We start from the raw sequence: 226,317 nt of genomic DNA on the forward strand, positions 1-226,317 counted from the left end.
GTTGCGCTGCTCGGCTGTCGGGCCACCAGCCCGACCTTCGCAGCGCGCCTACGTGGCCGCCCCTTTTCTCTCAACCACGACCCACGCCGACTTATGCAGACCTTCCTTAGCTGAACGCTCGGCGACAATGCCGGGCATGAGAGCGAAATCATTGCGCGTCCTGACCGAAGCGGGGCAGGGCAAGAAGAAATCGGAACGTCAGGACGGCATGTCGCAGCCGCGCAAGCCGGTGCAGCCGGGGCCACCACGGCTGGCCGCCCGCGAGGTGCGCATCATCGGCGGGCGCTGGAAGCGCTCCAAGCTGCCGGTGGCCGACAAGCCGGGCCTGCGCCCGACGCCGGATCGCGTTCGCGAAACCCTGTTCAACTGGCTGGGCCAGGATCTGGACGGCTGGCGCGTGCTGGACGCCTTTGCCGGTAGCGGCGCACTCGGCTTTGAGGCCGCCTCGCGCGGCGCGGCCGAAGTCTTGCTGCTGGAGCGCGACGCCGATCTGGTGCGCAGCCTCAACAACAGCCGCGCCAAGCTCGGCGCCGAGCAGCTGCGGGTCGAGGCCAGTGATGCCTTGGCCTGGATGGCGCGCGCGCCGGCCCAGCGTTTTGAGCTGGTGTTTCTGGACCCGCCTTTTGCCGCCGGCCTGTTCGAGCCCGCCTTGCGCGCCGCGGCACCGCTGCTGGTCGAAGGCGGCTATCTCTACCTGGAATCGCCCGAGGCGATTGCCGTGCCGCCCGAGTGCGGGCTGACGCTGTGGCGCGAGGCGCGCGCCGGGGCGGTTCACTACTGTGTCTTGCGGCGCAGCGGATAATCCGGGCTGTTCGACTGTCCGCTACAACGCCTCGTTGCCAGGAGCCGCGCTTGACCTCTGTGACCGTTCTGACCGCCGTCTACCCCGGCACCTTCGATCCGATGACCTTGGGCCATGAGGACTTGATGCGCCGTGCCAGCCGTTTGTTCGAACGGCTGATCCTGGCGGTGGCCGCCGGCCATCACAAGAACACCATGTTCACGCCGGACGAGCGCCTGGACATCGCCCGCGAACTGGCGGCCAAGTATCCGAACGTCGAGGTGATTCCCTTCCACGGCCTGCTGCGTGATTTCGTCGTCAACAACGGCGGCAAGGTGGTGGTGCGCGGCCTGCGCGCGGTCAGCGATTTCGAATACGAATTCCAGATGGCCGGCATGAACCGTAAGCTGATGCCCGAGGTCGAGACGGTGTTCCTGACCCCGTCGGACCAGTACCAGTTCATCTCCGGCACCTTTGTCCGTGAAATTGCCAAGTTGGGCGGCGATGTCTCCCAGTTCGTCTCTCCCTCGGTGCGGGCGCGGCTGGAAGAACGGATCAAGACCTTGTGAGGGCACGGCGATGGCATTGATGATCACCGACGAATGCATCAACTGCGATGTCTGCGAGCCCGAGTGCCCCAATCAGGCGATCTCGATGGGCGAGGAGTTCTATCAGATCGATGCCAGCAAGTGCACCGAGTGCGTCGGCCATTTCGACGAGCCGCAGTGCGTGCAGCTGTGCCCGGTGGCCTGCATCCCGGTCAACCCGGCCCATGTCGAAAGCCGTGAAACGCTGATGCAAAAGTACCTGCGGCTGACGGCCGTCAAAGCTTGAAACCGGCGATGGGTGATGGCCTTTCGCGTCGAAGGCTGCTGGCTGCTGCAATCGGTGCGCCTTGGTGCTCCGCGGCCTGGGCGGCCGAGACTGCAGCCGTGGTGCCAGCCAAGCGCTATTTCCGGCTGGAAGAGCTGGCCCCAGGCGTACTGGCGGCCATCGACGAAGGCGCGGGTGCCAACGCTGGCGTCGTGTTCGGCAGCGAGGCGATCGCCGTCATCGACAGTTTCTACGAGGCGGAGGCCGCCACTGCGCTGCTGGCCGAAATACGCCGGCGCTCGGCGCTGCCGATCCGCTATCTGGTCAACACCCATCACCATGTCGATCATGTCGGCGGCAACGCGATCTTCGCCGCCGCCGGCGCCACGCTGATTGCGCAGCGCCAGGTCGCTGCCTGGGTGCGGCCCGAGAACCTGCGGCTGCTCGGCGGCGAACGCATCAGCGAGGCACAACGCGCGCGGGTGCAGGCACTGCAAGCGCCGGGCATCGGCTATGAGCAGCAGATGATGCTTGAGCTGGGCGGGCGGCAGTTGTGGCTGCGCCATGCGCTGGGCCATACCGGCGGCGACACGATCGCCTGGCTGTCCGACGCGCAGGTCTTCTTCATGGGCGATCTGTTCTGGCGCCGTGCCGCGCCCAATCTGACCGACGCGCGGCTGAGCGACTGGATAGCGACGCTGGCCGCCTTCGAGGGGCACGCTGGCCGCTTCGTGCCGGGCCATGGCGAGCCCGGGACGGCCGCGGATGTGGCCGACTTCGCCGGCTATTTGCGCCGCATCGATGCGCTGGCCCAGCAGGCGCTGGATGAGGGCCTGCGCGGTGCCGCCGCCGAGGCGCAGGCGCTTGAAGCCCTGCGCGCCAGTCATGGCGACTGGGCGTACTTCAAGGGCCTGGCACCGTCTGGGGTGCGCCATGCGCTGGCCGAGCGCCAGGGGCTCAAGCGTGTCCCGCCGCCGCTGGCATCGCCGCGCTGGTAGGCACTGCATTCGCTTACAGTTCCGCGCCCGCGATTCGCCCGGGAGCCTGAGCTAGGCGTAAGAATCCGGCCATTGCATCGGCCATTGCATCGGCCATTGCATAGGCTATGAGGCCGAGAGTCCGCAGGAGGCAAGCCATGTTCGTACTTCCATGCTGGGTGTTGCAGCGCTGATGCTGGCGCTCACGACCGCACAAGCTCAAACCATTACCGAGGACTTTTCGCTCGGTGCGCAGGGTTGGACTGCCAGCAATGGCGGCGCGCTGAGCCATCAGGCCAGTGGCGGCAACGGTGGCGGATTCCTGCAGATTGCTGATTCGAGCAGCGACGACTTCCTGATCGTTGCGCCGACCGCGCTGCTTGGCAACTGGAGCAGTTTCCTGGGTGGCACGCTCAGCTTCGACGCGCGCAATATCAATGGGGACAGCCCGGACTGGTCGCCGTTCGGTGAACTGACCTTCAGCGGCGCGGCCGGGGCGGTCTCGCTGGACATGGTGTCCCCCAATCTGCCGCCGGCCGATGGCCAGTGGCACCGCTACAGCGTGCAACTGACCGTCGCGAATTTCGGCGCGCAGCTGCCCGCCGTGCTGGCACAGCTGAACGGCCTGAGCATCAAGGGCGAATACCACAATGGGGTCAGTGAGGTGCTGGGGTTCGACAACTTCAGCGTCTCGGCCGTCCCCGAACCTTCCCAGGCCTTGCTGCTCAGCCTGGGCCTGGTGGGGCTGGTACCCTGGCTGCGCCGTCGCCGCGACCAGTGCTGAGCCGCGGGCGCCGGCCTCAAAGCTGCCAGCATTCGCTATAGCGGGGCGGCCGGGGCCAAACGGCCGCATCGGGTAGCACCGTGCCATGCTGCTGCTGCCATCGGCGAGCCAGCATCCAGCCGCCATGGCTCACAACGAGCCGCGTGTCACCGCCTTGGGGCCGTGGCGCGGCGTGCCAGGCGGCAGCCCGCTGCAGCAAAGTCAGCAGATTCTCGCCATGGCCTGGCGCGTGCTGGACGAAGTCCGCGATCCAGATGTCCACGGCCGTGGCACCGATCGAGTCCCAACGCTGGCCGTCCCAGTCGCCAAAGTCGAGCTCCAACAGCGCCCGGCAGCGGTGATGCCGCCAGCCCCAGCGTCTCAGCCAGCGTCCGACATCGGCACAGCGTTGCAGCGGCGAGGTCCAGACCTCGTGCGCCAGACGCTCACGCCGCGCGTGGGCCTGGATGCGCCGCGCCAGCCGCTTGGCCTTGCGCCAGTGCACCGGCAGATCGGTGCCCGCGCCAATGCAGCGCCCTTCGGCCCCGATCGGACGCGGATGGCGCCAGACCCGCAGTGCCGTCGCGTTCACAGCAGGTGCCACAGCGCCAGCAGCGCGAGCAGCGCGGCCAGCTCACTGAGCTGCTGCGAGGCACCCAGGTTGTCGCCGGTGTAGCCGCCCAGGCGCCGGTCCAGCCAGGCCTGCATCCACAGACACATGGCCGCTGCGGCGACGCTGGCGCCGCACAGCAGCGGCAACAGCGCCGGGCGCCAGGCCACCAAGGCGCCAGCCGCGAGCAGCACCCACAGCAGGCCGACGGCAAAGCCGGCGTTGCTGATGCTGGTGGCCAGCGGCTTGGCCTTGGCATGCTCGGCATCGCCGCCATAGGGCAGGGCGTGCATCAACCACAAAGGCGCCACCCGTGAGGCGCCGTGCACCCAGAGCAGCAGCGCCGCCGCCTCGTTGGGCTGGGCCTCGGCCAGGCCGATCAGGCAGGCCGCCTTCAGGCCCAGCACCATGATCAGGCCGAGCGCGCCATAGCTGCCCAGGCGCGAGTCCTTCATGATCAGCAAGGCCTTCTCGCGGCTGACGGCGCCGCCCAGACCATCACAGGTGTCGGCTAGCCCATCTTCATGAAAACCACCGGTGAGCAGCATGCTGGCGGCCATGGCCAGGCCCACGGCCACCGGCGCCGGCCACAGCCACTGCGCGCCCCACAGCACTGCAGCACTGACGGCGCCGACGCACAACCCTACCAGCGGAAAGTAGCGGGCACACTGCTGCAACCAGACGGGCTCGAAGCCGACCCAGGCCGGAATGGGAATGCGGGTGAAGAACTGCAACGCGATGAAGAACAGGCGCAGCTCGCGCAGCAGCCAGGCCATCAGCGCGTTCCCGCTGGGGAAAGGGGACGCAGGGCAATGCGGCGGCCTCGCCGCGCGTGGCAGGTTCTACACATGGACCAAAGAGGGGGCTGAATGGATGCTTAACGCAGCGCCGCAGGCGCCAGCGGGAGCTCGATGATAAAGCCCAGGCCGGGGCCTTCCGTTTCGTCCAGCGCCAGCTCGCCACCCAGCGAACGGGCCAGCTGGTCAACCAGGCCCAAGCCCATGCCGGGGCCCTCGGCCGCGCCGGCATGCTGGTGCAGCAGATGCTGCAGATGTTTGCGCAGTGGCGCCGATATGCCGCGACCGTTGTCACGGAAGACGATGCGGGCGCGGCCCTCGGTAACCGAGAGCGCGATGCGGATCTGCCGGTCCTTGATGCCCTCAAAAGCATGTTGCACCGCATTGAGCAGCAGCTTGGACAGCAGCAGCGACAGCAGCCCGGCGCGCATCACCGCCGGCACCCGCTCGGGCAGTTGCCAGTCGATGCGTATCTTCGAGGACTTCAGCAGCGAGCTGTGTACCCGCGCGACGGTGTGCAGATAGTCGGGCAGATCGAGCGGCACGGCGGTGTCGCTGCTCTGATCGACCGCATAGCTCTTGAAGCCGGCCAGCAGATCGGCGGCGCGGCGCAGATGGCCACCGATCAGCGTGGTGGCCTCGCTCATCCGAGCCGCCAGCGCCTGCAGTTCCTGGCGCGAGACGGTGTCGCGCTGCAAGAGCTGGCTCAGCTGGCGGGAAAACTCTTCGAGCCCGGAGGCGGCGGTCACGGCCACGCCCATCGGCGTGCCCACGTCCTGCGCCATGCCGATCACCAGGCTGCCCAGCGCGGCCAGGCGCTCCTGTTCGATCATCCGGCCGGTGGCCAGCAGCTGCAGCGCGCCCTGCTGGCCCAGCAGCTCCTGCTCGCGGGCGCCGGCATTGACCAGCATCAGCTCGGCGGCGCAGCGCTCGGTCAGGCGGCGCAGCAGGGCCTGGACGGCAGGCGCATCCGGCAGGGCGCTGCTGCTTGCCACCAAGAGCAGCCCCAGCGAGTGGGCATTGCCATCGCGCAGTTGCACGGCAACGATCTGCCGCGGCACTGCCGGCAGTTCGCCGGGCAGGAGATCAGCGATGCGCTCGCAGCAGATGTCGTCGAGCCGGTCCGCCAGTTCGGCCTCAAGCGGCTGTTGTTCGTCCAGCAGCCAGTCCTGCACCTGCCAGACCACCAGCGCGCGCAGCGTGCTCCGGCCCTCGGCCGTGCTGTCGCGCCGGGCCAGCAACGCCGTCTCGCAGCCCAGCTGTTGGGCCAGGGTGCGGCAGAGCAGGCGGAAATAGGCCAGGCCATGGGCGCCGGCGGTCTGCTGCAGCAGGGCCAGCAGCTGCTGGTCAATCAGGGCATCTGGGCCCGTAGCAAGCGCGTCGGGGTCTGCCATGGTGGTACTGCGCAAGGGCTCTGGATGAGCGGATTGGGGGAGCGGATCAGGGGTTCGCCTGGTCGGGGAAGAGGCGGTAAATATCGCGCACCAGATCGAGCCGCTCGGTCAGCAGCTTGACCAGCTGCGGATCGAACTGCTTGCCGGCCTGCTCCTGGACGTAGTTGATCGCGTCATCAAAACTCCAGGCTTCCTTGTAGCAACGCTGGCTGACCAGCGCGTCCAGCACATCGGCCAGCGCGACGATGCGGCCGGCGATATGGATCTGGTCGCCGGCCAGGCCGCGTGGGTAGCCCTGGCCGTCCCAACGTTCATGGTGCTCGTGGGCGATGATGGCGCCCAGCTGCAGGATGCGCTTGTCGGACTTGTTCAAGAGCTCGTAGCCGATGCGCGCATGGGTCTGCATCACCTGCCACTCTTCCTCGTCGAGCTTGCCGGGTTTGTTCAGCACGCGGTCCGGGATGCCGATCTTGCCGACATCGTGCAGCGGCGAGGCCTGGCGCATGAACTCGACATCGCCGCCCTTCATGCCCACCGCCTCGGCCAGCAGCGCCGAGAGCTCGCCAACGCGGCGCACATGGGCGCCGGTTTCCTTGGAACGACGCTCGACCGCCTCGCCGATGATGTAGACGGTGGAGCGTTGGGTGTCCTGGATCTCCTCGCGCAGCAACAGGCTCTCGTAGGTGATGGCCACGTTGGCGCAGAAGATCTCGAGCAGCTCGCGCGCCTGTGCGTCGACCGGCTCCGAGAACACCATGTACAGCAGGCTCTCATTGCCGGTGCTGCTGCGGTAATAGCCTACGAAGCAGAGCTCCTCGAAATAGCTCGCCTGTGAGCTCAGCGCGCGATCAAGGGCCTGGCGAACGCTTTCGGGCAGGCTTTCAACTTCCTCATCGACCAGCAGCCGCGAGTACTCGGACGTGGCGGCCAGCACCTTCAGCCGGCCCTCGATATGCGAGGCGGCATAGGCCGAGATGCGACTGGCACAGAGGCCTTGTGCCTCATAACCGAGCAGATGAGCGACCTGCTCCAGCACGGCGGACGCAAAGCGGCGCAGGTTTTGTGAATCGTAGACGCGAGTGATGGCATCGATCGAGCGACGCAGCGACTGGCGCGACTGCTCGATGATCATGATGTCGCGGTAGGAGCGCAGCGCCGAGTAGAAGACGGTGATCAGCTTGCGCTTGGTCAGCTCGGTCTTTTCCTTGTAGTCATTGATGTCATAGGTCTTGATGACATGCTCTTCGGGCGCCTGGCCGGGCTGGCCGGTGCGCAGCACGATGCGCACATGGTTGTTCTGCACCTCTTCGCGGATGTAGCGGGCCAGGTCCAGGCCGGCATGCTCGCTCTCCATCACCACATCAAGCAGCACCAGCGCAATATCGCGGCGGGTGCGCAGCAGCTCGCGCGCTTCGGCGGCGCTGTAGGCGTCGAGGAATTGCAGGCGGCGGCCGTTGAATTCGAAATCGGCCATCACCAGCTGGGTCACCTGGTGAACCGCCGGATCGTCGTCGACGATCATGACCACCCAGGGGTCAATCGGCTTGGCCCGCGCGGCTGGCGCCTCTTCAGGCAATTCCTCGGCAAACACCAGGTCAGTCATGCAAGGGCCCCTGCTGGATCATGGCGTCCCATTATGCGTACCGTGGCCGCGAAGTAAACAAGGAACTGCTGTCACTGTTGCCAGCTGTTGTGCCCGGGTACGATAGTGTCGTACCGCGACGCCGGGTGCCCTCTGCCCAGCGCTGTCGCCAAGGTGTCAATTGCCGGACGCGCGCACTCTTGCCGAGGCGGTGCTCGGGTGGAGGTCCAAGCTGTTGTCGATCCCTGCCATCGCCCTGGCCCTGCTGCTGGCGGCGCTTTTGCTCTGCCTTGGGCTGCTGCTGAGTCAGCAAAGGCATTTGCGTGCCCAGCAGCAGCGCCTGCTGGGGCTGGAGACGGCGCTGGAAGCCAGCGGTGCGGCGCCTTGGGAATGGTTCGTGGCCGAGCGCCGCATCGTGCTCAGCGATGCCTATTACCGCCAGCTCGGCTATGCCGTTGGCGACTTCCCGCCGGAAGACTTCGCCTGGCGCCAGTTGCTGCATCCCGATGACAAGTCGCGCGCCATCGACAACGTCAAACGCTACCTGAAGGCGCCGGAGACGGCCTATTTCAATGAATACCGGATGCGTACCACCGACGGCCGCTGGCGCTGGATCCTGGCTCGCGGCCGCGTGGTCAAGCGCGATGCAGAGGGTCAGGTCTTGCTTCTCGTCGGTACCCATCTCGACATTGACGCGATGAAGCGCCAGCAGATGGCCTATGTCGAGTCGCAGGAACGCTTCCAGAAGATCTACGAGACCACGCCGGACTCGATGGGCATCACCCGCATCTCCGATGGCCTCTACCTGGACGTGAACGCCTCCTTCAGCCGCATCGGTGGCTACAGCCGTGAGGAGGTCTTGGGCCGCACCAGCCTGCAGCTCGGTGTCTGGGTCGATCCGCAGCAGCGCGAACAGCTGATCGAGACCTTTCGCAGCGAAGGCAAGGTCGATTCAATGGAGATGGCAATACGCCGCAAGGATGGCGTGGTCGTTCACGGCTTGATGTCGATACGGCCGTTGTCGGTCAATGGCGAAGACTGCATGCTCTTCATCTACCGCGACATCTCGGAATGGCGTCGTCTGCATGCCGAGGCTGAGCGGGCGCGGGCAGAGGGTGTCGCGGCAGCGGCGGCCAGCCGCGCCAAGTCGGAGTTTCTGTCGCGGATGAGCCATGAGCTGCGCACGCCGCTGAACGCGGTGCTGGGCTTTGGTCAGGTCTTGCAAAGCAATGCCAGCCTGGACCAGCGTGCGCGCCAACAGCTCGACGGCATTCTGGGCGCCGGCTGGCATTTGCTGCAGCTGATCAACGATGTGCTGGACCTCAGTCGCATCGAGGGCGGGCATCTGCATGTGGCGGTGCAGCCAACTGAACTGGCGCCGCTGCTGCGCGAGGCGCTGGACATGGTCGGCGCCCAGGCAGCGGCGGCCGGTATCAGCCTGGCGGTGGAGGGTTTGCCCGCCTTGAGGGTCAAGGCCGATGCGCTGCGCCTGCGTCAGGCCTTGTTGAACCTGCTCAGCAATGCGATCAAGTACAACCGCCGCGGCGGCCATGTCTGGCTGCGGGTGAATCAGCCCAGCGAGCGCGAACTGGATGTGCTGGTGGCGGACGACGGCCTGGGCATGAGCCCGACCCAGCTGCAGCATCTGTTCGAGCCCTTCAACCGCCTCGGTCGTGAACGCGAGGCCATCGACGGCACCGGCATCGGCCTGGTGCTGAGCCGCCATCTGATCGAGGCCATGGGCGGCAGCTTGACGTTGAGCAGCGCGGCCGAGCAGGGCACCGAGGCGCGCATCCGGCTGAAGCGGGCCTGAGCCGTCGCAGGCTTCAGCTGCTGCCGGCCTCGCTGACACCTGCCGAGGCAAAGCTGGCCATCTCACCCAGCACCCGGCAGGCCGATTCCAGCAGCGGCCAGGCCAGCGCCGCGCCCGAGCCTTCGCCCAGCCTGAGGCCGAGGTCCAGCAACGGATCGGCCTGCAGCGCCTGCAGCATCAGCCGGTGGCCGGGTTCGTCCGAGCGGTGCGAGAACACGCAACGTTCCAGCACCGCCGGCTGCAAACGTGCCGCGACCAGCACCGCGCTGCTGGCAATGAAGCCGTCGACGACGATGACGCGGCGCTCCAGCGCCGCCTGCAAGATGCTGCCGACCATCATCGCGATCTCGAAGCCGCCCATTGCCGCCAGGGCCGCCAGGGGCTCGCTAGCGCCGTGGTGGCGATCCAGCACGCGGGCCAGCACCTGGGTCTTGTGGTCCAGCTGCGCATCGTTGAGCCCGGTGCCGCGGCCGGTGCACAGGGCGATCGGCTGGCCGGCGAGCCTGGCCAGCAGCAGCGCCGCGGCCGAGCTGTTGCCGATGCCCATCTCGCCCAGCAGCACGGCATTGCCGGGGCGCTGGCGCAGCAGGGTCTTGCCGGCGGCAATGGCGGTGGCGCATTGGTCGGCGCTCATGGCCGGCCCGTGCAGCGAATCGGCTGTGCCTGCGGCGATCTTGGCAATCTGCAAGCCCGGCCGCGGCGTGAACTCGTGATTGACGCCGGCATCGATGACGGTCAGCGCCATGCCATGCTGGCGAGCCAGCACACTGACCGCCGCGCCACCGGCGATGAAGTTCTCGACCATCTGCCAGGTCACATCGGACGGGTAGGCCGACACGCCCTGGGCGGTCAGGCCATGGTCGCCGGCGAAGACCATCATTTGTGGCTCGCTCAGGCGCGGCGTTTCGCTGCCGAGGATCAGGCCCAGGCGCAGCATCAGCGTCTCCAGCCGGCCCAGCGCGCCCAAGGGCTTGGTCTTCTGATCGATGCGCTGTTGCAGGCGCTCGGCCAGCACGGCGTCGTGCAGGGACGGGATGGCGGGGATCAGTTCGATCATGACTTCACTCCAACAACAGTGGCTTGTATGGCGGCGAGCACCTGGCGGGCGCCGCGCTCGATGGCGGCTGGGCCGGGCGCGAGAATGTCGGCCGACTTGATCTCGGCCAGCCGGGCATTCAGCGCCGCGAAGCCGGGCCGGGCGAGCACGCGCTCGGGCACGAACTTCTTGCCGCACCAGGAGCCAAGGATCAGCTGCGGCTCGCGCACCAGCACCTCGTCGTGGCTGACGATGCGCTGCTTGGCAAAGCCGGCGCGGGCGCGCTCGGCAAAGACGTCGATGCCGCCGGCCAGCTGGATGATTTCGCTGACCCAGCCAATGCCGCAGATCAGCGGATCGTCCCATTCCTCGAAGAACACCCGCGGGCGCCAGGGCAGGGCGGCTGCCGATTCTGCGATCTCGGCCTGGGTGGCCCGCAGCGAGTTGACCAGGCGGGCCGCTTCGGCCTCGCGCCCGACCAGCACGCCGAGGCGCTCGATCATCGTGTGGATGCCCGCCAGATCACGCTGATCGAGCCACAGCGTGGCCAGACCGGCGGCGGCGCATTCATCGAGCAGCGGCTTTTGCAGATCGGAGAAGCCGATCACCAGATCGGGCTGCACCGCCTGGATGCGCTCCAGCTTCATGCTTGAGAAACCGCTGATCTTGGGCTTTTCGGCGCGCGCCTCGGGCGGATGCACGCTGTAGCCGGAGATGCCGGCGACGTGCTCGCTGGCACCCAGCCGGTACAGCACCTCGACGGCCTCGGTCGACAGGCAGGCGATGCGTTGCGGTGTTGTCATGCGCGGGGCTCCAGCAATTGCATCAGCAGCCCGGGGGCGAAATGCGTGTCGATGTAGTCGGCCAGGCCGTCAAAGACCTGATCCAGCGTCTGCACCTGCTGGCCGAACAGCGCGCGCAGCAGCGCCGGCTGCTCGAACAGGCCGTGGGCGTAGACACCCAGCACGCTGCCGGCCTGCCAGCCGATGGGCGCGCCGGCATCGTCGCGCAGCGCCACCTCGGCGGCGGCCAGGCTGGGGTGCTGGACGGTGCGGCCATGGTGGATCTCATAACCTTCCGAATCAATGCCCTGCCAGGCTTGCCAGGGCGCGGCCAGCGTGTCGGCAAAGCGCAGCCGCGTGGGCCGCAGCAGCTTGTCGCGTTCGAACTGGGTCACCAACGGCAGCAGGCCCAGGCCGGGCGCATTGCCGTCGATGCCATGCGGATCGACCAGCGTTTCGCCCAGCATCTGCAGGCCGCCGCAAATGCCCAGCAGCGGGCGGCCGGCAGCGGCGTGGCGGGCAATCGCCGCATCCAGCCCCTGGGCACGCAGCCAGGCCAGATCGGCCGCTACCGCCTTGGAGCCGGGCAGGATGATCCAGTCGGCGCCGTCCAGCTCGGCCGGGCTGCGCGCCCAGCTGAGGCGCACACCAGGCAGATTGCGCAGCGGCTGGAACTCGTCGAGGTTCGAGAGGCGCGGATAGGCGACGACGACGATCCGCAGTGGCCGTCCGGCGCCACCGGGCCAGGCGGCGGCGCCGCCATCGTCATAGAGTCCATCCTCTTCGGGCAGGCCATGGCCGCGCCACATCGGCAGCACGGCCACGGTGGGCACGCCGGTCAGCGCCTGCAGCTGCTCGGGGCCGGGCGCGAGCAGGCTGGCGTCGCCACGGAAGCGGTTCAGCACAAAGCCGCGTATGAGCGCGCGCTCTTGGGTCGGCAGCAGCTGATGGGTGCCGTAGAGATGGGCGAAGGCGCCGCCGCGGTCGATATCGGTGACCAGCAGGCAGGCGGCGTCGACCTCCAGCGCGGTACGCATATTGACGTAGTCGCTGCTGTGCAAGTTGATCTCGGCCGGCGAGCCGGCGCCTTCGATGACGACGACATCGTTCTCGGCCATCAAGGCGTGCAGCGCCGGCCGTGCGTGCAGCCAGAGCTGCTCGCTGCGCTCGCGCCAGGGCATGCGGGTCAGCCGCTCGTCGACCTCGCCGAGCACCACCACCTGCGAGGCAGTGTCGGCCTCGGGCTTGAGCAGCACCGGGTTCATCCGCACCTCGGGCACCCGGCGGGCCGCCAGCGCCTGGAAGTACTGGGCGCTGCCGATCTCGCCCATTCGACCGAATTCAGCCATCGAGCCAGGCGGCGGGCCAGCAACGACCACACGAGCGTTGTTGCTCATGTTCTGCGCCTTGAAGGGCGCGACCTTGAGACCCTGGCGCGCATACCAGCGGCACAGCGCCGTGGCTAGCCAGCTTTTTCCCGCGCCGCTGGTCGTTCCCAGCACCATCACTGCAGGCATTGCATCTGCTCCAAAACGTTTTTCAATGCGGCCTGGGCCACGGGGGGCTGAACCGAAACGCGCAACAGGCCGGCCATGCCAAAGGAGGCGGCGTCGCGCAGCTTGATGCCTGCGGCGCGCAGCGCGGCGTGCTCGGCCGCTGCAAAGGGCCGCGGCGGCCGGGCCAGCCAGAAATTGCTGCAGCTGGGCCGCTGCTGCCAGCCCAGTTCGGCAAGCAGCGCACGCTGGCTGTCGCGCCAGCGGCGCAGTTGCTGGCGCTGCAGTTCCAACGCCGGCGCGAAGCGCGTCCAGTGCTCGAGCAGCACCACGCCCTCGGCCGACAGCACCCAGCTGGCTGCCAAGGCCTCGGCATGCGGGCGCAGCGCATCGTCCTCGTGTGGCGCCAGCAGATAGGCGGCGCGCACGCCCGTCAGGCCCAGCGCCTTGTTCGGGCACTGCAGGCGCCAGCAGGCCTCGGCCAGTGCGGCAGGCAGGGCGCTTTGGCCATCCAGCCGCAAGGGCTCGCAGGCCAGGTCGACGGCCAGGATAGCGCCGCTGTCATCCAAAGCTCGTTGCAGCCGGGCCCAGTCCTCGGACGAGAAGCTGCTGCCGGTCGGGTTGCAGGGCTCACAGGCCCAGACCAGGGCCGGACCGCTGTTCGCAAGGGCTTGGCACAGCGCTTCGGCGTCGGCATAGCCATGAACTGCCAGGCCCAGCGCCTGCGCCGCAGCGGCGTAGTCACCAAAGCCGGGCGAGGGCACGAAGACCTCGTGGATGCCGGCCAGCTTCGCCGCCAGGCTCAGCCGGCGGATCGCTTCGCTGCCGCCGGCGGCTGGCAGCACACGCTCGGCGGCCAGCTGTTCGTGGTGGGCCAGGCTTTGGCGCAGCGCGGCATAGGCCGGGTCTGGATAGCGCTGCCGATCAGCGCCCACCAGCGCCACCTGCAGCGATTCGGGAGGCGGCAATGGCCAGGCGTTGCTGGAAAAGTCGTGGCTGATCGGCCCCAGGCCATCACTGCCGCCATGCACGTTCACGCTCATGCCAGTCCCCCACGCAGCAGCCCCGCCAGCAGCACCAGCGGCAGCACCGCGGCCAGCAGGGCGCGGCCAGCCAGGCGCAGCGCCGCGTCCAGGTCTTGCGATTCGGGCGCGCGGCCCGCTTCGTTCAGCGTATAGACCCCCGGCTTGCCCAGCCGCACACCCAGGCGCAGCGCCATCGCGCCCATGGGCCAGCCGCCGTTGGGCGAGGGTGTTCGCGCAGCCTCCTGGCGCAGTCGGCCGCTGCCCTGCAGGCCTTGAATTGACCAGGCGGTCAGCCGTGCCGGTGCCCAGGACAGCGCATCATCGGCAAAGGCCGCGCACTTGCCGGCCCATTCCCAGCGGCCGCGATAGCCCCACATCGCGTCGGCCGTATTGGCAAAGCGGTAGACCGCCGCGCCGGGCAGGCCCAAGAGCATGAACCAGAACAGAGGCGCGACGACCGAATCGTTGAGGTTCTCGGCCAGCGTGGAGATCGCCGCCTCGCGGACCTCGGCGGCGCTGAGCTGGCGGGTGTCGCGGCTGACCAGGCGGGCCAGCTGCGTGCGTCCCTCCTCCAGCGAACGCTGCAAGGCGATTTCGACGGCCGCGACCTCATCGCGCAGCATGCGCCAGGCCAGCAGCGGCTTCAGGCACAGGCCCAGCCACAGTGCGCCAGCCAGCCACCACATGCCGCCCCGCCAGGGCTGCAGCCAGCGCCACATGGCCTGCTCCAGCAGCAGCGCTACGGCAAAGGACAGCGTCGCGCCAACAAACCACAGCAGCGCGCCCAGGCCCAGCGCCTCCGAGCCGTGGCGCAGGCGCAGCAACGGTACGCTCATCGCCTTCAGATAGCGCCCCATCGCCACGACGGGATGCGCCCAGGACGGCGGCTCGCCGAACAGGCGATCGACCAGCAGGGCGATCAGCATCGCCAGCGGCAGCAGCCAGGGCAGGGCCATCAGTCTTCGATTCCGCGTTGAGCAGGAACCCCTGCCTTGAAGTGATGCTTGACCATCGTCATCTCGGTCACCGTGTCGGCCAGCTCGATCAGCTCCTGCGGCGCGTTGCGGCCGGTCAGCACCACATGGACATGGCTGGGCCGCTCGCGCAGGGCGCTGAGCACCTGTTCCAGCGGCAGCCAGCCATAGCGCAGCGGGTACATGATCTCGTCCAGCACGACGAGGAAATGCTCGCCGGCGGCGATGGTTGCGGCGGCGCGCGTCCAGCCGTCTCGCGCCAGCTGCGCACTGTGCTCCAGATCGCGGCTCTTCCAGGAGAAGCCATCGCCAAGGCCCTCGATCGGCACGCCCAGCTGTTCGAACATCCGGTGCTCGCCGAAGCGGGCGCTGGGCACCTTCATGAACTGATAGATCTTGACCGCCTTGCCGCGGCCGTGGGCACGCAGCGCCAGGCCGAAGGCGGCCGTGCTCTTGCCCTTGCCGTTGCCGGTGTGGACGAGGATCAGGCCGCGGCGCTCGGCGGTGGGCTGCTGGCGCTGGTAATCAACAGGCGGGGATTCAATCTGCATGGTCGGGGGCTTTCATCAGCATCTCGTGCAGCGGGCGGCGTTGCCGCCAGCCCGTTTGTTCGAGCATCGGTTTTTCATAGAAGGCGGGCACCGGGCCCAGGCACAGCAGGCCCAGCGGCCGGGCGCCTTCGGGCAGTTCCAGCAAGCGTGCCAGCGCCAGCGGGTCGAACATCGAAACCCAGCCCAGGCCCAGATTCTCCACGCGTGCGGCGAGCCAGAGGTTCTGCACGGCGGCGCCCGCCGAGCACAGGGCCATTTCCTGGGGCAGCGTGCGGCGGCCGAAGAGGGTGCCATCGTCGGCAGGCAGAACCAGGGCCAGCAGTTCGGCACAGTCGCGCAGGCCTTCGACCTTGAGGCGCAGGAACTCATCGGACCGTGAGCCCAGCGCCGCGGCGGTGGCCAGACGTTCGGCCTCCACCAGCGGGGCCAACCGGGCGCGCCAGGCGTTGCTGCTCAGGCGCATGAAGCGCCAGGGCTGCATCAGGCCGACGGAGGGCGCCTGGTGGGCCGCCTGCAGCAGCCGTTCGAGCTGCGCGTCCGGCAGCGGCGGGCCGGGCAGGAAATGGCGGCAATCGCGCCGTTGCGCAATGGCCTCGCGGACCACCTCGGCCTGCGCGTGAGTGAAATGGGCAGTCATAGGCTGTGATGACTCAGAGGCCGACCCGCAGGCTGAAGCGCAGGCTGCGCGGCTCCATCGGGTGGACCAGGCGCCCGGCCAGGCCCTCACCGCCGCCGCAGCCTGGGCCCTCGCGGCGTGTGCAGGCATTGCCCCAGTACTCGATATCGTGGGCCTGGGTGTTCAGCGCATTGAGCAGGTCCAGCCCGAGCTCCCAGCCGGGAGCCGGGCGCCAGCTCAGCCGGGCGTTGATGGTGAAGGCGCCACCGGCGCGCTGGCTGCCGCTCTCCTCCAGCGCATAGCGTCCGATGTAGCGCAGGCGCAGGCCGGCGCGCCAGGCCGAGCCTGGCTCGTAACTTGCGCTGATCGAGGTGCTCAGCGGGATCGCATTGGGCACCTGGCGGCCGCCGTTCTCGGCCTCGGCGAAGCGGGCGCGCGACCAGGCGAGATCGGCGTCAATCAGCCAGTCCCGGCCCAGGCGGATGTCGTTGGACCATTCCAGGCCGATGCGGCGCGAGGCGCCGCGCGCCTCGGTGACGCCCTCGTCGCCGACGAACACCAGTTCCGAATCGAGCTCGGCCTGCCACAGACTCCAGCTCGATTGCCAGCCCGGCCCGAAGCGATGGCGCAGGCCGAGTTCCTGGCTGCGCGTGCCGGCCAGCATCGGCAGCGGGGCCTGGGCGCTGCCGTCTTGCGGGTTGACGCGGCTGGTGGCGCCGCGCGCGTCGTTGGAGCGGAAGCCGCGGCCCCAATGGGCGTAGAGCTCGGTCTCGGCGTTCCAGCGCTGCACCAGGCCCAGGCGGGGGCTGAGGCGGCTGTCGCTGGCCTGGCCGCCGTTGCCAGCGTTGAACTCGCCGCCCAGCGCCTGGACCTTGGCCTGCACGCGGTCCCAGCGCGCGCCCAGCACGGCACGCCAGTCCGGCGTCAGCGCCTGCTGGAGCTCGGCGAAGGCGCCCAGGGCGTCCTGGCGCACGCTGTCCTCGCGCACGGTGTGCTGCCGCACGCGATCCACCGTGTCGTAGAGACCCAGGGTCGCGATGCGGTCCTGGCGCCATTGCAGGCCCCAGCTCAGTTGCGCGGGGGCCAGGTCTTGCCACAGGGCCAGGCGCGGCTGTTTCGATTGCCAGGCGAAGCCCAGCAGCTTGCGGCGGTCCAGCTGCTCGTGCTGGTCGCCCTCCGGGCCCTGGATGAAGCCAGACGGTGCCGAGTAGAGCTGCAGACCGTAGTCGATCAGGTAGGCCGTGGCCTGCTGCTGCCAGCTTCCCCAGCGGCCTGCCCAGTCTGCGCTGAGGCTGTGACGGTGGGTGATGCCGCCATCGTTGGGCGAGAGCGTGCCGTAGCGGCCGATCTCGCCGGATTCGATGGCGCGCAGCGGCACATGTTCGCTGGCCTTCCAGCGCGCGGTGTAGCCCATCAGGCTGACGGACAGCCCGTCGAGCTCGTCACCCCGGGACCAGCGCAGCACCGCGTTGCGCCGCTGCAGGCCTTCCGGCTGATCCCAGGGGCCATCATTGCTGCTGGCTTCCAGCGCTGCCAGCCCCTCACCGCCGGCCACGGCCCGGCTGCCGGCCAGCAGCGCGCGGCGGAAGTTGTGCGGGCCCAGACCCAATTCGGCGAAGGGCTGGCGCAGCTCGCGCACATAGGCAATCCGCGAGGCGCCGGTGGTGGCGAAGTCGCCGTCCTCGGCCGCGAAGGCGCCCTTGCGGTAACGCAGGCTGTCGACCAGCTCGGGCATCAGGAAGTTCAGGTCCATATAGCCCTGGCCGTGGGCATGGCTGGCCATATTGACCGGCATGCCCGACAACATCGTCGCGAAGTCGCTGCCGTGATCAAGATTGAAGCCGCGCAGAAAGTACTGGTTGGCCTTGCCGTCGCCGCTGTGCTGGGTGACGATCATGCCGGGCATGGCCTCCAGCAGCTCGGCGGGACGCAGCAGTGGCTTGTTGGCCAGGCGCTCGGCACCGATCTCGCCCTGCGAGGCGCTTTCCGCGCTGCCCAGCACGGCCCGGCCTTGCACCTCCACCTTTTCCAATTCTTCGGCGTGAAGCGGCTGCATCAGCGGATAGCCAAGCGCCAGCAGCCAGGGCAGCGAGCGGACGGTACTGCGGGACGGGAATCGATTCGGTTTCATGCAGGACGGACGGATGAGAGGGCGCTGGTGTTCACGCCAGGACTTGTTGATCGGGAGCCGGCCCGGAACGGAACCAGCGCCAGCTGGCACCGCTGGCCACCAGCAGTCCCATCAGCACCCAGGCCAGGGCGGTGGCCAGCGGGGCCTGGCCGGCGGCTGTGCGGAGCAGGCGGGCCTGCGCAACAGGCTGCAACTGCAGGCCGCGCACGACGGGCGGCTGGGCGGCGGCCGGCGGCTGCTGAGGCTTGGGTGCAGCGGGGCGCGACGCCAGTGGCTTCGGCAGCTGGCCTTGCACCCAGCGCTGCACGCCGGCCAGCTCGTCGGCGCGGCTGCGGGCACTGCGCAGCGCGGCATAGCGTTGGGCCAGCTCGCGGCGGGTGGCGGCGTCGGGCTGCCAATGTCCTTGCGCGGCGGCGCGGATCAGGCCGGCCAGGGTCTGCGCATAGCTTTCCCTGTGCTGGGCCAGCCATTGCGGCAGCTGCAGCTGGTGCTTGTCGCGCACCAGCACGTCGAACAGGCTTTGCCAGTGGTCGGGGCGCACAGTCTCGGGGGCCATGTTTTGCCAGCCGAGGGTGAACTGCACCGTCTTGAGCACCTGCAGCGTGCCGGCATAGCCCTCGTCGCGCTGGGCCTTGAGCCAGCCGGGGTGCAGGTAGCGGCTCTGCATTTCCAGTGCGATGGCGCGGCCGGCGCCTTCGGTCTGCTGCTCGGTGGCATCCTGCAGCTGGCTCACATGCAGCTGCAGGGCCTCCTTGCGGCCTGCGGCCTTGGCGGCCGCGGCCAGGCCGCCCAGGTACTGGAAGGGATCGTCCGAGCTGAGCATGGCGTAGAGGTGCGAGCTGCGCGACATCAGCGCCGCATCCGTGCGCTTGATCTGGGCCGAGAAGGCGGCGCGCGCGCTGCGCTCGTCGAGCGCCAGCGGCTCACCCGCGACATAGGGCTGGCTCATGCTTTGCAGGAAGAGCTGGCCCAGGCGCGGGTCTTGGCGGCGCAGGGCGTCGGACTGCATGGCCTCGGCCACGCCCGTGCCATAGGCGCCGACGTTGTTGCCGAACATCCGGGCCTGCGCCAGCTGCCGCGCCCGCGCCGGCTTCATGCCCTGCCGGCGCAGCTCCTGCTCGATCTCGCGGCTGTGGCGGGCGATGGCGTTGTCGCCTTCCTGCTCGGCCGCCGCGGCGGCCAGTGCCACGGCCTCGTCCAGCAGCTTCATCAGGCCGGGGAACTGGTCGCGGTAGGAGCCGGTGATGGACAGCAGCACGTCGATGCGCGCATGGCCCAGCTGCGCCAGCGGCACGAGGCGCAGCTTCGTCGGCCGGCCGTTCTCGTCCCAGATGGGCTCGACGCCCAGCGCGGCCAGGGCCTGGGCTTCCATCAGGCCCTGGTGGCGCAGGGTCTCTCCGGCCCATAGCGACAGGGCCAGGCGCTGCGGCGGCTTCGGGCTCTTGGCCTGCTCGGCCCACCATTGCTTGAACAGGCGCTGGGCGGCTTCGTAGGCCTGGGGCGTGGGCAGGCGGGCCGGGTCCAGGCCGCTCAGATTGCGGCCGGTGGGCAGGCTGTCCGGGTTGCGCAGCGGGTCACCGCCATAGGCCGCGGGCACGAAGCGGCCCTCCAGCGCGGCCAGCAGGCCCGGCAGCTCGCCTTCATGGCTGAGGCGGCGCTCCAGCTCCTGGGCGCGCAGGGCCAGCTGGTAGAGGGCGGGGGTGTCGATGGGCTTGCGGGCCGCGTGGTTGGGCACTGGGCCGTCGGGCAGGGCGGGGCGCAGATCCAGCTCGCTGGCGGCCCGGGCGTCCTTCAGCGCCAGGTCCAGCCAGCGCGCCGGGCGGGCGGTGGCCACGCGCTCGTAGTCGATCAGGAAGGCCTCGTCGATGTCCTCGCCCAGCGCCTCGATCAGCGGCACGCGCAGCATCTGCAGGAGCGTGCCGCGGCGCTGGGCCTCATCGGGCACGCGGCCGAAGACGGCCAGGCCCTGCGGCTGCGAGCTTTGCGCCAGGCGGTCCAGGTAGGGGTGCAGCAGCTCCAGGAAGCCGGAGAAGTTGGCGCTGATCTGTGCGGCCGTCCAGCCCAGGTCGCGATGCAGCTGGTGCTCGACGAACTGCTCGACCATCTGCCGCTCCAGGCCCTGGCGGGTGGGGCCGGGGTCCACCGTCTCCCATTCATGCATCAGCTCGTGCATGCGGGCCATGCGGGCGTTGAAGCCGGCCGGCGCGAAGCTGGGCGTGCGGTGGCTGACCATCAGCGCGCGGCCGCGCCGCTTGGCGGTTAGCGCCTCACCCAGGTTGTCGACGATATAGGGGTAGATCACCGGCACGTCGCCCAAGGGCAGCAAGGCGTCGTCGTGCACGTCCAGGCCGCGCAGCTTGCCATTGGCCCATTCCTGGGTGCCGTGGGTGCCGAAGTGGATCAGCGCATCGGCCTGCCGCGCCCAGCGGTAGACGGCGAGGTAGTGGTGGGACAGCGGCGTCTTGCTGCGGTGCTGCATGGCGTCGCGGCCCAGGTGCTGGTCTTCCTCGCGCGGGGGTTGGGGCAGCACGGCCAGCTGGCCCAGCTGCAGGCGCGGGATCACGAACACCGCTTGGCCCTGCCAGCGTCGCACATAGCGACTCTGCGCCGGTGTCCCCCAGCGTTGCAGCATGGGCTGGCGCACGGCGGCAGGCAGGGTGTCAAACCAGCGCTGGTAATCGGCCAGCGGCAGGGCGGCGGCCTGGCCGCTGCGCAGCAGGGCGTCGAGATCGGCGCCGGGATAGTAGGCGGCCAGCAGGCCCTGCAGTCCCTGCAGCCACTGGGCCTCGTCACGCGGCTCGACGGCATAGCCCGCGGCCTGCAGGCCCTGGCTCAGCTGTTCCAGGCTGCGCGGCACGTTGAGGAAGCTGGCGCCGAAGTTGCTGGCCCCGGCGGGGTAGTTGTAGACGAACAGGCTCAGGCGCTTCTCGGCCGCCGGCTTGTCCTGCAGCGCGATCAGGCGCCGTGCCTTGGCCACCACGGCGGCGGACTGGCGCTGGATGAGCTGCGGCTCGGCGCCGCCCGCGGGATGGGCCACGACCAGCACGGGGTCGATCAGTCCGGCGCTCTCCGGTTGCGCCAGGTAGAAGGGGATGTCGCTCTGCGCGAGGCCGGTGCTGCCGCTCTCCCATTGCGCGATGTCGCCCTGGCGGTGAGGCAGGGTGGCCAGCACGGGCCTGCCCCAGCGCTCGAACAGGGTCTGCAGTGAGCCGGCCTTGGGCATCAGCGTGTGGGTGACCAGCAACTGGTGCACGGGCTCGCCCTGCGGGGCCAGCAGGGCCTGCAGCTGGGTCTCGTCCAGGGGGCTGGCGAAGGCCGCAAGCGCCTGCAGGCCCTGGGCCTCGAACTGGCGCAGCCAGGCATCCAGCCAGGCCGTCTGGCCCTGGACGAAGTGGTAGCGGTGCAGCAGCACCACGACCAGCCGCGCCGCAGCGCCCCGGGCCCGCGCATCGGCCCAGCGGCGGGCCTCGGCGGCATCGGTCAGCAGGGCCGGCGCATCGGGGTGGTAGAAGCCACGCAGGGGCAGGCGCTGGGCGGCTGGCAGCTCGATCTGCCGGCCCTCGGCCTGTGCCTTCAGAACCTGGAAGGCGGCCTGCGTGTTGGTCGCGCCGCCGGCCTGCAACAGGGCGCGCAGGCTGCGCTCAGCCGCGGGTGGTTCACCGCCAGGTATCCACAGCGGCTGGCGCGCGTCCAGGCGTGGCAGCTCGGCCAGCAGCGCGCGCAGCCGCGTCTCGGCCACCGCATGGGGCGCGTCGATCCATACCCAGCGCGCGGCCTGCACCAGACCCTGCAGTTGACGCTGGCGGGCCTGGCGATCCTTGTCGGCCACGGCCTCGCCCAGCAGCGGCACCTGCCAGCGCTGCAGCGTGATGCCGGCGGCCTGGGCCTCGCGCGCGACCAGCGCCTCGCGGGCGGCGGGCGTCACGTCGGTGGAGATCCACAGCAGCTGGGCCTGGGCCAGGCGGGCGATGGTCAGCAGGCCCAGCAGCAGAGCGTGCCGCAGCAGGCGGTCAATGCGCATCGGGCGCAGCTTCCTCGGGTACATAGATGACGCTGCCGTCCTTCAACTTGTAGGCCACGCCGGCCTTCACGCCCTGGCCCTCGCTGCTGCCGCCATTGCCGCGGTACTTGATCTCCTGACCGTTCTTGCGCACGACGATTTCCATGTCCGGCTCGCCGGCGCGGCGGATCACCGTCTCGTCGGCCTGCGACTGCTGCTGCAGGGCCACGGCCGTCAGCAGGGCGACGACCAGGACCAGGAAGACGTCGACGAGGTTGACGGCCGAGAGCATGGGGTCGTCGTCCTCTTCGGCGAGGATGTGCAGGCGCTGGTTGCTCATTGCGGCACCCTTCGCACTGCGTGCTGTCCCGCCAGGCGGGAATGAGCCCCTTCGGGCGGCCGTGCGGTGTATGCCTGGGGCACCCTTCGCACTGCGTGCTGTCCCGCCAGGCGGGAATGAGCCCCTTCGGGCGGCCGTGCGGTGTATGCCTGGGGCACCCTTCGCACTGCGTGCTGTCCCGCCAAGCGGGAATGAGCCCCTTCGGGCGGCCGTGCGGTGCTCATGCCCAGCCCCTTTCCTTCTTGATGTCCAGCAGCTCGGCCAGCAGCCAGCGGCGGCGCACCGAGTAAACGACCAGGGCGATGGCCGCGGCCGTCATCGCCAGCACCACGCCGGAGAAGGCCGAGCCGAACACGGCCAGGGCCTGGTGCCCCTGGCCGGCGGCGACCTGCTGCAGGGCCGGGCCCAGCGGCACCATGGTGGCGATCAGGCCCAGCAGCGGGCTGACCCGGCCGAGCAGGCGGGCCGGCTCCAGCTGGCGCAGCACCTGCAGTTCCAGCTGCTCCAGCCGGCATTCGGCACTGGCCTGCAGCAGGCGGCGGCCGCGGCGGCGCAGCAGCGCGTCCATCAAGGTCACGCCGGCGCTCCACAGCGCATAGACAAAGCCCAGGGCGACGAGGATCAGCACCGGCCACAACAGGGCCTGGGTGATCTGGGCGAATCCGGTTTCAATCAGCATGCTTGGGTGTCCGAGGCGGTGCCCTGGCCGGCCAGAAAGCGGGCAATGGTCAGGGGCTGGGAGTGGAAGTAATGGTGTAGATAGCTGGCACGCAAATTGCCAAGCGCATACAAGGGTTCTGCGGTGCGGCCGCCATTGGGGTTGCTGGCCTGGGCGATAGCCTCAAGAGGTGTGCCCATGGTCGAGTAGTGGAAGCTGTGGCCTCGCAAGGCCTGGCCGTGTTCGCATTCCGGCCACTGGATCGCTTGCAGGCCCAGCGCCGCCAGCCGTGGCTGCATCTGCGCCTGGCCCGGCAACAGCCCGGCCATGGGCAAGACCTGACCCTCTAGCGTCGTCAGCGACTCCAGCAGCACCAGCATGCCGCCGCATTCGGCCAGCAGCGGCTTGTTCTGGCGCAGATGCGCGGCCAGCTCGGCAAAGAAGCTGGGGTGCCGGCGCAGCGCCTCACCATGCAGCTCGGGGTAGCCGCCGGGCAGCCAGAGCGCGTCGCACTCGGGCAGCGGTTCGCCGGCCAGCGGCGAAAACAGCCGCACTTGCGCGCCCAGCTGACGCAGGCAGTCCAGATTGGCCGGGTAGATAAAGGAGAAGCAGGCGTCCTGCGCGACGGCGATGCGCCGGCCCGCCAGCAGCAGCGGCAGTTGCTCGGTAGCGGGTGCCTCGAAAGCGACGGGCTCGAAGCGGAAGCCCTCGCGCCGGCCGGCCTCCCAGGCATCGGCCCAGGCGTCGAGCTGCGCATCAAGCCCAGGCAATTCCAGCGCCTGCACCAGGCCCAGATGGCGCTCGGGCAGGCTCAGTTCGGCCCGGCGTTGGATGGCCGCGGCCAGCGGCAGTTCGGGCGGCAGGCCCTCGGCCACCATGTCCGCATGGGCGCTGCTGCCGACCCGGTTGGCGACGACGCCGCAGACGCGGATATCGCTGCGATAACGCGCCAGACCGGTGGCCAGCGCGGCAAAGGTCTGCGCCATCCCGCTGGCGTCGATCACGGCCAGCACCGGCAGGCCGAAGGCGGCGGCGAGGTCGGCGCTGCTGGGCTTGCCATCAAACAGGCCCATCACGCCCTCGACCAGGATCAGGTCGGCGTCCCGCGCGGCTTCAGCCAGCAGCGCGCGGCAATGGGCCAGGCCGCCCATGAAGAGGTCGAGCTGATAGACGGGATGGCCGCTGGCGCGCTGCAGAACCATCGGGTCCAGGTAATCCGGGCCGGTCTTGAAGACACGCACCCGGCGGCCACGGCGCCGCTCGGCGCGGGCGATCGCGGCGGTGACGCTGGTCTTGCCGGAGCCGGAGGAGGGTGCGCTGATCAAGAGCGCGGCGCAGTGGCTCATGGCGTGGACTCCCGGCGCAGCGGCAGCACCTGGGCGCCGCTGAGCTGCGTGGGTGCCGGCGCCGTCGGCAGTGCCAGCCACTGGCCCTGCAGCTCGACCAGATGCAGCCGCCCATCGAACACCTGCTGCAGTGCCTGGCGGGTCGTCAGCTCGGCCGGGCTGCCCTGGCCGACGACGCGGCCGGCCTGCATGACGACCAGGCTGTCGGCCTGCAGCGCGATATTGAGTTCGTGCAAGACGCTGATCACGGCGACGCCGCGGGCAGCCAGCTCGCGCACCAGGGCCAGCCAGTCGGCCTGGTGCGGCGGGTCCAGATGCGCCAGTGGCTCGTCCATCAGCAGCACCCGGGCCTCGACCGCCAGCGCACGCGCCAGCAGCACCCGCTGGCGCTCGCCGCCGGAAAGCTGACCGAGCGGGCGCTCGTGCCAGTCCCAGCACTGCGTCTGCTCCATCGCACGGCGCACGGCGGCGAGGTCGGCCGTGCTGGCCGGCGCCAGCCAGGCGCGGTGCGGCAAGCGGCCCAGCATGACGACATCGTGGGCGCTCAACTCATCGCCGCTGCTCTCGTTCTGGCCCAGCCAGGCCAGCGCCTGAGCACGCGCCTTGCGCGGCCAGTCTTCGAAAGGCCGCTCGAGCAGGCGCACATCACCAAGGCTGGGAATCAGGCCGGCCAGTGCGCGCAGCAGCGTGGACTTGCCGGCGCCATTGGGGCCGACGATGGCGGTCCAGCAACCCGGTGCCAGCGCCAACGAAAGCCGGTGCAGCACCGGCTGTCCCTGCAGGCTGACGCTCAGCTCCTGGCAGCCCAGGGCGATGGAAGGCGGGCTCGGGTTCATGCGGACCTCACTTGCTTGCGCTTGTGCATCAGGCGCAGCAGATAGCCACCGCCGAGGATGGCGGTGATGACACCGACCGGCAGTTCCTGCGGCGCCAGCAGCCAGCGCGACAGGATGTCGGCGGCGAGCAGCAAGAGCCCGCCGGCACAGGCCGACAGCAGCAGCAGTTGGCGGTGCGAGCCATGGCAGAGATTGCGCACCAGATGCGGGGCGACCAGGCCGACGAAGGCGATCATGCCGGTCTGCGCGACGGCGGTGCCGGTGGCCAGTGCGAAGGCGATGATCAGCACCAGGCGCACCAGGCCCAGGCGTACGCCCAGCGACTGCGCCGTGGCCTCGCCCAGCGTCAGCGCGTCGAGCGCCTCGCTGGCGCCCAAGGCAACCGCCAGGCTCAGCATCAGCACCAGCGCCATCAGCGTGATCGCCGGCCAGCCGAGGAAGCTGGTCGTGCCCAGCACAAAGGCCTGCATGGTGCGCAGGATGTCGGGGTCGGCCAGGGTGACCAGATCGGTGACGGCGCCCAGCACCACACCGACGACGACGCCGGCCAGCAGCAGCCGCAGCGTGTGCTCCAGGCCGCGCGCCATCGCCAGCGCCAGGCTGACGCCCATCAGCGTGCCCAGAAAGGCCGCGCCGGTCAGGCCCAGGCGCTGCAGCCACTGCATGCCGGCCGGCGTCGTGCCCAGCAGCGACAGGCTCAGTGCCACGCCCAAGCGCGCACCGGCGGCGCTGCCGAGCAGATAGGGGTCGGCCAGCGGATTGCGAAACAGACCCTGGGTGATGGCGCCGGACAGGCCCAAGAGCGCGCCGGCCAGCCAGGCCCCGGTCGAGCGCGGCAGTCGGATCTCCCAGAGGATCTGGCGCTGCATGTCGTCGAGGTCTTGCCAGGCCAGTGTCAGGCCGGTACTGCCGACGGCAATGCCGAACAGCAGGGCCAGGCCGCTGGCCAGCAACAGGCCGGCCAGCAGCGGCCAGGCCCGCAGGCGCGTGAGCGTGTGGCGCTCGGCGCTCATGGCTTGGCGGCGAACTGTTCGCGCAGGCATTGCGCCATGATCTGCGCCGCCTCGCCCATGCGTGGGCCGGGGCGGGCCAGCACATCACTCTGCTGCGAGTCAAAGATACAGACCCGCTTCTCGCGGATGGCCGGAATGCGCGACCAGCCCGGACGCTCGAACAGGCCATCGGCATTGCGTTTGCCGATCATGATCAGTTGCGGATTGGCGCGCACGACATACTCGGGGCTGATCTTCGGGAACGGGCCCATCTCGGGCGTGATGATGTTCTTCAAACCCAGCCGGATCATGGTCTCACCCATGAAGGACACCGGGCCGGCGGCGTAGGGCGAGCGGTCGATCTCGTAATAGACCAGGGTGCCGCGGGCCTGCGCCGGCATGCTCTTCGCCGCCGAGTCGACCTGGGCCTCGATGCGCCGCCAGACGGCCTGGGCATCGCTGATCTGCAGCAGTTGGCCCAGCCGTTCGAGCACGCGCTGCACGTCGGCGTAGGAGCGGCTCTCCAGCGTGACCACGGTCAGGCCCAGATTGCGCAGCCGGTCGGTCACGCGCGAGGACGGTGCCAGCAGCACCACATCGGGCCTCAACGCAACGATGGTCTCGACCTGGGTGTCGTCCAGTCCGCCGAGCTTGGGCAGTTTCTTGACCTGCTCGGGGAAGTTGGAATAGCGATCAACACCGACCAGCGCGTCGCAGGCACCCAAGGCGCAGACCGTCTCGGTCAGCGAGGGCAGCAGCGTGACTATGCGCTTGGGTGCCTGGGTCCAGCGGGTGGTATGGCCCAGATCGTCCTTGAGCTCGATGAGCGCATGCGCTGGCACGCAGGCCAGCAGCAGTGCCAGGAATGCGGCAGCAAGGAATTTCAGTCGCAAGGTCATGACAGCGAACTTTCCATCTCAGGGGGTGATACCGGCCGGCTCCAGGCCTGGCCGGCCACCATCAGGGTCAGGTCTTGACAGCGCTGGGCCACGGCCTGATTCAGCCAGCCCAGCTCGTCGGCAAACTCGCGCACCTCGCGGCCCAGCGGCATCACGCCCCAGCCGATCTCGTTGGAGACGAAGACCACCGGCGAGGGCAGCGTGGGCAGCAAGGCCAGCAAGGCCTCGCGCTCGGCGCGCCAGGCTTTGTGGTCAGGCTGGCCATTCATCGGCATCAGCCAGTTGGTCAGCCACAGCGTCAGGCAGTCGACGAGCAAGAGCCGGCCCGGCGCGGCGGCCTCGCGCAGCGCGGCGCTCAGCTGCAACGGCGCCTCCAGCGTGGCGAAGCCCAGGGGCCGCTCGGCCCGATGGCGCTCGACGCGCTGGCGCATTTCCTCATCGTGCACCGTCGCCGTGGCGACGACGCAGACGCTGTGCGCCGCATCGCGCCCGCGCCAGGCCAGCGCCAGCCGTTCGGCATGGCGCGACTTGCCGCTGCGCTGGCCGCCGACGATGAGCTGGTGCTGGGCCATCGTGCTTGCCCTCGGCAATCAGAGGCTTGGCGTGTAGCGCAGGCCGATGAGGATGGTGCGCGGCGCTTGCGCGTAGCCATAGGCGGTCTGGTACTCGCGGTTGAAGGCGTTGTCCAGATTCAGCTGCAGCTTCAGCTCCTTGCTCAGCTTGTACTGGGCATCGAAGTTGACCAGTGCATAGCCGCCGAGTTCGCGGGTGTTGGCTGCCGTGTCGAAGCGCTTGCCAGAGAACTGCAGGCCGGCGCCGAGGTCCCAGCCAGCGAGCACGGTGCTGGCGTGCAGCGTGCCGAAGTGCTTGGCGCGGCGGGCCAGCAACTTGCCGTTCGACAAATCCTTGGGTGCTTGCAAGTCCAGGGTTCCAGACAGCTGCACAGGCCCCAGTGTGGTACTGGCGGCCAAGCTCACGCCTTGGAGTCGGGCCTCGGCGACATTGCGGTAGCAGCCATAGGCGCTGTTGCACGAGCCAGCCGCGCCGAACACGATCAGTTGCTTGACCATGTTGCGGTAGGCAGTCAGGCTGAAGTCGCTCAGCGCCGTGCTGTACTTCAGGCCGAACTCCAGATTGCGGCCGCGCTCGGCGTCCAGCGCAATGACGCCGGGCTTGCTGAGGTTCGGACCGTATTGGCTGCCACGCTGATAGAGGCTGGGTGCTCGAAAGGCATTACCGGCCGATCCAACGATGCGCAGGCCGCGTTCGATCTCGTAGCCCAGCGCCAGCGTGCCGGTGTTGACGCCGCCGAACTGGCTGTCCTGGTCATGGCGGCCATGGGCTTGGACGCTGAGCGCCCCTTCGTTCCAGAGCCAACCCAAGGCCGCGGCGTTCTGGTGGCGCTTGTCGACGCCAGCCGTCGCGGTCTGCGTCAGGCTGCTGTTCTCCAGCCAGTCTTCGCGGCGCTCAACAATGAAATTCAGCTGCTGGCCTTTGGTGATTTCGTAGGAGCCATTCAGTGCCAGATTCCTAACCCGTGTCTTGCTCAGATAGGGCGAGGGCTTGGTCTCATAGTCCTCGTGCGATTCGTTCAGGCTCAGCTGGGTCTGCAGCACGGCCGACCATTGCGAGGACAGGCTCAGCTGCGCGGCGCGGGTGTCCTGGATGCTGTGGTCGTCATTCAGCGGTGCATCTTTGTTGGCGTCGTACTGGCCATCAATCCGGCTCTTGCTGACCATCAGCTCGGCACGGTGTTCCTTGGCGAACTGCACGCCGAAACGCAGGCCGGCATTGTGATTGCGCCAGCCGTCGCGGTCGGGCACGAAGCCGAAGCTGCCGGGGTAGTCGACCGTGCCGTTGAAACCATCGGCGCGCTCGCTGGCGGCCGTCAGTGCGTAGTCGAAGATGCCGTGCACGCCACTCAGGCTGCCGTCGATCTTGCGCAGGCCCAGATTGCCAATGGCGCTGCCGATCTCGAGGCTGGGCTTGCCATTGCCCTTGCGGGTGAAGACCTGCACCACGCCGCCGATGGCGTCGGAGCCATAGATCGCGCTGGCCGGGCCCTTGAGCACCTCGATGCGTTCGATCTGGCTCAGCGGAATTGCCTGCCAGCTGGCGCCGCTGCTGGCTTGCGAGTCGACCCGCACGCCATCGATCAGCAGCACGGTGTGGCGGGTCTCGGCGCCGCGCAGGAACAGCGAGGTGTTGGAGGCCGGCGTGCCGTTGCGCACCATTTCCACGCAACCGGCATTGCGCAGCAGATCACCGAGGCTGCCAAAGGCCTGGCGCTCGATCTCGGCGCGGTTGAGCACGGTCAAGTCGTTCAGCACCTCGGACAGGCGCAGTGGCGAACGGCTGGCGGTCACCACGACCTGGCCCAGCTTGTTGGCGCCGGGGCCGGGCAGGCTGGCCTGGGCCATGGCCGACGTACCGCTGAGCAGCAGGGCGGCCAGTGCGGCCTGCGCGAGGGTGTGCTGAGGCGCGCTCGACAGGGACGCGGGCGTAGACAGGCGCAGGCAGCGCCGAGACAGAGAAGTCATGGGATCCGAAACAAAGTCATCGTTCAGGTGCCAGCTTCCCCGCAGGCCCCTGTGAAAACGATGCGCCGGTGCACAGCATGCAGCGGCTCATCACCTGTTGGCCGGTATCCGGGCTGGTGACACAGGTCCCTGTTCTGCATCCTTCCCAGCACCGCCAAGGGCACCAGTGGACATGGTTCGCAGGGGACTGAAGGCAGCTTGCCTGCCTTGGTCACTTACCGTTGCGGGGACAGCTCAGGTTAGCCTTGCCTCGTCGAGACGCCGCCTCCTGATTCCCGTTTAACTGTGCAAGCAAGACGCTTGCACGAGCACCAACGGGGCGGATTCTATCTGCTCGTGGCTGACGCTGGCCTGGCGGCCGGCTGTGCTTTGTGGGTTTTCGCGGTTTTGGGGGCTGCGTGGGCCTTGCCTGGCTTGGGATGAACCGGTTCGCTGGCAGCCGGCGTGACGCGCAAGGGCGCTGCCGCCATAGCGTGCAGGCGCTGGCGGGCCTCGGTGGCCTCGCGCTCGCGGCGCATCTGCTCGGCGCGTTTGGCCTCGGCCTGGGCGCGTTCGCGGGCCGCGCGCGCATCGGTGACCGAGGGCTGGTCGAAATGCAGCTGATGGCTGGCGCCCGCTTCGACCGGGCAGGGGCTGCCGCGTAAATCGCGGCCGTCGGGGCCGCAGCGGTAGATGGTGGTCTGCTGCGTGCTGGTCTGCGCCAACGTCGAGCCTGCGATCAGCGTGGCAGTCAGCGCAAAGCTCAGCGAATACGGGCGCAGCGAGGATTTCATTCGGCACTCCCTGGCGGGGTTGGCGCCCCGGCCTTCTCGGCCATTTCGGCCGTCCCGGCGGGCTTGGGCGTTGCGGTTTGTGGCGCTTCGGGTTTCGGCGGCTTGGGCCGCGGTGGCTTGGCGTGGATCTTGGTTAGCGCCTTGGCCATATCGCCCTTGAGCATCAGCTCGACGGCGTCCATGGATTTGGCGATGCAGTCCTCGATCTGCTGGCGCTCTGCCAGCGGCGGCTTGCGCAACACATAGCCGGCCACCTCGGCCTTGTGGCCCGGATGGCCGATGCCCAGACGCAGGCGCCAGAAGTTCGCCGAGCCCAGCTGGGCCTGCATGTCCTTCAAGCCATTGTGGCCGCCATTGCCGCCGCCCTGCTTGAGCTTCATCTCGCCAACCGGCAGATCCAGCTCGTCGTGGATGGCGAGGATCTCCTCGGGCGCAATCTTGAAGAAGCGCGCCAGCGCCGCGACTGACTTGCCGCTCAGGTTCATGAAGGTCATCGGCTGCAGCAGCCAGATCGGGCCCTCAGCGCCAGGCGCGTTGTTCACCCGCGCAGCCAGGCCGTAGTAGTTGCGTTCCACCTGCAGGCTGGTCTTCAAGCCACGCGCCAGACCATCGATCCACCAGAAACCGGCGTTGTGGCGGGTGTCCTCGTATTCAGGGCCTGGATTGCCCAGGCCAACAAAGAGTCGAATCATGGGGGCGGATTATCGGCCTGTGCGCGCTTTGCGCCAGCGGCTGCGCATCTTGATGGACCGCGTCATCGCCGGTGGGTGGCCGGGTGGGTGGGTGGGCTTTGGTGTGCCACTGACCTGAGTCTTTATCGTTTCGTCCTGCCGCTGCTGCAGTTCGTCGGCTCTGGCTGGCGAGTGGCTGGCCGCTTTGGAATGCTGGTGGCTTTTGAATCTCACATAAGGAACTTCCCGTGATTGCGATCCAAGGTCCCGCACTCAAGACCCTGTCCATCGGCCTCTTGCTGGCCGGGCTCAGCGCCGCCAGCCTGGCACAGACGCTGCCCAGCGCTGCCGAGGTCAAGGCCTATGCCGACAAGCTGCTGGATGCCCAGAAGATCGAGGGGCCTGGCGTGGCGGTGCTGGTGGCGCGCGACAAGGAAGTGCTCTATCGAAGTGCGCGTGGCATGGCCAGCGTCGAGCTGGGCGTGCCGCTGTCGGCCGATCATGTGTTTCGCATCGGCTCGGTGACCAAGCAGTTCGCCGCCACGGCGCTGCTCAAGCTCATCGACGAAGGCCGCGCCAAGCTGGACGATCCGTTGTCCAAGTACCTGTCGAGCTATCCGCAAGGCGAAAAGATCACGCTGCTGCAACTGCTCAATCACACCTCCGGCGTGAAGAGCTACACCAGCATTCCCGGCTATATGGACCAGCCGATCCGCCGCACGCTGACGACGGCGCAGCTGATCGACGAGTTCAAGAACCTGCCGGTGGACTTCCAGCCGGGCGAGGGCTGGCTCTACAACAACTCCGGCTATGTGCTGCTTGGCGCGGTGATCGAGGCGATCAGCGGCAAGCCCTGGCACGAGTATGTGAAGGAGGCGGTGCTGAAGCCGGCCAAGCTGGCGCGCACCCAGTACCCGGGCGAAGACCTGCTGATCAAGGGCATGGTCACCGGCTATGGCTACGGCCCGGAAGGCCTGGGCGTGGCCGACTATCTGAGCATGACGCAGCCGCATGCGGCCGGCGCGCTGGTGTCTACCGTCGACGATCTCTGGCACTGGAACCAGGCTCTGCATGGCGGGCAACTGATCTCGCAAGCCAGCTACAAGCGCATGGTGACGCCCGAGGGCAAGGCCGCCGCGTCGAACTACGGCTTCGGCATCATGACGGGCACGTTGCGCGGCCAGACGCTCTACCAGCATGGCGGCGGCATCAATGGCTTCATCTCCTCGCTGAGCTATCTGCCGCAGACCAAGACCACGGTCGTACTGCTGCGCAATGCGATGGGGCCAGGTGTTGATCTGGAGGCGGTGGCGCAGAAGCTTGGCGCCTTTGCGATCGGCAAGCCCATCGTCGACCCCAAGCCGATAGCCGTGCCGGCCGATCAGCTGAAGGCGCTGCAAGGCATCTATGCCAAGGACGAGCAAAATTCGCGCACGCTCTCCTTCGTTGACGGCAAGCTGCTCTCGACCCGCAGCGGCGGTCGCCCCTTCCCGCTGGTGCCCATCGGCAAGGATGAATTTGCGTTTGAGGGCAGCATGGCTCGTATCGCGATCGAGCGCGATGCCAAGGGCGGCTTGAGCGGGCTGAAGTTCTGGCCCAATGGCGAGGGCACGCCCGAGGTCTGGAAGCGTGTTGGCGATCTGCCCCGTGTCAACTTCATCGAACTGAACGAGGCACAGAAGGATGCCTTGCTGGGCGAGTACGTCTCGCCGCAGATCCAGATCAAGGTCTTCAAGGACGCCAAGGGCGTGCTGCGCGGCCAGGCCGCCGGCCAAGCACCGTTTGAGCTGAAGGCGACGGCGCCGGATCAGCTGTTGGTCGTCGAGGTGGACGCCAAGCTGGGCTTTGTGATGGTCGACGGCCGCGCCAGCGAAATGCAGTTCAGCCAGGGCCCGGCCAAGCTGAGCCTGAAGCGCCGCTGATACCCATCGCGCAAAGCAAAAAGCCCCGCCAAGGCGGGGCTTTTTTGTGGGCAGCGGGCCATCGCTGGCACGACTGGCCCAGACAAGAAATTACTTCTTGCCCTTCTTCTTGCCCTTGCCGTCGTCGGCCGGAGCGGCGGCGACCACGATCTCTTCCACGACCGGCTCGACCGGGGTGGCGACGACCGGGTTCGGCTTGCCATGGGTGACGACCTTGACGTGGTCGGCCAGCTTGATGTCATTGACGTGGACCGAGTGACCCTTGGTCAGGTTGCTCAGGTCGACTTCGATGAACTCGGGCAGCTGTTGAGCCAGGCAGGTGATTTCCAGCTGGGTCACAACGTGGTTGACGGTGCACTTGTCGGTCTTGACGGCCGGCGAGTTCTCTTCGCCGACGAAGTGCAGCGGCACCTTCTTGGTGATCTTGGTGGTGCTGTCCACGCGCTGGAAGTCCACGTGCAGGACTTGCGGCTTGTAGGGGTGCATCTGGTAGTCACGCAGCAGCACTTGCGACACGGCGCCGTTCAGTTCCATCTCGAGGATGGAGCTGTGGAAGGCTTCCTTCTTCATCGCGTGGAACAGCGCGTTGTGATCCAGTTCGATGACAGCGGGTTCGCCAGCGCCGTAGACGATGCCAGGCACCTTGCCCGAGATACGCAGGCGGCGGCTCGCTCCGGTCCCCTGCAGCTTGCGCTCGAAAGCGGTGAATTTCATATGGTTCTCCAAAATGGATAGAGCACCCGCGACCAGGTGCCCTGAAAAAGGCGGCCTTGCGACCACCACGAATCACGCCCCGCCTTTGCAGGCCGGGCGCAAATGCTTAGAAATTGTTGTTCTGTTCGCTGCGATTGACCGACGCCAGAGGCGTCGGGCTACTCGGACCGATCAGAAGTTATTGTTTTGCTCCGAGAACAACGAGGTCACCGACTCACCATCAGAGATGCGGCGGATAGTCTCGGCGAACAGGAAGGCCACCGACAGCTGGCGGATCTTGCCGCAGGCCTTGGCGGCATCGTTCAGCGGAATGGTGTTGCTGATCACGACCTCGTCCAGGTGCGACTTGGCGATGCGCTCGATCGCCGGGCCGGACAGGATGGGGTGGGTGCAATAGGCAAACACGCTCTTGGCGCCACGGTCCTTCAGGACCTCGGCCGCCTTCACCAGCGTACCGGCGGTGTCGATCATGTCGTCCATGATGACGCAGTTGCGGCCGTCAATCTCGCCGATCACGTGCATCACTTCAGAGACATTGGCGGCCGGACGGCGCTTGTCGATGATGGCCAGATCGCAGCCCAGCTGCTTGGCCAGCGCACGGGCGCGCACCACGCCGCCGACGTCGGGGCTGACCACGACCAGATTGCTGTAGTTGCGGGCCTTCAGGTCCGACAGCAGCACCGGGCTGGCGTAGATGTTGTCGACCGGGATGTCGAAGAAGCCCTGGATCTGGTCAGCGTGCAGGTCCATCGTCAGCACGCGCTCGACGCCGACGGTTTCCAACAGATTGGCCACGACCTTGGCCGAGATCGGCACGCGGGTGGAACGCGGGCGGCGGTCCTGGCGGGCATAGCCGAAGTAGGGGATCACCGCGGTGATGCGACGAGCGCTGGCGCGCTTCAGGGCATCGACCATGATGAGCAGTTCCATCACGTTCTCGTTGGTCGGCGCGCAGGTCGGCTGGATCACGAAGACGTCGCGAGCGCGAACGTTTTGCTGGATCTCGACCGTGACCTCGCCATCCGAGAAACGACCGACCACGGCTTTGCCGAGCTCAAGGCCCAGATGGGTGGCGATTTCTTGGGAGAGGACCGGGTTTGCGTTACCGGTGAAGAGGACGGTATTGAGCAGCACAGGCCATCCTTTGAGTCAGCGGCCTGGCGGCCATCCGAGAGGGCCGCTAGGTGCCCACGGGTGATGAAGAAATTTGGCAGGGGCGGAAGGATTCGAACCTGCGCATGTCGGAATCAAAATCCGATGCCTTAACCAACTTGGCGACGCCCCTACACAGGACACTGCAGAGCTGCAGCACCCTATAACTTTGCTCAGTCTTCAAGCCATCCGCGTAGCGGGTGAGCTGTCAAACTGCGGCATATTCTAGCACTCCATTTCGATGGCAAAACCTTCGAAATATTTGCAATGGACTGTTCGTCTATGCCGTCTTTCCCGCTCACATGAGCAAACACCGCGCTGCCTGAGCCTGTCATCCGGCTGTTGCCGAATTGCTCTTGCAGCAGAACCAGTGCCTGAACCACTTCAGCGCTTGCAGCTTCCGCTGGTTTCTGTAGATCGTTTCTTCCGAAACTCTCTTTACCGAAACCGCCGGCCAGCATCGCAATGCCTTCAGCGTCCAGTCTCACTGTCTCAACAACCGTTTCGCTTGCATCGCTATCGGTACCGTTTTCCGTACCTGTCGCGTTTTTTGCGTCGCTGCTGTTGTGTGCAGGAAAGCCCGCTACTATAGCCACGCTTTTTGATCTTTGCAAGCACTGCGACGAAAAAATATCTTTGGTCGCGATGCTGGCCTCGGGTTTGATGACCGCAAAGCGCATTTCGCGGGGCAGATCCAGCGGGGTCAGACGCTCGCCAATGCCCTCGACGAAGGCATGGCGGCCGCCGATGAAAAAGGGCACGTCGGCGCCCAGCGGCAGCGCGATATCCAGCAGCTGCCGGCGCGTGAGGCCCAGCCCCCAGAGCCGGTTCAGCGCGATCAGTGTCGACGCTGCATCCGAAGATCCACCGCCCATGCCGGCGCCGGCAGGCAGGCGTTTTTCGATATGGATATCGGCGCCAAGCCGGCAGCCGGTGGCGGCCTGCAGCGCGCGTGCGGCACGCAGGCAGAGGTCGTCGGGGGGCAGGGTGTCGCCGCTGTCATGGCGCTGCAGCAGGCCGTCATTGCGGCGCTCGAAATGCAGGGTGTCGGCCCAATCGATCAGCACGAACAGCGATTGCAGCAGGTGGTAGCCATCGGCACGTTTGCCAACCACATGCAGGAAGAGATTCAGCTTGGCCGGTGCCGGAACGTCGTAGAGCGCTTGCATGGCGCGCAGTATCTCAGGGCGAGCTTTGCAGCTTGATGCGCAGGCTGGTTGCCGGTTCGCCGAGTTTGACGGCCTTGATCAGGCCTTCGCCGAGCAGGCTGGTATCGACGCGCCAGCCCAGCTGTTCAAAGCCCTGCTGAGGCAGGGGCACGGCCGCCGCGCCCGGCCAGGCGCGGCCGGCCAGCCAGTCGAACAACGCGGCCACCGGGATGGCCTCGCCGAGCAGCCCCTGAGTGAGGCTGTCCAGCGTGTCGTACTGGCGATCCTCGCCGGGCACCTGCAGCAACACCTCGCCGGGCTGCCAGCGAGCTCGCGCGATCAGGCTGCCCAGCGGGCTGCTCAGTTCAAGCTGACCGCGCTCGGCCGTGCCCCAGAGCTCGAAGCTGGCTGCGCCGCCCTGGGCCTTGCTGCTCAGGGTGGCGGGTACCTGGACGCTGATCCTGCCGGTCAGGTGTTCGCTGCTCGCGTTGACGACTTCGCTTTGTGGCGCCGCCGGTTTCAGGCTGGCGCAGGCGCTCAGCATCAAGGCTGCCAGGGCCACGGCCAGGCAGCGAAAACCGCCTGCGCTCATTGCGCCGCGGGCTTGGCCGACTTCAGCCGCTTCTGTGTCTCGCGCAAGGCTTCGTTCTTGGGGTCGCGCTTGGCGCCCTCGGTCCAGATCCGCTGAGCCTCTTCGCGCTGGCCGCTGACCCACAGCACCTCGCCCAGATGGGCAGCGATCTCGGCGTCCGGCCGCGAGGCGAAGGCCTGGCGCAGATAGGTGATCGCGTCGTCGAGCTTGCCCTGGCGGTATTCGACCCAGCCCATGCTGTCCAGGATGAAGGGTTCCTTGGGCGCAAAGCTCAGCGCCTTGATGATCAGTTCGCGCGCTTCATCAAGCCTTTGCTTGCGATCGGCCAGCGAATAGCCCAGCGCGTTGTAGGCGTGGAAATGCTCGGGCCTGAGCACCATCACGCGGCGCAGCAGCGCTTCCATTTCCTCGTTGCGGCCGAGTTTCTCGGCCATCATCGACTGTTCGTAGATCATGTCGGCGTCGTCGCTGAGTGCTTCATTGGCACGCTGCAGGAGCTCGTAGGCCGCCGCCCATTGCTGGGCCTCGCGAAGCAGCTGCGACTCGGCCATGAAGCGACTGCGCTGCTCCTCCTTGCTCTCGCCGGGCAAGCCCTGGATCAGCTTGCGAGCCTTGTCCAGCTGGCCTTGCTTGAGCAGCAGGGAGGCCCGGCGGTAGGTCACTTCGGTGAGGCGCTTGGGCGTGTCCACCTGGTTGAGCCAGCCCTCGGCAGCCTTGTACATGCCGCGCTGTTCGGCCGCCTGCGCCAGCAGCAGGAGGGCCTGTTGACGCGCATCCCGGCCGTTATCCGTCAGCTCGGAATCATTCTTGCCGGTGGCGGCTTCAAGCTTTTGCAGAAAGGTCTTCAGCGCGCTCTCGGCGACGTCCTGATGCTGCAGCTCCAGCTCCAGCGAGCCCAGCGCAAACCAGGGCGAGGGCTGCTCGGGCAGCAGCTCGGTGACGCGGCGGAACTCGCGTGCGGCGTCGCTGATGCGCTGCGCGCGCGCCAGTGCGCGGCCATAGGCCTGGCGCAGCGAGGCGTTGTCCGGTTTGGCGTTCAGTGCGGCGGTGATCAGCTCCTCTGCGGCGGGCTGCTGCACCATCAGTTCCAGGGCCACCGCCAGCGGTTCTTCGGCCTCCGGGGCCAGTGCGGCCGCCTCGCGGCTCAGTGCCAGCGCCTGCTGCTGCTCGCCGGCATTGAGTGCCAGCCGGGCATGGGCATTCAGTGCCACCAGGCGTGTGGCTTCCTGCTGCTCGGCCTGCTTCAGCGCGGGTTGCAGGCTTTCAAGCACCTGCTGAGGCACGGGCGTGCGCTGGAACAGCTGCGGTAGCGAGGCGATGACGGTGACGCGTTGTGCTTCCGGGCTGTTGGCCAGCAGCGCCTTGAGGGCCTTGCCAGCATCGGCCGGCCGGTTCAGCAGGGCCAGCAACTGCAGCTCGGCTTGATGGGCCTCGGCGGAGTTGGGCAGGCTGTCGGCCCAGGCGCGGGCGGCTTGCAGCGCCTGCTCACCGGCACGGGCCTGCAGGGCGATGCTGACCACGCGGCGGTACAGCGCCTCATCCTGGCTGCGCCGCGCGGCGTCGAGCAGCACCTGAAAGGCCACGCCGGGCTGGCCGGCGCGCAGTTCCATTTCGCCCACCAGCAGCTGGTAGAACATCGGCGCGTCCATGTCCGAGTTGTTCACCGTGCTGGCTTCGCTCGCCGCTGGGCTGGCGGCCAAGGCCGCGCCGCTGCTCAGCGCAGTCAGGCTGGCCAGGGCCAGTGCAGTCCACAGCTTTTTGCTGGGCGGGCGAGGGGTGTTCTGAGGCATGCATGCTCCTGGGATCTCGGGCGGCCAATTACCGGCAACGGTAGGGGCCTTGGCTTCTGCGCAGGATTCTAGGCAGAGCTCGGAAAGTATCATGCTCGCATGCCTGAGTTGCCGGAAGTAGAAGTCACACGTTTGAGCTTTGCCGATGCGATCGCCGGGGCGCGGGTCAGGGCCGTGCGGCTGGGCAAGCCGCTGCGCTGGCCGCTGGGCGTGGCGCCCGAGGCTTTGCGGGGCCAAAGCATTGGCCTGGCGCAGCGGCGCGGCAAATACCTGTGGCTGCCGGTGGGCGAGGGTGGGCTGCTGATGCATCTGGGCATGTCCGGCTCGCTGATGTTTGGTGAGGCCGCCGGGCCGCTGGGGCCGCATGAGCACTTCGAATTGGAGACCGACCGCGGCAGCCTGCGCTTGAATGACCCGCGCCGCTTTGGCGCCGTCGTCTGGTCGGCCGGGCTGCAGCAGGAGCCGGCCGCCAAGCTGCTGGCCGGCCTGGGCATGGAACCCTTCGATCCGCGCTTTGATGGGCCGCATCTGCATGCCGGACTGAGCGGCCGCCGGGTGGCGATCAAGCAGGCGTTGCTGGCCGGTGATGTGGTCGTTGGCGCCGGCAATATCTACGCCTGCGAGGCCTTGTTCCTCGCCGGCATCGACCCGCGCACGCCTGCCGGGCGCATCAGCCGGCCGCGCTGCGAGCGGCTGGCGCAGGCGGTGCGCGGCGTGCTGGCGCAGGCGCTGGAGGCGGGCGGCAGCACGCTGCGCGATTTCAAGAATGCCCATGGCGTGGCTGGCAGCTTCCAGATGCAGGCCCGCGTCTATGGCCGCGAGGGGCAGAGCTGCTTTGCCTGCGGCAGCACGATCAAGCGCATCGTGCAGGCCCAGCGTTCGACCTTTTTTTGCCCCCATTGCCAGAAGCGTTGAGCGCCCGTCATGAGTGAATCGAGAGTGCAGGAGATCGTGGCGCAGTTCGCGCCCACGTTGGTGGCCTGGCAGCGCCAACATGGTCGGCATGAACTGCCCTGGCAGCAGACGCGCGACCCCTATCGCGTCTGGCTGTCCGAGATCATGCTGCAGCAGACGCAGGTGACGACGGTGCTGGGCTATTACCAGCGCTTCCTCGAGCGTTTTCCGACGGTGCGCGAGCTCGCGCTGGCCGAGCTGGACGAAGTGCTGGCCCTCTGGGCCGGCCTTGGCTACTACAGCCGGGCGCGCAATCTGCATCGATGTGCGCAGGCGGTGCTGGCCGAACATGGTGGCGAGTTTCCGCGCAGCGCCGAGCAGCTGCAGCAGCTGCCCGGCATCGGCCGATCAACGGCGGCGGCGGTGGCCTCCTTCTGTTTTGACGAGCGCGTCGCCATCCTCGACGGCAATGTGAAGCGGGTGCTCAGCCGCGTGCTGGCCTTTGATGGTGATCTGGCCTCGGCCGCGCAGGAAAAGCTGCTTTGGCGCCATGCCGATGCGCTGCTGCCGGCGCGCGCCGCCGATATGCCGGCCTACACCCAGGGTCTGATGGATCTGGGCGCCAGCCTGTGCGCCAGCAAGACGCCGCAATGCCTGCTCTGCCCCTTGAGCGAGCTGTGTGCGGGCCGCGCACAAGGCGAGCCGCAGCGCTATCCCATCAAGAGCAGGAAGCTCAAGCGTGGCCGGCGCGAGCATTGGTGGCTGTGGCTGGAACATGAAGAGCGCATCTGGCTGCAGCAGCGGCCGGACAGCGGCGTCTGGGCCGGCCTGTGGACGCTGCCGCTGTTTGACAGCGAAACCGAGCTGTTGGCGGAGGCCACGCGGCTGGGTGCCGAGGCCGAGCCACTGCCGCGCGTTGAGCATGCGCTGACCCATTTCGACTGGGTGCTACACCCGCGCCGGGCGCTGCTGAATGAAGGCGCTGCGCCGCTCGAGCAGGGCCGCTGGGTGGCGCGCGAACAGCTGGCCAGCTATGCGCTGCCGGCGCCGCTGAAGCGCCTGATCGGCTGAGGCCTGGCAGAGGCTTGTTTGGAGCCAGTTACCAGCAGCTGCCGAGCTTTGACTATTGGATTTCGGCCCCGCGCCCGCTATGCTGCGCGGCTCTCTTGTCCAGCCTCCATCCAGCCGCGCGGATCAGCACCATGAAAGCATCAGTGAAGTCTTCGGTTGAATCCGCCCTGGTGGCCGCGGCGGCGGCGGCTGTGTGCCTGTGGCAGCTGATCGTCTACGGTTCCGCCGAGGATGGCGACACCGCACGCATCGTCATGTACGCGCTGGGCTTGAGCATTGCGCTGATTGCCCACTGGACATTTCTGGCGCTGGCGCTGCAGCGTTCCGGCCGTGCGGTCGTGCCCTGGACCTTTGGCCTGGTGGTGCTGTGCCCGATCACCTCGGTGGTGGCACTGGTGCTGCTGGCGGCCGACGAGGAACAGCCGGCCTGAATCCACTGAACCCGCTTACTTCGCGTCCAGCTCGCGGTGCCGCTTGAGCACCTGGCCGTGGTAGGCGAACTGCTTGCTCAGCGTTTCGACCAGATAGACCGAGCGGTGCTGGCCGCCGGTGCAACCAATCGCCACCGTCAAATAGCTGCGCTGATCGGCTGAGAAGTTCGGCAGCCACTGCGCGATGAAGGCGCTGATCTGGCTGAGCATCAGGCGCACCTCGGGCTGGGCTTCGAGGAACTTGGCCACCGGCTCGTCGCGGCCGGTCTGCGGGCGCAGCTCGCGGTCGTAATAGGGGTTGGGCAGCACTCGCACGTCGAAGACGAAATCGGCATCGCTGGGCACGCCGTGCTTGAAGGCAAAGGACTCGAACACCAGGGTCAGCGACTCGCCGGAGACGACGACCAGATCGCGCACCCAGGCGCGCAGCTGGGCCGGGCGCAGCTGGCTGGTGTCGATCACGGTGGACTCCACGCGCAGCGCCGCCAAGAGCTCGCGCTCCAGATGGATGGCGTCGAGCAGGGCACGGTGTTCGTCTTCGCCGCTGCTGCTGGCGTTTTCGCCCACCGGCGTGGCCGGGTGCTGGCGCAGTGGGTGCGGGCGGCGCGTTTCCGAGAAGCGGCGCATCAGCGTCTCGGTGTTGGCGTCCAGAAAGATCGAGCGCAGCGCCACGCCATCGGCGCGCATCTGCTTGATCAGCGGCAGCAGATGCGGCAGCGAGCCGGCGCTGCGCACATCGACGGCAATCGCCACCCGGCGCTGGCCGCGCTGCTTTTCCAGCGCCAGGAACTCGGGCAGCAGTTCGGGCGGTAGGTTGTCCACGCAGAAGAAGCCGGCATCTTCCAGTGCATGCATGGCAATCGATTTGCCGCCGCCGGACACGCCGGTGACCAGCACCACATCGCTCTTCTCGGCTTTGGCCTTTTTGCTCGCGTTCATGACTTGGCTTTCTTGCTGCCGGGCTTGGCGCCGGGCACGGTATGGGCAGACAACTCCAGCATCTCTTGGGCGTGGGCCAGGCTGGTGGACGAGAGGCGTTCGCCGCCCAGCATGCGCGCGATCTCGGCCACGCGGGCCTCGCCGGCCACTGGCTGCACATCGCTGCAGGTGACGCCATCGCGCAGCGCCTTGGCCACGACGTAATGCTGATCGGCGCAGGCGGCCACCTGGGGCAGGTGGGTCACGGCCAGCACCTGGCGCTCGCGGCCCAGCTGCTTCATCAGCCGGCCCACGGTTTCGGCCACGGCGCCGCCGACGCCGGCATCGATTTCGTCAAAGATCAACGTGCCGACCCCGGCGCTGGCGCTGCCCAGCTGCTGCTGGCAGGTGGTGACGGCAATCGCCAGCGCAATCCGCGACAGCTCGCCGCCCGAGGCCACCTTGGCCAGTGGGCGCGGCGTGCTGCCCGCATGGCCGGCGACCAGGAACTCGGCCGACTCCATGCCAAAGCTCTGTGGCTGCTCCTGCGCCAACAGCGCGATCTCGAAGCTGCCGCCGGCCATGCCCAGCTGCTGCATCGCCTGGGTCACGGCCGATGCCAGGCGCGGCGCGGCCTCGGCACGCACGCTGCTCACGCGCTTGGCCTCGCGCTCATAGGCACGGGCCGCCTGCTGCAGCGCGGCTTCGAGTGCGGCCAGATCGCTGGCGGCATCCAGCGCGGCCAGCTCGTTCTTCCATTCCTGATGCAGGGCCGGCAGTTCGGCGGCCTGACGGCGGTAGCGCCGCGCCAACGCCATCCAGGCTGACAGCCGTTCGTCCAGCTGCTGCAGGCGCTGCGGGTCCATGTCCTCGCCATGCAGATAGGCGCCCAGCGTGTGGGCGGCGTCCTGCAGCTGGGCCTGGGCGCCGAGCAGCGCGTCGACCGCCTGCTGCAGCCGCGGGTCGTAGTCCAGCACCGCCTGCAGGCCCTCGATGGCGCGCTGGGTCAGGTCTTCGGCATTGGCCTCGCCCTCGCTGAGCAGCTCGACGGCGCTGCGCGCGCCATCCATCAGCGATTGCGCATGCGAGAGGCGCTGGTGCTCGCTGCTCAGCTCTTCCCATTCATCGGCGCCGGGCGCCAGGCGCTCGATCTCACCCAGCTGCCAGGCCAGGCGCTCACGCTCGCGGGCCAGTTCGCCCTGGCGTTGCTGGGCGCCGGCCAGGGCCTCGCTGGCCTGCTTCCAGGCGGCGTGAGTGCGGGCCAGTGGCGCAGTGTCCAGCTCGGCATAACTGTCCAGCAGCGCGCGCACGGCGGCCGGGCGGGTCAGGCCTTGCCAGGCATGCTGGCCGTGGATGTCCAGCAGGCTGTCGGCCAGTTCGCGCAGCTGCGCCACCGTGGCGGCGCCGCCATTGATCCAGGCGCGGCTCTTGCCCTGGGCGTCGATCACGCGGCGCAAGAGCAGGGTGTCGGCCTCGGCGTCGAAGCCGGCTTCGTCCAGCCAGGGGCGCAGTGCCTCGGGGCGGTCGAACTCGGCGCAGATCTCGGCGCGGGCGGCCTGTTCGCGCACCACGCCGGCATCGCCGCGGCTGCCCAGCGCCAGTTGCAGCGCGTCGATCAGGATCGATTTGCCGGCGCCGGTCTCGCCGGTCAGCACGGCAAAGCCGCCGCTGAAGTCCAGCTCCAGCTCGGGCACGATGACGAAATCTCGCAGGCTCAGTCGCCTCAGCATAGGGGCCTCAACACAGTCTTTTTAGTGGCCGGGCGCTCAGGACACGCCCTCGTACCAGCGCAGCTTGCGCCGCAGCGTGGCGTAATAGCTCCAGCCGGTGGGATGCAGAAAGCAGACCTTGTGCGCCGAGCGACGCACGGTGATGCGGTCGCCGTGCAGCAGGCTGGCCAGGCTTTGCATATCGAAGTTCACACTGGCATCGCGGCCGGCGACGATCTCCATGCGCACCTCGCCCAGGTCCGGCAGCACGATGGGCCGGTTGGACAGCGTGTGCGAGGCAATCGGCACCAGCAGCCAGCCGGCGATGCTGGGGTGCAGGATGGGCCCGCCGGCCGACAGCGCATAGGCAGTCGAGCCGGTGGGCGAGGCGACGATGACGCCATCGGCGCGCAGATTGGCGACGAACTCATCGCCGACGTCGACCTTCAGCTCCACCATGCCGGCGGTAGCGCCGCGGCTGACCACCACATCGTTGAGCGCCAGGCCTTCGAAGATCACCCGCTCGTCGCGCCAGACCGCGCCTTCCAGCATCGCGCGGTGCTCCATCTCGTAGTCGCCGGCCAGGATGGGCGCCAGCGCCTCGCGGAAGCGTTCGATGGAGATGTCGGTGATGAAACCCAGCCGGCCCTGGTTGATGCCCACCAGCGGCGTGCCATGGCGCGCAATCTCGCGGGCAAATCCCAGCATGGTGCCGTCGCCACCGACGACGATGGCCAGATCGCAGGCGCCGCCCATCTCGTCGTGGCTGAGGGTGTCGTAGGCGCTGATGCCGGTGCTCTCGGCCGTCTCGCGCTCAAGCGACACGTCCAGGCCTTGCCCGGTCACAAATTCGGCTATTTCTTCAAGCACCGGGCGTATGCCCCTGGCCTGATGCTTGCCCACGATCGCTACATGTCGGAAACGCTTGGCCATGCGAAGAATTACACCACAGCACTATGAAGCTTTGGCGGCGCTGGGCGGGGCCGTGAAAGAGCGGTGAAAGGCCTCGTCCTGACTAGGGCTTGCCCTCAAAGCGCGCCGCTGGACCCAATGCCACCGGCTGCATGTCCTTACAATCCCCAACATGCTCGACGAGCGATCCAAATCACTGCTGAAAACCCTGGTCGAACGCTATATCGCGGACGGCCAGCCCGTGGGTTCGCGCACGCTGTCCAAGGCCTCGGGCCTGGAGCTGTCGCCGGCCACGATTCGCAATGTGATGGCCGATCTGGAGGAGCTGGGCCTGATTGCCAGCCCGCACACCAGCGCCGGCCGCATCCCCACCGCGCGCGGCTACCGCTTGTTCGTGGACACCATGCTGACGGCACAGCCCGGCCTGCTGGGCGTGGACCCCCGGCCGATCGAAACCCAGCTGCAGCCCGACCAGCCGCAGCGCGTGATCGCCAGCGCGGCCCATCTGCTGTCGAATCTGTCGAACTTTGTTGGCGTGGTCACCGCGCCGCGCAAGCCCAGCGTCTTTCACCACATCGAATTCCTGCGCCTGGGCGAACGCCGGGTGCTGGTGATCCTGGTCTCGCCCGATGGCGATGTGCAGAACCGGGTCATCTTCACCGCTCAAGACCTGAACCAGGCCGAGCTCGCCGAGGCCAGCAACCGCCTCAATGCCCATTACGCCGGCCTCAGCCTGGAGGCGGTGCGCGAGCGGCTCAAGAGCGAGGTTGATGCGCTGCGCGGCGAGATCGGCGTGCTGATGAGCGCCGCCGTGCAGGCCGGCACCGAGGCGATGGAGCAGGAAGAAGAGCGCGTCGTCATCTCCGGCGAGCGCAATCTGCTGACGGTGCAGGACTTCAACAACGATATGGGCAGCCTGCGCCGCCTGTTCGAGATGTTCGAGCAAAAGACCCAGCTGATGCGCCTGCTCGACGTCTCCAGCCGTGCCGAAGGCGTGCGCATCTATATCGGCGGCGAAAGCCAGGTCGTGCCCTTCGAGGAACTGTCCATCGTCTCCGCGCCCTATGAGGTCGACGGCCAGATCGTCGGCACCCTGGGCGTGATCGGCCCCACCCGCATGGCCTACGAACGGATGATCCAGATCGTCGACATCACCTCGCGCATGGTCAGCAACGCGCTGAGCCAGAAGTAAGCAAGTCGGCGCTGCTGTTCAAGGCACGCGCTCCAGCCCTATACAATCCGCGCTCCCGGCTCCCCGCCGGGCTTCACTGTCGGCGCCGCCCTGGCGCCGGACACGGGGGCCGTTAGCTCAGTTGGTTAGAGCAGAGGACTCATAATCCTTTGGTCACAGGTTCAAGTCCTGTACGGCCTACCAATTAAATCAAGGACTTACGACTGTTTTTCCCAACCTGGGCGACGGCCGAGTGACTCATGTAGCCACCGTGTAGCCAAGAGTCCTGCGCTTGGCGGCGCCTTGGGCTACGCCACATTGCAGGCGCAAAAGTTGCCCGCCGGAAGCGCCAACCCAACCGCGTTAGTACATTGCCCACTGTTAAACACCAGTCGGCCGCGTCAGCATATGCTCGGCGCGTGAAGAGCGACGGCGGCAGTCCGGGCCTACTCGGTTCGGCCTCTGCTTGGCTGCGCATCTTCAGCGCTAAACGACTTGCTATGAGTGCGGAAAGCACGAGTAAGTGCAGAAGGGTAGAAAGGGAGGGGAGGTGAGTTATGCAGAGTAAGGCCTATTTCGATCTTTGTACGAGAAAGCTAGCTGTCCTTGCGACTGAGGTCGAATTGCGAGGGAGCGTCAACATCTTGGATGTTCACGTGCACTGTGAGGATTTCTACGCACGCTTTCTCAATCTGTTGTTCGGCTACTCGCTGACCAATATGAATGCGACGCAACAGAATTCGGCCGGTATAGATCTGATTGATAAGACAGGAAAAACTGTTCTTCAAGTCTCTTCAACTGCCGCCTTCGACAAGGTTCAAACAGCGCTCTCGCACGCAAAGCTTACTGGGCTAAAAGGTTATCGTTTCAAATTTGTTTCGATATCTAAGGATGGGAGCGATTTGAGGAAGAAGGTCTTTAACAATCCGCATGGGCTGAACTTTTCGCCCGTTGACGACATCATCGACCTAAAAAGTATTACGGCTATCTTGTTGCACTCTGCGCCAAGTAAGCTGCAGCAAATCTACTCGTTCTTGCATGAGGAATTGCCTCTCAGCGAGGTTGAGCCACCGTCTGAAACAAATATTGCTGCGCTAATAAATATTCTTTGCGCAGAGGATCTTAGTCCACAAGCTCAAAGCGGCTCACCAATTCCATTTTCAATTGATGACAAACTCGTCTTCAATAACTTGGTTGTTGCAGCTGAATTGGTTGAAACTTACGCGGTCTATCAGCCGCGAATTGATGCGATTTACGCAAGCTTTGATGCAGCGGGTAGAAACCGGAGCACGTCAGTGCTGAGCGCCTTTCACTCTACATACCTTAAGCTGAAAAAGGATGGGGAAGCGGATGATGACCTCTTCTTCAGCATCATTGAGGCAGTAATGGATGCCGCAAAGAAGAGTGCCAACTACGTCGCGATTTCCGAGGAAGAACTGGAGCTGTGCATTCGGATCTTGGCGGTGGATGCATTCATGAAGTGCCGGATCTTCAAGAGGCCCCCAAAGGTGACAGCCCATGCTTCTGCCTAAGGACGTTCATCCCGAAAATAGCCTCTATTTCAATGGGGCATATATTATTCAGGCGCTATCTGGCGGCAAATCGATGGGGTTTATGGATTTGTATCTTGCCACGCGAGAGTTGCGTGATATGCCGATTGCCATTTTTGTCTTGGCGCTTGATTGGTTGTTTTTGGCAACCGTCGTGCATGATCAAAGCGGGAATATAGAGCTATGTTCCTAAAGTCGTTGCGCATTGAAGGGAAGGGCGGGCTCATTCGTCATATTAAGTTCCATGCGGGCTTAAATCTTATCGTTGACGAGACCCCGACTGACGACGCGGAGGCCACCGGCAACAACGTAGGTAAGACTACGGTGCTAATGCTGATTGATTTTTGCCTAGGAGCTAGTGCGAAGGGGATTTATACCGATCCTGAGACGAAGAAAAATGAGGATCCGGTGGTTAAGGACTTTCTCATAAACAATGAGGTCCTTGTCTCTTTGACTTTGACGTCAGATCTTGCTGACCAATTTGCTGTCGAGACCATCATTGAACGAAATTTCTTGTCCCGTAGTAAGCACATTCGTCGAATTAATGGGCAGCAGCTTACAGAACAGGCGTTCGAGGAGTATCTGACCAATCAGCTTTTTCCTGGTCATTTCGGCAAAAAGCCTACCTTTGGTCAAATCACCTCTCATAATATTCGATATAAAGATCTTAGTGTTAGCAACACACTGAAGACGCTGAATAGCTTTACTAGGGATGACGAGTACGAAACTCTCTACCTGTTCCTGCTGGGTTGCAATTTCGACAATGGCGATGCGAAGCAAAACTTGCTTGCGAGCATCCGAGCGGAAGCAAGTTTCAAGGCGCGACTAGAAAGCAAGCAAACTCGTTCTGCTTATGAGGCTTCGCTTGCGTTGCTTCAGAACGACATAGAACGTTTGAATGCTCATCGAGCAAATTTCAATACAAATCCAAACTTTGAAAATGACCTTCAGACTTTGGATAAAGCCCGCTATCAGATCAGTCTGGTAAGTTCTAAGATCAGCCGCCTTAACTTGCGGAAGGATCTAATTCAGGAAGCAATTCGGGAAATCAATTCCGGCGCCGCCAACATTGACGTGCGCCAGCTTGAATTGCTATACAAGCAGGTATCTGACAGCCTAGGAGCAGTAAGTCGCTCTTTTGCGGAGCTAGTAACATTCCACAATCGCATGATTGGGGAAAAGGCAAAGTACATTGAAAAAGATTTGCCAAAAATAGTTGCTGAGCTTGAAGTCAACAATGAAAAACTTCAAGACCTTTTGAAGGTAGAAAAGAATCTCTCGGCAAAGCTCTCAAAAACTGGCTCCTTTGAATCGCTAGAGCGAATCATTGTTGCGCTCAACGAAGCTCACCGAAAAAAAGGCGAGTACGAAGCAATAATTGATCAAATCACCCGATCTGAGAAGACTTTGGCGGGCTTTATGGGTGACCTTGAGAAGATTGATGATCGGTTGTTTTCAGAGGAATTTGAAGCCGAAATTCAGCAGCAGGTCAATAAGTTCAACGAGTTCTTTGCGAGTATTTCGAGAGAGCTCTACGGCGAAGAATATGCTCTGAAATTTGATCCTGCGGTGACCAAGACGGGGCAGAAGGTCTATAAGTTCAGCGCTTTCAACACAAATTTCAGTTCTGGAAAAAAGCAGGGCGAGATCACTTGTTTTGATATTGCATATACGCTTTTTGCAGATGCTGAGGGCATTCCTTGTTATCACTTCCTTCTAAATGATAAGAAGGAGCTTATGCATGACAATCAGCTTGTGAAGATCGCGCATCTCGTTCATAGAGAGAAAAAGCACACGCAATTTGTGGCGTCAATTCTGCGAGACAAACTGCCTGCGGAGCTAAATCAGGAGCACTATTTCGTTGTTCGTCTTTCTCAGGCAGAAAAGCTGTTCAAAATTGAACAGGCCTGACTAGGGAAACTCTCCCGCCGCAGAGTGCATGCGACATGTAGCTTGGTCCTGATCGGCATAGGGCTTGAACTTAGGTGGCCCAGAAATAGAAAGAGGCTCGGCCGCGTCGCCCTTCGTACAGTTATTGACACGAGTCCAAGGCGAAGCCGGCTGCGCCGTCTCCGCGATCTGGCTGCGCCAGTCGAAGCGGCGGACTTTGGGCCGCTCGATGCTCCAAACATGCCATACGGACTCGACCAACCAGGTGCGCAAAGGCTGGCCCTGTTCTAGCGTTGCTGTGCCGACAGTCTCGATACCGTAAGGACGGGGCTGCATGGCGTCGCCATATCGGCCCAAGCCATCGGGCGCGCGCTTGGCGAGCTTGATGCAGGCCTCGCGCCCAATGCCCATGCCTCCCTGGGCGCGGCAGTAGTCGTCCCAGGCCACAGTCTCCCGCTCGTCGCCATCGTGTTGAAATTGCTTGTTTGCTGCGCGGTGTGCGCGCTGCAAGTGTTCCGGGGCGTCCTTAGGCAAGCTGGGAATGCGTCGAAGCTCGCGCCAGACACCGACGGGCGGACAGCCGATGGCCTGGAACTGCCGAATGCCCCAGTTCGCGCACCAGGCTTCTACGCGCTTGGCACTTTCGACGGCTGATTTGCCTTCAAGGTCGTCGCCGACGTATTCACCGTCGATGTTCTTAGACACGTACTTGGCGATATATGCCGTCGCCGATCCCTTCGACATTTCGATGAGCTTGAAGTCGCACCCGTGTTCGATAGCGCCCGACTCATCGCCACTGTCTTGCAGCGCGCAGTGAAGGAGCCTGGCCTGCAGCTCCGCCATTTGGTCGGGTGGGCAGAAAAGCAGGACATGCCAGAGAAGCAAGCAAGAAACATGGTGCCCGCCCAACGCTCCGCCAATATCTGCGCCGCCATCAGCCTGTTCAGGCATACCGAGGCCACGCGCGCTGCGCAGGCATATGCAAAGGCGCTGGCTCAGGCGCAGCGGCCGCTGCGACTGGCGCTGGACGCGAACGCGCAGTGGCAGGCGGATGGGCCCTTGGCGGAATCGCCTTCGGCCCTGAGCGAGCAGCTGATCGCGCTGCTGTTTTGCTTGCCGGCTACGGCGAACGGAGCGAAGTGGCCAGCTCGCGGTACACGCGAGACGGCGTGCAACCGGCGTGCGCTCGACGCGCAGCCAGCCAGCCTGGCGGGCCTGGACGTGACGGAGGTCTGGGGCGACGGGCAGCAGGGCTGAGGGCGGCAGCCTGCGCGATCCGTTCGGTGCGCACGCCACAGGTGTGTTGGCAGCCGCTTAGCGCTCAGCGCTTCTCGCCCCCACTCGCCCTCGCCACAAACCCCGCCACCGCCTCCATGTCTTCCACACTGAGCTTGCCCGCGTAGCTGGGCATCACGCCCTGGCCGCTTTGCAGCACGCGGCGAACGCGCGCGGCGTCGGGTTTGAGTTCGTCGAGCACGGGGCCGATCTGGCCTTCGCTGCCGGCGGCGGTGAGGGTGTGGCAGACGGCGCAGGCGGGCGTGGCGCGCTTGGTGAAGATTTCCAGGCCGCGCTGCCACTGCGCCTCGTCGCTGGTGGGCGCGGGCTGGGCACTCAGGCTCAGGCTGCTGCTGACGCTGAGGATGAGCGTCAGCAGCAGGGTCGGAGCGCGCGGCGCCCTGTGAGGCGTGGTGTGAGCCCTGGCGCGAGCCTGGCGTCTGGCCATCAGGCGACGGTCAGCTGGATGGCGTGGTCGCGCCAGCTGTTGTTGTTGTAGCCGTGGGCGTTTTCCAGGCGCTCGGCGGGCTGCACATTGCCGGCGCTGTCCACCGCGCGGCTGGCCACCTGGTAGTTGCCGGCGGGGAGCTTGAGCGCCACGGCGAACTGGCGCCAGGCGAAGCGGCCGAGGTCGGGGCCGGTCAGGCGAGCGGGGTGCCAGGTCTTGCCATCGTCGGTGCTGACTTCCACCCGTGCAATCGCCTTGCTGCCACCAAAGGCCACGCCATGCAGCTGCACCAGGCCGGCCTTGACCGCACCGGCCTCGGGCAGCGGGCCGTTGATCCAGGACTTGACGTTCATCTCCCAGACCGATTCCTGCTCGGGGCCGCTCTGCGCGCCAGGCGGGGTGATGCGGTAGCCATGGGCCATGATCTTGGCCTTGGATTCGCTGCTGCCAAAGGCCAGGCGCTTGATGTACTTGATGTTGTTGACGCCCTGGTAGCCGGGCACGATCAGGCGCAGCGGGCCGCCATGGGCCAGCGAGAGCGGCTCGCCATTCATGTCCCAGGCGAGCAGGCAGTCGTCCAGGGCCTTGATCGGCACCGAGCGTTCGACGACGACCGACAGCGGGTCAATGCCCTCGGGTAGCTTCTCGCCGCCGGTGCCGGTGATGAACTTCGCGTCATCGGCCAAGCCGCCGAGTGCGGCGACGACGTTGCGCAGCGGCACGCCGGTCCAGAGCACGCAGCCGGCGGCGCCTACCGTCCAGGGTGTGCCGCTGGGCTTGCTGGGGAAGAAGCCGCGGCCATTGCCCGAGCATTGCAGCACGGTGGCCACCGTCTCCAGGCCCAGGGTCTTCAGCTCGGCCAGCGTCATGCTGCGCGGCTGCTTGACGCCTTCGAGCGAAATCGTCCAGGCCTCGCGCTGTTCCAGGATGCTGGCGTTGGGCGCGGGCAGGTTGTTGCGGATGTAGAGCTGCTGGGCCGGCGTGATCAGGCCGGTGCCGAAGGCGCTGCGGCGGGTTTCGATGGTGGTGGCGCTGTGCACCACCATCGCGGCCGGGTTCTTCCAGGCGGCGTAGGCGGGCAGCGGCTTGGCGGCGGGCGGCACGGCAGCGGCTGGCGCAGTCGGCGTGCTCGTTTGTGCTTGCGCCCAGCCGCTCAGGCCGATGGCGCCCAAGGCAGTGGCGGCACCGCCCAGCATGCGGCGGCGGGCGATCAGATCGTTGTGGCTCATGGGGCAATCCTTGTCACAGTTAGGCCAGCGCGGATTGTGTCGGAAATGCAGCAGCCGACAACGATGGTCTTGTGACGTTCTGAAAACGGAGGCGCTCTCCTGCGGCCTGCTCCCGTTCCTCAGGCCACGACCTTGAGCGCTTGGCCGGCGGCGGGCAGGCCTTCATCGCCCGCATCGTCGCTTCGCGGCAACCTGGCCTGCAGCTGGCTGCGCACCAGATGGATGTCGGTCTTCAGCGAGAAGAACAGGTCGGAGTGGCGGGTGGGCACGCCCAGCACATTGCTTTCGCGGTCGATCTGGTCGAGCGCCTGCAGCAGCTCGCGCGCTTCGCTGGCGGGCAGGGGGCTGAGCAACTGGCGGTCAATCAGGCGCAGCCGGCGGTAGAGCTTGTGCAGCCGTTCGCGCACCATCCAGCGCAGCAGCCGCGGCAGGTAGTTCAGCAGCGGGAACAGCAGGGCGGCGCTGGCCATCAGCAGGGCCAGCAGCTTTTGCACATAGTGGCCGACCCAGAAGGGCAGGTAGCGCTGTAGCAGCGAGGGGCCGTTGCGGTAGTAGTCGAGCGCGGCGGGTGCCATCGGGTATTCGGGGTCGCTCAGCTGGGGGAAATCGCCGGCATGCTGGAACAGGCCGGCGCCGCCATGCTCGGCTTTCAGCGTGCGGGCCAGCAGATGGATCAGCTCGGGATGCATGTCTTCACGGACCAGCAGCGCGTTGGTGCTGCCGATCAAGGTGATGTCCTGCGCCGGGATATTGCGTTCGAAGTCGAACACGCCTTGCGGCAGCACCAGCTTGACGAGGAAGGGGAAGATGCGCGTCAGCGCCTCGGCCGGCTTCACGTCCATCAGCTTGACGCTGGCATCACGCATCAGCGCCTGGATCACCGGCGCCTCGGGCGCGAAGGCCAGGAAGATCACATCGGCACGGCCATCATGCAGGGCGTCGACGGCCTGCTGGCCGGCCAGCGGCAGCAGTTGCGCCGTCTGCTCGTTGACGCCGCTGATGCCCAGCACCTGGCGGGCCACCACCTCGGTGCCGCTGCCGGTCGGGCCGATGGCGATGCGCTTGCCCTTGAGCTGGGTGAGCTGCTGCAGCGTCTCAGTGCCGCGATAGAAGATCCAGAAGGCCTGGTAGTTGATGCGGCCCAGCGACACGAGCTGCGGCGAGCGCGCCGCATCGGAAACACCGCCCTGCACAAAGGCGGCGGCGACGCCGCTCTTGGCGTCGTTGAGCTGGCTGATGTTGTCGACCGAGCCCGAACTCTGCCGCAGCTCAACCTTGATGCGGTCCTGCCCCAGCCGGCGCGCGTAGCGCTGGCCGAAGTACTCGTAGGAGCCGCCCTTGAAACCGGTGGCGATGGCAATGCGCGAGGGCGGCGAGGGAAAGAAGTAGCTGAGCAGCAGCCAGGCGACGAGCAGGCCGGACAGGCACAGGATCAGGCCCTTGGCCCAGGGCCAGGCGGGGGCGGTGCGCAAGATGATCTCCTCGTTCTTCAGCACCGCTTGAGGGCGATGCCCGGCGGCCGTGCTTGGATTTCTGTTGGCGCGAGTCTATCGGCCGGCTGCATCAGGCCGTGCCAGCGATGCGATCAGTCGCAACGATTGGCGATGGGCTGCGCCGATGCGGGGTCAGAGCTTGCGTGCGATGGCTATCTGGACGCTCGCCGGCCTCGTGGCGATCGAAGGCAGCAATGAAAAAGGCCTCCTTGCGGAGGCCTTGCTGGCATTTGTGCTTCGAATCAGTGCGCCGGAGCGGGTGCAGGCACAGGCGCCGCCTGAGTGACCACCGGAGCGCGGCTGACGCGGGTCTTGCCGCCGGTAGTGACCAAAATCACTGGCTCGCCGGGCACCAGGGTCTCATTGCCCTTGGACTGCACGATGGCGCGCCGTTCGCCGTTGCGCAGCTGCACCAGGATCTCAACTGCTTCCTCCTTGGTGGCACTGCGTTCGATCGCATTGCCGATCACTGCACCGGCCACGGCGCCGAGCACGCCGACGACCTGGCCTTCACGGCGGCCACCGACGCTGGAGCCAGCCACGGCGCCGATCACACCGCCGGCTGCGGCACCGGCACCACTCTGGCTGCCATCGACGGTGACGGGGCGCACGGTGAGCACAGTGGCGTCCTGCACCTGGGACATGCGCTGGGCATCGCCGCGCTGGATGACGTCGGGGCTGGAGGTCGAGCAGGCGGCCAGGCTGGCCACGAGGGCGGTGAGGATCAGTTTCTTCATCATGGTTCGGGATTCTCCGCTAAACGTCTTTGCGCAACGCGGCCGGGGCCTGGCGCGTTGACCGCATTACATGTCTTTACGCAGCAGATGACCAAGGTCACGGCGGCGCGTGCCGGACGTGGACGCGCGCGGCGCGCTCAGCCGTGCAGCCGGCTGGAGCGTGGCACGCAGGCGAGCAGGAACTCCATCTGGTCGGCCAGGATGCGGCGGCCGCGCAGAATCATGTCTTCGTGCAGATTGGGCACATAGGGCAGGTAGAGCAGGGTCATATGCGCTTCTTCGGGCATGCGGTTGCCCTTGCGACCGTTGCAGCTGCGGCAGGCGGTGATGCAGTTCATCCAGCTGTCGGCGCCGCCGCGTGAGCTGGGGATGATGTGCTCGCGGGTCAGATCGTCGATCTGGAAGCGGTGGCCGCAGTAGGCGCAAACATAGCGGTCGCGCGCGAAGATCTTGGGGTTGGACAGCGCCGGCGTGTGCCGCCAGGCCCGGCTGGGCACGGCGCCACGCACGGCGATGATGGGGTGGACTTCGATTCTCGATTGCTGGCCGGTACGCCGCTGCAGCCCGCCGCGCAGCACATGGCAGGGGCTGCCCAGGGTCCAGGCAACGCCATCGCTGGCGTAGATCACCGCGGCTTCCTTGGTCGTGATCCAGGCTTGTGGCCGACCAGAGACATCCAATTGCAGCACATCCACAGGAATGACCTCCTGGCTTCGAGCGTACTGCATTAGTGCGTACTGACTCAAGCCTTGTGCGGCCAGGGCTGGCGCTGCGGTCGCTGGCGCGCCACGCGGTCAAGCGCTTGTCATGAGCCGCTTGCAGACTGCTGCGTCCGCCGGCCCGGGCGGGCGGCGGAATGTGAAGTTCTAGGCAAGCCGGTCTAAAACTCGATGCAAATACCCAGCCACGGCGCGCTTCTTTTGGGCAAAAATAGAACGACCGTTCGTTTTATTATTCGCCACCGTCCAAACCGCAAAGCCCGCCGTGTCCACCCTGTCCACCCCCAAGCCCACTGCTGCCAAGGCACCCAAGCGCGTTGCGCGCTCGATGCAAAAAGGCCAGCAAACGCGTGCCGCCATTCTTGAGGCGGCACTGGGCCTGGCCTCGCACATGGGCCTGGAAGGGCTGTCGATCGGCGCGCTGGCCGATGTGACGAAGATGAGCAAGTCGGGCGTGTTCGCCCATTTCGGCTCTCGCGAAGAACTGCAGATTGCCGTGGTGCGTGAGTATCACGCCAAGTTCGAAGAGGAAGTCTTCTTCACCGCCATCCGCGAGCAGCGGGGGCTGCCGCGGTTGCGTGCGCTGTTCGAGCGCTGGGTGCGCCGGGTGTCGGTGGAAATCGACTCGGGCTGCATCTACATCTCCGGCGCGGTCGAGTTCGACGACCGCCCCGGTCCGGTGCGCGATGCGCTGGTGACCATGGTCAAGGCCTGGCACGCCGCGCTGCACAAGGCCATCGTGCTGGCCAAGGAGATGGGCCATCTGCAGGCCGATGCCGATGTCGAACAGATTCTCTTTGAGCTGCACGGGCTGATCCTGTCCCTGCACCACGATGCGCGCTTCATGCGCAGCCCCGGCGCCCTGGAACGGGCCCGCAACGGCTTTGAGCGCACCGTCCGTTTTTACGCCACTGCAGCCGGCCTGAAGGCCGATGCGGCGGCACAACCCAAGCCAGCCCCAGCTTCTGCGAAGAAGCGGGCCTGAACGAGCAAGAAATCACCCAAGGAGCCGACCATGCCCCAGTACAACCCGCCCCTGCGCGACATGAAGTTTGTGATGCACGAGGTGCTGAACGTGGCCGATGAGCTGAAGCTCTTGCCCAAGCACGCCGACATCGACGTGGACACCATCAACGCGGTGCTGGAAGAAGGCGGCAAGTTTGCCGCCGAGGTGATTGCCCCGATCAATCTGAGCGGTGATGCCGAAGGCTGCAAGCTGGACAAGAGCACGCACGAGGTCACGCCGCCCAAGGGCTTCAAGGAAGCCTATGCGCAGTATGTGGAAGGCGGCTGGCCGGCTCTGTCCTGCGACCCGGAGTACGGCGGCCAAGGCCTGCCGATCCTGGTGAATCAGGGCATGTACGAGATGATGAACTCGGCCAATCAGGCCTGGACCATGTACCCGGGCCTGTCGCACGGCGCCTACGAGGCCCTGCATGCCCACGGCACCCCGGAGCAGAAGGCCACCTACCTGCCCAAGCTGACCTCGGGCGAATGGACCGGCACCATGTGCCTGACCGAGCCGCACTGCGGCACCGACCTGGGCCTGCTGCGCACCAAGGCCGAACCGCAGGCCGACGGCAGCTACAAGATCACCGGCGCCAAGATCTTCATCTCGGCCGGTGAGCATGATCTGGCCGAGAACATCGTCCACCTGGTGCTGGCGCGCCTGCCGGATGCACCGGTGGGCTCCAAGGGCATCTCGCTGTTCGTCGTGCCCAAGTTCAATGTGAACGCCGATGGTTCGCTCGGTTCGCGCAACGGCATCTTCTGCGCCGGCCTGGAGCACAAGATGGGCATCCACGCCAACTCGACCTGCCAGATGGTGCTGGAAGGCGCCGTGGGCACCATGGTCGGCGAGCCCAACAAGGGCCTGGCCGCGATGTTCGTGATGATGAACGCTGCCCGCCTGGGTGTGGGCAACCAATCGCTGGGCCTGACCGAAGTGGCCTACCAAAACGCCGTTGCCTACGCCAAGGACCGCATCCAGATGCGCGCGCTGTCGGGCGTCAAGGCGCCGGACAAGGCGGCCGATCCCATCATCGTGCACCCCGATGTGCGCAAGATGCTGCTGACCGCCCGCGCCTATGCCGAAGGCGGCCGCGCGCTGTCCACCTATGTGGCGCTGCAGCTGGACAAGGCACTCGCTTCGGACGACGAGGACGAACGCAAGGAATGCGAAGCCGAAGTCGCGCTGCTGACGCCCATCATCAAGGCCTTCCTGACCGACAACGGCTGGATCGCCACCTCGCACTGCATGCAGGTCTTCGGCGGCCATGGCTTCATCCACGAGTGGGGCATGGAGCAGTTCGTCCGTGACGCCCGCATCAACATGATTTACGAAGGCACCAACACCATCCAGTCGCTCGATCTGCTGGGCCGCAAGGTGTTGGGCAACAACGGTGCGACGCTGAAGAAGTTCGGCAAGAAGATCGCTGCCTTCGTCGAGGAAGAGGGCACCAGCGAGGCGATGCAGGAGTTCATCAATCCGCTGGCAGACCTGGGCGACAAGGTCACCAAGCTGACCACCGAAATCGGCATGAAGGCCTTCCAGAACCCGGACGAAGTCGGCGCTGCGGCGGTGGACTATCTGCGCGTGGTCGGCCACCTGTGCTTTGCCTACTTCTTTGCCCGCATGGCCAAGGTCGCGCTGGACAAGCAAGGTAGCGGCGATCCCTTCTATACCGCTAAGCTGCACACGGCGCGCTTCTACTTTGCCAAGCTGCTGCCCGAAACGGCGTCGCTGATCCGCACCGCCCGTGCCGGTCTGCCCTCGCTGATGGACATGGACGAGGCGCTGTTCTAAGCCGATGCCACAGGGACGAGCCCGCCCGGAAAGACCAAGGCAGAAGGCGAGCCGTCCCGATTCACTGATCACCGCTGGAGACACGATGAAGCATTGGATCCTGGTTGCCGCCGCGCTTCTGAGCGCGGGTCTGGCACAAGCGCAGGGCGGGCCCACCGGCCTGTGGAAGACCATCGACGACGATGGCAAGACCGAGAAGTCGCTGGTGCGCATTGCCGAGGTCAACGGCGCGCTGGTCGGCACGATCGAGAAGATCTTCGATCCCAAGCATCTGGAGTCCGTATGCGATCTGTGCAAGGACGATCGCAAGGACAAGCCGGTCGTCGGCCTGCAGATCATTCGCGGCGTCAAGCAGGACGCCGATGACAGGCAGCTTTGGACCGGTGGCGAGATCCTGGATCCCAATAACGGCAAAACATACCGGACGCGTCTGAAGCCGATCGAGGGCGGCAAGAAGCTGGAGATGCGCGGCTATATCGGCTTCTTCTACCGCACCCAGGTGTGGGTTCGCGTCGAGTGATACATCATCCGGGTCATGCGCTTTCTGGCGCGCAGGGCCCCATCCTGAATTGAAAGAGGAGTACTTCCGTGAGTCGATTCCAAGTTCGCAAAGTCGCCGTGCTCGGCGCTGGCGTGATGGGCGCGCAGATTGCTGCGCATCTGGTCAACGTCAAGGTCCCGGTGGTGCTGTTCGACCTGCCGGCCAAAGAAGGCGCTAAGAACGGCATCGTCAGCAAGGCCGTTGACGGCCTGAAGAAGCTCAAGCCCTCGCCGCTGGGCGTACCCGAAGACGCAGCGCTGATCCAGCAAGCCAATTACGAAGAGCATCTGGAACAGCTGCGCGATTGCGACCTGATCATCGAGGCGATCGCCGAACGGATGGACTGGAAGCTCGATCTGTACACCAAGATCGCGCCCTTCGTTGCGCCGCATGCGATCGTCGCCTCCAACACCTCGGGCCTGTCGATCACCAAGCTGTCGGAAGTGCTGCCCGAAGAAATCAAGCCGCGCTTCTGCGGCATCCATTTCTTCAACCCGCCGCGCTATATGTACCTGGTCGAGCTGATCAACACGCCGACCACGCGCCCGGAAGTGATCGACCAGCTGGAAAGCTTCGTCACCACCGCCGTCGGCAAGGGCGTGGTGCGCGCCAATGACACGCCCAACTTCGTCGCCAACCGCGTCGGCATCGCCGGCATGATGGCCACGATGATCGAGGCCGAGAAGTTCGGCCTGAGCTTCGACGTCGTCGACGACCTGACCGGCAAGAAGCTCGGCCGGGCCTCCAGCGGCACTTTCCGCACGGCGGACGTGGTGGGCCTGGACACGATGGCGCACGTGGTCAAGACCATGCAGGACAACCTGCAGGACGACCCCTTCTACTCGACCTACGCCACGCCCAAGGTGCTGGCCGCGCTGATCGAGAAGGGCGCCCTGGGCCAGAAGACCAAGGCGGGCTTCTTCAAGAAGGTCGGCAAGGATGTGTTGCGCCTCGACCCGGCCACCGGCGAGTACGTCGCCGCTGGCAAGAAGGCCGACGAGATCGTCGCCCGCATGCTCAAGAAGCCGGCCGCTGATCGCATCAAGCTGCTGCGTGAATCGAGCAACCCGCAGGCGCAGTTCCTGTGGTCCATCCTGCGCGACAGCTTCCACTACGTGGCCGTGCATCTGGCCAGCGTGGCCGACACCGCCCGCGAGATCGACTTCGCGATGCGCTGGGGTTTCGGCTCGCAACAAGGCCCCTTCGAGCTGTGGCAAGCCGCCGGCTGGAAGCAGGTCGCCGAGTGGATTTCGGCCGACATCGCCGAAGGCAAGACGCTGAGCAATGCGCCGCTGCCGGCCTGGGTGTTCGAAGGCCCGGTGGCCGAGAACGGTGGCGTGCACAGCGCCGCGGGTTCTTGGAGCGCCGCCGAAGGCAAGTTCAAGGCGAAGCCTAAGCTGCCGGTCTATGAGCGTCAGGCCTTCCCGGAAAGCCTGGTCGGCGAGGCCGCGCCCGAGCCGCTGAAGGCCGGCACCGAGCTGTTCAAGAACGAGGAAGTGCGCGTCTGGACGCTGGACAAGGAGGTCGTCATCGCCTCGATCACCGCCAAGCTGCACCTGATCAGCCCGACGGTGACCGAAGGCCTGCTCAAGGCCGTCGAGATCGCCGAGGCCGGCTACAAGGGCCTGGTCATCTGGTCGCCTGACGATGTGTTCTCCGCCGGTGCCAACCTGGAAGCGCTGATGCCCGTCTTCATGACCAAGGGCGCCAAGGGCATCGCTCCGGAAGAGAAGAAGCTGCAGGACATGATGCTGCGCCTCCGCTACGCCAATGTGCCGGTGATCGCCGCGATGCGTGGCCTGGCCCTGGGCGGTGGTGCGGAGCTGGCGGTGCACTGCGCCCGTCGCGTCGCGCACATGGAAAGTTATGTGGGCCTGGTTGAAGTCGGCGTGGGCCTGATCCCCGGCGGCGGCGGCCTGACCTATATCGCCCGCCGCGCTGCCGAGATGGCCGCTGCCGGCAACGCCAATGCCGACATCTTCATGTTCCTGAAGGATGGCTTCACGACCGCGGCCACCGCCAAGGTCGCCACCTCGGCGATCGAGGCCAAGAAGAACGGCTTCCTGCTGGACAGCGATGTGATCGTGCCGAACAAGGACGAGCTGCTCTATGTCGCCTCGGCCCAGGCCCGTGCGATGTTCGATTCCGGCTACCGCGCGCCGCTGAAGGCCAAGTTCCCGGTCGCCGGTCGCTCGGGCATTGCCACCATCAAGGGCCAGCTGGCCAATATGCGTGACGGCGGCTTCATCAGCCAGCACGACTTCCATCTCGCCAGCCTGATCGCCGATGTGGTCTGCGGCGGTGCGGTCGAAGCCGGTTCGCTGGTTGACGAGGAATACCTGATGTCGCTGGAGCGCAAGCACTTCTGCAGCCTGCTGGAGCATCCGAAGACGCAGGAGCGGATCATGGGCATGCTCCAAACCGGCAAACCCGTTAGGAATTGAGAGAGGGCTACTGCGCGAACGTCATGCGTCGTTGGGCGGTGCTCGGAATCCTCACGACCCTCAAGGTCGCTCCGGTTCCTGCGCTCCGTCCGCCTAGCCTGACGCTCGCTCGCTACGCCCCGACACAGCCCGAAGACCTTGTCCTATGACTGCTGCCAACCGCCTCGCTCGCACGCTGTCCAAGCTGGACGTACTGCCCGCTGCGCTGCGCCCTGTGGCGCGCAATTCGGTGCTGCGCCGTGCCGTGCCCTTTACCGGCACGGCCAAGCTGGACTTTGTGCGGCTGGATGCCGAGGTGGCGGAGATTGCCATCGCCAATCGGCGGCCGGTGCAGAACCATATCGGCGGCGTTCATGCCGCGGCGATGGGCCTGCTGGCCGAGACGGCGACGGGCATGGTGGTGGGCATGAACGTGCGCGACGACTGCCTGCCGCTGTGCAAGTCCATGCATGTGGATTTCAAGAAGCGCGCCAGTGGTGCGATGCGGGCTCGTGCCACGCTGAGCGCCGCACAGCGCGAGCTGATGCAGGCCGAGCCCAAGGGCGAGGTCACGGTGTCGGTGGTGGTGACGGATGAGGCCGGTGTGAACCCGGTTGAATGTGAATTTGTCTGGGCTTGGATACCCAAGACCCCCAAGAACTGAAAGGTTGAAATCATGGCCAAGCAAGTGCAAGAAGCCTATATCTGCGCCGCTACCCGTCTGCCCATCGGCAAGTCGGGCCGTGGTTACTACAAGAACACCCGCCCGGACGAGATGCTGGTGCGCGCCATCCAGGCCGCCCTGGCGCAAGTGCCCGGTCTTGACCCCGCCGCCATCGAAGACGCCATCATTGGCTGCTCCTTCCCCGAGGGCGAACAGGGCATGAACATCGCCCGCGTGGGCGCCGTCTTGTCCGGCCTGCCGAACACCGTTGGTGGCGTGACGGTGAACCGCTATTGCGCTTCCGGCATCACCGCGCTGCAGATGGCGGCTGACCGCATCCGCGTCGGCGAGGCCGAGGTGATGATCGCCGGCGGCGTCGAGTCGATGAGCATGGTGCCCATGGGCGGCAACAAGCCCTCGCTGTCGCCGCTGATCTTTGAACGTGACGAGAACATCGGCATCGCCTACGGCATGGGCCTGACGGCCGAGAAGGTCGCCGAGCGCTGGAAGATCAGCCGCGAAGCGCAAGACGAATTCGCGCTGGAATCGCACCGCCGCGCGCTGGCCGCGATGGAAGCCGGGCACTTCGCCGCCGAGATGACGCCGTTCGAAATCATCGAGCGCACGCCGAATCTGGCCGATGGCAGCATCAGCGAGCGTCGCCGCGTGGTCGAGCTGGACGAAGGCCCGCGCAAGGACACCTCGCTGGAAGGCCTGGCCAAGCTGAAGCCGGTGTTCGCCGCCAAGGGCAGCGTCACCGCCGGCAACAGCTCGCAGACCTCGGACGGCGCTGGCGCGCTGATCGTCGCCTCGGAAGCCGCGGTCAAGCGCTTCGGCCTGACCCCGCTGGCCCGTTTCGTCTCCTTCGCCGTGCGCGGCGTGCCGCCGGAAATCATGGGCATCGGCCCGATCGAAGCCATCCCTGCCGCGCTGAAGCTGGCCGGCATCTCGGCGGCTGATCTGGGCTGGGTCGAGCTGAACGAAGCCTTTGCCGCGCAATCGCTGGCCGTGCTGAACGATCTGGACAGCAAGGGCATCGTGCTCGACCGCTCGCGCGTGAACCCGAACGGCGGCGCCATCGCCCTGGGCCACCCGCTGGGCGCCACCGGCGCCATCCGTGCCGCCTCGGTGATCCACGGCCTGCGCCGCACCGGCGCCAAGTACGGCATGGTGACGATGTGCGTGGGTGCCGGTCAGGGTGCCGCGGGCATTCTGGAACGCGTCTAAACTGTGCCGAAAAACGCGGCCTGCGGGCCGCGTTTTTGTTTGGGCGCTGCTGCCCTGTGTTGATCTGACAGGAGCTTGCCATGTGCACACCGCAAGACAAGGACTCGATCGAGCCGCGCCGCCGCTGGCTGCTGGCCGCCGGCCTGCTGCCGTCCACGGCGCTGCTGAGCGGCTGCCAGGGGCGCTTGCCAGAGGGCTTCCAGCAGTGGAAAGAGGCGCAGACCGCCGTGCTAGAACTGCGCTTCAGGTCGCGCCGCCACGAGGGCGACTGGACACTGCCGCAGACGCTGATCCATCTGGCGCAGAGCATCGAGTACTCGATCAGCGGCTATCCCGAGGCCAAGCCCGCCTGGTTCCAGGCTACGCTGGGCAAGACCGCGTTCGCGCTCTTCGACGCGCGTGGCGAGATGAGCCATAACCGCGACGAGCCCATCCCCGGCGCGCCGGCGCTGGACCGTGAGGCGACGCTGAAGCAGGGCGTGCAGCGCCTGCTCGATGCGATGGAGGCCTTCGCCGCCTACACGGGGCCGCTGAAGCCGCACTTTGCCTATGGCCAGCTGGACCGGGCCGCCTATGAGCGCGCCCACCTGATGCACCTGGCCAATCACTGGGAACGCATCAAGCCGGCTGCGTCCTGAGGCCGGCGTCTGGCATGATCGCGCCCAGAAGTTTGGCCCACTCAGGGCTGACGCCAGAGATGGAAGCACATGCTCCGAGCTCCCTGTTGAGCCTCCGTGTCTCTGTGCCTCTGTGGTTTGTTTTTTGCTGTTGAAAGCACCCCGCGTGCCTTCCACTGGAGTACCCCTCATGAGCATCAAGAGCTTTATCGCCAACGGCGTGCTGACCCTGGAGATCGCACGCCCCGAGAAGAAGAACGCACTGACCCGTGCGATGTACCAGACCATGGCCGATACCCTGGTGGCCGCCAACGCCGACAAGAGCGTGCGCGCCGTGCTGATCCAGGGCCAGCCGCAGATCTTCACCTCGGGCAATGACATCGAGGACTTCATGGGCAGCCCGCCGCGGGACGACGAGGCGCCGGTGTTCCAGTTCATGCGCGCGCTGCTGGGCTGCGAGAAGCCGGTGATCGCGGCGGTCAATGGCGCGGCCATCGGCATTGGCACCACGCTGCTGCTGCACTGTGATTTCGTCTATGTGGCCGACGACGCGCGCCTGGCCATGCCTTTTGTGAGTCTGGGCCTGGTGCCGGAGTTCGGCTCCAGCCTGGTGGTGCCGCGCCTGATGGGCCATGTGAAGGCGGCCGAGAAGCTGCTGCTGGGCGACCCCTTCACCGGCGCCGACGCGGTCGAATGCGGCATCGCCAACGCGGTGCTGCCGGCCAGCGAGGTGGTCAACCAGGCCCGCCGCGTGGCCGAGCGCTTCAACAAGCTGGCGCCCAGCGCAGTGCGCGAGAGCAAGCGCCTGATGCGCCGGCACAGCATCGAGCAGCTGCAGGAAACGATCAAGGTCGAGGCCGAGATCTTTGGCGCGCGGCTGCGTTCACCTGAGGCCACCGAGGCCTTCCAGGCCTTCTTCCAGAAGCGCCAGCCGGACTTCTCGCAGTTCGACTGATGCTGGCTGTTGCCAAGCTGCTGCTGGCGCCGCTGTTGCTCTGGCAGGGGCGCCAGGTACGCCGCCAGGCCTTGCGCCTGCCCGAGGCGGCCGGCCCGCGCAGCGGCATGGTCGGCAGCGGTGAGCTGCGGCTGCGCCTGCTGATTGTTGGTGATTCCTCCGGCGCCGGCGTGGGGGCGCCGACGCAAGACCTGGCCCTGGCAGGGCGCTTGTCGGCCGCGCTCGCCGAGCGCCTGCAGGGCCGCGTGCATTGGCAGTTGCTGGCGCAGACCGGGCACCGCAGCGCCGACGCGTTGACCCAGCTGAGCCAGGCCGAGCTGGAGCCGGCCGATGTGATGATCACCGCACTGGGCGTCAATGATGTGGTCAGCCAGGTGTCGCCGGGGCGCTGGACGGCTCAGCTGGCGCAACTGCACGAGCTGGCCCAGGCGCGCGCCGGTGTGCGCTGGACGCTGCACAGCGCCGTGCCGCCGATGCACCTGTTCCCCTTGCTGCCGCAGCCGCTGCGCTGGCTGCTGGGCGCCCATGCGCTGCGCATGAACCGGGCGCTGGCCAAGCAAGTTGTGGGCAGCCGCGACCGTGCGATGCAGGCCTTGCCGGCGCATCTGCATGGCAGCCAGGCCGTGGGTCTGATGGCCGAGGATGGCTTTCATCCCGGACCGGCCGGCTACCAGGCCTGGGCCGAAGCGCTGGCCGATCGCATCACCCGCGATTTCAAATCACATTGAGTTCCAGATAGGGCCGGCCGGCGGCAATGCGCGCTGGCGACAGCGGGCTGAGATCCAGCGTCTGGTAGTGGCCGCAGGCCAGCCATTCGGCCACGCCGCGGCCTACGCCCGGCGCGTGCTGCAGGCCGTGGCCCGAGAAGCCGCAGGCCAGCAGCAGGTTGGGGCAGGCGTCCAGCGCGCCGACCAGGCCGTTGTGGTCGACATCGTTCATCTCGTAGTAGCCGGCCCAGGCGCGCTGCAGGCGCAGCGACTCGAAGCCGGGCACGCGCGCCGCCAGCGCCGGCCAGAGCTGCTCTTCGAACAGCGTCGGGTCAGGGTCCAGCGGCAGGTCGGGCGCATCGTCCAGTGGTGGGCCGCCGCAGAGGAACTGGCCCTGACCGCCAAACTCGCCCTCGGGTCTGAACCAGAGTCCGCTGGGGTCGATCACCAGCGGGCAGTGCGGCGCCGTTTCGGCGCTGCGCAGCACATAGACGCTACGCCGCCGTGCGCTTACCGGCACATGAAGGCCCGCCGTGGCCGCCAGCTTGCCCGACCAGGCGCCGCAGGCCAGCACATAGTGATCGGCCTGCAGCAGGCCCGTGGCGGTGTGGACGCCGCTGATCGCGCCGCTGACATCGCGTTCCAGCGCCAACGCTTCGTCGTGCAGATACTGCACGCCGGCGGCCTGGGCTTGCTGCTTCAGCGTCTGCAGCAGCGCCCAGCCGTCGAACCAGCCTTCGCCGCTGCGACCCCAGCTGGCCAGGGTCAGGTCTTGCGTCCGCAACCAAGGCCAGCGCTGCGCCAGCGCCGTGCGGTCCAGCAGCAGCACATCGGCGCCGTGGGCCCGCTGTATCGCATGCAGGCGCTGCAGCGTGGCGGCGCCTGCATCGCTATCGGCCAGATAGAGATAGCCCTGCTCAACCAGCTGTGCGGCCTGGCCATGCTGGCGCAACCAAGCGAGCCCGTATTGCGAGAGCGCGATGTTCAGCGGCGTGGAGAACTGCTGGCGGATCGACGCGGCCGACAGCGCCGACGAGGCCTGGGCATAGCTCGCATCGCGTTCCAGCACGCTGATGCGCCCCTGCCAGTCGGGCCGCTGGGCCAGCTTGGCGGCGATGGCGCTGCCGATCGCGCCGCCGCCGATGATCAGCAGCGAGCGAGCCGTGCTCATTCGGGATGGCTGAAGGGCCGGGGTTTGCCCTCGTGGTCAATGGCGACAAAGGTCAGCTGCGCTTCGGTGACCTTGACCACATGCGGATTGGCCGGGTTGCGCTCGGCGATCACTTCGACGTTGACGGTGATCGAGGTGCGGCCGACGCGCACGATCTGCGAGTAGAAGGACAGCAGATCACCGATGGAGACGGGCTGCTTGAACAGGAACTCCTTCACCGCCACCGTGGCCACGCGGCCGCGCGACAGCCGGGCCGGCAGCACCGAGCCGGCGATGTCGACCTGGGCCATGATCCAGCCGCCGAAGACATCGCCGTTGTGGTTGGCATCGGCCGGCATCGGCATCACCCTCAGCACCAGCTCGCGCGGGTAGGCGGAGTCGGCCACGGGCGTGGAGGGGCTTGCGGGGGAGGGAACTTCGGACATGGCGCTTACCTGTAACAATCGCCGTCCATTGTCATGCAGTCTTCATCATCGAACCAGCCTATGCGTCAAGCTTCCGCTTCTATGTCTGCGCCCATTCCTTCCGAGCAAGCCGGGGCGGCGCGGCGCGGCGACTGGTCGACGGTAGCGCGACTGCTTCACTATCTGTGGCAGTACCGCTGGCGGGTCGGCTTCGCACTGGCTTTCATGGTGGGCGCCAAGCTCAGCAATGTCGGCGTGCCGCTGCTGTTGAAGTCGCTGATCGACAGCCTGGCGATCAAGCCGGGCTCAGCCGAGTCCATGCTGGTGTTGCCGCTGGGCCTGTTGCTGGCCTACGGTGGCCTGCGGCTGATGACCTCGCTGTTCACCGAGGCCCGCGAGCTGATCTTCGCCAAGGCCACCGAGGGCACGGCCCGCGCCATCTCGCTGCAGGTGTTTCGCCATCTGCATGAGCTGAGCCTGCGCTTCCATCTGGAGCGCCAGACCGGCGGCATGACGCGCGATATCGAGCGCGGCACCCGCGCCGTGCATTCGCTGATCTCCTACTCGCTCTACAGCATCGTGCCAACGCTGATCGAGGTGGTGCTGGTGCTGTCGCTGCTGGCGATCAAGTTTGATGTCTGGTTCGCCTGGATCACGATTGCGGCGTTGATCATCTATATCGTCTTCACCGTCACGGTGACCGAATGGCGCACCAAGTTTCGCAAGCAGCTCAACGAGCTGGATTCGGTGGCCCATACCAAGGCGATCGACTCGCTCTTGAATTACGAGACGGTCAAGTACTTCAACAACGAGGACTTCGAGGCGCGCCGCTACGACGAGAGCCTGGAAAAACTGCGCCGCGCCCAGCTGAAATCGCAGAGCACGCTGTCCCTGCTCAACAGCGGCCAGCAGCTGATCATTGCGATCGCGCTGGTGGCCATGTTGTGGCGGGCGACGGCCGGTGTGGTGGCTGGGCATATGACGCTGGGCGACCTGGTGATGGTCAATGCCTTCATGATCCAGCTCTACATCCCGCTGAACTTTCTCGGCGTGATCTACCGTGAAATCAAGCAGGGCCTCACCGATCTGGACAAGATGTTTGTGCTGCTGGAGCGCGAACGCGAGGTGGCCGATGCGCCGGGCGCGCCGCCGCTGGCGGTCAGTGGCGCAGCGGTGCGTTTCGAGGCCGTCGGCTTTGCTTACGAGCGCGAGCGGCCGATTCTGCATGGCGTCAGCTTCGAGATTCCGGCCGGCAAGAAGGTCGCCGTCGTCGGGCCCAGCGGCTCGGGCAAGAGCACGCTGGCGCGACTGCTTTACCGCTTCTATGACGTGGACAGCGGCCGGGTGCTGATTGACGGGCAGGACATCCGCACGGTGACCCAGTCCAGCCTGCGCGGCGCCATCGGCATCGTGCCGCAGGACACGGTGCTGTTCAATGACACGGTGGCCTACAACATCGCCTATGGTCGGCCCGGCGCCAGCCAGCAGGAGGTCGAGGCGGCGGCGCGCGCCGCCCACATTCACGACTTCATCGCCGGCACACCCAAGGGCTACCAGACCATGGTCGGCGAGCGCGGCCTCAAGCTCAGCGGTGGCGAGAAGCAGCGCGTCGCGATTGCGCGCACGCTGCTGAAGAACCCGCCGCTGCTGATCTTTGACGAGGCAACTTCGGCGCTCGATTCCAGCAACGAGCGCGCCATTCAGGCGGAACTGGAAGCGGTGGGTCGCGACAAGACGGTGCTGGTGATTGCCCACCGGCTGTCGACCATCGTCGATGCGCACGAGATTCTGGTGATCGAGCTGGGGCGCATCATCGAACGCGGCAACCATACGCAGCTGATGGCTGCTGATGGACGCTATGCGCAGATGTGGCGCTTGCAGCAGGCCGGCGGCGAGGGCTGAGGCCCTCGCGACGTCAAACCTCTCAAAGGCACTCCGCTTGATGCAGACAAGAAAAAGCCCGCCAATTGGCGGGCTTTACTTGACGCAGGCGCCTGCGGGCGCGCTGCGTGTTGCTAGCGTCAGCCTTGACGGCGGCGACGAGCAGCGGCTGCCAGGCCCAGTCCGCTCAGCGCCAGCGCCAGGCCGGCAGGCTCGGGCAGGTGACCAGGCTGGGTGGGGATGTCGCCAAAATCGAGGTTGTCGAAGAAGTAGCCAAGGTCCTTGAGCGTGAACACAACAGACTTGGCGGTACCGCTGAAGGTACTGGCAGCGTTGGTGTTCCAAACGCACAGGGTGCCAGGGCAGCCATTGGAGCCATTGACAGTGCCTGTCAGCGAGACTTCGAGCAAAGCCGACTTGCCGCCGTCCTTGTCCGCACCATTGAGCCCGCTGTAGACAGCGACGCTACCGGTCGCGCTACTCATGCCGGTATAGGCGAATCTGAACCAGCTACCGAAACCTTCGGCCACATTGATGATGAAGGTGGCAGTGCCATCGCCAGTCAGGTCAACGCCAGACACGGCATTGGGGCCCGACGGCGGGTTGTTGTAGTTCCCGGAGCCGCCGGCATTGCCAGGCGCCATAGCGAAAGCGGCGTCACTGAAGCTGAAGCCCTTGGCGGCGTAGCTGTTCTTGATCTGGGTGAAGTCCGCCAGATTGTCGAAATTCAGCACGATGTTCGCGAACGACGGGGCCGCGATGGCCAGCAGCGAGGCTGCAAGCAGAGATTTGACGAGCCGCATGGAGGTGCTCCGTTTTTGTGATGTCTTTGAAATGGTGACTTCTAACCTAGGCGCGACTGTAGCGGGGGGTGTCTGTTTTGCATCTGTCCGCACCCCCTTCATCTAGGGGGTGAATGCCGCGCTTGAGGGGGGTGAGTTGGTAACAGAGTGAGTCGCTGGCTGGTGACGCGGGCAACTGCTCGAGTGAGCAAAGTGGGCGCGGCTACACTGCGTCGGTGGAAACCAAATGGCTTGAAGATTTCGTCAGTCTGGCCGAGACGCGCAGCTTTTCGCGCTCCGCCCAGCTGAGGCACGTGACCCAGCCGGCGTTCTCGCGCCGCATCCAGGCCCTCGAGGCCTGGGCCGGGGTGGATCTGGTTGATCGCTCCTCCTACCCGACGCGGCTGACGGCAGCAGGGGAAACCCTACTCGGCCAGGCGGTCGAGGTGCTTGGCAATCTGCAGGCGACGCGCAATATGCTGCGCAGCCATCAGTCGGTCGGCCAGGACATGATCGAGTTCGCCGTACCGCATTCGCTGGCCTTCAGCTTCTTCCCGCATTGGCTGATGGATCTGCGCCAGCGCTTTGGGGCCGTCAAGAGTCGCTTGATCGCGCTGAATGTCCACGACGCAACCTTGCAGCTGACCGAAGGCAATTGCGATCTGCTCGTCGTCTACCACCATGCCAGCCAGCCCTTGCAGCTGGACCCGGAGCGCTATGAGATGGCCTCGCTGGGCAACGAGACGCTGGCCGCCTATGCCAAGGCCGATGCCCAGGGGCGCCCGTTGTTCCGCCTGCCTGGGCATCCGGGGCAGAAGCTGCCGTTTCTGAGCTATGCGTCCGGCGCCTATCTGGGCCGTCTGGTCGAGTTGATCGTCAAGGCGTCCAAGGATCCGCTCAATCTGGATGCGATCTACGAAACCGATATGGCCGAAGGCCTGAAGGCGATGGCGCTGGAGGGGCACGGTCTTGCCTTCCTGCCTGCCAGCTCGGTCAAGAAGGAGCTGAAGGCGCGCCGCCTGGTACAGGCCGCGCCAGAGGGCGAGTTTGAGCTGACGATGGAATTGCGCATCTACCGCGAACGCCCGGATGTGGCGCGGCGCAGCAAGCCGGCGGCGCTGGCCTTGTGGGACTTTCTGACCGGCAAGCGCTGATCTGGTGTCGACGCTTGCCAGTCATCATCCCGCGGTGACAATGGCTGCGCGCGCGGCTGCGTCAAAACGCCGCCGACCGGACTGCGTGAAACCCCGTACCCCGAAGCAGGCCATGCCGTGGTCTGCTTCACTATCTTTTTTCGAACCCGCTTTTCAGGAGCCCCTATGAAGAAGTCGATGCTGGTACTGGCCCTTTTGGTCGCGGTGAGCGGCGTGCATGCCGAGGACACGCTGAAGAAGATCAAGGACAGCGGCGCCGTGACCATGGGCGTGCGCGAGTCGTCGGGCCTGTCCTACACCATCGGTGATGGCAAGTACGTCGGCTACCACATCGACGTCTGCACCAAGGTGCTGGCCGATGTCCAGAAGCAGCTGGGCCTGGCCAAGCTGGACGTTCGCTATCAGCCGGTGACTTCGCAAAACCGCATCCCGCTGGTGCTGGGTGGCAATGTCGACCTGGAGTGCGGCTCGACGACCAACAATCTGGCGCGCCAGAAGGAGGTTGCCTTCGCCGTCACCACCTATGTCGAGGAAGTGCGGATCGCGGTGAAGGCCAATTCCGGCGTCACGTCCATCAATCAGCTGCAAGGCAAGACCGTGGCCACGACCACCGGCACGACCTCGGTGCAGACCCTGCGCAAGCATGAGCGCGCCACCGGCATCGACTTCAAGGAAGTGTTCGGCAAGGATCACGCCGACAGCTTCCTGCTGCTCGAATCGGGCCGCGCCGACGCCTTCGTGATGGACGGCTCCATCCTGGCCAAGAACATCGCCACCTCGAAGAACCCGGCCGATTTCAAGATCGTCGGCGAGGTGCTGTCGGTCGAGCCCATCGCCATCATGATGCGCAAGGACGACCCGGCCTTCAAGAAGGCGGTCGACGACAGCATCAAGGCACAGATCAAGTCCGGCGAACTGGCCAAGACCTACGACAAGTGGTTCCTGCAGCCGATCCCGCCGGCAGGCGCCAAGATCGGCATGCCGGTCAATGAGGCGACCAAGGCCGCCTGGGCCAACCCGAACGACAAGCCGATGGAAGAGTACGCCAAGAAGTAAGCGCCCGGCGCTGCAACGGCATCAGGGGCGGGCCTGCGGGTCCGCCCTTGCCGTACAGAGGTGACGGTGATTGGCAGGACGGAGCTGTATGGCATTCGAGTGGCAGGAATTGTGGTGCAAGGACACGGTCGACGGAACGATCGCCGCGTCCTGCTTGGGTGAGGGGCGGGCGCAGACCTACCTCGACTGGCTGGTCTCGGCTTGGGGCTGGACGCTGGCGGTGTCGGCGATCGGCCTGGTGCTGGCGCTGGCCATCGGTTCGCTGATGGGGGTGCTGCGCACCACCCGGCGCAAGCCGCTGGTGTTGATCGGTGAATGCTGGACCGAGCTGTTCCGCAATCTGCCGCTGATCGTCCAGCTGTTTCTGTGGTTCTTCGTCATCGCCGAGTTCATCCCGGCCATGAAGCAACTCCCGAACTACCTGCTGGCGGCCCTCGGCCTGGGCTTCTTCACCTCGGCACGGATTTCCGAGCAGGTGCGCGCCGGCATCATGGCGATTCCTTCGGGTCAGCGCGCTGCAGGCATGGCCCTGGGCCTGTCGCAATGGCAGACCTACCGATTCGTGCTGCTGCCGGTGGCCTTCAGGACCATCATTCCGCCGCTGACCAGCGAAGCGATGAGCCTGGTCAAGAACAGCTCGGTGGCGTTTGCGCTGTCGGTGCTGGAGCTGACGCAGTTTGCCCGCCAGGTTGGTGAGGAAACCTCGCGGCCGACGGAGGTCTATGCCATCGTCACCCTGCTGTATTTCGTTTCGGCCTTCAGCGTCTATCTGCTGGCCACGGTGATCGAGCGCGCGGTCCGTGTGCCCGGCGTGGCGGGGGTGGCCAAATGAATCTCGACTACGGCTTTTTGAACGCCGATTTCCTGCGCGCCTTCATCCAGAAGGGCTTTCTGTTCTCCATCCAGCTGACTCTGGTGGCCATGGTCGGCGGCATCTTGCTGGGCACGGTGTTGGCGCTGATGCGCCTGTCCGGCCAGCGCTGGCTGGCCGCGCCGGCGGCGGCCTATGTGAACCTGCTGCGCTCGGTGCCGCTGGTGATGGTGATCCTGTGGTTCTTCCTGCTGGTGCCCTTGCTGACGGGCCCGATCAGTGCCGAGCTGTCGGCCTTCATCACCTTCACGCTGTTCGAGGCGGCCTATTACGCCGAGATCATGCGCGCCGGTGTGCAAAGTGTGCCCAAGGGCCAGACCCACGCCGCGCAGGCGCTGGGCATGAGTTATGGCCAGACGATGACGCTGGTGGTGCTGCCGCAGGCCTTCCGCAATATGTTGCCGGTGCTGCTGACGCAGACCATCATCCTCTTCCAGGACACCTCGCTGGTCTATGCGATCGGCGCCTATGACCTGCTCAAGGGCTTCGAGGTGGCCGGGCGCAATTTCAACCGGCCGGTGGAGACCTATCTGATGGCCGCGGCCGTTTACTTCCTCATCTGTTTCAGCCTGTCGATGCTGGTGCGTCGGCTGCAGAAGAAGATTGCCATCATCCGCTGATTGAGTGGTGCGGCGCTGGGTTGGCAAGACCTGACCCCGGTCGCCGCGCTACGGAGCACAAAGTCCATGATTGAAATCAAGAACGTGTCCAAGTGGTACGGCAACTTCCAGGTGCTGACCGACTGCTCGACCACCATCAACAAGGGCGAGGTCGTCGTCGTCTGCGGCCCGTCCGGCTCGGGCAAATCGACGCTGATCAAGACGGTCAACGCGTTGGAGCCTTTCCAGAAGGGCGATATCGTCGTTGACCGCATCTCGCTGGCCGATCCCAAGACCAATCTGCCCAAGCTGCGTTCGCGGGTGGGCATGGTGTTCCAGCATTTCGAGCTGTTCCCGCATCTGTCGGTGACCGAGAACCTGACGCTGGCCCAGGTCAAGGTGCTGGGCCGCAGCCTCGACGAGGCCAAGACCCGCGGCCTGAAGATGCTGGAACGCGTCGGCCTGACGGCGCACAAGGACAAGTTCCCCGGTCAGCTCTCTGGCGGTCAGCAGCAGCGCGTGGCGATTGCCCGCGCGCTGGCGATGGACCCCATCGTGATGCTGTTCGACGAGCCAACTTCGGCGCTGGACCCGGAGATGGTCGGTGAAGTGCTCGACGTGATGGTGCAGCTGGCCAACGAGGGCATGACGATGATGTGCGTCACCCACGAGATGGGCTTTGCCCGCAAGGTCAGCCACCGCGTCATCTTCATGGACGCTGGCCGCGTCATCGAAGACTGCAAACGCGACGAGTTCTTCGGCAACCCGGACGCGCGCTCGCCACGGGCCAAGGATTTCCTCGCCAAGATCCTGCAGCACTGAGCGCAGGCGTTGAACGCCGCCTGGAGTAGCGGCGACCTTCAGACGCTGCTGCAGCGCACGCAGTTGCGCCCCGCGGCCTTGGCCTCGTAGAGCGCACGGTCGGCCAGGGCCAGCAGCTTGTCCAGGTCTTCGCTGCCCTGCCGGTGGTGCAGGCCCAGGCTGATCCTGACCTGCAGGCCGGGCGCCAGCGCCGTCCAGTCGTGGGCCTCGACGCGGCGCCGCACCCGCTCGCACAGGCTGCTTGCTTCGTTGGCGGTGGTGCCTGGCAGCAGCAGCACGAATTCTTCGCCGCCCAGCCGGGCCAGGATGTCGCTGCTGCGCGTGTCCTGCTCCAGCAGCCGGGCCAGCTGCTTGAGCACCGCATCGCCGGTGGCATGGCCGAAGACATCGTTGACCTGCTTGAAATGATCGGCATCGATCAGGGCCAGCGCCAGCGGGCCGTCCTGCTGCAGCAGCGCGCGGGCGGCGGCCTCCATGCCGCGCCGGTTCAGGATCTCGGTCAGGCCATCGCGCATGGCGTCCTGGCGCAACTGCTCGGCGCGGGCCAGCAACTCGGCCTGGTTCTTCAGCAGTTCGGCCTCGCGCTGGATGGCGTGGCGGGCCTGCTGGCGGGCCTGCTCGGCCTCGGCCCAGAGTTCGGCGCTGCGCGCGACCATCCGTAGCCGGCGCTTGTACTGTTCGATCATCGAGCGATGCCGGGCCTCGAAATGGCGCAATGCATCCTGCAGATGGCCGTAGAGTCGCTCCAGCCGGCACAGCTCGTAGAGCACGGCATGCAGCAGATCGGGTTGATTGCATTCCTGCGCGCCTTGCAGGGCCACCTCCAGTGCCTGACGTGCTTCCTGCTCCCGGCCGGCCTCGACCGCTGCCATGCCGCGGGTCAGCTGCATCTCGACCTGCAGTTCCAGCTTGCGTGTGGCCAACGGCGCGACCTGTGCCAGCAGGGCGGGCACCTCGGCCATTCGGCCCTCCAGCACATGGGCCTTGGCAGCCTTGACCAAGGCGTCGGCCAGCGTGGTTTCGTAGTCATGCAGCCGCGAGGCGACGATGGCGCGCTGGTACCAGTCACCGGCGGCGCGGGCATGGCGGATTGATGCCATCTCGTCGCCATCCTCGCGCAGCCCATGGGCCTGATGCATATGCACCTCGCCCAGGTTCAGCAGGGCGGCGCATTCCGAGACATGGAAGCCGTGAATCCGCGCCTGCTCCAGGCCGGTCAGCAGGCTTTGCTCGGCGCGCTGCCAATCGCCCATCTGGTCGATCAGCACCGCGCGGTTGATATGGGCGCGCACCAGCGCCCGTGGCACGCCCTGACGCTCGGCCAGCGCCAGCGCCTTGCTGGCCCATTCCAGGCCACGTTCCGGGTCGCCGAGTACGCCCAGCGCGAAGCCCAGCACGCTGTAGGAGCGGCCCAGTTCGTGGCGGTACTCCGTGCCTTCGACAATGGGAATGTTGGGCAGCAGCCATTGCATGCTGTCCTCGTAGCGTGTCTGGTAGGCCATGATGGTGCCCACCATGGTGGCGGCACGCGCCACGGCGATCTCGTCCGAAGCGTCCAGCGCCAGCTCCCGGCTTTGCTGGGCGGCGGCCAAGGCGTCGTCGAGGCGGCCACGGTCCAGCATTTCGCCGGCCCGGCTCAGGGCCTGTTCAGGGCTGATGGGGCTGCTGATCGTTGTCATCCTGTCCCGACCGGCGCTGCCTCGTCCACGTCATGCGCGGCAGGTCAGGCGGCCGACCTCCTCTGGTGAAAAAGCTTAGCACCGCGGGTAGGGCGGTTTTATGTGCTGCGGCAAAGGTCTGCTCACTTTGGAGTGACCGACCGAGACCGCGAGTCTGTAACAATTGCGCCATGAGCGACACCGTACTGACCCTCACCCGCCCCGACGATTGGCATCTGCACCTGCGCGATGGCGCGGCCATGCACAGCGTCGTGCCCTACACGGCGCGCCAGTTCGGCCGCGCCATCGTGATGCCCAATCTGCGCCCGCCGGTGACCACCGCGGCCCAGGCGGCGACCTATCGCGAACGCATCCTCGCCGCTGTGCCGGCCGGGCTGAAGTTCGAGCCGCTGATGACGCTCTACCTGACCGACAACACGCCGCCGGAGGAAATCGCTGCGGCCAAGGCGGCCGGCGTGGTGGCGCTGAAACTCTATCCGGCCGGCGCCACCACCAATAGCGATGCCGGCGTCACCGATCTGCGCAAGTGCTACAAGACGCTGGAGGCGATGCAGCGCGCCGGCCTCTTGTTCCTGGTGCATGGCGAAGTCACCGACCCGGACATCGATGTGTTCGACCGCGAGGCGGTGTTCATCGACCGCGTGATGCGCCCGCTGCGCCGCGACTTCCCCGAGCTGAAGGTGGTGTTCGAGCACATCACCACCTTGGAAGCGGCCCAGTACGTCAGCGAGGCCGATCGTTTCACCGCCGCCACGCTGACGCCGCAGCATCTGCTCTACAACCGCAACGCCATCTTCACCGGCGGCCTGCGCCCGCACTACTACTGTCTGCCGGTGTTGAAGCGTGAGACCCATCGCCAGGCGCTGATCAAGGCGGCCACCTCGGGCAGCCCGAAGTTCTTCCTCGGTACCGACAGTGCCCCGCACGCCTCGGTGATGAAGGAGAACTCGGTCTGCGGCGCCGGTTGCTTCACCGCCTTGTCGGCGCTGGAGCTCTATGCCGACGCCTTCGAGGCGATGGGCGCGCTGGACAAGCTCGAAGCCTTCGCCAGCTTCAATGGTGCCGATTTCTACGGCCTGCCGCGCAACACCGACACGGTGACGCTGCGCAAGCAGAGCTGGACGCTGCCCGAGAGCGTGCCCTTTGGCGACGCCTTGCTCAAGCCGCTGCGTGGCGGCGAAGCACTGGCGTGGCAGATGGTCTGACGCTGGACGGCGGCGCGATCGATTGGTCGCGGCCCTGGTTCCAGCCCTATCGCCAGCGGGGTGAGGCGCTGCTGGCGTGCATTGCCCATGGTTGCACGGTGGCCGAGGCGCTCAACGATGCGCTGGCGACAGCGCCCATCGTCCGTGAGGACGGGCGGGCGCTGCGCTTTGTCGAGCAGCGCTGCCTGCCCGACGGCCAGGCCTACGAAGCCTTCATCCATGCCGAGGCCGCGGTGCCAACCCGGCACAACTGGCATGACTTCTTCAATGGGCTGATCTGGCTGCACTGGCCGGCGCTGAAGCTGCGCCTGAACCACTGGCATGCCCAGGCGCTGCTCGACCAGGGGGGCGTCGGGCCGCAGCGCGGCGCGCTGCGCGATGCGCTGACGCTGCTGGATGAGAACGCGGCCTTTCTCAGCGGGCCGCCGGCCCTGCTGGCGGCCCTGCAGCGGCGCGACTGGCCGCAGCTCTTCATCGCTTTGAGACCGCTGTGGCGCGAGGCGCGGCTGCAGATCGTCGGCCACGCCTTGCTGGAGAAGCTGCTGCAGCCACGCAAGGCCATCTGCGCCCACACCTTGCTGCAGCCCCTCGATCGCATGCAGCCTGCCGACTTGGCCGCCAAGCCCTTTCATCCGCTGCCCGTGCTGGGCATTCCCGGCTGGGCCGATCAGCCGCAGGACGCAGACTTTTATGCCGATGCGCAGGTTTTTCGCAGATCGGCGCTGCGGCAAACCAGCTAGCATCGCCGCTTTGCCCATCTGAGCAGGAGCCTTGCCTTGTCCGACCCCGATTCGCGCTCGATGCCGCGCCAGACACTGCGCCTCACGCCGCGCCTGCTGCAGGCCTTGCTGAGCGTCTGCCTGGCGCTGGGCCTCAGCGGCGGCCTGTGCCTGCCGGCCCAGGCCCAGCCTGGCCGCGCCACAGCGCCTGCGGCCAAGCCAGCGGCGACACCTGCTGCAACGGCTGTCGTCGCTCCCGCCGCTGCGGCCTCGGCGCCCGCACCGGTCTCGGCCACGGCGCGGCGCGTCTATGAACGCGCCCGCGGCCAGCTGCTGCAGATCCGCACGCTGCTGAAGAACCAGGACAGCCAGGCCTCGGTCGGGTCCGGCTTTGTCGTCAGCGAAGACGGCCATGTGATCACCAATTACCACGTGATCAGCCAGTTCGCGCTGGAGCCCGATCGCTACCGGCTTCGTTACGCGGGCACCGAGGGGCAGGGCGGGGCGCTGGAGCTGCTTGATTTCGATGTGCGCCGCGATCTGGCCCTGCTGCGCGTCGCCGATCTCAAGAACGTGCCGGCGATGCAATTCCGGCCGCAGAGTCAGCCGCTGAGCAAGGGCGACCGCATCTATTCGATGGGCAATCCGCACGATGTGGCCTTTGCCGTCGTCGAGGGCAATTTCAACGGCCTGGTCGAGCGCAGCTTCGATGCGCTGATCTATTACTCGGGCTCGATCAACTCGGGCATGAGCGGCGGGCCGGTGGTTGACGAGGACGGTCGCGTCGTCGGTGTCAACGTCTCGGCGATGTTCTTCGCTCAGCAGATGAGCTTTCTGGTGCCGGCCGAATATGCCGAGGCATTGCTGCAGCGCAGCCGCAATGCCAAGCCGATCACGCAAGCCGCCTGGCCGCGGCTGACCGAGCAGCTCAAGCGTTATCAGGATGAGTTGGTCGGCCGTTTCATGGAACAGCCCTGGCGCAGCGCCGGCCATGCGCGCTACCAGCTGCCAGTGCCGCAGGAGCAGTTCATGCGCTGCTGGGGGCGTGGCACGCCGGCCGACAGCAAGGGCCTGGAATTCCAGCGCTCGCAATGCCGGATGGAGCATGCCGTGTTCATCAACGGCGAGATGCAGACCGGCTATCTGGACATGTCACACGAGGCCTATGACGGCAGCAAGCTCGGTGCGCTGCGTTTTGCGCGCCAGTACTCGAACAGCTTCCGCAACGAGCGCCTGGGCCGCGACGATCGCGATCGCACCGCGCCGTTCTGCAAGGAAGACTTTGTTCAGCGCGACGGCCTGCCGCTGCGTGCCGTCGTCTGCCTGCGCGCTTATCGCAAGCTCAGCGGCCTGCATGATCTGAGCGTGCTGGTGACCACCGTCGATGCCGATACCGAAGGCGCACTGGGGCGTTTCGATGCCAAGGGCGTCAGCTTTGCCAATGCGATCAAGCTGGCCGACCATTATCTGAAGGGGTTCGCATGGTCCACGCCGCGGTAATCGAAATCCTGGACCGCGACGGCCGCGTTCGCCAGAGCCACAAGGTGCAGGGCTGGCCGCTCAGTGTTGGCCGCTCGCCCGAGTGCACGCTGGTGCTGGCCGATCCGCATCTGGCCGGCTTCCATGCCGAACTGCACTGGACCGAGCAGGGGCCTGAATTGCAGATGCTGGACAGCATCAACGGCGGTTGGCTGGGCCGGCAGCGGCTGCAGCCCGGGCAGCGCAGTGCCTGGCCGACGACCACCGTCTTGCAACTGGGCGCCAGCCTGCTGCGCCTGCGCACCAGTCTGGAAGCGCTGCCCGAGGAGCGACCCTTGTCGCAACCGGAGACCAGCCGCAGCCACCTGCGCCATCTGTGGGTGCCAGCGCTTGCCTCGTTGTGGGCGCTGCTGCTCTGGTATGACCAGTGGGCCAATCTGGACCCCGGCGCACGCTGGACCGATTACGCCGGGCCGGTGCTGTGGCCGCTGGCCATTGTGGCCGGCTGGGCGGCGCTGTGGTCCCTGGTGACCCAGTTGTTTCAGCACTGGTTCCCCTTCCATGCCCATCTGAAGCGGGCGCTGATCGGCCTGACCGGCCTGCACCTGCTGGGCATGGCGCTGCCCGTTGTGGCTTACGCCTTTTCGGTGCCGCGCCTGATGGCGCTGGACAGCCTGGCGTTCCCCTGCGGCATTGCTGCGTTGCTGTGGTGGCATGCCAGTGCCGTCTGGCCGCGCGCTCGGCGCGGGCTGGCGATGGTGCTGGTGGCCATGCTGCTGCTCGGCTTCGGTCTGATGGCAGCCAAACGCAGCGAACAACAGCACTGGTTCGGGCCCGCCTACCTCAGCAACCTGCCGCCGCCGGCGCTGCGCCTGGTCGCCCCGAAAACGCCCGAGCAGCTGCTCGACTCACTGCGCCCCCTCGAAGCCGAACTGGCCCGCCAGGCCGGCAAGGAAAACGACACGCCCAGCCTGGATGGCAATTCGGATTGATGAGAGGGGGCTGATAAGGACCGTGCGTCAACGCGCAACGGTGGCGGTACAAACACGCCGACCCGGCGAGGCTCGGGGATCCGGCTTGGCCGGGCCCTCGAGCCTGCCATGGGGCAGTCAGGCCCCATGGCGCTCAATCGGCGAGAGTCAGTCCGCAGGGACTGACTCTGTCCGATCTCGCCCCTCGAGGGGGCTGCGACCGGGCACACACGCGAAGGCGTTTGTGCCTGTCGCAGAACCAGGCCTCTGGCCTGGTGCGGCCTGCAAGGCCTGCGTTAGCGCGTAGGGGGTGGTCCCTCACGTGGGCAGGAAGCCCTCAATCGACAGATAGCGCTCGCCGGTGTCGTAGTTGAAGCCAAGCACACGGGCGCCAGCGCCGAGCTTGGGCAGCTGCTGGGCAATCGCGGCGAGTGTGGCGCCGCTGGAGATGCCGACCAGCAGGCCTTCCTCGCGTGCCGAGCGGCGGGCGTACTCGCGGGCATCCTCGGCCTCGACCTGGATCACGCCGTCGAGCAGCTCGGTCAGCAGATTGTCCGGAATGAAGCCGGCGCCAATGCCCTGGATCGGGTGCGGCGCCGGCGAGCCACCGCTGATGACCGGCGAGGCCGAGGGCTCGACGGCAAACACCTTCAGCTGCGGCCAGGCGGCCTTCAGCACCTTGGCGCAGCCGGAAATATGGCCGCCGGTACCCACGCCGGTGATCAGCGCGTCCAGGCCTTCGGGAAAGGCCTTGAGGATTTCCTCGGCGGTGGTGCGCACATGGACATCGATATTGGCCGGGTTCTTGAACTGCTGCGGCATCCAGGCGCCCGGCGTGGCGGCCAGCAATTCCTCGGCGCGGGCGATCGCGCCCTTCATGCCTTTTTCGCGCGGCGTCAGATCAAAGCTGGCGCCGTAGGCCAGCATCAGCCGGCGGCGCTCGACCGACATGCTGTCCGGCATCACCAGCACCAGCTTGTAGCCCTTGACGGCCGCCACCATGGCCAGACCGACGCCGGTATTGCCCGAGGTCGGCTCGATGATGGTCGCGCCGGGCTTGAGCAAGCCGCTGCGCTCGGCATCCTCAATCATCGCCAGGGCGATGCGGTCCTTGATCGAGCCGCCCGGGTTGCTGCGCTCGGACTTGACCCAGACCTGGGCCTCGCTGCCGAACAGGCGGTTGATGCGGATGTGTGGGGTGTTGCCGATGCTGGCCAGAACATTGTCAAAACGCATGGGTGCTCCTCAAGGCGATGCCGCAATGGTAGCCGCGCGCTTATGCACGGTTGGACAAGCCTTATGCAATGGGCGCGCATGGCCATCAGCGATAATGCAGCGGTGAAGCAAGCCAGACCGCCGCTGGTGCAAGCGTGGAAACACGGCACTGGAGGAAGGTCCGGACTGCATAGAGCAGCGTAGCAGCTAACGGCTGCCCGGCGAAAGCCGAGGATCAGAGCAACAGAGACGAGTCGGTGATGGGTCCATCACGGGGTGGTCTGGGCGGCGCCAGCGCAAGCTGGCGCGGGGTGAGGCGAAAGCCTCGCACCGTCGGGCGAAAGCCCGAACCGACCAGCACCCGGTGGTGGGCAAAGCCCACCACCGGGTGAAACGGGCAATCTCTACGCGCAGCAACACCAAGTAGGCCAGCGTTGATGCGGCTCGCAGAGCTGGCGGGTAGGTGGCACCGAGCCGTGCAGTGATGCGCGGCCAAGAGGAATGGCGGTCACAAGGCCTGGCCCGCAAGGGTCAGGTCTTGCACAGAATCCGGCCTATCGGCTTGCTTCACATTTTTTGCTTCGGCGCTGTGCCCAGCCAACAGCGCCTCTATCGTGCGCTGCACGGCCAACGCTTCGGCGAATCCGGGCAGGCTGTGCGAATGGCCGCGCAGCATCTCTACCCATTGGTCAATCTGTTCGGCCTGGGCCCGCTGGCGCAGGCTGTCGATGCTGCCCAGCGCTTCCATCGGCTGTGGCAGCCGCTGCTGGCGAACGCCGAACCAGTCATGCAATTCCACGCTGCCCCCACTGGCCTGCCACTGCATCAGATTGAGATCGGGCTGATCGCCGTCGACTCGGGCATCGATGCTCACCGGCACCCCTGCGGCCAGCAGCCGGGCGCGCAGCGCCGTCTCGGCACCCTCGCCGTCTGGCGGGTAGCTGACTTCACTCCACTCCAGCGTGGCAGCGCCGAACACGCGCTGCAGCACGAAGATGAAATGCGACAGCACCTCGCGGCTGAAGCCGCCCTGCTGGCGCTCGCTCAACCAGGCACCGGCCGCCTGCTGCCAGGGCCGCGGCCAAGCGGCGAAGCGCAGCCTGATGTTGATTTGCTGCAGCGCGCCCAGCGGCAGATGCGAGGCGGCGCCAAAGGCCAGCTGCAGCGCAGCCAGGCTCGGCGAGGCAGCCAGCGAAAAGTTCACCGCAGCACGTCGCTGCTCGGCATTGATGCGCGCGATGCAGGCCTGGGCCGCCGCATCATCGACGCTCAGTGGCTTCTCGCAGAGCACGCTGAGGCCGGCGTCAAAAGCCTGCTCACTCAGCGCGATATGGGTGTCGGGCGGTGAGGCGATATAGACACCGCGCAGCCCCGGTGTGGCAAGCACCGCCTCGGCGCTGTCCAGCAGGTTCATCGCCGGCCACTGCGCGCGCAGGCGAGCCAGGGTGCTAGCACTGGCGTCATAAGCTGCGGCGACGCGCAGGCGTGGATGCGTGGCCAGGCGTTCGACCATGCGCTGGCCCATCACGCCCAGCCCGATCACGCCGATATTCAGTGTCTCTGGCATGCCCTGTTGATCGCTAGGAAAGCTGCGGAGTTTAGAGCGCACCGCTACACTTTCCACTCCGTAGTCCCCACAGCATCGGCGCCTCTCATCGCAGGGGCGCTGAGCGCACAAAACCCCCTATGAATCCTCATGCCAGCACCCTGTGGCGCGGCCCGCGTTGGGCGCTTGCCGTTCTGCTGGCCTGCCTGGGCATGGTCGGTCCCTTCTCGATCGACACTTATCTGCCGGCCTTTGCCGGCATTGCGCAGGCCTTGCAGGCCACGCCAGTGCAGATGCAGCAGACGCTGTCCAGCTATCTGCTTGGCTTCGCGCTGATGAACCTCTTCCATGGCGCTCTGTCGGACAGTTTCGGCCGCCGCCCGGTGGTGCTCACTGGCGTGGCCATCTTCACGCTGGCCTCGCTGGGCTGTGCGCTGTCGGCCAGCATCGCGCAGCTGATCTTCTTTCGCACGCTGCAGGGCATGTCGGCCGGGGCCGGCGTGGTGGTCTCGCGGGCCATCATCCGCGATATGTTTCCGCCGTCAGAGGCGCAGCGCGTGATGTCGCAGGTGACGATCTTCTTTGGCGTCGCGCCGGCCATCGCGCCCATGGTGGGTGGTTTTCTCTTTGTTCATGCCGACTGGCATTCGATCTTCTGGTTCCTGGTGTTGGTTGGCGTGGCGCTGTGGATCGCCAACTGGCGCTTGCTGCCCGAGACGCTGGACCCGGCCGCCGTGCAGCCCTTTCACCCCCGGCCCCTGCTGGCGGCCTACTGGCAGCTGTGCAGCAACAAGCGCTTCATCCTGCTGGCACTGGCCAGCGGCATTCCCTTCAACGGCATGTTCCTCTATGTGCTGTCGGCGCCGGTCTTCCTTGGTGAACATCTGCAGCTGGCGCCGACACAGTTCTTCTGGTTCTTCTGCTTCAGCATCGGCGGCATCATGGCCGGCGCCGCGGTCAGCGGCCGCCTGGCCGGCAAGATTCGCCCCAAGCGGCAGATCCGCCATGGCTTTGTGATCATGACGGCGGTGTCGCTGCTCAATGTCACGCTGAACCTGACGATCAGCCCCAGCCCCTTCTGGGCGCTGCCGGTGATCTCCTGCTTCTCCTTTGGTTGGGCGCTGATGGTGCCGGTGGTGACGCTGATGGTGCTGGACCAGGCGCCCGAGCGCCGCGGCATGGCGTCCTCGCTGCAGGCCTGCATCGGCAGTGCGGCCAATGGCCTGGTCGCCGGCGTCGTCGTGCCGTTGGTGATGCACTCGACAGTGAGCCTGGCGCTGGCCTCGATCAGCATGATGAGCATCGGCCTGCTGGCCTGGCTGATGGTCAAGCGCGAGCTGAGCTGAAGCCTGCTGCTGCCTGGTCTTGCGCTGGCGCTCAAGACTTGGCTGGCGCGACCGAAACAGCAGGGGAGACGCCGTGCGGGCGTGCCCTGGCACGCCGCGCGTGCCAAGGAGCTTCCCATGTCATTGCAAAGCAAGATCATCATCACCAGCTGGCTGGGCCTGGCCCTGCTGGCGCCAACGGCCTGGGCCAACGAAGCCAAGCCGGCCAAGGCCGCGGAAAAGTCTGAGCGGGCCGAGAAGGGCGACAAGGAGTCCGCCGCCGGCGATGAATCGCTGAGCAGCCTGCGCCAGCGCCTGGCCGAGCGATTGTCCACGCGCGAGGCATCGGCCAAGGGGCGCGAGGAAGCGCCCAGAAAAGCAAAGGCGGAGGGCAAGTCCGAAGCCAAGTCCGATGCCAAGCCAGACGCCAAGGGCGGCCACCACGACTTGCACTGGGCCTATGCCGGCGAGGGCGGCCCCGATCGCTGGGGGGAGCTCAAGCCCGAATTCAAGCAATGTGCGCTGGGCTCGCGGCAAAGCCCGATCGACATCCGCGATGGCATCCGCGTGGACCTGGAGAAGATCCGCTTCGAGTACCAGCCCAGCAATTTCTCGGTGTTGGACAACGGCCACACCGTGCAGGTCAATGTTGCGCCCGGCAACGCCCTGCAGGTGATGGGCCGGCGCTTCGAGCTGCTGCAGTTCCATTTCCATAGACCCAGCGAAGAGCGGGTCAATGGCCGGCAGTTCGATATGGTGGCCCATCTGGTGCACAAGGATGCCGATGGCAAGCTCGGCGTCGTTGCGGTGTTGCTGGAGCGCGGCCGCGACCAGCCGCTGATCCAGACGATTTGGAACAATCTGCCGCTGGAAAAAGGCGAGGCCCTGCCGGCGCCCGGCACGATAGACCTGAACCAGCTGCTGCCCGAGGACCGTGCCTATTACACCTATATGGGCTCGCTGACCACACCACCCTGTTCGGAAGGCGTGCTGTGGATGGTGATGCGCCAGCCGGTGCAGCTGTCCAACGCGCAGATCGCCATCTTCAGCAAGCTCTACCCGATGAATGCGCGGCCGATTCAACCGAGTTCGGGGCGGCTGATCAAGGAATCGAATTGAGGCTTGATCCGCAAGGGCGGGTCTCAAGGCGTGTAGCCGTGCTGGGCGTAGATCCTGCGGATCTGGCCTTTCTTCTCCATGGTCTGCAGCGTGTTGTTGAGCAGGCGTAGCTGCTCGTCCGGTAGCTGGCGGTTGCAGGCCAGGTACATCTCGGTGCGGTTGAAATTGAGCACTGGCTCGACGCCGCTAAGGCCTTGCTGCTGCAGCCGGTACTGGCCGATCAAGCGACCGGTGGCCCAGTAGTCGATGCGGCCAGCCAGCAGCTTTTTGGGGTTCACATCATCGGTGGGCGCCACATCGACCTGGTGGCCCCGGGTCTGCAAATAGGCGACGATGGCATCACCCTGGTAGCTGCCGATGCGCATATTCATTGCCTCGTCGAGATGGGCCGGACGGCTGGCGCCGCTGCGCGCAAACAGGGTCCAGTCGTTATAGACCAGCGGGCCCACCCATTTGTACAGCGCCTCGCGCTCGGGCGTGCGCGACATCGAGTAGACGCAGGTGTTGACCTGGGTGCGGGCCATGGCAATCGCGCGGGCCCAGGGTAGCAGCTGGATCTCGTACTCATAGCCCAGGCCGTCGAGCAGGGCGCGAACGATGTCGGTCGAGATGCCGGTCACCTGCCCGCGCGCATCAGCCATGTTGTAGGGCGGATATTCCTCGGTGGTGAGTACCAAGCGTTCGGCGCTTCGGCTGTTTGCCGGCAAGGCCAACGCAGCAAAGATGGCCGAGATCGCCAACGGCAGACTGCAGTACAGCCGTTTTTGGGCAGCAGACATGGCGCCTCCCTGGCGCCGGCGTTGAATGGCGCCGGTATGGAGGGCAGCATAGGCGCTTGCCTGAGGCACTGCAACGCCTCGTTGCTGGAGTGCACAGGCGCGAGACTGCCGCGTTCAGCTGTTGTGCCTGCTGCGGCCGAGCCAGAACTTCAGCGTGGTGAACAGCTGCTCGGCGACCACCGGCTTGGCCACATGGTCATTCATGCCGGCATCCAGGCAGCGCTGGCGCTCCTCGGCAAAGGCATTGGCCGTCATCGCCAGGATGGGGATGTCGCGGCCCTGTGTCGTGGCGCGGATGGCGCGGGTGGCATCCAGGCCGTCCATCAGTGGCATCTGCACATCCATCAGGATCAGCGCGTAGTCGCCCTGGCTGGCCATCTCCAGCGCCTGGCGGCCGTCGCCGGCCACGTCGACGCTGATGCCGGCGCTGTCCAGCAGCGCGACGGCCACTTCCTGGTTCACCGCGTTGTCTTCGGCCAGCAGGATCTTGGTGCCGCTGAATTGCTGCAGCAGCTCCTTGGCCGCCTGGCTGCGGTGCAGCGGGGCGGCGCCCGGCGTCGGGATGGCCTTCTCAACGCTCAGATCGAGCCAGAAGCGACTGCCGTGGCCAGGTTCGCTTTGCACACCGACCGAGCCGCCCATCAACGCTGCGAGGCGTTTGCAGATGGCCAGGCCCAGGCCGGTGCCGCCGTAGCGCCGGGTGGTGGAGCTGTCGGCCTGCTCGAAATCCTGGAACAAGCGCTGCTGCGCTTCCTCGCTGATGCCGATGCCGCTGTCCAGCACCTCAAAGCGCAGCTGCAGCTGCTCGCCCTGTTCGGCGCTGACATGGGCGCTCAAACGCACAAAGCCTTCATCAGTGAACTTCAGTGCGTTGCCGGCAAAGTTCAGCAGCACCTCGGAGATGCGCTGCGAATCGCCCATCAGCGGCCGCTGCCCCAGTTCGTCGTCGACATCGATCTGCACCTGCAGATGCTTCTCGGCCGCGCGGGGTGCCAGCATGCTGCCGATGCTGTCGAGCACCTGGGTGACGGTGAACTCGGTCTTCTGCAGTTGCAGCTTGCCGGCCTCGATCTTGGAGAAGTCCAGCACATTGTTGATAACGCTGAGCAGATGCTCGGCGGCGTCGGCGACCTTCTTCAGCCGCGCCTGTTGCTCGGGCTCGTGGCTGTCGCGGCGGGCCAGATAGGTCAGGCCGATGATGGCGTTCATCGGCGTGCGAATCTCGTGGCTCATATTGGCCAGGAAGGCGCTCTTGGCCAGATTGGCCGCCTCGGCGGCCTTGGTGGCCTGCTCCAGCTCACGGGTGCGGGCCTCGACCAGCTCTTCCAGATGATGGCGGTAGCGCTCCAGCTCCAGCGCATCGCGGCGCTGGCGGGAGATGTCGGTCAGGAAGCCGTGCCAGATCACCGCGCCATCGTCGTCCAACTGGGCGATAGCATTGCCATAGAGCCAGCGCTCGCTGCCATCGGCATTGTGGGTGCGGAACTCCTGCTGCCAGGGGCTCATGTGGCGGGCTGAGGCGGCCAGGCTGTCCTGCACCAGCGGGCGGTCTTCCGGATGGATCTGATCGAACCAGGCCATCGCGTCGTTGCTCAGTGCCGCGGCGTTGAGGCGGAAGTAGTCCTTCACCGCCTCGCTGACATAGGCAAAGCTGAAGCGGCCATCCTTGCCCAGGCGCAGCTGGTAGACCACGCCGGGCACCGTCTCGGCCATGCCGCGCAAGCGAGAGATCAGCTGCCGCTGCGATTCGAACTGCTGCTCCAGCGCATCGCGCATATGGCCCAGATGGCCGCCCAGGCGGCCGATCTCGTCGTCGCTGCCGCTGTGCAGCTCGCTGGAGAAACGGCCCTCGGCCAGGTCATTGGCAAAGCGGCCCAGCTCGCGCAAGGGGCGCATCACGCGCGAGTTCATCAAGGCCAGGATCAGCGCCAAGGACACCAGGATCTGGCCGCCGACGGTGGCACCGTAGAGCCAGCGCTGGCGGGTCAGCGCGGCGCTGGCCAGGTGATCGTCGATCTCGATCTCGATATGGCCGATCTTGCTGTCGCCGCGGTTGATGTCACGCTCGGCCTTGTAGACATGGCCCAGCTGGCGCTCGGGAAAGCGCATCTGGATGAAGGGCAGGGCCTGCGAGCTGTCGCTGACGCGCACGCCGACCACCTCGGGCGACTTGACGATGGCGGCTACCACCTCGCGGGCCGCCACGGCGTCGAGGTTCCAGAGCAGCTCGGGCAGACTGCTGGCCAGCACATCGAGCTTGGCCTGCATCTCGCGTTCGCGGGTCTGCTCGGCCACCTGGGGTTCACGCAAGCCGATCAGCAGACCACCGACGATCAGGGCCGGCAGCAGCAGGCCGATGCTGGCGCCGGTGGCGATCGCGACAAAGAGCGAACTCGAAGCTTTTCTGCTCAATCGGACCTCCGCCCGTACATCTGGGTTTGGTGGGCAAGCGCCCCGGATGGGCTGGCCTGCCTGTGGGCGAGTATCGCCGCTTCCGCAGCGTCCGACCCCGTCAACGTCGGCGCCCAGGCATTGCGACCCATACGGCGCTATCGGCGGGTTTTTCCCGAACTGTAGGTGCCCAACTGTTCATCCAGCACTTGCAGACCAACTCGCAAGTCCTTCTTTTTGAACGATATTTGCCTCGCGATCAACTCCAGCAATGGCTGCTAAGTGATTGATTTCATTGGATTTTTCTCGGATTTTCCTTGACCTTGCGGGGTTCCGAAAGTAAAGTGGGAAAAACTGCAATTTGGTGGGTCGCTGTGGCGAATTTTGTGTTTCAGGGGGCAAGTGCCTTGGCAATGGATGCCAAGGGGCGCTTGACCGTCCCAACACGCCACCGCGAAGTGCTGCAGGCCCTCTGTGGCGGCCAGCTCACCATCACCAAGCACCCCGAAGGCTGCCTGATGGTCTTCCCGCGCTCGGCCTGGGAAACCTTCCGTGACCGCATCGCGGCGCTGCCGATGTCGGCGGCCGGCTGGAAGCGTGTCTTCCTCGGCAATGCCCAGGATGTCGAGATCGATGCCGCCGCGCGCGTGCTGATCGCGCCCGAGCTGCGCACCAGCGCCGGCCTGCAAAAAGACGTGATGCTGCTCGGCATGGGCAGCCACTTTGAACTCTGGGATGCCCAGGCCTATGCGGCCCATGAGGCGCAGGTGATGCAGTCCGAACTGCCGGACGCCCTCAAGGACTTCAGCTTCTGATGACTGCCGCCGCCACCCCCAGCTTTGCGCACACCACCGTGCTGCTCAACGAGACCGTCGACGGCGTGCTCAATGACCCGGCCGGCATTTATGTCGACGGCACCTTTGGCCGCGGCGGTCACTCGCGGCTGCTCTTGACCCGGCTGGCGCCCGAGGGGAGGTTGATCGCGATCGATCGCGACCCCGAGGCCATCGCGGCAGCCACGACGGGCGAGACGCGGGTCACAGACCCGCGTTTTTCCATCTGCCACAGCGCCTTCGCCGATATGCAGGCCCAGTTGGACAGTCTGGGCGTGCAGCAGGTGCAGGGCATTCTGCTCGACCTGGGTGTGTCCAGCCCGCAGATCGACAACCCGGCCCGCGGTTTCAGTTTCCGTTTTGAAGGGCCGCTGGACATGCGCATGGACACGACGCGGGGCGAAAGCGCCGCCGACTTCCTCGCCCGTGCCGACGAACGCAGCATCACCGAGGTCATCAGGAATTATGGGGAAGAACGGTTTGCTTCACAGATTGCAAAGGCGCTTGTTGCTCGCCGGGAAAGCGGGAGTCCTGTACGAAGCACTGCCGAGCTTTCCAAAGTCGTGGCTGGTGCAGTCAAAACCCGCGAACCGGGCCAGGACCCTGCAACGCGCACATTTCAAGCGCTTCGGATTTTCGTCAACGCCGAGCTTGAGGAGCTCGAGCAGGGGCTGAATGCGGCGCTGCAGCTGCTGGCGCCCGGCGGGCGGCTGGCGGTGATCAGTTTCCATTCGCTGGAAGACCGCATCGTCAAGAACTTCATTGCCACCCACAGCAAGGATGTGGTCGACCGCCGCGCGATGTTTGCGCCACCCAAGGCCCTGGTGCTGAAGGCGCTGGGCCGCATCAAGCCCAGCGAGGCCGAGGTGCGCGCCAACCCACGTTCGCGCTCCGCCGTGCTGCGCGTGGCCGAGCGCACCGAGGCGCCCTTGCCGCCGGTCCATGAGCGGCGGCGCGGAGGCGAGCGGTGAGCCGGCTGAACCTCGTGCTGCTGCTGGCCGTGCTGTTGTCCGGCCTCTATCTGGTGCGCAGCGCCTATGACGCGCGCCGGCTGTTCACCGAGCTCGACCGTGCCCAGACCGAAGGCCGCCGGCTCGATGCCGATCACCAACGCCTGCTGGCCGAGCGCCATGCGCAGGCCACCAATCTGCGTGTCGAGCAGGTCGCCCGCGAGCGCCTGCGCATGCGCGCGATCACGCCGGCGATCAGCGTCGAGCTGAACGCGCCGCAGGCCGCCGCATCGGCAGCCGCCGGTGGCGGCGCTGCCGCCCAGGGAGCGCGGCCATGAGCTGGCGCGACAAGCTGTTTGGCCAAGGCAAGCGCAGCGGTGCACGGGCGCTGAACACGCGCGCGGTCAGCTACTCCAGCAGTCCGCTGCTGGCGTCCAAGACGCCGCCCTGGCGCTCGCGCTTTCTGGTTGCCCTGGTCGGTTTGGCCTTCGCTGGTCTGTTGGCTCGCGCCCTGTATGTGCAGGTGATTGCCGAGGAGTTCTTCAAGCGCCAGGGCGAGGCTCGCTATTCCCACACGGTCGAGTTGCCGGCCAGTCGCGGTCGCATCGTCGACCGCAGCGGCCAGGTGCTGGCCTCCAGCGTGGCCGTGCCCTCGATCTGGGCCTTTCCCAAGGAAGTGGACGCCGATCCGGTCAAACGCGCCGAGCTGGCCAAGATTCTCGGCCTCAGTGCCCAGGAGCTGGACAAACGCCTCGATCCGGCCACACGTTTTGTCTTTCTGCGCCGCCAGGCCGATGACGACACGGCCGCGCGCATCAAGGCGCTGAACCTCAAGGGCGTGTTCCAGGACCGCGAGTACAAACGTCAATACCCGGAAGGTGAAGCGGCCGCCCATGTGGTGGGCTTCACCAATTTGGAAGAGCGCGGCCAGGAAGGCATCGAGCTGGCCTTCCAGAAGGATCTGCAGGGCCGTGACGGCACCCGCTCGGTGGTGCGCGACCGCCTGGGCCGTGTGGTCGAAGACACCGGCGAGCGCGTGCCGGCGATGAATGGCCGCGATATCGATCTGTCGATCGACTCCAAGGTGCAGTTCTTTGCCTACCAGCGCATCCGCGACGCGGTGGCCGAGCACAAGGCCAAGGCCGGCTCGGTGGTGGTGCTGGACGTGCAGACCGGCGAGGTGCTGGCACTGGCCAACTTCCCCAGCTACGACCCCGGCTCGCGCCAGAACCTCTCTGGCGAGCAGCTGCGCAACCGCGCGTTGACCGACGTCTTCGAGCCCGGCTCGACGATGAAGCCCATCATCATGGCTTTGGCGCTGGAGACCGGCCGGGTGACGCCGGAAACACCGATCGATACCTCGCCGGGCCGCATGACCGTGACCGGCTCGGTGATCACCGATGCCCACCCGCATGGCGTGCTCTCGGCCGCCGAGGTGATCCAGAAATCGTCCAACGTTGGCATCACCAAGCTCGCGCTGCAGATGCAGGCGCGCGAGATGCACGAGGTGTTCACCGCCGTCGGGCTGGGGCAGCGCCCGCAGATCAATTTCCCCGGGGCAGTGACCGGCAAGCTGCGCCCGTTCAAGACCTGGCGTCCGATCGAGCAGGCGACGATGAGCTATGGCTACGGGCTGTCGGCCTCGCTGTTCCAGCTGGCCCGGGCCTACACCGTGTTTGCCCGCGATGGCGAGGTGATACCGGTGACGATGATGCGCCAGCCCAGCAGCGATCCGGTGCCTGGCATCCGCGTCTTCTCGCCGAAGACGGCGCAGCAGGTTCGCACCATGCTGCAGATGGCTGCCGGTCCCGGCGGCACAGCGCCCGATGCGATGGTCAGCGGCTACAGCGTCGGTGGCAAGTCGGGCACCGCACACAAGCAGGAAGGCCGCACCTACGCTGGTCACAAGTACCGTTCCTGGTTTGTCGGCGTCGCGCCGGTCAGCAAGCCGCGCATCGTTGTCGCCGTGATGGTCGACGAGCCGAGCAATGGCGTTCACTACGGCGGCGCGGTGGCCGGTCCGGTGTTCAGCCGCGTCGTCGCGCAAACCCTGCGTCAGCTGGGCGTGCCGCCGGATCTAGAGGTCAAGCCGCAGATCGTCGCCAGCAGCAAGCCGCAGGCGGTCGAGGAAAGCTTCTGAGGCCGGCGATGCAGTTCAAGTCGCCCCCCCTGATCCAGGCGCTGCAGCGCGCAATGCCGCGCCGCGGCACCTTGGGCAAAAGCCATGGCCTCAGCTATGGCCAGAGCCCGCTGCTGGCCGCGCCGACACCGGCCTGGCGCTCGCAGTTCCTGCTTGGCCTGGTGGGCCTGGCCTTCGCTGGCCTGCTCGGCCGCACGCTTTATGTGCAGGCCATCGCCACCGACTTCTTCAAGAAGCAGGGGCAGGTGCGCACCGTTCATCAGCTGGAGCTGCCGGCCAGCCGCGGCAGCATCAGCGACCGCAGTGGCCAGCTGCTGGCCACCAGCGTCGCGGTGCCGTCCTTCTGGGCGATTCCGGGCGAGGTCGATGCCGACCCGGCCAAGCGCCGCGCGCTGGCCGCCGCACTCGGCCTCAGTGCCGAAGAGCTGCAGAAGAAGCTCGATCCGAACAGCCGCTTCGTCTGGCTGCTGCGCCACGCCAGCGAGCAGCAGCTGGCCCAGCTGCAGGCCTTGAAGCTCAAGGGCGTGTTCCAGGAACGTGAATACCAGCGCCGCTACCCGGAAGGTGAAGCGGCCGCCCATGTGGTCGGTTTCACCAATCTGGAAGAGCGCGGCCAGGAAGGCATCGAGCTGGCCTACCAGCAGGATTTGCAGGGGCAGGATGGGCAGCGCGCCGTTGTGCGCGATCGGCTGGGCCGCATCGTCGAGGACGTCGGCGAGCGGGTGCCGGCGGTCAATGGCCATGATCTGGCCCTGTCGATTGACGCAAAGGTGCAGTACTACGCCTATCAGCGCATCCGCGACGCGGTGCAGGCCAACGGTGCCAAGGCCGGCTCGGTGGTGGTGCTGGATACGCTCAGCGGCGAGGTGCTGGCCTTGGCCAACTACCCCAGCTACAAGCCCGATGAGCGCCAGCATCTGAGCGGTGCCCAGCTGCGCAATCGCGCGCTGACCGATGTCTTCGAGCCCGGCTCGACGATGAAACCGTTCACCGTCAGCCTGGCGCTGGACAGCGGCCGGGTGCGTCCCGACACCGTCATTGACGTGTCGCCGGGCACGATGACCATCAATGGCGCGACGATCTCCGATGCCCACGCCGCCGGCGCGCTGACCGTGGCGCAGGTGATCCAGAAGTCCAGCAATATCGGCACCGTCAAGATGGCGCTGCAGATGCCGGCGCGCGAGCTGCACGAGATGTTCAGCGCCATTGGCCTGGGCCAGCGGCCCGACATCAAGTTCCCCGGCGCCGTGACTGGCCGGCTGCGCCCCTACAAGAGCTGGCGCACCATCGAGCAGGCGACGATGAGCTATGGCTACGGCCTGTCGGCCTCGCTGTTCCAGCTGGCCCATGCCTACACCGTGTTCGCCCGCGATGGCGAGCTGATCCCGGTGACCCTGCTCAAGCGCGGCAGCGCCGAGCCCGTGCCCGGCAGCCGCGTGTTCTCGGCCGCCACGGCGCGCACCATGCGCCAGATGCTGCAGACCGTCACCGCCCCGGGCGGCACCTCGCCGCAGGCGCAGGTGGCCGGCTACAGCGTTGGCGGCAAGTCGGGCACCGCCTACAAGCAGGAAGGCACCGGCTACAACAAGAGCAAGTACCGCTCCTGGTTTGTCGGCCTGGCGCCGATCAGCAAGCCGCGCATCGTCGTCGCGGTGATGCTCGATGAGCCGACGGCGCAATTCCACGATGGCGGCCGTGTCGCCGGCCCGGTGTTTGCCGAGGTCGTCGCGCAAAGCCTGCGCCTGCTCAAGGTGCCGGCCGATCTGGACGTCAAGGCGCACATCCAGGCCGCTGTCGAGCCCGCCAGTACCTCTTTCTGGAGCCTCCAGCAGGCTTCCGTTTCCAACCTTTCCAGCTGCCAGGGCCTGACATGCTGACCCATCTGAAATCCCCTGAAGCCGCGGCCCGCTGGCTGCAGGAATGGACCACCGGCCAGCTGCGCACCGACAGCCGCCGCGTCCACCACGGCGATGCCTTCATCGCCTGGCCCGGCTATACCCGTGACGGCCGCGAGTTCGTCAATGCCGCGCTCGAGGCCGGCGCCGCCACCTGCCTGGTCGAAGACGAGGATGTGGCCCGCTATGGCTTTGCCGATGCCCGCGTCGCCACACTGCCGGGCCTGCGCGCCAAGACCGGCCTGATCGCCGCCGCCTACTTCGGCGAACCGTCCAGGGCGCTGAATGTGGTGGCCACCACCGGCACCAATGGCAAGACCTCGACTGCCTGGTGGACCGCGCAGGCGCTGTCCCTGCTGGGTCAGCGCTGTGGCGTGGTCGGCACGCTGGGTGTGGGCGAGCCGCCGCTGCCGGGCCAGCCGGCGCAGATCGAATACACCGGCCTGACGACGCCTGACCCGGTGCTGTTGCAGGCGGCTTTTCACCGGATGCAGCAGGACGGCTTTGGCGCCTGCGCGATCGAGGCCTCGTCGATCGGTGTCAACGAGCACCGGCTGGGCGGCACCCATATCAAGGTGGCGCTGTTCACCAACTTCACCCAGGATCATCTGGACTACCACGGCAGCATGGAGGCCTACTGGGCCTGCAAGCGCGCGCTGTTCAACTGGCCGGGCCTGCAATCGGCGGTGCTCAATGCCGACGATGCCAAGGGCGCGGCGCTGGCCATCGAGCTGGCCGGCCGGCTGGACGTCTGGAGCTACGGTCTCAATCGCAATGATGTGCGCCTGGCCGCGCTGGACCTGCATTACCGCGCCGGCGGCCTGGCCTTCACGCTGCAGGAGCAGGGCGCGGCGCCGCTGCTGGTCGAGACCGGGCTGATCGGTGAGTACAACGTCGGGAATCTGCTGGCCGTGATCGGCGGCCTGCGTGCGCTGGGCCATTCGCTGGCCGATGTGGCCCGTGTGGCCGCGTTGGTGACGCCGGTGCCGGGCCGCATGCAGCGGGTCGGCAATGGCCGCGAGCTGCCGCAGCTGGTGGTCGACTATGCCCACACGCCCGACGCGCTGGACAAGGCGCTGCAGGCGCTGCAGCCGCTGGCCGCGGCCCGCGGCGGCAAGCTGCTCTGCGTGTTCGGCTGCGGCGGCAATCGCGATCGCGCCAAGCGGCCGCTGATGGGCGCGATTGCTGCGCGGCTGGCGGCGCGCGTGATCATCACCAGCGACAACCCGCGCCACGAGGTGCCCGAACAGATCCTGGCCGATATCGAAGCTGGTTTGGACGCCGCCGCGCCGCGCCTGGTGCTGGCCGATCGCCGCGCGGCGATTGCGCAGGCCGTGCTGGAAGCTGACGCCCGCGATGTGGTGCTGGTGGCCGGCAAGGGGCATGAGGACTATCAGGAGATTGCCGGCGAGCGCCTGCCTTTCTCCGACGTGGACGAAGCGCGGCTGGCGCTGATCGCGAGGGCGGGCCTGTGAGTACCGATATGTTGAGCCTGGCCGAGGCCTTCGCGCTGCTGCAGCCGGCCATTCCCGGCGCGCGCCTGATTGGCGATGGCGCCATCCGCCTGAACCGCGTGTACACCGACACGCGCAGCCTGCAGGCCGGCGATCTGTTCGTCGCCCTGCGCGGCGACAGCTTCGATGCCAACGAGTTTCTGCCGCAGGCCCGCACGGCCGGTGCTGCCGCGGCGATTGCCGAGCGCGGCCTGGAGGCCGCCGGTCTGGCTGGCATCGAGGTGCCCGATGCCCGCGCCGCCCTGGGCGCGCTGGCCGCCGGCTGGCGTCGCCGCTGCGAGCTGCCGGTGATTGCGGTGACCGGCAGCAATGGCAAGACCACGGTCACGCAGATGATCGCCAGCATCCTGCGCGCCTGGGTGGGCGAGGGGGCGCTGGCCACCGAGGGCAGCTTCAACAACGACATCGGCGTGCCGCTGACGCTGTTGCGCCTGCGCCAGAACGAGGTGCAGTGGCACCGCGCGGCCGTCGTCGAGCTGGGCATGAACCATGTCGGCGAGATCGCGCCGCTGGCCGCGATGGCACAGCCAACGGTGGCTCTGGTCAACAACGCCCAGCGCGAGCATCAGGAGTTTCTGCAGACCGTCGAGGCCACCGCGCATGAGAACGGCGAGGTCATCAAGGCCTTGGGCGCCGCCGGTGTGGCGGTGTTCCCGGCCGAGGATGCCTGCGCGCCGATCTGGCACCAGCTGGCCGGCGCGCGCGCGCACCTCAGCTTTGCCTTGCAAGGGCAGGCCGATGTGATGGGCCGGGCACGCTGGATGGATGCGGGTCATTGGGCGCTGGAGCTGCAAACGCCGGCCGGCGATGCCCCGGTGGTGCTCAGCGTCGTCGGTTTGCACAATGTGCGCAACGCCCTGGCGGCTGCCACCTGCGCGCTGGCCGCCGGTGCGCCGCTGGCCGCCGTCGTGCGCGGCCTGGAGGATTTTCAACCAGTGGCCGGGCGCTCGCGCCCGCAACAGCTGCAGCTGCAAGGCCGGCGCATCACGCTGATCGACGACAGCTACAACGCCAACCCGGACAGCGTGCGCGCCGCCATCGATGTGCTGGCTGAAATGCCGGGCGCCAGCTGGCTGGTGCTCGGCGATATGGGCGAGGTGGGCGACCAGGGCCCGGCCTTCCACCGCGAGGTGGGCGCCTATGCGGCCGCACGTGGTGTCGCCGCGCTGTGGACGGCCGGCAGTGCTGCCGCCGATGCCGCGGCCGCCTACACCTACGGGCAAGGTAGTGCCGGACGCGCCTTTGCGACGCTAGAAGATTTGCTGCAGGCGCTGGATCAGTCGCCGCAGTTCCAGAACGTGCTCATCAAGGGGTCGAAGTTCATGAAGATGGGCAAGGTTGTCGCGGCGCTGCAGGCTGCCGCAGGAGGCTCGCATGCTGCTTAGTCTGGCGCAGTGGCTGCAGAACCACTATCCCGATCTGGGGTTTTTGCGGGTCTTCCAGTACATCACCTTCCGCGCGGTGATGGCAGCGATGACCTCGCTCCTGATCGGCCTGGCCTTCGGGCCCTGGGTGATCCGCCGTCTGACCGAAATGAAGATCGGCCAGCCCATCCGCGAGTACGGCGTGCAGCAGCACCTGGCCAAGAGCGGCACGCCGACCATGGGTGGCGTGCTGATCCTGATCGGCATCGGCATCTCGACGCTGCTGTGGTTCGACTGGAGCAACCGATTCGTCTGGGTCGTGATGGTGGTGACCATGGGCTTTGGTGCGGTCGGCTGGGTTGATGACTGGCGCAAGGTCGTGGACAAGAACCCCGAGGGCATGGCCAGCCGCGAGAAGTTCTTCTGGCAGTCGCTGATCGGCCTCGCCGCTGCGCTCTACCTGGCGTTCAGCGTGTCGGAGACTTCCATCCTCGGCGTCGTGCAGCTGTTCTTCCGCTGGGTGACCAGCGGTTTCTCGACCGAGCTGCCGCCGCGCGCCGACCTGATGCTGCCCTTCTTCAAGACGGTCAGCTACCCGCTGGGTGTGTTCGGCTTCATCGGCCTGTCCTACTTTGTCATCGTTGGCACCAGCAATGCGGTGAACTTCACCGACGGGCTGGACGGCCTGGCCATCATGCCGGTGGTGATGGTCGGCTCGGCGCTGGGCGTGTTTGCCTATGTGACCGGCTCCTCGGTCTACAGCAAGTACCTGCTCTTTCCCTACATCCCGGGCAGCGGCGAGCTGCTGATCTTCTGCGCCGCGATGGCGGGGGCAGGTCTTGCCTTTCTGTGGTTCAACACCCACCCGGCCCAGGTCTTCATGGGCGATGTGGGCGCGCTGGCACTGGGCGGCGCGCTGGGCACGCTGGCGGTGATCACGCGGCAGGAAATCGTGCTGGGCATCATGGGCGGCGTGTTCGTCGCCGAGGTGATGTCGGTGATGCTGCAGGTCAGCTGGTTCAAATACACCAAGAAGAAGTTCGGCGAGGGCCGTCGCATCTTCAAGATGGCGCCGCTGCACCACCACTTCGAGAAGTCGGGCTGGAAGGAGACCCAGGTGGTTGTTCGCTTCTGGATCATCACCATGCTGCTGTGCCTCATCGGCCTGGCCAGCTTGAAGCTCCGCTAGTCATATGACCCACCCCCTACGCGCTCTGCGCGCCCCCTCGAAGGGGGCGAGCTCGACGGACCGGCGGAGCCGGATCCGTGAGCTCCGCTGGGTTTTGGCGGCGCAATTCTTCGAGAGGCTTGCATGAGGCATTTGCAGGGCCTGTCTTTGTTGATCCTGGGTCTGGGAGACTCTGGCCTGGCCATGGCGGCCTGGGGCGCCCGTCATGGCGCGGCACGGCTGCAGGTCTGGGATTCGCGCGAGAACCCGCCGCAGCTCGCGGCCTTGCGCGAGCAACTGCCTGCCGCCGAGTTCTTCCATGGCGACCTGCCGGAAACCGCGCTGCAGGGCGTGCATCTGGTGCTGAAGAGCCCGGGCCTGTCGCCGCTGGATGAGCGGCTGAAGCCCCTGCTGGCGCTCGCACAGGCGACCGGCATTCCGGTGCAGGGCGAGCTGGATCTGTTCGCCCGCGCGCTGGCTGATCTGAAGGCTGAGCGGCGCTACGAGCCGGCGCTGCTGGCGATCACCGGCACCAATGGCAAGACGACCACCACCTGCATGACGGCGATGCTGGCCGAGCGCGCTGGCAAGCGCGTCGCCGTGGCCGGCAATATCGGCCCCAGCATGCTGGGCCTGCTGGGCGCGGCCATGGATCTGGAACCGACGCCCGGGTCGAACGCCGAGACAGTGGCTGAGCCGGCTGAACCGGCTGAGGGGGCTGAAGGCGCGGAAGGCGCGGAAGGCACTGAGGCGCCGGTTGCCGAAGCAGCCGTGGCGCCTGCGGAGTCTGACGCGCAAGACCTGGCCCCGGCCGAGCAGTCGCTGCAGGACTCCGGCAGCGCCGCCGATGAAGTGCAAGCTGCGCCGGCCGAGGCCGCTGCCGAGGGCGATCCGGTCGTCGAAGTTCAAGCCGATGTGGCCGCCGTCGGGCCGGCTACCGGCATCACGCTGGACGAGGTCGATGCGCTGCTTGACGAAGCGCCGCTGCCGATCAAGCCGCCGCCGCCCAAGCCGCCGGTGTTCGAGCATCTGCCCGAGGTCTGGGTGCTGGAGCTGTCCAGCTTCCAGCTCGATACGGTCAACGGCTTCGAGCCGACCGCCGCCGCGGTGCTGAACCTGACCCAGGACCATCTGGACTGGCACGGCGATATGGCCGCCTACGCCCGGGCCAAGGCGCGCATCTTTGGTGAGCAGGCGCTGATGGTGATCAACCGCGACGATGCGCAGGTGGAGGCCATGGTGCCGGCGCCGGTGGCCGTCAAGCAGGGCCGGGGCCGGCCGACGCGGCTGCAGTCGCGCCGGGTCTGCCGCTTTGGCCTCGATGCGCCGGACCGGCCGGGCGATTTCGGCCTGGTCAGCGAAGGCGGCATGGCCTGGCTGGTGCGCGCCCGCGAGGTCGATGAGACGATCAAGCGCCGCAAGGACGAAGAGGAAGAAATCATCCTGCAGCGCCTGATGCCGGCCGATGCACTGCGCGTGCGTGGCCGCCACAACGCGGCCAATGCGCTGGCCGCGCTGGCGCTGGCCTCGGCCGCCGGCTGCGCGCTGGCGCCCATGCTGCATGCACTGCGCGAGTACCGCGGCGAGCCGCACCGGGTCGAGTATGTGGCCAGCATTCGCGGTGTTGATTTCTACGACGATTCCAAGGGCACCAATGTCGGCGCCACCGTCGCCGCGATCAGCGGCCTGGGGCTGGACCGGGCGCCGGCCAAGCTGCTGATGATTCTGGGCGGCGATGGCAAGGGGCAGGACTTCAGCCCGCTGGCCGAACCGCTGGCCCGCCACGCCCGTGCGGTGGCGCTGATTGGTCGCGATGCCGAGCAGATCGCCGCCGCGCTGCAACTGGCTGCCGTCGAGCTGCCGCAAGAGCGCTTCGACACGCTGCAGGCCGCCACCCGCTGGTGCCTGACGCAGGCGCAGACCGGCGACAGCGTGCTGCTGAGCCCGGCGTGCGCCAGCCTGGATATGTTCCGCAACTATGCCCATCGCGCCCAGGTCTTTGTTGACGAGGTGCAGGCGATGGCGGCTGACGAGGGCCTCGCCTGATGAGCGCACGGCTCGACAGCAACAGCGATGGCGGCAGTGGCGGCTTCGGCGCCCGCCTGCGCGGTCTGTTCCGCCGCGAGGAAGCGGCGGGCAGCGATGTGCCGGTGCGCGACTGGGTGTCGACCTCGGCCGGCCAGCCGACCAAGATGCTGGGTTTTGATCTGACCCTCGTCTGGGTGGTGCTGGCGATGCTGGCCCTGGGCCTGCTGATGGTCTATTCGGCCTCGATCGCGATGCCGGACAACCCGCGCTTCGCCAACTACCTGCCTACCCATTTCCTGACGCGGCACATCGTCGCCATCGGTTTCGGTCTGGTCGGCGCGCTGATCACGGTGCAGGTGCCGGTCAGCACCTGGGAGCGGCTGGCGCCCTGGCTTTTCGTCGTCTCGCTGGTGATGCTGGTGGCGGTGCTGATTCCGCACGTGGGCAAGGTCGTCTACGGCGCACGGCGCTGGCTGCCGCTGGGCGTGATGAACTTCCAGCCCTCCGAGCTGGCCAAGCTGGCGATTGCCATGTACGCGGCCAACTACATGATGCGCAAGATGGACGTGAAGGAGAACTTCGTCCAGGCGGTCTGGCCGATGGCGGCCTCGCTGGCGGTGATCGGCGTGCTGCTGCTGGCCGAGCCGGACATGGGCGCCTTCATGGTGATCGCCGCGATCGCGATGGGCATCCTGTTCCTCGGCGGTGTCAACGGCCGGATGTTCTTCCTGATCGTCGCGGTGCTGATCGGCGCCTTCGTGCTGATGATCACCTTCAGCGAATTCCGCCGCGAACGTATCTTTGCCTACCTGAACCCCTGGGACGAGAAGTACGCCCAGGGCAAGGCCTATCAGCTGACCCACTCGCTGATCGCCTTTGGCCGCGGCGAGCTGTTCGGCCAGGGCCTGGGGTCCAGCCTGGAAAAGCTGCACTACCTGCCCGAGGCGCATACCGACTTCCTGCTCGCGGTGATCGGTGAGGAGCTGGGCTTTGTCGGCGTTGCCACGGTGATCCTGGCCTTCTTCTGGCTGTCGCGCCGGCTGTTCCACATCGGCCGCCAGGCGATTGCGCTGGACCGCGTCTTTGCCGGGCTCTATGCCCAGGGCATTGGCATCTGGATGGGCGGCCAGGGCTTCATCAATATGGGCGTCAACCTGGGCGCGCTGCCGACCAAGGGCCTGACGCTGCCGCTGCTGTCCTTCGGCGGTTCGGCCATCCTGATGAACTGCGTGGCGCTGGCGATTGTTCTGCGGATTGACATCGAGAACAGACAACTCATGCGAGGAGGCCGAGCATGAGCACCCGCCACCTCGTCATCATGGCCGCCGGCACCGGCGGGCACATCATCCCGGGCCTGGCCGTGGCCGAGGAGATGCAGCGCCGCGGCTGGAGCGTCAGCTGGATGGGCACCGAGCAGGGCATGGAGAACAAGCTGGTGCCGCCCTCGGGCCTGCCGCTGGACCGGCTGGCCTTTGCCGGCCTGCGCGGCAAGGGCCTGATGCATGCGCTGCGCGGCATTGGCACGCTGATCAAGGCGCTGGGCCAGTCGCGCCAGGTGTTCGCCAGCCGCAGCGCCGATGCGGTGCTGGGCATGGGTGGCTATGTCTGCTTCCCCGGCGGCCTGATGGCCTGGCTGATGCGCCGCCCGCTGATGCTGGTCAATGCCGACGCGGCGATGCTGCTCTCTAACCGCAGCCTGACGCCGTTTGCCCAGCGCATCGCCTTCGGCTTTGACGGCGCCGCGGCGGCGTCGACCAAGAAGGCAGTGCTGACCGGCAATCCGGTGCGCGCCGAGATCGAGGCGCTGGCCGAGCCGGCGGCGCGCTTTGCAGGCCGCAGCGGGCCGCTGCGGGTGTTGGTGGTCGGTGGTTCGCTGGGCGCGAGGGCCATCAACGAGGTGCTGCCGCAGGCCTTGAAGCGCTTCGCGGCCGTGGAGCGGCCCATCGTCACGCACCAGACCGGCCAGGCCAATCTGAGCACGGTGCAGGCCGGCTACCAGGCCGCTGGTGTGCAGGCCGAGATCCTGCCCTTCATCGACAATATGGCCCAGCGCCTGGCCGACTGTGACCTGATCATCTGCCGCGCCGGCGCGGTGACGGTCAGCGAGCTGTGCGCGGCCGGCGTGCCGGCGGTGCTGGTGCCGCTGGTTGTGGCCACCACCTCGCATCAGCGCGACAACGCGCAGTTCATGGCCCAGCATGGCGCCGCCCTGCATCTGCCGCAACCGCAGCTGACGGCCGAAGGCCTGGAAGCGCTGCTGCGCAGCCTGAACCGCGAACAGCTGCTGCAAATGGCCAACAAGGCGCGCGCGCTGGCGCGGCCGCGGGCGGCCTCGCGTGTGGCCGATGAAATTGAAAGACTGGTGCAGCGGTGAGACACGCGATCAAACACATCCACTTCGTGGGCATCGGCGGCGCCGGCATGAGCGGCATCGCCGAGATCCTGTTCAACCTCGGCTACACGGTGTCCGGCTCCGACCAGGGCGCCAGCAGCACGACCGAGCGCCTGGCCGCCCTGGGCTTGCGCGTCTTCATCGGCCATGCGGCCGAGCAGATTGCCGGCGCCCAGGTGCTGGTGACCTCGACCGCCGTGCGCGCCGACAACCCCGAGGTGATTGCCGCGCGTGCCGCCGGCATCCCGGTGGTGCAGCGCGCCATCATGCTGGCCGAGCTGATGCGCTTGAAGAAGGGCATCGCCATTGCCGGCACCCACGGCAAGACGACGACCACCTCGCTGGTCACCACCGTGCTGGCCGAGGCGGGCGTCGACCCGACCTTTGTGATCGGCGGAAAACTCAACAGCGCCGGCGCCAATTCGGCGCTGGGGCAGGGCGAGTTCATCGTCGTTGAGGCCGATGAGTCCGATGCCTCCTTCCTGAACCTGCTGCCGATGATGGCCGTCGTCACCAATATCGACGCCGACCATATGGACACCTACGGCCACGACTTCGCGCGGCTGAAGCAGGCCTTTGTCGACTTCCTGCACAAGATGCCTTTCTACGGCGCGGCCATCCTCTGCGGCGACGACGAGGGTGTGCGCTCCATCATGCCGCTGGTGTCGCGGCCCATCGTCAGCTATGGCCTGGGCGAGGGCAATGCGGTGCGCGCGGTCGATGTCGAGGCGCTGGCCGGTGGCCAGATGCGCTTCAAGGTGCTGCGTCGCGATGGCCGCGGCCAGCTGCCTGAGTTGCAGGTCACGCTGAACCTGGCCGGCATGCATAACGTGCTGAATGCGCTCTCCGCGATTGCTGTGGCGACCGAGCTGGAGTTGCCCGACGCGGCCATCGTCGCCGCGCTGGCCAAGTTTGGTGGCGTCGGCCGACGCTTCCAACGCTATGGCGAGTTGCCGGCGGCCGATGGCGGTCGCTTCACGCTGATCGACGACTATGGCCACCACCCGGTCGAGATGGCCGCGGTGCTGTCCGCCGCTCGGGGTGCTTTCCCGGGCCGGCGTCTGCTGCTGGCTTTCCAGCCGCACCGCTACACCCGTACGCGCGACTGCTTTGCCGATTTCGTCCGCGTGATGACCGGCTTTGATGCGGTGCTGCTGACCGAGGTCTATGCCGCTGGCGAGGCGCCGATTGCCGGTGCCACGGCGGCAGCGCTGCAGGCGCAGCTGCCAGGCGCGCAGCTGGTGAGCGAGGTGACGGCCTTGCCGCAGGCGATTGCCGCGGCCAGCCGCGATGGTGATGTGGTGATCGTGATGGGCGCGGGCTCGATCGGCGCGGTGCCGGCACGAACGGTGGAACTGTTGAAGAAGGGTGTCCAGCCATGAGCTTGGATCTGAATATCGATGTCAAGGCCCTCGGCAAGGTGGCCGTGCTGGCCGGCGGCGCGTCCGCCGAGCGCGAGGTTTCGCTGACCATGTCCGGCCCCGGCGTGCTGGCGGCACTGCTCAGCCAGGGCGTTGACGCCCATGCCTTTGACCCGGCCGAGCGTGGCCTGCATGAGCTCAAGGCCGAGGGCTTTGATCGCTGCTTTGTTGCGCTGCATGGCCGCCATGGCGAGGACGGCACGGTGCAGGGCGCGTTGGAGTTGCTGGGCATTCCCTATACCGGCTCCGGTGTGATGGCTTCGGCCATCGCGATGGACAAGATCACCACCAAGCGGCTCTGGCTGGCTGATGGCCTGCCGACGCCGCGCTGGCTCAGCCTCAAGGCGAATGCGCTGACGCGTGAGCGCGTGATCACCATCCCTGACGAACTGGGCCTGCCGGTGTTCGTCAAGCCGCCGCACGAGGGCTCGACGATTGGCATCTCCAAGGTGATCGGCTATTCGCAGATGCAGGATGCGGTTCAGCTGGCCGCGCGCTACGACGACGAGATCCTTTGCGAGGAATTCATTGACGGCCCGGAGCTGACCTGCCCGGTGCTGGGCGAGGGCGAGCAGGCCTTCGCGCTGCCGGTGATACAGATCGAGGCAGTCGATGGCAATTACGACTACCAGAACAAGTACTTCACCAACAGCACCCGCTATCTGATGGGCCATTTGCCGGCGCCGCTGGAAGCCGAGGTGCAGGCGCTGGCGCTGGCTGCCTTTCGCTCGCTGGGTTGCCGCGGCTGGGGGCGCGCCGATCTGATGCTGCGCAAGCGCGACAACAAGCCCTTCCTGCTCGAGTTGAATACCTCGCCGGGCATGACCTCGCATTCGCTGGTGCCCAAGTCGGCCGCCCACGCCGGCATCAGCTATGAGCAGCTCTGCTTGTGGCTGCTCAGCCAGGCCCGGCTGGATGGCAAGGTGCCCGGCATTGCCGGTCGGACCTGAGTTCAATCCGTCTGACCACACCCAGCCATGCGCGCCGCCCAAGCCCAACAGCCGCTGCCGCCGGACATCCGTTTGATGAACGGTGTCACGGCCTTGCTGCTGCTTGGCCTGGCGGCGGCGGTGCTGACGCTGGCGCTGCAGCGCCTGATGCGCCAGCCGGTGTTTGCGATTCGCGCGGTGCAGGTCGAGGGCGAGGTCAGCCGCAACAGCGCCGCCTCGCTGCGCGCCAATGCGGTGCCACGCCTGGCCGGCAGCTTTCTGAGCATGAATCTGCAGCAGGCCCGCGCTGCTTTCGAGGCGGTGCCCTGGGTGCGCCACGCGGTGGTGCAGCGGGTCTGGCCGAACCGGCTCAAGGTCAGCCTGGAAGAACACAAGCCGGCGGCGTATTGGGAAACCAAGCCCGAGGGCGCCGATGCCGACAGCGATGCCACCGTCGAGCGCCTGCTGGTCAACAGCTTCGGCGAAGTCTTCCAGGCCAATCTCGGCGATGTCGAAGACGAAGACCTGCCGCTGCTGTCCGGCCCGGCCCATGCCTCGGCCCATATGCTGAAACTCTGGCAGCAGTTGCAGACCCAGACCGCCCGGCTGGACGATTCGATCGAGCGGCTGGATTTGTCCGGCCGCGGTTCCTGGCGGATCACCCTGGCCAAGGGTTCGCATATCGAACTGGGGCGCGGCAGCGATGCCGAGGTACTCGCCCGATATGGCCAGTTCGTGGCCAGCATTCAACAGATCACCTCGCGCTACAAAACTGATTTGCTGTCGGCCGATCTGCGCCATGGCGACGGTTATGCACTGCGCTTGCGTGGAGTTTCGACCACCCCCACCCCGCCAAAGGGCGGTGCAAAGAAAAACTAAAGGACTGGCATGGCCAAGGAATACAAGGATTTGGTCGTTGGATTGGATATCGGCACGGCCAAGATCATGGCGGTGGTGGCCGAGGTGATGGGCAATGGCGAATTGCGCATTGCCGGTCTCGGCGTTGCCCCCTCGCATGGTTTGAAGCGCGGTGTCGTGGTCAATATCGACGCAACGGTGCAATCGATCCAGCAGGCCTTGAAAGAGGCCGAAATGATGGCCGACTGCAAAATCTCCCGCGTTTTTACCGGCATCACCGGCAGCCATATTCGCGGCCAGAACTCGACCGGCATGGTGATCGTGCGCGACAAAGAGGTCACGCCGGTCGATGTCGCCCGGGTGGTTGAAACCGCCAAGGCCATCAATATCCCGAACGATCAGCGCCTGTTATTGGTCGAACCGCAGGAATTCGTCATTGACGGCCACGAGGTCAAAGAGCCAATTGGCATGAGCGGTGGCCGCCTCGAGGTCAAGGTACATATTGTCACAGGCGCCCAAAGTGCCGCCGAAAACATCGTCAAATGCGTGCGCCGCTGCGGTCTGGAAGTCGAGCAGCTGGTGCTCAATCCCAGCGCCTCCAGCCATGCCGCGCTGACCGCCGACGAGCGCGATCTCGGTGTGGCCCTGGTCGATATCGGTGCCGGCACCACCGACGTGGCGATATTCACCGGCGGCTCGATTCGCCATACCGCCGTGATACCGATCGCCGGGGATTTGATCACCAGCGATATTGCCATGGCCCTGCGCACGCCGACCAAGGATGCCGAGGAAATCAAGGTCGAGCATGGTGTGGCCAAACAATTGCTGGCCGATCCGGCCGATCAGGTTGAAGTGCCGGGTTTGGGCGACCGCTCGCCGCGGATGTTGTCAAAACAGGCGCTGGCCGGTGTGATCGAGCCGCGTGTCGAGGAAATCTATTCGCTGGTCCAGCAAGTGATTCGTGACAGTGGTTACGAAGAATTGCTGTCCTCCGGCATCGTCATTACCGGCGGTGCTTCGGTGATGCCGGGTATGGTCGAACTGGCCGAGGACATCTTCCTCAAACCGGTGCGCCGCGGCAATCCGACCTATAGCGGCGCCTTGTTCGATATGGTCGCCAATCCCCGTTCCGGCACCGTGATGGGGCTGCTGGAAGAGGCGCGGCTGTCGCGCACCCGGGGTTTGAAGGCGGCGCAGCAGGCCGGTTCGGTGAAGACGCTGTTTGGCCGTGCCAAGGATTGGTTTTTGGGAAATTTCTGAGGTCGAAGCGGCCGCTGCGGCGGCGATTCGACGATGTATGTCGCTGGGTGAAGTCGGGGATGTGGTTTGCAGCGCTAAAAAACAGGAAATATCGGTCCTGGCGCTGAAAAAGAGGGTCATCCCTGTGGTTTTTTACTCTTGGCAAATGCACAATTGCTGAAGGAGGTTTGTTATGGCAATCGAGATGATTGAAGAGTTTGATCAAGGCACGCAAATCAAGGTGATTGGTGTCGGTGGCGGCGGCGGCAACGCGGTCGAGCACATGATCAACCAGGGCGTTCAGGGTGTGGAGTTCATCTGCGCCAACACCGATGCCCAGGCCCTCAATCGTTCCAAGGCCGATCAGCTCCTGCAGCTGGGCAGCACCGGTCTGGGCGCTGGCGCCAAGCCTGAGATGGGCAAGGCCGCCGCCGAAGAGGCCGAGGCGCGCATCCGCGAATCGATCGCCGGCGCCCACATGCTGTTCATCACCGCCGGCATGGGCGGCGGCACCGGCACCGGCGCCGCACCGGTGATCGCCCGTGTGGCCAAGGACATGGGCATTCTCACCGTCGGTGTGGTGACCAAGCCGTTTGAATTCGAAGGCAATCGCCGCATCAAGGCGGCCGACGCCGGCCTGGCCGAGCTGGAAGCCAACGTCGATTCGCTGATCGTCGTGCTGAACGAGAAGCTGCTCGATGTGCTGGGCGACGACGTCACGCAGGATCAAGCCTTCGCTCACGCCAACGATGTGCTGAAGAATGCCGTCGGCGGTATCTCCGACATCATCCATATCCCCGGCCTGGTCAACGTCGACTTCGAAGACGTTAAGACGGTGATGAGCGAGCCCGGCAAGGCCATGATGGGCACCGCGCAAGCGACCGGCCCGGACCGCGCCACCAAGGCCGCCGAGGCGGCCGTGGCCTGCCCGCTGCTGGAAGGCATCGATCTGTCCGGCGCGCGCGGCGTGCTGGTGCTGATCGCCGCAGCCAAGGGCAATTTCAAGCTGAGCGAATCGCGCAATGCGATGAACACCATCAAGCGCTACGCCGCCGAAGATGCGCACATCATCTACGGCACCGCCTACGACGAAAGCCTGGGCGATGCGATGCGTGTGACGGTGATCGCCACCGGCCTGTCCTCCCAGCGTGCCCGCCAGCAGGCGCCGCTGCAAGTGGTGCAGCAAGTCGTGCAGCGCACCGGTACCGACAATATGCCGGTGCTGACCCAGCCGGTCATCATGGGCCAGGCGCCGGGCCAGGGCACGGTAACGGCCTCGCCGGCCGCTGCGCTCGGAGGCAATGATTTCGGTGGCATGAGCGTGCCCAGCGTCTGGCGTCATGGCCGTACCGCTGCCGCCAAGGTCGAGGCCTTGTCGTCGAACGGCATGGACGAAATCGAGATCCCGGCCTTCCTGCGCAAGCAGGCGGACTGATTCGGTCGGATCAAGCAAGCCCTGCGGCAGCGTTTCGGCGCCGTCAAAACAGCCAGCCTGCCGTTCGCGGTGTGCTGGCTTTTTTCATTACAACGAGCGAGCAAGCCATGGGACTGCAGCTGTGTGGCTTTGTAACAGTCGTGGCGCCCATGCGGATGGGGCGGCCTGAGGTCTAGGCGGCGCAGGCCGATCTTGGCAGACTGCGCGGTGGTCCGGCCGCGCGTACCTACGGGTATTGGCGTGGTCAGGCGTCGCCGCCAAACGGACGACGCCAACTCCTGGTTTTCTCGCCATCTCTGGCCTTGGCATGACTCCCCATTTCCTGTTGCGCCTGTGTTCGCTGGGGGCGCTGTGGCGCCTGGTCTGGCTCAGCTGCCTGCTGAGCATGGGGAGCGGCGTGGCGGCTCAGGTGCGCATCCAGCCCGACCCAGCGCTGCTGCGCGAGGGCGATCGCTCGCTGAGCGCGGACGTCGCCGTGTCCGACTGGAGCCGCGAGGATTTGCGCGCCTGGTGGGCGGCGCTGCGGGCCGTTGATGGCAGTGCCAGCAGCCTGCCGGCCCATCTGCATCCGCCGGATGAGGCGCAGGCCTGGCAGCGCGTCAGCTTGCCCGATGTGCAGACCCGCGCCGCCAGCGCCGATTTCGGCGGTCGCCAACGTGTGCAGATGCGCTGGTACCGCTTCCGCTATGCGCCGCCGCAAGGTCAGTGGCCAACCAGCGTGGCGCTCTACATGCCGCGGGTCGTAGGTTTTGCCACGGCGGTGCTGGTCCGCACCGACGAAGGCTGGCGCCCGGTGTTCGACAACCAGAGCGGCGTGCGCGAGCAATGGGTGCGGCCGCTGTGGGCGGTGATTCCAGGTGCGCTGACCAGTCTGCACGCGGACCGGGCGCTGGAGCTGGTGGTGGCGGTGCCTACCCATACCCAGGGCAGCTACACGGTGTCCAGCGCCTGGTTGGGCGCCCGCGAGGATCTTGAGGTCCTACAGCAGCGCCGCTGGGCCCTGCAGATCACCGTGCCGCAGGCGACGGGCATGACCCTGGTGGTGCTGGCGCTGTTCGCGCTCTCGCTCTGGTGGCGCCGTCGCCATGAGCCGGCCTATCTGCTCTTCGCGCTGGCCAGCCTGGGCTGGCTGCTGCGCAACCTGCACTACCACATGGACCTGCCGCGCTCGCCCTTGGTGCTGCACTGGTTCTGGTGGATGACCCATGCCTCGATGGCCTGGGTGATGCTGCTGACCTATCTGTTTGCGCTGCGCTTTGCCAAGGTCCAGCATCCGCGCTTCGAGCGCCTGATGGCCCTGTTTGTGCTGCTCACCAGCATCTTCACGCTGCCCTGGAGCCAGGCCTACGACACCGTGGTGGCCCAGCACATCGCTAATGCCAGCGTCGGCCTGATCGGCACTGCCTTCGTCAGCCGTGAGGCCTGGCGCGAGGGCAGCCGGGAGATGCAGCTGATCGTTGCCAGCCTGATTCTGGGCCTGCTGCTCGGTGTTCATGATCTGGCGCTGCTGGCGGGTTGGGCCTGGCCCGAGCATGTCTACCTGATGCCTTACGCCACACTGGTCATCATCGCCAGCTTTCTTTACGCGGTGCGGCGCCGTTACCTGGCGGCATTGCAGCAGGTCGAATCGGCCAATGAGCACCTGGCAGAACGCCTCGGCGCTCAGGAGCGTGAACTGCAGGCCCAACACGATCGCTTGCGCGAGTCGGAGCGCCAGCAGGCACTGCTGCTGGAGCGCCAGCGGCTGATGCAGGATATGCACGATGGCCTCGGCTCCTCGCTGCTGTCGGCCATGGTGGCGGTGGAACAGGGCACCATGGAGCAGGATCGGGTCGTCGAAGTGCTGCGTGAATGCGTCGACGATTTGCGTCTGGTGATCGACTCGCTGGAACCAGTCGGCCACGACATCGTCTCGCTGCTGGCGACCATGCGCTACCGGCTTGGCAAGCGCCTGCAGGTCGGCGGTCTGACGCTGGAATGGGATGTGCAAGATCTGCCCCCGCTGCCCTGGCTGGAGCCACCCGATGCGCTGCATGTGCTGCGGCTCTTGCAGGAGGGGCTGAACAATGTGCTCAAGCATGCGCGGGCGCACCGGGTACGCATTGCCACTCGCGATCTGGGCGAGCGCATCGAGATCCGCGTCGAGGACGATGGTGAGGGCTTTGACATGGCCACCGCGCAAAAGGGTCGCGGCCTGCGCAGCCAGGTCAAGCGCGCCCAGCGCCTGGGCGGCACGCTGCACATCGACAGCAAGCCCGGCCAGGGCACGCGGCTGTCGCTGCGCCTGCCGGTGCAGCGGGAGGGCCGCAGCAGCACGGAGACGCCCGAGCCCGGCAGCACGGCGTGAAGCCTGGCACAGGCAGGTTTTGTCGCGATCGGGGACAATGCGGCCCATGGTCAAGCAAAGAACCCTGAAGGCGCTGACACGGGCGGTTGGCGTGGGCATACACAGCGGGCAGAAGGTTGAAATGACGCTGCGCCCTGCGGCACCCAACACCGGCATCGTGTTCCGCCGCATCGATCTGAACACGCCGGTGGACATCCCGGTGCGGCCCGACACGGTGTGCGACACGCGCATGGCGACGACGGTCAGCCCCGGCGGCGACCCCGGCGCCCCCAGGGTGCAGACCATCGAGCACCTGCTGTCGGCCTGCGCCGGCCTGGGTATCGACAATCTCTATGTCGACATCAATGCCGACGAAGTGCCCATCCTGGACGGCTCGGCCGCCAGCTTCGTCTTCCTGCTGCAAAGCGCGGGCATTGCGCTGCAGGAGGCGCCGAAGCGCTTTCTTCGTGTCAAGAAGACCATCGAGGTGCGCCGCGGGGAAGGCAAGCGGCTGATGTGGGCCCGCCTGGAGCCCAAGCATGGCTACAGCCTGTCCTTCCAGATCGAGTTCGACAACCCGGCCGTGGCCGCCACCGGTCAGCAGTACACCTTCGATATGGGCGCCGGCAGCTACAAGAAAGAGATTGCCCGTGCCCGCACCTTTGGCATGACCCGCGACATCGAGCTGATGCGCTCGCGCGGCCTGACGCTGGGCGGCGCGATGGACAACGCCATCGTCGTTGACGACTACCGCGTGCTCAATGCCGATGGCCTCCGTTACGACGACGAGTTCGTCAAGCACAAGATCCTCGACGCCATCGGCGATATGCATGTGGCCGGCCCGCTGCTGGCCGCCTACACCTCGTTCAAGGGCGGCCATGCGCTGAACAACATCCTGTTGCGCGAGCTGCTGGCCGATGCCGAGGCCTATGAGTACGTCAGCTTCGAGCAGGAAGCGGCAGCACCGCAGGGCTTTGCCCAGCTGGCGCCGGCCTGGTGAGCACGGCGCCCGAGGAGCACGCACGATGATGCTGTTTCGCCTGATCTTTGGCCTGCTGATGGCGGCCAGCGTGCTGTGCTTTGCGCTGTCCATCGCCACCGGCCAGGTGCGCTGGCGTCAGCGCGGCCTCCTGATCATCAAATGGCTGGTGATTGCCGGGCTGGGATTCTTTGCCGTGCTGATCCTGGAGCGGCTGGCGCTGATGCTTTGAGCGGGCTCAGGCCTGCGACGGCTCGAGCTCCTCATTCTCATCGTCGGACTGCAGCGACTGCAGCGACTGCAGCGTTACCAGGCGCTGATAGAGCCCGCCCTCGATCGCCATCAAGGCCTCGTGATCGCCGCGCTCGGCCAGCCGGCCGTGGTTGAGCACGACGATTTGATTGGCCTCACGTATCGTCGACAGACGATGGGCAATCGCGACCACGGTCACGCGGCCGTGCAGTTCGCGCAGCGCTTCCGTGATCAGCCGCTCGGTGGCACTGTCGATATTGGAGGTGGCCTCGTCGAGGAAGAGGATGCGCGGCGCGCCGGCCAGTGCGCGGGCCATCGCGATCAGCTGCTTCTGCCCGCTGGACACCCGCGCGCCGCCTTCGCCCAGCAGCGTGTCATAGCCTTGGGGCAGGCCGGCCAGCAGATCGTGGACGCGGGCGGCCCGCGCGGCGGCGATGATCTCGGCCTCGCTGATGTCGCGGCCCATGGCGATGTTCTCGCGCGCACTGGCCGCCATCAGATAGGGCTCCTGCGGCACCAGGCCGATGGCGGCGCGAAAGGCAGTGTCGGGAATCAGGGCCAGGTCTTGCCCATCGATCAGGATCTCGCCAGCTTGCGGTCGGTAGAAGCGTAGCAGCAGCGACAGCAGCGTCGACTTGCCTGAGCCGGTGTGGCCGACGATGCCGACGAAAGCGCCCGGGGCGATCTGCAGCGAGATGTCGCTCAGCACATCGCGGCCGTTCTCATAGGCAAAGCGCAGCCCGTTCAGCTGCAGCGCACCGCGGCTGATGTGGCAGTCTGGCCGGCTGCCCGCCGCGGGGCGGCTCTCCTGCAGCAGCGTGCGCACCCGTGCCGCGGCGACCATGCTCTGCTGCAGCTGGCCGAACTGCATGGTGATCTGGATCAGCGGCTCGACGACACGCGAGATATAGCTGAGGAACGCATACAGCAGGCCCAGCTCCAGGCCGGACAGCTCGCGCTGGCCGAAGCCATAAATGACGGTGACGATCAGCAGCACATTGAGCAGATCCAGCGCCGGCCGCAGCAGCCAGGCATTGGCGCGCAGCTCGCGAACGCGCGCCTGCAGCTGCTCGCCATTGGTGGCCGCAAAGCGCTGGGCGAAGCGCGGTGCCGCGCCGGCGGACTGCAGCATGGCCATGCCGGCGATGCTCTCGGCCATCTGGGCATTGATGTCGCTGCGCAGCGCGCGCGCGGCCTGCACCGCCGGCGCGCTCCAGCGCTGGTAGAACCAGATGATGAGCACGCTGGCCGGCACCAGCATCACGACGATCAGCATCAGCCGCCAGTCCAGCCAGGCCATCGCGACGATGGAGCCAAGCACGACCAGGCTGGAGTCCAGCATCACATACAGCACCTGGCGATAGAGGGTGTTGACCGCCTCGGTATCGTTGGTGACGCGGCTGACCAGCTGGCCGGTGATGGCCCGATCAAAGAAGGCCATGGGCAGGTTCAGCACATGGCTGAAGACCTGTTCGCGCAGCCGCAGCACCGAGCGTCGTGCGATGCCGGCCATACGCGCCAGCTGCAGATAGCGCACCCAAGATGACGCCCAGGCACAGGCCAGCGCCGCGCCGATCAGGCCGGCCATGGCCGGCACATCGAATTGGCGCGCCAGCAGATGCTCGTCGATGAAGCGCTTGCCCAGTGCCGGCCCCAGGGCCTCCAGTCCAGCAGCGACCAAGAGCCAGAGCAGGCCCCACAGCAGCTTGCGCTTTTCGGGCCGCGCCGCCTGCAGCAGCAGGCCCACGGCATCCCAGGGGCGGGCATCGCTGCCCGTCTTGTCTTCAGCCTGCATCGATGCTGGCCTCCAGTTGTTGGTAGCGCCATTGCGCGGCATACCAGCCGCCCAGGGCGAGCAGCTCGGCATGGCTGCCGCGCTCGCTGATCTGGCCATGGCGCAGCACGATGATCTGATCGGCATCCATCACGCTGCTGAGCCGGTGGGCCACAACGATCAGGCTGCGCCCGGCCTGCTGCTGACGCAGCTCGCGCAAATGCGTGAGGATCTGCGTTTCGGTGCCGGTGTCGACGGCCGACAGCGCATCGTCCAGCAGCAGCAGCGGCGCCTGGCTGAGCAGTGCGCGGGCGATGGCGACGCGCTGGCGCTGGCCGCCGGACAGCGTCACGCCACGCTCGCCGACCTGGGTCTCGTAGCCCTGCGGCAGGCGCAGGATGTCTTCATGCACGGCGGCCAGCCTGGCCACCTGCTCGACCTCGGCGCGGCTGGCCTCGGGCCGGGCCAGCGCGATGTTGTCGGCAATGCTGGCCGAGAACAGAAAGGGCTCCTGCGGCACCCAGGCCATGGCGCGGCGCAGCAGGTCCAATTGAATCTCGCCAGCCGGCACACCGCCTAGCAAGACCTGACCCCGGGCGGGCTCGAACTGGCGCAGCAGCAGGCGCAGCAGCGTCGACTTGCCCGCGCCGGTGGGGCCGACCAGGCCCAGCGTCTGGCCGGGCCGCAGTTCCAATGCGATGTCCTGCAGGGCCGCGCGGCTGGCCTGCGGGTAGCTGAAGCTCACGGCGTTCAGGCGCACATCGGCCGCGGCCGGCATGGTCTGGCGGCCATGGTCTTGCAGGCTCAGTGGCGCCTCCAGCACCGGTTGCAGCCGGGCCCAGGCGGCACGGCCGCGCTCCAACAGCGAGAGCACCCAGCCGGCGGCAAACATCGGCCAGATCAGCTGGCCCAGATACATGGTGAACGAGGTCAGCTGGCCGATGCTGAGCTGCTGCTGCGCCACCAGCCAGCCGCCCAGGCCCAGCGCGATCGCGACCGCCAGGCCCAGCGTCATGCCGACGGCAGGCTCATAGGCGGCCTCCCAGCGCTGCGCGCGGTACGCGGCTTCGCCGGCATGATCGGCCAGTGCACTGAACTGGCTGCCGGCGCGCTCGGCCAGGCCCAGCGCCCGCAGCGTGCGCACGCCGGCCAGGCTGTCCTGGGCATGCTGGTTCAGCGCCGAAAAGCGCTCCAGCGAGGCTTTCCAGGCCTGGTGCACATGCTCTGAGATGCGCCAGAAGGCCAAGGCCATCAGCGGGAAGGGCAGCAGGGCGGCCAGGCCCAGCCGCCAGTCGACGCCCAGCGTCATCATCGCCAGCACCAGGATCAGCGTCAGCGAGCCGTCGAAGGCGGCCAGCAGCGCTTCGCCGACGGCCATCTCGACGGCATCAACATCGTTGGTCGCCAGCGCCATCAGATCACCGGTGCGCTGGCGCTGGAAAAAGGCCGGGCCTTGCAGCGTCATGCGTTCATACAGCCGGATACGCAACTCGCGGCCAAGCTGATAGGCGGCGGCAAACAACTGCAAGCGCCAGCCCACCCGCAGCAAATAGATCAGCAGTCCGGCGCCGACGAGGCGTCCCAGCTCGATCAGCAAGGCCTGACCCTGCAGCCGGTGGGCGGCCAGGCCGTCGACGATATGGCCCACCTGGCGCGGGATCCAGACGGTCAGCATGGCGATGCTGGCCAGCATCACGGCGGCGGCGGCGTAGGAGCGCCAGTGGCGGCGCACAAAGCCGGCGATCAGGGCGTGAAGCGTCATGCAGGGGCGGTGGCAGATGCGGTGAAGGCCGAAAGCGGCAGCGGCCAGTCGCACAGGGCGCCTAGGCAGGAGCAGGCGATTGTGCCAACTTCCCGATGTCACCGCGTGTCAGCAGGCGGTTCGCCGCCCGTGGCTCTTCGATGACGATTTGACGACAGCCGAGTGCGGCCCAGGGCCTTTGCCTGGCTCGTAGAGCGGTGGGCATGACGAATCACTTGATGCGCGATTGCCGCACAGCCGCTGTCAGCTAGGGTTTTCCTGATCGACGGTGACGGCCCTGTGTCAGAGCGGTGCACGACGCACCTGAAGGCGACTTTTTCGCACCGATTGCGGCATAGCGAATGGTTTTTTGCCGTGGCGTTAGCGACCGAAGCCGGGACGCAAATCGTTTGCTGCTGGCAAACCCGGGGAAATGGCGTTGCGCTGTTCCGACGTGCTCCGCGGCCCCCCGCATTCAAGTGTCTGGCGCATTTTCCTGCGCTGGCTAGCATCCGCCACACGTGCCGCTGGGCAGTCGGCGCGCGTGCCTGCTGGCATTCCTCAGCTGCCTGGCGTCGGCCGCCGCTGCTAATTCAGAGGCGACTCCTTGTTGTGCTCACAAGCTCCAAACTTATGAAAATCAAACATCTTGCAAGCCCGATGGCGGCTGCGCTGGCGGCCGCGTTTGCGATGCCCGTCGCGCTGGCCTCGACCAGCGGCGTCGTGATCAGCCAGGTCTACGGCGGTGGCGGCAATTCCGGCGCCACGCTGAAGAACGACTTCGTTGAGATCTTCAATGCTGGCAGCAGCGCGGTCAGCCTGGCAGGCTGGTCGGTGCAGTATGCGTCTGCCACCGGTACCTCCTGGCAGACCACGGCGCTGCCGGCGGTGTCGCTGCAGCCCGGCAAATACCTGCTGATCAAGCAGGCGGCCGGCACCGGCGGCACGGTTGACATCACCGGCGACGTGACCGGCACCATCGCCATGGCGGCTGCCAGCGGCAAGGTGGCCCTGGTCAAGAGCACCACCGCTTTGAGCGGCGCCAACCCGAGCGCTGAAGACATCGTCAGCTACGGCAACTCGACCGCCACCGAAGGCAGCCCGACCCCGGTGCTGAGCGCTACGCTGGCCGCGCTGCGTGCCAACAACGGCTGTACCGACAACAACAACAACGCGGCGGACTTCGCCACCGGCGCCCCGAATGCACGCAATTCTGCGTCGCCAGCAAACGTTTGCTCATCGACGCCGCCGGCCAATCAGCCCATCGTGGCGAGCTGCCCCGATGTCAGCCTGGCCGCCGGCAGCAATGGTCTGATCAGCACCAGCGCGACCGACTCCGACAGCATCGTCAATGCCGCGGCCGTCGTCGGTTCGCTGCCTGCCGGCTTCACGCTGGGCAGCTTCTCAGCCGCGTCCGCCAAGGGCGGCGTCGCCAGCCAGACCATCCAGGTGGCCAGCTCGGTGGGTGCTGGTGGCTATCCGCTGCAACTGCAGTGGAGCAATGACGATGGCCAGACCGCCAGCTGCAGCTTTACCGCCACGCTGACCGGCCTGACCCCGATCTACAAGATCCAGGGTGCTGGCGCCAAGAGCCCGATGGAAGGCCAGACCGTGACCACCAGCGGTGTTGTCAGCAAGCTGAACAACAACGGTTTCTTCCTGCAAGACCCGATCGGTGATGGCGACCCCAGCACCTCGGACGGCATTTTTGTCTTCACCAGCACGGCACCCACCGTCAGCGTCGGTCAGCAGATCCAGCTGAGCGGCAAGGTCGCCGAGTTCAATGTCGGTGCCGCCGGCAATGCCGATACCTTGGCGCATACGCTGACCCAGCTGACCAGCCCGACCAGCATCACCGTCACGGGCAGTGGCTATGCGATCACGCCGGTCGAAGTCGATCTGGCCACGCTGCCGGCCGATGGCCTGGAGGCCTATGAAGGCATGGTGGTGACCTTGCGCGGCCCCTTGACCGTGCAGCAGAACTACTTCCTGGGTCGCTTTGGTCAGCTGACTTTGGCGGCGGGTGGCCGCGTCTACACGCCGACCCATCTGCTGCGCCCGGGCGCCGACGCCTTGGCGCTGCTCGCTGACAACCGCCGCCGCAGCGTGCTGCTGGACGACGGCAGCAGCCTGCAAAACCCGAACCCGACGCCTTTCCTGGCGGCTGACAACACCGTGCGTGCCGGCGACAGCACCAGCGGCATCACCGGCGTGGTCGACTACGGCCTGGCCACCAGCAGCAATACCGGATTTGGCATCTACAAGGTGCACGCACTGACTGCGCCGAGTTTTGACCGCACCAACCCGCGCACGGCCACGCCGCAGATCTCGGGCGGCAATGTCCGCATCGCCAGCGCCAATGTGCTGAACTTCTTCACCACCTTCACCGATGGCACGACCTTTGACGGCAAGACCGGCCAAGGCTGCAGTCTCGGCGGCTCGGTGAGCAAGTCCAACTGCCGCGGCGCCGACAGCCTGGCCGAGTTCCTGCGTCAGCGCGCCAAGACGGTGGCCAATCTGAGCGGCCTGAACGCCGATGTGCTGGGCCTGATGGAGATCCAGAACAATGGCGAGACGGCCGTCCAGCACCTGGTCGATTCGCTCAATGCCGTGATGGGCGCCGGCACCTATGCCCGCGTGCCCGCAGCACCGCAAGGCAGCGGTGACGATGCCATCCGCGTCGCGATGATCTACAAACCCGGCAAGCTGACGCTGCAGGGTCTGTCGATGTCCGATCCGGCCGACATCAACAACCGCCCGCCCTTCGCGCAAGGCTTTGTGACGCCCAATGGCGCCAAGTTCGCCGTCATCGTCAACCACCTGAAGTCCAAGGGCAGCTGCCCGGCCTCGGGCGCTGACACCGACGACGGTCTGCAGGGGTGCTGGAACAGCACCCGCGTGCAGCAGATCAACCAGTTGCAGGGCTTCCTGGGCCAGGTGCAAGCCAGCTATGGCACGCAGGATGTCGTGATGATGGGCGACTTCAACGCCCACTCGATGGAGGATCCAATCGCGACACTGACCGCGGGCGGCGCGGTGGTCGATCAGCTGAGCCGTTTCGATCGCTACGACTATTCGTACATCTTCGACGGCGGCTCGGGCCGTCTGGACCATGGCTTTGCCACGGCCAGCCTGTCGCCCAAGGTGGTGGCGGCCACCTCCTGGCACATCAACGCCGACGAGCCGCTGATCATCGACTACAACCTCGAGTTCAAGCAGCCCGCCTGCGCCACCTGTGGCCCCGACTACTACACCGCCACGCCCTATCGCTCCTCGGACCACGATCCGATGGTGATGGAGCTGAACCTGGTCAAGGACATCAACGGCGGCAATGGCAATGACGTGATCAAGGGCAGCGATGGCGACGACGTCATCACCGGTGGCCTGGGCCGCGACACCATCACCGGCGGCAAGGGCCGCGACCAGTTCGTCTACAAGACCGGCGCCGATGGCCTGGACACCATCACCGACTTCACCGTTGGCGAGGACAAGCTGGTGTTTACCGAGCTGCTGAAGAACGTCGGTATCACGAGTGGCGATCCGTTGGGCCAAGGTTTCGTCACCTGCAGCAATGCCGCTGGCAGTGCACTGATCGGCTATGACCCCGATGGCGCCGTTGGTCCGGCCGCCTCGCGTCCGGTCGTGCTGCTCAAGGGCGTTGCTTGCGCGGCCATCAATGCCGGCAGCTTCAAGTTCTGAATCGAATAACAGCAAATGGAGTTCACCATGAACATTCGCAAAACCACCCTGGCCGCCGTCGCCGCTCTGCTGCTGGGCAGCGCCAGCGCGCAGGCCGACAGCTTCACCTTCTCCGGCAAGATTGACGCCGGCCCCGAGCTGGGCCAGCTGTTCAGCGGCAGCTATGAGCTGAACCTGGCGGCTGTCACCGGCAGCGGCTTCGAGCAGTTGTCGCTCAGCAGCTTCCAGCTGAATTTCCTGTCTAACAGCTACACGCTGAATGCCAGCGCCACCGCCGACTACCAGGACGGCGTGTTCCTGGGCCTGAGCTACAGCTTCCAGGACGCCAGCAAGACGCTGGTGCTGACCTCGGGCAGCTTTGACGCCAACGACGCTTTCCTGCACTACACGCCTGTCAATGGCGTCGAGAGCAGCGGCAGCTACACGGTTGCGGCCACGCCGGCCGTGCCGGAGCCTTCGACCTTGGCGATGGCCCTGGGTGGCTTGCTGGCCGTGGGCTTTGCCGCCCGTCGCCGCATGCCGGGCTGAGCCAGGCTCGCGCAATGAAAACGGCGCCCTCGGGCGCCGTTTTTTTCATCCTTGGCGCCAGCCAGCGACACGGCCGCTTCAGCCCTTCTCGGCCTTCAAGCGTGCATAGACCAGGCTGCCGAGCTCGTTCAGCCGCCCCGCGTCAAGCGGCCCGCTGAGGGCATAGCCGAGTTGCCCGTCGAGCCAGTAGAAGCTGCGCATGGTGCGGCCGCCTTCGCTGTGCTCGGTGAGCCTGAAGCGGGCCGGCGCGGCCTGTGTCGGTCCCGAGGTGCTGATGTAAAGCGTTAGCCGTTCGCCGGCCTCGTTCTCGAACATGAACTGCGCCCGGGCCAGCGTGCTTTCGGCGGCGGCCGGGCCGCTGGAATCGCCGGCGGGCAGCAAGCGGCCGCCAACCAGGCGATAGCCCTGATCACGCAGATCGGGCACCCGCAGCGGCTGCGCCAGCCGCTTGCTCAGCCACTGCACCAGATGCTCTTGCTGATCGGCGCCGACCTCAACCGGATGGCGCCGTTCGGCCTGGTAGACCACATGGGCAATCGCCGCATCGCGAACGAACTCGGGTGCCGTGGCTTGCTGTTGCCCGGCCTTGGCTTGGTTGCCCTGGCTGTCGTGCCAGTCGTGAGCCCCCCAGCCCAAGCCCAGGCCCAGGCCGAGCAGCAGGGCGGCGGCCAGCGCTTGCTGCCAGGGGGCCAGGTCTTGCCTGCGCGAGCGTGCAGCGGCCGGGCGCAGTGCCTGCAGGAGGGCGGCGGGGACCGGCTCGTCCAGCATCTGCGCCTTCAGGCCTTGCAGGGCGGCACGCTGGCTGCGCCACTCCAGCACGCGGGCCGCCTGCTCGGGATGGGACTGCAGCCAGTGCGTCACCTCGGCCGCCTCGTAGGCGCTCAGCTGCCCGTCGACGTAGGCGTGCAGCGTGGCATCGTCAAAGTTGAGGTGGGTCATGGTGTGGGCCTTACTTGACGACGCGCAGGCGAGCGCCGGCTGCCACGCCAGCCTCGCCCTGCATCAGCGCACGCAGCCGCTCGCGGGCGCGCGACAGCCGCGACATCACCGTGCCCACCGGCAGATCGAGCACCTCGGCGGCGGCCTCGTAGGACAGCTCTTCGACGCAGACCAGCAGCAGCACTTCGCGCGAGATGGCCGGCAGGGCGGCCAACGCGCGTTCCAGGTCGAGGCGCAGGTGCAACTGGGCCTGCGGGTCGGGTGCGGGCGAGGCCTCGTCCTGGTACTCCTCGTACAGATGCTGGCGTAGGTCGCGCAGCTGGTTCAGGAACAGCCGGTGCATCAGCGTCAGCAGCCAGGCGCGCAAGGCCTCGGCGCGCGTGCCGTGGCCACGCTCGGGCTGCCACAGCGCCCATTTGGCGGCGGCGCGCTCCAGCGTGTCCTGCAGCAGGTCGTCGGCGCTGGCGCCATCGCCAGTGAGCAGATGGGCATAGCGCCGCAGCCGCGGCAGATGGGGCAGGGCCTCGTCGAGGATCATGGCCCGGGCTGCTGCTCTTGAGGCTCAGGGCGTGGCGGTGTGCCAGACCTTGTTGACGCCGTCACCGCTGCGGTCGCCGGGCTTCTGGTCCTTGACCCAGAAGTACAGCGGCCGGCCCTTGTAGGCCCATTGGCGGGCACCGTCGTCGCGGGTGATGAGGCTCCAGTCGGCGCTGGCCGGCTTGGCATCAGCCGCCGCCATCAGCGGCGGCCAGTTCGTGGCGCAGGGGCCGTTGCAAACGCTCTTGCCGCTGCCCGCCGTGTCCTTGTCAAAGGTGTAGAGCGTCATCTGGTTGGCACCGACCAGGGCGCCGTCCTTGGCCGTCGCCGGCGGCGGGCTCATGCTGGCGCAGCCGCCGAGGCCGGCGAGACCGGCAAGCGCCAGGCTGCAGGACAGAGTCAGCGTGGTCCAGGGGCGTGTGGCAATGTTCATCGCGATCTCCGCAGGGTGGGTAGATGCTAAACACCGGGGATGCGGGCTTTATTCCATCGCGGTCGCAAAAGTTTTCAGCGCGTCAGCGCCAGCCGCAGGCCAAAGCCGATCAGGACGATGCCGGCCAGGCGCTGCAAGGCCGTCGTGACCCGCGGGTTCTGCCGCAGCCGCTCGCCCAGATGGTGGGTCAGCAGCACGACGATCAGGCCGTAGGCCAAGGTCAGCACGGCAATCGTCAGGGCCATGGCGGCGAAAGTGGCGAGGCTGGGCTGGCGGGCCGGGTCGACGAAAAGCGGAAAGAAGGCCATGTAGAAGACGATGGCCTTGGGATTGAGCAGGGTGATCAACAGGGCCTGGCGGAAATAGTGCCGCGGCTTGATCTGCAGCACCGGCGCATCGCCCGGCTTGGCCAGCAGCATCTTGACGCCCAGCCAGGCCAGATAGCCGGCGCCCAGCCATTGCACCGCGGCAAAGGCGCGCGGATAGGCCGCCAGCAGCGCCGCCACGCCGGCCACCGCCAGCCACATCAGCACCTGGTCGCCGGCGATCACGCCCAGCGTGGCCGCCAGCCCGCCGCGGCGGCCGCCCTTGCCCGTCGAGGTGATCAGCGCCAGATTGCCCGGCCCCGGAATGGCCAGGAACACGATGATGGCGACGACAAAGGCGCCATAGTCTGCGATGCCGAACATGGGGAGTCCTCGCTAGGGCCTGTTAACACTACGTCTATCTGATGCGTTGCCACACAAATCGCCGTGAACTAGGCGCCCAAAAGTGCGATGAGCGAAGCCGGGGCGGCTCCCCCGGCGAGGCTTTGCAACGACGTGCACGGCGATTTGTGTGACAACCCTTCGGGAAAGGGGCTCCAAGGGCCCCACTCGGTGTTGAACGCCTTGCCCAGGCGGCCAGCTTGGGCAGCGTCGTCCGCCTGGATTGGGGCCCTTGGAGCCCCTCTCGCACAGACAGACGTACTGTTAACAGGCCCTAGTAGGTTCTGCCACCCTTGAACTGTGCATGCTGACGGCGCTGCAGCGTCGTGCTCCTGCCCATGGCCTCGAAGGACACCCGGGCATGGGCGTGCATGATGGCCAGGCCCAGGGCGTCGGCAGCATCCTTGCCCGGCTCGCCAGGCAGGTTCAAGAGTCGCTTGATCATCGCCTGGATCTGCTCCTTTTTCGCATGGCCATGGCCGACGATGGCCTTCTTCATCTGCAGCGCCGTGTATTCGGACACCAGCAGCTCGCAGGACACCAGCGCCGTCAGCGCCGCACCGCGTGCCTGGCCGAGCAAGAGCGTTGATTGCGGATTGACGTTGACGAAGACGATTTCAACCGCCGCGCACTGGGGCTGGTAGCGCGCATGGATCTCGCGGATGCCGTCGAAGATGATCTTCAGCCGCGCGGGCAGATCGCCGGTGGCGACCGCGCTGGTCTTGATCGTGCCGCTGGCGACATAGCTGAGCCGCGGACCATCGGCATCGATGATGCCAAAGCCCGTGGTCTGCAGGCCGGGGTCGATGCCGAGGATGCGCATTCAGCAGGGCTCGCGGGTGACGGTGGAAGAAACGGCTTCGGCGCAGGCTCGGGTCGGAGAAGCGGACCCGAGCCTGCGCTGTGCGCTTGTCAAAACCGTGGTTTGTGCGCCGGTGTTCATGCCACGAGTGTCGCAGCTGTTGGCAGGCACGCGGCTTCAGCGCCCGGGCTCGCTGCCGTCGTAGCGCGGCAGGGCGGCGTCCAGCTCGTCCCAGCAGGCACGGGAGCTGACGAAGTTGTGCGATATCGGGCGCTCGGTGATATCGGAGTCCAGGATGCCCAGGCGCAGGCGCAATCGCTCGGGGTCGTCGCGGTTGGAACTGAAAAGCGGCGAGGCGCAGATGCCGCAGAAGTGGCGTAACCGGCCGGCCTTGACTTCGTAGCTGCGGATGCAGTCCTCACCCTGGCTGATGCGCAGGCCGCTGCGGCTGATGAAGCCGTTGGTGGCGTAGGCGGTACCGCTGGACTTGCGGCAGCGCGAGCAGTGGCAATGGATGATGGCATCGATGCCGCCGCTGATCTCCAGGGCGACGGCGCCGCACAGGCAGCTGGCGAGGTAGTGGGGCATGGCGTGAGACGGGCGAAGTTGACTACAGCGGCAGCTTGAAATACCAGCGCACCGAATGGAAGAACACCGGCGCGGCAAAGCACATCACGGCAATGCGGTCGAGCAGGCCGACGGCGCCGGTGATGGAGCTGCGGTTGCCCCAGTAGTGCACGCCGGCATCGCGCTTCAGGGCCTTCATCACCAGCGCGCCGAAGCTGCCGGCGCCGGCCGCGATGAAGGACATCACCAGCGCCTGCCCGGCCTTGAAGGGCGTGATCCAGTACAGCAGCGTGCCGACCACGGCCGCCGCCAGCACGCCAATCCACCAGGCCCGCATCGAGAAGGAGCGGCTGATGCGCCGCGCCACCGGCCGGCGGCGCAGCATCCGGGTGGCCAGGTACTGGGCGATCTGGCCGCTGCCGACCACCATCACCAAAAAGAACAGCAGGAAGGCACCGCGGCCCTGGTAGCCGGGGAACTCCAGCAGCAGCAGGGCCGGCGCATGCGAGAGGCCGTAGACGCAAACCATGATGCCCCACTGGATCTTGGCATTGCGCTCCAGAAAGCGGGCCGGGTCATCGGCCAGCGCGCTGACCACCGGAATGGCCAGAAAGCCATAGACCGGGATCAGCACCGAGAAGATGTCGAAGTGGCGCGTGCCGACCAGCACATACTGCAGCGGCAGGATGAAGAAGAAGGCCAGCAGCAGGCTGCGGTGGTCACCACGGCGGGTGTGCAAGAGGGTGATGAACTCGCGCAGCGCCAGGAAGGACAGCACGCCGAACAGCAGCGTCGCGCCGACCGGGCCCGACACCCAGGCGGCCCAGAACAGGCTGGCGAAGACCCAGACCATGTTCAGCTCATGGCGGAAACGCTGCCAGCCGGCCCACCAGGCCTCGTCGTCGTCGCCGCGTTTCTTCAGCGAGAAAAGAAAGCTGCCGATGCTGGTCAGCATCAGCGCGCCGAACAGCAGCACGAACAGGAAGGCAACCTGCTCGCTGCTGTTCAGGGATTTGAGCCAACGCAGTGCGGTCATCGCATCAACTCACTTCCAGCCATTGGGCTTGAGCCCCATCACCGCCTCGCGGGCGCGGGCGAGGAAGGCGCGCTTGTCCTCCCCCGGCTGCAGCTGCATCGGCGTGCCGAAGGTGACCGTGCACAGAATCGGCACCGGCACGACCTCGCCCTTGGGCATCACGCGCTGGACGTTGTCTATCCAGGTCGGAATCAGCCGCGCCTGCGGGAACTGCTCGGCCAGGTGGAAGAGCCCGGCCTTGAAGGCCTGCGGCTCGCCCTTGTTGGAGCGCGTGCCCTCGGGAAAGATGACCAGCGAGTCGCCCTTGGCCAGCGCCTCGACCAGCGGCTCCAGCGGGTCTTCATCCGGCGTGCTGCGGGTGCGGCTGACGTAGATGGCGTTGAACACATTGCTGGTCAGCCATTGGCGCAGCGGCGAGCCGGTCCAGTAGTCACGTGCCGCGATCGGCCGCGTCTGCACCCGCAACTCGCGCGGCAGTGCCGCCCAGATCAGCACCCAGTCGAAATGGCTCTGGTGATTGGCGAAATAGATGCGCTGCTCCGCCTTGGGCGGACAGCCTTTCCAGTGCCCCTGCGCGCCAGTGATCAGGCGCGCCAGAAAGGCCAGGAACAGGCCCGTGGAGTTGGCGAGAGACATGGGGGAATGGTAGCGCTGCCAGTGCCTTGCTGGCATGACGAAACGGCGCCGCGACGTGCGACGCGCAAGGTCTGACCCCAGCACCGCCCGCAGGCGGTACCGGGCACAACACGGATTGGGGCCCTTGGAGCCCCTTTCGCACAGCCTAGCCCAGCGCTGCTGCGTCCTTGCCTGTCAGCCGCTTGATCAAACCGGCGCTTAGCCGTGCGGCCTGGCTGTAGACCGACATCTGCGGGTTGGCGCCGATGCTGGTTGGGAAGATGGAGCCGTCGTGGACCGACAGGTTCTTGATCTGCCAGTGCTGGCCGTCGGGGCGGACGACGCCGCGCTTGGCGTCGGCCGCCATGCCGCAGCCGCCCATCACGTGGGCGCTGCCCACCGTGGTGATGTAGGGCTTGTAGGGCAGGGCGGCGATGGCCTCGCGGGCCTCGGCCCAGCTGGCGTAGTCGCGCGCCAGCTCGTGGGCCGGGCGCACGGTCTTGGCGCCGGCGGCGAACTGGATTTCGGTCATCGTCAGGTGGGCGCGGCGGGCGCCGTCGAGCAGATAGGGCGTCAGCGCATAGTCGAGCACGGCGCTGCCGTCGCTCTTGAGCTTGACGCTGCCGCCGCTGGCCTCGGGGTGGAAGCCGTCACGCAGCAGGCCGATCAGCACGCTCATCTGCGGGAAGTCCTTTGCCCGTGCGACGAGTTCCTTGCCCATGCCGCCCAGATTGGTCATCGCAAAGCCGGGATGCACGGGCGCGGTCTCCAGCTTGTAGCCGATCGGGCCGTCGATGGCCTGGGTGTGCAGGAAGTGGTCGGAATAGACCGCCAGCGGCGCGCCGGCCCAGCCGTTGACCGGCTCGGGCATCTGGCCCGACACCGCGACGGTGGGGTGCAGAAAGGTGCGTTTGCCGAGCAGGCCATGCGGATCGGCCGCCTTGGAGCGCAAGAGCAGGGCCGGCGAATTGATCGCGCCGCCGGCGACGACGAAATGCTTGGCGCGCAGGCGCAGCGGCGCGCCGCTGGGTGTGCCGTCAAGCAGGATGGGCTGGGCGATCAGCGCGCTGGCGGTATCGCCATCGAACTCGAAGCGCTCGGCGCGGGTCTGCACCAGCAGCGTGGCGCCGAGGTCCAGTGCCGCGGGGATGGTGGTCACCAGCATCGACTGCTTGGCATTGGTCGGGCAACCGAGGCCGCAGGAACCCAGATTCCAGCAGCCCTTGACGTTGCGGTTGATGCTGGGCGCCTTGAGGCCTAACTTCTCAGAGCCGCGGCGCAGCACGCTGTTGTTGCCATTCGGTTCGGTCAGCCATTCGCTGATATTGAGCCGGCGCTCGACCTGCTCGAACCAGGGTTTCATCTGCTCGCCGCCGACCTCGCTGACGCCAAAGCGTTCGGCCCACCAGGCCAGTGTCTCGGCCGGTGTGCGGAAGGAGCCGGCCCAGTTGACGGTGGTGGAGCCGCCCACACAGCGGCCCTGCAGAATGGGCATGCTCTGGTCGGCGTTCTTGCGTGCGCCGGACTCCTGGTAGAGCTGGCCATAGGCATCGGTCTCGCGCTGGCGGAAATCGCTGCTGGAGCGCAGAGGGCCTTCCTCGACGATGACGATCTTCAAGCCGGCGCGGGCCAGCATCTCGGCGCTGATGCCGGCACCTGCACCGCTGCCGATGATGACGACATCGGCCTCCAGCGTGGCCGGCAAGGTCCCCAGGCCTTGCGCAGCGGCGCCGCCCAGCACCTTCCAGCCGCGGGCCAGGCCCTCCTTGATCGGGTCTGCAATGCTGCTCATGGCATCTCTCTCGGTCCGGGGTAGCCGACCAGGGCCCAGCTGGCCGGGTCGGTGAAGAACACCAGGGTGTTCAGGTCACGCAACGCGTGGTAGATCTGTTGGCGCACGTCCAGCGTCGACAGGCTCATGGTCTTCAGTGTGGCCTGCACCTCGGCGGGCGTGGCGCTGGCCCAGTCGCTGGCCAGGCCGGTCAACGCCAGGCGGCCGCCGCTGCTGCACAGCAGCGCCAGCACCTGCGAGAGCTCGGCGCGCAGCGCTGGTGGCAGGCCGGCCAGGGTGTCGTTCAAGCGCTTCATGTGCGCATCGAGCCGGGCCTCGCGGGCGGCTGCGTCGGCGGGCAGCAGGCCCTCGAACACCGCGGCGGCGACGGCGCGCATCAGGCTGCTTGCCGGCGCCGAGAGCCGGCCTTCCACCAGGCCGGGCTTGAGCAGCGCGACACCGGCGCCGGCCACGCCGAGCAGCACGGTGGCGCCCAGGCCGAGCTTGAGCAGGCGGCGGCGTTGGATCAGGGGAGTGTTTGCGGTCATGGGGGATGGATGCTCAGCTGATGCGTTTCAGGAGCGCGAGCAGGCGGTCAAAGGTCTTGCCATAGGGCGGGTAGAACAACGCGGTGCCGGCGAAGCGCGATTGGATGAAGACCGGCTTTTCCTTGCTGAAGGTGCGGAAGCCCCATTCACCGTGGTAGCTGCCCATGCCGCTGGCGCCAACGCCGCCGAAGGGCTGATCTTCCTGGCCCAGATGCCAGATGCAGTCGTTCACCGTCACGCCGCCGGCGTGGCTGTGGGCGAGCGCATGGTCGCGCGCGGCGCGGTCGTTACCGAACCAGTACAGGGCCAGCGGCCGGTCGTGGCGGTTGATGTAGGCGAGCGCCTCGTCGGGCGTGTCGTAGGCGACGATGGGCAGCAGCGGGCCGAAGATTTCCTCGCGCATCACCGCCATCTCCTCGTTCACATCGAGCAGCAGATGGGGCGTGAGCTTGCGGCCTGTCATGGCCTCCTCGTGCGTGGGCAGCAGCTGCGCGCCGCGCTCGCGGGCGTCGGTCAGCAGGCCTTGCAGGCGGGCGTGATGGCGCGGCGTGGCGATGGCGCTGTAGTCGGGGTTGGTGTCCAGCGTCGGGTAGAGCTGGCGCATGGCCTGCTGCAGCGCCTCGGCCAGCGGGGCCACCAGCTCGCGCGGCGCCAGCACATAGTCGGGCGCCACGCAGGTCTGGCCGGCGTTGAGCAGCTTGCCGAAGGCCAGGCGGCGGGCGGTGAGCGCCAGATCGCAGCTGCGGTCGATGAGGGCCGGCGACTTGCCGCCGAGCTCCAGCGTCACCGGGGTCAGGTGTTGCGCGGCGGCCTGGGCGACCAGGCGGCCAACCGGCGTCGAGCCGGTGAAGAACAGGTGATCGAAAGGCAGTTGGGTGAAGACCTTGCCGACCTCGGCATCGCCGATGATGACCTGCATTTCCTCGGGCTTGAAGAACTCGGCGACCATGCGCGCCATCAGCAGCGAGGTCTGCGGCGTCAGCTCCGAGGGCTTGATCATCACCCGGTTGCCGGCCGCCAGCGCGGCCAGCGCCGGCGCCATCGCCAGGTAATAGGGGTAGTTCCAGGGCGAGACGATGCCAACGACGCCGAGCGGCTGGCGCAGCAGCCGGTTGCTGGCCGGCAGGTACTGCATCGCGGTGGGCATGCGGCGCGGCTTCATCCACGAGCGCAGGTGACACAAGGCATGGTTGACGCCACTCTCGACGGTGTACACGTCCGCCAGCAGCGTTTCCTGCGGCGCACGATGGCTGAAGTCGGCGGCGATGGCCTCGGCCAGCTCGGTCGCGTATTGGCGCGTCATCGCGCCCAGTCGCTGCAGGCGATCGCGGCGCACCGCCAGGCTGGGGCTCATCTCGGCCGCAAAGGCGGTGCGCTGCTGCTCCAGCACCAGATGCAGGCGCTCCTGAAGCGATTGGTTCATGTCTTGTCTCCGCCCTTGTTCTCGGCCTTCTCAGCCCGCGTGCCGGCGACGCTCGCTGGCCCGCAGGTTCTTGGCTTTGAGGCTACCCCCAAAGCATCGACCACGCCAAGCGTGTTGGCCCTGGGCTAGAGGAATGCATCTAACGCGGCTGTGTCACGGTGGTGACAGGCTGACAGTTGCCACTTGTGTGACCAAAGCCGCGTTTGGCCCAGCCTTCCCCCCGGTGTGTGGGCTGGGCGCTAGGGGCGGGCTGGCAACAATCAAGTCCATTGGCGCAAGCGCTTGCCAGTCGCCGACGAGCAGCGTCAGCCGGCGTGAGCGCCGTCCTCGACATCCACCATCCAACCGGAGCCCATCCCATGAAGAAGACCATTGCCGCAGCCACCCTTGCATTGCTGTCCCTCCAGGCTGCGGAGGCGGGCGTGGTGTTCGCCAATCCGACCAATGCGGCCAATGGCAATTGCGTGTTCAGCACGACTTGCGCCGCCTCGGTCGGTGCGGGCAATGACTACGCCGCCCAGGCCTTCACCCTGAGCAGCGCCACCACGCTGACCGGCGCCTCCTTCACCGCCTTCGTGCGGTTCGGCTCAACCCAGCCCAGCGCCGCCAACTGGATGTTCTTGCTCGGCACCGCCGGTACGCCCGGTGCAGTGCTGGCCTCGGGCCAGGGCAGCGTGATCAACTCGCGCCAGTCGGTCGGCAGCAACTACGGGCTCGACCTGGTCGAAGAGGGCTTCAGCCTGCCGTCCATCAGTCTGGCAGCAGGCAACTACTTCTTCGCCGTCCAGGCCGTCTCGAGCGACTTCCAGACCTATCTGGCCACGGCCAATGGCGGTGGCGCCTTCGAAACGCACAATGGTGGCGTGAACTGGTCGAGCACCTACGCTGGCAACAGCGCCGTCGCGGTCAGCCTGTTCGGTGCCGACGCCGCCCGTTTGCCCGAGCCGACCAGCCTGGCTTTGGTGGGGCTGGCCTTGGCCGGCGTGGCGTCAGTCCGGCGCCGCAAGCAGGGCTGAGCGCTTCCAGCCGACACAAAAAAGCCCCAGTTCACTGGGGCTTTTTCCTTGGCACGGCTGAGGCCTGTGCCGACGTTCCCGCTCAGTTGCCCGGTTTGTAGATCATCACGTCCTGTGTGGTGCTGTTGACCAGCACGAACACGCCGCGCTTGCCGCTCCAGCGGAAGCGACCGTAGGTGCCCCAGTTCTGCTGGGCACCGGGATCGTCGCCGGTGCCGGCCGCTGTCGACCAGGCCTGGGTTTGCGGATCGTAGACATAGACGTTGCGGCCGCCGCCCCAGGCATAGAAGCGATCGCGCGAGTCGGCGTAGGCGAAGCCGGGGCGCGTGCCGATCTGGTTTGGCGCCGTGCCGCTGGCCGTGATCTGCGTGTACCCGGTCTTGGCCTGCAGGCTGGCGGTGTTGTTCAGATCAAAACGGCGCAGTGCATAACTGCCGTCGGCCAGTGAGGCCAGCGCATACATGTGGTTGCGCTGGCGGTCGATGTCGGTGCCGCCGCCGGTCTCGTAATTGACGTAGCCGTAGCGTTGGAACTGGCGCGTCGCGGTGTTGTAGGCGGTGATCGGCGCACCTTCGGCGGTCAGGTACCAGACCAGGCCCTTGGCATCGACAGCAACCTGGCCGCGGCCGTAGACATCGGCCGGGCGTCGCGCCACCCGCTCCCACAGCCGCGTCTGCGGGTCAAGGCAATCGATGCCGAAATCGTCGACTTGCGCGCCAGGATAGGCGCCACCGCCGTAATAGCAGTAACGGTCGTTGACCGTGTCAACGAACACCTTGCCATAGGTGTGATCCGAGCGCGGCTGCTGCAGATTCAGTTGCGACACCACCGGCTCGACAAAGCACTTGTCGTAGTCGACATAGGGCTTGCCGGCCATCATCACCGAGGCCGGCAGGTTGATGTTGGCGCTCTTGGGGTAGTAGCCGCAACTCTCGAGGCGGCTGTCGTTCCAGCCCGGCCCCGGGTTCGCGCCGTCGGCGCCGGCCGACATCTCGGTCAGGCGCTGCCACTTCATCACCGCCAGATCAAAGGCAAACACGTTGTTGTACCAACTGTCGCTGTGCCCGCCGCCATAGACGATCATCCGATCGCGCTTGTCGTCGTAGGCGCCGCCACTCCAGGCGGTGATCACGTTGGCGCAGAAATAGGCCTGGTAGGGGCTGGGGCAGACGTCCTTCATCTGCGTGCTCGGCAGTGCCTTCCAGGAGTTGGCAGGCATGCCGGCAATCAGCGCATCGACCGCGGCGTTGCGCAGATCGGCCGGCACAAACCCGGCCGTGACTGAACGGGCCTGGCTCAGCGTGACCGTGCACTGTGTCTGCGAACCGGCACAGGCGCCGCCCCAGCCATCAAAGACCGAGCCAGCTGCGGGCGTGGCCTGCAGTGTGAACGTGGTATTCGCCGCCAGTGTCGTGCTGCAGTTGCTGTTGCAGACCAGGGCCTTGCCTGTGACCGTGCCGCTTCCACTACCGGCCATGAAGACGCTGAGCGTGTAGCTGCTCGGCGTAGGCGTGGGCGTAGGCGTAGGCGTAGGCGTAGGCGTAGGCGTAGGCGTAGGCGTAGGCGTAGGCGTGGGCGTGGGCGTGGGTGTGGGTGTGGGTGTGGGTGTGGGTGTGGGTGTGGGTGTGGGTGTGGGTGTGGGTGTGGGTGTGGGTGTGGGTGTGGGTACAGGGACCGGTACCGGTACCGGTGTTGGCACAGGCGTCGGTACCGGTGTTGGCGTTGGTGTTGGAGTCGGCACAGGCACCGGCACCGGCACCGGCACCGGAATAGGCACAGGCACGGGAACCGGTACCGGGACAGGTACTGGTGTCGTGCCGGGGCTAGGCTCGGGCGATGGACTCGGCGTAGGCGTAGGCGTAGGTGCGGGCGCGGGAGCTGGTGCTGGTGCTGGTGCTGGTGCTGGTGCTGGTGCTGGTGTAGGCGCAGGAACTGCCCCAGGAATCAAAGGGCTGCCGCTGCTGTTGCCGCCGCCACCGCAGGCGCTCAGCGCCAGCCCGAGGGCGGCGATCAGGGGGGTGCTTCGTTTCATGCGCCACTCCAGGGGCGCAATGCCCAGACCGGGTTGTCCTTGGCGTCGTTGATAAAGCCTTGCCAATTGGGAGCTGTCACCATCCGGCGGCGGCCATCTGCCGCTCCAATTGCACCGTGCTCGACTGCGTACACCAGTGCGGGTTGCATATTGCCCCAGTAGCTTGTCGCCGTCGGGAAATAGGACCCTCGCAGCTGATCACTGGCGGCAGCAACATTGGCTTTTCCAAGGGTCGCGACATAGATTTGGCCCCAGTCGCTGTACCAGGGGCCCTTGCCGGTTACCCAGTCGGCCGAGTCGCTCGGCGCGAGCATCATGAGGAATTGCGCGGCGTCACAGTAATGGTACGACTTCGAGTCGCCTGGCACGCCGAGGCGACCGACCACGCTCTGGGCCTTCCAGGCAAAAAATTCGTCGAGTTTCTTCTTGACGTCGGCAGCCAGAGGCAGTCCCACCGCCTTCAAATAGCCGAAAGCACCGGTCAGAAAGTCCTCCATCCAGATCGCATGTTCGTATTTGCCACTGTTGGCGTTGTAGTCTGTGTATGGCGCGCAAATTCCCTGAGGATTGTTGGGCATGGCCACGTAGTTAGCGTGGTAGTAGTTGATGTTGTTGCTGATCATGTTCAGCAGTTCGCGCTGAACGTCTGGTTCAGCGTCAGGTGTGGCGACGGCTGCCTGCGCCAGGGTACGTATGCTCCACGCGGCGCCTCGGGTTGTATTCGCACCGATATTGGGCGGCAGAACGCCCAGCGTGCCCATTCGCGTCAGATTGCCTTGCTTCAAAAACGTCAGCGCAGCGGCATGCTGCACCTGCTGCGCATAGAAGTTCCAGCCGCTGAGCAAGTAGGCGAGATAACCAATGGACGGTGCATGAGATGTTGCCCAGACTGGCGGCGCCACGCCAGTGGGGGTCGGGGTATACAGGTATTTGCTGCTTGCTCCCGCACTGGCGATGGCGCTTGTCTCACCGCCGGCAACAACCAAGTCAGGATAGGACGAAAACGCCAAAGGTTTGTTGGTGCGTTGGTCACGATAAATCACCGGGTAACGGGCAGCGGCCAAGCCGTGCGCCAGCACGGCGTCACGCGCTCGCAGATCGCCGTTACTTGCCAGATAAACCACATCCCATTCCGGCAGCAGACCGATGGTCGGGGAGTAGCCGCCCGAGCCCATGCCGACCGGGAAACTCAGCAGAGCCTGGGGTTGGAAGGTACGGGGCTGGCGCTCGATGGTCGCGTTGTTGACGCCACTGAAGTAGCTGGGCACCAGACGTGTTGACTGCAGATAGGCAACGTCGTGTGTCATCTCCGCGAATCCAGTGGATGAAACGCGGTAAGGCAGTGGTGCGCCATTGATGGCCGCGACACGGGTGTGATTCGGTACCGTCAGCGCCTGCGAGAGTTGCTGAACGCCATTGATCGAGAAGCTCAAGGTGCCATCGAAACTGCTCGGCCCTGGCACATCCAGCCAGCCGTTTTCCAGCCAAGGCAGGATCTCAATGTCGCCGCCAGCATGCACGCGGACCTCGAACCAGGCTGACAAATGCGCATGACCACCGATCGGCGAAAAATACAGCCAGGAAGATAACGAAGGACCACTGAACAACTGCCTCACCCGGCCTGCCGTGTAGCGACCGTTTTGCAGGCTCGATGCGGTACCGACCAATGTTCGCAGCGACACACTGCCGAAGGGCGCGAAACTGAGCTGCGCATCGAACTGGGCCAAGGCGTTTTCAGTTAGCAGGGCGCCCGCGGATGCCGATGCGTTGGCAACACTCAATGTCACGCGTTTGGTTTCCCCAGCGGCCAGCAGTGCTCGGCCGGACAGTAGGGCGAAGCGCAAGCTGCCATCCGGCCAGCGGTTCAGCACGCTGACTTGGAAGTCGACCAGATCACTGGTCGGGATTTTGCCAGCCGGTACGTCACCAGCCCGGAAGGCTTGCCCCCCGCTAAAGGCCTTGAGTCCTGCCGAACCGCGATTGGTCAAGGTGACGGCCATGCTGCCCGTCGGTGTGGGCCCTGGCGCAGGTGTCGGAGTTGGCGCAGGCCCAGGTACTGGCGTGGGCGTAGGCGTGGGCGTAGGCGTAGGCGTGGGCGTGGGCGTAGGGGTAGGGGTAGGGGTAGGGGTAGGGGTAGGGGTAGGTGTCGGCCCGGGAACTGGAACTGGAACCGGGACTGGAACCGGCACCGGAACCGGAACCGGAACCGGCACTGGCACAGGCACCGGCACCGGCACCGGCACCGGCACCGGAACGGGTGTCGGCGTCGGTGTCGGAACTGGGACCGGTACTGGCGTCGGCGTAGGCAGTGGCGTAGGGGTCGGCGTCGGCGTCGGCGTCGGCGTCGGCGTCGGCGTCGGCGTCGGCGTCGGCGTCGGCGTAGGGCCCGGGCTAGGCGTAGGGTCTACAGAAGGACTTGTCGCCGGTGTGGCAGCGGCGCCACCGCCGCCACAGGCGCTCAGTCCAGCACCGCTCAATCCGGCCGCCAAACCTTGCAGCAAGAGGCGACGGGCTTCGTCGGTCGGAGGCGCGGAGTCGTTTTTCATCGGGGTCAGCTGCTGCAGGGATGTCGCTCAAGGGGGGCCGGCCTTGCGACCGAACCTTGCAGTATGCCGATCCCAGATTGAAAGGCGGTCAAGTTGCGCATTGCGCTTGTGACCGCTGGTGACGAAATGTGCGATCAGTGGCGGAAATGGCGCACACCGGTGAAGACCATGGCGATGCCGCGCTCGTTGGCGGCGGCAATCACTTCTTCGTCGCGCATTGAGCCGCCCGGCTGGATGACGCAGCTGGCGCCGGCATCGGCCAGCACATCGACGCCGTCGCGGAAGGGGAAGAAGGCGTCGCTGGCGACCACCGAGCCCTTCAGCTCCAGGCCGGCGTTGGCGGCCTTGATGGCGGCAATCTTGGTCGAATCGACACGGCTCATCTGGCCGGCGCCCACGCCCAGGGTCATGCCGCCGCCGCAGAAGACGATGGCATTGCTCTTCACATACTGGGCCACGGTCCAGGCGAACATCAGGTCGTCAAGCTGCTGGGCCGTGGGCTGCAGCGTGGTGACGATCTTCAGGTCTTCCTTCTTCAGGAAGTGGTTGTCGGCGCTTTGCAGCAGGATGCCGGAGCCAATGCGCTTGCTGTCGCCCAGGTTGCGGCCTTGCAGCCAGGGTGTGGCACCGCCGGGCGGCAGGTCGATCTGCAGCAGGCGCACATTGACCTTGGCCTTGAAGATCTCCAACGCTTCGGCACTGAAGCTCGGCGCCATCAGCACTTCGACGAACTGCTTGGCTACATGGGCCGCTGCGGCGCCGTCCACCTCGCGGTTGAAGGCGATGATGCCGCCGAAGGCGCTGGTCGGGTCGGTCTTCAAGGCCTTGGCATAGGCTTCGGCGGCGTTGGCGGCGACGGCCACGCCGCAGGGGTTGGCGTGCTTGACGATCACGCAGGCGGGCACGTCAAAGCTCTTCACGCATTCCCAGGCGGCGTCGGAGTCGGCGATGTTGTTGTAGCTGAGTTCCTTGCCTTGGAGTTGCTTGGCGGTGACCAGCGAACCGGGTGCAGGGTGCAGATCGCGGTAGAGCGCGGCGGTCTGGTGGCTGTTCTCGCCGTAGCGCAGGTCCTGCACCTTGATGAAGTTGCTGTTCATCTGGCCGGGGTATTCGGACAGCGTGCCTTCCTCGGTGCGGGCGCTCAGGTAGTTGCTGATCGCCGCGTCGTACTGGGCAATGCGGTTGAAGGCGGCGACGGACGCGGCAAAGCGGGTCTTGTCGCTGGTTTTGCCCTCGGCCTTCAGTTCGGCCAGCACTTGGGCGTACTGGCTGGCGTCGGTCAACACGGTGACGTCCTTCCAGTTCTTGGCCGCGCTGCGCACCATGGCCGGGCCGCCGATGTCGATGTTCTCGATCGCGTCTTCCAGCGTGCAGCCGGGCTTGGCGACGGTGGCCTCAAACGGGTAGAGGTTGACGGCCAGGATGTCGATCATGGTGATGCCGTGCTGGGCCGCTGCGGCCATGTGCTCGGGGAAGTCGCGACGCGCCAGCAGGCCGCCGTGCACCTTGGGATGCAGGGTCTTGACGCGGCCGTCCAGCATCTCGGGGAAGCCGGTGTGGTCGGCCACCTCGGTGACGGGCAGACCGGCGTCGGCCAGCAGCTTGGCGGTGCCGCCGGTGGACAGCAGGCGGACGTTCAGCGCGTGGAGCTCCTTGGCGAATTCGAGGATGCCGGTCTTGTCGGACACGGAGATCAGGGCGGTCAAAGTGGGCGAAGTCGTCATGGCAGGTGCTCGTCGGGGAGTGTGAATTCTTTGGGGGCGGCGGGCGTCGCGGGGGCCGCGCTCACAGCATCTGGTGTTCGGTCAGCTTGCGGCGCAGGGTGTTGCGGTTGATGCCCAGCCATTCGGCCGCCTTGCTCTGGTTGCCCTGGGCTTTTTGCATCACCACCTCGAGCAGCGGGCGCTCGACCAGCTTGATCAGCATGTCGTGCATCGAGTGCGGCTCCTCGCCATCGAGATCCTGGAAATAGGCTTCGAGGTTTTCGCGCACACAGGCGTCAATCGGTTTGGGCGTCATGCCATCAGCCTTCGGTTCTCTTCTTGTTCGTCGTTGGCCGCCAGCCCTGCGCTCAGGTATGGCAGTCGTTCATGCTGCTGGGCCAGCGCGCCCAGCCAGTGGGCCAGCGCCGCGAGTTGTTCCTCGCAGCTCTCCAGCCGGTTCATCGCCTGGCGGAAATCCTCGCCGCCGGGCAGCGCCCGTACGGCCCAGCCGATGTGCTTGCGCGCGGTGCGCATGCCGGTCAGCTCGCCGTAGAGGCTGTAGTGGTCGTGCAGGTGTTCGGTCAGCCAGTTCAGGGCGTCCATCACCCTGGGTGCCGGCAGCAGCTCGCCGTGGGCCAGGTAGTGGGCGATCTCGGCAAAGATCCAGGGCCGGCCCTGGGCGGCGCGGCCGATCATGAGGGCGTCGGCGGCGGTGTAGCGCAGTACCTGGGCGGCCTTCTGCGGCGAATCGATATCGCCGTTGGCGACCACCGGTATGCGCAGCGCGGCCTTGACGGCGGCGATGGTGTCGTACTCGGCCAGGCCGCTATAGCCCTGTTCGCGGGTGCGGCCGTGGACGGTGACCATGGCCACGCCGGCGTCTTCGGCCAGCCGGGCCAGCCGCACCGCGTTCTTCTCGGCCGCGCACCAGCCGGTGCGCATCTTCAGCGTCACCGGCACGCCGTGCGGCGCTGCAGCGGCAACGACGGCCTCGATGATGGACAGCGCCAGCGGCTCGTCCTGCATCAGCGCCGAGCCGGCCCATTTGGTGCAGACCTTCTTGGCCGGGCAGCCCATATTGATGTCGATGATCTGGGCGCCGCGCTCGATATTGAAGACGGCCGCTTCGGCCATCATCGGCGCATCGGTGCCGGCGATCTGTACCGCGATCGGCGCTGCCTCACCGTCGTGATTGGCCCGCCGCGAGGTTTTCAGGCTCTGCCACAGGTCCTTGCGCGAGGTGACCATCTCCGACACCGCATAGCCCGCCCCCATGCGCCGGCACAGCTGGCGAAAAGGGCGGTCGGTGACGCCGGCCATCGGCGCGACGAACAGGCGATTCGGCAGCACATAGGGGCCGATCCGCATCGCGGCAGGCGCGTTGGCAGTCATGGGGAGGCAGGAGGGCTGGGCGTGCGATTGCACAAAAAAGAGGCAAGATTATAGCTCGCCGTCCTCGTTGCGTCTGCCCCCGTACAGCTGCGCTGCGGCGCTTGCCCCCGTTTTCAGGGGCTGGCGCTCTGATTCTGCCGGCGCCACAGCTGGATGCTTTGCTCCAGGAGTATGGGCATCGGGCTTTGTTTGCCCAGCTTGTACATGGCCCGGGCGAGCTTGCCGCGCAGCTCCGGCGTGTTGCAGGCCGAGCGGTGCGACAGCGTCAGGAACAGGTTCTCGTTCGCCACCGGTGTGGGCAGCTGCTTGACGTCGCTGATGCCCATCTTGGCCAGGAAGGCGTCGCCGGGGCTGTCCTCATAGACCAGGTAGTCGGCCCGACCGCGTTGCAGGATCTGGATCGCTTGCTCCAGGCTGGCCACCTGGGTGATCTTCAGCGAGTCGCGCGCATAGCGGTCGAAGTCCTCGCCAAAGCTGTTGTTGATCACGGTCACGCCTTGCAGGCCGACCAGATCGCCCCAGCGGCGGTAATTCAGTTTGAATTTGGCGCGGGTCCAGACGGCCGAGCGGGTGTCGCGAAAGGCCGGGTGGAAATAGTCCATGTACTCGGTGCGGGCCTGGGTGTAGAAGGCACCGGCGATCAAATCGATGCGGCCGGCGCGCATCTCTTCCTGCACGCGACCCCAAGGGCCAACGTAGCGCGTCTCTATCGACACGCCCAATTCCTTGGCCAGCCACTGCATCAACTCGGCATTGGCGCCGATCAGGCGGGATTCGTCATCCGGGTCGCGCCACAGATAGGGCGGGTATTGCGGGTTGCCGGAGGCGACCAGCTTGTTGCAGCTCTCAGTCGCCTGGGCTGGCAGTCCACCGAATAGAGCCAACAAAACGATGGGGCCGACGGCCTTCATCCAACGGTGCCAGGGCTTGCGCTTGGCGTCTTGCATAGGACCTCGAGGTTCAGGGCTGGTTCTGTACTGCTGGGGCGTGTACCCGCCCAAGGCCAGCTGTTGTGACTCCCGCTCGCATCGCTGCAGCGCGCAGTGTGCATGGCTGGGCGCTGTGCTGCAAGCCCGGCTTGTCAAGCAAAGCAGAAATCGGTGGCGCCGATAATCGTTGCCATGGAACTCTGGCTGCAGGCCTTGCTTGACTCATTGCTCGACACGCTGGCCCTGCCGCGGGTGGGCCTGGCCGCGGTCTTTGTTGTGGCGCTGGTATCGGCCACCTTGCTGCCCTTGGGTTCAGAGCCCATGGTCTTTGCCGTGGTCAAGGCCAATGCGGCGATGTTCTGGCCGGTCGTGCTCGTGGCGACGGCCGGCAACACCCTGGGTGGCGCCATCACCTGGTGGATGGGCTGGGGGGCCGAAAGGGTCTATGAGCGGAGCACCCAGCACCCGCCGGCCCAGGCCCGTGCGCTGGCCTGGCTACAGCGCTTTGGCGCGCGCGCCTGCTTGCTGAGCTGGCTACCGGTTGTGGGCGATCCGCTGTGTGCGGTGGCCGGCTGGTTGCGCCTGCCATTTTGGCCTTGTCTGGCCTATATGGCGATCGGCAAGTTCCTGCGCTATCTGAGCATGACGGCGGTGCTGCTCTGGGCTTTTCCCGCTCTGCGCGGTGCCTGACTCGGGGTTTACCTCGCACGGGCAATCCCGGTGCCGGACAGGCAGTGGCGCCGGGTGACAATGCGTCCACCTTGCCGAGGCCGTCCGCCCGGGCGGCCTGCCTCGGCCCATCACACCAGACCATGGCTGCGCGCTCTTGGCGTTCGGCCTCATCTCAGCATGAGCCACACCGCATACGACGAACTCTGTCGGCGCCAGCTGCGCCTACACCGCCTGAACCATCTGCAATCGATCGCCGGCTGGGATCAGTCGGCCAATATGCCGTCCAAGGGCAACGAGGCACGTTCCGAGGCGATGGCCGAGATGGGCGGCCTGATCCATCAACTGGCCACCGATCCGCAGCTGAAGGACTTGCTGGCACGCGCCGAGCAGGAACAGCTGGACGAGGTACAAGGCGCCAATCTGCGCGAAATCCAGCGCAGCTGGCGTGCCGCCAATGCGCTGCCGCAGGCACTGGTCGAGGCCAAGAGCCTGGCTGCCTCGCGTTGCGAGCATGCCTGGCGGGAGCAGCGCCAGCGCAATGACTGGGCCGGCCATGTCGACGGACTGCGCGAGGTTGTTCGGCTGGCGCGCGAGGAGGCCAGGCATCTGGCCGAAGCCTCGGGCTTGTCGTTGTACGACGCCTTGCTCGACCAGTACGAGCCCGGCATGCGCAGCACCGAGGTCGACCGTGTGTTCGGTGATTTGCGCCAGTGGCTGCCTGGGCTGATTCAGGCCGTCGGCGCCAAGCAGGCCAAGGAGCCCACGCTGGAGCCGCAAGGGCCGTTCCCCAAGTCGGCGCAGCGTGCGCTGGGCGAAGACGCAATGCGCCTGCTCGGTTTTGACTTCGAGGCCGGCCGGTTGGACGAAAGCGCCCACCCCTTCTGCGGCGGTGTGCCCGAGGATGTGCGCATGACCACGCGCTACCGCGTGGACAGCTTTCTGCCCAGCCTGATGGGCACCATTCACGAGACCGGCCACGGTAGCTACGAGCAGGGCCTGCGGCGTGACTGGTTGGGTCAGCCCATTGCACAGGCCCGCTCGATGGGTCTGCATGAGAGCCAGAGCCTGTCCTTCGAGATGCAGTTGGGCAGCCACCCGGCCTTTGTCGAGCTGCTGCGACCGCTGATCGTCAAGCATCTGGGCGATCAGCCGGCCTTTGAATCGGCCAATCTGCACCGCTTGATGACGCGGGTGCAGCCCGGCACGATCCGTGTTGACGCCGACGAGGTCACCTATCCAGCCCATGTGATCCTGCGCTACGAGATCGAGCGGCCGCTGATCGAGGGGCAGATTGAAGTCGACGACATCCCCGCCTTGTGGGATGCCAAGATGATGGAGCTGCTGGGCCTGGACACGCGTGGCAACTACAAGGACGGCTGCATGCAGGACGTCCACTGGGGCAGCGGCCTGATCGGCTATTTCCCCTGCTACACGCTGGGTGCGATGTATGCCGCGCAGTGGTTTGCAGCGATGCGCCGCGAGATGCCCGATCTGGATCAGCGCATTGCCCGCGGCGAATTGGGCGCCGTGTTTGACTGGCTGCGCGAGCGCATCTGGACCCAGGGCAGCCGCTGGGAGACACCGGAGCTGGTGCAGCGCGCCAGCGGCGAGACGCTGAACCCGGCCCATTTCCGCGCTCATCTGCAGAGCCGCTATCTGGGCGCCTGAGTTCGCCCTGTTCGGGCGGACAAAAAAATACGCCCCGGCCTGGCGGACGGGGCGTCATCAATCCAACTCTGTGTGTTCAGCGCGCTCTCGGCCTCTACCCCTCGAGCGCTTCTTCCCAACGACGCCGCCTTGTTTGTGGACCTGCAGCGCGTTGGATTGAATTCTGCTGTGCACTGTAGTCGGCGCCATCCCCGCGAATGCCGGGGGTCAGGGCTTGATTCGTGACGCGCATCACGGCGTCAGCAGTGATAGCAGCCGCTCAGCCGTGGCGGTAGCGGGCTTCCAGCGCCCGCAGGGTCAGGTCCAGCCGGGCCAGCGCACGGGCGGTGCGGCCCTCGCCGGGCAGTTCGGCCGCCAGCAGCCGGCGTTCGCTGTCCAGCAGCACGTCCATGCGCAACTGCAAACCATGCTTGGCCAGCGTGGCTGAGAGCGCCGGCGACTGCGCCAGCAGCTTGGCGCGGGTCGACTGGTAGGCGTGCTCGGCCATGCGGCGGCGCTGCGAGTAGCTGAAGGTGTTGGCCAGGAAGAGCTCGGCATCGCGGTGATCGGGCTCGAACAGCACGATGTCGGTGTTCGGGTGGCTGCGGCCATAGCCCTTCATGCCCAGTTCCAGCCGCGAGTGGATCAGCGAGCGCAGCGTCTGGCTCAGCACCACCGGCAGGCCGCCATCGACCAGGCGCGGAATCGGCCGCGAACCCGGCTTGCCCTTGGGGCGCTCGGTGCCGGCGCCATCGGCACGGGTGCCCGACTCAGCCTCATACGGCACCAGCGGGTTCAGGCAGATCAGCAGGTCCAGGCCTTCCTGCAGCAGCACCGAGGCATGGATGGTTTTCTTCAGCGCGCCATCGACGTAATGGCGCCCATCAATCTCGACCGGCGGGAACAGCCCCGGCAGCGCGGCGCTGGCCTGCACCGCTCGCGAGATCGGCACATGATCCCAACCGGGCATGCCAAAGGGAATGGCCTCGCCGCCATCGAGATCGGTGGCCACCAGCACCAGGCGGCGCTTCAACTCGCGGAAATCGTCGGTGCGGCCGGGCAGGGTGAACTGCTCATGCAGCTTGGCCGCCAGCGAGTCGCCCGACAGCAGGCCGGTTGGCAGCGCGCGGCCGACGCGCTCAAAGGCGCCGGTGATCGAGCGGCCGTTGACGACGGTGTCCCAGCAGGCTGCGGCCAGAAGCCCCGGCAGCAGGGCCAGGCGGCGGCGGTATTCGTCCCAGGCCGGACGCAGCAGGACCGTGGGGTCGAAGCTCTCCGGCGGCTCCAGGCTGTTTTCAATAAAGGCGGCACACAGGCGCCGCGGCGACAGGCCGTTGATCAGGCCGGCGGCGATGAAACCGCCGGCGCTGACGCCGATATAGCTGTCGCAGTCGCAGAAATCGAGGCCGTCAATGGCCTCCTGCAGCGCACAGAGCGCACCAATCTCGTAGATTGCCCCGAGCGGCCCGCCGCCTGCCAGTGCCACGCCGATGCGCTTGCGCGCGGGTCTTGCCTTGCGGCGGGCGGGGCGTTCAGTGCGTGCAGGCATGCGGCAGGGTGGCTCTCAGGGCGTCGAGTGCGGCTCGGTGCGTGGGCTAGGGCTTGGCGACCGGGGCTCAGGCCGTGGTCGATGCCTCGGCGGCGGCCGGGGCGGCAGCGGCAGGCGCAGCAGCGGGTTTGGCAGCCTTCTTGGCCGGTGCAGCCTTCACTGCGGGCTTGGCGGACGCCTTGGCAGCGGCCTTGGCGGGTGCTTTTGCAGGCGCCTTGGCAGGTGCCTTCGCGAACGGCTTGGCCGGAGCCACCGGCTTGGCAGCAGCCTTGGCGGGCGCCTTGGCGGTGGGCTTGGCGGCAGCCTTGACGGGCTTGGCCGGCTTGGCAGCGGCCTTCACCGGTGCGGCGGCCTTCTTGCCGGCAGCCTTCTTCGGCGGGGCAATGCCAACGGCGGCGCTCAGCGCATCGATGCGGGCGATCAGCGAGTCGATGTCCTTGCTGCTGGGCACGCCCAGGCGGTTCAGTGCACGAGCCACGCGATCTTCGAAGATCGATTCCAGCTTGTCCCAGTGCTGGCCGGCCTTGGCGCCGACATCACCGGCCATGCCGCTCATCTTGCTGGCCACGGCGCCGAACTTTTCCTCGGCAGCGGATTGGGTCTTCTTCTGCAAGTTCATGCCCTCCTTGACCAGGGCTTCGAAGACCTTGCCGCCTTCGCCTTGAGCCTTGGCAAATGCGCCCAGGCCGGCGGCCCAGATTTGTTGCGCGGAATCCTTCACTGCCTGGGCAATCTGGTTGTCCAGCAGGCCGGCAGGCAGGGCGCCGGCAAAGGCGTTGGTGGAGCTAGCCTTGTTCTTGGCGGCCATCTTTTGCAGCTTCTTGACCATGTCAGAGAGTCCTTGGTTGGAGGTGAAACGTATCGGGCTGAGGTCACTATAGGCCCGCGACTGCTGGTTTGCGCACCTGTTCCTAGTGTGCCGTCTCTACGCCCTAAATCAGCTTAGGGGCGCTCCGTATCGGCCGGCAGGCGCCCCACGGGGCCGCCCGGGCAGTGTCGCAGCGTGCATGTCGCAGCCCAGCATCAGCTGCTTGGGGAAAGCGCGCAGCAGCGCATTTCTTGATTTGGACAAGAATGAATCTCGGGGATGATGTGTGTCCGTCCCGTGTCTCTCGTCCAGGAGGATTGCATGCAGTACTTTGTCACCGGTGCTACAGGTTTCATCGGCAAGCGTTTGGTCAAAAAGCTGCTCGCGCGCCGCGGTAGCACGGTCTATTTCCTGCTGCGTGAGGAGAGTCGCGACAAGCTGCCCGATCTGTTGAGCTACTGGGGCGTGAGCAAGACGCGCGCCATTGCGGTGTTTGGCGATCTGACCGCCAAGAAGCTGGGCGTCAGCGCCGAGGACATCAAGGCGCTCAAGGGCCAGATCGATCACGTCTACCACCTGGCGGCCGTCTACGACCTGAAGGCCGACGAGGAAAGCCAGATCCGCGCCAATATCGACGGCACGCGCAGCATGGTCGAGTTTGCCCAGGCCATCGATGCCGGCCATGTGCACCATGTCTCCTCGATCGCCGCGGCCGGCCTGTACGAAGGCGTGTTCCGCGAAGACATGTTCGACGAGGCCGAGAACCTCGATCATCCCTACTTCAGCACCAAGCACGAGAGCGAGAAGATCGTGCGCAAGGAGTGCAAGAAGCCCTGGACCGTCTACCGCCCGGCCATGGTCGTCGGCGACTCGCAGACCGGCGAGATGGACAAGATCGACGGCCCCTACTACTTCTTCAAACCGATCCAGCGCCTGCGCCAGATCCTGCCGCCGTGGATGCCCTCGATCGGCCTGGAAGGCGGTCGCGTCAACATCGTGCCGGTGGACTTCGTCGTCAACGCGCTCGATCACATCTCGCACCAGGTCAAGGGCGGCGGCGGCTGCTTCCATCTGGTCGACCCGGTCGGCTACCGCGTCGGCGATGTGCTGGACATCTTCTCCAAGGCCGCCCATGCGCCGAAGATGAATCTGTTCGTCAACGCCGCGCTGCTGGGCTTCATTCCCAAGAGCGTCAAAAAGGGCCTGATGGCGCTGGCGCCGGTGCGCCGCATCCGCAATGCGGTGATGAAGGACCTCGGCCTGCCCGAGGACATGTTCACCTTCATCAACTACCCGACCCGCTTTGACTGCCGCGACACCACCGCCGCGCTGAAGGGCTCGGGCATTGCCTGCCCCAATCTGAACGACTACGCCTGGCGGCTGTGGGACTACTGGGAGCGCCACCTCGATCCGGACATGCTGATCGACCGCAGCCTCAAGGGCACGGTGGCCGGCAAGGTGGTGCTGGTGACCGGTGGTTCGTCCGGCATCGGCCTGGCGGCGGCGATCAAGTTTGCCGAGGCCGGCGCGATCACGCTGATCTGCGCGCGCGACGAGAACAAGCTCGCCGAGGCGGTGGCCGAGATCAAGGCCGCGGCCGGCAAGGACGCGCAGGTGCACAGTTACTCGGCCGATATCGCCAACGAGGAGAGCTGCGCCGGCATGATCGCCTGGATCAGCGAGAACTTTGGCGGTGTCGATTTCCTGATCAACAACGCCGGCCGTTCGATCCGCCGCGCCATCGAGTCCAGCTACGACCGCTTCCACGACTTCGAACGCACCATGCAGCTGAACTACTTCGGCTGCCTGCGCGTCACCATGGGCCTGCTGCCGGGCATGGTGGCGAAGAAGAAGGGCCATGTGGTCAACATTTCCTCGATTGGCGTGCTGACCAACGCACCGCGTTTCTCGGCCTATGTGGCTTCCAAGGCCGCGCTCGATGCCTGGACCCGCTGCGCCTCCAGCGAGTACGCCGATCTGGGCATCACCTTCACCACCATCAATATGCCCTTGGTGCGCACGCCGATGATTGCGCCGACCAAGATCTACAACAATGTGCCGACGCTGGCGCCCGAGGAAGCGGCCGACATGATCGCCCAGGCCTGCATCCGCAAGCCGGTGCGCATCGCCACCCGGCTGGGCATCACCGGCGAGTTGCTGCACGCGCTGATGCCGCGGGTGGCGCAGATCGTCATGAACACCAGCTTCCGGATGTTCCCGGACAGCGATGCGGCCAAGGGCGACAGTTCTGGCAAGGGGGGCGGCAAACAGCAGCTCTCGGCCGAGGCCATCGCGCTGCAGCAGATGATGCGCGGCATCCACTTCTGAGGCCGACCGCCGGCAGGCACGGGGCCCCGCAGCGATGCGGGGCCTTTTTCATTGGCCGTTCGCGCGCCAATCGTTGCTGCCTCGCAATCAATCCAAACGCAAACCACAGAGCCACGGAGACATAGAGAAATTCAGCGCGTGCAGAACCTGCTCATCTTGGTTCCTCTCTCTGTGACTCTGTGTCTCTGTGGTTTGTCTTGACGGATCACCACTCAACGCGGAAAAGCCATTCCATTGCGTCAGGCCCGGCCGGGCTTGGCCGCCTTGGCGGGTGCGCGGCCCTTGGTGGTGGCGGCCTTGTAGATGCTCTTGCCGGCCTTGATCGTTTCCAGCACCTGGATCGAGCGCAGCTCGCTGCTGGGGATCTTCAGCGGGTTCTTGTCCAGCAGCACCAGATCGGCCAGCTTGCCGACCTCCAGCGAGCCCTTGTCTTTTTCCTCGAAGTGCTGCCAGGCCGCCCACAGCGTGATCGACTTCAGCGCCACGTCGACCGGCAGGCGCTGATCGGGGCCGAGGATGTCGGCGCTGCGGGTGCGACGGTTGACCACCGCATCGAGGATGGCGATGGCATCGGGGAAGGCCACCGGCGCGTCGTGATGCTGGGTGAACAGCATCTTGCGGCGCAGCGCCGACATGGCCGGCGAGATGCGGTCGCCGCGCACCGGGCCCAGCGTCTCATCGCGGTGCCAGTCGCCCCAGTAATAGGCGTGCATGCCGAAGAAGCTGGGCGTGATGGCCAGGCGCTGCATCGCGTCGAGCTGGTCTTCGCGCACCGTCTGCGCGTGGATCATCACCGTGCGCCGGTCGGCCGCGCCGTGGCGGGCAGTGGCCTGCTCGGCGGCTTGTATCAGCTGATCTGAGGCCGCATCGCCATTGGTGTGCACCAGCAGCTGCCAGCCCTGCGCATAGGCCTGGTCAACATGGCGGGCCACCGCCTGGTCGGGCAGGGCCGGGTAGCCGCGGTAATCGGCCGGCTTGCCGGTGGGCGGCACATGGTAGGGATGGGTCAGGAAAGCGGTCTTGCCCTGTGGCGAGCCGTCCAGGCTCAGCTTCACACCGCCGATGCGAAAGCCGCCCTGGTAGCTGCGCGAGACCCAGGCGCTCTTCATCAGCGCGGCGGTGAAGGGCATGGTGATGTCCGGGTAGGACACCAGATCGATCAGCATCTGGCCCGACTGGGACAACGCCATCCAGGTCTTGTTCGAGTTCTCATCCGAGCGGCCGTCCTGGCCGGTGGTGAAGCCGAAACGGGCGTAGAGCTTCTGGCCCTCGATCAGCATCGCCGCATAGTCCTTGGGCGAGGGCTGCACCAGGCCCATGCCGGCGCTGAACCAGGCGGTTTCCTCGAGCACGCCATTGGGCGTCTTGCCATCGGCCTCGCGCTGGATGTGGCCGCCCTCGGGGTCCTTGCTGTCGGCATTCAGCCCGGCCAGCTGCAGCGCGCGGCTGTTGAGCACGCCCAGATGGCCGCTCTGGTGAATGATGATGACGGGCAAGTCGCGCGACACCTCGTCGAGCTCCTGGCGCGTCGGCGCGCGGCGCTCGGCCAGCTGTGCCTCGTCATAGCCAAAGCCCAGCACGATCTTGTGGCTGCGCGCCACCGGCCCCTGGGCATAGGCCTTGAGCAGCGACTGCAGCGCGGCGATGCTGCTGCCCTTGCCATCGGGTGGCGGCAACAGATTGGCCGACACCGCCTGCAGCCCGGTCAGCGAGACATGGCCGTGCGCGTCGACAAAACCGGGCAGCAGCGTCTTGCCCTGCAGATCGACGACACGGGTGCCGGCGCGCCGGCTGGCCAGCACCTGCTCGCGCTCGCCAACGGCGATGATGCGGCCGCCGCGCACCGCCAGCGCCGCGGCGCTGGGCTGGGCATCGTTGATGGTGACGATGTCGCCATTCAGGTAGATCGTATCGGCGCCATCAGGGGCTGGGCCGGCCTGGGCCGCCAGACAGGCCAGGCGCAGCAGGGACAGGGCAAGGCGACGCTGCATGGACTCTCCATAAGGGGGATAGGAACAGGGCCGAGGGGTGTCATCTAACGCCCTGGCGCAACAGGTCGCCTCTTGTACCCGACTTGCGCCGGCTTTGCATCAGGGGTCAGGTCTTGCTTCGCTGTTGTGCGCTCGCCGCACGGGCGCGCTCGGTCGGCGCCATTTATGCGAGCATGGCTCATGAGCTACGAGCTGATTGTTTTTGGCGCCACCGGCTTCACCGGGCGCCTGGTGGCCGACTACCTGTTCCGGCGCTACGGCGTTGGTGGCTCCTTGCGCTGGGCCATTGCCGGACGCAGCGCTGCCCGGCTGGCCGAGGTGCGCGAGTCCATCGGTGCGCCGCTGACGCTGCCGCTGCTGGTGGCCGACGCCGGCGATGCCCGCGCCCTGAAGCAGCTGGTCACCCAGGCGCGGGTGGTCATCAGCACGGTGGGCCCGTATCAGCGCCATGGCGAGCCGCTGATACGCGCCTGCGCCGAGGCCGGCACCGATTACGTCGATCTCTGCGGCGAGCCGGCCTGGATGGCCACGATGATTCCGCAGCTGCAGGGCCTGGCCGGGCGCAGCGGCGCGCGCATCTGCTTTTCCTGCGGCTTTGATTCCATCCCCTTCGATCTGGGCCTGGTCTTTCTGCAGAGCGAGGCGCTGGCGCGTTTTGGCCGGCCGCTGCAGCAGGTGGCCGGGCGGGTGGCGGTGCTCAAGGGCAGCGCGTCCGGCGGCACCATTGCCAGCGCGCTGGCCAGCTACGAGGCCGCCAGCCGCGACCCCGAACAGGCGCGCCTGATGGCCGACCCCTTTGCGCTGACGCCCGGATTCCGCGGCCCAGCCCAGCCTTCTGGCGAAGGCGCGGTCTTCGACGACACGGCCCAGGCCTGGGCCGCGCCCTTTGTGATGGCCGTCATCAACACCAAGAACGTGCACCGCAGCAATGCGCTGCGCGGCCATCCCTGGGGCCGGGACTTCATCTACGACGAGCGCCTGCTCACCGGCAGCGGCGCCAAGGGCGAGCGACGCGCGCGGGCGCTGGCGCGGATGTCGCTGTGGCAAGACCGCCTGCTCGGCTTTGCGCCCACCCGCTCTTTGCTGCGCCGCTTCGTGCTGCCCAAGCCGGGCGAGGGCCCTAGCGCCGAACAGCGCGAGCGCGGCCGCTATGAAGTCGTCTTCTACGGCCAGACGGCCGATGGCCAGCGCCTCAGCGCCCGCGTCAAGGGCCAGGGCGACCCCGGCTACGGCTCGACCAGCAAGCTGATCAGCGAGGCGGCGCTGTGCCTGCTTGAAGACGTTGGCCACGAAGCCACGCCTGGCGGCGTCTGGACCCCCGGCGCCGCCATGGGCCTGGCGCTGCAGCGGCGCTTGCAGGAGCGCGCCGGGCTGAGTTTCGCGATCGAAGGCTGAGCACCATGGCGGAGCTGCTGCAGCGCCTGGCGCTACGCCTGTTGCTGTGTTTGTTGCCGACCTATCTGCTGTGGCGCAGCCTCGGTGCGATTGGCGTGGTGGTCGGTGTGCCGCTGTTCGGCCTGGCCTTGGCGACGCCGCTGCTGGACCTGATGCGCCAGCTGCGTCAGCAAGCCCGCGCCTTCAGCTACCGTGATATCGAGGGGCGACATTTCGCCTTCCGCGGACAGCATCTGGACATCGTCGACGATGCCGAGCACTTCCGCTGGATCAAGCTCAGCGATGTGCGCAAGCTGATTCAGCAATTGCCTGGCGACGAGACGCTCTGCCGGCTCTATCCAGCCGATGTGCAGTCGGCCGCCGTGGCCCGACCTGCACGTATCCGCGCCGAGGCCCTGCACGGCTATCTCGCCAAGGCCAGCGCCCCCGGCAATCTGAAGTTCAAGCACTGGCTGGAGCGCGAGGTGCTGTTCCCGGCCTCGCAGCGCCGCACCCGTGCGCCGCGCGCTGCGGGCCCAGACGCGGCGCCGGCGCTTCCCGATCCGGCCTTTCGTGAGCGCGCTAACACGGGGACTGATGCCGATGCCGCCTGAAACAAGCAAGCGCCCCTTGGTAGCGCAACGTTGGAAGCGCCAGGCACTCGTCAGCGCCGCGCTCTTGACACTGCTGGGTTCCTGCATGGGCCCCTCGGCCTGGCACAACTGGAAGGCCAAGCAGCAGCGTGAGCGTGCCTATGCCATGTGGCAGGAGCGCTGCAAGAAGTCGGGGGAGTTCATTCACAAGACTGTGGAGAACGTTGAGGGGGTGTATCTCGTGAACGTGCGAACGACTACCAACTTCGGTGAGCAGTTCGAGTTGGACGACCCGTACGGACATGACTCGACAGACGAGCGCTACATCCAAAATTTCCTGCGCGGCTACCACCACCAGCGGCCAAGGGAGACGCCCCCCGGACGCGACGAGACACCACGGATCGGCTACGACTTTGTTGAAGCTTTCGACCCCACGGACGGAAAGCTGTACCGATTCAAGGGTCGCGTCGATCAACCCTGGCTGCGCGACAAAAGCTATGGCGAATGGGTGCGCGAGTTCGTTCTAGACCGCACCGCCATCACCCAGCGCACCGCCCGCTACGGCGTGAAGTTCGAAGACATCTCCACCCACGAAGAGCGCGAGCACTGGATCGCCGGCAGCTCGCTCAAGGTCATCGACCTGCAGACCCAAGAGGTCATCGCCGAGCGCATCGGCTACATGGTCGATTGGGCGCAAGGCAATCGATCAGGCAGACGCTCTCCGTGGCTGTTCGCCGCCGACAACGCATGCCCGAGTTTTGTCCCTCCCCACCTGGTGAACCAAGGCAGCTACGGCAGTCAAAGCCAAGCGGGACAGACTCTCGTTTTCACCGAAAAAGTTCTCAAGCCAAGCCACAGGGAGCAATAGGCCATGAGTACTACTACGCCAACCATCGCTGACATCCTCAAGTACGCCGACCTGCAAATGGCGACTGAGGCTTTCCTGACGACACCCAGGACTACAGGCGTTCGCCTTGACCTCCAAACGGCACTCACGGAGGGCAACAACCACGGGAGCAAATTCACCGCCCCCCCCAAGCCAAGAATTTCACCGACCACTGGACGGTCGTCGCCCAGCTGCCCAACACCAACTCCGGCTTCTGCAGCACGCTGTTCGAGTGCATCAAGCGAACCACACGAAGTGGCTTCTTGCGAGGGGCTAGTTTGAAGGCGCGTCTCAGATGCTTGCGCCTATCGACGCTCATGATTGCTGTTGGACTGAGTGCATGTCAGCCAAGTGCGGAGGAATTGGCAGCCAAGGAGGCGAGGCTCAAGGCAGAGCATGCGCGAAGGAATGAGCTATGTCGGGACAACGCCGATAGCGCTTGCCCGGGGGCGCGCCCAGTCAATACAGAGCCTGGCGCATTCACGCTTCACAAGTGGAATGACCAGTGGTTCAAGGTGCCTACTGCCTATTCCTCCGACTACGGGATGTCGTTCTATTGGCCCAGTAAAGCGCCGCCCGGACGAGCCCCCGCCAAGCACGACCCCAAAGACTGGAGCATCCAACTCCAAATCAGGTCGTACGACATTCCTCCGGAACCGATTGGGTACAGAGAAATACAAGCAGCTGAGCGTGACGGCCGAATTGTCAATCGCCAAACCATTCGCCCAGGTCTAGATCGGGTGGAGTTTTTTGCTCTGCACAAATTCACCGGTGAGCGTTTCAGCACGCCTGACACCGTCTATGTGGCTATGGATCGTCGTGACCCAGAGGGGCAACCACCGGTCCTCGGATGCAAGCTCAACCTCAAGGATCCCCAGCAAGCAGGAGGCGGCGCTGGATTTTGGTGGAGAGACGGCATCTTTGTGGAGGTGCTTATTCGCAAGGGCAATGTTTGCGAAGACTGGCCCGAGTTGTTTGATGAAGTGATCAGAGTTCTAAATTTGACCCAGAAGGTCTGACATGCCTGTATTTCTTACTTCCGACGAATTGTCCCAACTGACCACCATGCTGAACACCGCGGTGGCTTCCACGGAGACCAATCAAAACTTTGGTAGGGCGGGTCGTTTGACCCGCGCGACACTTCAAATGCAGCCATTCCTGGCCTGCGAAGCCGTCGCTCAAAAGGGGCGGGCCGCTGTTGAAAGGCAGGTTGCGCCTGTAACGAACCTGGCCTACGTCTCTGATGCCGATGCCGCGTGAAACAAGCAAGCGCCCCTTGGTAGCGCAACGTTGGAAGCGCCAGGCACTCGTTAGCGCCGCGATTCTGGCACTGCTGGGTTCCTGCATGGGGCCCTCGGCCTGGCGGGACTGGAAGGCCAAGCAGCAGCGTGAGCGCGCCTATGCCAAGTGGCAGGAGCGCTGCAAGAAGTCGGGAGAGTTCATTCACAAGACTGTGGAAAACGTTGAGGGGGTGTATCTGGTGAATGTGCGAACCCGCAAGGAAAACGAGAACCAGGGCGAGCAGCCTGAGGATCAGTTCAGGCTGAGCGACCCCTACGGACACGACCTCCCCGGGGATGGTTATGTGGAGACGTTCCTGCGCAATAGCTATCACTTTGGCCGCACGACGCCGTGGCCTGCCAACTTCCCGCCATACAAGGGCTACCGATTCGTGGAAGCCTCTGACCCCGAGGACGGCAAGCTCTACCGCTACACCGGCCGTGTAGAGGAACCCTGGCAGACGGACAAGAGCTACCTGAAGGGCTACACCCGCTTTGTGCTGGATAAGACGCCCATCCCACAGCGCACCGCTCGCTACGGCGTGAAGTTTGAAGACATCTCCACGCACGAAGAGCGCGAGCACTGGATCGCCGGCAGTTCGCTCAAAGTCATCGATCTCCAAACCCAAGAGGTCATTGCCGAGCGTATCGGCTACATGGTCGATTGGGCTCAGGGAAGTCGCGCTGGCGGACGCCAACCGTGGACCTTCGCTGCCGACAACGCATGCCCGGCCTTCGACAGCGATTACCCAACTAGACCAGTTAAGAACCAATCAGGTGTGCAGCGTTACCAGACGCTGCGCTTCGTCGAAAAAACCCTCAAACCATTGAACTAAGGGAGCACACAACCATGACCACCCCCCCCAACCACAGCCGAACTCCTCAAATACGCCGATCTGCAAATGGCAGTTTGGTAGGGCGGGTCGTTTGACCCGCGCGACACTTCAAGCGCAGCCATTCCTGGCCTGCGAAGCCGGCGCTTAACGGGGCGAGCCACTGTTGAACGGCGGGCTACGCCGCTGGCGAAACTGGCCCGCGCATCTGGGTGCGTGCCGACTTGACGGCAAAACGCTGTGTGGGCGTTTTGGTGGCCAGCGGCCAAAATCAAGGTCTCATGCAGGACATGCCCATGAATCCAGCCAGCGATGAAATGACGGGAAAGATCTTTCAGACGCTGAAGGACGGCAAACCGATTCTCTGGACCTTGGTGCCGGAACTGCCACCGCAAGCGCAACGTTTGCCGCTTCCCTGGTTGACAGTCATTGCCTGGCGATACGACGGCGCCAGCCGTAACGGGATGCCAGCGCCCGAAGTCAACGCCAGCATGCAGGCGCTGGATCAGGTGCTGTCGGACCTGCAGCGGCCAGGGTTTTGCGCAGAGGCCTACCGCCGCATTGGCAACGATCTTCGCGAGTTCGTCCTGTACATCGCCGATAGGGACGCCTTCATGGCTGAGCTGAACGCGCAACTCGCCGATCACCCCCGCTACCCCATCGACATCAGGTTTTACGAAGATGCTTCGTGGTCAGAGCTTCAAGACCTGATCGCCGATCTATACCCGTCGCCGGGCAACTCGGAGATGCCGGCCTGACGATGGCTTGCTGATCAGCATGGCAACTTGGCTGCGGGGAGCTGTCAGCCGGGTGCATGCCCGCTGATCGAAAAACTGCGTGGCCAGCTGCCTTGTTCCGCCGCTGGCCACCAGTGCCCATCGCCGGGCTGTTGCGCCTCGCTCAGAAGAATCCCAGCTTGTTCGGCGAGTAGCTGACCAGCAGGTTCTTGGTCTGCTGGTAGTGGTCCAGCATCATCTTGTGGGTCTCGCGGCCGATGCCGGATTCCTTGTAGCCGCCGAAGGTGGCATGGGCCGGGTAGGCGTGGTAGCAGTTGGTCCAGACGCGGCCGGCCTTGATCGCGCGACCCATGCGGTAGGCGCGGCTGCCGTCGCGGCTCCAGACGCCGGCGCCCAGGCCGTAGGGCGTGTCGTTGGCGATCTGCAGCGCCTCGGCCTCGGTCTTGAAGGTGGTCACCGCCAGCACCGGGCCGAAGATCTCTTCGCGGAAGATGCGCATCTGGTTGTGGCCCTTGAACAGCGTCGGCTGGATGTAGTAGCCGCCCGCCAGTTCGCCGCCGAGCTCGGCCCGGCCGCCGCCGATCAGGCATTGCGCGCCCTCGGCCTTGCCGAGTTCGAGGTAGGAGAGGATCTTGTCCATCTGCAGGGCCGAGGCCTGGGCGCCCATCATGGTGTCGGTGTCCAGCGGGCTGCCTTGCTTGATGGCCTGGATGCGGCTCAGTGCGCGGGCCATGAAGCGGTCGTAGATCGATTCCTGGATCAGCGCCCGCGAGGGGCAGGTGCAGACCTCGCCCTGGTTGAAGGCGAACAGCACCAGGCCTTCGATGGCCTTGTCGAAGAAGGCGTCGTCGGCGTCGGCAATGTCCTCGAAGAAGATGTTGGGGCTCTTGCCACCCAGCTCCAGCGTGGCCGGGATCAGGTTGCCGGCGGCGGCCTGGGCGATCACGCGGCCGGTGGCGGTGCTGCCGGTGAAGGCGATCTTGGCAATGCGCTTGCTCTCGGCCAAGGGCATGCCGGCCTCGCGGCCGTAGCCGTTGACGATGTTCAGCACGCCGGGCGGCAGCAGGTCGGCAATCAGCTCCACCATCACCATGATGCTGACGGGCGTCGATTCCGCCGGCTTCAGCACCACGCAGTTGCCCGCGCCTATCGCCGGCGCCAGCTTCCAGGCCGCCATCAGGATAGGGAAGTTCCAGGGGATGATCTGGCCGACCACGCCCAGCGGCTCGTGGAAGTGGTAGGCGATGGTCTGCTCATCGATCTGGCTTAAAGCGCCTTCCTGCGCGCGCAGGCAGCCGGCGAAATAACGGAAATGGTCGATGGTCAAGGGGATATCGGCATTCAGCGTCTCGCGCATCGGCTTGCCGTTGTCCACCGTCTCGGCATAGGCCAGCTTTTCCAGGTGTTGCTCAAGCCGGTCGGCAATCTTCAGCAAGAGGTTCGCGCGTTCGGCCGGCGCGGTGCGGCCCCAGGCATCGGCGGCGGCATGGGCGGCGTCCAGGGCCAGCTCGATGTCTTCGGCGCCGGAGCGGGCCGCCTGGGTGTAGGGCTGGCCGGTGATGGGCGTGAGGACGTCAAAGTACTGACCCTTGACCGGCGGCACGAACTTGCCGCCGATGAAGTTGTCGTAACGGCGCTTGAATTCGACCGGTGCGCCGGCGGTGTTCGGGGCTGCGTAAAGCATGGTGTGTCTCCTGTTTGAGTGTTTGGCATCGACTGAACCCTGTAGGCTCATTGCGGCTATTGCATGGCCCGTGCCAGCCTTGGTTTGAGCGCGGCGCTGCGGTTTTGGCGCAAGTCCGCGGTCAGTTCGGCGGCGCAGACTGTGCCGCTGGCGCAGTGTGGTGCTGAACAGCTGTTCCGAAAATGAACAGTGCTGGCGCAGCGGCGGTTGAAGTGCTTGCAGCGTTTGAGTCCATGGCTACGCTGCGCCTCAGAAGACCGATGGAGACACAGTTGATGCAGGCTCTGCCGTCCCGAATCGAGCGCAGTGCGCGGCTGCGCGAGGCCCGGCGCGCGCTGCTGGACGCCGGCCAGGTGGCCGACGGTTTGATTGCGCCCGCCTTGCTGAACAGCTGGCAGCGCAGCCAGGCCTATGGGCTCAGGCCTGAGGGGCGCCCGCCAGGCGCGCCGCATGCGTCGGGCGCGCAGCTGGCGCGAGCGCTAGAGCAGCAGCGCGAGCTGGTCGCCCATGCGCGGCCGGTGATGGAGCACCTGTTCCGCCAGACGGCCGAGACCGACAGCATGGTGATCCTGGCTGATGCCGAGGGCCTGCTGCTGCAGGCGCTGGGTGATGCCAGCTTTCTCGACCGCGCCCAGCGCGTTGCCCTGCGTCCCGGCGCCAGCTGGCATGAGCAGTGGCGGGGCACCAATGCCATCGGTACGGCGCTGGCCGACGCGGCGCCGGTGGTCGTCCACGGCGGCGAGCACTACCTCGAGCGCAACGGCTTTCTGACCTGCACGGCCGCACCCATCCTCGACCCCAGCGGCCGCGTGCTCGGTGCGCTGGACATCTCCGGCGAGCAGCGCAGCTACCACCGCCACACGCTGGCCCTGGTGCGCACCGCCGCCGGCATGATCGAACAGCGCCTGTTCGAGCACCGCCATGGCGCCGGCCTGCGCCTGCATCTGCATGGCCAGGCCGAAGGCATAGGCTCCTGCGCCGAGGGGCTGCTGGCCTTGTCCGACGAGGGCTGGCTGATCGGCGCCAATGCGGCCGCGCTGCAGATGCTGGGCCTGGGCTGGTCGGCCATCGGTGCCTGCCGGATCGAGCAGCTGCTGCCGCTGCAACTCGATCAGCTGGCCGACTGGTGCCGGCGGCCCAGCAGCGCCCCGCGGCTGCTGCGCCGTGCCGACGGCAGCACGCTGTGGCTGCGCGTTGACGCAGGACGCAGCCTGCTGGCGGCGAGCACGGCCGTGCCGGCTCGTTCCGCGGCGGTGCTGGCGCCGCCGGCCGATGCCCTGGCCCGGCTGGACAGTGGTGATCCGGCCCTGCGCCAGGCGCTGGAGCGCGCCCGGCGGGTGATGAACAAGCCGATTGCGCTGCTGCTGCAGGGCGAGTCCGGCGTCGGCAAGGAGCTGTTCGTGCGGGCCCTGCATGCCAGCTCGGCGCGCGCCGGCGGGCCGCTGGTGGCGCTGAACTGCGCGGCGCTGCCCGAGGCGCTGATCGAGGCCGAGCTGTTCGGCTACCGGCCCGGCGCCTTCACCGGCGCGGCCCGGCAGGGCGCACCGGGGCGCATCCGTGAGGCCGAGGGCGGCACGCTTTTCCTCGACGAAATTGGCGACATGCCCTTGGCCCTGCAGGCCCGGCTGCTGCGCGTGTTGCAGGAGCGCCAGGTGCAGGCGCTGGGCGGTGGCGCCGCGGTGGCGGTGGACTTTCGCCTGGTCTGCGCCAGCCACCGCGAGCTGGCCGCCGAGGTCGAGGCCGGCCGCTTCCGCGCCGATCTCTACTACCGCCTGAACGGCCTGACTTTGCGCCTGCCGCCACTGCGCGAGCGCCAGGACCTACCGGCGCTGATCGAGCGCATGCTGGCCGAGCTGCAGCCGGCGCGGCCGCTGCAGCTGGCACCGGAGCTGTTGCAGGCGCTGCAGCGCTACCGCTGGCCGGGCAATCTGCGCCAGCTGCACAACGCGCTGCAGACGGCCTGCGCGCTGCTCGATGACGACGAGCCGCAGATCGACTTCGCCCACCTGCCCGACGATCTGCTGCGCGGGCTGAGGGCGATGGCCGCTGCGGCCGCCCCCGGTGTAGAGGCCGCTGAGCGCGATGGTGCGGGCGAGGAGTCGATCGATGGCACGGGCCAGGCAGCGGGTGGCGAGGCGGGCCCGCTGCGCGCCCAGGCCCGCCACCGCGCCCGCCAAACCGTGCAGGCCTGCGAAGGCAATCTCTCGCTGGCCGCGCGGCGGCTGGGCATCAGCCGCAATACCTTGTACCGGCTGTTGCGCGAAGCAGCTGGTGCGGCCTCAGCGCCGAGCTGAACCTGGCACAGGCCTACTTGGCCATGACACTGAAGTCGCCCAGGCCCTGCAGCTGGCCTTCGATGGCCGTGCGATCACCGACGACCACAATGTGCTGGCCAGCCGGATCGAAATAGCGGCGGCCGATGTCGCGCAACTGCTCGGCATTGATAGGCGCCAGCCTTTGCACATAGCTGGCGAGGAAATCGGCCGGCAGGCCGACCAGCCAGTTTTCGGCCAGGGCCGCGGTCATGCCGGCCTGGCGCTGCATGGTGATCAGGTAGTCGCCGGCCATATAGCGCTTGGTCGTGTCCAGCTCATCGGCGCCAACCGGCTCCTCGCCAAGGCGGCGGTACTCGGCCAGCACGTCTTTCAGCGCGGCGCCGGCGACCTCGTTGCGCACATCGGCGCCGGCCTCGATCGCGCCGCCGCTGCGGTAGGAATGCGGCACCACCCAGGCCCAGTAGGTGTAGCCGCGTTCTTCACGCAGCTTCCAGGTGATGCGGCTGCGGATGCCGCCGCCCAGCAGCGTGCTGGCCAGTCGCAGCGGCAGTTCATCGGCAGCGCTGGCCGCATGGCCCTGCCGGCCGATGCGCAGGCTGGCCTGCACGCTGCCCGGGCGGTCGAGCAGCAGGCGCTGCGCGGTGCCGCCCGGCTGCGCCATGGCGGGCTCAGCGGCCGCCTCGCCCTCGGCCTGCCAGCGCCCCAGCGCGGTCTCGACTTGCTTGAAGACCTGCTCGGGCCGCAGGGGCCCGCTGATGACCAGCAGGCTGCGCTCGGGCCTGAAGCGGCGGGCATGGGCCTGGCGGAGCAACTCGGGGCTCAGGCGCTGCAAAGTCGTTTCGCTGACGGCGGTGTGGCCATAGGGGTGTTCGCCAAAGGTCAACGCGCTCAGGCTGCGTTCAGCGCGCTTGCCGGGGTTGGCGGCGTCGGCATTCAGGCGCTCCAGCCCATGGGTCCGGGCCTGTTCCACCTCGGCCTCCGGATAGGCCGGCTCGCGGATCAGTTCGGCCAGCAGCTGCAGCATCTGCGGCGCCTTGGAGGCCAGCGCATTGGCGCTGACGGTGATGCCGTCACGGCTGGCCGTCGCGCGGAGTTCGCCACCCAGGCGCTGCACCGTCTCCAGCACCGCGCGGGCGTCGCGATGCCGTGTGCCGGCACTGAGCAGCTGCGCGTGCAGCTTCGCCAGCCCGGGCAGCTCGGCGCTGTCGGCACCATGGCCGGCACCACGCAGTGCCAGGGCATAGTCGACGCGGGGGAGCCCCTGGCGCGGCAGCACCCAGACCTCCATGCCATTGCTCAGGCGGCGGACGCTGATCTGCGGCGCGATGCCGGGTTTGGCCGGAGCGAAGGCGGGCAGCTCGGCAGGCAGCTGGATCGATGCCGCTGTGGCGCTGCTCAGCCCGGCGGCCAGCAGACAGGCCGTCAGCAGACGGGGTGCGAACAAGGTGTGCAGCATCAGTGTTCCTTGGCGGTCTCGCCGCTGGGCGTGGCGGCGGGGGCGGCGCTTGCGGCGGCACTGGCAGGCTGGCGGTCGATCAGCACCCGATTGGCGCTGCCCAGATAGCGTGCGGCGACGCGCTGCAGATCGGCCGAGCTGACCGCTGCGATCCAGCCCGGGATCTGGTTGACGACACGGGCGTCGCCCCACAGCGTCTGCAGCTTGGCCAGCATGTCGGCCCGGTTCATGAAGCCGTCCAGACCGTCATACCAGCTGGCCAGCAGGCTGGTCTTGAGGCGCGCCAGCGTCGCCGGGTCGGCCCCGGACTTGACGATGGTGGCGATCTCCTCGTCAACGACGGCCAGCAGCGCATCGGCATTGCTGCTTGGCTTGTACAGCGCGAAGACGGTCAGCAGGGTCGGCCCGTCGTACTCCCAGGGGCCGGTGATGCCGATGCCTGAGTCCAGCTTCAGCGCCAACCCATGCCGCTTGACGAGGGCCTGGTGCAGGCGCGAGGCCTCGCCGCCGGCCAGCAGTTCGGCCAGCACGGTCATTGCCGCCTGGTCCTTGCTGCCGCGAGCCGGCATCTTCCAGCCCAGCGTCAGCGCCGGCACCTGGGCCAGCGCGTCAGTCTGCGTCAGGCGGCGCTCGCCGCTGTTGAGCGGCTCATCGAAGCGGCTGGCGGCGGGCCGGGGCCGGCGCGGCACGCTACCGAAGTACTTCTCGGCCAGCGCAAAGCCCTGCGCGGCGCTCAGGTCCCCGGCAATGGCCAGCACCGCGTTGTTGGGACCGTAGAAATCGCGGTGAAAGGCACGCACATCGTCCAGCGTGGCATGTTCGAGATCGGCAAAGCTGCCGTAGCCGTCGTGTTGGTTGGCCCAGCGGTCGAAGGCCAGGCCGGCGATATCCAGCCACATCACCGCGCCATAGGGCTTGTTCTTGACGTTGATGCGGATCTCTTCCTTGACCACGTCCTGCTGGTTCTTCAGGTTCTGCGCATTGAAGTCCAGTGCGCGCATGCGGTCGGCCTCCAGCCACAGAATCGCCTCCAGCGACGTTATCGGCGCGGTCTCGATGTAGTTGGTGAAGTCGGCGCGGGTGGAGCCGTTGTTCTGGCCGCCGCCGGCGGTGATGACCTGATTGAACACGCCTTTTGGCGACTTGGGCGTGCCCTGGAACATCAGGTGCTCGAACAGATGGGCAAAGCCGGTGCGGCCCTCGGGCTCCAGGCGCATGCCGACCTTGTAGACCAGGCTGAGCCCGAAGGTGGGCGAGCTGTGGTCCTCCGAGATCAGCACGGTCAAGCCATTGGACAGGGTTTTCCGCTGCACCGGCACCGACCAGTGATCGGGCGGCGCCGCCCAGGCCGACAGGCACAGCGTCAGGCTGCCCAGCAGCAGCATCAGGGTCGGACTTCGCATCGGCGTTCGCTTTCCTTGGGCCTGTTGACACTACGTCTGCATCAGGCAGACGTAGTGTTGTTAACAGGCGCTAGCTCAGGGATGGCCGTTTGCCTGACTGCTGCGGATCGGCCGAAGGGCGCGATTCTTGAGGGACGCGGCCCACGCGGCCATTGGTCATGGTCGCGTGGGCGACTGCCGCGCCTCATCGGCGTTAGCCTGCGAGTCGACTCACGCCCAGCCCTGCAGCACCAGCTTGCCGCGGGTGTGCTGGCTCTCCAGCATCGTGTGGGCGCGTTTCAGCGTCGCCGCGTTGATGGGGCCCAGCACCTCGCCCAGCGTGCTGCGCAGCTCGCCCTTGTCCACACCGCGGGCCAGCTCGGCCAGCAGCGCGCCGACGGCGGCGATGTCATGCGTCTGGTGCAGCGGGCGCACAAACATCATTTCCCAGTGCAGCGACAGCGACTTGCCCTTCATCGCCATGAAGTTGATCGCGTCGGGCGCGAAGTCGTCGATCACCGCCACGCGGCCCTGCGGCTCCATCGCGTCGACGATGGTCTGGAAATGCTGCGGCGTGTGCGTCAGGCTGGCCGTGTAGCGCAGCGGCGCGGCGTTCAGCGCGGCGATCTGCGGTGCCAGCGGCTGGCTGTGGTCGATCACATGGTGGGCGCCGAGCTCGCGCAGGTATTGCACGGCGTCGGGGCGCTCTGCCGGACGGCTGGCGGTGGCGATCAGCGTCAGATGCGGCAGGCGGCGCGCCAGCTGCAGCAGGATGGAACCCACGCCACCGGCCGCGCCGGTGACCAGGAGGCTCACCGGCCGTTCGGGCTGGCTTTGCACCTGCAGGCGCTCGAACAGCAGCTCCCAGGCGGTGATGCCGGTCAGCGGCAGCGCGGCGGCTTCGGCATCGCTCAGCTGAGCCGGGGCATGCGAGGCGATGCGGTAGTCCACGCACTGCAGCTGCGCATAGCTGCCGGGGCGGTTGATCTCGCCGGCATACCAGACGCGATCGCCGACGACGAAGCCCTGCACCTCGGCACCCACGGCCTGCACGATGCCGACGGCGTCCCAGCCCAGCAACACCGGGCTTTGCGCGTCGGCGGCGGGGCGGCTGGCGCGGACCTTGACGTCGACCGGATTGACGGCGATGGCGCGCACCTCGACGAGCAGATCACGCGGGCCTGGCGCCGGCGCGGGCAGCTCCAGATCGAGCAGGCTCTCGGGCGCATCGATGGCGGCGGGTTGGAAGTAGCCGATGGCTTTCATGGGATGTCCTTTCGGGAAAAGCGATACAGGTTGATCGATGGCGTAATGATGGGCATATTCGCCTTTCGGAAAAACAGCGGTTCAGACCATTTAGTTTCAAATGCAAATTGAAAATACAGCCGAGCTGCGCCTGCTCATCGAATGCGCCCGGGGCGGCAGCCTGACCGCCGCCTCGCGGGTGCTGCAGATCAGCCCGGCGGCGGCCAGCGCCATGCTCAAGACACTGGAGGCGCGACTGGGCGTGCGCCTGGCCGAGCGCAGCACCCGCTCGCTGCGGCTGACGCCGGCCGGCGAGCAGCTGCGCGACTATGCGCAGCGGGCACTGGAGCTGCTCGACGAAGGCGTGGCCCAGGTCAGCGAGGCGCCACTGCGCAAGGGCCTGGAGGGGCGGCTGCGCGGGCGCATCCGCGTCAGCGCCTCCAGCGATCTGACCCGCCAACAGCTGATGCCGCTGTTCGACAGCTTCATGGCCCTGCATCCGGCGCTGGAGCTGCACCTGAGCGTCAGCGACTCGCTGCTGGACATCTACAAGGACGAGGTCGATCTCGCGCTGCGCTACGGCCAGCTGGCCGATTCCGGCCTGGTCGCGCGCAAGCTCTGGGCCGGGCGGCGGCTGGCGGTTGCCAGCCCCGCTTATCTGAAGCGCCATGGCCGGCCGAGCGAGCCGCAGCAGCTGGCCGAGCATGAATGCATCACCTTCAAGATCCGCAACCGCCATGAGCGCAGCTGGCGATTCTTCAACAGCGCCGACGCGGCACCGCTGAGCGTGGCCGTGCGCGGCCGGCGCAGCACCGACGATGGCGCCATCGCCCACCGCTGGGCGCTGGAAGGCCTGGGCATTTCCTACAAGAGCGAGCTCGATGTGCGCGACAGCCTGGCCCGCGGCGAGCTGCGGGCGCTGTTCCCGGACTGGCTGGGTGAAGAGGTGCCCTTGCACGCGGTGCTGCCCAGCCAGCGCTTCATGCCGCAGCGGCTGCGCGCGCTGATCGATCATCTGGCGGCGGGGCTGAACCCACCTTTGACAATCAGTCAAAACAAACCACAGAGACACAAAGACATAGAGACCGTGCGTGGAAAGCCCTGAACCTGCTAGCTGCCTGTGTGCTTGCGTGGCACGTTGGTCGGCGATTTCTTGCGCTTGATGCATTGGCCATCGACATGAACGCGCTGCGCTGCCTTTGCGGTGCGAGCTGCAGCCCAGGCGACAGCGCCCCGCCGCGGGCTGGCATACAGTGCCCTGGTTCCATTCCATCCAGACAGAAGGCCATGCACCACCCGATCAATTTCACGCCCGCCGTCCAGCCCGCCGCGGCGCCCAGCGACAGCGTCTGGTGCTTTGCCTTTCTGGACGGGCAGTTGCTGCTCGTGGCCGAGGCTTCGGCTGACGATGCCGAGGCCGCTCCTGCATTCGGCCTGCCGCCGCTACCGCAGCCCTGGCCCGAGGCGCGCGAGCGCCACTACCTGGGCCGGCTTGACGAGCGCGACTGCTGGGCGCTGGAGCTGGCGGCGCGCCCCGAACAGGCCGACGCGCAGTGGCAGGGCGTGGCGTTGCGCCCGGCGATGATGCAGCTGCCCGAGCCGCTGATGCTGCTGGCCGGCCGGGCCGCCCAGGTGCTGGACTGGGACCGCACGCACCGCTTCTGCGGCGTTTGCGGCACGCCGACCGAGCGGCTCGAGCGCGAGCGCGCACGGCGCTGCCCCAGCTGCCAGCATCAGGCCTATCCGCGGCTGAGCCCGGCGATGATGGCCCTGGTCTGGCGGCGCAATCCGGGTCTGGCCAGCGGCTTCGAGCTGCTGCTGGCCCGCTCGCCCGGCTTCAAGCCGGGCTTCTACAGCGCGCTGGCCGGTTTTGTCGAGCCGGGCGAATCACTGGAAGACTGCGTGCACCGTGAGGTGGCCGAGGAGGTCGGCGTGCAGGTGCGCGATCTGCACTACTACGGCAGCCAGAGCTGGCCCTTCCCGAACAGCCTGATGATCGCCTACCGCGCCGAATGGGCGGGCGGCGAGATCGTGCCGCAGGCCGGCGAGATCGAGGAAGCGGCCTGGTTCGACATCGATGCGCTGCCCGGCATACCGCCGCGCTTCAGCATCTCGGGGCATTTGATCCGCGATACGGTCGAGCGGCTGCGCCAAGGGGCCGCCGGTGTTTGATCGCTTTTGCCGCGTGGCTCAGTCGAGGACATTGGTCTGGGCATAGCGCCGCGGGCTGTGCCCCATCTCGCGTCTGAACATGGCGATGAAGGCGCTGGCCGAGCCATAGCCGAGTTCATCGGCAATGCGTGCCACCGGCGTGCCCCGGGCCAGCGCCTGCAGCGCGTGGGCGAGGGCGGCCTGCTGGCGCCAGCGCGCAAAGCTGAGGCCGGTCTCGGCGACGCACAGCCGGCTCAGGGTGCTGACCGACAGGCCGGCCCAGCTGGCCCAATCCTGCTGGCTGCGGGCGGAGCCGGGCTGGGCCAGCACGGCGCGGGTGAGCTTGAGCAGACGGCGATCACGAGGCAGGGGCAGGTGCAGCGGCAGCGCGGGGCTGAGGGCCAGTTCGTCGAGCAGGACATCGCACAGGCGCTGCTGGCTGGGGGTTAGTGTGGCGGCACCCGTCCAGCTGGCGGCGCGTTCGACCAGGGCGCGCATCAGCTCGCTGACGGCCAGCACGCAGGGCTGCTGCGGCAGCTCGCCGCAGCGCTGCGGCACGATCAGCACGCTCCAGCCGCTGAGCACACCGCTGACGCTGACGCGGTGCTCCAGCCCGGCCGGAATCCAGCCGGCGCGCTGGGCCGGCATCAGCCAGGAGCCCTGGCGGGTGTGCACCTGCATCAGCCCGCTGCCGACGCAGAACAGCTGGCCGCGGCGGTGGCGGTGCCAGTCGTAGTCCTGCGTACCGAGGCGGAACTGGCTGGCGGGGCCGGCGTCGCTGCGCAGGGCGATCAGGGCCGGGCCGTCCAGCGTTTCGCTGTAGTCGGTCGAGGGGAGGCTGCGGCGCGCCATGCTGGTCTTGAAGAAAAATCGATAGTTGATGCCGAATCATAGATAGTTGCGCAGCGGCGGCCTCGCCACCATCAGGGCTCTTCACCACAGCATGAAAGCAGGAGTGTCCTGATGAACAAACATCCAAGCGCGGCAGCGGCCGGGCTGCGCATCGCCATCGCGGGCGCCGGGCTGAGCGGGCTGGCCCTGGCCCAGGGCTTGCGCCGGCACGGCATCGTGGCCCAGCTTTACGAGCGCGATGCCGGCCCCAGCGCGCGCCGCCAGGGCTACCGCTTGCGCATCGACAGTGCCGGCCAAGCCGCGCTGCGCGAAGCACTCGGTCGCGAGGGCCTGGCGCGCTGGCTCGCCGCCTGTGCGCCGGCGCTGCCGTTGGCCAGCCATGATGTGCAGCTGAACAACATCGCGACGCCCTGGACCAGCGCCTGGGAGCGCGCGGCCGATGGCGCCGACGCCAGCCCCGATCTGCGCGCCGACCGCGGCCTGTTGCGCGAGGCGCTGATGGAGGGCCTGGACGAGCAGCTGCATTGGGGCAGCGAGGTCGTGGCCTGCCAGCAGCGGCCCGATGGATCGATAGCGCTGCGGCTGGCGGACGGGCGCCGGGCGGCCTGTGATCTGCTGGTTGTTGCCAACGGCGCGCATTCGGCGCTGTATCGGCCCCGCTGGTCGTCGGCGCCCGAGGCGGTGGCCAGCTGCGTTTATGGTCGCAGTGGTCTGGCCGGCGCTTGGCTGAGCCAGCTGCCGGGCGACTTCCTGAGCGCCACCCGCGTCATCGTCGATCGCCAGGCGGTGGCCATCATCGATGCGATGCGCTTTGCAGCCGGCAGCCGCGTGCCCGACTATCTGTACTGGGCGCTGCTGCTGCCCGAGGCCGGCGCCGATCTTGGCCAGGGCCCGCTGCTGCGCGAGCAGCTGCTGCGCATGTGCCAGCATTGGGCCGCACCGATGCGGGCCATGCTCATGCACACCGAGCCGGCTGCCATCCGTGCCGTGTCGGTGTTCAGCGGCGGCCGTGTTGAAGAGGCGGAGCCGGTCGAAGCCGTCGAGGCGGGCCTGCCCATGGTCGCGATCGGCGATGCGCTGCATCTGATGAGCCCGGCCGGCGGGCTGGGTGCCAATACCGCGCTGCAGGATGCCGCCGATCTGGCGCAGACGCTGGCCACGCTGGATCAGCCGGGCGCGACCGCACTCGGCGCCGCCCTGGCCCGCTACAAGCAGCGCCTGAGCGCGCGCGCCAATGCCGCAATGGCCCGGTCGGATGCCAGCCATCAACAGCTCTGCCAGTTCGCGCTGACGCAGCCATCCAACGCAAGCACTGCCGCCGGCCTCGGCTCGATGGAAGCACCATGCAACTGAATCATCTGAATCTTCAAGTCAGCGACGCAGCGCAATGCGCTGATTTCCTCAGCCAGCATTTCGACCTGCAGACCGTGCTGGAACGACCGGACCGAACGCTGATCGCGATGCGGGCGGGCGATTTCGATCTGGTGATTCAGCAAAGCGATCCAGCTGAGGCGCAAGCCACGTCCTACCCGGCGGGCTTCCACTTCGGCTTCATCGTTGCCGGCGAGCAGGCGCTGCGGCAAGCGCATGCGCGCCTGCTTTCAGCAGGTGTGCCCGGTGTGGGCGCAATCACCGAGAGTCGCCGTGGCCAGCAGTTCTTTGTTGATGGCCCTGGCGGCCTGACGATAGAGCTGGGCTGGCATCTGCCCAAGTCTGCTGGCTCAGTGGCTGGGGCTTGAGCCGGCTGTCATTGGCGCGGCCAGGCGCTGCAGCGTGGCATTGAGGCCGCGGCCCAGGCTGATCTCCAGCCCATCGCTGGCACTGCCGGCGGGCAGCTCGATGTCGGCCTCGCCGCCACTGAGGGCTTGCGCGATCAGATGCCGGCGCCCCGGCGACAGCGCGATGACGTTGCCGATGCGCGGCCAGGCCTTGGCATCCCAGCGCAGCTGCAGCCGCTGTCCATTGGCGGACAGCGTTGCCGATACCGCGCCGCTGCTGTTCAGCGCCATCGACGCACTGGCCGACAGCGTCGGCCCGGCGGGCGCGTCGTCTAGGCGTTGCAGCAGCTCACGGCCCTGCGGATCCAGCAGCCGGACGGCGCTGAGCGTGCCGGGGTGGGGCAGGGCGATGCTGAAGTGGCGGATGCCGCCGCTGTGATCGATGTCCTGCAGGCGCAGACCGTAGCTCAGGCTGGCGCTGCTGGTCTGCAGCTGCAGCTGGTAGTGGCCTGAGGCGCTCATGGCGGTATCGGCGCGGCCGCTGAAGGCGCGTGGCTCGTTCAGCGTGGCGCGGCCGCTGGCATCGATGCTGCCGCTGAACAGCAGCAGCGGCTGTTCCGGTCGTGCCTCGCTGCTGGCCATCAGCGCCTGGGCGCTCGTGGCGCTGGTCTTCATGTACTTGCGCGCGTTGGCGTAGTTGTAGTCAGACAACCAGTCGCCGCTGCAATAGCTCATGACGTCATGGCGCGCCGTGTCGGTGGCATCGATAAAGCGCGCGCCGCTGCTGTCATAGCCCCAGATGAAGCGGTTGCCGGCGCCCATCAGCGCATTGGCGTAGGGATAGAGCGTATCGGCGTCGGCCGGGCCGCCGCAGGGCGCGTGGGAGAGGTTGAAGTTGTGACCGAGCTCGTGGACCATCGTCAGCAGCGCCGAGGTCGAGCGGCCCGAGGCATCCCAGCCGACCGCCACATTGCCGGGCTGATAGCCCTGGCCGGCGAAATTGCCACCAACATCCTGTCGCACCACACCGTAGTAATGCTGGCGCGCCGGCGCGCCTTCGAGCCGGTACAGGTCGGAGATTTCCTGCAGCACATTGAGCAAGGCCTGACCCCAGTCATTGCGCTGGGTCGGTTGGGTGGGCACGCTTTTCGATGTGATCGCCGCATGGGCGACGACATTGACGGCAGCCACTGGCGCGCGGGCCAGCAGATAGTCGGCCGTGCCGGTCGGCGGCACGCCCTGGCTGCTGCCGATCAGCACCGGAATCGTCACCACGGTGATGGCCGGGCTGGTGACAACGGGCGGCGTGAGCGTCAGCGGTGTGGCCGCGCCGCTGAAGGCGATGGCCAGGCGCAGGCCAGGCTTCATCAGATCGGCCGGCGCGGTGGCGCTGTAGCTGTCGGCGAGGCTGGGCACCGCTGGCGCAGTGGTCGGAATGCTGCCGCTCGGCGGTGTCAGCGCGATGTCGCGCAAGACCCGACCCTGGGCGTCGAGCACCTGCAGCTTGCCGGTGGGCTTGCAACTGCTGGTGGCCGTGGCGGCCAAAGCGTTGATCTTGACCAGGGCGGCGCGATCCTGGATCAGTGCCAGGCCGCTGTCGCCACTGGGATAGAGCATGACCTGGCCGAACTCGACCGAGCCGATGCGCAGCGCTGAGCCATCGATCAGGCTCTGGTTCAGCGTCACGGGTCCTGAGGTGGTGCTGCTGCCATTGCTGACCTTGACGCTGAACTGCGCGGCTTGGTCCTGCGCCAAGGTGTTCAGGGTGACATGGGCCTGCGTCGCGCCGGCGATGTCGACGCCGTTGCGCTGCCACTGGTAGCTCAAGGTGCCGCTGCCGCTGGCGCCGACATTCAGGCTGATCGATTGGCAATCGCCGCCCAGGATGGCCGTTGCCGCGCTGGTGATGGTGGGGGCGCTCGGGCTCGGCGTAGGCGTTGGTGTTGGTGTGGGTGTTGGTGTGGGTGTTGGCGTAGGCGTAGGCGTAGGCGTAGGCGTGGGCGTGGGCGTGGGCGTGGGCGTGGGCGTGGGCGTGGGCGTGGGCGCGGAGCCTCCGCCACCACCGCCGCAGGCGCTGAGGCCCAGGCTGCTGCTGATCAACAGGGCAGCCAGAGGCTGCAGTCTTGAGGCGGATGTGGACATCTTGCACTCCTGAGCGTTGTCCCGTCGATCAAGAGCCAGCGCCGGGCCGGTGACGGTTTTGAACGATTATGGAGCGCGCAGCGCGCGCAGGCCTTTGTGCAAGGCGCGACCTCTTGTAACTTTCATTTGGGGCTGCAAGTGGCGCAGCCGATACCGGGCTGAAGGTGGCCGCCGCCGCCGCCGCTCAATCGTGCGGTGGCAACCCGTCGCGCCGGCTGCGAAACGGGGCGGGGCCAGGTGTCGTGCGCGCCGAGCAACACCAAACGGAATTCCAACCGGTCGTGGTCGACCGCATGAGCCGATTCGTTGATGACGCCATCGAACCTCCCCGCGAAGGCATGGCTGCCCGGTGCGCGCCAGGGGGCGATCGGATTGCCGCAAGCCATAGCCGTCTGTTGGATCAGGCGGTTCGTCCCCGCGAATTGGGCGCCCTGGTCCTGTCCGTTGCGCCCTAGCTGGGGCGATGTCGCCCCAACATCGGTCTCAATGCGCTTCGGCCAGATAAAGCGGCAGACGCATGGCGCAGGCCAGCGGGTGTTCAACCCCGGCATGGCGGCAGATCCAGTCATAGAGCTGCGGCATGCGGCGGGTCGCCCTGGGAATCCAGAATACGCGTCCGTCTGTGAGTGTCAGCCTGTAGGCAGGCATCAGGCCGTACTGCTTGGCGGGTTGGCTGGCGCTGATTTCGTTCCAGGCAACGCTCCGCCTCAATCCAGATGCCGAACTCAGTCGCAGGCCCGTGCGCTCGGCCTGCACCGGCTGAAGCAGGCACGCCAGACCTGCCAGCGGCGCGATGACGGCCATCAGCAGCAATGTCGCAGGCCAGGCAAAGGGAAGATCCATCAGCCAGAACACCAGCTTGGCACTGGCAACACCGGCGATGGCGGCGGGGAACATCAGGCGCCACAGCGCGATGGGGTGGATATAGAACTTGTCTTGCATCGGAAGGCTTGGGGACGGTCTGCCGCAGTCGGCCACGGACCGCGCCGACGCATGCTCACCTTTCTTGGGGCGCCATGCCCGCAGGCTTCGATTATCCTGCGGCGTTCAGCCCTCTCGCTGCGGCAGCCGCTGCCTTGCGCGGCATAGCCGCCAGGCCCGAGATCAAGGCCCAGTCGACCGCTTTCGCGATGGCCTTGCGCATGTTTGCGTCGCGCCTTCATCCAAGCGCAAGCATCGGGTCGCGCCGTACCGGCCGCCATGCCGTGCGAGTTCAAGCCAGTCGCTGCGGCTGGCTTTGCTCACCGCAGGGCGCTTGTCGCCATCGCAGCCGGCAGCGGTGCTTGCACGGCGCCAGCGGACATTGGGCGGGCTTGCCTGTCGGGTGTCTCAGTAGTGTGGCGGCAGCTCGTCACGCAGGCTGCGAAACGGCGCCGGGCCGCCGTCGGGGGCCTGCTGGCGCAGCTGGTAGAGCTCGCGCACCAGCACCTCGATCTGTTGCTGCTGGCGGGCAACGATCTCGTTCAGTGTTTCGATCAGGTCTTCGGCATAGCTGGCCTTGATCTCCAGATCGGTCAGGCGCTGTTCGACGGTTTGCAGGTCTGTGGGGGCGGCACTCATGCCTTGATTGGACAACAGTTTGCTGCGCAGCGCGGCGTCAGGCGATCACATGCAGCGTTTCCCCGGCCAGATGTTCAGGCGGATTCAGCAGCAGCACGCGCAGCGGCCGCGCATAGCCGGCGCTGGCCTGGCGCAGTGCGGCCACGGCCTGCGGCAATTGGGGCTGTGCGCTGGCGTCGACCAGCAGCAGCGTCGCGCGGCGTGGGTGGAATTGCTCGCAGGCCTGAGTCGCGCCGGCACGCAGCCAGCCGGCATCCCAGATCGCTGTGTCGGCGTTCGAGGGCCAGAGGCCGGCGTCCTGCAGCTTGACGCGCACGCGCAGCGCCAGGCCGCCGAGGCGCCCCCGCGCCTGCAGCAGCAGGCTGCCGTCGAGTTCCAGCGCCAGGTGCTCGGCGAGCTGCGCCTGGCGCGGATGCGGGCCGGCCAGCCGGGCGATCGTCATCGGCTGCCGCGGCCGCGGCGCGCCGTCCTGGCGCTCGCGGGCCGCGTCGAACAGGCACCAGCGCCGCAAGGCCGCGAGCAGGGCCGCGTCCTCGCTGAGCAGCGGCGCCGCGGCGGGGCCGGGCGGCGCCATCAGCGCGCCGTCAAAGCGCTGCAGCAGTCCGCTCATGTCCAGCTCAGATCAGAGCGCGACAAGGGCAGCTGGCGCACCCGCTTGCCGGTGGCGGCAAAGATCGCGTTGCAGACGGCCGGCGCCAGCGGCGGCAGTGCCGGTTCACCGAGGCCGGTGACGGGCTGATCGCTCTTCAGGAAATGGACATCGATGCGCACGTTCGCGTCCGGCATGCGCAGCATCGGGTACTCGCCGAAATTGCTCTGCACGATGCGGCCGCGCTGGATGTCCAGCTCGGCATGCATCAGCGTCGAGAGGCCATCGAGCACCGAGCCCTGCACCTGGTTCTCGGCGCCGCTGAGATTGACGATTTGCGCACCGATATCGGAGACGACGACAACGCGCTCCACCTTCAGCTCGCCGGCCTTGGACACCGTCACCTCGGCCACCTCGGCGATGTAGCCGCGGTGGCTGAAGTGAAAGGCGATGCCCTGGCCGCGGCCGCGCGGGAACTTCTTCTTGCCCCAATCGGCCTTCGCCGCCGCCTCGCGCAGCACGGCCTTCATGCGGCCGACGTTGTAGGGCTGGCCGCGCTCGCCGGTGCCGGGCACGATGTCGCGTTCGCCGAGCAGCTCCAGGCGGAATTCCAGCGGGTCGCGGCCGGCCGCATGGGCCAGCTCGTCGATGAAGCTGTGAAAGACCCAGGCAAATACATTGCTACCCGGTGCGCGCCAGGGGCCCATCGGAATGCCGCACTCCATCGGCGTCTGTTCGAGCAGGCAGTTGGCGGCCCAGCGGCCCGGGAATTCGTCGCCCGAGAGGCTGGCGCCGCTGCCCGGCTGCAACACCGATTTGCCTTCGCGTTGCACCCGGTTGGCAAAGGTGACGAAGTGGTTGTGCCAGGCCAGCAGCTTGCCCTTGTCGTCGACCCCGCCGCGCAGGTAGTGGAAGCCGCCGGCACGGTAGTGGTCGTGGCGGAGATCGTCTTCGCGGGTCCAGGTGAGCTTGACCGGCGCGGCTATGCCCAGGCCTTGCAGCCGCTGCGCGATGGCCGCGGCCTCGACGATGAAGTCGGAGCTGAGCCGCCGGCCGAAGCCGCCGCCGCTGCGGGTGATGTGCAGCGTGATCCGCTCCTTGGCCAGGCCCAGGGTGTTGGCGACCAGGTTCTGGCCCGAGGCCGGGTTTTGCGTCGGTGCCCACAGCTCCAGCCGCGGCTGGCCCTGCTCGACAAGCCACCAGGCCGTGCAGTTCTGCGGCTCGATGCTGGCGTGCGAGATGAAGGGGTAGCGGTAGGCGGCCGTCACGGTCTTGGCCGCGCGGGCCAGCGCGGCGTCGACATCGCCATCGCGGCGCAGCACCGTGGTCGCGGCCGGGTCGCGCGCCTGGGTGGCGAGCGCCTCGGCACGGGTGCTGAACTCGTCCCAGCTTTGTTTGGCAACCTCGCCCTCGTCCCAGCGCACTTTCAAGAGGCGCCGGGCGCTGATCGCCGCCCAGGTGTTCTCGGCGACGATGGCCACGCCGGGCACCAGTCCGTTCAGATTGGCGGTGCCCTCGATGATGAAGGCGGCACGTACGCCGGGCAGGGCCTTGACGACGTCCAGATTCGCTTCAAGCACCTTGCCGCCAAAGGCCGGGCATTTCTCGTAGACGGCGTAGAGCAGGCCCGGCAATTGCACATCGATGCCGAACAGCGGCTTGCCGCTGACGACAGCCGCGTTGTCGACGCCGGGGATGCGCTTGCCCAGCAGCTGGTAGTCCTTGGGGTCCTTGAGTTTCACCTGATCGGCGGGCGGCAGCGGCAGCGTCGACGCACGGCCCGCCAACTGGCCATAGCTGAGCCGGCGCTGCGTGGGCAGATGGGTGACGGCCGAATCGGCGGCACGGCAGTCGTCCACACTGACCTGCCAGATCGCGGCGGCGGCCTGGGTCAGCAGCGTGCGGGCGGTGGCGCCCAGGCGCAGGAAGTCGTTGTAGTTGTTGGGCGTCGAGGTCGAGCCGCCGGCGCTCTGGTTGCCGTAGGCCGGGTCCAGATCACCCTGGACGATGCGCACATCGCGCCAGTTCACGCCCAGCTCCTCGGCGATCACCATGGGCAGCGAGGTCTTGATGCCCTGGCCGATCTCGGGTTGCTTGGAGATCAGCGTCACCGAGCCGTCCGGCTTGATGCTGATGAAGGCGCTGGGCTTGAAGCTGAGTTCGCCGCTGGCGGGTGTGGCGATGGCGGCCGGGCCTTGGGCCAGACTTGGAGCGCTCAGGCCCAGCAGCAGGCCGCCACCGGCCAGTGCGGACTGGCGGAGGAAACTGCGGCGATCCAGGCCGACCCTGTCGAGCTTGCGCGGCGCGTTCATGGCTGGCCTTTCTTTGCGGGCGCCGGCTTGCGCTGGCCACTGCCTTTGGCGGGTAGCGCGACAGCTATCTCGGCAGCGCGGTGGATGCCGGCGCGGATGCGGATATAGGTGGCGCAGCGGCACAGGTGGCCGGCCATGGCGCCGTCGATATCGGCATCGCTGGGCCGCGGGTTCTCCTTCAGCAGCGCCGCGGCCGTCATGATCTGGCCGGCCTGGCAGTAGCCGCATTGCGGCACGTCCAGTTCCTGCCAGGCCTGCTGCAGCGGGTGGGCATGCTGGGCGTCCAGGCCTTCGATGGTCAGCACCTTCTTCTTGCCGACGCTGGCCACCGGCGTCAGGCAGGAGCGGGTCGGCACGCCATTGAGCTGCACCGTGCAGGCGCCGCACTGGCCGACGCCGCAGCCGTACTTGGTGCCCAGCAGCTGCAGCTGATCGCGCAGCACCCACAGCAGCGGCGTATCGGGCGCAGCGTCAACGGCGGTGGTGCGGCCGTTGATGTCGAGTGAATAGTGGCTCATGGCGGACGGCTCTCCTGCAAAGCGGCGGCAGCGAGCATAGCAAGCAGGGGCAGCCGTCGCTTGCGCTGAATTTGCAGTTGCTTGGGTCGCCTTATGCGCGGCGCATTCAGCGCTGGCGTCGCTCTTCGCGCAGCATGAACAGATAGAGGCTCTCGACCTTCTCGCGCGCCCAGGGCGTCTTGCGCAGCATCTTCAGGCTGGAGTTGATGCTGGGCTCGATGGCAAAGCAGCGCAAGGGAATCAGCTCGGCCAGCCGGCGCCAGCCATAGGCCTCGACCAGCGCCTCCAGGATGCGCTGCAGCGTCATGCCGTGCAGCGGATTGCGCGGCTGCTCGGGCGGCAGCTCACCGTCGGGCTGTTCGGTGTTGTCGCTGTTCATCGCGCACGCTCGAAGCCGGACTCGACCCAGGCCGCCGCGCTGGCCGTGCTGAGCTTGAAATGCACCGCCACGCGCAGCTCGGCCAGGCGCTCGCCTGAGGCATCCTCGGCGCTGAGCAGGGCATAGGGCTCATCGTCGTCGGGCACGATGTCCAGGCAGATGCGCAGGTTGTCGCCGGCCTCGGTCTGCAGCTGCAGCTCCTTGTGCAGCCGCGCGTACTCGGCCTGCTCGTGGCGGCGAATCACCTCGCTGGCGGTTTTGACCAGGGTGTTGAAGGCGTTGACATCGAGCGGTTTGGGGTTCTTCTTGTCGCGGCCCATGGTCCAGGGGCCGACCAGGGCCGGCTCGCTCTCGCCGGCCTTGTACATGGCGACGGCCCAGCCCTCGTCGTCCTCGTTCTTGATGACCTGGGCGGTCCAGCCGCGGTCGCGCCAGAGGCGTGGCTCGTTGATGGCGGCGTCGGGGTCTTGCTGCAATTCGGTGTGACTCATGGCGACAGTGTAGGCAGTGGCTAGGATCGCGGCTTTTGCGAGCACCATGAAGGCCTGGATATGCGGATGTGGCGAGGGGTTCTGAGTCTGGGCTGCGGCCTGTTGTTGGGCGCGAGCATGGCGCCGCTGTTCGCCGCCGAGGCACCGGCGATGGCCCCAGCTGTTGCAGCGCCGCCCGCGGCCGCGGCGTCGGCAGCCGCCGGCATGGACGCCTTGCGCCAGGAGGTCAATCAACGCAGCCAGGCCCTGGTGCAGCAAGGTTTCAATCTGACCGTGACCCTGGGCATCAAGGGCCAGGGCGCCGCCCCCTTGCGGCTCGGTCTGCTGCTGCCGCCCCATGCGGCCGAGCGGCGGCTGAGCTTGTGGCTGGCGGTGCAGGGCGGTGAGGCGCGGGCCACCTTGCGCAGCACCACGCCCAGCGCGCCGGCGCTGCTGAGCTTCGTCGCGCGCCAGGGCGAAACAACGCTGCAGCGCCAGCTGCCGCCCGGTGCCTATGAGCTTGAACTGGATGGCGGCGCCAGCGCGGGCGGCTATGCCTTGCTGGGCGTCAAGGGCCCGGCGCTGCTGCCGCCCAAGCTGGATGCGGCGCGCACGCGCGAGATTGCCGCAGCGCCATCGCAAGGATTCCACTGGCCCTATTACCTCTACCTGCCGCAGCAGATCCGTTCGCCGCATCTGCTGGTGGTGCCTAACAACAGCGGCTTTGTCAGCGATGACGTGGGCTTGCTGCGTGCCGCGGCCGCGGGCGAGCTGAACCGCCAGGCGGCGCTGGCCGAGCAGCTTGGCGTGCCCCTCTTGGTGCCCAGCTTCCCGCGCCCGGCCGACCCCGACAACGCAGCCGCCGAGAACCTCTATCTGCACGCGCTCAGCCGCGCCGCCATGCTGAGCCAGGTGCCGCGCTGGCAGCGGGTGGACCGCCAGCTGCTGGCGATGATCGACGATGCCCGCGAGCGCCTCAAACAGCAGGGAACCGTGATCCAGCCGCGGGTGCTGATGTCGGGTTTCTCGGCCTCGGGCTCCTTCGTCAACCGCTTTGCCTTCCTGCATCCGGAGCGGGTGCTGGCGCTGGCCAGCGGTTCACCGGGCGGCTGGCCGCTGGCGCCGGTGGCGAGCGTTGACAGTGTGACGCTGAACTATCCGGTTGGCACTGCCGATCTCGACAAGATCAGCGGTGCTGCCGCCAAGCCCGCGGCGCTGAAGGCGGTGGCCAGCTTCATCTATATGGGCCAAGAGGACGAGAACGACGCCGTGGTCTACCGCGACAGCTTCAGCGCTGCCGATGAACAGCTGATCTTCGAGCACTTCGGCCGCACGCCGCTGGCGCGCTGGCAGCGCATCGCGAAGCTCTATGCCGAGCAGGGCCTGAATGCGCGCTTCCAGCTCTACGCAGGCGCGGCGCACAGCGTCACGCCACAGATGCAGGCCGATATCGCGGCCTTCTTCGCCGAACAGCTGGCGGCTGTGCCGCGCTGAATCGAGGCTTGCGGCGCGGTGCCGTGTTGGGCTCAGGCCGGCGCGGCCAGGCGGCGCGCCCGGGCGGCCTCGTCGGCGGCCTGCTGGCGTTTGGCGGCCGGGTAGATCAGGCTTTCCTCCAGCGAGACATGCTCGTGGTAGAGCGTGGTGAAGACCTCCAGCGCGTGGCGCAGGCTGTCCAGATCGACGCCGACATGGCCCTCGGCCAGATCGGCCAGCATGGGCCCCAGTTCCAGCCAGTCTTCCTCCAGCCAGCCGTGATCCTGTTGCAGGCGCTGCACCTGGTGCACCAGCGTGGCGTCACTGCTTTGCAGCAGCTGTGGGAACACCCGTGCCTCTTCCTCGGCATGGTGCTGACGGGCGTTCTCGTTGAAGAACTTCAGCGCCTGGCGGGCGATGGCGCGGTCGACCTCGGGGATCTCGTAGCCGTTCAGATCGGCCAGCAGCTGCTGCAGCCAGGTCAGCTGCAGCATCAGCTCGCGATGGGTGTCGTCGAGGATGGCAAAGCGGTCGACCAGTTCGACGGCTTCGCGGGTTTCGCGCGGCGGGCGTGGCGAACCTTTGACTCGGGCAGCGGACATGATGGCCTCCGGGAAGCAGCGACGCCGGGCGCGGGATGCGCCCTGCAGTCAATTCTTCGCCTTTGGCTGCCGCGGGCCTTGCGCCAGGTCAAGCGCTGGCGGCGGTGATCAGTCGCGGCCGGCGCGGCGGCGCAGCGCGCCCGCACCGAACAGCGCGAGGCCCGCGAGCAGCAGGGCGCTGGCGCCCGGTTCCGGAACGGCGCTGGTGACGTTCAGGCGATTGACGCCCCAGCCTTCATCGCCCAGGCCTTGGAAGCCGGCGCGGGCCGTGCCCTCGAAGCTGTTCGGGCTTTCGTAGGCAATCTCCAGGGTGTTGCTGCCGGCCAGCAGATTCAGCGGCAAGCTGATGTCGAGCTTCTGGCCGCTCTTGCTGATGCTGGCGCCATAGGGATTGCTGAGCACGCGGTCGATGCCGCCGCCGCCGAGGTCCCAGCTGCCGGTCAGCACTTCCTGGCCATTCAGGCGCACATGCAGCACATCGATCCAGTAGTTGTCGCCGTCCAGCGTGGCATAGCCGGCCAGTTGCAGATCGAGCAGGCCGGCACCGGCGCTGGCCGTGAAGCTGGCATTGACGCTGCTGTTGGTGAGCAGCGCGCCGGTGGCGCTGCCGCTGTAGACGGTGGCGGCGCTGGCGGCCGTGCCGAAGGCAAGCAGGCCGGCGGACAAGGCCGCCATCAGCGCGGGGCGCAGGGAGAAATGGTGCATGGGGATTCCTGTTGTCGGGGCCGCGGCCGTGATCGGGAAGGGCGAGGCGCGTGCGGCAGGCGCAGCGCCGCGATGCTAGGCGCCATCGGGGTGCGCGGCTGTGAGCGCTTGTGTCGACATGTGTCCGCGCTCAGCGGAAATCGCGGCTGACCATCATCAGCCGGCCCAGCAGCGGCGAGAGGTCTTCGAAGCCGCGGGCCAGCAAGTGGCGCACGCCGTTCTGGTGCTGCCAGACGCCTTGCACCGCCAGCAGCCGGGCGGCCAGGATGGTGCTGCGGTGGGCGGCGTAGACATCGGGCCAGACGATCACCTGCACGCTGCCGGTCTCGTCTTCCAGGCTGATGAAGAGGGTGCCCTTGGCGGTCTGCGGGCGCTGGCGCACGGTGATGATGCCGCAGGCCCGGGCCTGCCGACCATGGGGCCAGTGCTGCAGCTCGGCGGCGTTCTTCAGGCCGCGCTGGCGCAGCCGCGGGCGCAGCAGAGCCAGCGGGTGGCTGCGCAGCGTCAGGCCCAGCGAGGCGTAGTCCCACAGCACCTCCTCGCCTTCGGGCGCGGCGGGCAGCTCGAGCTCGTCCTCGGCCGGCAGGCTGCCGTGCAGGAGCGGCGGCAGGCGGCGCAGCGCCGAGGCCTGCCAGACCTGCTGGCGGCGGTGGCCGGCCAAGGAAGTGAGCGCATCGGCGGCGGCCAGCAGCTGCATCTCGTGCTGATCGAGGCCGGCGCGCAGGGCCAGGTCTTGCGCGTTGCGAAACGGCGCCTCGCGGCGCGCGGCGACGATGCGCTCGGCCGCCGCGTCCTGCAGGCCGTGCACCAGGCGCAGGCCCAGACGCACGGCGGGCTGGTCCAGCGCGGCATCGTCGCCGAGCTGCTCGGGGCTGAGCGTGCTGTCCAGCGCGCTCAGGCTGACATCGGCGCTCAGCACCTCGACGCCGTGGCGGCGGGCATCCTGCACCAGCTGGGAGGGGGTGTAAAAGCCCAGCGGCTGCGAGTTCAGCAGCGCGCACAAAAAAGCAGCCGGCTCATGGCGCTTGAGCCAGCAGCTGATATAGGTCAGCAGCGCGAAGCTGGCCGCATGCGATTCCGGAAAACCGTAGGAGGCAAAGCCCTTGATCTGCTTGAAGATCGATTCGGCAAAGGCGTCCTGGTAGCCGCGTTCGCGCATGCCGGTGAGGATCTTGTCGTGGAACTTGCCGAGGTCGCCGGGGCGCTTCCAGGCCGCCATCGCGCGGCGCAGCTGGTCGGCCTCGCCGGGCGTGAAGCCGGCGGCAATCATCGCCACCTGCATCACCTGTTCCTGAAAGATCGGGATGCCGCAGGTGCGCTTGAGCGCGGCTTTCAGCGCCTCGCTGGGATAGACCACATCGTCGGGGTGCTTGGCGCGGTTCTCCAGATAGGGGTGGACCATGCCACCCTCGATGGGCCCGGGCCGCACGATGGCCACCTCGATGACCAGGTCGTAGTAGTTGCGCGGCTTCAGCCGCGGCAGCATGGACATCTGCGCGCGGCTCTCGATCTGGAAGGTGCCCACGGTGTCGGCGGCGCAGATCATGTCGTAGGTGGGGGCATCGTCGCGCGGGATGGCGGCCAGATCGAGCTGGCTGCCGCGCAGCCGGTTGACCATGTCCAGGCAGCGGCGCAGCGCCGTCAGCATGCCCAGCGCCAGCACATCGACCTTGAGCAGGTTCAGCGCGTCGAGGTCGTCCTTGTCCCATTCGATCACCGTGCGGCCGGGCATGGTGGCGTTCTCGATCGGCACCAGGCGCGACAGCGGCCCTTCGGTCAGCACAAAGCCGCCGACATGCTGGCTCAGATGGCGCGGCATGCCCATCAGCTGGCGCGACAGCGCGATCAGCCGGCGCAGCTGCGCGTCGTCGGCATCGAAACCGTGTTGCTGCTGCAGCTGCTGCAGCCGGTCGGGCGGCAGGATCTCCTCGCTCCAGCCGGAATGGTCCTTGGCCAGGCGCTCCAGCAAGGCCTCGTCGAAGGCCAGCGCGCGGCCGACATCGCGCAGCGCGCTGCGCGCCCGGTAGGCGATCACCACGCCGGTCAGCGCGGCGCGGTGGCGGCCATAGCGCTGGTAGAGGTACTGGATGACCTGCTCGCGGCGCTCGTGCTCGAAGTCGACATCGATATCGGGCGGCTCCTGGCGTTCGCGGCTGATGAAGCGCTCGAACAGCAGCGTGCTCTCGGCCGGATTGACCGCGGTGATGAAGAGGCAGTAGCAGACCACGCTATTGGCCGCCGAGCCGCGGCCCTGGCACAGGATGCCTTGCTCGCGGGCGAAGCGCACGACATCGGCGACGGTGAGGAAATAGTGCTCGTAGCGCAGCTCGCTGATCAGCGCCAGCTCGTGCTCGACGCGCTCGACCCAGGCCGCACCGCCATCCTCGGGCCAGCGCCGCGCCATGCCCTCGTAGGTCAGCCGGCGCAGATAGCTGGCCGGCGTCTCGCCGGCGGGCACCACCTCGCTGGGGTATTGGTAGCGCAGCTCGTCGAGCGAGAAATGGCATTGCGAGGCCAGCGCCAGCGTTTCGTCGAGCAGCTCGGCGGGGTAGATCTGCGCCAGGCGCAGCCGGCTGCGCAGATGGCGCTCGGCATTGGGCTGCAGATCGAGGCCGCAGTCGCGGATCGGCTTGGCCAGCCGGGTGGCCGTCATCACATCCTGCAGCGGCTTGCGCGAGCGGACATGGAAATGCACATCGCCGCAAGCCACCAGGCGGAGTTCGCAGGGCGCCTGAGCTGACTGCGTTGCGCGGGCCTGTGCGTTCACTGTGGCGACGAGCTGGCGCAGCCGCTGCAGCCAGAGCTCGTCGGACAGCTCGCGCAGCAGCTCCACGCCTATCCAGGCGCGGCCGGCGAAATGCTGCTGCAGCCAGCGCGTCTGCGCCAGCAGCGCAGCATCGCTGTGCTGCCGCTGTGGCACGAGGATCAGCAGGCAGCCGGCCAGCCGCTCGGCGATGCCGGCCTGCTGCAGCAGCGACCAGGGCAGCCGGTAGCGGCCCTTGACGGGCGAGGCGCGGCGCAGATCGGTGATGAACTGGCTGAGATTGCCATAACCCTCACGATGCTGGGCCAAGAGCAGCAGCTTGAACAGCGGCGCGCCTTCGTCCGTGCCGGCCGCATCAGCCGCCTCCTCGTCTTCGGCATCGGCGCGGACCAGGAACTCGCTGCCGATGATCAGGTGCAGCACATCCAGCTCCGGGTCCAGCTCGGGATGGCTCTCGCGCAGCGCGGCCACCATCTTCTTCAGCGCCACATGGGCGCGTACCACGCCGGCCAGCGAGCATTCATCGGTCAGCGCCAGTGCCGCATAGCCCAGGGCCTGTGCGCGCAGCACCAGCTCCTCGGGATCGGAGGCGCCACGCAGAAAGCTGAAGTTGGACAGGCAATGCAGCTCGGCATAGGCCACCGGGCCGCGCGAACCCAGATGCGGGGGCGCGGCGGCTGGAGCCCCGCTGCCGCCGCGGCCGGGCCGCCGGCCACCGGGGGGCAGGCTGGCGTCAAAGCCCTGGCTGAAACTGCTCATGCAAACACCCCATGCAGATACCAGCGCTGCTCGGCCACCGACAGCCGCTCCTGGTAGATCCACAGCAGGCCGGCCTCGGCGCTGCGGGCCAGGAAGTAGTCGCGCTGCACCTGGCCGGCGGCGCTGTCGGCGCCCTCAGTGCCCGCAGCGCCATCCCACCAGCCGCCCTCGATGCGCTGCGGTCCGGCCAGGATCTGCAGCGGCTGGCCCTGGTGAACGGGGCGCTCCTGGCGGCTCTGCAGCGGCAGCGGTGGATCGAGCAGCCAGCTGGGCTGGGGCTGCAGCGCCGCGCGCACCTTGCTGTGGGGCAAGACCTGACCCCAGGCCAGCCACTGCTGCATGCGCTCGGGCCGGTGGTCCTCGCGCAGGCAGACGCGGCGTACCCGCTCGGGCCCCAGGCGCACGGCCAGCCGTTCGAGCAGCTGGTTCAGCGGCTCGCGGGCCTGCTCGGGCGCATCGGGCAGCAGCGACTGGCTCAGTTCCTGCAGCGCGATCACCTCGTCGGCCTGCAGGCGCAGCTCACCGACCGGCGCCTGCAGCTGCAGCAGCGCCAGGTGTTCGCGCAGCAGCCGGGCCAGATGGCCGAAGTCGCGGCTGGCATCGGCGGTGCCCAGGCTCAGCTGGCCGCCACTGCCGGCCTCGCGCGAGCGCATCGCGTCGTGCTGCCAGTGCAGCGTCAGCCGCTTGACACCGGCATGGCGCGCGGCCAGCCAGGCGCACAGCTGGCGCAGCAGCTGCTCGGCGTAATGGCCCAGCGCCGGCGCGTGCTCGACGCGAAAAGGCAGCTCCAGCCGGGCCTCGAACTGCTCGGGCGCAGTCACCCAGGCATGGGCCTCGGGCGCCTGGCCATAGGCCTGGTCCAGCGCCTGCAGCAGGGCGGCGCCAAAGCGCCGCGCCAGCGGCCCGCGCGGCAGCGCCCGCAGCTGGCCCAGGCGCCGGCAGCCCAGCCGGGCCAGCATGGCCTCGTGCGTGGCCGCGGCGCTCAGGCTGCTCAGGGGCAGCGCGTCCAGCAAGGGGGGCAGGTCTTGCGTCAGCGCGGCCAGCGCCTTGTCGGTGTGCATGGTGTGCATGGTGGGCGTGATCACCGCTTCGGCGCGGCGGCTCAGCGCCAGCGCGGCGAGGCTGCTCGGTGCCCAGGCCAGCGCCTGCGCGCCATAGGCCGGGGCCTCGCGCAGCAGCCGCTGCTGCAGCGCCGCGAGGCCGCCAAACAGACGCAGGCTGGCCCCCAGCTCCAGCACCACGGCATCCTCCAGCAAGGCCACCCGCGGCGTGAACTGCAGGCTCCACCAGGCCAGGGTCTGCTGAGCGGCGGGGCTAGGCGAGGCTGGGCTGGCGGCGGGCGCGAGCAGGGCGAGCCAGTACAGCGGGCTCATGATGGACCTCGTGGTGGGGGACGGGCGCGCTGGGGCGCAGCAGCCGCGGCGCCAGCAGGGCGGCCAGCTCGGCCGGCAGGGCGCTGAGCTGCAAGGCGCCGGCATGGGCCGGGCCGCGGCGCTTGAGGATCTGCAGCTGCAGCGTCCAGTCGGCGCCGGGGTGGAGCAGCAGGCGCAGCGGCGCGGCCGAGGACTGCGCCTGGGCCGCCAACGGCCGGAACAGGAAAACCGGCGCCGCCGAGGCCAGCGCCGCGGCCTGCAGCCGGCGGATCTGCGGCGGGCGTGCCGTGGGCAGCCAGGCCAGGATGGCCGCCGCCGCATTGGCCTTGATCGCCTGCTCGGTGACCCACAGCGCCTGCAGCGCATCGGCCGGGTCTATCCAGACCAGCTGCTGCGGCGCGATGCCCAGCGCGCGCAGCCCGGGCAGATGGGGCTGGCGCGGCGGCTTGATCAGCAGCAGCTGGCGCGTCTGGGCCGCGGGGGCGCTGCGGCGTCGGCCTGCGCCAGCGGTGCCGATGGCGCCGGCGGAGGGCGCCTGCAACAGCCGGCCCAGCGCCGGCCCGAGCAGCCGCCATTCACACAGGCCGGGCTCGGGCTGCAGGATTTCGCTGAGCATGCGCGTCGGCCAGCCGCCGCCGGGCAACTCGGCGTCCAGCGCCGCAAAGCCGCTGGCCACGCAGGGGCTGCTGCTGGCGCCCAGGCTGGTGGCGCGCCACAGCCGCGGATCGGCCAGCAGCGCTTCAGGGCTGGCTGCAGCGGTGGCGACATGGGCTGGGGCGGCAAGCATGGGGAGGGCGGCAGCGGGCCAGCATCGGCGCGCTGCTTCAAAAGAAGGCTGTACAAAAACACAGTATATGCATCAGCGCCAGCCAGCACAACGACGCCACTACAGACCGGGCTCCGCTCGCGATGAGGACGCGACTCGCTGTGCAAAGCGCCACACACCACCCAGGCGCGGGGGTGGGCCTTGGGTGCAAATCGTCATAATCAGGGAAAACCCGAAATTCGGAGTGTCTGACGGATGAATATGCGTGATCCCGAGTTGGCCCTGAACCCGCCCGCGCTGCTGACCGAGCGCCTGCTGCTGCGAGCCCCGACCGAGGCCGACTTGGACAGCCTGTACGAGGTGCACGCCGATCCGGGGACCAACCGCTTCAATCCGTCCGGGCCGATGAATTCACGCGCCGCCGCCGAAGCCTTGCTGCGCGACTGGCAGGCCCATTGGCAGACCCGCGGCTTCGGCTACTGGCTGATCGCGCGGCGTGAACAGGCGGGGCCGAGCGGGCTGGCCGGTGAGGAACAGGTGTTGGGCTTTGGTGGCCTGATGCACAAGCCCATCGATGGCCAGCAGGGCCTGAATCTGTATTTCCGCTTCCGCCCACAGGCCTGGGGCCAGGGCTATGCCTCGGAGATGGCGCTGGCCGCGCTGGAGCTGGCCTTTGGCCGCCTGCAGGCGCCGGCGGTGCTGGGCGTGGTGCGGCCGGCCAATATGCCCTCGCGCAAGACGCTGGAGCGCATCGGCATGCGGCTCAAAGGCTGCTGGGCCGACGTGCCGGGTCAGGCCGCCAGCCTGCTCTATGAGATGACGGCCTCGCACTGGGCCGAACTGCCGCGGCAGAGCGCCGTGCCCACGCCCTTCGGCGCCTGAGCGGCACTTCGGCACAAGCAGGGGCAGAGGGCCCAGACGCCACTCCGCGTGGTTGGCGGTATTGATAAAATAACGCCAATAAATAGCGTGCATTTCAGACGCCTGCTGTCAAGCTGAAATGACTGACATCCTCGTTTCTTCCAGGGAGCGTCGTTGCTGCGTTACTTTTGATGTTGAATGGAGTGGTCACTGCACTTCACTGCCGCCATGGATATGGTGAGCGACGAAGCGCTGATGCAGTGCCGTTCTAGCTCATCGAATCAGGAGACAACCATGCGAAAAGACTTCCGCAAGCTGCTTGGGGTGGCCTGCGCCTGCGCACTGATGGCAGGCATGCCGGCGCACGCCTACACCGAATGCACCGGCACCATCTCTGCCGTGTGGACTGGCGACGGTGGCGGCGTTCAGGTGGTCATGACCGGGGGAATGTCCTGGAATATCGCGCCCAATGATCCCAATCTGAAGAACATCCTGGCCATGGCTTCCTTGGCCATGTTGACCGGCAAGCAGGTCGTCGTGCGCTTTCAGGCCAATGGGGTGTCGTGCAGCAATCAGCCCACCCGCTCTGATGTTGCGGGCATGTATGTTTACAACTAGTCAGAGGGGCCGCGCCATCGCGGCGATCAACCCGGGAGCGGCCGCATGATGCGCAGAGCCTTGCTGATACTGGTAATGGCGCTGCTGAGCAGTCTGGGCGCCCAGGCGCAATCAACAGTGCTGGTTGCCGCCGGCGACTACCTCAGTCCGGAGCAGGAGAAGGCCGAGTTGGATCAACGCCTGAGCCGTCAGCTTGAAAGCCTGCGTCTCAGCGAAGGGGTGGTGGTGGCCAAAGCAGCCCGGCTGAATGCCGCGGCCTTGCTAGCCAATGTGGTGAAGTTCACGACGCCAAGCGGGCACGAGCATACATTGACGAAGGTGCGAGGTACGGAGCTGCCACAGAGTGCCCGAATATGGTCGGGAACGACTGAATATGGAGGGGTTGCTAGTTTTCATGTGAAAGCTAATGAAGTGGTAGGAGATATCGATGATCATTCGGGAACGATCTATCGAGTCGTCAGCTCAGGAAGATACCATCTTATCTCCGAAATAAATATTGCTCGGTTTCGCCGAGATCAGGGTAATGACGTTCTGCAGATGCCTGGTCTGGGAAAGAGTTCAAAACGTGCTTATGGCGAAGTGCAGGCGTTGCTAGGTATACCAGTCGTCGATGTACTTGTGCTTTATACATCAATGGCAAAAACTGCAGCGTCTGACAAAATTGATGAAGTCATCCAAAAGTCCATCGTCGATCTGAATTCTTCATTTGTCAATTCTGGAGTCAATCTGGCAGTGCGGCTCGCTGCTGCATCTCAGATTGCGCTATGGCCCAATCCGGGGCTGGAAACCGGCTGGGTACCGACCACGGCACTGAACGAGTTGAGTGGCAAGACGGGGCAGACGAATTTGAGTTATCTGGCGCGGCGTGAACGTGACCGTGTACATGCCGACGTGGTCATCTTGATAGGCTCGTTCAAATTTGCTACCGAATGTGGCGCGGCCTGGGGCGGGCCGGCAATGCCAGAGTGGGCTTTTGCGACGGTGGACGTCAAATGCATTGGCTCGCCGTACTATACATTGGCGCATGAATTTGGCCATTTGCTGGGAGCTGATCACAACACTCAAAACGCAACAACGGCGACCTATGTTTATGGGCATGGGGCGAATTTCTCCTGGTATGTGAACTTCAGGAGCACCACGGTGCCCAACGGCTATCGTTGTTTCAGAACGATCATGGCCTACTCTTACGCCTCCTTTGGCGGGCCGCCCTGCAAGGTGGATTTCAGAATAAACAACTGGAGTAATCCGGCGATCTATTACACCGACAAGGCACCATTCACAACGCCCGCCGAGCCTGATCAGAGCTATACGGTGGCGACCGGCTCGGGAAGTTGCTGCAACAACGCTCGGGTATTGAATGAGAATGGTGCGTTTGCATCGACCTATAGCAGTGTCTCGATGCTGGCGGGTTACCAGCAACTGCAGGTGCGTGAACTCGTGAATATTCTGCTGCTCGGGCCGTGATTCGATACCTTGAGCGTCGTCCAGTTTTCTCTGTTTTGGAGGGCGGTGCAGGGGCGGCGCCACCAGCAAACGCTCGAAAATTCCAAGCGCTTGCTGAGTGGCAGAGGGCTGCAGAGTGGGGATCAGCCGACGGCCCGAGCCGTTGCCGTATTGCGCTTCATCAGCAGACGAATCGCATTTTTCTTCAGCCAGGCAAAGCCGTGCGGGAAATTTGTTTCCACCCAGAAGATGACTCGATTTTTCAATAGTGCCAGATCTTTTGGCCGGGCGATCTGAGCGTGGCCGACTCGATCGGTTTTCAGTGCGCGAATGCGTGTATGCAGTTGCAGGAAGCGGTGCGATTGAGCGATCGCATGGCAGGTAATCGACGAGCGCGAGCGCAACGGGTCGTGGCTGTCTAGTGAGCCATGAATGGTGAGTGCATTCCAGAGCAGTACATCACCACGATCAAGTTTCGGTGCGCGGATCTCCATGTTCAGTTGCCGGACCTTGTCAATGATCGAAACAAAATAGGACTCGTAATCACCCACGATGCTGTTGGCTGCGTTGTGGGCAACGTAATCTGTCTTATGTGATTTCGGGCAGACGAAGAATCGTCCGGCGGTGGGGCTGATGTCCTCTAAAGCAACCCAGGCTGCAGCCATGCTGCCGATATGCTCAGAATCGAGATAAAAGCTATCTTGGTGCTCGGAAGTGGCGGTGTTGCCCTCGAAATACATTGACTGAACAATCTTTGGTGCTTCACCCAGCACGGCGTTGAAGGCCTGGCTCAGTTCAGCGGAGGTAAGTATGTTCTCAGTGGCGCAATGTCTGAATTTCGGAAATCGATGCGGGTCGACACTTTGCAAGTTTAGGATTGGGTTCATCACCCAGCCTTGGCTATTTAGGATGTTGCGCTCGGGCACGGCGCTAGCCTGGCGATAAATAAAGCCATCAAAGGCCTTGATTTCAGCATCCCAGAGCGCACGGATGGCGTCGCAGGTGCTGCCATCGAACAAGCCACGGATGACAACATAGCCGTTTTCTCGGTAGTAGTCGAGGATCGCGCTTGTGTCCGCCGGGGCGAACTTCGGAGACGGGTCTTCTGCGTCAGTTTCAGGTACGTGGACGGTCAAGCCCCGTCTAGTCTTTAATTGAATCATGGGTCCTCCCTCTATATTGGAAATTCAATGGTTCGCGAATGCTAGCGAGCCAGGTGTATTGAGTCTTGGCATCTAGACTTGGCGTCGTGGTCGCGATATTGAATTGACGAGATTACCAGAAGCGAGGCGTGCCGCAAAATATCGGTATTAGCGATCTGGCCGATTGCGCTCAGCAGCCTTGCCGCTGCGCGCCGCGCTCCAGCAGCTCACGGGCCGCGGCCACGCCCTCGGGCTTTCTCAGCGTGCCGCCATGGGCGACGCCTGGCACTTCCAGCACGCGCAGGCAGCTGCCGCGGTATTGCATGGCCTGGGCCAGGCTGCGGGTGAAGGCCGGTGGGCTGGTCTGGTCTTCGCTGCCGACCAGCAACAGCGTCGGCGTGCGCAGCTTTTGCAGCGCCTGGCGGTTGTCGTAGCCACGCACGCTGTCGTCGATCTGGATGCGCACAAAGGGCTTGGCATACCAGGGCACTTTGTTATCGGCCCAGTCCTGGGCGCTGGTCAGCGTGCCTTCGAGCAGCAGCGCATCGGGCGGCGCCTCGGCGGCCAGATGGGCGCCTACCAGGGTGCCCAGCGAGAAGCCCCAGTAGGCCAGGGGCAGGTTGTCGCCCGACAGCCGGCGTGCCTCGCGAACCGCGGCCTGGGTATCGTCACGCAGCTGCTGCATGCTGCCGACGCCTTCGGACAGGCCCATGCCACGGTAGTCCCAGAACAGCACATTCACAGGCAGCTGACTGGCATCGCGCAGCAGCACCGGGTAGCTGCGCTGGACGATATTGCCGGCACCCTGGAAATAGACGGCTGTCAGCCGTGCGCCGGGCTGGCGCAGAAAAAGCCCGCCCAGGCTCGTGCCATCGGCGGACTGGAATCGCACCTGCTCCAGGCGGGCACCGGTGGCGCCGGCCTGGGCCTGGGCCTGACTCAGCCAGTCTTCGGCGGCTGGCGCCGTGTTGCGCGAAAAGATCTCGCGTTCATTGACCTGAACGCTGACGCAGGCGCTCAGCGTCAATGTGGCCAGCAGCAGGGTGCTGGCACGCAGCAGGCCGGGGAAATGGGGTGTTAGGCGTGGCATGAGGAGCTATTGAATCCGGACGAGCCTGAGGCCCATGGGGAAGGGCGTGCGGCTGGCATGCATCAGCGGCATGGGCGTGAAAAACCGCGCGCAGTATAGAAAGTGCGCCGGCACTGAGAACAGCGGGTTTTGCCGGGGCTGAGCGCGGCGGCAGAGGCGGCCCTCAGTCCTGCGGAAAGCGCCGCAGCCTTTGCAGGTCCAGCACCCGCACGCCGCCATACTCGACGCTGATCAGCGCCCGCTCCTGCAGATGGCCCAGCGCCTCGTTGACGCGCTGGCGCGACAGGCCCACCAGCTTGGCCAGCTCCTGCTGGGTGATGCGCAAGAGGCTGCCGACGCCGGGGTAGAGCAGCGGGTGGAACAGCGCGGCGAGGTTGCGGGCGACGCGCATATCGGGATCGCTGATGCGGTCGATCTCGCGCGCGGCGATGAACTGGCCGAGGCGCTCGTTCAGCTGGTTCAGCACAAAGCGGTTGAAGCCGATGCTGTGTTCCAGCAGGTCATGGAAGGTCTCGATCGGCAGGCCGGCGACGACGCTCTTGCGCAGCGCCTGGATGTTGTAGCGGTAGACCTCGCGCTTGAGCAGCGTGCCCTCGCCGAACCAGCCGCCCGGCGGCACGCCGGTGAAGGTGATGGCCTGCGCGGCGGCATCGTCGTTGCTCATCTTCAACAGCCCGTCGACCACGCCGAACCAGAAATTCGCCGGCTTGCCGATGCGGCAGACCCGTTCGCCGACCTCGGCCTCGGCCACCTGCAGCCCGGCCACCGCCTGTTCACGCTGGGCAGGACTCAGCACAGAGAGCCAGGGAATGGCGTCCAACTCGGCCGCAGTGGCGGCGCGGGCGCGCTGGCGCAGGGTCAGGTGTTGCATGTTCATCCCTGCATTCAGCGCTGCGGACGATGACACGAGCCTGACGCGACACCCCCGGGAAAGCACGCTCCCGTAAAACTACCGGATTGTCGTCACAACGACAACACGACGTCAAAGTAAAGGCCTAGGATCGCACTGCAATGAGGCGGCCATGGCCCGCATCGCCCGCATCGGGTGCAGCGTCGCACCAAGGCAGATCAGGAGACAACGGTGTCCACGACTTTTCCCAGGCTCTTGCTCGAACACGCGGCTCAGCGGCCCGACGCGCCGGCGCTGCGCGAGAAGGAATACGGCATCTGGCAGACGCTGAGCTGGTCGCAGCTGGCGGTGCTGGTGCGCGAGCTGGCCCATGGTCTGGCCCAGGCCGGCCTGCAGCGCGGCCAGCATCTGGTGGTGGTGGGCGAGAACCGGCCGCGGCTGTCGGCCTGCATGCTGGCGGCGCAGTCGCTGGGCGCGATTCCGGTGCCGCTGTACCAGGACGCGGTGGCGGCCGAGTTCGTGTTCCCGATGAATAACGCCGAGGTGGCGTTTGCCGTGGTCGAGGACCAGGAGCAGGTCGACAAGCTGCTGGAGATCCGCGAGCAGTGCCCGCAGCTGAGCCATATCTGGTTTGACGATCCGCGCGGCCTGCGCAAGTACAGCGAGCCGGGCCTGGCCTCGCTGGACGATCTCTGTGCGCTTGGCCGCCAGCATGCGATCGCCCACCCGGCCTTCTACGATGTGTCGGTCCAGGCCGGCGAGGCCGCCGATGTGGCGGCGATGTTCTTCACCTCGGGCACGACCGGCAATCCCAAGGGCGTTGTGCATACGCACGCCTCGCTGATCGACCGCGCGCAGGCCGGCGCCCGTTTCGACAAGCTGGGGCCGCAGGAAGAGGTGCTGGCCTATCTGCCGCCGGCCTGGATCGGCCAGAACATCTTCAGCTATGCGCAGTGGCTGGCCTGCGGCTATGTGGTGAACTGCCCCGAGTCGGCCAGCACGGTGACCATCGATCTGAAGGAGATCGGCCCGACCTATTACTTCGCGCCGCCACGGGTGTTCGAAGGCCTGCTGACGACGGTGATGATCCGCATGGAAGACGCGGGCCGCATCAAGCGCTGGCTGTTCGATCAGGGCATGAAGCTGGCCCGCCGTGTTGGCCCGGCACTGATGGATGGCAAGCCAGTGTCGGCCTGGGACCGCCTCAAGTACCAGCTCGGCAACTTGTTTGTTTATGGTCCGCTGCGCAACACGCTGGGCTTCTCGCGGGTGCGCGTGGCCTACACCGCCGGCGAGGCCATCGGGCCCGATCTGTTCAGCTTCTACCGCTCGATCGGCATCAATCTGAAGCAGCTCTATGGCTCGACCGAGACGGCCGTGTTCGTCTGCCTGCAGCCCGACCACGAGGCGCGCTCGGACACCGTGGGCGTGCCCATCGATGGCGTGCAGATCAAGCTGGCCGACAGCGGCGAGATCCTGGTCAAGTCGCCGGGCCTGCTCAAGGGCTATTACAAGAATCCGGCCGCCACCGCCGAGGTGCTGACGGCCGAGGGCTGGTACCACACCGGCGATGCCGGCTTCATCGATGGCCATGGCCATCTGAAGATCATCGACCGGGCCAAGGATGTCGGCCGCATCGTCGGCGGCGCCAACGATGGCGCGATGTTCGCGCCCAAGTATGTGGAGAACAAGCTGAAGTTCTTCTCCCACATCAAGGAGGCGGTGGCCTTTGGCGACAAGCGCGACCGCGTCTGCGCCTTCATCAATATCGATTTCGAGGCCGTCGGCAACTGGGCCGAGCGGCGCAATCTGCCCTATGCCGGCTATACCGATCTGGCGCAGAAGGCCGAGGTCTACGAGCTGATCCGCGACTGCGTGGAGAAGGTCAATGCCGATCTGGCCCAGGACGAGTTGCTGGCCGGCAGCCAGATCACCCGCTTCCTGATCCTGCACAAGGAACTCGATGCCGACGATGGCGAGCTGACCCGCACCCGCAAGGTCCGCCGCGGCGCGATTGCCGAGAAGTACGGCGTGCTGATCGATGCGCTGTACGGCGGCAAGGCCACGCAGTTCATCGAGACGGCGGTGAAGTTCGAGGACGGACGCACGGGCAAGGTCTCTGCGGACTTGAAGATAGTCGATACCAAGACCTTTGCACCCGCCCGGAGGGCCGCATGAACGCAGTCAAACATCCCCGTTCGGAGGTGCAGCGCCGTGGCTGAGAAAAAAATCGGCGAGGTCATCCTCGAGGTCAAGAACATCTCGCTGAGCTTTGGCGGCGTCAAGGCGCTGACCGACATCAGCTTCAATGTGCGCGAGCACGAGATCCGCTCCATCATCGGCCCCAACGGCGCCGGCAAGAGCTCGATGCTGAACTGCATCAACGGCGTCTACCAGCCGCAGCAGGGCGAGATCACTTTTCGCGGCCAGCACTTCAAACACATGAATTCGCGCCAGGTGGCCGAGATGGGCGTGGCCCGCACCTTCCAGAACCTGGCCCTGTTCAAGGGCATGAGCGTGCTGGACAACATCATGACCGGCCGCACCCTGCACATGAAGAGCAATCTGTTCATGCAGGCGCTGCGCTGGGGCCCGGCCGAGCGCGAGGAGATCGCCCAGCGCGAGAAGGTCGAGCGCATCATCGATTTCCTGGAGATCCAGGCCTACCGCAAGACGCCGGTCGGCCGCCTGCCCTATGGCCTGCAAAAGCGGGTCGACCTCGGCCGCGCGCTGGCCATGGAGCCGCAGGTGCTGCTGCTGGACGAGCCGATGGCCGGCATGAATGTCGAGGAGAAGCAGGACATGTGCCGCTTCATCCTCGACGTCAACGACGAATTCGGTACCACCATCGTGCTGATCGAACACGATATGGGCGTGGTGATGGACATCTCGGACCGTGTCGTCGTGCTCGACTACGGCAAGAAGATCGGCGATGGCGCGCCCGATGAGGTGCGCAACAACGAAGACGTCATTCGCGCCTACTTAGGCACGAGTCATTGACCACCCCGTACCGGCTGCGCCGGCCCCCTCAAGGGGGCGCGAGCGCAGGCCTGGCGGAGCCAGATCCTCGCTCGCCGCTGGGCAGGAGGCGCTGGCGGGAAATGCACCGAAAGGGCATGGAGAACTGATATGGGTTTTGTGATTGAAACGGTGTTTGGCGGCTTGATGACGGGGATGCTCTATTCCCTCATCGCGCTGGGCTTTGTGCTGATCTACAAGGCCTCCGGCGTGTTCAATTTCGCCCAGGGCGCGATGGTGCTGTTTGCGGCGCTGGCGATGGCGCGCTTTGCCGAGTGGATTCCGCAATGGACCGGCATCAGCAGCCCCTTGCTGGCCAATCTGCTCGGCTTTGTGGCGGCCTTTGTGGTGATGGTCATCGTCGCCTGGCTGATCGAGCGGCTGGCGCTGTCGCGCCTGGTCAATCAGGAGGGCATCACGCTCTTAATGGCCACGCTGGGCATCACCTATTTTCTGGAAGGCGCCGGCCAGATGCTGTTCGGCTCGGACATCTACAAGATCGACGTTGGCATGCCCAAGGACCCGATCTTTCTGTTCGAGAAAACTTTTGAAGGCGGCGTGCTGGTCAACAAGGAAGACCTCTATGCCGCGCTGATTGCCGCGGCCATGGTGGCGCTGCTGGCGCTGTTCTTCCAGAAGACGGCCACCGGCCGGGCGCTGCGCGCGGTGGCCGATGACCATCAGGCCGCGCAATCCATCGGCATTCCGCTGTCCACCATCTGGGTGATCGTCTGGAGCGTGGCCGGCTTTGTCGCCCTGGTCGCCGGCATCATCTGGGGCTCCAAGCTGGGCGTGCAGTTCTCGCTCTCGCTGGTGGCGCTGAAGGCGCTGCCGGTGGTCATCCTCGGCGGCCTGACCTCGGTGCCCGGCGCCATCATCGGTGGGCTCCTGATCGGCGTCGGCGAAAAGGTCAGCGAGGTCTACCTCGGCCCCATGCTGGGCGGCGGCATCGAGATCTGGTTTGCCTATGTGCTGGCACTGCTGTTCCTGCTGGTGCGGCCACAGGGGCTGTTTGGCGAAAAAATCATTGATCGCGTATGACGCGGGCAATGATTTTTCAGAGGAGGCTGACTTGGACTTGTCCAAGTCAAGCGCCAGCCGGGGCGGCCGGAACTACAAGATCATTGATCGTGTATGACGCGGGCAATGATCTTTCAGCGGACGCTGAGTCGAGTTCGTTCAAGTCAAGCGCCGACTGGCGCGGCCGGAGTCAAAAGATCATCGGAGCCTTAGATGCTGTATAGAGAAAACGGCCAGTTCAAGACCTCCTACCGGGCCGATAGCGCGATCTTCACGATACGCCAGGACCAGGTCTTCATCGGGCTGCTCTTGCTGGCCGCGTTTGTAGTGATGCCGCTGCTCGGTTCGGAATACCTGTTCCGCGCCATCCTGACGCCATTCCTCATCCTCGCGCTGGCGGCGCTGGGCCTGAATGTGCTGGTCGGCTACTGCGGCCAGATTTCGCTGGGCACCGGCGCCTTCATGGCGGTGGGGGCTTATGCGGCCTACAACTTCCAGGTCCGCATCGAGGGCATGCCGCTGATTGCCTCGCTGCTGCTGGGCGGCGCCTGCTCGACGGTGGTGGGTGTGCTGTTCGGCATTCCATCGCTGCGCATCAAGGGCCTCTACCTGGCGGTGGCGACGTTGGCGGCGCAGTTCTTCTGCGACTGGGCCTTTCTGCGCATCAAGTGGTTCACCAACAATTCATCGTCGGGCAATGTGTCGGTGTCGGACCTGAGCGTGCTCGGCCTGCCTATCGAGACACCGGTGCAGAAGTATCTGTTCTGCTTGAGCTTTGTGGTGGTGTTTGCGCTGCTGGTGAAGAACTTGGTGCGCGGGGCCATCGGCCGCGAGTGGATGGCCATGCGCGATATGGACGTGGCGGCGGCGGTGATCGGCATCCGGCCTATCTATGCCAAGCTGAGTGCTTTTGCCGTTAGCAGCTTCATCGTCGGCGTGGCCGGCGCGCTGTGGGGATTCGTCCATCTGGGCTCCTGGGAGCCGGCCGCCTTCTCGATTGACCGCAGCTTCCAGCTGCTGTTCATGGTCATCATCGGCGGGCTGGGCTCGGTGATGGGCAGCTTTTTCGGCGCCGCCTTCATCATCTTCCTGCCCATCGTGCTGAACCAGCTGCCGCACTGGCTGGGCATCCCACTGGGCACCGAGACGGCGGCCCATCTGGAGCTGATGGTGTTTGGCGCGCTGATCGTGTTCTTCCTGATCAAGGAGCCCCATGGCCTGGCGCGGCTGTGGGCGACCGCGAAAGAGAAGCTGCGCCTCTGGCCATTCCCTCATTGAGCTTTCCCGCACTGAGCTGCACGCTCACGTTCATTCGCATTGCAAAGAGAAACTGCACAGCATGTGCTCATCACAGGAGACAAGCATGACGATGATGATGAAACTCAAGTCCCTTGCCATGGCCGCCGGCGTGGCAGCCATTGCTGCCGGCGCGCTCAGCGGCCCGGCCCAGGCCGCCGAGGCCAAGGAGCAGTTCTTCCCATTGCTGGTCTATCGCACCGGCCCCTACGCGCCCAACGGCACGCCCTGGGCCAATGGCAAGCAGGACTACCTGAAGATGATCAATGCCCGCGATGGCGGCGTGAACGGCGTCAAGCTGACGTTCGAGGAATGCGAGACCGGCTATGCCACCGACAAGGGCGTCGAGTGCTATGAGCGGCTCAAGGGCAAGGGCGCCACGCTGTTCGACCCGCAGGCCACCGGCATCACCTTTGCGCTGACCGACAAGGTGATCAAGGACAAGATTCCGCTGATCACGCTGGGCTACGGCCTGGCCGCCTCGCAGGATGGCGGCGTGTTCAAGTGGAACTTCCCGCTGATGGGCAGCTACTGGACCGCGGCCGATATGCTGATCCAGCACATCGGCAAGAAGGAAGGCGGGCTGGACAAGCTCAAGGGCAAGAAGATTGCTTTGGTCTACCACGACTCGCCCTTCGGCAAGGAACCGATGCCCTTGCTCGACGAGCGGCAGAAGACCCATGGCTTCGAGCTGATCAAGATTCCGGTGACGGCGCCTGGCGTCGAGCAGAAGTCGGCCTGGCTGCAGGTGCGCCAGCAGCGGCCCGACTATGTGCTTCTGTGGGGCTGGGGGGTGATGAATTCGACCGCGCTGAAGGAGGCGCAGGCCACCGGCTATCCGCGCGAGAAGATGTATGGCGTCTGGTGGGCCGGTGCCGAGCCCGATGTCAAGGACGTCGGCGAAGGCGCCAAGGGCTACAACGCGCTGGCGCTGAACACCTCGGGCCAGAGCCCCAAAGTGATTCAGGACATCCTCAAGCACGTGCACGACAAGGGCCAGGGCACCGGCCCCAAGGATGAGGTCGGCTCGGTGCTCTACACCCGCGGTGTGATCATCCAGATGCTGGGCGTCGAGGCGGTGCGCCGCGCGCAGGAGCGCTTCGGCAAGGGCAAGGTGATGACGGCCGAGCAGGTGCGCTGGGGCCTGGAAAACCTGGCGCTGGATCAGAAGAAGCTGGACGCCCTGGGCCTGGCCGGCGTGATGCGCCCGCTGTCGACCTCTTGCCTCGATCACATGGGTTCCAGCTGGGCGCGCGTGCACACCTGGGACGGTGCGAAGTGGAACTTCAGCTCCGACTGGCTGCAGGCCGACGAGCAGATCTTGAAGCCCATGGTCAAGGCCGCGGCCGACAAGTACTCGGCGGAACGCAAGGTGGAGCGGCGGACGCCAGCTGATTGCCAGTCCTGAGGGACTGACATTCGCCGGCAAGCCGGGCGGCTGGGAGCTCCCACCCCCGGCCCCGCCCTCCAGGAGGGCGGGGAGCCGTCGAGACCCCACCCCTGTCCCCGCCCCCGTGGGGCGGGGGACGGATGCACAGATCGGGGATTGGGTTCAGCGTCGCGTGGGCGGTGCTGAACCGAGTCAAGCGAGGCAAGTCATGAGCAATGTGCTACTGAACGTCAACGGCATCGAGGTCATCTACAACCATGTGATCCTGGTGCTCAAGGGCGTGTCGCTGCAGGTGCAGGAAGGCAGCATCGTGGCGCTGCTGGGCGGTAACGGCGCCGGCAAGACGACGACGCTGCGGGCGGTCAGCAATCTGCTGGAAGGCGAGCGCGGTGAAGTCACCAAGGGCAGCATCGAGCTGCGCGGCGAGCGGATCGAGAAGCTGTCCACCTCAGAGATGGTCAACCGCGGCGTGGTCCAGGTGATGGAGGGGCGGCACTGCTTTGCCCATCTGAGCATCGAGGAAAACCTGATGACCGGCGCCTACACCCGCAAGGATGGCCGCGCGGCTGTCAACGCGACGCTGGAAAAGGTCTACAACTACTTTCCGCGCCTGAAGACGCGACGGGCCTCGCAGGCCGCCTATACCTCGGGCGGCGAGCAGCAGATGTGTGCGATCGGCCGCGCGCTGATGGCCAATCCGAAGATGGTGCTGCTGGACGAGCCCTCGATGGGCCTGGCGCCGCAGATCGTTGAAGAGGTGTTCGAGATCGTCAAGGATCTGAACAGCAAGGAGGGCACGACCTTTTTGCTGGCCGAGCAGAACACCAATATGGCGCTGCGCTATGCCGACTACGGCTACATCCTGGAAAGCGGCCGCGTCGTGATGGACGGCGAGGCGCGAGCGCTGCGCGAGAACGAGGACGTCAAGGAGTTCTACCTCGGCGTCGGTGGCGGTGATCGCAAGAGCTTCAAGGATGTGAAGAGTTACAAGCGGCGCAAGCGGTGGCTGGCTTGACCACCCCGGGATATGGACCACCCCCTACGCGCTGGCGCGCGCCCCCTCAAGGGGGCACGCCCGTAGGACCGGCGGAGCCGGATCCTCGGGCGTCGCTGGGCTGGGGGTGGTGTGCGGCGAGCTTGGTGCCTGGCGGACCTTGATGGACCACGGCTTGAACAAGAGGTGATGCGATGAGTGACGAGAGCTGGGGTTTTGCTCCACCGCCGTTCAAGCCGGATGAGGCCTTGCAGCGGCTGCGGCGTGAGCTGCGAGAGCTGGGGCTGACCGAGCGGGAAGGGCGCTTTGAGCGGGCTGGCGTGCCGATCGCGCGGGCGGCGGTGGATGGCGCGTTGCTGAAGGTGGCGCTGGTCAAGCGGCCCTCGCGCACGCCGGAATGGAATGAGAAGTTGCTGAAGGACAGCGCCCAGCTGCGCGACTTCACGGCGCTGGTGAAGAAAAGCCTGGCGGGGTGGCGCAATGTCGATGAATGAGTTTTATGACGCGCTGGAAGCGCGCGACCCTGCGGTGCGCGAACAGGCACAGATGCAGGCCTTGGCACGCCAGGTCCAGCATGCGCGCAGCAGCACCACGGCTTTTGCCGAGCTGCTGGCCGATGCGCCGGCCCAGGTCGACAGCCGCGCGCTGCTGGCCCAGCTGCCGGTCACGCGCAAGCACGAGCTGCTGGCCCGCCAGCAGGCCGGGCGCGCGAGCGATCCCTTTGGTGGTTTCGCGGCCATCGGCTGGGGCGCGGCCCGGCGGGTGTTTCAGTCACCCGGCACGCTGTATGAGCCCGAGGGCGCTCGGCCCGATTACTGGCGGGTGGCCCGGGCCATGCATGCCGCCGGCTTTCGCGCTGGCGAGCTGCTGCACAACAGCTTTTCCTACCACCTGACGCCGGCTGGCTCGCTGATGGAGACCGGCGCGCATGCGATCGGCTGCACGGTTTTCCCGGGCGGCGTCGGCAATACCGAGCTGCAGCTGCAGGCCATGGCCGAATTGCGGCCGCAGGGTTATGTGGGCACGCCCAGCTTTCTGAAGATCCTGCTCGACAAGGCGGCCGAATCCGGGCAAGACCTGACCCTGCGCAAGGCCCTGCTCAGCGGCGAGGCCTTTCCGCCCAGCCTGCGCGACTGGATGGCCGAGCGCGGCGTGAGCGCCTATCAGTGCTATGCGACGGCCGACATCGGCCTGGTCGCCTACGAGACGGCGGCGCGCGAAGGGCTGGTCGTCGACGAGGGCGTGATCGTCGAGATCGTGCGCCCCGGCAGCGGCGAGCCGGTGGCCGAGGGCGAAGTCGGCGAACTGGTCGTCACGACATTGAATCCCGACTACCCGCTGATCCGCTTTGGCACCGGTGATCTGTCCGCGGTGCTGCCCGGCGCCTGCCCCAGCGGCCGCACCAACCAGCGCATCAAGGGCTGGCTGGGCCGGGCCGACCAGAGCGCCAAGGTGCGCGGCATGTTCGTTCATGCCACCCAGCTCGGCGAACTGGGCCGACGCTTTCCGATGCTTGGCCGCCTGCGCCTGCGCGTCGAAGGCGAGATGGCGCAGGACCGGATGACGCTGCTCGCCGAGATCGAGGGTGCTGCACCCGAGGGTCTGGCCGAACAGCTGGCGCAGGCCCTGCGCGACATCACCAAGCTGCGCGGTGAGATCAGCTTTCTTGCGCCGGGCAGCCTGCCCAACGACGGTCGCGTGATCGAGGACGCACGGCGCTACGACTGAGCACCGGCTCAGCCGCCCGTGGCGGGCGGCTCGACGACGACGAAGTGCTTGCGCACCGGCTCCAGCACCTCGAACACGCCCTCGAAGCCGGCCGGAATCACCGCCGCCTGGCCGGCGCAGACTTCGGTGATGGCGCCGCTGCTGTCGTGCAGGCGTAGCCGGCCTTCGATGACGTAGAAGTATTCATGCTTGCGCGGCGCAAAGACGATGCGCCAGCTGCCCGGTTCGCAGGTCCAGACGCCGCAGCTCAGCCCCTCGTGCAGGGCTTCATACTCGGTCCAGGTCTGGCGTTGCGGGGCGCCTTGCAGGCGGCGGTCGAGTCGTGGCTGGTCCAGCATCGGCGAGCCCGCTGGCTGGCCGATGCGCTGGATTTTGGGCGAAGGGGTGGCTTGCATCGCAGTATTTTCGCTGCCACTTACGTGTTTACCGCTAGACCGCCCTACCGGCCTAGGCCTAGCATTGCCACATGAATGGCCTCAGCACCGCAAAGCAGAAATGGCTTGGCCTGATCCTGGCTGCTGCCAGCCTGGCGGCCCAGGCCGACTACCCCGACAAGCCCATCACCCTGGTCGTGCCCTTCTCGGCTGGTGGGCCTACCGACAAAGTCGCTCGCGACCTGGCCGAAGCGATGCGCAAGACGCTGCGCACCGGTCTGATCATCGAGAACGTCGGCGGTGCCGGCGGCACGCTGGGCGCCACCAAGGTCGCCAAGGCCCAGCCGGACGGCTACACCCTGCTGATGCATCACATCGGGATGGCCACCTCGCCCTCGCTGTACCGCAATATGCAGTACCGCACGCTGGACGATTTCGAGTACCTCGGCCTGATGATCGAGGTGCCGATGACGCTGATTGGCCGGCCCAGTCTGCCGGCGAGCAACTATGCCGAGTTGCAGCGCTGGCTGGCGGCCAACAAGGGCAAGATCAATCTGGCCAATGCCGGTTTGGGCTCGGCCTCGCATCTGTGCGGCCTGCTCTTGCAAAGCACATTGAAGCTGGACATGACGACCGTGCCCTACAAAGGCACCGGCCCGGCCATGACCGATCTGATTGCCGGCCAGGTTGATCTGCTGTGCGACCAGACCACCAATACCAGCGGCCAGATCGAGGCCGGCCGGGTGCGGGCCTATGGTGTGACGACCAGCAAGCGGCTCAGCGGTTCCGCGCTGGACAAGTTGGCCACCCTGCAGGAGCTGGGGCTCAGGGGCTTTGACGTCAGCATCTGGTATGGCCTTTACGCGCCGCGCGGCACGCCCAAGCCGGCGCTGGACAAGCTGAACAGCGCATTGAAGGCGGCGCTGCGCGACCCCGAGTTTCGCAAGCGCGAGGAGGCGCTGGGCGCGGTGATCGTCAGCGATGCTCGCAGCAACCCAGCCGAGCACAAGCGATTCGTCGACTCTGAAATCAACAAATGGGCGCCCATCATCAAGGCCGCCGGGCAGTACGCTGATTGATCAGCGTAGGTCAGAGCGCCTCAGGCTTCGGCGCGGCAGACCAGAGCCAGCTTGTTGCCGTCCAGATCGCGGAAATAGGCGGCATAGAAATTCGGCGCATAGTCGCGCAAGCCCGGCTTGCCTTCGTCCTTGCCACCGGCGGCGATGGCCGCGGCATAGGCCGCATCGACTTGGGCGCGGCTGGCCGCATTCAGCGCCAGCATGCTGCCATTGCCGGCGCTGGCATCCTGGCCGTTGTAGGGCTTGCAGATCCACAGCTCCGCTTTCGCGCCTTCTGCATCGGGCCCATAACCGACGAAATCCGTGTCTGCATACGTGGCCTTGATGCCCAAGGGCGCCAGCACAAGGTCATAAAAGGCCTTGGCGGCTTCGCGGTTCTGGCTGCCGAGGGTGGCGTAGCTGATCAACATGGCGGTCCTCACTGAATGCGTAGGGGAATCGTGACTGGGCCGTCATTGGTCAGCGAGACCTGCATATCGGCACCGAACTCGCCGCACTCTACCTGCTTGTGCAGCCGCCTGGCGACGGCCAGGCAATGCTCGTAGAGCCGGCGACCCTGTTCGGCCCCTGCGGCGCCGGTGAAACTGGGGCGGTTGCCGGCGCTGGTGTCGGCGGCCAGCGTGAACTGCGAGACGATCAGCAGCCCGCCTTGCGCGTCCTGCAGGCTCAGGTTCATCTTGCCGGCCGCATCGCTGAAGATGCGCAGCTTGAGCAGCTTGGCGATCAGCTTCTCGGCCTGCGCCTCGCTATCGCCCGGCTCGGCACAGACCAGCAGCAGCAGGCCCTGGCCGATTTCGCCAATCGTCTGCCCGGCCACCTCGACACGCGCCTGCCGCACCCTTTGCACCAGTCCGATCATCTTCTTTCACACGCTCCATCAAAAAGCAGCACCGGCGACGGGGACCTTCCCCTGCCGTCGCGGTGAGCGCCATTGTCGGGCGCGCGGCCCGGTTTTTCGCAGGTGGCGGCCTACAATGCCGCGCATTCCATCCCCGCTGTTCACAGACCGCATCATGACGAAGTCCGACGCCTCCGCCCTCAGCACCGACGTCTCGCACATCGCGCCGCGCGAGAAGGCCGAGATCCTGTCCCAGGCCCTGCCTTACATCAGGAAATACCACGGCAAGACCATCGTCATCAAGTACGGCGGCAATGCCATGACCGATCCGGCGCTGCAGCAGGATTTCGCCGAGGACGTGGTGCTCCTGAAGCTGGTCGGCCTGAACCCGGTCGTCGTCCACGGTGGCGGCCCGCAGATCGAGGAACTGCTCGGCAAGCTGGGCAAGAAGGGCCACTTCATTCAGGGCATGCGGGTCACCGACAAGGAGACCATGGACGTGGTCGAGTGGGTGCTGGCCGGCGAGGTGCAGCAGGATGTGGTCGGCATGATCAATGCAGCCGGCGGCAAGGCCGTGGGCCTGACCGGCCGTGACGGCGGCATGATCCGCGCCAAGAAGCTCAAGGTGCAGGACAAGGACGACCCGAGCAAGGAACACGATATCGGCCAGGTCGGCGACATCGTGTCCATCGACCCCAGCGTCGTCAAGGCGCTGCAGGACGACCAGTTCATCCCCGTCGTCAGCCCGATCGGCTTTGGCGAGCACAACGAGAGCTACAACATCAATGCCGATGTGGTGGCGGCCAAGCTGGCCACCGTGCTGCAGGCCGAGAAGCTGCTGATGCTGACGAATATTCGCGGCGTGCTGGACAAGGAAGGGCAGCTGCTGACCGAGCTGACGCCGCGCCGCATCGACGAGTTGGTGGCCGATGGCACGATCAGCGGCGGCATGATCCCCAAGATCGCCGGCGCGATCGACGCGGCCAAGAGTGGCGTCAATGCGGTGCACATCATCGACGGCCGGGTGCCCCACGCGATGCTGCTGGAGATCCTCAGTGATCAGGCGTATGGGACGATGATCCGATCGAAATGATGAGCCCCCCGCCCAAGACTGCCGCGTTGGACGCGGGCAGGCTTGGTCGGCCCCCCGAGGGGGCGGACTTGAATGCGGCATTGAGCCGCAATCAAGTCCAGGTGGGCCGGCTTGGGAGCGGCCCGGCGCTCGGCCCGGAAGGTCGGTGTTTTGGCGAGGTGAGTGCGTGATGCGAGATCGGCGTCGGCTGGCTCCGCAGCGATCGCGGCGGGCGGCTTCCTTAGGGCGGGCGCCCTTGTGGTTGTTTGACCTCGACAACACGCTGCACGATGCCTCGGCGCATGCGTTCAAGGCGTTGAATCGGGCCATGACGGGTTATATCGAGCAGCATCTGCAGCTCGATGCGGTCAGCGCCGCGGGCTTGCGGCAGCATTACTGGCAGCGCTATGGTGCGACGTTGATCGGGCTGGTTCGGCATCATGGTGTCAGCGCCGCCCATTTCCTGAGCGAGACCCATGCCTTGCCGGGGTTGGAGGCGCAACTGCGCTGCCATGCCCATGACCGCGCGGCGCTGCGTCGCTTGCCGGGGCGCAAGGTGCTGCTGACCAATGCGCCGCTGGCCTATGCGCTGCGTGTGCTGCGCGCGCTGGATCTGCTGCGCCATTTCGACGCGGTGTTGGCGATCGAGCACATGGCCATGTTTGGTGAACTGCGCCCCAAGCCGGATGCGCGGATGCTGCGCCACGTCTGCGCGCGCCTGAAGCAGCCGGCCACAGCCTGTGTGCTGGTCGAGGACACGCTGGAACATCAGAAATCGGCGCGTCGCATCGGCATGCAGACGGTCTGGATGCAGCGCTGGGCCCGCGCGGCCAGCCCGGGCAAGCAGGGCTTGCGCCGCCGCCCTGTCTATGTCGACCGGCGCGTCAGCAGCCTCATGCAGCTGCTGTGAGCATGGCTACGGCTGCGCAGCCTGAGTGCTAGCACGGTTTTCAGGGTCTGCTCCTCAGGGTTTGTTCCCCGCCGGCATTTGCAACAATCGTGGCTTCTTCTTGCTCTGCGAACGCGCAGCGTCCAGAATCCCTGTCAAGCTATCCGTCACGATGATGTCCGAGTTCAGTGTCCTGATCGTCGAAGACCAGGCTCGCTTTCGCGAAGCCTTCGCCCGCTCCTTGGCCCAGGCGCCCGACATCCAGCTGCTCGGCATGGCGGTTGATCTGCATCAGGGCCGCAAGATGTTCGATCAGACCCAGCCCGATGTGCTGCTGGTCGATCTGGATCTGCCCGGCGGCAGCGGCATCGAGCTGATACGCCATGCCGCGCACAGTCGGCCGCACTGCGATGTGATGGTGATCTCGGTGTTCGGCGATGAGCAGCATGTGCTGTCCAGCATCGAGGCCGGCGCGACCGGTTACCTGCTCAAGGACAGTCTGGCGCTGGACCTTGCCGATCAGCTGCGCAGCCTGCGCGGCGGCGGCAGTCCGATCAGCCCGGTGATTGCACGACGGCTGCTGATGCGTCTGGCGCCCGGCTCGCCCCATGCGGTCACCGCTGCACCGGCCGAAGGCCAGCCGCTGCCGCCGGATGAGCAGGCCATTGCGCTGTCCGAACAGGAGTCCAGGGTGCTGCATCTGGCGGCCAAGGGTTTCACCTTTGACGAGATCGCCCAGTTCATGACGGTGTCGCCGCACACGGTGATGACTTATGTGAAACGCATCTATCGCAAGCTGCAGGTGCGCTCCAAGGTCGAGGCGATCTACGAGGCGCGGCGCCTGGGCTGGCTGCGTGACTGAGCGAGCAGAGGGCGAGCCAGCGGCTGAGTGAAAGCCCTGCCGTCGCGTCAGGCCGAGGCGTCACAGGGCTGTGCCAGAATCGCCGCAGACCAAGCTGCCTCGCTCTATGCCCCTGCCTGCCTCTGCCTTGCCCAGCACCGACGCCCCAGCCGATACCTCCGAGGTCGTCAGCGCCGACAGCGCTGTGTCGGCGGCATCGGCCGGCACCACCGGGGCCGAGAAGCGCCGCCGGCCCAAGCCGGGTGAGCGCCGCGTGCAGATTCTGCAGACCCTGGCCAGCATGCTGGAAACCTCGGGTGCCGAGCGCGTCACCACCGCGGCGCTGGCCGCGCGGCTGGAGGTCAGCGAGGCGGCGCTGTACCGGCATTTCGCCAGCAAGGCGCAGATGTTCGAGGGGCTGATCGAATTCATCGAAACCAGCATCTTCACGCTGCTGGCGCAGATCAGCGAACGCGAGGGGTCAGGTCTTGCCCAGTCGCAGAAGATCGTCGCCGTGCTGCTGCAGTTTGGCGAACGCAATCCAGGCATGACGCGGGTGATGGTCGGCGATGCGCTGGTCTACGAGAACGAGCGGCTGATCCTGCGCATGAACCAGTTCTTTGACCGGGTTGAATCGACGCTGCGCCAGTGCCTGCGCCACGCGGCCGAAGACCTCGGCTCGGCCACGCCGACGGTGCATGCCAATGCGCAGGCCTCGGTGCTGGTCAGCTTCATCATCGGCCGCCTGCAGCGCTATGCCCGCTCGGGCTTCAAGCGCATGCCAACCGAACAGCTCGACGTCGCGCTGCGCCTGCTGGCGTCTTGAACGCAGTCGGGCGACGCCGGCCGCTACACTGACCGGCTGCTTGCTGTTCGCATTCCCATGGCTGACTCTCTTGCTGCTTTGCTCCACCGTGCCGAGGCCGTGCTGGCCCGTGTTGAGGCGTTGTTGCCCACGCCGCTGGCTGCGCCGGATTGGCAGGCCAGCGCCGCCTTTCGCTACCGCCGCCGTCGTGGCCTGCCGGTGCTGGAGCCGGTGCGGCATCTGGCCGCCATCCGGCTGGCCGACATCAAGGAGGTCGAGCCGCAGAAGCAGCGCCTCTTGCGCAATACCGAGCAGTTCGTGCAGGGCCGGCAGGCCAACAATGTGCTGCTCACCGGCGCCCGCGGCACTGGCAAGAGCTCGCTGATCAAGGCCTGCCTGAACGAGTTCGCGCCCCAGGGCCTGCGCCTGATCGAGGTCGACAAGGCCGATCTGGTCGATCTGCCCGATCTGGTGGATCTGGTCGCCGAGGCGCCCGAGCGCTTCATCATCTATTGCGACGACCTCAGCTTCGACGAGGGCGAACCTGGCTACAAGGCCTTGAAGTCCATCCTGGATGGCTCGATCGCCGCCGCCAGCGACAACGTGCTGATCTATGCCACCAGCAACCGCCGCCATCTGCTGCCCGAGCAGATGCGCGACAACCTGGCCGCCAAGGTCGATGAAAACGGCGAGCTGCATCCCGGTGAGGCGATCGAGGAGAAGGTCTCGCTGTCCGAACGCTTCGGCCTGTGGGTCAGCTTCTATCCCTTCAGCCAGGACGAGTACCTGGCCATCGTCGCGCAGTGGTTGCGCCATTTCGGGCTCGATGCGGCGACCATCGCCGCCGCCCGCCAGCCGGCCCTGATCTGGGCGCTGGAGCGTGGTTCGCGCTCAGGCCGCGTCGCCTGGCAATTCGCCCGCGATCTGGCCGGGCGGGGGGCGCTTGACGGCAGCGTGCCGGCGCCCAGCAGTGCGGCCGTGGCGCCGGAAGGGCTGGACCATGTCTGAGCCGATGAAGACCCTGCCCACCAACTCCCCCTACAACCCGGACCGCCGCCCGGTCGATGTGGCCGTCGGCGTGCTGGTGTGCCGCGATGCCGAGGGCCATGAGGGCGAGTTCCTGCTGACCTCACGGCCGGCCGGCAAGGTCTATGCCGGCTACTGGGAATACCCGGGCGGCAAGCTGGAGGCGGGCGAGACGGTTGAGGAGGCGCTGCGCCGCGAACTGCAGGAGGAGCTCGGCATCACGATTGGCGCCGCCCACCCCTGGAAGATCGAGGAGATGGACTATCCCCATGCCCGCGTGCGCCTGCATTTCTGCAAGGTCTACGACTGGCAGGGTGAGTTTCAGATGCGCGAGCAGCAGCAGATGGCCTGGCAGACGCTGCCGGTGCAGGTGCAGCCGGTGCTGCCCGGCACCGTGCCCGTGCTGCAGTGGTTTGCCGCCGAGCGCGGCCATGCCGGGCCGACCCACATCGGGTGATAGGCGCGGCTGACCTACACTGCGGCCATGGATTGCCTGGATCAGATCAAGTGGGACGACAAGGGCCTGGTGCCCGTGATTGCCCAGGAACGCGACAGCGGCGATGTCGTGATGTTCGCCTGGATGAACCGCGAAGCGTTGGCGCAGACCATCGCCCGTGGCGAGGCGGTGTACTGGAGCCGCTCGCGCAACAGGCTCTGGCACAAGGGCGAGGAAAGCGGCCATGTGCAGAAGGTGCACGAGCTGCGGCTGGACTGCGACAACGATGTACTGCTCCTGCGCATCACCCAGCAAGGCCACGAGCCCGGCATTGCCTGCCACACCGGGCGCCATTCCTGCTTCTATCAGCGCCTGGACGAGGGCCGCTGGATGGCGGTCGAGCCGGTGCTCAAAGATCCTGCGACGATGTATTCCAAATGAGTGACGCTGCCCCTGCCCTGAACGGCAATGACATCCTGGCCCGCATTGCCGATGTGATCGACTCGCGCAAGCCCTCGGCTGGCGGCGACCCCTCGGCCAGCTATGTGGCCAAGCTGTTTGACAAAGGCCTGGACCACATCCTGAAAAAGGTTGGCGAAGAGGCCACCGAGGTGGTCATCGCCGCCAAGGATGGCGATCCCGACAAGCTGGTCTATGAGGTGGCCGACCTCTGGTTCCATTCGATGGTGGCCCTGGCCGCCCAGGGCCTGCGGCCCGAGGCAGTGCTGGCCGAGCTGGGCCGCCGCGAAGGCTTGTCTGGCCTGGAAGAATTCGCCCGACGCAGCCGCTGAGCGGCGTGTCTCTATCCTTTTTTGCCCCCGACGCCATGTCACACGACCCGAACTGCATCTTCTGCAAGATCGTTGCCGGCCAGATTCCGTCCAAGAAGGCCTATGAGGACGAGTATCTGCTCGCCTTTCACGACATCAACCCCTGGGCGCCGGTGCACCTGCTGATCATTCCCAAGCTGCATATCGCCAGCATGGCCGATCTGCACGACGGCCATGCCGAGCTGCTCGGCCGCATGGGCGTGCTGGCGCCCAAGCTGATGCGCGAACTGGGCGTCAGCAACGGCTTTCGCACGGTGATCAACACCGGGCCGGACGGTGGTCAGGAGGTCTATCACCTGCATATGCACGTGATGGGCGGCCCCCGGCCATGGCTGAAGGGCTGAGGGCCGCCCGGGCCGCAATGCGGCCCATAGCTGTACTGTGAATATGCAAATGCCGGGGGCGCGGGCGCGTCCGTCGGCGATCTGTCATGCTGACCACTTAAAATGGTCGATTCGTTTTCAGGAGATCAATATGGGTTCCATGAGCATTTGGCACTGGCTGATCGTGCTGGTCGTGGTGATTGCGGTGTTCGGCACCAAGAAGCTCCGGAACGTCGGTACCGACCTCGGTGCAGCGGTCAAGGGCTTCAAGGACGGCATCAAGGATGGCGCTGCCGACGGCGCTGATCAGCCCGGCCAGCCGACGTCCCAGCAACTGGCCCAGCGCAAGGCCAACGACCCGAACACGGTCGACGTCGACGCCAAGACCAAGAGCTGATGGCCGTGCTGCTCATCGCTGATGGCCGGCACCCGGCATGATTGATTTCGGTTTTGACAAGCTGGCCCTGATCGGTGCGGTCGCGCTGATCGTCATCGGGCCGGAGAAGTTGCCGCGTGTGGCCCGTACCGTCGGCCACCTGCTGGGCAAGGCGCAGCGCTATGTGTCTGATGTCAAGGCCGAGGTCAACCGCTCGATCGAACTGGAGGAACTTCAGAAGATGAAGGGCCAGTTCGAGACGGCGGCGCGCGAGGCCGGCCAGAGCGTGCAGCAGGAGATCCACTCGGCCACTCAGGTGTTTGACCAGACCTGGTCCGACATCAGTGGCAGCGGCGCGGATCACAGTGTGGGCTACACGCCGCTGCCGCCCAGCTACCGCCACCCGAAGAAGAACTGGCGCCTGAAGCGGGGCGCGACCCCGCTCTGGTACAAGCAGCGCACCGGTGTGCGCCGCCATACCCAGTCCGGCGCCGCTCGCGTGGCGCGTTTCCGCCCGCCCCGCAGGCCCTGATGAGCACTCCCCAAGACGACGAACTCGCTGGCACCGAACAACCGTTCGTGTCGCATCTGATCGAGCTGCGTGATCGCCTGATCCGCGCGGTGATTGCGATCGCGCTGGGCTTCGGCCTGCTGTGCCTCTATCCCGGCCCGGCCGGCTTGTACGACCTGCTGGCCGCGCCGCTGGTCGCCCATCTGCCCGATGGCGCGACGATGATCGCCACCAATGTGCTGTCGCCCTTTCTGGTGCCACTGAAGATCACGCTGCTGGCCGGCTTCCTGCTGGCGCTGCCGGTGGTACTCTACCAGGTCTGGGCCTTTGTGGCGCCGGGGCTGTATTCGCATGAAAAGCGTCTGGTGCTGCCGCTGGTGGTGTCGAGCACCGGGCTGTTCTTCGTTGGCGTGGCCTTCTGCTACTTCTTCGTGTTCGGCAAGGTCTTTACCTTCATCCAGAGCTTTGCACCGAAGAGCATCCGCGCCGCGCCCGATATCGAGGCCTATCTGAGCTTTGTGATGACGATGTTCATCGCCTTCGGCGCCGCCTTCGAGGTGCCGGTGGTGGTGGTGGTGCTGGCGCGCATGGGCCTGGTCAGCATCGAGAAGCTGCGCGAATGGCGCGGCTACTTCATCGTGCTTGCCTTTGTGATTGCCGCAGTGATCACGCCGCCGGACATCGTCTCGCAGCTGGCGTTGGCGGTGCCGATGTGCCTTCTTTATGAGGTCGGCATTTTTGCGGCTGGCTATTTCGTCCGCTATTCCAAGCCGCCCGAGACCGAGGGGCAAGAGCAGCAGGGCAATTGAGCGGCTGATCGGCTGCTCGGCTGCTGGCAGGCTCTAGACTGCGGGGCATGAATCCCACGCTGTCCCCCCGCGAGCTGCTGCGCCAGCTCTACCAGGCTGCGGTCTCGCGTGCGCTGCCGGCGATGCAGATGGCCGCCCATCTGCCCGCGCCACCCGATTCACGTGGAGGCCGTACGCTGGTCATCGGCGCCGGCAAGGCGGGCGGCTCGATGGCCGCCGCGCTGGATGCGCTGTGGCCGGCCGAGGCCCAGCTGTCTGGCCTGGTCGTCACCCGCTACGACCATGTGCCGCCCGACTACCGCTCAGGCCCGCGCCGCATCGAGGTCGTCGAGGCGGCCCATCCGGTACCCGACGCCGCCGGCCGCCAGGCCGCCGAGCGCATGCTGGCGCTGTGCCAGGGCCTGCGGCCCGAGGATCTGGTGATCTGCCTGATCTCCGGCGGCGGCTCGGCGCTGCTGAGCCTGCCGGCGCCGGGGCTGGGCCTGGAGCAAAAGCGCGACGTCAACCGGGCTCTGCTGCGCAGCGGCGCGACGATTGCCGAAATGAACTGCGTGCGCAAGCATCTGTCTGCCATCAAGGGCGGGCGCCTGGCCGCTGCCTGTGCTCCGGCTGAAGTGCTGACGCTGATGATTTCCGATGTGCCCGGCGACGATCCGGCCATCATCGCCTCCGGCCCCACCGTGCCCGACCCGACGCTGTGCGAAGACGCGCTGGCCATCTGCCGGCGCTACCGGATCGAGTTGCCACCGGCGGCGCAGCAAGGCCTGAGCAGCGGCGCCTACGAGACGCCCAAGCCCGGCGACGCCTGTTTTGCCGGCCAGCGACTGGCCATGCTGGCCACACCGCAGCTGAGCCTGGAGGCAGCCGCCGATCACGCACGCAGCCTGGGCCTGGCTGCGCACATCCTGTCGGACGAGATCGAGGGCGAGTCTCGCGATATCGGCCTGATGCATGCGGCGCTGGCCCGTGCGGTGGCGCGGCGCGGCGCGCCGTTTGCCAAGCCCTGTGTGATCCTGTCCGGCGGCGAAACGACGGTGACCGTGCAGTCACGTTCGGTGCCGGGCCGCGGCGGCCGCGCTACTGAGTTTCTGCTCGGCTGCGCGATCGGCCTGCAGGGCGAGCCCGGCGTCCATGTGCTGGCCGCGGATACCGATGGCATCGACGGCGTTGAAGACAATGCCGGCGCCTTCCTGACGCCCAGCACCCTGGCCCGCGCGGCGGCGCTGGGGCTGAAACCGGCCGATCATCTGGAGCGCAACGACGCCTACAGCTTCTTTGCGCCCCTGGGCGATCTGTTCACGCCGGGGCCGACCTTCACCAATGTGAACGACTTTCGCGCGCTGCTGGTGCTCTGAAGCAAGGCTGTAGATCAGCCACCAACGCCGCGGCGCGCCGACATCTCCTGCCCCATGGCCGCCTCGGCCTCGGGGCTGAGCAGCGACTGGGCGCAGGGGAAGATCAGTTCATCCTCGGTCTTCAGATGCTGTTCGTGCGTTTTGACGAAGGTTTCGGCAGCGCGGCCGAGCAGATCCAGCAGCACCGGCGGCACATCGCCATCGGCCAGCCGCCCAACCTGGAACAGCTGTGCGCGCAGCACCTCCCATTGAGCGATCAGGCGCTGGTGTTCGTCGCGCAGACGCTGGCAGGCCTTGCCCAGGGTCAGGTCGCCCAGAGCATCGATGGCCGGGAAGACGTGCAACTCCTCGTCCTCGTGGTGCAGCGGCGCGGCGATATCGAAATAACGCAGCACCTGCTGGGCGGCATCGCGTGCCTCACGATCCAGACCCTGCTCGCGCAGATGCTGCAGCAGGCGCTGGAGCAGCGCCAGGCTGTCGTTCACCTTGTCGTGGCAGGCGCTCAGCAAGCTAAACGGCGCCTCGTAGCTGCTGCCGGCTTGCTGCGCCACTTGGGGCATGGGAAGGGGGGAGGGCATCGGCTGATTGTGCCGCTTTTGATGTGCAGCAGGGTCTTCGATTTGCGGGCTTTGCCAAGCTTGTCGCGCTGCGACGGCTTTTGATGCAACGCAAGGACGCCGGCCCGGGCTTGGCCGACAGTGGCAACCATCAGCAATCGAATGCAATGGAACGCCGCCATCGTGGACAGCCTCAACACCAGCCGACTCCAAGCCCCGCGCGATGCCGGAGTCCATGGCGCTGCTGCGCTTGAACCGGCCATGCCGCTGAACGTGGACTGGCAGGCCCTGCTCGGCGGCGCCGCGCTGTCGGCCAGCGAGTTGCAGGCCCTGCAGGCCATGCCCGCACCGCGGCGCCTGGCCGCGGGCAGCATGGCTTTCACGCGACGCCAACGGGCAGCTCAGCTGATTGCGGTGCTGGAAGGCGCCGTCGGCCTGGGGCTGGCGCGCGATGACGAACCCTTCCAGCTGGAGCGCACCGTGCGTGGCCCAGGCTGGCTGGATCTCAGCAGTGCCTGGCTGGGCGAGGAGCACGCCCAGGATGCGCGCGCGCTGGAGGACAGCTGGCTGGTGGAGCTGCCGCTGGAGCGCGTGCGCGGCCTGCTCGCCCGCGAGCCGAATATGCTGGACCGGCTGCTGCTGGCCCTGGCCCGCGCGGTGCATGGGCTGACCTGCGTCACTCACGACCTGATGCACAAGGACGCCGAGCGCCGTCTGGCGGCCTGGCTGCTGCAGCACTGCGAGCCGGTCGAGCTGGAAGGCAAGGGCGAGGGCGTGCAGGTGTCCCTGAAGGAGCGCAAGCGCGATATCGCCGCGCAGCTGGCGATCACGCCGGAGACGCTGTCGCGGATGATGCGCCAGCTCAATCGCAAGGGCGTGATCGAAGTGCAGGGCTACAAGGTCAAGGTGTTGGACTTGGGCTCGTTGCGGGCGTTGGCGCAGGACTGAGCGGCGCTGGCTCTCGCGCTGGCGCGCGGCGCGGGAAGCGCAGCACCATGACCAGGCCCTGGGGCCAGCTCCCTTCGGCGCGCAGCTGGCCGCCGAGCATCTGCTGCGCTAGCAGATGCGCCACATGCAGGCCCAAACCGGTGTGGCCGCGCGAGCGTGCGCTGGTCATGAAGGGGCTGAAGATTTCCTCGCGCTGATGGCTTTGCACGCCGCGGCCGTTGTCGCGCACGCGCAGCTCGATCTGGTCGCCCTCCAGCGCCAGGCTGACGTGGATTTGCGCGTCGCTGCCATCGCCGGGCTCGAAGGCATGGGAGAGGGCGTTGTCGATCAATTGATCGAGGATGCGCACCAAGGCGCCGGGATAGCTGTCGGCACTGCCGCAATGCTCGATATGCGATTCCAGCCGCACCTGCTGGGCGCCACTGGCAATGCGCCAGCGCTGCAAGGCCTGTTCGACCTGGTGGGTGGGGTTGAAGCGCAGCCGCGGCTCCGGCACCTGCTGCACCGAGAGCTCCTTGAAGCGTTGCACCAGATCGGCGGCGCGCTGCAGCGAGTGCCGCGCCAGCTCGCTGCTATTGCCCAGCAGGGCGAGGAATTCGAGCAGCTCGCTGCGCTTGAGCTGGCCTTCGCTCAGATGCCGCGTCAGATCGGCGGTAGCGTCGGCCTGCGTGCTCAGCGCCAGCAGCGCATTGCCCAGCGGCGTGTTCAGCTCATGGCCAATGCCCACCACCATATGCGCCATCGCCGCGAGGCGCTCCTGGTGGGCCAGCGCCTGCAGGGTGCGGTGCAGGTCGTCGGTGCGTTCCTGCACGCGCTGCTCCAGCTCGTCATGGGCCTGCTGCAGCGCCGCTTCAGTGGCCTGGCGTATGGCCACCTCGGTGCGCAGCTGGTCCAGCGTGACGGTCAACTCCTGATGGCGCTGGGCCAGCGTCTGCTGCAGCACATCGCCGTGTTGCTGCAGGCTGCTGTTCTGGATGCGCAGCTTGGTCGCTGCCAGCGCATCGGCCAGCAGCCGTGAAGACAGCTCGGCACGGCCACGGTGGCGGCGTTCCTGCATGCCCTGCAGATCGCGCAGCGCGTGAAAGGCCAGCTCGTAGTTGCCGGCCTCCTGCGCCGTGCTGACCAGCAGTTCGGCCGCGCGCAGCAGCAGCAGGCCCATGAAGCTGGTCGGGCTGGCATCGCGGAAGTGGGCCAGGATGGACTGCATCAGGCCGATGGCGTCGTCGCGCCGCCCCTCGGCCAGCGCGATCAGCGCGCGCACATAGTCGACCCAGCTCTGGTGCTCCTGCCAGGGCCGGGTGGCCGGCTGCCCGGGCACCTGGGGCCAGACCTCGTCGCGCAGATCCTCCATCTTCTGCAACTGCTGGGCGGCTATCTGGATGTCGCCGCGCCGGGCGTGGCCGATCGCCAGATTCACCGCGCAACGGTAGTGGCCAAAGGGGCCGCCGAGATGCTCGGTTTCGCGCGCCGACATGGCGTGGAAGTGCAGGCTGGCGTCGCGATGCGCGGCGCTGTCCGGGCCGCCGGCCTCGGCCAGAAAGTAGTAGGCCGAGCCCAAGAGGCTGCCCAGCTGCTGGCGCAGCTCCGGCGCCAGCTCGCGGTGCACCCAGGGCTGCAGCCGCTCAATCACCTCGTGGTAGAGGCCGCTGCGCAGCAGCACGCTGCTCAGGCCCAGGTCCACCTCGGCCAGCGCCTGGCTGTCGTCGGGGCGGCTGGCCAGCCAGTGGCGGGCACGCTCGAAGGCGTTCAGCGCCGGCTCGATCAGGCCGATCTGGCCGAACACCTCGCCCAAGGTCAGCGCCACCTCGATCTGCGCCTCGGCGCCAATGCCGGCGTCGCTCAGGGCGTCCAGCCTCTGGGCTTCGGCAATGCAGTCGGCTGGTACTTCGGGAACCGAGAGGGCGCGCAAGCGCAAACCCAGCGCCTGGCAGCACAGGCCGGCCTCGCCGTCGGGGTCAGGACTTGCCCGCATCGCTTCCTGGCACTGCGCCAGCATCTGCCAGGCGTCACTGAAGCGGCGCAGCAGCACCAGGCGGCGCAGCTGATCCAGCAAGCGTTTGAAGTCAGGCGACACACCAGCGCCGGGAGTGGACGGCGCGGCCGACACCGCAGCCGGGGCTGCCGTGCCTTGTTGCGGCGCACCGGCAGTGCCGGGCTCGCCAGGGCCGTGGGGGCTGGACATACTGCTGTGGCCTTCCCATGTGTGCCGGCCCAGTTTAAGCGTGCCGGGCGCAGCCCGCCAAGCCCCCGATCCAGGCGTGCAACAGCGGGGCGGAAAGCTGCCAATTTCGCGCTAGCTGCGCCCGCGGTGCTCACTTAGACTGCATCGCATCGCCCCATCCTTTCCTGTCCAGCAAGGAGTCCACCGTGATCGCAGCCGCCGAGAAATTCTTTGAAAAGAACAATGCCCTGCCGACGATGCCCGAGGTGGCCAGCCGGCTGATGCGCAGCTTTGATGATGACAATCTCGGCCTTGCCGATGTGGCGGCGCTGATTGGCAAGGACGCGACGCTGTCGGCCAAGGTGCTGCGTCTGGCCAACTCGGCCCGCTACAGCCCCTCGCACAATGTCTCGAGCCTGCAGGACGCTGCCGCGGCCCTGGGCATGGATACCTTGCGCAATCTCTCGCTGGCCGCCTGCATCTCGGGCGCTTTCCCCAAGGTGCCAGGTCTTGACCGCGAGAAGTTCTGGCGCCACAGCCTGGCCACGGCGGGTTATGCGCGCATCCTCAGCCGCATCCTTCGGGTGGATGACGACACCTCCTACCTGGCCGGTCTGATGATGCGCACCGGCCAGCTGATGATGGCGATGGCCGACCCCGATCAGGTGGCCGATGTCGAGGCCCATGCGCAGGAAGCGGGCAGCCGCTTTTCCCTGGAGATGCACCGTTTCAACTGCACGCACGCTGATGTGACCGCCTCGCTGGCGGCGCACTGGCATTTTCCGGCGCCCATGGTCGAGGCCTTCAAGGACGCCAACACGCCGCTGGAGATCCGCCCCTTCTCGCTGATGGCGGCCGTGCTCCATATTGCCGAGGTGCTGGCCGACGCGGCCGAGCATCACGAAGATCCGGTCAAGGCCATGCAGGTGGCGGTGCCCGAGCTCGTTGAGCATCTGCACCTGGACTTGGACTACCTGCGCGACAAGATTGCCGCCGCCGGTGATCTCGGTGGCGACGTCGACCAGCTCTTGCACTGAATCGGCATTCACCGACGTCTTTTTGCCGCCGTATCCCCCTTTTGGGGGCCTAGGGTTCGCCCGCGGGGCCGCGTAGCCTCATGCTCTTCCGCTGGTGGGTGCAAGAGGTGAGAGTTGGACGCTGCTGACTATGTCAATTTGCTGCGCTTGAACGAGCAGGCCAGTCGCAGCGATCCGCATGCCTACCGCCGCCGCGTGCTGCGCTTTGCGCTGCTGGGCTATCTGGCCGTCTTCCTGCTCGCCCTCTTGGCCGTGGCCGGGCTGATCTGGCTGGCGTGGCGCCTGCAGCAGGGCCGGCCGGCCGCCTGGATGATCTGGCCCGGTCTGGCCTGCCTGGGCCTGCTCTGGGCCACGCTGCAAGGCCTGCGCGTGCCAATGGCAGCGCCGCAGGGCGAACGCATCACCGCGGCCGATGCGCCGGAGCTGTTCAAGGCGCTGGACAAGATTCGCGCCAAGCTGCGCGGCCCGCGCCTGCACGCGGTGCTGGTCAATGGCGAATTCAACGCCTCCATCCAGCAGCAGCCGCTGATGCTGGGCCTGGCGCACCGCAACTACCTGGTGCTGGGCTGGCCGATGCTGGCGGCGCTGGAGCCACGCCGGCTGTACGCCGTCATTGCCCATGAGTACGGCCATCTGCGTGGCGACCATGGCAAGCTGTCCGCCTGGATCTACCGCACCCGGCTGGCCTGGGCGCAGCTGGGGCGGCGCTACCGGGAAGACAGCTCGGTGGTCAGCTTTGCGCTGTCCGGCTTTGTGCAGTGGTACACGCCGCGTTTTGACGCCCTGAGCTTTGCGCTGGCCCGCGAGGACGAATACGAAGCCGATCGTGCCAGCGCGCGGCTGTTCGGGCCCGAGCTGGCCGCGCAGACGCTGCAGGAGATCGCCGTCAAGGCCCAGCACCTGGACGCCGAGTTCTGGCCGCAGTGGTGGCGCCGTGCGCGGCTGGAGCCGGCGCCCTTGCAGGCCGAGGGCGGACCTTTTGCCGAGATGGGCCTGGCCTTGCAGCTGGCGGTCCCCCCGGAGGGCCTGCGCGACTACCTGATGCGTGAGCTCAAGCGCCTGGCAGATTTCGACGATACCCATCCGGTGCTGAAAGACCGCCTGGCCGCGCTGCGCCAGCGCGCCGGGCTGAAGCGGCTGTCGCAGCAGTCTTCGCTGGAACTGCTGGGTGAGGCCCGTGCGCGGGTGGCCCAGCATCTGGATGAACACTGGTGGCTGCAGAACCGCAAGGAATGGGCCCAGTATGGCGAGCGCTTGCGTGAGCAGCAGGCCCAGGCCGAAGCCTTTGCCGCCCGGCCACAGTTGGAGCTGACGGCCGATGAGTGGGTGCAGTGGTCCGATGCCATCCGTGCTTTGCTCGACGACGATCCCAGCCCCTGGCTGGAGCGTGCGCTGGAGCTCGCGCCCTGCCATCCGCGTGCACTGGCCGAGCTGGCGCGGCTGCATCTGGCACGGGGCGACGCCCGTGTCGGCGCCTGGCTGGAACTGCTCTACCAGACCCATGAAGATCAGGCCTGGCTGGCCGCACAGCTGGCGCAGCGTTGGATAGACGCCTGCCAGCTGCAGGAGCGGCCGGTGGCGCCCGAACTGCGCCGGCTCTGGCGCGAACGCCGCGAGCGCAGCGAGCTGCTGGAGCACGAGGCCTGGCAGGCCTTTGTCGACAGCCCGCCCTGGGATCAGGGCATCGCCGCCCAGCTCGACGAGGCCGAGCTGCGCAATCTGCGTGGCGTGCTGCTGCGCGAGGCCGATGTGCGCATGGCCTGGGTCGGCGAGCAGCGCCTGCCGATACGTCCGGCGCGGCGCCACTTCTCGATCTGGCTGCAGGCGCGTTGCCGCGACGAGCATGCCGATGAGCTGGCTCAGCGGCTCTACGAGCGCATCAACGACAGCGGCGCCTTGCCTGGCCGCTGCCGGGTGCTGGTGATCGGCCGCCATGTCGAGCCGGCACGCCGCGAGGCCTGCACCGAGCTGAAGCTGCTGCTGCAGCGCCGCTGAAATTCAGCGAGGCGTGTTGATCGCGGTGATCGCGCGCAGCACGTTCTCCGCGGTGGCCGGGGCACGCAGCGACACCTCGGTGCCGGCCGGGCCGCAGGCGGCCACCGCATCACGTATCGCCAGCAGCACCGAGAAGGGCAGCAGCAGAGGCGGTTCACCGACGGCCTTGGAGCGGTGGATGCTGTCGGCCCCATTGGGGCGGTCGAACAGCGCCACACGGAAGTCCACCGGGCTGTCATTGGCCGTCGGAATCTTGTAGGTGCTGGGTGCGTGGGTTTGCAAGAGGCCGGAGACCGGGTGCCAGACCAGCTCCTCGGTCGTCAGCCAGCCCTGGCCCTGGACGAAGGCGCCCTCGACCTGGCCGATGTCCAGCGCCGGGTTCAGCGACTGGCCGACGTCGTGCAGCACGTCGGCGCGCAGCACCCGGCTCTCGCCGCTAAGACTGTCAACCAGCACCTCGGTCACGGCCGCCCCATAGGCGTAGTAGAAGAAGGGCTTGCCCTGCAGCTTGGCACGATCCCAGTGCAGGCCCGGCGTGGCGTAGAAGCCTTCGCTCCAGAGCTGGATGCGGCGCAGATAGGCTTCGGCCACCAGCTTGCCGAAAGGCAAGACCTGACCCCCAGCGCTGCCCCGCGCATGCACCTGGCCGGTATTGAAGACCAGGGCCTCGACGCTGCAGCCCAGCAGCTCGGCCGCCAGCGGTGCCAGCCGCGCGCGGATCTTGCGCGCGGCGTCCTGCGCGGCCTTGCCGTTCAGATCGGCGCCGGTGGAGGCGGCCGTTGCCGAGGTGTTGGCCACCTTCTGCGTGTCGGTGGCGCTGCAGCGCACCTGCTCGAAAGGAATGCCTAGCTCATGGGCCACCACCTGAGCCACCTTGGTGTTCAGGCCCTGGCCCATCTCGGTGCCGCCGTGGTTCACCAGCACCGTGCCATCGGTGTAGACATGGACCAGCGCACCGGCCTGGTTCAGGTGCACCACATTGAAGGAGATGCCGAACTTCAGCGGCGTCAATGCCAGCCCCTTTTTCAGCACCGGGCTGCTCGCATTGAAGGCGGCGACTTCGGCGCGGCGGCGGGCGTAGTCGCTGCGCTCGATCAAGGCGGTGGTCAGTGGCTCGATCTGGTTGTCCTCGACCTGCTGGCCATAGGGCGTGATATTGCGTCCGTCCTCGTCGCGGTAGAAATTGCGCTGGCGCACCAGCAGCGGGTCGAGGCCGAGCCGGCGGGCCACCGTGTCCAGAATGACTTCGATGGCCAGCGCCCCCTGCGGGCCGCCAAAGCCGCGGAAGGCGGTATTGCTCTGCGTGTTGGTGCGGGCGCAGAAGCCGTGCATGGTCACATGGGGCAGCCAGTAGGCATTGTCGAAATGGCAGAGCGCGCGGGCCATCACCGGCGCCGACAGATCGGCCGAATGGCCGGCATTGGAGATCAGCTCGATCTCGATGCCGAGGAGGCGGCCCTCGTCGTCATGGCCGACGTCCCAGCGGTAGTCAAAGCCGTGGCGCCGGCCGGTGATCAGGAAATCATCATCGCGGTCGACGCGCAGCTTGACCGGCCGGCGCAGCCGCGAGGCCGCCAGCGCCGCCACACAGGCGAACAGCGCCGATTGCGATTCCTTGCCGCCAAAGCCACCGCCCATGCGCCGGCACTGCACCTGCACCTGGTGGGCGCCCCAGCCCAGGGCATGGGCGACCAGCTGCTGCATCTCGCTGGGATGCTGGGTGGAGCAGTGGATCAGCAGGCCCTTGTTCTCCTGCGGCAAGGCGTAGGAAATCTGGCCCTCCAGATAGAACTGTTCCTGGCCGCCCACCGACCATTCACCGCTGAAACGCTGCGGGGCTGCGGCCAATGCCGCCGCCGCATCGCCGCGACTCAGATGCATGGGCGGCAGCACATACTGGTCGGCCGCATGGGCTTGCAGCGCCGTCAACACTAGCGGCAGGGCCTCATAACGAATCACCTGCCTGGCCAGCGCCGCGGCGCGGCGGGCCAGCTCGCGATCCTGGGCAATGATGGCAAACACCGGCTGACCGAGATAGCTGAGCGTGTCGCTGGCCAGGATGGGATCGTCGTGCAGCAGCGGGCCGCAGTTGTTCTCGCCGGGCAGGTCGGCGGCGGTGAAGACGGCGACGACGCCGGGCTGCGCACGCAGCAGGTCCAGATCAATGCCCAGCAGCCGGCCGTGGGCGACCGGGCTCAGGCCCAGCGCGGCGTGCAGCGTGCCTTGGGCCTCGGGCATGTCGTCGATATAGACGGCCTCGCCGCTGACGTGCAGGGCGGCGGATTCATGGGCCCGGCTGATGCCAACCTGGGGCTGGCTGGTGGTAAGCCGCGGATCCAAGGTGTTGGCGTTCTTCATGCCGGGCTCCTGCTGCCAAAGCGAACGGCCTGCCAGACACTGGTCTGGGCGGCGCTCAGCGGTGCCTCGGGCCTGGTTTCCAGCCAGAAGCGGCGCAGCAGGTTTTGCGCCACCTGCATCCGGTAGTCGGCGCTGGCACGCAGATCGCTGAGCGGCCGGAAATCCTCGGCCAGTGCGTCGGCCGCAGCGCGGGCCTGGACCTCGTTCCAGGGCTTGCCGATCAGCGCGGCCTCGGCGCTGGCGGCGCGTTTGACGATGGCCGCCATGCCGCCGAAGACCAGGCGTGCTTCCTCCACCACACCCTCACTTTGGCGCAGCGCCAGCACGGCGCAGACGGCGGAGATATCGCTGTCGTAGCGCTTGGCAATCTTGTAGCCGCGAAGTTGCCAGCGCTGGTGCCATGCTTGATCGGGCAGCGGCAGGTGCATCGCTTCGAGGAACTCGCCCGGCTGCAGCGCGTTCTTCATGTAGTCGAGATAGAAGTCCTGCAGCGGCAGGCGGCGTTGCTGGTCACCGCGGCGCAGCACCAGCTGCGCGCCCAGCGCGATCAGCGCCGGCGCGCCGTCACCGATGGGCGAGCCGTTGGCGATATTGCCGCCCAAGGTGCCGGCGTGGCGCACCGGCGGCGAGGCAAAGCGCAGCCACAGCTCCCGCAGCTGCGGCACCTGCGCGGCCAGGGCCGACCAGGCGGATTCCAGCGAGGCGCCGGCGCCAATCCACAGGCCGGGCTGGCCGTCCAGCTCGCGGGCTTCGATGCGCCGCAGCTCCTCGCAGGCGCCGAGATAGATGATGTCGCCCAGCGCGCGGAACTGCTTGTTGACCCACAGGCCGATATCGGTGGCCCCGGCCAGCAGTCGGGCCTCGGGCCGGGCCTCGCGAAGTGCAGCCAGTTCGCCGATGCTGCGCGGTGCATGGAAGTGCTGCACGCCGCCCTCGGCCGGGTTCATCGCCGCGTAGTGCAGCGGCGCATCGGCCTGCAGCTGGCGCAGGGCTGCGGCAATCGGCGCGCGATCCAGCAGCTGCGCTGGTGCATCGAACATCTGCGCGCCGGCGTCGAGAATGGGCCGGTAGCCGGTGCAGCGGCACAGATTGCCGGCGAGCCCATCGGCCAATTGCTGGCGATCCGGGCGCGTGCCTTCCGCCTGGTGGCGCTCGTACAGCGCTTGCAGCGTCATCGCGAAGCCGGGGGTGCAGAAGCCGCATTGCGAGCCGTGGCAGCGCGCCAGCGCGTCCTGTACCGGATTGAGCCGCTCGGCACTGCCGAGGTCTTCCACGGTGAGCAGCGCGCGGCCGTCCAGCGTGGGCAGGAACTGGATGCAGGCATTGACATTGCGCAGTTGCAGCTCGCCTTGCTCATCCAACTCGCCCAGCAGCACGGTGCAGGCACCGCAATCGCCCTCGGCACAGCCTTCCTTGCTGCCGCAGCGGTGCGCGTGTTCGCGCAACCATTGCAGCACCGTGGTGGTCGGCGGCAGGCCAGCGACCTGCTGAATCGCACCGCGATGGAAGAAACGGATCGGGCGGGTGGCGGGTTCTTGGCTCATGCGATGAAGGAGGCGATGGGCGCGACGGCGATCGGCAACGATAGCGCCGGCGGCGCGACGAGATATTTGTTTGCAAGCATATGAGTTATAAACATCAGCGTATGCCAAGCAAGACCGATTTCGACAAGATCGAGCTTCAACTCGTCCGTGTGCTGCACACCTTGATTGCCGAACGCAGTGTTTCCAAGGCGGCCTTGCGCCTCGATAGTACGCAGCCTGCGGTCAGCAGTCAGCTGCGGCGCCTGCGTGCCCTTACTGGCGACGCGCTCTTGGTGCGCAGCGGCCGCGGCATGACGCCCACCGCGGTGGCGCTGGAGCTGCAGGCGCCGGCCGAGCGGCTGCTTCGCGAGGCCGATGCCTTGTTTGCCCGCCGCCAGCGCAAGAGCGGTTTCGACCCGGCCACGGCCACGCTGCGCTTTCGCATCGCCGCCAGCGACTATCTTGATCCGCTCTTCCTGCCCGAGCTGGTCGCTCACCTGAAGCGCCTTGCGCCTGGGGTGGGGCTGGATCTGCAGCCGCTGTCGGCCGAGTACGACTACCGCGCCTCGTTGGCCCGCGGCGAGGTCGATCTGGTCATCGGTAACTGGCTGCAGCCGCCCGAAGAGCTGCACCTGGGTCGATTGCTCAGCGATGAAGTGGTGGTGCTGATGAGCGAAGACCATCCGGTGGCGCGCGCCAATGGCCGCGGCTGGACGGCCGAGCGCTATCTGCAATGCCAACACCTGGCGCCCATGCCCTTGTCCGCCGGGCAGCCCGGCGTGATCGACCAATACCTGGCCTCGCAGGGCCTGAAGCGCGATATCGCCGTGCGCAGTGCCCATTTCGGCCAGCTGCCGCAGATGGTGGCGCGCAGCCTGCTGGTCTTGACGACCGGGCGGCTGTTCTGCTCGCGCTACCTCGATCAGCTGCCGGTGCGGGTGATGCGCTGCCCGATCAATTTCCCGACGCTGAGCTATTACCAGCTCTGGCATGAACTGAGCCAGAACGCCGCGCCGATGCGCTGGCTGCGCGAGCAGGTGCGCGAGGTCGCGCGCACTCTGGTGCGCGAGGCGCCACCCAGCGCCCGGCTCAAACCCTGACCCATCCATTGAATCGTTGCTTGAAAGCTGTTGTGACTGCATCCGCCACCCCGTCCCGCCTTGCACTGAAGGGCGATCTGCTCGATTTCACCGGCACACCCGGCTGGGCCGAGCGCGATAGCGCCGCGGTGCGCTTCCAGCCAGCGAGCTGGCTCTTGATCGAGGGCGGGCGCATCGTCGGCACGCAGGCAGAAGAGCCCGACGAGAGCTGGACCAAGCAGGACCACAGCGGCCGGCTGATCCTGCCCGGCTTCATCGACACCCATGTGCACTGCCCGCAGCTCGACGTGATTGCCAGCTACGGCACCGAGCTGCTGGACTGGCTGAACACCTACACCTTCCCGGCCGAGCAGCGCTATGCCGACCCGGCCGTGGCCGCTGCCGGCGCCGCCCGCTTTCTTGATGCCTTGCTGGCCCATGGCACGACCTCGGCGGTGGTGTTCCCGACGGTGCACAAGGTCTCGGCCGAGGCTTTGTTCGAGGCTGCCGCCACGCGCGGCATGCGCCTGATCGCCGGCAAGGTGCTGATGGACCGCCATGCGCCGCCGGCGCTGTGTGACGACGTCGCCCAAGCCGAGCGTGACAGCATCGACTTGATCGACCGCTTCCATGGCCGCGAGCGCCTGGCCTACGCGGTGACGGTGCGCTTTGCGCCGACCAGCACGCCGGCCCAGCTGGCCATGGCGGGTGCTCTGTGCCGCGCCGACGCCTCGCTCTATATGCAAACCCATGTGGCCGAGAACCGCAGCGAGGTCGAATGGGTGCGCCAGCTCTTTCCCGAGGCACGCAGCTATCTGGATGTCTATGCCCGCGAAGGCCTGCTGCATCCGCGCGCGGTGCTGGCCCATGGCATCTGGCTTGACGATGAAGACCGCCGCGTGCTGGCCGCCAGCGGTGCGCAGGTGGCGTTCTGCCCCTCGTCGAACCTGTTCCTCGGCAGCGGCCTGTTTGACTGGGTGGCGGCGCGTGCGGCCGGCTTCGCGGTCAGCGCGGCCAGCGATGTGGGCGGCGGCACCAGCCTGTCGATGCAGCGCACGCTGGCCGACGGCTACAAGGTGCAGGCGCTGGCCGGCCAGCGCCTGAGCGCCTGGGCGGCCCTGCATGCGGCCACCCGCGGCGCGGCCGAGGGCCTGGGTTTGCAGCAGGAAATCGGCCACTTTGGCGTCGGTACACTGGCCGACGTCTGCATCTGGGACTGGGCACAAGGGCCGGTGGCCGAGGCCCGCTTCCAGGTGGCACGTGAGTTGCATGAGAAAGTGTTCGCCTGGATGACCCTGTCCGACGAACGCAATCTGGTGGCCAGCTATGTGGCCGGCCGCCAGCGCTACCAGAGATAGCCCCCACAAGAACACCCGAGACGACACGGCATGGCACTGCGACTGGAACTGCAAGGCATCAGCAAGCAATACCCGGCCGTCAAGGCCAATGATGCGGTCAGCCTGCAGGTGGCACCGGGCCAGATCCATGCGGTGCTGGGCGAAAACGGAGCCGGCAAGTCCACGCTGATGAAGATCATCTACGGCGCCGTGCAGGCCGATGCCGGCCGCGTGCTGTGGAATGGCCAGCCGGTCAGCCTGAAGAGCCCGGCCGAGGCCCGCGCCCTGGGTATCAGCATGGTCTACCAGCACTTCTCGCTGTTCGACACGCTCACGGCGGCCGAGAACGTCTGGCTGGGCCTGGACAAGACGCTGAGCCTGGCCGAGGTGACGGCCCGCATCCGCAAGCTGGCTGCGAGTTACGGACTGGATGTTGATCCGCTGCGGCCGGTGCACAGCCTCTCGGTCGGCGAGCGCCAGCGGGTCGAGATCATTCGTGCGCTGCTGACGAATCCGCAACTGCTGATTCTTGACGAGCCCACCTCGGTGCTGACGCCGCAGGCGGTGCAGACGCTGTTCAAGACGCTGCGCCAGCTGGCCGCGCAGGGCTGCGCCATCCTCTACATCAGCCACAAGCTGGACGAGATCCGCCAGCTCTGCGAGCACTGCACGGTGCTGCGCGGCGGCCGCGTCACCGGCGAGCTCGATCCCCGCACGGTGGACAACGCCGCGCTGTCGCGGCTGATGATTGGTGCCGAGCCGCCTCGCTTGCAGGCCGGCAGCCGGGCGGCCGGTGAGCTGGCGCTGGAGCTGCAAGGGCTCAGCCTGGCCCAGGCCACGCCCTTTGGCACGGCGCTCAAGGACATTGCGCTGCGCCTGCATGCCGGCGAGATCGTTGGCGTGGCCGGGGTGTCCGGCAATGGCCAGCAGGAGTTGATGGCCGCGCTGTCGGGCGAAGACGCGCGCGCGCCGGCCGCCTCGGTGCGCCTGTTTGGCGCCGACATCGCCCGTGCCAGCCCGCGCCGGCGGCGCAAGCTGGGCCTGCATTTCGTGCCCGAGGAGCGGCTCGGCCGTGGGGCGGTGCCGACGCTGTCGCTGGCCGCTAACACCTTGCTGACACGCACCGAGGCCGTCGGCCGCGGCGGCTGGATTCAGCAGGGCCGGGTGCGCCGCCTGGCCGAGGAACTGATCGCCCGCTATCAGGTGCGCTGCGGCGGCGCCGGGGCGGCGGCCAAGAGCCTGTCGGGCGGCAATCTGCAGAAGTTCCTGGTCGGCCGCGAGATCGATGCCAAGCCCAAGGTGCTGATCATTGCCCAGCCGACCTGGGGGGTGGATGTGGGCGCGGCGGCGCAGATCCGCGGCGAGTTGCTCAAGCTGCGCGATGCCGGCTGCGCCGTGCTGGTGTTCAGCGAGGAGTTGGATGAATTGTTCGAGATTTCTGACCGCCTGGTCGTGATGGCCCAGGGGCGCTTGTCGCCGCCGATCGCGTGCAGCGAGGCCACGGTGGCGCTGATCGGCAGCTGGATGTCGGGCCTGTGGAATGAGGCAGTGAACGAGACACTGAGCGAGGAGGGCGCCCATGCTGCGGCTTGAGATGCGGCCCGAGCCCTCGCGGCTGATGGCCCTGCTGTCGCCGCTGCTGGCCCTGGCGCTGACGGTGGTGCTGGGCATTGCGCTGTTCATGCTGCTGGGCAAGGACCCGCTGCGCGGCCTGCAGATGTTTTTCTGGGAACCGATCAAGAGCGCCTATGCCTGGAGCGAGCTGGGGCTGAAGGCCACACCGCTGGTGCTGATCGCGCTCGGGCTGGCCACCTGCTTTCGCGCCAATGTCTGGAATATCGGCGCCGAGGGGCAGTTCATCGTCGGCGCCCTGGCCGGCGGCTGGGTGGCCATGCAGGCCGATGCCGGCAGCGGCCGCAGCATCGTGTTGCCGATCCTGCTGGCCGGCATGGCCGGCGGCATGGCCTGGGCGGGGCTGACGGCCTGGCTGCGCGACCGCTTCAATGCCAACGAGATCCTGGTCAGCCTGATGCTGGTCTATGTGGCCGAGCTGGTGCTGGGCTATCTGGTCTACGGCCCTTGGAAAGACCCGGCCGGCTACAACTTTCCGCAGACCATCAGCTTCCTGGCGGTCACCAAGGTGCCGCGGCTGTTCGAGGGCTGGCGGGTCAATATCGGCGTGCTGATCGCCCTGGGCGCGGTGCTGGCCTTCTGGGTGCTGCTGTTCCGCAGCTATGCCGGCTATGCGCTGCAGGTGGGCGGCATGGCGCCGGCGGCGGCGCGCTATGCCGGGTTTTCGTCGCGGCGCGCGCTCTGGACGGCGCTGCTGCTCTCCGGCGCGATGGCCGGCCTGGCCGGCGCGCTGGAGGCGGCCGGTCCGCTGGGCCAGCTGAGCCCGCATGTGCCGGCCGGCTATGGGTTCGCGGCCATCATCGTCGCCTTCGTCGGTCGGCTGCATCCGGTGGGCATCGTCTTCTCGGGGCTGCTGATGAGCATGTTCTATATCGGTGGTGAGCTGGCGCAATCGCGGCTGGGCCTGCCCAAGTCCATCACCGGGGTGTTCCAGGGTCTGCTGCTGTTTGCGCTGCTGGCCGCCGACACCTTGATTCACTACCGGCTGCGTCGCGCTGCGGCGCGAGCGGCCTGAGCGGGACATCGCCCATGGACATGAACGCTTTGGCACTGCTGCTGGCCGCGACCTTGAACGCCGGGACGCTGCTGGCGATTGCTGCGCTCGGGCTGCTGATCAACGAGCGGGCCGGCATCGTCAATCTGGGCGCCGAGGGCATGATGCTGGTGGCCGCCATTGCCGGCTTTGCCACTGCCGTGCACAGCGGCAGTGACTGGCTGGCCTTTGCCGCCGGCATGGGCGCCGGCGCGCTGATGGCGGCGGCCTTTGGCGGCCTGGTGATCTGGCTGAACACCAACCAGTACGCTGCCGGCCTGGCGCTGAGCCTGTTCGGCAGCGGCTTCTCGGCCTTTGTCGGCATCAGCTACACCCAGCGCCAGCTGGGCCCGCGGCCGAGCTTTGCGCTGCCGGGTCTGGCCGACATTCCCTTCATCGGCCCGGCGCTGTTCCGCCAGCATCCATTGGTCTATCTGGCGATGGCGCTGGCCTTGGGCCTGAGCTGGTTTCTCTACCGTTCGCGCGCCGGCCTGGTGCTGCGCGCCGTCGGCGAGTCGCCGGAATCGGCCCATGCGCTCGGGTATCCGGTGCGGCGCATCCGGCTGCTGGCGGTGATGGCCGGTGGCGCGCTGTGCGGGCTGGCGGGCGCCTATGTGTCGGTGATCTACACGCCGCTGTGGGTCGAGGGCATGATCGCTGGCAAGGGCTGGATCGCGCTGGCGCTGACCACCTTTGCCACCTGGCGGCCGGCCCGCGTGCTGCTGGGCGCCTATCTGTTCGGTGGCGTGACCATGCTGCAGTTCCATCTGCAGGGGCAGGGCGTACAGATCGCCAGCCAGTTGCTCAGCATGCTGCCCTACCTGGCCACGATCACGGTGCTGGTGTTGATCTCCAGCAACGCCAGCTTCATCCGTGCCAATATGCCGGCCTCTTTGGGCAAGCCTTTCTACCCGGGCAGTTGAAAATGCCTGCCGAGGCCTGTGCCCCACCTTCAAACCAGGAGTTCCCATGCAACGCTCAAGCAAACGCGATCTGCTCAAACTTGCCGGCTGGTCCAGCCTGGCCCTGGCTGCTGCCCTGGCGGGCTGCGGCAAGAAGGAGGGCGAGGGCGCTACGAGCCCCGCGGCACCGGCCGCATCGGGCAGCGCCGTCGCCGCCAAGCCTGAACCGCTGAAGGTGGCGTTTGCCTATGTCGGCCCGGTCGGCGATGGCGGCTGGACCTACGCTCACGACAACGCCCGCAAGGCGATCGAGAAGGAATTCGGCGACAAGATCGTCACC

At 66.6% G+C, this 226,317-nt stretch carries 203 protein-coding genes, 2 tRNA genes, 2 other RNA genes, 2 pseudogenes and 1 riboswitch (1 of these 210 only partly in view); of the genes and pseudogenes, 112 read left to right on the forward strand and 97 right to left on the reverse strand.

What is annotated here, in order from left to right; all coding sequences use genetic code 11:
- Nucleotides 1-136: 136 nt before the first annotated feature.
- From rsmD to RQP53_RS12965, 5 genes are all read left to right on the forward strand, one after another.
- Nucleotides 137-802: a 16S rRNA (guanine(966)-N(2))-methyltransferase RsmD gene (gene rsmD, locus RQP53_RS12945; protein WP_434064088.1), complete on the forward strand. Its 666-nt coding sequence runs from the start codon at nt 137-139 to the stop codon at nt 800-802.
- A 50-nt stretch (nt 803-852) separates the two neighbouring features.
- Nucleotides 853-1,350 (forward strand): pantetheine-phosphate adenylyltransferase, encoded by a 498-nt coding sequence (gene coaD, locus RQP53_RS12950; RefSeq protein ID WP_315650741.1) that lies wholly within the window; start codon nt 853-855, stop codon nt 1,348-1,350.
- A gap of 10 nt (nt 1,351-1,360) precedes the next feature.
- Nucleotides 1,361-1,615, forward strand: a complete 255-nt coding sequence (locus tag RQP53_RS12955; protein WP_315650742.1) for a YfhL family 4Fe-4S dicluster ferredoxin — start codon at nt 1,361-1,363, stop codon at nt 1,613-1,615.
- A 98-nt stretch (nt 1,616-1,713) separates the two neighbouring features.
- Complete coding sequence (locus RQP53_RS12960) at nt 1,714-2,592, forward strand: MBL fold metallo-hydrolase (RefSeq protein ID WP_315650743.1); 879 nt, start codon at nt 1,714-1,716, stop codon at nt 2,590-2,592.
- Between the two features lie 151 nt (nt 2,593-2,743).
- Nucleotides 2,744-3,355, forward strand: coding sequence for a PEP-CTERM sorting domain-containing protein (locus RQP53_RS12965; RefSeq protein WP_315650744.1), 612 nt, complete (start codon nt 2,744-2,746; stop codon nt 3,353-3,355).
- A gap of 16 nt (nt 3,356-3,371) precedes the next feature.
- On the opposite strand, the gene RQP53_RS12970 is transcribed toward RQP53_RS12965, so the two are convergent.
- From RQP53_RS12970 to RQP53_RS12985, 4 genes are all read right to left on the reverse strand, one after another.
- Nucleotides 3,372-3,926, reverse strand: coding sequence for a histidine phosphatase family protein (locus tag RQP53_RS12970; RefSeq protein ID WP_315650745.1), 555 nt, complete (start codon nt 3,924-3,926; stop codon nt 3,372-3,374).
- Nucleotides 3,923-4,720 carry an adenosylcobinamide-GDP ribazoletransferase gene (locus tag RQP53_RS12975; RefSeq protein ID WP_315650746.1) on the reverse strand — a complete coding sequence of 266 codons (798 nt, stop codon included), beginning with the start codon at nt 4,718-4,720 and terminating at the stop codon, nt 3,923-3,925. The genes RQP53_RS12970 and RQP53_RS12975 overlap by 4 nt, the downstream gene beginning before the upstream one ends.
- Nucleotides 4,721-4,821: 101 nt before the next feature.
- Nucleotides 4,822-6,135 carry a sensor histidine kinase gene (locus RQP53_RS12980; protein WP_315650747.1) on the reverse strand — a complete coding sequence of 438 codons (1,314 nt, stop codon included), beginning with the start codon at nt 6,133-6,135 and terminating at the stop codon, nt 4,822-4,824.
- A 46-nt stretch (nt 6,136-6,181) separates the two neighbouring features.
- Nucleotides 6,182-7,738: a DUF3369 domain-containing protein gene (locus RQP53_RS12985; protein ID WP_315650748.1), complete on the reverse strand. Its 1,557-nt coding sequence runs from the start codon at nt 7,736-7,738 to the stop codon at nt 6,182-6,184.
- A 214-nt stretch (nt 7,739-7,952) separates the two neighbouring features.
- On the opposite strand from RQP53_RS12985, the gene RQP53_RS12990 reads away from it, so the two are divergent.
- Nucleotides 7,953-9,530, forward strand: coding sequence for a PAS domain-containing sensor histidine kinase (locus RQP53_RS12990; RefSeq protein ID WP_315650749.1), 1,578 nt, complete (start codon nt 7,953-7,955; stop codon nt 9,528-9,530).
- Nucleotides 9,531-9,543: 13 nt separating this feature from the next.
- On the opposite strand, the gene cobT is transcribed toward RQP53_RS12990, so the two are convergent.
- The 19 genes from cobT to pth form a co-directional block, all read right to left on the reverse strand.
- On the reverse strand, nt 9,544-10,587 hold the full coding sequence (gene cobT, locus RQP53_RS12995; RefSeq protein ID WP_315650750.1) for a nicotinate-nucleotide--dimethylbenzimidazole phosphoribosyltransferase: 1,044 nt from the start codon (nt 10,585-10,587) through the stop codon (nt 9,544-9,546).
- Nucleotides 10,584-11,369: an ABC transporter substrate-binding protein gene (locus RQP53_RS13000; RefSeq protein WP_315650751.1), complete on the reverse strand. Its 786-nt coding sequence runs from the start codon at nt 11,367-11,369 to the stop codon at nt 10,584-10,586. Before RQP53_RS13000 ends, cobT begins: the two co-directional genes overlap by 4 nt.
- Entirely contained in the window at nt 11,366-12,865 is a 1,500-nt protein-coding gene (locus tag RQP53_RS13005; RefSeq protein WP_315650752.1) for a cobyric acid synthase, read from the reverse strand. Before RQP53_RS13005 ends, RQP53_RS13000 begins: the two co-directional genes overlap by 4 nt.
- Entirely contained in the window at nt 12,853-13,884 is a 1,032-nt protein-coding gene (locus RQP53_RS13010; RefSeq protein WP_315650753.1) for an aminotransferase class I/II-fold pyridoxal phosphate-dependent enzyme, read from the reverse strand. The genes RQP53_RS13005 and RQP53_RS13010 overlap by 13 nt, the downstream gene beginning before the upstream one ends.
- Nucleotides 13,881-14,822, reverse strand: coding sequence for an adenosylcobinamide-phosphate synthase CbiB (gene cbiB / locus RQP53_RS13015; RefSeq protein WP_315650754.1), 942 nt, complete (start codon nt 14,820-14,822; stop codon nt 13,881-13,883). The genes RQP53_RS13010 and cbiB overlap by 4 nt, the downstream gene beginning before the upstream one ends.
- Nucleotides 14,822-15,391 (reverse strand): cob(I)yrinic acid a,c-diamide adenosyltransferase, encoded by a 570-nt coding sequence (cobO, locus tag RQP53_RS13020; RefSeq protein WP_315650755.1) that lies wholly within the window; start codon nt 15,389-15,391, stop codon nt 14,822-14,824. The genes cbiB and cobO overlap by 1 nt, the downstream gene beginning before the upstream one ends.
- The gene (gene bluB, locus RQP53_RS13025; protein WP_315650756.1) at nt 15,381-16,028 is read right to left on the reverse strand and encodes a 5,6-dimethylbenzimidazole synthase; all 648 of its coding nucleotides are present in this window, start codon (nt 16,026-16,028) and stop codon (nt 15,381-15,383) included. The genes cobO and bluB overlap by 11 nt, the downstream gene beginning before the upstream one ends.
- 13 nt (nt 16,029-16,041) lie before the next feature.
- Complete coding sequence (locus RQP53_RS13030; RefSeq protein ID WP_315650757.1) at nt 16,042-18,138, reverse strand: TonB-dependent receptor; 2,097 nt, start codon at nt 18,136-18,138, stop codon at nt 16,042-16,044.
- Nucleotides 18,139-18,169: 31 nt separating this feature from the next.
- Nucleotides 18,170-22,159 (reverse strand): cobaltochelatase subunit CobN, encoded by a 3,990-nt coding sequence (cobN, locus tag RQP53_RS13035; protein WP_315650758.1) that lies wholly within the window; start codon nt 22,157-22,159, stop codon nt 18,170-18,172.
- Entirely contained in the window at nt 22,149-22,478 is a 330-nt protein-coding gene (locus RQP53_RS13040) for a DUF2149 domain-containing protein (RefSeq protein ID WP_315650759.1), read from the reverse strand. Before RQP53_RS13040 ends, cobN begins: the two co-directional genes overlap by 11 nt.
- 220 nt (nt 22,479-22,698) lie before the next feature.
- Nucleotides 22,699-23,157, reverse strand: coding sequence for a hypothetical protein (locus tag RQP53_RS13045; protein WP_315650760.1), 459 nt, complete (start codon nt 23,155-23,157; stop codon nt 22,699-22,701).
- Nucleotides 23,151-24,482: a cobyrinic acid a,c-diamide synthase CobB gene (locus tag RQP53_RS13050; protein ID WP_315650761.1), complete on the reverse strand. Its 1,332-nt coding sequence runs from the start codon at nt 24,480-24,482 to the stop codon at nt 23,151-23,153. Before RQP53_RS13050 ends, RQP53_RS13045 begins: the two co-directional genes overlap by 7 nt.
- Nucleotides 24,479-25,318 (reverse strand): ABC transporter ATP-binding protein, encoded by an 840-nt coding sequence (locus tag RQP53_RS13055; RefSeq protein WP_315650762.1) that lies wholly within the window; start codon nt 25,316-25,318, stop codon nt 24,479-24,481. Before RQP53_RS13055 ends, RQP53_RS13050 begins: the two co-directional genes overlap by 4 nt.
- Complete coding sequence (locus RQP53_RS13060) at nt 25,315-26,331, reverse strand: FecCD family ABC transporter permease (RefSeq protein ID WP_315650763.1); 1,017 nt, start codon at nt 26,329-26,331, stop codon at nt 25,315-25,317. Before RQP53_RS13060 ends, RQP53_RS13055 begins: the two co-directional genes overlap by 4 nt.
- On the reverse strand, nt 26,328-27,209 hold the full coding sequence (locus RQP53_RS13065) for an ABC transporter substrate-binding protein (RefSeq protein ID WP_315650764.1): 882 nt from the start codon (nt 27,207-27,209) through the stop codon (nt 26,328-26,330). Before RQP53_RS13065 ends, RQP53_RS13060 begins: the two co-directional genes overlap by 4 nt.
- Complete coding sequence (gene cobU / locus RQP53_RS13070; protein ID WP_315650765.1) at nt 27,206-27,781, reverse strand: bifunctional adenosylcobinamide kinase/adenosylcobinamide-phosphate guanylyltransferase; 576 nt, start codon at nt 27,779-27,781, stop codon at nt 27,206-27,208. The genes RQP53_RS13065 and cobU overlap by 4 nt, the downstream gene beginning before the upstream one ends.
- 18 nt (nt 27,782-27,799) lie before the next feature.
- Complete coding sequence (locus tag RQP53_RS13075; RefSeq protein ID WP_315650766.1) at nt 27,800-29,749, reverse strand: TonB-dependent receptor domain-containing protein; 1,950 nt, start codon at nt 29,747-29,749, stop codon at nt 27,800-27,802.
- 82 nt (nt 29,750-29,831) lie between these two features.
- Nucleotides 29,832-30,080: riboswitch (cobalamin riboswitch) on the reverse strand.
- Nucleotides 30,076-30,522, reverse strand: coding sequence for a hypothetical protein (locus tag RQP53_RS13080; protein WP_315650767.1), 447 nt, complete (start codon nt 30,520-30,522; stop codon nt 30,076-30,078). (Overlaps the previous riboswitch by 5 nt.)
- The gene (pth, locus tag RQP53_RS13085) at nt 30,519-31,214 is read right to left on the reverse strand and encodes an aminoacyl-tRNA hydrolase (protein ID WP_315650768.1); all 696 of its coding nucleotides are present in this window, start codon (nt 31,212-31,214) and stop codon (nt 30,519-30,521) included. Before pth ends, RQP53_RS13080 begins: the two co-directional genes overlap by 4 nt.
- 227 nt (nt 31,215-31,441) lie before the next feature.
- On the opposite strand from pth, the gene RQP53_RS13090 reads away from it, so the two are divergent.
- Entirely contained in the window at nt 31,442-33,115 is a 1,674-nt protein-coding gene (locus RQP53_RS13090) for a serine hydrolase domain-containing protein (RefSeq protein ID WP_315650769.1), read from the forward strand.
- Between the two features lie 90 nt (nt 33,116-33,205).
- Here the strand turns inward: RQP53_RS13090 and RQP53_RS13095 are convergent, their stop codons facing one another.
- From RQP53_RS13095 to RQP53_RS13120, 6 genes are all read right to left on the reverse strand, one after another.
- Nucleotides 33,206-33,829 carry a 50S ribosomal protein L25/general stress protein Ctc gene (locus tag RQP53_RS13095; protein WP_315650770.1) on the reverse strand — a complete coding sequence of 208 codons (624 nt, stop codon included), beginning with the start codon at nt 33,827-33,829 and terminating at the stop codon, nt 33,206-33,208.
- A 171-nt stretch (nt 33,830-34,000) separates the two neighbouring features.
- The gene (locus RQP53_RS13100; RefSeq protein ID WP_315650771.1) at nt 34,001-34,963 is read right to left on the reverse strand and encodes a ribose-phosphate pyrophosphokinase; all 963 of its coding nucleotides are present in this window, start codon (nt 34,961-34,963) and stop codon (nt 34,001-34,003) included.
- A 74-nt stretch (nt 34,964-35,037) separates the two neighbouring features.
- Nucleotides 35,038-35,114: transfer RNA gene (locus tag RQP53_RS13105), tRNA-Gln, on the reverse strand.
- A gap of 40 nt (nt 35,115-35,154) precedes the next feature.
- Entirely contained in the window at nt 35,155-36,150 is a 996-nt protein-coding gene (ispE, locus tag RQP53_RS13110) for a 4-(cytidine 5'-diphospho)-2-C-methyl-D-erythritol kinase (RefSeq protein WP_315650773.1), read from the reverse strand.
- Between the two features lie 13 nt (nt 36,151-36,163).
- Entirely contained in the window at nt 36,164-36,721 is a 558-nt protein-coding gene (locus RQP53_RS13115; RefSeq protein ID WP_315650774.1) for a lipoprotein insertase outer membrane protein LolB, read from the reverse strand.
- Nucleotides 36,718-38,511, reverse strand: coding sequence for a tetratricopeptide repeat protein (locus RQP53_RS13120; RefSeq protein ID WP_315650775.1), 1,794 nt, complete (start codon nt 38,509-38,511; stop codon nt 36,718-36,720). The genes RQP53_RS13115 and RQP53_RS13120 overlap by 4 nt, the downstream gene beginning before the upstream one ends.
- Nucleotides 38,512-38,610: 99 nt before the next feature.
- Between RQP53_RS13120 and mutM the strand changes: the two genes are divergently transcribed.
- The 3 genes from mutM to RQP53_RS13135 all read left to right on the forward strand — a co-directional run bounded on the left by mutM (nt 38,611) and on the right by RQP53_RS13135 (nt 40,907).
- Complete coding sequence (gene mutM, locus RQP53_RS13125; protein WP_315650776.1) at nt 38,611-39,426, forward strand: bifunctional DNA-formamidopyrimidine glycosylase/DNA-(apurinic or apyrimidinic site) lyase; 816 nt, start codon at nt 38,611-38,613, stop codon at nt 39,424-39,426.
- A gap of 9 nt (nt 39,427-39,435) precedes the next feature.
- Nucleotides 39,436-40,476, forward strand: a complete 1,041-nt coding sequence (mutY, locus tag RQP53_RS13130) for an A/G-specific adenine glycosylase (protein WP_315650777.1) — start codon at nt 39,436-39,438, stop codon at nt 40,474-40,476.
- Between the two features lie 131 nt (nt 40,477-40,607).
- Complete coding sequence (locus tag RQP53_RS13135) at nt 40,608-40,907, forward strand: hypothetical protein (protein ID WP_315650778.1); 300 nt, start codon at nt 40,608-40,610, stop codon at nt 40,905-40,907.
- A 15-nt stretch (nt 40,908-40,922) separates the two neighbouring features.
- Here RQP53_RS13135 and rapZ read toward each other — a convergent pair whose 3' ends face one another.
- The 3 genes from rapZ to RQP53_RS13150 are packed head-to-tail and all read right to left on the reverse strand — an operon-like array spanning nt 40,923 to nt 44,467.
- Nucleotides 40,923-41,846 (reverse strand): RNase adapter RapZ, encoded by a 924-nt coding sequence (gene rapZ / locus RQP53_RS13140; RefSeq protein WP_315650779.1) that lies wholly within the window; start codon nt 41,844-41,846, stop codon nt 40,923-40,925.
- Nucleotides 41,843-43,555, reverse strand: a complete 1,713-nt coding sequence (gene recN, locus RQP53_RS13145; protein ID WP_315650780.1) for a DNA repair protein RecN — start codon at nt 43,553-43,555, stop codon at nt 41,843-41,845. The genes rapZ and recN overlap by 4 nt, the downstream gene beginning before the upstream one ends.
- A 36-nt stretch (nt 43,556-43,591) precedes the next feature.
- Nucleotides 43,592-44,467, reverse strand: a complete 876-nt coding sequence (locus tag RQP53_RS13150; RefSeq protein WP_315650781.1) for an NAD kinase — start codon at nt 44,465-44,467, stop codon at nt 43,592-43,594.
- Nucleotides 44,468-44,618: 151 nt separating this feature from the next.
- Between RQP53_RS13150 and hrcA the strand changes: the two genes are divergently transcribed.
- The 5 genes from hrcA to RQP53_RS13175 all read left to right on the forward strand — a co-directional run bounded on the left by hrcA (nt 44,619) and on the right by RQP53_RS13175 (nt 49,078).
- Nucleotides 44,619-45,638, forward strand: coding sequence for a heat-inducible transcriptional repressor HrcA (gene hrcA, locus RQP53_RS13155; protein ID WP_315650782.1), 1,020 nt, complete (start codon nt 44,619-44,621; stop codon nt 45,636-45,638).
- A 106-nt stretch (nt 45,639-45,744) separates the two neighbouring features.
- Nucleotides 45,745-45,821: transfer RNA gene (locus RQP53_RS13160), tRNA-Ile, on the forward strand.
- A gap of 353 nt (nt 45,822-46,174) precedes the next feature.
- Nucleotides 46,175-47,149, forward strand: coding sequence for an ABC-three component system protein (locus tag RQP53_RS13165; protein ID WP_315650783.1), 975 nt, complete (start codon nt 46,175-46,177; stop codon nt 47,147-47,149).
- A complete protein-coding gene (locus RQP53_RS13170) occupies nt 47,136-47,360 on the forward strand; it encodes an ABC-three component system middle component 6 (RefSeq protein WP_315650784.1) in 225 nt (74 codons plus the stop codon). The genes RQP53_RS13165 and RQP53_RS13170 overlap by 14 nt, the downstream gene beginning before the upstream one ends.
- Nucleotides 47,351-49,078, forward strand: a complete 1,728-nt coding sequence (locus RQP53_RS13175) for a DUF2326 domain-containing protein (RefSeq protein WP_315650785.1) — start codon at nt 47,351-47,353, stop codon at nt 49,076-49,078. The genes RQP53_RS13170 and RQP53_RS13175 overlap by 10 nt, the downstream gene beginning before the upstream one ends.
- Here RQP53_RS13175 and RQP53_RS13180 read toward each other — a convergent pair whose 3' ends face one another.
- On the reverse strand, nt 49,079-49,900 hold the full coding sequence (locus tag RQP53_RS13180; RefSeq protein ID WP_350340391.1) for a replication endonuclease: 822 nt from the start codon (nt 49,898-49,900) through the stop codon (nt 49,079-49,081).
- Between RQP53_RS13180 and RQP53_RS13185 the strand changes: the two genes are divergently transcribed.
- Complete coding sequence (locus tag RQP53_RS13185) at nt 49,826-50,314, forward strand: hypothetical protein (RefSeq protein ID WP_315650787.1); 489 nt, start codon at nt 49,826-49,828, stop codon at nt 50,312-50,314. The genes RQP53_RS13180 and RQP53_RS13185 overlap by 75 nt on opposite strands.
- Nucleotides 50,315-50,378: 64 nt before the next feature.
- On the opposite strand, the gene sorU is transcribed toward RQP53_RS13185, so the two are convergent.
- From sorU to RQP53_RS13210, 5 genes are all read right to left on the reverse strand, one after another.
- Entirely contained in the window at nt 50,379-50,780 is a 402-nt protein-coding gene (gene sorU / locus RQP53_RS13190; protein ID WP_315650788.1) for a SorU family sulfite dehydrogenase c-type cytochrome subunit, read from the reverse strand.
- Nucleotides 50,780-52,009 (reverse strand): SorT family sulfite dehydrogenase catalytic subunit, encoded by a 1,230-nt coding sequence (gene sorT, locus RQP53_RS13195; protein ID WP_315650789.1) that lies wholly within the window; start codon nt 52,007-52,009, stop codon nt 50,780-50,782. Before sorT ends, sorU begins: the two co-directional genes overlap by 1 nt.
- Nucleotides 52,010-52,128: 119 nt before the next feature.
- Nucleotides 52,129-53,481, reverse strand: coding sequence for a TAXI family TRAP transporter solute-binding subunit (locus tag RQP53_RS13200; RefSeq protein ID WP_315650790.1), 1,353 nt, complete (start codon nt 53,479-53,481; stop codon nt 52,129-52,131).
- A gap of 263 nt (nt 53,482-53,744) precedes the next feature.
- Nucleotides 53,745-54,242, reverse strand: a complete 498-nt coding sequence (locus tag RQP53_RS13205) for an outer membrane lipoprotein (protein WP_315650791.1) — start codon at nt 54,240-54,242, stop codon at nt 53,745-53,747.
- Nucleotides 54,243-54,376: 134 nt separating this feature from the next.
- Entirely contained in the window at nt 54,377-54,934 is a 558-nt protein-coding gene (locus RQP53_RS13210; RefSeq protein WP_315651144.1) for an HNH endonuclease, read from the reverse strand.
- 352 nt (nt 54,935-55,286) lie between these two features.
- Between RQP53_RS13210 and RQP53_RS13215 the strand changes: the two genes are divergently transcribed.
- The 10 genes from RQP53_RS13215 (at nt 55,287) to RQP53_RS13260 (ending at nt 64,919) form a co-directional block, all read left to right on the forward strand.
- Nucleotides 55,287-55,943 carry a TetR/AcrR family transcriptional regulator gene (locus tag RQP53_RS13215; protein WP_315651146.1) on the forward strand — a complete coding sequence of 219 codons (657 nt, stop codon included), beginning with the start codon at nt 55,287-55,289 and terminating at the stop codon, nt 55,941-55,943.
- A gap of 30 nt (nt 55,944-55,973) precedes the next feature.
- On the forward strand, nt 55,974-57,764 hold the full coding sequence (locus tag RQP53_RS13220; protein WP_315650792.1) for an acyl-CoA dehydrogenase C-terminal domain-containing protein: 1,791 nt from the start codon (nt 55,974-55,976) through the stop codon (nt 57,762-57,764).
- A gap of 85 nt (nt 57,765-57,849) precedes the next feature.
- Nucleotides 57,850-58,284 carry a DUF2147 domain-containing protein gene (locus RQP53_RS13225; RefSeq protein ID WP_315650793.1) on the forward strand — a complete coding sequence of 145 codons (435 nt, stop codon included), beginning with the start codon at nt 57,850-57,852 and terminating at the stop codon, nt 58,282-58,284.
- 68 nt (nt 58,285-58,352) lie between these two features.
- Nucleotides 58,353-60,749, forward strand: coding sequence for a 3-hydroxyacyl-CoA dehydrogenase/enoyl-CoA hydratase family protein (locus RQP53_RS13230; RefSeq protein ID WP_315650794.1), 2,397 nt, complete (start codon nt 58,353-58,355; stop codon nt 60,747-60,749).
- Nucleotides 60,750-60,802: 53 nt separating this feature from the next.
- A non-coding RNA gene (locus tag RQP53_RS13235) (sX9 sRNA) lies at nt 60,803-60,879 on the forward strand.
- Between the two features lie 15 nt (nt 60,880-60,894).
- Complete coding sequence (locus RQP53_RS13240; RefSeq protein WP_315650795.1) at nt 60,895-61,392, forward strand: DUF4442 domain-containing protein; 498 nt, start codon at nt 60,895-60,897, stop codon at nt 61,390-61,392.
- Between the two features lie 12 nt (nt 61,393-61,404).
- Entirely contained in the window at nt 61,405-62,619 is a 1,215-nt protein-coding gene (locus RQP53_RS13245; protein WP_315650796.1) for an acetyl-CoA C-acyltransferase, read from the forward strand.
- A gap of 80 nt (nt 62,620-62,699) precedes the next feature.
- Entirely contained in the window at nt 62,700-63,257 is a 558-nt protein-coding gene (locus tag RQP53_RS13250; protein ID WP_315650797.1) for a DUF1569 domain-containing protein, read from the forward strand.
- 169 nt (nt 63,258-63,426) lie between these two features.
- Nucleotides 63,427-64,191 (forward strand): enoyl-CoA hydratase, encoded by a 765-nt coding sequence (locus RQP53_RS13255; RefSeq protein WP_315650798.1) that lies wholly within the window; start codon nt 63,427-63,429, stop codon nt 64,189-64,191.
- Entirely contained in the window at nt 64,191-64,919 is a 729-nt protein-coding gene (locus RQP53_RS13260) for an SGNH/GDSL hydrolase family protein (RefSeq protein ID WP_315650799.1), read from the forward strand. Before RQP53_RS13255 ends, RQP53_RS13260 begins: the two co-directional genes overlap by 1 nt.
- On the opposite strand, the gene RQP53_RS13265 is transcribed toward RQP53_RS13260, so the two are convergent.
- Nucleotides 64,906-66,069 carry an NAD(P)/FAD-dependent oxidoreductase gene (locus tag RQP53_RS13265; protein WP_315650800.1) on the reverse strand — a complete coding sequence of 388 codons (1,164 nt, stop codon included), beginning with the start codon at nt 66,067-66,069 and terminating at the stop codon, nt 64,906-64,908. The two genes, RQP53_RS13260 and RQP53_RS13265, sit on opposite strands and share 14 nt — an antisense overlap.
- A complete protein-coding gene (locus tag RQP53_RS13270; protein ID WP_315650802.1) occupies nt 66,066-66,494 on the reverse strand; it encodes an acyl-CoA thioesterase in 429 nt (142 codons plus the stop codon). The genes RQP53_RS13265 and RQP53_RS13270 overlap by 4 nt, the downstream gene beginning before the upstream one ends.
- A gap of 81 nt (nt 66,495-66,575) precedes the next feature.
- Between RQP53_RS13270 and RQP53_RS13275 the strand changes: the two genes are divergently transcribed.
- Nucleotides 66,576-68,375 carry an ABCB family ABC transporter ATP-binding protein/permease gene (locus tag RQP53_RS13275; RefSeq protein ID WP_315650803.1) on the forward strand — a complete coding sequence of 600 codons (1,800 nt, stop codon included), beginning with the start codon at nt 66,576-66,578 and terminating at the stop codon, nt 68,373-68,375.
- Between the two features lie 119 nt (nt 68,376-68,494).
- Here RQP53_RS13275 and RQP53_RS13280 read toward each other — a convergent pair whose 3' ends face one another.
- Nucleotides 68,495-69,259 carry a hypothetical protein gene (locus tag RQP53_RS13280; RefSeq protein WP_315650804.1) on the reverse strand — a complete coding sequence of 255 codons (765 nt, stop codon included), beginning with the start codon at nt 69,257-69,259 and terminating at the stop codon, nt 68,495-68,497.
- A 113-nt stretch (nt 69,260-69,372) separates the two neighbouring features.
- Between RQP53_RS13280 and RQP53_RS13285 the strand changes: the two genes are divergently transcribed.
- The 5 genes from RQP53_RS13285 (at nt 69,373) to RQP53_RS13305 (ending at nt 73,638) form a co-directional block, all read left to right on the forward strand.
- Nucleotides 69,373-70,290 (forward strand): LysR substrate-binding domain-containing protein, encoded by a 918-nt coding sequence (locus RQP53_RS13285; RefSeq protein ID WP_315650805.1) that lies wholly within the window; start codon nt 69,373-69,375, stop codon nt 70,288-70,290.
- A gap of 165 nt (nt 70,291-70,455) precedes the next feature.
- Nucleotides 70,456-71,346: an amino acid ABC transporter substrate-binding protein gene (locus tag RQP53_RS13290; protein ID WP_315650806.1), complete on the forward strand. Its 891-nt coding sequence runs from the start codon at nt 70,456-70,458 to the stop codon at nt 71,344-71,346.
- Nucleotides 71,347-71,434: 88 nt separating this feature from the next.
- Nucleotides 71,435-72,178, forward strand: a complete 744-nt coding sequence (locus RQP53_RS13295) for an amino acid ABC transporter permease (RefSeq protein ID WP_315650807.1) — start codon at nt 71,435-71,437, stop codon at nt 72,176-72,178.
- Nucleotides 72,175-72,837: an amino acid ABC transporter permease gene (locus tag RQP53_RS13300; protein WP_315650809.1), complete on the forward strand. Its 663-nt coding sequence runs from the start codon at nt 72,175-72,177 to the stop codon at nt 72,835-72,837. The genes RQP53_RS13295 and RQP53_RS13300 overlap by 4 nt, the downstream gene beginning before the upstream one ends.
- Before the next feature lie 66 nt (nt 72,838-72,903).
- A complete protein-coding gene (locus RQP53_RS13305; protein ID WP_315650810.1) occupies nt 72,904-73,638 on the forward strand; it encodes an amino acid ABC transporter ATP-binding protein in 735 nt (244 codons plus the stop codon).
- Between the two features lie 38 nt (nt 73,639-73,676).
- Here the strand turns inward: RQP53_RS13305 and RQP53_RS13310 are convergent, their stop codons facing one another.
- Nucleotides 73,677-75,317, reverse strand: coding sequence for a diguanylate cyclase (locus RQP53_RS13310; RefSeq protein ID WP_315650811.1), 1,641 nt, complete (start codon nt 75,315-75,317; stop codon nt 73,677-73,679).
- Between the two features lie 170 nt (nt 75,318-75,487).
- Between RQP53_RS13310 and pyrC the strand changes: the two genes are divergently transcribed.
- Genes pyrC through RQP53_RS13330 form a run of 4 tightly spaced genes read left to right on the forward strand, consistent with a single transcriptional unit; the run spans nt 75,488 to nt 79,712 of the window.
- Nucleotides 75,488-76,522, forward strand: coding sequence for a dihydroorotase (pyrC, locus tag RQP53_RS13315; protein ID WP_315650812.1), 1,035 nt, complete (start codon nt 75,488-75,490; stop codon nt 76,520-76,522).
- Nucleotides 76,507-77,262, forward strand: coding sequence for a DUF3025 domain-containing protein (locus tag RQP53_RS13320; RefSeq protein ID WP_315650813.1), 756 nt, complete (start codon nt 76,507-76,509; stop codon nt 77,260-77,262). Before pyrC ends, RQP53_RS13320 begins: the two co-directional genes overlap by 16 nt.
- A 36-nt stretch (nt 77,263-77,298) precedes the next feature.
- Nucleotides 77,299-78,741 carry a S1 family peptidase gene (locus RQP53_RS13325; protein WP_315650814.1) on the forward strand — a complete coding sequence of 481 codons (1,443 nt, stop codon included), beginning with the start codon at nt 77,299-77,301 and terminating at the stop codon, nt 78,739-78,741.
- Nucleotides 78,723-79,712, forward strand: coding sequence for an FHA domain-containing protein (locus RQP53_RS13330; protein ID WP_315650815.1), 990 nt, complete (start codon nt 78,723-78,725; stop codon nt 79,710-79,712). The genes RQP53_RS13325 and RQP53_RS13330 overlap by 19 nt, the downstream gene beginning before the upstream one ends.
- Nucleotides 79,713-80,009: 297 nt before the next feature.
- On the opposite strand, the gene cysK is transcribed toward RQP53_RS13330, so the two are convergent.
- Nucleotides 80,010-80,927, reverse strand: coding sequence for a cysteine synthase A (gene cysK / locus RQP53_RS13335; protein ID WP_315650816.1), 918 nt, complete (start codon nt 80,925-80,927; stop codon nt 80,010-80,012).
- Between the two features lie 104 nt (nt 80,928-81,031).
- Here cysK and rnpB point away from each other — a divergent pair.
- Nucleotides 81,032-81,479, forward strand: an RNA gene (gene rnpB / locus RQP53_RS13340) — RNase P RNA component class A.
- Between the two features lie 88 nt (nt 81,480-81,567).
- Nucleotides 81,568-82,254: a hypothetical protein gene (locus RQP53_RS13345; protein WP_315650817.1), complete on the forward strand. Its 687-nt coding sequence runs from the start codon at nt 81,568-81,570 to the stop codon at nt 82,252-82,254.
- On the opposite strand, the pseudogene RQP53_RS24690 reads toward RQP53_RS13345, so the two are convergent.
- A pseudogene (locus RQP53_RS24690) lies at nt 82,162-82,473 on the reverse strand (Gfo/Idh/MocA family oxidoreductase); the annotation flags it as partial. The gene RQP53_RS13345 and the pseudogene RQP53_RS24690 sit on opposite strands and share 93 nt — an antisense overlap.
- Before the next feature lie 119 nt (nt 82,474-82,592).
- On the opposite strand from RQP53_RS24690, the gene RQP53_RS13350 reads away from it, so the two are divergent.
- Together RQP53_RS13350 and RQP53_RS13355 are read left to right on the forward strand one after the other, a co-directional pair.
- Nucleotides 82,593-83,798, forward strand: coding sequence for a multidrug effflux MFS transporter (locus RQP53_RS13350; protein ID WP_315650818.1), 1,206 nt, complete (start codon nt 82,593-82,595; stop codon nt 83,796-83,798).
- A gap of 117 nt (nt 83,799-83,915) precedes the next feature.
- Nucleotides 83,916-84,896 (forward strand): carbonic anhydrase, encoded by a 981-nt coding sequence (locus RQP53_RS13355; protein ID WP_315650819.1) that lies wholly within the window; start codon nt 83,916-83,918, stop codon nt 84,894-84,896.
- Nucleotides 84,897-84,919: 23 nt separating this feature from the next.
- On the opposite strand, the gene RQP53_RS13360 is transcribed toward RQP53_RS13355, so the two are convergent.
- The gene (locus RQP53_RS13360) at nt 84,920-85,675 is read right to left on the reverse strand and encodes a substrate-binding periplasmic protein (RefSeq protein ID WP_315650820.1); all 756 of its coding nucleotides are present in this window, start codon (nt 85,673-85,675) and stop codon (nt 84,920-84,922) included.
- 114 nt (nt 85,676-85,789) lie between these two features.
- Nucleotides 85,790-88,087, reverse strand: a complete 2,298-nt coding sequence (locus RQP53_RS13365; protein ID WP_315650821.1) for an ATP-binding protein — start codon at nt 88,085-88,087, stop codon at nt 85,790-85,792.
- 365 nt (nt 88,088-88,452) lie between these two features.
- Here RQP53_RS13365 and mraZ point away from each other — a divergent pair, with 365 nt between their 5' ends.
- The 19 genes from mraZ (at nt 88,453) to RQP53_RS13460 (ending at nt 111,769) form a co-directional block, all read left to right on the forward strand.
- Nucleotides 88,453-88,881 (forward strand): division/cell wall cluster transcriptional repressor MraZ, encoded by a 429-nt coding sequence (mraZ, locus tag RQP53_RS13370; RefSeq protein ID WP_315651147.1) that lies wholly within the window; start codon nt 88,453-88,455, stop codon nt 88,879-88,881.
- On the forward strand, nt 88,881-89,870 hold the full coding sequence (rsmH, locus tag RQP53_RS13375; protein ID WP_315650823.1) for a 16S rRNA (cytosine(1402)-N(4))-methyltransferase RsmH: 990 nt from the start codon (nt 88,881-88,883) through the stop codon (nt 89,868-89,870). Before mraZ ends, rsmH begins: the two co-directional genes overlap by 1 nt.
- Entirely contained in the window at nt 89,867-90,187 is a 321-nt protein-coding gene (ftsL, locus tag RQP53_RS13380) for a cell division protein FtsL (protein WP_315650824.1), read from the forward strand. Before rsmH ends, ftsL begins: the two co-directional genes overlap by 4 nt.
- On the forward strand, nt 90,184-91,989 hold the full coding sequence (locus RQP53_RS13385) for a peptidoglycan D,D-transpeptidase FtsI family protein (protein ID WP_315650825.1): 1,806 nt from the start codon (nt 90,184-90,186) through the stop codon (nt 91,987-91,989). The genes ftsL and RQP53_RS13385 overlap by 4 nt, the downstream gene beginning before the upstream one ends.
- A gap of 8 nt (nt 91,990-91,997) precedes the next feature.
- Nucleotides 91,998-93,866: a peptidoglycan D,D-transpeptidase FtsI family protein gene (locus tag RQP53_RS13390; protein WP_434064089.1), complete on the forward strand. Its 1,869-nt coding sequence runs from the start codon at nt 91,998-92,000 to the stop codon at nt 93,864-93,866.
- Nucleotides 93,860-95,359: a UDP-N-acetylmuramoyl-L-alanyl-D-glutamate--2,6-diaminopimelate ligase gene (locus tag RQP53_RS13395; RefSeq protein WP_315650827.1), complete on the forward strand. Its 1,500-nt coding sequence runs from the start codon at nt 93,860-93,862 to the stop codon at nt 95,357-95,359. Before RQP53_RS13390 ends, RQP53_RS13395 begins: the two co-directional genes overlap by 7 nt.
- An 8-nt stretch (nt 95,360-95,367) precedes the next feature.
- Complete coding sequence (locus RQP53_RS13400) at nt 95,368-96,783, forward strand: UDP-N-acetylmuramoyl-tripeptide--D-alanyl-D-alanine ligase (RefSeq protein WP_315651150.1); 1,416 nt, start codon at nt 95,368-95,370, stop codon at nt 96,781-96,783.
- On the forward strand, nt 96,773-97,951 hold the full coding sequence (gene mraY / locus RQP53_RS13405; RefSeq protein WP_315650828.1) for a phospho-N-acetylmuramoyl-pentapeptide-transferase: 1,179 nt from the start codon (nt 96,773-96,775) through the stop codon (nt 97,949-97,951). The genes RQP53_RS13400 and mraY overlap by 11 nt, the downstream gene beginning before the upstream one ends.
- A 123-nt stretch (nt 97,952-98,074) precedes the next feature.
- On the forward strand, nt 98,075-99,976 hold the full coding sequence (murD, locus tag RQP53_RS13410) for a UDP-N-acetylmuramoyl-L-alanine--D-glutamate ligase (RefSeq protein ID WP_315650829.1): 1,902 nt from the start codon (nt 98,075-98,077) through the stop codon (nt 99,974-99,976).
- Nucleotides 99,976-101,256, forward strand: a complete 1,281-nt coding sequence (gene ftsW / locus RQP53_RS13415) for a putative lipid II flippase FtsW (RefSeq protein WP_315650830.1) — start codon at nt 99,976-99,978, stop codon at nt 101,254-101,256. Before murD ends, ftsW begins: the two co-directional genes overlap by 1 nt.
- On the forward strand, nt 101,253-102,332 hold the full coding sequence (gene murG / locus RQP53_RS13420; RefSeq protein ID WP_315650831.1) for an undecaprenyldiphospho-muramoylpentapeptide beta-N-acetylglucosaminyltransferase: 1,080 nt from the start codon (nt 101,253-101,255) through the stop codon (nt 102,330-102,332). The genes ftsW and murG overlap by 4 nt, the downstream gene beginning before the upstream one ends.
- Nucleotides 102,329-103,732, forward strand: coding sequence for a UDP-N-acetylmuramate--L-alanine ligase (gene murC / locus RQP53_RS13425; protein ID WP_315650832.1), 1,404 nt, complete (start codon nt 102,329-102,331; stop codon nt 103,730-103,732). Before murG ends, murC begins: the two co-directional genes overlap by 4 nt.
- Nucleotides 103,729-104,721, forward strand: a complete 993-nt coding sequence (locus tag RQP53_RS13430; protein ID WP_315650833.1) for a D-alanine--D-alanine ligase — start codon at nt 103,729-103,731, stop codon at nt 104,719-104,721. The genes murC and RQP53_RS13430 overlap by 4 nt, the downstream gene beginning before the upstream one ends.
- Nucleotides 104,722-104,748: 27 nt before the next feature.
- Nucleotides 104,749-105,579 (forward strand): cell division protein FtsQ/DivIB, encoded by an 831-nt coding sequence (locus RQP53_RS13435; protein WP_315650835.1) that lies wholly within the window; start codon nt 104,749-104,751, stop codon nt 105,577-105,579.
- 9 nt (nt 105,580-105,588) lie between these two features.
- A complete protein-coding gene (ftsA, locus tag RQP53_RS13440) occupies nt 105,589-106,818 on the forward strand; it encodes a cell division protein FtsA (protein WP_315650836.1) in 1,230 nt (409 codons plus the stop codon).
- A gap of 172 nt (nt 106,819-106,990) precedes the next feature.
- Entirely contained in the window at nt 106,991-108,232 is a 1,242-nt protein-coding gene (gene ftsZ, locus RQP53_RS13445; protein WP_315650837.1) for a cell division protein FtsZ, read from the forward strand.
- A gap of 307 nt (nt 108,233-108,539) precedes the next feature.
- Nucleotides 108,540-110,579, forward strand: a complete 2,040-nt coding sequence (locus RQP53_RS13450) for a sensor histidine kinase (protein ID WP_315650838.1) — start codon at nt 108,540-108,542, stop codon at nt 110,577-110,579.
- A 46-nt stretch (nt 110,580-110,625) separates the two neighbouring features.
- Entirely contained in the window at nt 110,626-111,558 is a 933-nt protein-coding gene (lpxC, locus tag RQP53_RS13455) for a UDP-3-O-acyl-N-acetylglucosamine deacetylase (protein ID WP_315650839.1), read from the forward strand.
- A 25-nt stretch (nt 111,559-111,583) separates the two neighbouring features.
- Entirely contained in the window at nt 111,584-111,769 is a 186-nt protein-coding gene (locus RQP53_RS13460; protein ID WP_315650840.1) for a hypothetical protein, read from the forward strand.
- Between the two features lie 6 nt (nt 111,770-111,775).
- Here RQP53_RS13460 and RQP53_RS13465 read toward each other — a convergent pair whose 3' ends face one another.
- Both RQP53_RS13465 and RQP53_RS13470 read right to left on the reverse strand, forming a co-directional pair.
- Complete coding sequence (locus RQP53_RS13465) at nt 111,776-113,584, reverse strand: ABC transporter ATP-binding protein (RefSeq protein ID WP_315650842.1); 1,809 nt, start codon at nt 113,582-113,584, stop codon at nt 111,776-111,778.
- Nucleotides 113,574-115,325 carry an ABC transporter transmembrane domain-containing protein gene (locus tag RQP53_RS13470; protein ID WP_315650843.1) on the reverse strand — a complete coding sequence of 584 codons (1,752 nt, stop codon included), beginning with the start codon at nt 115,323-115,325 and terminating at the stop codon, nt 113,574-113,576. The genes RQP53_RS13465 and RQP53_RS13470 overlap by 11 nt, the downstream gene beginning before the upstream one ends.
- Before the next feature lie 612 nt (nt 115,326-115,937).
- Here RQP53_RS13470 and RQP53_RS13475 point away from each other — a divergent pair.
- Nucleotides 115,938-119,003, forward strand: coding sequence for an ExeM/NucH family extracellular endonuclease (locus RQP53_RS13475; RefSeq protein ID WP_315650844.1), 3,066 nt, complete (start codon nt 115,938-115,940; stop codon nt 119,001-119,003).
- Between the two features lie 27 nt (nt 119,004-119,030).
- A complete protein-coding gene (locus RQP53_RS13480; RefSeq protein ID WP_315650845.1) occupies nt 119,031-119,531 on the forward strand; it encodes a PEP-CTERM sorting domain-containing protein in 501 nt (166 codons plus the stop codon).
- 78 nt (nt 119,532-119,609) lie between these two features.
- On the opposite strand, the gene RQP53_RS13485 is transcribed toward RQP53_RS13480, so the two are convergent.
- The 11 genes from RQP53_RS13485 to RQP53_RS13535 form a co-directional block, all read right to left on the reverse strand.
- Nucleotides 119,610-120,470 (reverse strand): anti-sigma factor family protein, encoded by an 861-nt coding sequence (locus tag RQP53_RS13485; protein WP_315650847.1) that lies wholly within the window; start codon nt 120,468-120,470, stop codon nt 119,610-119,612.
- A 10-nt stretch (nt 120,471-120,480) separates the two neighbouring features.
- Nucleotides 120,481-121,008 carry an RNA polymerase sigma factor gene (locus tag RQP53_RS13490; protein ID WP_315650848.1) on the reverse strand — a complete coding sequence of 176 codons (528 nt, stop codon included), beginning with the start codon at nt 121,006-121,008 and terminating at the stop codon, nt 120,481-120,483.
- A gap of 24 nt (nt 121,009-121,032) precedes the next feature.
- The gene (locus RQP53_RS13495) at nt 121,033-121,440 is read right to left on the reverse strand and encodes a COG4315 family predicted lipoprotein (RefSeq protein ID WP_434064090.1); all 408 of its coding nucleotides are present in this window, start codon (nt 121,438-121,440) and stop codon (nt 121,033-121,035) included.
- Nucleotides 121,441-121,514: 74 nt separating this feature from the next.
- Entirely contained in the window at nt 121,515-122,129 is a 615-nt protein-coding gene (locus RQP53_RS13500; protein WP_315650849.1) for a LysE family translocator, read from the reverse strand.
- Between the two features lie 292 nt (nt 122,130-122,421).
- The gene (gene ruvC / locus RQP53_RS13505; protein WP_315650850.1) at nt 122,422-122,970 is read right to left on the reverse strand and encodes a crossover junction endodeoxyribonuclease RuvC; all 549 of its coding nucleotides are present in this window, start codon (nt 122,968-122,970) and stop codon (nt 122,422-122,424) included.
- A gap of 156 nt (nt 122,971-123,126) precedes the next feature.
- A complete protein-coding gene (locus tag RQP53_RS13510) occupies nt 123,127-123,537 on the reverse strand; it encodes a GFA family protein (RefSeq protein WP_315650851.1) in 411 nt (136 codons plus the stop codon).
- A 22-nt stretch (nt 123,538-123,559) separates the two neighbouring features.
- Entirely contained in the window at nt 123,560-124,552 is a 993-nt protein-coding gene (locus RQP53_RS13515; RefSeq protein WP_315650852.1) for a phosphatidate cytidylyltransferase, read from the reverse strand.
- Nucleotides 124,553-124,561: 9 nt separating this feature from the next.
- The gene (locus RQP53_RS13520) at nt 124,562-125,188 is read right to left on the reverse strand and encodes a lysophospholipid acyltransferase family protein (RefSeq protein WP_315650853.1); all 627 of its coding nucleotides are present in this window, start codon (nt 125,186-125,188) and stop codon (nt 124,562-124,564) included.
- A 145-nt stretch (nt 125,189-125,333) separates the two neighbouring features.
- Complete coding sequence (locus tag RQP53_RS13525; protein ID WP_315650854.1) at nt 125,334-126,959, reverse strand: GMC family oxidoreductase N-terminal domain-containing protein; 1,626 nt, start codon at nt 126,957-126,959, stop codon at nt 125,334-125,336.
- Nucleotides 126,956-127,486, reverse strand: coding sequence for a hypothetical protein (locus RQP53_RS13530; RefSeq protein ID WP_315650855.1), 531 nt, complete (start codon nt 127,484-127,486; stop codon nt 126,956-126,958). The genes RQP53_RS13525 and RQP53_RS13530 overlap by 4 nt, the downstream gene beginning before the upstream one ends.
- A gap of 13 nt (nt 127,487-127,499) precedes the next feature.
- Nucleotides 127,500-128,909 (reverse strand): coniferyl aldehyde dehydrogenase, encoded by a 1,410-nt coding sequence (locus RQP53_RS13535; RefSeq protein WP_315650856.1) that lies wholly within the window; start codon nt 128,907-128,909, stop codon nt 127,500-127,502.
- 359 nt (nt 128,910-129,268) lie between these two features.
- Here RQP53_RS13535 and RQP53_RS13540 point away from each other — a divergent pair, with 359 nt between their 5' ends.
- Nucleotides 129,269-129,925, forward strand: coding sequence for a PEP-CTERM sorting domain-containing protein (locus tag RQP53_RS13540; RefSeq protein ID WP_315650857.1), 657 nt, complete (start codon nt 129,269-129,271; stop codon nt 129,923-129,925).
- An 82-nt stretch (nt 129,926-130,007) separates the two neighbouring features.
- Here the strand turns inward: RQP53_RS13540 and RQP53_RS13545 are convergent, their stop codons facing one another.
- From RQP53_RS13545 to RQP53_RS13570, 7 genes and pseudogenes are all read right to left on the reverse strand, one after another.
- Nucleotides 130,008-131,402, reverse strand: coding sequence for an InlB B-repeat-containing protein (locus RQP53_RS13545; RefSeq protein WP_434064097.1), 1,395 nt, complete (start codon nt 131,400-131,402; stop codon nt 130,008-130,010).
- Between the two features lie 354 nt (nt 131,403-131,756).
- Nucleotides 131,757-131,957 (reverse strand): annotated as a pseudogene (locus tag RQP53_RS24770) (YncE family protein); the annotation flags it as partial.
- Complete coding sequence (locus RQP53_RS13550; RefSeq protein ID WP_315650860.1) at nt 131,954-133,957, reverse strand: hypothetical protein; 2,004 nt, start codon at nt 133,955-133,957, stop codon at nt 131,954-131,956. The gene RQP53_RS13550 and the pseudogene RQP53_RS24770, both read right to left, overlap by 4 nt.
- Before the next feature lie 680 nt (nt 133,958-134,637).
- Nucleotides 134,638-136,227 carry a bifunctional phosphoribosylaminoimidazolecarboxamide formyltransferase/IMP cyclohydrolase gene (purH, locus tag RQP53_RS13555; RefSeq protein WP_315650862.1) on the reverse strand — a complete coding sequence of 530 codons (1,590 nt, stop codon included), beginning with the start codon at nt 136,225-136,227 and terminating at the stop codon, nt 134,638-134,640.
- Between the two features lie 61 nt (nt 136,228-136,288).
- A complete protein-coding gene (locus RQP53_RS13560) occupies nt 136,289-136,522 on the reverse strand; it encodes a helix-turn-helix domain-containing protein (protein ID WP_315650863.1) in 234 nt (77 codons plus the stop codon).
- Nucleotides 136,519-137,574: a tRNA dihydrouridine synthase DusB gene (dusB, locus tag RQP53_RS13565; RefSeq protein ID WP_315651153.1), complete on the reverse strand. Its 1,056-nt coding sequence runs from the start codon at nt 137,572-137,574 to the stop codon at nt 136,519-136,521. The genes RQP53_RS13560 and dusB overlap by 4 nt, the downstream gene beginning before the upstream one ends.
- A 137-nt stretch (nt 137,575-137,711) precedes the next feature.
- Nucleotides 137,712-138,545 (reverse strand): substrate-binding periplasmic protein, encoded by an 834-nt coding sequence (locus RQP53_RS13570; RefSeq protein ID WP_315650864.1) that lies wholly within the window; start codon nt 138,543-138,545, stop codon nt 137,712-137,714.
- A 174-nt stretch (nt 138,546-138,719) separates the two neighbouring features.
- On the opposite strand from RQP53_RS13570, the gene RQP53_RS13575 reads away from it, so the two are divergent.
- Entirely contained in the window at nt 138,720-139,217 is a 498-nt protein-coding gene (locus RQP53_RS13575; RefSeq protein ID WP_315650865.1) for a YqaA family protein, read from the forward strand.
- Between the two features lie 159 nt (nt 139,218-139,376).
- Nucleotides 139,377-140,867, forward strand: coding sequence for a carboxypeptidase M32 (locus RQP53_RS13580; protein WP_315650866.1), 1,491 nt, complete (start codon nt 139,377-139,379; stop codon nt 140,865-140,867).
- 259 nt (nt 140,868-141,126) lie between these two features.
- Here the strand turns inward: RQP53_RS13580 and RQP53_RS13585 are convergent, their stop codons facing one another.
- Both RQP53_RS13585 and RQP53_RS13590 read right to left on the reverse strand, forming a co-directional pair.
- The gene (locus tag RQP53_RS13585; RefSeq protein WP_315650868.1) at nt 141,127-142,395 is read right to left on the reverse strand and encodes a patatin-like phospholipase family protein; all 1,269 of its coding nucleotides are present in this window, start codon (nt 142,393-142,395) and stop codon (nt 141,127-141,129) included.
- Nucleotides 142,396-142,462: 67 nt separating this feature from the next.
- Nucleotides 142,463-143,224 carry a phasin family protein gene (locus RQP53_RS13590; protein ID WP_315650869.1) on the reverse strand — a complete coding sequence of 254 codons (762 nt, stop codon included), beginning with the start codon at nt 143,222-143,224 and terminating at the stop codon, nt 142,463-142,465.
- 300 nt (nt 143,225-143,524) lie between these two features.
- Between RQP53_RS13590 and RQP53_RS13595 the strand changes: the two genes are divergently transcribed.
- Nucleotides 143,525-145,531: an SDR family oxidoreductase gene (locus RQP53_RS13595; protein ID WP_315650870.1), complete on the forward strand. Its 2,007-nt coding sequence runs from the start codon at nt 143,525-143,527 to the stop codon at nt 145,529-145,531.
- 239 nt (nt 145,532-145,770) lie between these two features.
- Here RQP53_RS13595 and RQP53_RS13600 read toward each other — a convergent pair whose 3' ends face one another.
- Entirely contained in the window at nt 145,771-147,522 is a 1,752-nt protein-coding gene (locus RQP53_RS13600) for an amidohydrolase (RefSeq protein WP_315650871.1), read from the reverse strand.
- A gap of 180 nt (nt 147,523-147,702) precedes the next feature.
- Between RQP53_RS13600 and RQP53_RS13605 the strand changes: the two genes are divergently transcribed.
- From RQP53_RS13605 to RQP53_RS13635, 7 genes are all read left to right on the forward strand, one after another.
- Nucleotides 147,703-148,917: a saccharopine dehydrogenase family protein gene (locus RQP53_RS13605; protein ID WP_315650872.1), complete on the forward strand. Its 1,215-nt coding sequence runs from the start codon at nt 147,703-147,705 to the stop codon at nt 148,915-148,917.
- Nucleotides 148,918-148,922: 5 nt separating this feature from the next.
- The gene (locus RQP53_RS13610; protein WP_315650873.1) at nt 148,923-149,510 is read left to right on the forward strand and encodes a hypothetical protein; all 588 of its coding nucleotides are present in this window, start codon (nt 148,923-148,925) and stop codon (nt 149,508-149,510) included.
- Nucleotides 149,500-150,357, forward strand: coding sequence for a hypothetical protein (locus RQP53_RS13615; protein ID WP_315650874.1), 858 nt, complete (start codon nt 149,500-149,502; stop codon nt 150,355-150,357). The genes RQP53_RS13610 and RQP53_RS13615 overlap by 11 nt, the downstream gene beginning before the upstream one ends.
- Before the next feature lie 335 nt (nt 150,358-150,692).
- Nucleotides 150,693-151,394 (forward strand): hypothetical protein, encoded by a 702-nt coding sequence (locus RQP53_RS13620; RefSeq protein ID WP_315650875.1) that lies wholly within the window; start codon nt 150,693-150,695, stop codon nt 151,392-151,394.
- 1 nt (nt 151,395) lies between these two features.
- A complete protein-coding gene (locus RQP53_RS13625; RefSeq protein WP_315650876.1) occupies nt 151,396-151,635 on the forward strand; it encodes a hypothetical protein in 240 nt (79 codons plus the stop codon).
- A gap of 16 nt (nt 151,636-151,651) precedes the next feature.
- On the forward strand, nt 151,652-152,491 hold the full coding sequence (locus RQP53_RS13630) for a hypothetical protein (RefSeq protein WP_315650877.1): 840 nt from the start codon (nt 151,652-151,654) through the stop codon (nt 152,489-152,491).
- A gap of 293 nt (nt 152,492-152,784) precedes the next feature.
- Nucleotides 152,785-153,246, forward strand: coding sequence for a DUF695 domain-containing protein (locus RQP53_RS13635; protein WP_315650878.1), 462 nt, complete (start codon nt 152,785-152,787; stop codon nt 153,244-153,246).
- Nucleotides 153,247-153,388: 142 nt separating this feature from the next.
- Here the strand turns inward: RQP53_RS13635 and adh are convergent, their stop codons facing one another.
- Nucleotides 153,389-154,909, reverse strand: coding sequence for an aldehyde dehydrogenase (gene adh / locus RQP53_RS13640; protein ID WP_315650879.1), 1,521 nt, complete (start codon nt 154,907-154,909; stop codon nt 153,389-153,391).
- A gap of 275 nt (nt 154,910-155,184) precedes the next feature.
- On the opposite strand from adh, the gene RQP53_RS13645 reads away from it, so the two are divergent.
- Nucleotides 155,185-157,203 carry a sigma-54-dependent Fis family transcriptional regulator gene (locus RQP53_RS13645; RefSeq protein WP_315650881.1) on the forward strand — a complete coding sequence of 673 codons (2,019 nt, stop codon included), beginning with the start codon at nt 155,185-155,187 and terminating at the stop codon, nt 157,201-157,203.
- A 13-nt stretch (nt 157,204-157,216) separates the two neighbouring features.
- Here RQP53_RS13645 and RQP53_RS13650 read toward each other — a convergent pair whose 3' ends face one another.
- The 3 genes from RQP53_RS13650 to RQP53_RS13660 form a co-directional block, all read right to left on the reverse strand.
- Nucleotides 157,217-158,641, reverse strand: coding sequence for a M16 family metallopeptidase (locus tag RQP53_RS13650; RefSeq protein WP_315650882.1), 1,425 nt, complete (start codon nt 158,639-158,641; stop codon nt 157,217-157,219).
- Complete coding sequence (locus tag RQP53_RS13655; protein ID WP_315650883.1) at nt 158,641-160,044, reverse strand: M16 family metallopeptidase; 1,404 nt, start codon at nt 160,042-160,044, stop codon at nt 158,641-158,643. The genes RQP53_RS13650 and RQP53_RS13655 overlap by 1 nt, the downstream gene beginning before the upstream one ends.
- 210 nt (nt 160,045-160,254) lie before the next feature.
- Nucleotides 160,255-161,289 (reverse strand): zinc-binding alcohol dehydrogenase family protein, encoded by a 1,035-nt coding sequence (locus RQP53_RS13660; protein WP_315650884.1) that lies wholly within the window; start codon nt 161,287-161,289, stop codon nt 160,255-160,257.
- Between the two features lie 100 nt (nt 161,290-161,389).
- Here RQP53_RS13660 and RQP53_RS13665 point away from each other — a divergent pair, with 100 nt between their 5' ends.
- Together RQP53_RS13665 and nudC are read left to right on the forward strand one after the other, a co-directional pair.
- Nucleotides 161,390-162,373 (forward strand): LysR family transcriptional regulator, encoded by a 984-nt coding sequence (locus RQP53_RS13665; RefSeq protein WP_315650885.1) that lies wholly within the window; start codon nt 161,390-161,392, stop codon nt 162,371-162,373.
- Nucleotides 162,374-162,555: 182 nt separating this feature from the next.
- The gene (nudC, locus tag RQP53_RS13670) at nt 162,556-163,440 is read left to right on the forward strand and encodes an NAD(+) diphosphatase (protein WP_315650886.1); all 885 of its coding nucleotides are present in this window, start codon (nt 162,556-162,558) and stop codon (nt 163,438-163,440) included.
- Nucleotides 163,441-163,458: 18 nt separating this feature from the next.
- Here the strand turns inward: nudC and RQP53_RS13675 are convergent, their stop codons facing one another.
- Nucleotides 163,459-164,271, reverse strand: a complete 813-nt coding sequence (locus tag RQP53_RS13675; protein ID WP_315650887.1) for an AraC family transcriptional regulator — start codon at nt 164,269-164,271, stop codon at nt 163,459-163,461.
- Between the two features lie 111 nt (nt 164,272-164,382).
- On the opposite strand from RQP53_RS13675, the gene RQP53_RS13680 reads away from it, so the two are divergent.
- Complete coding sequence (locus tag RQP53_RS13680; protein ID WP_315650888.1) at nt 164,383-165,624, forward strand: FAD-dependent oxidoreductase; 1,242 nt, start codon at nt 164,383-164,385, stop codon at nt 165,622-165,624.
- Entirely contained in the window at nt 165,615-166,010 is a 396-nt protein-coding gene (locus RQP53_RS13685) for a VOC family protein (protein WP_315650889.1), read from the forward strand. The genes RQP53_RS13680 and RQP53_RS13685 overlap by 10 nt, the downstream gene beginning before the upstream one ends.
- Here the strand turns inward: RQP53_RS13685 and RQP53_RS13690 are convergent.
- The 8 genes from RQP53_RS13690 to RQP53_RS13725 form a co-directional block, all read right to left on the reverse strand.
- A complete protein-coding gene (locus tag RQP53_RS13690; RefSeq protein WP_315650891.1) occupies nt 165,993-168,131 on the reverse strand; it encodes a M66 family metalloprotease in 2,139 nt (712 codons plus the stop codon). The two genes, RQP53_RS13685 and RQP53_RS13690, sit on opposite strands and share 18 nt — an antisense overlap.
- Nucleotides 168,132-168,614: 483 nt before the next feature.
- Entirely contained in the window at nt 168,615-169,028 is a 414-nt protein-coding gene (locus tag RQP53_RS13695) for a hypothetical protein (RefSeq protein WP_315650892.1), read from the reverse strand.
- Between the two features lie 432 nt (nt 169,029-169,460).
- Nucleotides 169,461-169,691 (reverse strand): SlyX family protein, encoded by a 231-nt coding sequence (locus RQP53_RS13700; RefSeq protein ID WP_315650893.1) that lies wholly within the window; start codon nt 169,689-169,691, stop codon nt 169,461-169,463.
- A gap of 37 nt (nt 169,692-169,728) precedes the next feature.
- Nucleotides 169,729-170,301 carry a hypothetical protein gene (locus RQP53_RS13705; RefSeq protein WP_315650894.1) on the reverse strand — a complete coding sequence of 191 codons (573 nt, stop codon included), beginning with the start codon at nt 170,299-170,301 and terminating at the stop codon, nt 169,729-169,731.
- Nucleotides 170,298-172,592, reverse strand: coding sequence for a xanthine dehydrogenase family protein molybdopterin-binding subunit (locus RQP53_RS13710; protein WP_315650895.1), 2,295 nt, complete (start codon nt 172,590-172,592; stop codon nt 170,298-170,300). Before RQP53_RS13710 ends, RQP53_RS13705 begins: the two co-directional genes overlap by 4 nt.
- Nucleotides 172,589-173,110 (reverse strand): (2Fe-2S)-binding protein, encoded by a 522-nt coding sequence (locus RQP53_RS13715; RefSeq protein WP_315650896.1) that lies wholly within the window; start codon nt 173,108-173,110, stop codon nt 172,589-172,591. The genes RQP53_RS13710 and RQP53_RS13715 overlap by 4 nt, the downstream gene beginning before the upstream one ends.
- Before the next feature lie 106 nt (nt 173,111-173,216).
- Entirely contained in the window at nt 173,217-173,489 is a 273-nt protein-coding gene (locus RQP53_RS13720; protein WP_315650897.1) for a VF530 family protein, read from the reverse strand.
- On the reverse strand, nt 173,486-173,980 hold the full coding sequence (locus RQP53_RS13725) for a hypothetical protein (protein ID WP_315650898.1): 495 nt from the start codon (nt 173,978-173,980) through the stop codon (nt 173,486-173,488). The genes RQP53_RS13720 and RQP53_RS13725 overlap by 4 nt, the downstream gene beginning before the upstream one ends.
- Before the next feature lie 66 nt (nt 173,981-174,046).
- Here RQP53_RS13725 and RQP53_RS13730 point away from each other — a divergent pair, with 66 nt between their 5' ends.
- Nucleotides 174,047-175,453 (forward strand): alpha/beta hydrolase, encoded by a 1,407-nt coding sequence (locus RQP53_RS13730; protein WP_315650899.1) that lies wholly within the window; start codon nt 174,047-174,049, stop codon nt 175,451-175,453.
- Between the two features lie 32 nt (nt 175,454-175,485).
- On the opposite strand, the gene RQP53_RS13735 is transcribed toward RQP53_RS13730, so the two are convergent.
- The 5 genes from RQP53_RS13735 to RQP53_RS13755 all read right to left on the reverse strand — a co-directional run bounded on the left by RQP53_RS13735 (nt 175,486) and on the right by RQP53_RS13755 (nt 182,422).
- The gene (locus RQP53_RS13735) at nt 175,486-176,034 is read right to left on the reverse strand and encodes a hemerythrin domain-containing protein (protein WP_315650900.1); all 549 of its coding nucleotides are present in this window, start codon (nt 176,032-176,034) and stop codon (nt 175,486-175,488) included.
- 108 nt (nt 176,035-176,142) lie between these two features.
- Complete coding sequence (locus RQP53_RS13740; protein ID WP_315650901.1) at nt 176,143-176,739, reverse strand: PEP-CTERM sorting domain-containing protein; 597 nt, start codon at nt 176,737-176,739, stop codon at nt 176,143-176,145.
- Nucleotides 176,740-176,869: 130 nt separating this feature from the next.
- The gene (locus RQP53_RS13745) at nt 176,870-180,262 is read right to left on the reverse strand and encodes an error-prone DNA polymerase (RefSeq protein WP_315650902.1); all 3,393 of its coding nucleotides are present in this window, start codon (nt 180,260-180,262) and stop codon (nt 176,870-176,872) included.
- Nucleotides 180,259-181,635, reverse strand: a complete 1,377-nt coding sequence (locus tag RQP53_RS13750; protein ID WP_315650903.1) for a Y-family DNA polymerase — start codon at nt 181,633-181,635, stop codon at nt 180,259-180,261. The genes RQP53_RS13745 and RQP53_RS13750 overlap by 4 nt, the downstream gene beginning before the upstream one ends.
- A complete protein-coding gene (locus tag RQP53_RS13755) occupies nt 181,577-182,422 on the reverse strand; it encodes a recombinase RecA (RefSeq protein WP_315650904.1) in 846 nt (281 codons plus the stop codon). The genes RQP53_RS13750 and RQP53_RS13755 overlap by 59 nt, the downstream gene beginning before the upstream one ends.
- 234 nt (nt 182,423-182,656) lie before the next feature.
- Here RQP53_RS13755 and RQP53_RS13760 point away from each other — a divergent pair, with 234 nt between their 5' ends.
- From RQP53_RS13760 to RQP53_RS13770, 3 genes are all read left to right on the forward strand, one after another.
- A complete protein-coding gene (locus tag RQP53_RS13760; RefSeq protein ID WP_315650905.1) occupies nt 182,657-183,283 on the forward strand; it encodes a GNAT family N-acetyltransferase in 627 nt (208 codons plus the stop codon).
- 177 nt (nt 183,284-183,460) lie between these two features.
- A complete protein-coding gene (locus RQP53_RS13765) occupies nt 183,461-183,880 on the forward strand; it encodes a hypothetical protein (protein WP_315650906.1) in 420 nt (139 codons plus the stop codon).
- A 45-nt stretch (nt 183,881-183,925) separates the two neighbouring features.
- Nucleotides 183,926-185,344, forward strand: coding sequence for a M12 family metallo-peptidase (locus RQP53_RS13770; RefSeq protein ID WP_315650907.1), 1,419 nt, complete (start codon nt 183,926-183,928; stop codon nt 185,342-185,344).
- Nucleotides 185,345-185,466: 122 nt separating this feature from the next.
- Here RQP53_RS13770 and RQP53_RS13775 read toward each other — a convergent pair whose 3' ends face one another.
- From RQP53_RS13775 to RQP53_RS13785, 3 genes are all read right to left on the reverse strand, one after another.
- Nucleotides 185,467-186,486, reverse strand: a complete 1,020-nt coding sequence (locus RQP53_RS13775) for a phytanoyl-CoA dioxygenase family protein (protein ID WP_315650908.1) — start codon at nt 186,484-186,486, stop codon at nt 185,467-185,469.
- Nucleotides 186,487-186,655: 169 nt separating this feature from the next.
- A complete protein-coding gene (locus RQP53_RS13780; protein WP_315650909.1) occupies nt 186,656-187,555 on the reverse strand; it encodes an alpha/beta hydrolase in 900 nt (299 codons plus the stop codon).
- Nucleotides 187,556-187,718: 163 nt separating this feature from the next.
- On the reverse strand, nt 187,719-188,426 hold the full coding sequence (locus RQP53_RS13785) for a Crp/Fnr family transcriptional regulator (RefSeq protein WP_434064091.1): 708 nt from the start codon (nt 188,424-188,426) through the stop codon (nt 187,719-187,721).
- Between the two features lie 210 nt (nt 188,427-188,636).
- On the opposite strand from RQP53_RS13785, the gene RQP53_RS13790 reads away from it, so the two are divergent.
- The 8 genes from RQP53_RS13790 to RQP53_RS13825 all read left to right on the forward strand — a co-directional run bounded on the left by RQP53_RS13790 (nt 188,637) and on the right by RQP53_RS13825 (nt 197,851).
- Nucleotides 188,637-190,583 (forward strand): AMP-dependent synthetase/ligase, encoded by a 1,947-nt coding sequence (locus RQP53_RS13790; protein WP_315650912.1) that lies wholly within the window; start codon nt 188,637-188,639, stop codon nt 190,581-190,583.
- Nucleotides 190,584-190,619: 36 nt separating this feature from the next.
- The gene (locus RQP53_RS13795) at nt 190,620-191,405 is read left to right on the forward strand and encodes an ABC transporter ATP-binding protein (protein WP_315650913.1); all 786 of its coding nucleotides are present in this window, start codon (nt 190,620-190,622) and stop codon (nt 191,403-191,405) included.
- Between the two features lie 129 nt (nt 191,406-191,534).
- Complete coding sequence (locus RQP53_RS13800; protein ID WP_315650914.1) at nt 191,535-192,464, forward strand: branched-chain amino acid ABC transporter permease; 930 nt, start codon at nt 191,535-191,537, stop codon at nt 192,462-192,464.
- A gap of 192 nt (nt 192,465-192,656) precedes the next feature.
- Nucleotides 192,657-193,721 carry a branched-chain amino acid ABC transporter permease gene (locus RQP53_RS13805; protein WP_315650915.1) on the forward strand — a complete coding sequence of 355 codons (1,065 nt, stop codon included), beginning with the start codon at nt 192,657-192,659 and terminating at the stop codon, nt 193,719-193,721.
- A gap of 97 nt (nt 193,722-193,818) precedes the next feature.
- Entirely contained in the window at nt 193,819-195,147 is a 1,329-nt protein-coding gene (locus RQP53_RS13810) for an ABC transporter substrate-binding protein (protein WP_315651156.1), read from the forward strand.
- 190 nt (nt 195,148-195,337) lie between these two features.
- Nucleotides 195,338-196,144, forward strand: a complete 807-nt coding sequence (locus RQP53_RS13815) for an ABC transporter ATP-binding protein (RefSeq protein ID WP_315650916.1) — start codon at nt 195,338-195,340, stop codon at nt 196,142-196,144.
- Between the two features lie 173 nt (nt 196,145-196,317).
- Nucleotides 196,318-196,617: a hypothetical protein gene (locus RQP53_RS13820; protein ID WP_315650917.1), complete on the forward strand. Its 300-nt coding sequence runs from the start codon at nt 196,318-196,320 to the stop codon at nt 196,615-196,617.
- Complete coding sequence (locus RQP53_RS13825) at nt 196,610-197,851, forward strand: phenylacetate--CoA ligase family protein (protein WP_315650918.1); 1,242 nt, start codon at nt 196,610-196,612, stop codon at nt 197,849-197,851. The genes RQP53_RS13820 and RQP53_RS13825 overlap by 8 nt, the downstream gene beginning before the upstream one ends.
- An 8-nt stretch (nt 197,852-197,859) precedes the next feature.
- Here the strand turns inward: RQP53_RS13825 and RQP53_RS13830 are convergent, their stop codons facing one another.
- Nucleotides 197,860-198,246: a cupin domain-containing protein gene (locus tag RQP53_RS13830; protein ID WP_315650919.1), complete on the reverse strand. Its 387-nt coding sequence runs from the start codon at nt 198,244-198,246 to the stop codon at nt 197,860-197,862.
- Nucleotides 198,247-198,317: 71 nt separating this feature from the next.
- Here RQP53_RS13830 and RQP53_RS13835 point away from each other — a divergent pair, with 71 nt between their 5' ends.
- Nucleotides 198,318-199,304 (forward strand): tripartite tricarboxylate transporter substrate-binding protein, encoded by a 987-nt coding sequence (locus RQP53_RS13835; protein WP_315650920.1) that lies wholly within the window; start codon nt 198,318-198,320, stop codon nt 199,302-199,304.
- Between the two features lie 20 nt (nt 199,305-199,324).
- Here RQP53_RS13835 and RQP53_RS13840 read toward each other — a convergent pair whose 3' ends face one another.
- Both RQP53_RS13840 and dtd read right to left on the reverse strand, forming a co-directional pair.
- Nucleotides 199,325-199,714, reverse strand: a complete 390-nt coding sequence (locus RQP53_RS13840) for a VOC family protein (RefSeq protein WP_315650921.1) — start codon at nt 199,712-199,714, stop codon at nt 199,325-199,327.
- A gap of 8 nt (nt 199,715-199,722) precedes the next feature.
- Entirely contained in the window at nt 199,723-200,163 is a 441-nt protein-coding gene (dtd, locus tag RQP53_RS13845; protein WP_315650922.1) for a D-aminoacyl-tRNA deacylase, read from the reverse strand.
- 154 nt (nt 200,164-200,317) lie between these two features.
- On the opposite strand from dtd, the gene argB reads away from it, so the two are divergent.
- From argB to RQP53_RS13910, 13 genes are all read left to right on the forward strand, one after another.
- On the forward strand, nt 200,318-201,235 hold the full coding sequence (gene argB, locus RQP53_RS13850; protein WP_315650923.1) for an acetylglutamate kinase: 918 nt from the start codon (nt 200,318-200,320) through the stop codon (nt 201,233-201,235).
- 169 nt (nt 201,236-201,404) lie between these two features.
- Complete coding sequence (locus tag RQP53_RS13855) at nt 201,405-202,124, forward strand: pyrimidine 5'-nucleotidase (RefSeq protein WP_315650925.1); 720 nt, start codon at nt 201,405-201,407, stop codon at nt 202,122-202,124.
- A 154-nt stretch (nt 202,125-202,278) separates the two neighbouring features.
- Nucleotides 202,279-202,965: a response regulator transcription factor gene (locus RQP53_RS13860; RefSeq protein WP_315650926.1), complete on the forward strand. Its 687-nt coding sequence runs from the start codon at nt 202,279-202,281 to the stop codon at nt 202,963-202,965.
- A gap of 106 nt (nt 202,966-203,071) precedes the next feature.
- Nucleotides 203,072-203,770 carry a nucleoid occlusion factor SlmA gene (gene slmA / locus RQP53_RS13865; RefSeq protein WP_315650927.1) on the forward strand — a complete coding sequence of 233 codons (699 nt, stop codon included), beginning with the start codon at nt 203,072-203,074 and terminating at the stop codon, nt 203,768-203,770.
- A gap of 57 nt (nt 203,771-203,827) precedes the next feature.
- Nucleotides 203,828-204,757 (forward strand): ATP-binding protein, encoded by a 930-nt coding sequence (locus RQP53_RS13870; RefSeq protein WP_315650929.1) that lies wholly within the window; start codon nt 203,828-203,830, stop codon nt 204,755-204,757.
- Complete coding sequence (locus tag RQP53_RS13875; RefSeq protein WP_315650930.1) at nt 204,750-205,232, forward strand: NUDIX domain-containing protein; 483 nt, start codon at nt 204,750-204,752, stop codon at nt 205,230-205,232. Before RQP53_RS13870 ends, RQP53_RS13875 begins: the two co-directional genes overlap by 8 nt.
- A gap of 27 nt (nt 205,233-205,259) precedes the next feature.
- A complete protein-coding gene (gene hisI, locus RQP53_RS13880; RefSeq protein WP_315650931.1) occupies nt 205,260-205,652 on the forward strand; it encodes a phosphoribosyl-AMP cyclohydrolase in 393 nt (130 codons plus the stop codon).
- Entirely contained in the window at nt 205,649-206,002 is a 354-nt protein-coding gene (locus RQP53_RS13885; protein WP_315650932.1) for a phosphoribosyl-ATP diphosphatase, read from the forward strand. Before hisI ends, RQP53_RS13885 begins: the two co-directional genes overlap by 4 nt.
- Before the next feature lie 35 nt (nt 206,003-206,037).
- Complete coding sequence (locus tag RQP53_RS13890; protein ID WP_315650933.1) at nt 206,038-206,385, forward strand: histidine triad nucleotide-binding protein; 348 nt, start codon at nt 206,038-206,040, stop codon at nt 206,383-206,385.
- Nucleotides 206,386-206,515: 130 nt separating this feature from the next.
- Nucleotides 206,516-206,761 carry a Sec-independent protein translocase subunit TatA gene (gene tatA, locus RQP53_RS13895; protein WP_315650935.1) on the forward strand — a complete coding sequence of 82 codons (246 nt, stop codon included), beginning with the start codon at nt 206,516-206,518 and terminating at the stop codon, nt 206,759-206,761.
- Between the two features lie 37 nt (nt 206,762-206,798).
- Nucleotides 206,799-207,272, forward strand: coding sequence for a Sec-independent protein translocase protein TatB (tatB, locus tag RQP53_RS13900; RefSeq protein WP_315650936.1), 474 nt, complete (start codon nt 206,799-206,801; stop codon nt 207,270-207,272).
- Entirely contained in the window at nt 207,272-208,060 is a 789-nt protein-coding gene (tatC, locus tag RQP53_RS13905) for a twin-arginine translocase subunit TatC (RefSeq protein ID WP_315650937.1), read from the forward strand. Before tatB ends, tatC begins: the two co-directional genes overlap by 1 nt.
- Before the next feature lie 47 nt (nt 208,061-208,107).
- Nucleotides 208,108-209,415, forward strand: coding sequence for a glycerate kinase type-2 family protein (locus RQP53_RS13910; RefSeq protein ID WP_315650939.1), 1,308 nt, complete (start codon nt 208,108-208,110; stop codon nt 209,413-209,415).
- 14 nt (nt 209,416-209,429) lie between these two features.
- Here the strand turns inward: RQP53_RS13910 and RQP53_RS13915 are convergent, their stop codons facing one another.
- Nucleotides 209,430-209,993: a hemerythrin domain-containing protein gene (locus RQP53_RS13915; RefSeq protein ID WP_315650940.1), complete on the reverse strand. Its 564-nt coding sequence runs from the start codon at nt 209,991-209,993 to the stop codon at nt 209,430-209,432.
- Nucleotides 209,994-210,134: 141 nt separating this feature from the next.
- Between RQP53_RS13915 and RQP53_RS13920 the strand changes: the two genes are divergently transcribed.
- Complete coding sequence (locus RQP53_RS13920; protein WP_315650941.1) at nt 210,135-210,920, forward strand: Crp/Fnr family transcriptional regulator; 786 nt, start codon at nt 210,135-210,137, stop codon at nt 210,918-210,920.
- Here RQP53_RS13920 and RQP53_RS13925 read toward each other — a convergent pair.
- Nucleotides 210,874-213,102: an ATP-binding protein gene (locus RQP53_RS13925; RefSeq protein ID WP_315650942.1), complete on the reverse strand. Its 2,229-nt coding sequence runs from the start codon at nt 213,100-213,102 to the stop codon at nt 210,874-210,876. The two genes, RQP53_RS13920 and RQP53_RS13925, sit on opposite strands and share 47 nt — an antisense overlap.
- Nucleotides 213,103-213,287: 185 nt before the next feature.
- Between RQP53_RS13925 and RQP53_RS13930 the strand changes: the two genes are divergently transcribed.
- A complete protein-coding gene (locus RQP53_RS13930; RefSeq protein ID WP_315650944.1) occupies nt 213,288-214,118 on the forward strand; it encodes an HDOD domain-containing protein in 831 nt (276 codons plus the stop codon).
- A 114-nt stretch (nt 214,119-214,232) separates the two neighbouring features.
- Nucleotides 214,233-216,113, forward strand: coding sequence for a M48 family metalloprotease (locus RQP53_RS13935; RefSeq protein ID WP_315650945.1), 1,881 nt, complete (start codon nt 214,233-214,235; stop codon nt 216,111-216,113).
- A 3-nt stretch (nt 216,114-216,116) separates the two neighbouring features.
- Here RQP53_RS13935 and xdhB read toward each other — a convergent pair whose 3' ends face one another.
- Together xdhB and xdhA are read right to left on the reverse strand one after the other, a co-directional pair.
- Entirely contained in the window at nt 216,117-218,471 is a 2,355-nt protein-coding gene (gene xdhB / locus RQP53_RS13940) for a xanthine dehydrogenase molybdopterin binding subunit (protein ID WP_315650946.1), read from the reverse strand.
- Nucleotides 218,468-220,015 carry a xanthine dehydrogenase small subunit gene (gene xdhA, locus RQP53_RS13945; protein ID WP_315650947.1) on the reverse strand — a complete coding sequence of 516 codons (1,548 nt, stop codon included), beginning with the start codon at nt 220,013-220,015 and terminating at the stop codon, nt 218,468-218,470. The genes xdhB and xdhA overlap by 4 nt, the downstream gene beginning before the upstream one ends.
- Before the next feature lie 101 nt (nt 220,016-220,116).
- On the opposite strand from xdhA, the gene RQP53_RS13950 reads away from it, so the two are divergent.
- The 6 genes in view from RQP53_RS13950 to RQP53_RS13975 are tightly spaced (at most 46 nt apart) and all read left to right on the forward strand, a layout consistent with a single transcriptional unit that may run on beyond the window.
- The gene (locus tag RQP53_RS13950) at nt 220,117-221,094 is read left to right on the forward strand and encodes a LysR family transcriptional regulator (protein WP_315650948.1); all 978 of its coding nucleotides are present in this window, start codon (nt 220,117-220,119) and stop codon (nt 221,092-221,094) included.
- 32 nt (nt 221,095-221,126) lie between these two features.
- Nucleotides 221,127-222,431: a guanine deaminase gene (gene guaD / locus RQP53_RS13955; RefSeq protein ID WP_315650949.1), complete on the forward strand. Its 1,305-nt coding sequence runs from the start codon at nt 221,127-221,129 to the stop codon at nt 222,429-222,431.
- 30 nt (nt 222,432-222,461) lie between these two features.
- Nucleotides 222,462-224,003: an ABC transporter ATP-binding protein gene (locus tag RQP53_RS13960; RefSeq protein ID WP_315650951.1), complete on the forward strand. Its 1,542-nt coding sequence runs from the start codon at nt 222,462-222,464 to the stop codon at nt 224,001-224,003.
- Entirely contained in the window at nt 223,990-225,057 is a 1,068-nt protein-coding gene (locus RQP53_RS13965) for an ABC transporter permease (protein WP_315650952.1), read from the forward strand. The genes RQP53_RS13960 and RQP53_RS13965 overlap by 14 nt, the downstream gene beginning before the upstream one ends.
- 20 nt (nt 225,058-225,077) lie before the next feature.
- Complete coding sequence (locus tag RQP53_RS13970) at nt 225,078-225,998, forward strand: ABC transporter permease (protein WP_315651158.1); 921 nt, start codon at nt 225,078-225,080, stop codon at nt 225,996-225,998.
- A 46-nt stretch (nt 225,999-226,044) separates the two neighbouring features.
- On the forward strand, nt 226,045-226,317 hold the 5' end (the start) of the coding sequence (locus RQP53_RS13975) for a BMP family ABC transporter substrate-binding protein (protein ID WP_315650953.1). It continues 894 nt past the right edge of the window; 273 of the gene's 1,167 nt are visible here — the first part of the coding sequence; it begins with the start codon at nt 226,045-226,047; its stop codon lies off the right edge, out of view.

This window comes from Roseateles aquae, assembly GCF_032337115.1.
Classification (GTDB): domain Bacteria; phylum Pseudomonadota; class Gammaproteobacteria; order Burkholderiales; family Burkholderiaceae_C; genus Roseateles_C; species Roseateles_C aquae.

Coding starts and splice junctions, on each gene's coding strand:
- RQP53_RS13275 (WP_315650803.1), top strand. CDS start 66,576: ATGTCTGCGCCCATTCCTTCCGAGCAAGCCGGGGCGGCGCGGCGCGGC.
- RQP53_RS12955 (WP_315650742.1), top strand. CDS start 1,361: ATGGCATTGATGATCACCGACGAATGCATCAACTGCGATGTCTGCGAG.
- RQP53_RS13560 (WP_315650863.1), bottom strand. CDS start 136,522: ATGACGCCCAAACCGATTGACGCCTGTGTGCGCGAAAACCTCGAAGCC.
- RQP53_RS13720 (WP_315650897.1), bottom strand. CDS start 173,489: ATGAACAGCGACAACACCGAACAGCCCGACGGTGAGCTGCCGCCCGAG.
- RQP53_RS13810 (WP_315651156.1), top strand. CDS start 193,819: ATGAAACTCAAGTCCCTTGCCATGGCCGCCGGCGTGGCAGCCATTGCT.
- RQP53_RS13775 (WP_315650908.1), bottom strand. CDS start 186,486: ATGATTCAATTAAAGACTAGACGGGGCTTGACCGTCCACGTACCTGAA.
- RQP53_RS13120 (WP_315650775.1), bottom strand. CDS start 38,511: ATGCCTCAGAACACCCCTCGCCCGCCCAGCAAAAAGCTGTGGACTGCA.
- RQP53_RS12965 (WP_315650744.1), top strand. CDS start 2,744: ATGCTGGGTGTTGCAGCGCTGATGCTGGCGCTCACGACCGCACAAGCT.
- RQP53_RS13750 (WP_315650903.1), bottom strand. CDS start 181,635: ATGAGCCCGCTGTACTGGCTCGCCCTGCTCGCGCCCGCCGCCAGCCCA.
- RQP53_RS13645 (WP_315650881.1), top strand. CDS start 155,185: ATGCAGGCTCTGCCGTCCCGAATCGAGCGCAGTGCGCGGCTGCGCGAG.
- RQP53_RS13530 (WP_315650855.1), bottom strand. CDS start 127,486: ATGACCGCAAACACTCCCCTGATCCAACGCCGCCGCCTGCTCAAGCTC.
- RQP53_RS13620 (WP_315650875.1), top strand. CDS start 150,693: ATGATTGCTGTTGGACTGAGTGCATGTCAGCCAAGTGCGGAGGAATTG.
- RQP53_RS13680 (WP_315650888.1), top strand. CDS start 164,383: ATGAACAAACATCCAAGCGCGGCAGCGGCCGGGCTGCGCATCGCCATC.
- cobT (WP_315650750.1), bottom strand. CDS start 10,587: ATGATCGAACTGATCCCCGCCATCCCGTCCCTGCACGACGCCGTGCTG.
- rsmH (WP_315650823.1), top strand. CDS start 88,881: ATGACTGCCGCCGCCACCCCCAGCTTTGCGCACACCACCGTGCTGCTC.
- RQP53_RS13860 (WP_315650926.1), top strand. CDS start 202,279: ATGTCCGAGTTCAGTGTCCTGATCGTCGAAGACCAGGCTCGCTTTCGC.
- xdhB (WP_315650946.1), bottom strand. CDS start 218,471: ATGAAGAACGCCAACACCTTGGATCCGCGGCTTACCACCAGCCAGCCC.
- RQP53_RS13780 (WP_315650909.1), bottom strand. CDS start 187,555: ATGCCACGCCTAACACCCCATTTCCCCGGCCTGCTGCGTGCCAGCACC.
- RQP53_RS13655 (WP_315650883.1), bottom strand. CDS start 160,044: ATGCGAAGTCCGACCCTGATGCTGCTGCTGGGCAGCCTGACGCTGTGC.
- RQP53_RS13215 (WP_315651146.1), top strand. CDS start 55,287: ATGCAAAAAGGCCAGCAAACGCGTGCCGCCATTCTTGAGGCGGCACTG.
- RQP53_RS13515 (WP_315650852.1), bottom strand. CDS start 124,552: ATGACCGCACTGCGTTGGCTCAAATCCCTGAACAGCAGCGAGCAGGTT.
- murG (WP_315650831.1), top strand. CDS start 101,253: ATGAGCACCCGCCACCTCGTCATCATGGCCGCCGGCACCGGCGGGCAC.
- RQP53_RS13225 (WP_315650793.1), top strand. CDS start 57,850: ATGAAGCATTGGATCCTGGTTGCCGCCGCGCTTCTGAGCGCGGGTCTG.
- tatC (WP_315650937.1), top strand. CDS start 207,272: ATGAGCACTCCCCAAGACGACGAACTCGCTGGCACCGAACAACCGTTC.
- RQP53_RS13600 (WP_315650871.1), bottom strand. CDS start 147,522: ATGCAGCGTCGCCTTGCCCTGTCCCTGCTGCGCCTGGCCTGTCTGGCG.
- RQP53_RS13760 (WP_315650905.1), top strand. CDS start 182,657: ATGAATATGCGTGATCCCGAGTTGGCCCTGAACCCGCCCGCGCTGCTG.
- RQP53_RS13475 (WP_315650844.1), top strand. CDS start 115,938: ATGAAAATCAAACATCTTGCAAGCCCGATGGCGGCTGCGCTGGCGGCC.
- RQP53_RS13550 (WP_315650860.1), bottom strand. CDS start 133,957: ATGGCCGTCACCTTGACCAATCGCGGTTCGGCAGGACTCAAGGCCTTT.
- RQP53_RS13825 (WP_315650918.1), top strand. CDS start 196,610: ATGAATGAGTTTTATGACGCGCTGGAAGCGCGCGACCCTGCGGTGCGC.
- RQP53_RS13075 (WP_315650766.1), bottom strand. CDS start 29,749: ATGACTTCTCTGTCTCGGCGCTGCCTGCGCCTGTCTACGCCCGCGTCC.
- sorT (WP_315650789.1), bottom strand. CDS start 52,009: ATGAGCCACAACGATCTGATCGCCCGCCGCCGCATGCTGGGCGGTGCC.
- RQP53_RS13255 (WP_315650798.1), top strand. CDS start 63,427: ATGAGCATCAAGAGCTTTATCGCCAACGGCGTGCTGACCCTGGAGATC.
- RQP53_RS13870 (WP_315650929.1), top strand. CDS start 203,828: ATGGCTGACTCTCTTGCTGCTTTGCTCCACCGTGCCGAGGCCGTGCTG.
- RQP53_RS13280 (WP_315650804.1), bottom strand. CDS start 69,259: ATGAAGGGGGTGCGGACAGATGCAAAACAGACACCCCCCGCTACAGTC.
- rapZ (WP_315650779.1), bottom strand. CDS start 41,846: ATGAACGCGAGCAAAAAGGCCAAAGCCGAGAAGAGCGATGTGGTGCTG.
- RQP53_RS13705 (WP_315650894.1), bottom strand. CDS start 170,301: ATGAGCGGACTGCTGCAGCGCTTTGACGGCGCGCTGATGGCGCCGCCC.
- RQP53_RS13525 (WP_315650854.1), bottom strand. CDS start 126,959: ATGAGCAGCATTGCAGACCCGATCAAGGAGGGCCTGGCCCGCGGCTGG.
- RQP53_RS13050 (WP_315650761.1), bottom strand. CDS start 24,482: ATGAGCCACTGCGCCGCGCTCTTGATCAGCGCACCCTCCTCCGGCTCC.
- RQP53_RS13465 (WP_315650842.1), bottom strand. CDS start 113,584: ATGCAGGCTGAAGACAAGACGGGCAGCGATGCCCGCCCCTGGGATGCC.
- RQP53_RS13805 (WP_315650915.1), top strand. CDS start 192,657: ATGCTGTATAGAGAAAACGGCCAGTTCAAGACCTCCTACCGGGCCGAT.
- RQP53_RS13575 (WP_315650865.1), top strand. CDS start 138,720: ATGGAACTCTGGCTGCAGGCCTTGCTTGACTCATTGCTCGACACGCTG.
- RQP53_RS13730 (WP_315650899.1), top strand. CDS start 174,047: ATGTGGCGAGGGGTTCTGAGTCTGGGCTGCGGCCTGTTGTTGGGCGCG.
- RQP53_RS13240 (WP_315650795.1), top strand. CDS start 60,895: ATGACTGCTGCCAACCGCCTCGCTCGCACGCTGTCCAAGCTGGACGTA.
- RQP53_RS13485 (WP_315650847.1), bottom strand. CDS start 120,470: ATGACCCACCTCAACTTTGACGATGCCACGCTGCACGCCTACGTCGAC.
- sorU (WP_315650788.1), bottom strand. CDS start 50,780: ATGGCCAGACGCCAGGCTCGCGCCAGGGCTCACACCACGCCTCACAGG.
- RQP53_RS13435 (WP_315650835.1), top strand. CDS start 104,749: ATGCGCGCCGCCCAAGCCCAACAGCCGCTGCCGCCGGACATCCGTTTG.
- RQP53_RS13005 (WP_315650752.1), bottom strand. CDS start 12,865: ATGCCTGCAGTGATGGTGCTGGGAACGACCAGCGGCGCGGGAAAAAGC.
- RQP53_RS13175 (WP_315650785.1), top strand. CDS start 47,351: ATGTTCCTAAAGTCGTTGCGCATTGAAGGGAAGGGCGGGCTCATTCGT.
- cobU (WP_315650765.1), bottom strand. CDS start 27,781: ATGGCCCAGCACCAGCTCATCGTCGGCGGCCAGCGCAGCGGCAAGTCG.
- RQP53_RS13495 (WP_434064090.1), bottom strand. CDS start 121,440: ATGAACATTGCCACACGCCCCTGGACCACGCTGACTCTGTCCTGCAGC.
- RQP53_RS13745 (WP_315650902.1), bottom strand. CDS start 180,262: ATGAGCAGTTTCAGCCAGGGCTTTGACGCCAGCCTGCCCCCCGGTGGC.
- RQP53_RS13665 (WP_315650885.1), top strand. CDS start 161,390: ATGCAAATTGAAAATACAGCCGAGCTGCGCCTGCTCATCGAATGCGCC.
- RQP53_RS13695 (WP_315650892.1), bottom strand. CDS start 169,028: ATGTTCCCCGCCGCCATCGCCGGTGTTGCCAGTGCCAAGCTGGTGTTC.
- RQP53_RS13450 (WP_315650838.1), top strand. CDS start 108,540: ATGACTCCCCATTTCCTGTTGCGCCTGTGTTCGCTGGGGGCGCTGTGG.
- RQP53_RS13000 (WP_315650751.1), bottom strand. CDS start 11,369: ATGACAACACCGCAACGCATCGCCTGCCTGTCGACCGAGGCCGTCGAG.
- RQP53_RS13710 (WP_315650895.1), bottom strand. CDS start 172,592: ATGAACGCGCCGCGCAAGCTCGACAGGGTCGGCCTGGATCGCCGCAGT.
- RQP53_RS13715 (WP_315650896.1), bottom strand. CDS start 173,110: ATGAGCCACTATTCACTCGACATCAACGGCCGCACCACCGCCGTTGAC.
- RQP53_RS13510 (WP_315650851.1), bottom strand. CDS start 123,537: ATGCCCCACTACCTCGCCAGCTGCCTGTGCGGCGCCGTCGCCCTGGAG.
- adh (WP_315650879.1), bottom strand. CDS start 154,909: ATGCTTTACGCAGCCCCGAACACCGCCGGCGCACCGGTCGAATTCAAG.
- RQP53_RS13755 (WP_315650904.1), bottom strand. CDS start 182,422: ATGCTTGCCGCCCCAGCCCATGTCGCCACCGCTGCAGCCAGCCCTGAA.
- RQP53_RS13820 (WP_315650917.1), top strand. CDS start 196,318: ATGAGTGACGAGAGCTGGGGTTTTGCTCCACCGCCGTTCAAGCCGGAT.
- cobN (WP_315650758.1), bottom strand. CDS start 22,159: ATGCGCATTGACCGCCTGCTGCGGCACGCTCTGCTGCTGGGCCTGCTG.
- RQP53_RS13770 (WP_315650907.1), top strand. CDS start 183,926: ATGATGCGCAGAGCCTTGCTGATACTGGTAATGGCGCTGCTGAGCAGT.
- RQP53_RS13080 (WP_315650767.1), bottom strand. CDS start 30,522: ATGAAATCCTCGCTGCGCCCGTATTCGCTGAGCTTTGCGCTGACTGCC.
- dusB (WP_315651153.1), bottom strand. CDS start 137,574: ATGCGGATCGGCCCCTATGTGCTGCCGAATCGCCTGTTCGTCGCGCCG.
- ftsW (WP_315650830.1), top strand. CDS start 99,976: ATGAGCGCACGGCTCGACAGCAACAGCGATGGCGGCAGTGGCGGCTTC.
- RQP53_RS13675 (WP_315650887.1), bottom strand. CDS start 164,271: ATGGCGCGCCGCAGCCTCCCCTCGACCGACTACAGCGAAACGCTGGAC.
- RQP53_RS13855 (WP_315650925.1), top strand. CDS start 201,405: ATGCGAGATCGGCGTCGGCTGGCTCCGCAGCGATCGCGGCGGGCGGCT.
- RQP53_RS13740 (WP_315650901.1), bottom strand. CDS start 176,739: ATGCACCATTTCTCCCTGCGCCCCGCGCTGATGGCGGCCTTGTCCGCC.
- recN (WP_315650780.1), bottom strand. CDS start 43,555: ATGCTGAGGCGACTGAGCCTGCGAGATTTCGTCATCGTGCCCGAGCTG.
- argB (WP_315650923.1), top strand. CDS start 200,318: ATGACGAAGTCCGACGCCTCCGCCCTCAGCACCGACGTCTCGCACATC.
- ftsA (WP_315650836.1), top strand. CDS start 105,589: ATGGCCAAGGAATACAAGGATTTGGTCGTTGGATTGGATATCGGCACG.
- RQP53_RS13625 (WP_315650876.1), top strand. CDS start 151,396: ATGCCTGTATTTCTTACTTCCGACGAATTGTCCCAACTGACCACCATG.
- RQP53_RS13610 (WP_315650873.1), top strand. CDS start 148,923: ATGGCGGAGCTGCTGCAGCGCCTGGCGCTACGCCTGTTGCTGTGTTTG.
- RQP53_RS13660 (WP_315650884.1), bottom strand. CDS start 161,289: ATGAAAGCCATCGGCTACTTCCAACCCGCCGCCATCGATGCGCCCGAG.
- pth (WP_315650768.1), bottom strand. CDS start 31,214: ATGATTCGACTCTTTGTTGGCCTGGGCAATCCAGGCCCTGAATACGAG.
- RQP53_RS13520 (WP_315650853.1), bottom strand. CDS start 125,188: ATGTCTCTCGCCAACTCCACGGGCCTGTTCCTGGCCTTTCTGGCGCGC.
- RQP53_RS13650 (WP_315650882.1), bottom strand. CDS start 158,641: ATGCTGCACACCTTGTTCGCACCCCGTCTGCTGACGGCCTGTCTGCTG.
- RQP53_RS13815 (WP_315650916.1), top strand. CDS start 195,338: ATGAGCAATGTGCTACTGAACGTCAACGGCATCGAGGTCATCTACAAC.
- RQP53_RS13570 (WP_315650864.1), bottom strand. CDS start 138,545: ATGCAAGACGCCAAGCGCAAGCCCTGGCACCGTTGGATGAAGGCCGTC.
- RQP53_RS13095 (WP_315650770.1), bottom strand. CDS start 33,829: ATGAAATTCACCGCTTTCGAGCGCAAGCTGCAGGGGACCGGAGCGAGC.
- rsmD (WP_434064088.1), top strand. CDS start 137: ATGAGAGCGAAATCATTGCGCGTCCTGACCGAAGCGGGGCAGGGCAAG.
- RQP53_RS13010 (WP_315650753.1), bottom strand. CDS start 13,884: ATGAGCGTGAACGTGCATGGCGGCAGTGATGGCCTGGGGCCGATCAGC.
- cbiB (WP_315650754.1), bottom strand. CDS start 14,822: ATGGCCCTGCCCTGGCTGCTGCCGCTGGCGATGCTGATCGCCCTGCTG.
- RQP53_RS13690 (WP_315650891.1), bottom strand. CDS start 168,131: ATGTCCACATCCGCCTCAAGACTGCAGCCTCTGGCTGCCCTGTTGATC.
- RQP53_RS13785 (WP_434064091.1), bottom strand. CDS start 188,426: ATGCAACACCTGACCCTGCGCCAGCGCGCCCGCGCCGCCACTGCGGCC.
- RQP53_RS13150 (WP_315650781.1), bottom strand. CDS start 44,467: ATGGCCAAGCGTTTCCGACATGTAGCGATCGTGGGCAAGCATCAGGCC.
- RQP53_RS13345 (WP_315650817.1), top strand. CDS start 81,568: ATGGCCGCGCAGCATCTCTACCCATTGGTCAATCTGTTCGGCCTGGGC.
- RQP53_RS13480 (WP_315650845.1), top strand. CDS start 119,031: ATGAACATTCGCAAAACCACCCTGGCCGCCGTCGCCGCTCTGCTGCTG.
- purH (WP_315650862.1), bottom strand. CDS start 136,227: ATGACGACTTCGCCCACTTTGACCGCCCTGATCTCCGTGTCCGACAAG.
- RQP53_RS13400 (WP_315651150.1), top strand. CDS start 95,368: ATGTTGAGCCTGGCCGAGGCCTTCGCGCTGCTGCAGCCGGCCATTCCC.
- RQP53_RS12980 (WP_315650747.1), bottom strand. CDS start 6,135: ATGGCAGACCCCGACGCGCTTGCTACGGGCCCAGATGCCCTGATTGAC.
- RQP53_RS13500 (WP_315650849.1), bottom strand. CDS start 122,129: ATGTTCGGCATCGCAGACTATGGCGCCTTTGTCGTCGCCATCATCGTG.
- RQP53_RS13890 (WP_315650933.1), top strand. CDS start 206,038: ATGTCACACGACCCGAACTGCATCTTCTGCAAGATCGTTGCCGGCCAG.
- dtd (WP_315650922.1), bottom strand. CDS start 200,163: ATGATCGGACTGGTGCAAAGGGTGCGGCAGGCGCGTGTCGAGGTGGCC.
- RQP53_RS13595 (WP_315650870.1), top strand. CDS start 143,525: ATGCAGTACTTTGTCACCGGTGCTACAGGTTTCATCGGCAAGCGTTTG.
- RQP53_RS13920 (WP_315650941.1), top strand. CDS start 210,135: ATGCAATGGAACGCCGCCATCGTGGACAGCCTCAACACCAGCCGACTC.
- RQP53_RS13135 (WP_315650778.1), top strand. CDS start 40,608: ATGAAAGCATCAGTGAAGTCTTCGGTTGAATCCGCCCTGGTGGCCGCG.
- lpxC (WP_315650839.1), top strand. CDS start 110,626: ATGGTCAAGCAAAGAACCCTGAAGGCGCTGACACGGGCGGTTGGCGTG.
- RQP53_RS13205 (WP_315650791.1), bottom strand. CDS start 54,242: ATGATGAAGAAACTGATCCTCACCGCCCTCGTGGCCAGCCTGGCCGCC.
- RQP53_RS13875 (WP_315650930.1), top strand. CDS start 204,750: ATGTCTGAGCCGATGAAGACCCTGCCCACCAACTCCCCCTACAACCCG.
- RQP53_RS13765 (WP_315650906.1), top strand. CDS start 183,461: ATGGAGTGGTCACTGCACTTCACTGCCGCCATGGATATGGTGAGCGAC.
- RQP53_RS13295 (WP_315650807.1), top strand. CDS start 71,435: ATGGCATTCGAGTGGCAGGAATTGTGGTGCAAGGACACGGTCGACGGA.
- hrcA (WP_315650782.1), top strand. CDS start 44,619: ATGCTCGACGAGCGATCCAAATCACTGCTGAAAACCCTGGTCGAACGC.
- RQP53_RS13835 (WP_315650920.1), top strand. CDS start 198,318: ATGAATGGCCTCAGCACCGCAAAGCAGAAATGGCTTGGCCTGATCCTG.
- RQP53_RS13885 (WP_315650932.1), top strand. CDS start 205,649: ATGAGTGACGCTGCCCCTGCCCTGAACGGCAATGACATCCTGGCCCGC.
- RQP53_RS13060 (WP_315650763.1), bottom strand. CDS start 26,331: ATGAGCGCCGAGCGCCACACGCTCACGCGCCTGCGGGCCTGGCCGCTG.
- RQP53_RS12985 (WP_315650748.1), bottom strand. CDS start 7,738: ATGACTGACCTGGTGTTTGCCGAGGAATTGCCTGAAGAGGCGCCAGCC.
- RQP53_RS13180 (WP_350340391.1), bottom strand. CDS start 49,900: ATGGCGGAGCTGCAGGCCAGGCTCCTTCACTGCGCGCTGCAAGACAGT.
- RQP53_RS13700 (WP_315650893.1), bottom strand. CDS start 169,691: ATGAGTGCCGCCCCCACAGACCTGCAAACCGTCGAACAGCGCCTGACC.
- RQP53_RS13430 (WP_315650833.1), top strand. CDS start 103,729: ATGAGCTTGGATCTGAATATCGATGTCAAGGCCCTCGGCAAGGTGGCC.
- cobO (WP_315650755.1), bottom strand. CDS start 15,391: ATGCAGATTGAATCCCCGCCTGTTGATTACCAGCGCCAGCAGCCCACC.
- RQP53_RS13635 (WP_315650878.1), top strand. CDS start 152,785: ATGAATCCAGCCAGCGATGAAATGACGGGAAAGATCTTTCAGACGCTG.
- RQP53_RS13970 (WP_315651158.1), top strand. CDS start 225,078: ATGAACGCTTTGGCACTGCTGCTGGCCGCGACCTTGAACGCCGGGACG.
- hisI (WP_315650931.1), top strand. CDS start 205,260: ATGGATTGCCTGGATCAGATCAAGTGGGACGACAAGGGCCTGGTGCCC.
- mraY (WP_315650828.1), top strand. CDS start 96,773: ATGCTGCTTAGTCTGGCGCAGTGGCTGCAGAACCACTATCCCGATCTG.
- RQP53_RS13585 (WP_315650868.1), bottom strand. CDS start 142,395: ATGCCTGCACGCACTGAACGCCCCGCCCGCCGCAAGGCAAGACCCGCG.
- RQP53_RS13960 (WP_315650951.1), top strand. CDS start 222,462: ATGGCACTGCGACTGGAACTGCAAGGCATCAGCAAGCAATACCCGGCC.
- RQP53_RS13045 (WP_315650760.1), bottom strand. CDS start 23,157: ATGCTGATTGAAACCGGATTCGCCCAGATCACCCAGGCCCTGTTGTGG.
- RQP53_RS13535 (WP_315650856.1), bottom strand. CDS start 128,909: ATGAACCAATCGCTTCAGGAGCGCCTGCATCTGGTGCTGGAGCAGCAG.
- RQP53_RS13390 (WP_434064089.1), top strand. CDS start 91,998: ATGCAGTTCAAGTCGCCCCCCCTGATCCAGGCGCTGCAGCGCGCAATG.
- RQP53_RS13910 (WP_315650939.1), top strand. CDS start 208,108: ATGAATCCCACGCTGTCCCCCCGCGAGCTGCTGCGCCAGCTCTACCAG.
- RQP53_RS13925 (WP_315650942.1), bottom strand. CDS start 213,102: ATGTCCAGCCCCCACGGCCCTGGCGAGCCCGGCACTGCCGGTGCGCCG.
- RQP53_RS13840 (WP_315650921.1), bottom strand. CDS start 199,714: ATGTTGATCAGCTACGCCACCCTCGGCAGCCAGAACCGCGAAGCCGCC.
- RQP53_RS13725 (WP_315650898.1), bottom strand. CDS start 173,980: ATGAGTCACACCGAATTGCAGCAAGACCCCGACGCCGCCATCAACGAG.
- RQP53_RS13385 (WP_315650825.1), top strand. CDS start 90,184: ATGAGCTGGCGCGACAAGCTGTTTGGCCAAGGCAAGCGCAGCGGTGCA.
- xdhA (WP_315650947.1), bottom strand. CDS start 220,015: ATGAGCCAAGAACCCGCCACCCGCCCGATCCGTTTCTTCCATCGCGGT.
- RQP53_RS13605 (WP_315650872.1), top strand. CDS start 147,703: ATGAGCTACGAGCTGATTGTTTTTGGCGCCACCGGCTTCACCGGGCGC.
- tatA (WP_315650935.1), top strand. CDS start 206,516: ATGGGTTCCATGAGCATTTGGCACTGGCTGATCGTGCTGGTCGTGGTG.
- RQP53_RS13735 (WP_315650900.1), bottom strand. CDS start 176,034: ATGTCCGCTGCCCGAGTCAAAGGTTCGCCACGCCCGCCGCGCGAAACC.
- pyrC (WP_315650812.1), top strand. CDS start 75,488: ATGAGCGACACCGTACTGACCCTCACCCGCCCCGACGATTGGCATCTG.
- RQP53_RS13310 (WP_315650811.1), bottom strand. CDS start 75,317: ATGACAACGATCAGCAGCCCCATCAGCCCTGAACAGGCCCTGAGCCGG.
- tatB (WP_315650936.1), top strand. CDS start 206,799: ATGATTGATTTCGGTTTTGACAAGCTGGCCCTGATCGGTGCGGTCGCG.
- RQP53_RS13350 (WP_315650818.1), top strand. CDS start 82,593: ATGAATCCTCATGCCAGCACCCTGTGGCGCGGCCCGCGTTGGGCGCTT.
- RQP53_RS13305 (WP_315650810.1), top strand. CDS start 72,904: ATGATTGAAATCAAGAACGTGTCCAAGTGGTACGGCAACTTCCAGGTG.
- RQP53_RS13915 (WP_315650940.1), bottom strand. CDS start 209,993: ATGCCCTCCCCCCTTCCCATGCCCCAAGTGGCGCAGCAAGCCGGCAGC.
- mutM (WP_315650776.1), top strand. CDS start 38,611: ATGCCTGAGTTGCCGGAAGTAGAAGTCACACGTTTGAGCTTTGCCGAT.
- RQP53_RS13395 (WP_315650827.1), top strand. CDS start 93,860: ATGCTGACCCATCTGAAATCCCCTGAAGCCGCGGCCCGCTGGCTGCAG.
- RQP53_RS13490 (WP_315650848.1), bottom strand. CDS start 121,008: ATGATCCTCGACGAGGCCCTGCCCCATCTGCCGCGGCTGCGGCGCTAT.
- RQP53_RS13965 (WP_315650952.1), top strand. CDS start 223,990: ATGCTGCGGCTTGAGATGCGGCCCGAGCCCTCGCGGCTGATGGCCCTG.
- RQP53_RS13165 (WP_315650783.1), top strand. CDS start 46,175: ATGCAGAGTAAGGCCTATTTCGATCTTTGTACGAGAAAGCTAGCTGTC.
- RQP53_RS13540 (WP_315650857.1), top strand. CDS start 129,269: ATGAAGAAGACCATTGCCGCAGCCACCCTTGCATTGCTGTCCCTCCAG.
- bluB (WP_315650756.1), bottom strand. CDS start 16,028: ATGACTGCCCATTTCACTCACGCGCAGGCCGAGGTGGTCCGCGAGGCC.
- RQP53_RS13290 (WP_315650806.1), top strand. CDS start 70,456: ATGAAGAAGTCGATGCTGGTACTGGCCCTTTTGGTCGCGGTGAGCGGC.
- RQP53_RS13030 (WP_315650757.1), bottom strand. CDS start 18,138: ATGAAACCGAATCGATTCCCGTCCCGCAGTACCGTCCGCTCGCTGCCC.
- RQP53_RS13800 (WP_315650914.1), top strand. CDS start 191,535: ATGGGTTTTGTGATTGAAACGGTGTTTGGCGGCTTGATGACGGGGATG.
- RQP53_RS13615 (WP_315650874.1), top strand. CDS start 149,500: ATGCCGCCTGAAACAAGCAAGCGCCCCTTGGTAGCGCAACGTTGGAAG.
- RQP53_RS13685 (WP_315650889.1), top strand. CDS start 165,615: ATGCAACTGAATCATCTGAATCTTCAAGTCAGCGACGCAGCGCAATGC.
- RQP53_RS13950 (WP_315650948.1), top strand. CDS start 220,117: ATGCCAAGCAAGACCGATTTCGACAAGATCGAGCTTCAACTCGTCCGT.
- ruvC (WP_315650850.1), bottom strand. CDS start 122,970: ATGCGCATCCTCGGCATCGACCCCGGCCTGCAGACCACGGGCTTTGGC.
- murD (WP_315650829.1), top strand. CDS start 98,075: ATGAGGCATTTGCAGGGCCTGTCTTTGTTGATCCTGGGTCTGGGAGAC.
- RQP53_RS13040 (WP_315650759.1), bottom strand. CDS start 22,478: ATGAGCAACCAGCGCCTGCACATCCTCGCCGAAGAGGACGACGACCCC.
- RQP53_RS13265 (WP_315650800.1), bottom strand. CDS start 66,069: ATGAGCACGGCTCGCTCGCTGCTGATCATCGGCGGCGGCGCGATCGGC.
- ispE (WP_315650773.1), bottom strand. CDS start 36,150: ATGCAAGCGCTCTACGACGTTCCGGCACCGGCCAAGCTGAATCTCTTC.
- RQP53_RS13360 (WP_315650820.1), bottom strand. CDS start 85,675: ATGTCTGCTGCCCAAAAACGGCTGTACTGCAGTCTGCCGTTGGCGATC.
- RQP53_RS13330 (WP_315650815.1), top strand. CDS start 78,723: ATGGTCCACGCCGCGGTAATCGAAATCCTGGACCGCGACGGCCGCGTT.
- RQP53_RS13260 (WP_315650799.1), top strand. CDS start 64,191: ATGCTGGCTGTTGCCAAGCTGCTGCTGGCGCCGCTGTTGCTCTGGCAG.
- RQP53_RS13115 (WP_315650774.1), bottom strand. CDS start 36,721: ATGAGCGCAGGCGGTTTTCGCTGCCTGGCCGTGGCCCTGGCAGCCTTG.
- RQP53_RS13470 (WP_315650843.1), bottom strand. CDS start 115,325: ATGACGCTTCACGCCCTGATCGCCGGCTTTGTGCGCCGCCACTGGCGC.
- cysK (WP_315650816.1), bottom strand. CDS start 80,927: ATGCGTTTTGACAATGTTCTGGCCAGCATCGGCAACACCCCACACATC.
- RQP53_RS13245 (WP_315650796.1), top strand. CDS start 61,405: ATGGCCAAGCAAGTGCAAGAAGCCTATATCTGCGCCGCTACCCGTCTG.
- RQP53_RS13355 (WP_315650819.1), top strand. CDS start 83,916: ATGTCATTGCAAAGCAAGATCATCATCACCAGCTGGCTGGGCCTGGCC.
- RQP53_RS13065 (WP_315650764.1), bottom strand. CDS start 27,209: ATGACCTTGCGACTGAAATTCCTTGCTGCCGCATTCCTGGCACTGCTG.
- slmA (WP_315650927.1), top strand. CDS start 203,072: ATGCCCCTGCCTGCCTCTGCCTTGCCCAGCACCGACGCCCCAGCCGAT.
- RQP53_RS13545 (WP_434064097.1), bottom strand. CDS start 131,402: ATGGCCGGTAGTGGAAGCGGCACGGTCACAGGCAAGGCCCTGGTCTGC.
- RQP53_RS13300 (WP_315650809.1), top strand. CDS start 72,175: ATGAATCTCGACTACGGCTTTTTGAACGCCGATTTCCTGCGCGCCTTC.
- RQP53_RS13830 (WP_315650919.1), bottom strand. CDS start 198,246: ATGCAAGCCACCCCTTCGCCCAAAATCCAGCGCATCGGCCAGCCAGCG.
- nudC (WP_315650886.1), top strand. CDS start 162,556: ATGCACCACCCGATCAATTTCACGCCCGCCGTCCAGCCCGCCGCGGCG.
- RQP53_RS13220 (WP_315650792.1), top strand. CDS start 55,974: ATGCCCCAGTACAACCCGCCCCTGCGCGACATGAAGTTTGTGATGCAC.
- RQP53_RS13590 (WP_315650869.1), bottom strand. CDS start 143,224: ATGGTCAAGAAGCTGCAAAAGATGGCCGCCAAGAACAAGGCTAGCTCC.
- RQP53_RS13250 (WP_315650797.1), top strand. CDS start 62,700: ATGTGCACACCGCAAGACAAGGACTCGATCGAGCCGCGCCGCCGCTGG.
- RQP53_RS13055 (WP_315650762.1), bottom strand. CDS start 25,318: ATGAACCCGAGCCCGCCTTCCATCGCCCTGGGCTGCCAGGAGCTGAGC.
- RQP53_RS13270 (WP_315650802.1), bottom strand. CDS start 66,494: ATGTCCGAAGTTCCCTCCCCCGCAAGCCCCTCCACGCCCGTGGCCGAC.
- mutY (WP_315650777.1), top strand. CDS start 39,436: ATGAGTGAATCGAGAGTGCAGGAGATCGTGGCGCAGTTCGCGCCCACG.
- RQP53_RS13170 (WP_315650784.1), top strand. CDS start 47,136: ATGCTTCTGCCTAAGGACGTTCATCCCGAAAATAGCCTCTATTTCAAT.
- RQP53_RS13460 (WP_315650840.1), top strand. CDS start 111,584: ATGATGCTGTTTCGCCTGATCTTTGGCCTGCTGATGGCGGCCAGCGTG.
- ftsZ (WP_315650837.1), top strand. CDS start 106,991: ATGGCAATCGAGATGATTGAAGAGTTTGATCAAGGCACGCAAATCAAG.
- RQP53_RS12975 (WP_315650746.1), bottom strand. CDS start 4,720: ATGGCCTGGCTGCTGCGCGAGCTGCGCCTGTTCTTCATCGCGTTGCAG.
- RQP53_RS13580 (WP_315650866.1), top strand. CDS start 139,377: ATGAGCCACACCGCATACGACGAACTCTGTCGGCGCCAGCTGCGCCTA.